Origin of the sequence: Mesorhizobium sp. M1163 (genome assembly GCF_040318415.1) — a bacterium.
Taxonomy (GTDB): domain Bacteria; phylum Pseudomonadota; class Alphaproteobacteria; order Rhizobiales; family Rhizobiaceae; genus Mesorhizobium.
Genome location: NZ_JAMYMF010000001.1, coordinates 56,428 through 278,815, shown reverse-complemented (window position 1 = coordinate 278,815; position 222,388 = coordinate 56,428). Strand labels below are relative to the sequence as shown.

Annotated in this window: 229 protein-coding genes, 2 pseudogenes and 1 riboswitch (1 of these 232 cut by a window edge); of the genes and pseudogenes, 117 read left to right on the top strand and 114 right to left on the bottom strand. The window is 63.0% G+C overall.

The genetic code is table 11. From position 1 onward, the window contains the following. From NKH43_RS01415 to NKH43_RS01400, 4 genes are all read right to left on the bottom strand, one after another. Positions 1-58 carry the start of an SRPBCC family protein gene (locus NKH43_RS01415; RefSeq protein WP_023716540.1) on the bottom strand. It extends 461 nt beyond the left edge of the window, so the window shows 58 of its 519 coding nt (coding positions 1-58); its start codon is at positions 56-58; its stop codon lies beyond the left edge, outside the window. After that, positions 39-401, bottom strand: coding sequence for an ArsR/SmtB family transcription factor (locus tag NKH43_RS01410; protein WP_023716541.1), 363 nt, complete (start codon positions 399-401; stop codon positions 39-41). The genes NKH43_RS01415 and NKH43_RS01410 overlap by 20 nt, the downstream gene beginning before the upstream one ends. Positions 402-505: 104 nt before the next feature. Further along, a complete protein-coding gene (locus tag NKH43_RS01405) occupies positions 506-859 on the bottom strand; it encodes a hypothetical protein (RefSeq protein ID WP_352856331.1) in 354 nt (117 codons plus the stop codon). Positions 860-1,139: 280 nt separating this feature from the next. Continuing rightward, on the bottom strand, positions 1,140-1,427 hold the full coding sequence (locus tag NKH43_RS01400) for a winged helix-turn-helix transcriptional regulator (protein ID WP_352856221.1): 288 nt from the start codon (positions 1,425-1,427) through the stop codon (positions 1,140-1,142). Positions 1,428-1,621: 194 nt separating this feature from the next. Between NKH43_RS01400 and NKH43_RS01395 the strand changes: the two genes are divergently transcribed. Then, complete coding sequence (locus NKH43_RS01395; protein WP_352856219.1) at positions 1,622-2,476, top strand: SDR family oxidoreductase; 855 nt, start codon at positions 1,622-1,624, stop codon at positions 2,474-2,476. 55 nt (positions 2,477-2,531) lie between these two features. Here NKH43_RS01395 and NKH43_RS01390 read toward each other — a convergent pair whose 3' ends face one another. After that, the gene (locus tag NKH43_RS01390) at positions 2,532-4,592 is read right to left on the bottom strand and encodes a N,N-dimethylformamidase beta subunit family domain-containing protein (protein ID WP_352856217.1); all 2,061 of its coding nucleotides are present in this window, start codon (positions 4,590-4,592) and stop codon (positions 2,532-2,534) included. A 196-nt stretch (positions 4,593-4,788) separates the two neighbouring features. On the opposite strand from NKH43_RS01390, the gene NKH43_RS01385 reads away from it, so the two are divergent. The 9 genes from NKH43_RS01385 to NKH43_RS01345 all read left to right on the top strand — a co-directional run bounded on the left by NKH43_RS01385 (position 4,789) and on the right by NKH43_RS01345 (position 13,814). Then, positions 4,789-5,562: an SDR family NAD(P)-dependent oxidoreductase gene (locus NKH43_RS01385; protein WP_023716546.1), complete on the top strand. Its 774-nt coding sequence runs from the start codon at positions 4,789-4,791 to the stop codon at positions 5,560-5,562. 80 nt (positions 5,563-5,642) lie between these two features. Then, positions 5,643-6,965 carry a histidinol dehydrogenase gene (hisD, locus tag NKH43_RS01380; RefSeq protein ID WP_352482878.1) on the top strand — a complete coding sequence of 441 codons (1,323 nt, stop codon included), beginning with the start codon at positions 5,643-5,645 and terminating at the stop codon, positions 6,963-6,965. A gap of 15 nt (positions 6,966-6,980) precedes the next feature. Next, complete coding sequence (locus tag NKH43_RS01375; RefSeq protein WP_352856215.1) at positions 6,981-8,003, top strand: zinc-dependent alcohol dehydrogenase; 1,023 nt, start codon at positions 6,981-6,983, stop codon at positions 8,001-8,003. Positions 8,004-8,034: 31 nt separating this feature from the next. Then, positions 8,035-8,766, top strand: coding sequence for a histidine utilization transcriptional repressor HutC (gene hutC / locus NKH43_RS01370; RefSeq protein WP_352856213.1), 732 nt, complete (start codon positions 8,035-8,037; stop codon positions 8,764-8,766). Between the two features lie 215 nt (positions 8,767-8,981). Next, positions 8,982-9,983: an ABC transporter substrate-binding protein gene (locus tag NKH43_RS01365; protein WP_502897790.1), complete on the top strand. Its 1,002-nt coding sequence runs from the start codon at positions 8,982-8,984 to the stop codon at positions 9,981-9,983. Positions 9,984-10,080: 97 nt separating this feature from the next. Continuing rightward, entirely contained in the window at positions 10,081-10,878 is a 798-nt protein-coding gene (locus NKH43_RS01360) for an ABC transporter permease (RefSeq protein ID WP_245278504.1), read from the top strand. 10 nt (positions 10,879-10,888) lie between these two features. Continuing rightward, positions 10,889-11,671 (top strand): ABC transporter ATP-binding protein, encoded by a 783-nt coding sequence (locus tag NKH43_RS01355; RefSeq protein WP_031193294.1) that lies wholly within the window; start codon positions 10,889-10,891, stop codon positions 11,669-11,671. 399 nt (positions 11,672-12,070) lie between these two features. Beyond that, entirely contained in the window at positions 12,071-12,439 is a 369-nt protein-coding gene (locus tag NKH43_RS01350; RefSeq protein ID WP_352482873.1) for a YciI family protein, read from the top strand. Between the two features lie 118 nt (positions 12,440-12,557). Next, the gene (locus tag NKH43_RS01345) at positions 12,558-13,814 is read left to right on the top strand and encodes an RNA polymerase sigma factor (protein WP_352816945.1); all 1,257 of its coding nucleotides are present in this window, start codon (positions 12,558-12,560) and stop codon (positions 13,812-13,814) included. An 84-nt stretch (positions 13,815-13,898) separates the two neighbouring features. Here NKH43_RS01345 and NKH43_RS01340 read toward each other — a convergent pair whose 3' ends face one another. From NKH43_RS01340 to NKH43_RS01325, 4 genes are all read right to left on the bottom strand, one after another. Beyond that, entirely contained in the window at positions 13,899-14,306 is a 408-nt protein-coding gene (locus NKH43_RS01340; protein WP_352856208.1) for a PIN domain-containing protein, read from the bottom strand. After that, on the bottom strand, positions 14,296-14,526 hold the full coding sequence (locus NKH43_RS01335) for an AbrB/MazE/SpoVT family DNA-binding domain-containing protein (protein ID WP_023716557.1): 231 nt from the start codon (positions 14,524-14,526) through the stop codon (positions 14,296-14,298). The genes NKH43_RS01340 and NKH43_RS01335 overlap by 11 nt, the downstream gene beginning before the upstream one ends. A gap of 100 nt (positions 14,527-14,626) precedes the next feature. Then, positions 14,627-15,052: a type II toxin-antitoxin system VapC family toxin gene (locus NKH43_RS01330; RefSeq protein WP_352482869.1), complete on the bottom strand. Its 426-nt coding sequence runs from the start codon at positions 15,050-15,052 to the stop codon at positions 14,627-14,629. Further along, entirely contained in the window at positions 15,052-15,294 is a 243-nt protein-coding gene (locus NKH43_RS01325) for a type II toxin-antitoxin system Phd/YefM family antitoxin (RefSeq protein WP_352856206.1), read from the bottom strand. Before NKH43_RS01325 ends, NKH43_RS01330 begins: the two co-directional genes overlap by 1 nt. Positions 15,295-15,493: 199 nt before the next feature. Here NKH43_RS01325 and NKH43_RS01320 point away from each other — a divergent pair, with 199 nt between their 5' ends. The 6 genes from NKH43_RS01320 (at position 15,494) to NKH43_RS01295 (ending at position 17,974) form a co-directional block, all read left to right on the top strand. Further along, positions 15,494-15,817 (top strand): ArsR/SmtB family transcription factor, encoded by a 324-nt coding sequence (locus NKH43_RS01320; protein ID WP_023716560.1) that lies wholly within the window; start codon positions 15,494-15,496, stop codon positions 15,815-15,817. Continuing rightward, positions 15,814-16,224 carry an SRPBCC family protein gene (locus tag NKH43_RS01315; protein ID WP_352856204.1) on the top strand — a complete coding sequence of 137 codons (411 nt, stop codon included), beginning with the start codon at positions 15,814-15,816 and terminating at the stop codon, positions 16,222-16,224. The genes NKH43_RS01320 and NKH43_RS01315 overlap by 4 nt, the downstream gene beginning before the upstream one ends. Positions 16,225-16,298: 74 nt before the next feature. Further along, positions 16,299-16,691, top strand: coding sequence for a VOC family protein (locus NKH43_RS01310; protein ID WP_352850582.1), 393 nt, complete (start codon positions 16,299-16,301; stop codon positions 16,689-16,691). Positions 16,692-16,777: 86 nt separating this feature from the next. Then, entirely contained in the window at positions 16,778-17,008 is a 231-nt protein-coding gene (locus tag NKH43_RS01305; protein ID WP_023716563.1) for a hypothetical protein, read from the top strand. Between the two features lie 4 nt (positions 17,009-17,012). After that, positions 17,013-17,483, top strand: a complete 471-nt coding sequence (locus NKH43_RS01300; RefSeq protein WP_352856202.1) for a DUF1801 domain-containing protein — start codon at positions 17,013-17,015, stop codon at positions 17,481-17,483. Positions 17,484-17,575: 92 nt separating this feature from the next. Beyond that, entirely contained in the window at positions 17,576-17,974 is a 399-nt protein-coding gene (locus NKH43_RS01295) for a DUF1801 domain-containing protein (protein ID WP_352856329.1), read from the top strand. Here the strand turns inward: NKH43_RS01295 and NKH43_RS01290 are convergent, their stop codons facing one another. Further along, on the bottom strand, positions 17,975-18,883 hold the full coding sequence (locus NKH43_RS01290) for a dihydrodipicolinate synthase family protein (RefSeq protein WP_352590435.1): 909 nt from the start codon (positions 18,881-18,883) through the stop codon (positions 17,975-17,977). Between the two features lie 265 nt (positions 18,884-19,148). On the opposite strand from NKH43_RS01290, the gene NKH43_RS01285 reads away from it, so the two are divergent. From NKH43_RS01285 to NKH43_RS01260, 6 genes are all read left to right on the top strand, one after another. Next, complete coding sequence (locus NKH43_RS01285) at positions 19,149-20,246, top strand: Gfo/Idh/MocA family protein (protein ID WP_352856200.1); 1,098 nt, start codon at positions 19,149-19,151, stop codon at positions 20,244-20,246. A gap of 11 nt (positions 20,247-20,257) precedes the next feature. Further along, the gene (locus tag NKH43_RS01280) at positions 20,258-20,917 is read left to right on the top strand and encodes a ThuA domain-containing protein (RefSeq protein ID WP_352816952.1); all 660 of its coding nucleotides are present in this window, start codon (positions 20,258-20,260) and stop codon (positions 20,915-20,917) included. A gap of 157 nt (positions 20,918-21,074) precedes the next feature. Then, complete coding sequence (uxuA, locus tag NKH43_RS01275) at positions 21,075-22,274, top strand: mannonate dehydratase (protein WP_352856198.1); 1,200 nt, start codon at positions 21,075-21,077, stop codon at positions 22,272-22,274. Beyond that, on the top strand, positions 22,271-23,185 hold the full coding sequence (locus tag NKH43_RS01270; RefSeq protein ID WP_352856196.1) for a PfkB family carbohydrate kinase: 915 nt from the start codon (positions 22,271-22,273) through the stop codon (positions 23,183-23,185). The genes uxuA and NKH43_RS01270 overlap by 4 nt, the downstream gene beginning before the upstream one ends. Before the next feature lie 98 nt (positions 23,186-23,283). Further along, positions 23,284-24,066 (top strand): SDR family NAD(P)-dependent oxidoreductase, encoded by a 783-nt coding sequence (locus NKH43_RS01265; protein ID WP_352493892.1) that lies wholly within the window; start codon positions 23,284-23,286, stop codon positions 24,064-24,066. Positions 24,067-24,136: 70 nt separating this feature from the next. Next, positions 24,137-24,898: a GntR family transcriptional regulator gene (locus tag NKH43_RS01260; RefSeq protein WP_352493893.1), complete on the top strand. Its 762-nt coding sequence runs from the start codon at positions 24,137-24,139 to the stop codon at positions 24,896-24,898. A 182-nt stretch (positions 24,899-25,080) separates the two neighbouring features. Here the strand turns inward: NKH43_RS01260 and NKH43_RS01255 are convergent, their stop codons facing one another. Both NKH43_RS01255 and NKH43_RS01250 read right to left on the bottom strand, forming a co-directional pair. Beyond that, positions 25,081-25,209: a hypothetical protein gene (locus NKH43_RS01255; RefSeq protein WP_280940403.1), complete on the bottom strand. Its 129-nt coding sequence runs from the start codon at positions 25,207-25,209 to the stop codon at positions 25,081-25,083. 6 nt (positions 25,210-25,215) lie between these two features. Further along, positions 25,216-25,428 (bottom strand): DUF2934 domain-containing protein, encoded by a 213-nt coding sequence (locus NKH43_RS01250; protein ID WP_352493894.1) that lies wholly within the window; start codon positions 25,426-25,428, stop codon positions 25,216-25,218. 227 nt (positions 25,429-25,655) lie between these two features. Here NKH43_RS01250 and NKH43_RS01245 point away from each other — a divergent pair, with 227 nt between their 5' ends. From NKH43_RS01245 to NKH43_RS01205, 9 genes are all read left to right on the top strand, one after another. Then, on the top strand, positions 25,656-26,045 hold the full coding sequence (locus NKH43_RS01245) for a hypothetical protein (RefSeq protein ID WP_245278505.1): 390 nt from the start codon (positions 25,656-25,658) through the stop codon (positions 26,043-26,045). Then, positions 26,042-27,262, top strand: coding sequence for an NRAMP family divalent metal transporter (locus tag NKH43_RS01240; RefSeq protein ID WP_352856194.1), 1,221 nt, complete (start codon positions 26,042-26,044; stop codon positions 27,260-27,262). The genes NKH43_RS01245 and NKH43_RS01240 overlap by 4 nt, the downstream gene beginning before the upstream one ends. After that, on the top strand, positions 27,262-27,624 hold the full coding sequence (locus tag NKH43_RS01235) for a hypothetical protein (protein ID WP_352715925.1): 363 nt from the start codon (positions 27,262-27,264) through the stop codon (positions 27,622-27,624). The genes NKH43_RS01240 and NKH43_RS01235 overlap by 1 nt, the downstream gene beginning before the upstream one ends. Beyond that, positions 27,624-27,962: a hypothetical protein gene (locus NKH43_RS01230; protein ID WP_352493897.1), complete on the top strand. Its 339-nt coding sequence runs from the start codon at positions 27,624-27,626 to the stop codon at positions 27,960-27,962. Before NKH43_RS01235 ends, NKH43_RS01230 begins: the two co-directional genes overlap by 1 nt. Positions 27,963-27,998: 36 nt before the next feature. Beyond that, positions 27,999-29,285 (top strand): SDR family oxidoreductase, encoded by a 1,287-nt coding sequence (locus tag NKH43_RS01225; protein ID WP_352856191.1) that lies wholly within the window; start codon positions 27,999-28,001, stop codon positions 29,283-29,285. Further along, complete coding sequence (locus tag NKH43_RS01220; RefSeq protein WP_352856189.1) at positions 29,285-29,758, top strand: DUF2269 family protein; 474 nt, start codon at positions 29,285-29,287, stop codon at positions 29,756-29,758. The genes NKH43_RS01225 and NKH43_RS01220 overlap by 1 nt, the downstream gene beginning before the upstream one ends. A gap of 362 nt (positions 29,759-30,120) precedes the next feature. After that, entirely contained in the window at positions 30,121-30,759 is a 639-nt protein-coding gene (locus NKH43_RS01215) for a hypothetical protein (RefSeq protein WP_352856187.1), read from the top strand. Further along, complete coding sequence (locus tag NKH43_RS01210; RefSeq protein WP_352856186.1) at positions 30,756-31,151, top strand: phage holin family protein; 396 nt, start codon at positions 30,756-30,758, stop codon at positions 31,149-31,151. Before NKH43_RS01215 ends, NKH43_RS01210 begins: the two co-directional genes overlap by 4 nt. Beyond that, positions 31,148-32,062 (top strand): hypothetical protein, encoded by a 915-nt coding sequence (locus tag NKH43_RS01205; protein ID WP_352856184.1) that lies wholly within the window; start codon positions 31,148-31,150, stop codon positions 32,060-32,062. Before NKH43_RS01210 ends, NKH43_RS01205 begins: the two co-directional genes overlap by 4 nt. Positions 32,063-32,372: 310 nt before the next feature. Here NKH43_RS01205 and NKH43_RS01200 read toward each other — a convergent pair whose 3' ends face one another. The 3 genes from NKH43_RS01200 to NKH43_RS01190 all read right to left on the bottom strand — a co-directional run bounded on the left by NKH43_RS01200 (position 32,373) and on the right by NKH43_RS01190 (position 34,431). Beyond that, positions 32,373-32,894 carry a ferritin-like domain-containing protein gene (locus NKH43_RS01200; protein WP_352856183.1) on the bottom strand — a complete coding sequence of 174 codons (522 nt, stop codon included), beginning with the start codon at positions 32,892-32,894 and terminating at the stop codon, positions 32,373-32,375. Between the two features lie 224 nt (positions 32,895-33,118). Next, positions 33,119-33,406, bottom strand: a complete 288-nt coding sequence (locus NKH43_RS01195; RefSeq protein WP_352856181.1) for a hypothetical protein — start codon at positions 33,404-33,406, stop codon at positions 33,119-33,121. Further along, positions 33,403-34,431, bottom strand: a complete 1,029-nt coding sequence (locus tag NKH43_RS01190; protein ID WP_352856179.1) for a M20/M25/M40 family metallo-hydrolase — start codon at positions 34,429-34,431, stop codon at positions 33,403-33,405. The genes NKH43_RS01195 and NKH43_RS01190 overlap by 4 nt, the downstream gene beginning before the upstream one ends. Before the next feature lie 342 nt (positions 34,432-34,773). Here NKH43_RS01190 and NKH43_RS01185 point away from each other — a divergent pair, with 342 nt between their 5' ends. From NKH43_RS01185 to NKH43_RS01145, 9 genes are all read left to right on the top strand, one after another. Continuing rightward, positions 34,774-34,872 carry a pyrroloquinoline quinone precursor peptide PqqA gene (locus tag NKH43_RS01185; RefSeq protein WP_352482840.1) on the top strand — a complete coding sequence of 33 codons (99 nt, stop codon included), beginning with the start codon at positions 34,774-34,776 and terminating at the stop codon, positions 34,870-34,872. A gap of 87 nt (positions 34,873-34,959) precedes the next feature. Next, on the top strand, positions 34,960-35,892 hold the full coding sequence (gene pqqB, locus NKH43_RS01180) for a pyrroloquinoline quinone biosynthesis protein PqqB (RefSeq protein ID WP_352856178.1): 933 nt from the start codon (positions 34,960-34,962) through the stop codon (positions 35,890-35,892). Further along, positions 35,889-36,647, top strand: a complete 759-nt coding sequence (pqqC, locus tag NKH43_RS01175) for a pyrroloquinoline-quinone synthase PqqC (protein ID WP_352856177.1) — start codon at positions 35,889-35,891, stop codon at positions 36,645-36,647. The genes pqqB and pqqC overlap by 4 nt, the downstream gene beginning before the upstream one ends. After that, entirely contained in the window at positions 36,644-36,940 is a 297-nt protein-coding gene (pqqD, locus tag NKH43_RS01170) for a pyrroloquinoline quinone biosynthesis peptide chaperone PqqD (protein WP_023716589.1), read from the top strand. The genes pqqC and pqqD overlap by 4 nt, the downstream gene beginning before the upstream one ends. Continuing rightward, positions 36,910-38,055: a pyrroloquinoline quinone biosynthesis protein PqqE gene (gene pqqE, locus NKH43_RS01165; protein WP_051409553.1), complete on the top strand. Its 1,146-nt coding sequence runs from the start codon at positions 36,910-36,912 to the stop codon at positions 38,053-38,055. Before pqqD ends, pqqE begins: the two co-directional genes overlap by 31 nt. 192 nt (positions 38,056-38,247) lie before the next feature. Continuing rightward, a complete protein-coding gene (locus NKH43_RS01160) occupies positions 38,248-39,426 on the top strand; it encodes a lanthanide ABC transporter ABC transporter substrate-binding protein PedA1 (RefSeq protein WP_352856175.1) in 1,179 nt (392 codons plus the stop codon). Beyond that, a complete protein-coding gene (locus NKH43_RS01155) occupies positions 39,414-40,382 on the top strand; it encodes a PQQ-dependent catabolism-associated beta-propeller protein (RefSeq protein ID WP_352856173.1) in 969 nt (322 codons plus the stop codon). Before NKH43_RS01160 ends, NKH43_RS01155 begins: the two co-directional genes overlap by 13 nt. Further along, positions 40,379-41,104, top strand: a complete 726-nt coding sequence (locus tag NKH43_RS01150) for a lanthanide ABC transporter ATP-binding protein PedB/LutE (RefSeq protein WP_352856171.1) — start codon at positions 40,379-40,381, stop codon at positions 41,102-41,104. The genes NKH43_RS01155 and NKH43_RS01150 overlap by 4 nt, the downstream gene beginning before the upstream one ends. Beyond that, a complete protein-coding gene (locus NKH43_RS01145) occupies positions 41,101-41,904 on the top strand; it encodes a lanthanide ABC transporter permease protein PedC (RefSeq protein WP_023716594.1) in 804 nt (267 codons plus the stop codon). The genes NKH43_RS01150 and NKH43_RS01145 overlap by 4 nt, the downstream gene beginning before the upstream one ends. A gap of 3 nt (positions 41,905-41,907) precedes the next feature. Here the strand turns inward: NKH43_RS01145 and NKH43_RS01140 are convergent, their stop codons facing one another. From NKH43_RS01140 to NKH43_RS01095, 10 genes are all read right to left on the bottom strand, one after another. Further along, on the bottom strand, positions 41,908-42,321 hold the full coding sequence (locus NKH43_RS01140) for a c-type cytochrome (RefSeq protein WP_023716595.1): 414 nt from the start codon (positions 42,319-42,321) through the stop codon (positions 41,908-41,910). Next, on the bottom strand, positions 42,302-43,180 hold the full coding sequence (locus NKH43_RS01135) for a cytochrome c oxidase assembly protein (protein WP_352482832.1): 879 nt from the start codon (positions 43,178-43,180) through the stop codon (positions 42,302-42,304). Before NKH43_RS01135 ends, NKH43_RS01140 begins: the two co-directional genes overlap by 20 nt. Beyond that, entirely contained in the window at positions 43,177-43,479 is a 303-nt protein-coding gene (locus NKH43_RS01130; protein ID WP_352547417.1) for a hypothetical protein, read from the bottom strand. The genes NKH43_RS01135 and NKH43_RS01130 overlap by 4 nt, the downstream gene beginning before the upstream one ends. Before the next feature lie 40 nt (positions 43,480-43,519). Further along, the gene (locus NKH43_RS01125; protein WP_352482830.1) at positions 43,520-44,125 is read right to left on the bottom strand and encodes a cytochrome c oxidase subunit 3; all 606 of its coding nucleotides are present in this window, start codon (positions 44,123-44,125) and stop codon (positions 43,520-43,522) included. Further along, the gene (gene ctaD, locus NKH43_RS01120) at positions 44,122-46,098 is read right to left on the bottom strand and encodes a cytochrome c oxidase subunit I (protein ID WP_352856168.1); all 1,977 of its coding nucleotides are present in this window, start codon (positions 46,096-46,098) and stop codon (positions 44,122-44,124) included. Before ctaD ends, NKH43_RS01125 begins: the two co-directional genes overlap by 4 nt. After that, the gene (gene coxB, locus NKH43_RS01115) at positions 46,095-47,069 is read right to left on the bottom strand and encodes a cytochrome c oxidase subunit II (RefSeq protein WP_352482828.1); all 975 of its coding nucleotides are present in this window, start codon (positions 47,067-47,069) and stop codon (positions 46,095-46,097) included. Before coxB ends, ctaD begins: the two co-directional genes overlap by 4 nt. A gap of 38 nt (positions 47,070-47,107) precedes the next feature. After that, positions 47,108-47,641, bottom strand: a complete 534-nt coding sequence (locus tag NKH43_RS01110; protein ID WP_023716601.1) for a c-type cytochrome — start codon at positions 47,639-47,641, stop codon at positions 47,108-47,110. After that, entirely contained in the window at positions 47,638-48,507 is an 870-nt protein-coding gene (locus NKH43_RS01105; RefSeq protein WP_352856166.1) for a substrate-binding domain-containing protein, read from the bottom strand. Before NKH43_RS01105 ends, NKH43_RS01110 begins: the two co-directional genes overlap by 4 nt. Next, complete coding sequence (locus NKH43_RS01100; protein WP_280940404.1) at positions 48,488-50,290, bottom strand: methanol/ethanol family PQQ-dependent dehydrogenase; 1,803 nt, start codon at positions 50,288-50,290, stop codon at positions 48,488-48,490. The genes NKH43_RS01105 and NKH43_RS01100 overlap by 20 nt, the downstream gene beginning before the upstream one ends. Positions 50,291-50,352: 62 nt before the next feature. Next, positions 50,353-51,129, bottom strand: coding sequence for a heme-binding protein (locus tag NKH43_RS01095; protein WP_023716604.1), 777 nt, complete (start codon positions 51,127-51,129; stop codon positions 50,353-50,355). A gap of 212 nt (positions 51,130-51,341) precedes the next feature. Between NKH43_RS01095 and NKH43_RS01090 the strand changes: the two genes are divergently transcribed. The 4 genes from NKH43_RS01090 to NKH43_RS01075 all read left to right on the top strand — a co-directional run bounded on the left by NKH43_RS01090 (position 51,342) and on the right by NKH43_RS01075 (position 53,664). Then, on the top strand, positions 51,342-52,172 hold the full coding sequence (locus NKH43_RS01090) for an SIR2 family NAD-dependent protein deacylase (RefSeq protein WP_023716605.1): 831 nt from the start codon (positions 51,342-51,344) through the stop codon (positions 52,170-52,172). A 111-nt stretch (positions 52,173-52,283) separates the two neighbouring features. After that, positions 52,284-52,442: a hypothetical protein gene (locus tag NKH43_RS01085; RefSeq protein ID WP_352810369.1), complete on the top strand. Its 159-nt coding sequence runs from the start codon at positions 52,284-52,286 to the stop codon at positions 52,440-52,442. Positions 52,443-52,446: 4 nt separating this feature from the next. After that, on the top strand, positions 52,447-53,082 hold the full coding sequence (locus NKH43_RS01080) for a LysE family translocator (RefSeq protein ID WP_352715896.1): 636 nt from the start codon (positions 52,447-52,449) through the stop codon (positions 53,080-53,082). A gap of 87 nt (positions 53,083-53,169) precedes the next feature. Then, positions 53,170-53,664, top strand: coding sequence for a hypothetical protein (locus NKH43_RS01075; RefSeq protein WP_023716608.1), 495 nt, complete (start codon positions 53,170-53,172; stop codon positions 53,662-53,664). Positions 53,665-53,707: 43 nt separating this feature from the next. Here the strand turns inward: NKH43_RS01075 and NKH43_RS01070 are convergent, their stop codons facing one another. The 3 genes from NKH43_RS01070 to NKH43_RS01060 all read right to left on the bottom strand — a co-directional run bounded on the left by NKH43_RS01070 (position 53,708) and on the right by NKH43_RS01060 (position 54,718). Then, positions 53,708-54,007: a DUF982 domain-containing protein gene (locus NKH43_RS01070; protein ID WP_084642356.1), complete on the bottom strand. Its 300-nt coding sequence runs from the start codon at positions 54,005-54,007 to the stop codon at positions 53,708-53,710. A 33-nt stretch (positions 54,008-54,040) separates the two neighbouring features. Beyond that, on the bottom strand, positions 54,041-54,388 hold the full coding sequence (locus NKH43_RS01065) for a DUF982 domain-containing protein (RefSeq protein WP_352715892.1): 348 nt from the start codon (positions 54,386-54,388) through the stop codon (positions 54,041-54,043). A gap of 126 nt (positions 54,389-54,514) precedes the next feature. Next, complete coding sequence (locus tag NKH43_RS01060) at positions 54,515-54,718, bottom strand: hypothetical protein (protein ID WP_023716611.1); 204 nt, start codon at positions 54,716-54,718, stop codon at positions 54,515-54,517. Positions 54,719-54,988: 270 nt separating this feature from the next. Here NKH43_RS01060 and NKH43_RS01055 point away from each other — a divergent pair, with 270 nt between their 5' ends. Continuing rightward, positions 54,989-55,573 (top strand): sigma-70 family RNA polymerase sigma factor, encoded by a 585-nt coding sequence (locus NKH43_RS01055; protein ID WP_036244131.1) that lies wholly within the window; start codon positions 54,989-54,991, stop codon positions 55,571-55,573. Between the two features lie 7 nt (positions 55,574-55,580). Beyond that, positions 55,581-55,754, top strand: coding sequence for a hypothetical protein (locus NKH43_RS01050; protein ID WP_156947993.1), 174 nt, complete (start codon positions 55,581-55,583; stop codon positions 55,752-55,754). A 189-nt stretch (positions 55,755-55,943) separates the two neighbouring features. On the opposite strand, the gene NKH43_RS01045 is transcribed toward NKH43_RS01050, so the two are convergent. The 10 genes and pseudogenes from NKH43_RS01045 to NKH43_RS01000 form a co-directional block, all read right to left on the bottom strand. Then, entirely contained in the window at positions 55,944-56,162 is a 219-nt protein-coding gene (locus NKH43_RS01045) for a hypothetical protein (RefSeq protein ID WP_023717099.1), read from the bottom strand. A gap of 267 nt (positions 56,163-56,429) precedes the next feature. Beyond that, positions 56,430-56,987, bottom strand: a pseudogene (locus NKH43_RS01040) (class I SAM-dependent methyltransferase); the annotation flags it as partial. Between the two features lie 158 nt (positions 56,988-57,145). Next, complete coding sequence (locus tag NKH43_RS01035; protein WP_352715888.1) at positions 57,146-58,135, bottom strand: GNAT family N-acetyltransferase; 990 nt, start codon at positions 58,133-58,135, stop codon at positions 57,146-57,148. 7 nt (positions 58,136-58,142) lie between these two features. After that, the gene (locus NKH43_RS01030) at positions 58,143-59,207 is read right to left on the bottom strand and encodes a glycosyltransferase family 4 protein (RefSeq protein WP_352856163.1); all 1,065 of its coding nucleotides are present in this window, start codon (positions 59,205-59,207) and stop codon (positions 58,143-58,145) included. Positions 59,208-59,227: 20 nt separating this feature from the next. After that, positions 59,228-60,160: a glycoside hydrolase 5 family protein gene (locus NKH43_RS01025; protein WP_023716616.1), complete on the bottom strand. Its 933-nt coding sequence runs from the start codon at positions 60,158-60,160 to the stop codon at positions 59,228-59,230. Next, a complete protein-coding gene (locus NKH43_RS01020; RefSeq protein ID WP_023716617.1) occupies positions 60,153-60,914 on the bottom strand; it encodes a TIGR04290 family methyltransferase in 762 nt (253 codons plus the stop codon). The genes NKH43_RS01025 and NKH43_RS01020 overlap by 8 nt, the downstream gene beginning before the upstream one ends. 2 nt (positions 60,915-60,916) lie before the next feature. Further along, the gene (locus tag NKH43_RS01015) at positions 60,917-61,717 is read right to left on the bottom strand and encodes a nucleotidyltransferase family protein (RefSeq protein WP_023716618.1); all 801 of its coding nucleotides are present in this window, start codon (positions 61,715-61,717) and stop codon (positions 60,917-60,919) included. Continuing rightward, on the bottom strand, positions 61,717-62,820 hold the full coding sequence (locus tag NKH43_RS01010; RefSeq protein ID WP_023716619.1) for a CgeB family protein: 1,104 nt from the start codon (positions 62,818-62,820) through the stop codon (positions 61,717-61,719). Before NKH43_RS01010 ends, NKH43_RS01015 begins: the two co-directional genes overlap by 1 nt. Before the next feature lie 14 nt (positions 62,821-62,834). Continuing rightward, complete coding sequence (locus tag NKH43_RS01005; protein ID WP_023716620.1) at positions 62,835-63,431, bottom strand: histidine phosphatase family protein; 597 nt, start codon at positions 63,429-63,431, stop codon at positions 62,835-62,837. Next, on the bottom strand, positions 63,428-64,531 hold the full coding sequence (locus NKH43_RS01000; protein ID WP_023716621.1) for an inositol-3-phosphate synthase: 1,104 nt from the start codon (positions 64,529-64,531) through the stop codon (positions 63,428-63,430). Before NKH43_RS01000 ends, NKH43_RS01005 begins: the two co-directional genes overlap by 4 nt. A 159-nt stretch (positions 64,532-64,690) precedes the next feature. Between NKH43_RS01000 and NKH43_RS00995 the strand changes: the two genes are divergently transcribed. After that, entirely contained in the window at positions 64,691-66,523 is a 1,833-nt protein-coding gene (locus tag NKH43_RS00995) for a hypothetical protein (protein ID WP_352856161.1), read from the top strand. Between the two features lie 251 nt (positions 66,524-66,774). Here the strand turns inward: NKH43_RS00995 and NKH43_RS00990 are convergent, their stop codons facing one another. The 8 genes from NKH43_RS00990 to NKH43_RS00955 are packed head-to-tail and all read right to left on the bottom strand — an operon-like array spanning position 66,775 to position 75,731. After that, the gene (locus NKH43_RS00990; RefSeq protein WP_352493912.1) at positions 66,775-67,821 is read right to left on the bottom strand and encodes a UDP-glucuronic acid decarboxylase family protein; all 1,047 of its coding nucleotides are present in this window, start codon (positions 67,819-67,821) and stop codon (positions 66,775-66,777) included. A 23-nt stretch (positions 67,822-67,844) separates the two neighbouring features. Beyond that, positions 67,845-68,954, bottom strand: a complete 1,110-nt coding sequence (locus tag NKH43_RS00985) for a CgeB family protein (RefSeq protein WP_023716624.1) — start codon at positions 68,952-68,954, stop codon at positions 67,845-67,847. Beyond that, positions 68,951-70,045, bottom strand: coding sequence for a CgeB family protein (locus tag NKH43_RS00980; protein WP_352715879.1), 1,095 nt, complete (start codon positions 70,043-70,045; stop codon positions 68,951-68,953). The genes NKH43_RS00985 and NKH43_RS00980 overlap by 4 nt, the downstream gene beginning before the upstream one ends. After that, positions 70,042-71,172 carry a CgeB family protein gene (locus tag NKH43_RS00975; RefSeq protein WP_023716626.1) on the bottom strand — a complete coding sequence of 377 codons (1,131 nt, stop codon included), beginning with the start codon at positions 71,170-71,172 and terminating at the stop codon, positions 70,042-70,044. The genes NKH43_RS00980 and NKH43_RS00975 overlap by 4 nt, the downstream gene beginning before the upstream one ends. Positions 71,173-71,174: 2 nt before the next feature. Continuing rightward, the gene (locus NKH43_RS00970) at positions 71,175-72,275 is read right to left on the bottom strand and encodes a glycosyltransferase family 4 protein (RefSeq protein ID WP_352482804.1); all 1,101 of its coding nucleotides are present in this window, start codon (positions 72,273-72,275) and stop codon (positions 71,175-71,177) included. Further along, positions 72,260-73,552, bottom strand: coding sequence for a TIGR04295 family B12-binding domain-containing radical SAM protein (locus tag NKH43_RS00965; protein WP_352482803.1), 1,293 nt, complete (start codon positions 73,550-73,552; stop codon positions 72,260-72,262). The genes NKH43_RS00970 and NKH43_RS00965 overlap by 16 nt, the downstream gene beginning before the upstream one ends. Beyond that, complete coding sequence (locus tag NKH43_RS00960) at positions 73,549-74,628, bottom strand: NAD-dependent epimerase/dehydratase family protein (protein ID WP_352482802.1); 1,080 nt, start codon at positions 74,626-74,628, stop codon at positions 73,549-73,551. Before NKH43_RS00960 ends, NKH43_RS00965 begins: the two co-directional genes overlap by 4 nt. Further along, a complete protein-coding gene (locus NKH43_RS00955) occupies positions 74,625-75,731 on the bottom strand; it encodes an NAD-dependent epimerase/dehydratase family protein (protein ID WP_352856157.1) in 1,107 nt (368 codons plus the stop codon). The genes NKH43_RS00960 and NKH43_RS00955 overlap by 4 nt, the downstream gene beginning before the upstream one ends. Before the next feature lie 238 nt (positions 75,732-75,969). On the opposite strand from NKH43_RS00955, the gene NKH43_RS00950 reads away from it, so the two are divergent. Continuing rightward, a complete protein-coding gene (locus tag NKH43_RS00950; protein WP_023716631.1) occupies positions 75,970-76,242 on the top strand; it encodes a hypothetical protein in 273 nt (90 codons plus the stop codon). A 29-nt stretch (positions 76,243-76,271) separates the two neighbouring features. Here NKH43_RS00950 and NKH43_RS00945 read toward each other — a convergent pair whose 3' ends face one another. Further along, entirely contained in the window at positions 76,272-76,868 is a 597-nt protein-coding gene (locus NKH43_RS00945; protein ID WP_352493914.1) for a response regulator, read from the bottom strand. A 1-nt stretch (position 76,869) separates the two neighbouring features. Then, a complete protein-coding gene (locus tag NKH43_RS00940) occupies positions 76,870-77,067 on the bottom strand; it encodes a hypothetical protein (RefSeq protein WP_352493915.1) in 198 nt (65 codons plus the stop codon). Positions 77,068-77,215: 148 nt separating this feature from the next. On the opposite strand from NKH43_RS00940, the gene NKH43_RS00935 reads away from it, so the two are divergent. Beyond that, entirely contained in the window at positions 77,216-80,320 is a 3,105-nt protein-coding gene (locus NKH43_RS00935; RefSeq protein WP_352856154.1) for a CheR family methyltransferase, read from the top strand. Continuing rightward, positions 80,317-80,676 carry a response regulator gene (locus NKH43_RS00930; protein ID WP_352493917.1) on the top strand — a complete coding sequence of 120 codons (360 nt, stop codon included), beginning with the start codon at positions 80,317-80,319 and terminating at the stop codon, positions 80,674-80,676. The genes NKH43_RS00935 and NKH43_RS00930 overlap by 4 nt, the downstream gene beginning before the upstream one ends. Before the next feature lie 60 nt (positions 80,677-80,736). Here the strand turns inward: NKH43_RS00930 and NKH43_RS00925 are convergent, their stop codons facing one another. Continuing rightward, positions 80,737-83,037, bottom strand: coding sequence for an FdhF/YdeP family oxidoreductase (locus NKH43_RS00925; protein WP_352856152.1), 2,301 nt, complete (start codon positions 83,035-83,037; stop codon positions 80,737-80,739). A 51-nt stretch (positions 83,038-83,088) separates the two neighbouring features. Here NKH43_RS00925 and NKH43_RS00920 point away from each other — a divergent pair, with 51 nt between their 5' ends. The 5 genes from NKH43_RS00920 (at position 83,089) to NKH43_RS00900 (ending at position 84,700) form a co-directional block, all read left to right on the top strand. Next, on the top strand, positions 83,089-83,388 hold the full coding sequence (locus NKH43_RS00920; protein ID WP_352856150.1) for a hypothetical protein: 300 nt from the start codon (positions 83,089-83,091) through the stop codon (positions 83,386-83,388). Between the two features lie 27 nt (positions 83,389-83,415). After that, the gene (locus NKH43_RS00915; protein WP_023716638.1) at positions 83,416-83,853 is read left to right on the top strand and encodes a GFA family protein; all 438 of its coding nucleotides are present in this window, start codon (positions 83,416-83,418) and stop codon (positions 83,851-83,853) included. Positions 83,854-84,001: 148 nt separating this feature from the next. Beyond that, positions 84,002-84,160: a hypothetical protein gene (locus NKH43_RS00910; protein ID WP_023716639.1), complete on the top strand. Its 159-nt coding sequence runs from the start codon at positions 84,002-84,004 to the stop codon at positions 84,158-84,160. Positions 84,161-84,298: 138 nt separating this feature from the next. After that, positions 84,299-84,478, top strand: a complete 180-nt coding sequence (locus NKH43_RS00905) for a hypothetical protein (RefSeq protein WP_031193315.1) — start codon at positions 84,299-84,301, stop codon at positions 84,476-84,478. A gap of 3 nt (positions 84,479-84,481) precedes the next feature. Continuing rightward, a complete protein-coding gene (locus tag NKH43_RS00900; protein ID WP_352482793.1) occupies positions 84,482-84,700 on the top strand; it encodes a hypothetical protein in 219 nt (72 codons plus the stop codon). Positions 84,701-84,743: 43 nt separating this feature from the next. Here NKH43_RS00900 and NKH43_RS00895 read toward each other — a convergent pair whose 3' ends face one another. Both NKH43_RS00895 and NKH43_RS00890 read right to left on the bottom strand, forming a co-directional pair. Beyond that, complete coding sequence (locus tag NKH43_RS00895) at positions 84,744-85,130, bottom strand: hypothetical protein (RefSeq protein WP_352856148.1); 387 nt, start codon at positions 85,128-85,130, stop codon at positions 84,744-84,746. A 261-nt stretch (positions 85,131-85,391) separates the two neighbouring features. Further along, positions 85,392-85,646 carry a hypothetical protein gene (locus tag NKH43_RS00890; RefSeq protein ID WP_352639243.1) on the bottom strand — a complete coding sequence of 85 codons (255 nt, stop codon included), beginning with the start codon at positions 85,644-85,646 and terminating at the stop codon, positions 85,392-85,394. Between NKH43_RS00890 and NKH43_RS00885 the strand changes: the two genes are divergently transcribed. From NKH43_RS00885 to NKH43_RS00845, 9 genes are all read left to right on the top strand, one after another. Then, complete coding sequence (locus NKH43_RS00885) at positions 85,551-86,174, top strand: GntR family transcriptional regulator (RefSeq protein ID WP_352494028.1); 624 nt, start codon at positions 85,551-85,553, stop codon at positions 86,172-86,174. The two genes, NKH43_RS00890 and NKH43_RS00885, sit on opposite strands and share 96 nt — an antisense overlap. Then, positions 86,174-87,268, top strand: coding sequence for an LLM class flavin-dependent oxidoreductase (locus tag NKH43_RS00880; protein ID WP_023716644.1), 1,095 nt, complete (start codon positions 86,174-86,176; stop codon positions 87,266-87,268). Before NKH43_RS00885 ends, NKH43_RS00880 begins: the two co-directional genes overlap by 1 nt. Further along, entirely contained in the window at positions 87,268-87,813 is a 546-nt protein-coding gene (locus tag NKH43_RS00875) for a flavin reductase family protein (RefSeq protein WP_352493919.1), read from the top strand. Before NKH43_RS00880 ends, NKH43_RS00875 begins: the two co-directional genes overlap by 1 nt. Before the next feature lie 80 nt (positions 87,814-87,893). Then, positions 87,894-88,871 carry a TRAP transporter substrate-binding protein DctP gene (dctP, locus tag NKH43_RS00870; protein WP_352856145.1) on the top strand — a complete coding sequence of 326 codons (978 nt, stop codon included), beginning with the start codon at positions 87,894-87,896 and terminating at the stop codon, positions 88,869-88,871. Between the two features lie 79 nt (positions 88,872-88,950). Next, positions 88,951-89,463 (top strand): TRAP transporter small permease, encoded by a 513-nt coding sequence (locus NKH43_RS00865; RefSeq protein ID WP_023716647.1) that lies wholly within the window; start codon positions 88,951-88,953, stop codon positions 89,461-89,463. 3 nt (positions 89,464-89,466) lie between these two features. Beyond that, positions 89,467-90,777 (top strand): TRAP transporter large permease, encoded by a 1,311-nt coding sequence (locus NKH43_RS00860; protein ID WP_352482787.1) that lies wholly within the window; start codon positions 89,467-89,469, stop codon positions 90,775-90,777. Between the two features lie 26 nt (positions 90,778-90,803). Next, positions 90,804-91,517: a hypothetical protein gene (locus tag NKH43_RS00855; protein WP_352856143.1), complete on the top strand. Its 714-nt coding sequence runs from the start codon at positions 90,804-90,806 to the stop codon at positions 91,515-91,517. Positions 91,518-91,560: 43 nt separating this feature from the next. Further along, positions 91,561-92,319: an HpcH/HpaI aldolase family protein gene (locus NKH43_RS00850; RefSeq protein ID WP_352856141.1), complete on the top strand. Its 759-nt coding sequence runs from the start codon at positions 91,561-91,563 to the stop codon at positions 92,317-92,319. 12 nt (positions 92,320-92,331) lie between these two features. Beyond that, entirely contained in the window at positions 92,332-93,288 is a 957-nt protein-coding gene (locus NKH43_RS00845) for a C-terminal binding protein (protein ID WP_352856139.1), read from the top strand. Positions 93,289-93,527: 239 nt separating this feature from the next. Here the strand turns inward: NKH43_RS00845 and NKH43_RS00840 are convergent, their stop codons facing one another. From NKH43_RS00840 to NKH43_RS00805, 8 genes and pseudogenes are all read right to left on the bottom strand, one after another. Beyond that, the gene (locus NKH43_RS00840; protein WP_023716652.1) at positions 93,528-94,007 is read right to left on the bottom strand and encodes a MaoC/PaaZ C-terminal domain-containing protein; all 480 of its coding nucleotides are present in this window, start codon (positions 94,005-94,007) and stop codon (positions 93,528-93,530) included. 1 nt (position 94,008) lies between these two features. Then, the gene (locus NKH43_RS00835; protein ID WP_352547446.1) at positions 94,009-95,085 is read right to left on the bottom strand and encodes a Gfo/Idh/MocA family protein; all 1,077 of its coding nucleotides are present in this window, start codon (positions 95,083-95,085) and stop codon (positions 94,009-94,011) included. Beyond that, a pseudogene (locus NKH43_RS00830) lies at positions 95,078-95,406 on the bottom strand (L-rhamnose mutarotase). Before NKH43_RS00830 ends, NKH43_RS00835 begins: the two are co-directional and overlap by 8 nt. 9 nt (positions 95,407-95,415) lie before the next feature. Continuing rightward, positions 95,416-96,528: a mandelate racemase/muconate lactonizing enzyme family protein gene (locus NKH43_RS00825; protein WP_352482778.1), complete on the bottom strand. Its 1,113-nt coding sequence runs from the start codon at positions 96,526-96,528 to the stop codon at positions 95,416-95,418. Between the two features lie 4 nt (positions 96,529-96,532). Further along, a complete protein-coding gene (locus tag NKH43_RS00820; protein WP_023716655.1) occupies positions 96,533-97,630 on the bottom strand; it encodes an ABC transporter ATP-binding protein in 1,098 nt (365 codons plus the stop codon). A 1-nt stretch (position 97,631) separates the two neighbouring features. Beyond that, a complete protein-coding gene (locus NKH43_RS00815) occupies positions 97,632-98,498 on the bottom strand; it encodes a carbohydrate ABC transporter permease (protein ID WP_352482777.1) in 867 nt (288 codons plus the stop codon). A 2-nt stretch (positions 98,499-98,500) separates the two neighbouring features. After that, positions 98,501-99,397, bottom strand: coding sequence for a carbohydrate ABC transporter permease (locus tag NKH43_RS00810; protein ID WP_352856137.1), 897 nt, complete (start codon positions 99,395-99,397; stop codon positions 98,501-98,503). A gap of 142 nt (positions 99,398-99,539) precedes the next feature. After that, the gene (locus tag NKH43_RS00805) at positions 99,540-100,859 is read right to left on the bottom strand and encodes a type 2 periplasmic-binding domain-containing protein (protein WP_352856135.1); all 1,320 of its coding nucleotides are present in this window, start codon (positions 100,857-100,859) and stop codon (positions 99,540-99,542) included. A 158-nt stretch (positions 100,860-101,017) separates the two neighbouring features. On the opposite strand from NKH43_RS00805, the gene NKH43_RS00800 reads away from it, so the two are divergent. Both NKH43_RS00800 and NKH43_RS00795 read left to right on the top strand, forming a co-directional pair. Then, positions 101,018-101,806: an IclR family transcriptional regulator gene (locus tag NKH43_RS00800; RefSeq protein ID WP_352482774.1), complete on the top strand. Its 789-nt coding sequence runs from the start codon at positions 101,018-101,020 to the stop codon at positions 101,804-101,806. A 67-nt stretch (positions 101,807-101,873) separates the two neighbouring features. Next, positions 101,874-102,710 carry an amidohydrolase family protein gene (locus NKH43_RS00795; RefSeq protein ID WP_352856133.1) on the top strand — a complete coding sequence of 279 codons (837 nt, stop codon included), beginning with the start codon at positions 101,874-101,876 and terminating at the stop codon, positions 102,708-102,710. Positions 102,711-102,928: 218 nt separating this feature from the next. Here NKH43_RS00795 and NKH43_RS00790 read toward each other — a convergent pair whose 3' ends face one another. From NKH43_RS00790 to NKH43_RS00780, 3 genes are read right to left on the bottom strand one after another with little or no spacing between them, the layout of a single operon-like run. Continuing rightward, positions 102,929-104,071, bottom strand: coding sequence for an extracellular solute-binding protein (locus NKH43_RS00790; protein WP_352482889.1), 1,143 nt, complete (start codon positions 104,069-104,071; stop codon positions 102,929-102,931). Positions 104,072-104,091: 20 nt separating this feature from the next. Then, complete coding sequence (locus tag NKH43_RS00785) at positions 104,092-105,252, bottom strand: CaiB/BaiF CoA transferase family protein (RefSeq protein WP_023716667.1); 1,161 nt, start codon at positions 105,250-105,252, stop codon at positions 104,092-104,094. 3 nt (positions 105,253-105,255) lie between these two features. Next, positions 105,256-105,807: a MaoC family dehydratase gene (locus NKH43_RS00780; protein WP_023716668.1), complete on the bottom strand. Its 552-nt coding sequence runs from the start codon at positions 105,805-105,807 to the stop codon at positions 105,256-105,258. Positions 105,808-105,996: 189 nt separating this feature from the next. On the opposite strand from NKH43_RS00780, the gene NKH43_RS00775 reads away from it, so the two are divergent. Beyond that, positions 105,997-107,094, top strand: coding sequence for a lactonase family protein (locus NKH43_RS00775; protein WP_352856131.1), 1,098 nt, complete (start codon positions 105,997-105,999; stop codon positions 107,092-107,094). A 7-nt stretch (positions 107,095-107,101) separates the two neighbouring features. Here NKH43_RS00775 and NKH43_RS00770 read toward each other — a convergent pair whose 3' ends face one another. Further along, a complete protein-coding gene (locus NKH43_RS00770; RefSeq protein WP_023676076.1) occupies positions 107,102-107,815 on the bottom strand; it encodes a GntR family transcriptional regulator in 714 nt (237 codons plus the stop codon). A gap of 258 nt (positions 107,816-108,073) precedes the next feature. Here NKH43_RS00770 and NKH43_RS00765 point away from each other — a divergent pair, with 258 nt between their 5' ends. From NKH43_RS00765 to NKH43_RS00740, 6 genes are all read left to right on the top strand, one after another. Next, positions 108,074-109,162, top strand: coding sequence for an ABC transporter ATP-binding protein (locus tag NKH43_RS00765; RefSeq protein WP_023716670.1), 1,089 nt, complete (start codon positions 108,074-108,076; stop codon positions 109,160-109,162). 36 nt (positions 109,163-109,198) lie between these two features. Further along, positions 109,199-110,488 (top strand): ABC transporter substrate-binding protein, encoded by a 1,290-nt coding sequence (locus NKH43_RS00760; protein ID WP_023716671.1) that lies wholly within the window; start codon positions 109,199-109,201, stop codon positions 110,486-110,488. A 197-nt stretch (positions 110,489-110,685) separates the two neighbouring features. Beyond that, positions 110,686-111,597, top strand: coding sequence for an ABC transporter permease (locus tag NKH43_RS00755; RefSeq protein ID WP_023716672.1), 912 nt, complete (start codon positions 110,686-110,688; stop codon positions 111,595-111,597). Between the two features lie 4 nt (positions 111,598-111,601). Beyond that, entirely contained in the window at positions 111,602-112,420 is an 819-nt protein-coding gene (locus NKH43_RS00750) for an ABC transporter permease (protein ID WP_023716673.1), read from the top strand. Positions 112,421-112,422: 2 nt separating this feature from the next. Continuing rightward, positions 112,423-113,163 (top strand): aspartate/glutamate racemase family protein, encoded by a 741-nt coding sequence (locus NKH43_RS00745; RefSeq protein ID WP_023716674.1) that lies wholly within the window; start codon positions 112,423-112,425, stop codon positions 113,161-113,163. Positions 113,164-113,168: 5 nt separating this feature from the next. Beyond that, entirely contained in the window at positions 113,169-114,005 is an 837-nt protein-coding gene (locus tag NKH43_RS00740; protein WP_023716675.1) for a GNAT family N-acetyltransferase, read from the top strand. A 51-nt stretch (positions 114,006-114,056) separates the two neighbouring features. Here NKH43_RS00740 and NKH43_RS00735 read toward each other — a convergent pair whose 3' ends face one another. The 6 genes from NKH43_RS00735 to NKH43_RS00710 form a co-directional block, all read right to left on the bottom strand. After that, entirely contained in the window at positions 114,057-114,203 is a 147-nt protein-coding gene (locus tag NKH43_RS00735) for a hypothetical protein (RefSeq protein ID WP_023716676.1), read from the bottom strand. A gap of 76 nt (positions 114,204-114,279) precedes the next feature. Then, positions 114,280-115,572 (bottom strand): NAD(P)/FAD-dependent oxidoreductase, encoded by a 1,293-nt coding sequence (locus NKH43_RS00730; protein WP_352856129.1) that lies wholly within the window; start codon positions 115,570-115,572, stop codon positions 114,280-114,282. Further along, the gene (locus tag NKH43_RS00725; protein WP_352856327.1) at positions 115,569-116,546 is read right to left on the bottom strand and encodes a branched-chain amino acid ABC transporter permease; all 978 of its coding nucleotides are present in this window, start codon (positions 116,544-116,546) and stop codon (positions 115,569-115,571) included. The genes NKH43_RS00730 and NKH43_RS00725 overlap by 4 nt, the downstream gene beginning before the upstream one ends. Continuing rightward, positions 116,543-117,451 carry a branched-chain amino acid ABC transporter permease gene (locus NKH43_RS00720; RefSeq protein ID WP_023716679.1) on the bottom strand — a complete coding sequence of 303 codons (909 nt, stop codon included), beginning with the start codon at positions 117,449-117,451 and terminating at the stop codon, positions 116,543-116,545. The genes NKH43_RS00725 and NKH43_RS00720 overlap by 4 nt, the downstream gene beginning before the upstream one ends. Next, positions 117,448-118,197 carry an ABC transporter ATP-binding protein gene (locus tag NKH43_RS00715; protein ID WP_023716680.1) on the bottom strand — a complete coding sequence of 250 codons (750 nt, stop codon included), beginning with the start codon at positions 118,195-118,197 and terminating at the stop codon, positions 117,448-117,450. The genes NKH43_RS00720 and NKH43_RS00715 overlap by 4 nt, the downstream gene beginning before the upstream one ends. After that, positions 118,194-118,991, bottom strand: coding sequence for an ABC transporter ATP-binding protein (locus tag NKH43_RS00710; protein ID WP_352482755.1), 798 nt, complete (start codon positions 118,989-118,991; stop codon positions 118,194-118,196). The genes NKH43_RS00715 and NKH43_RS00710 overlap by 4 nt, the downstream gene beginning before the upstream one ends. Positions 118,992-119,116: 125 nt before the next feature. Between NKH43_RS00710 and NKH43_RS00705 the strand changes: the two genes are divergently transcribed. Genes NKH43_RS00705 through NKH43_RS00680 form a run of 6 tightly spaced genes read left to right on the top strand, consistent with a single transcriptional unit; the run spans position 119,117 to position 123,370 of the window. Then, positions 119,117-119,854 carry a GntR family transcriptional regulator gene (locus NKH43_RS00705; RefSeq protein ID WP_084642406.1) on the top strand — a complete coding sequence of 246 codons (738 nt, stop codon included), beginning with the start codon at positions 119,117-119,119 and terminating at the stop codon, positions 119,852-119,854. Continuing rightward, a complete protein-coding gene (locus NKH43_RS00700) occupies positions 119,851-120,339 on the top strand; it encodes a DUF3830 family protein (RefSeq protein ID WP_352482754.1) in 489 nt (162 codons plus the stop codon). The genes NKH43_RS00705 and NKH43_RS00700 overlap by 4 nt, the downstream gene beginning before the upstream one ends. Next, positions 120,340-120,693 carry a TIGR04076 family protein gene (locus tag NKH43_RS00695; RefSeq protein ID WP_352482752.1) on the top strand — a complete coding sequence of 118 codons (354 nt, stop codon included), beginning with the start codon at positions 120,340-120,342 and terminating at the stop codon, positions 120,691-120,693. Continuing rightward, on the top strand, positions 120,690-121,745 hold the full coding sequence (locus NKH43_RS00690; RefSeq protein ID WP_352856127.1) for an aldo/keto reductase: 1,056 nt from the start codon (positions 120,690-120,692) through the stop codon (positions 121,743-121,745). The genes NKH43_RS00695 and NKH43_RS00690 overlap by 4 nt, the downstream gene beginning before the upstream one ends. 8 nt (positions 121,746-121,753) lie before the next feature. Then, on the top strand, positions 121,754-122,062 hold the full coding sequence (locus NKH43_RS00685; RefSeq protein ID WP_352856125.1) for a hypothetical protein: 309 nt from the start codon (positions 121,754-121,756) through the stop codon (positions 122,060-122,062). A gap of 48 nt (positions 122,063-122,110) precedes the next feature. Then, positions 122,111-123,370, top strand: a complete 1,260-nt coding sequence (locus NKH43_RS00680) for an ABC transporter substrate-binding protein (protein ID WP_352856123.1) — start codon at positions 122,111-122,113, stop codon at positions 123,368-123,370. 74 nt (positions 123,371-123,444) lie between these two features. Here the strand turns inward: NKH43_RS00680 and NKH43_RS00675 are convergent, their stop codons facing one another. The 3 genes from NKH43_RS00675 to NKH43_RS00665 all read right to left on the bottom strand — a co-directional run bounded on the left by NKH43_RS00675 (position 123,445) and on the right by NKH43_RS00665 (position 125,602). Then, a complete protein-coding gene (locus NKH43_RS00675) occupies positions 123,445-124,362 on the bottom strand; it encodes a sigma-70 family RNA polymerase sigma factor (protein ID WP_352482747.1) in 918 nt (305 codons plus the stop codon). A gap of 22 nt (positions 124,363-124,384) precedes the next feature. Then, a complete protein-coding gene (locus NKH43_RS00670) occupies positions 124,385-124,924 on the bottom strand; it encodes a dihydrofolate reductase family protein (protein ID WP_352547478.1) in 540 nt (179 codons plus the stop codon). A 138-nt stretch (positions 124,925-125,062) separates the two neighbouring features. Then, on the bottom strand, positions 125,063-125,602 hold the full coding sequence (locus NKH43_RS00665; protein WP_352547480.1) for an Lrp/AsnC family transcriptional regulator: 540 nt from the start codon (positions 125,600-125,602) through the stop codon (positions 125,063-125,065). Between the two features lie 48 nt (positions 125,603-125,650). Here NKH43_RS00665 and NKH43_RS00660 point away from each other — a divergent pair, with 48 nt between their 5' ends. Both NKH43_RS00660 and NKH43_RS00655 read left to right on the top strand, forming a co-directional pair. Then, the gene (locus NKH43_RS00660; protein WP_023716690.1) at positions 125,651-126,832 is read left to right on the top strand and encodes an MFS transporter; all 1,182 of its coding nucleotides are present in this window, start codon (positions 125,651-125,653) and stop codon (positions 126,830-126,832) included. A gap of 49 nt (positions 126,833-126,881) precedes the next feature. Next, complete coding sequence (locus tag NKH43_RS00655; RefSeq protein ID WP_352856120.1) at positions 126,882-127,310, top strand: GNAT family N-acetyltransferase; 429 nt, start codon at positions 126,882-126,884, stop codon at positions 127,308-127,310. Here the strand turns inward: NKH43_RS00655 and NKH43_RS00650 are convergent, their stop codons facing one another. From NKH43_RS00650 to murA, 9 genes are all read right to left on the bottom strand, one after another. Next, positions 127,311-128,435: an anhydro-N-acetylmuramic acid kinase gene (locus NKH43_RS00650; protein WP_352547484.1), complete on the bottom strand. Its 1,125-nt coding sequence runs from the start codon at positions 128,433-128,435 to the stop codon at positions 127,311-127,313. 5 nt (positions 128,436-128,440) lie between these two features. Beyond that, positions 128,441-129,442 carry a serine hydrolase domain-containing protein gene (locus NKH43_RS00645; RefSeq protein WP_352590312.1) on the bottom strand — a complete coding sequence of 334 codons (1,002 nt, stop codon included), beginning with the start codon at positions 129,440-129,442 and terminating at the stop codon, positions 128,441-128,443. A 72-nt stretch (positions 129,443-129,514) separates the two neighbouring features. Then, positions 129,515-131,263, bottom strand: a complete 1,749-nt coding sequence (locus NKH43_RS00640) for an ABC transporter ATP-binding protein (RefSeq protein WP_352856118.1) — start codon at positions 131,261-131,263, stop codon at positions 129,515-129,517. Further along, positions 131,260-132,099 (bottom strand): ABC transporter permease, encoded by an 840-nt coding sequence (locus NKH43_RS00635; protein WP_352856116.1) that lies wholly within the window; start codon positions 132,097-132,099, stop codon positions 131,260-131,262. The genes NKH43_RS00640 and NKH43_RS00635 overlap by 4 nt, the downstream gene beginning before the upstream one ends. After that, a complete protein-coding gene (locus NKH43_RS00630) occupies positions 132,099-133,058 on the bottom strand; it encodes an ABC transporter permease (protein ID WP_352789786.1) in 960 nt (319 codons plus the stop codon). The genes NKH43_RS00635 and NKH43_RS00630 overlap by 1 nt, the downstream gene beginning before the upstream one ends. Positions 133,059-133,092: 34 nt before the next feature. Continuing rightward, on the bottom strand, positions 133,093-134,613 hold the full coding sequence (locus NKH43_RS00625; RefSeq protein WP_352856114.1) for an ABC transporter substrate-binding protein: 1,521 nt from the start codon (positions 134,611-134,613) through the stop codon (positions 133,093-133,095). A gap of 99 nt (positions 134,614-134,712) precedes the next feature. Next, positions 134,713-135,618 carry an N-acetylmuramic acid 6-phosphate etherase gene (murQ, locus tag NKH43_RS00620; RefSeq protein ID WP_502906444.1) on the bottom strand — a complete coding sequence of 302 codons (906 nt, stop codon included), beginning with the start codon at positions 135,616-135,618 and terminating at the stop codon, positions 134,713-134,715. Between the two features lie 186 nt (positions 135,619-135,804). After that, the gene (locus tag NKH43_RS00615) at positions 135,805-136,695 is read right to left on the bottom strand and encodes a glucosamine kinase nucleotide-binding domain-containing protein (RefSeq protein ID WP_352789794.1); all 891 of its coding nucleotides are present in this window, start codon (positions 136,693-136,695) and stop codon (positions 135,805-135,807) included. Then, entirely contained in the window at positions 136,692-137,948 is a 1,257-nt protein-coding gene (gene murA, locus NKH43_RS00610; protein WP_352856107.1) for a UDP-N-acetylglucosamine 1-carboxyvinyltransferase, read from the bottom strand. The genes NKH43_RS00615 and murA overlap by 4 nt, the downstream gene beginning before the upstream one ends. Before the next feature lie 216 nt (positions 137,949-138,164). On the opposite strand from murA, the gene NKH43_RS00605 reads away from it, so the two are divergent. After that, complete coding sequence (locus NKH43_RS00605) at positions 138,165-139,013, top strand: MurR/RpiR family transcriptional regulator (protein ID WP_352856104.1); 849 nt, start codon at positions 138,165-138,167, stop codon at positions 139,011-139,013. A gap of 43 nt (positions 139,014-139,056) precedes the next feature. On the opposite strand, the gene NKH43_RS00600 is transcribed toward NKH43_RS00605, so the two are convergent. Continuing rightward, a complete protein-coding gene (locus tag NKH43_RS00600; protein ID WP_352856101.1) occupies positions 139,057-139,728 on the bottom strand; it encodes a FadR/GntR family transcriptional regulator in 672 nt (223 codons plus the stop codon). Between the two features lie 195 nt (positions 139,729-139,923). Between NKH43_RS00600 and NKH43_RS00595 the strand changes: the two genes are divergently transcribed. The 13 genes from NKH43_RS00595 to NKH43_RS00535 all read left to right on the top strand — a co-directional run bounded on the left by NKH43_RS00595 (position 139,924) and on the right by NKH43_RS00535 (position 155,874). After that, positions 139,924-140,802, top strand: a complete 879-nt coding sequence (locus NKH43_RS00595) for a fumarylacetoacetate hydrolase family protein (RefSeq protein WP_023716702.1) — start codon at positions 139,924-139,926, stop codon at positions 140,800-140,802. Continuing rightward, positions 140,799-141,578 (top strand): alpha/beta fold hydrolase, encoded by a 780-nt coding sequence (locus tag NKH43_RS00590; protein ID WP_352856098.1) that lies wholly within the window; start codon positions 140,799-140,801, stop codon positions 141,576-141,578. Before NKH43_RS00595 ends, NKH43_RS00590 begins: the two co-directional genes overlap by 4 nt. 54 nt (positions 141,579-141,632) lie before the next feature. Further along, positions 141,633-142,973 (top strand): metal-dependent hydrolase family protein, encoded by a 1,341-nt coding sequence (locus NKH43_RS00585; RefSeq protein WP_352493952.1) that lies wholly within the window; start codon positions 141,633-141,635, stop codon positions 142,971-142,973. 74 nt (positions 142,974-143,047) lie between these two features. Continuing rightward, positions 143,048-144,049, top strand: a complete 1,002-nt coding sequence (locus NKH43_RS00580) for a branched-chain amino acid ABC transporter permease (RefSeq protein ID WP_023716705.1) — start codon at positions 143,048-143,050, stop codon at positions 144,047-144,049. Beyond that, positions 144,046-145,071: a branched-chain amino acid ABC transporter permease gene (locus NKH43_RS00575; RefSeq protein WP_352638996.1), complete on the top strand. Its 1,026-nt coding sequence runs from the start codon at positions 144,046-144,048 to the stop codon at positions 145,069-145,071. The genes NKH43_RS00580 and NKH43_RS00575 overlap by 4 nt, the downstream gene beginning before the upstream one ends. A 46-nt stretch (positions 145,072-145,117) precedes the next feature. Further along, complete coding sequence (locus NKH43_RS00570; RefSeq protein ID WP_352856094.1) at positions 145,118-146,365, top strand: ABC transporter substrate-binding protein; 1,248 nt, start codon at positions 145,118-145,120, stop codon at positions 146,363-146,365. Positions 146,366-146,392: 27 nt separating this feature from the next. Further along, complete coding sequence (locus tag NKH43_RS00565) at positions 146,393-147,178, top strand: ABC transporter ATP-binding protein (protein WP_352856091.1); 786 nt, start codon at positions 146,393-146,395, stop codon at positions 147,176-147,178. After that, complete coding sequence (locus NKH43_RS00560; RefSeq protein ID WP_352856089.1) at positions 147,171-149,426, top strand: ABC transporter permease; 2,256 nt, start codon at positions 147,171-147,173, stop codon at positions 149,424-149,426. Before NKH43_RS00565 ends, NKH43_RS00560 begins: the two co-directional genes overlap by 8 nt. 79 nt (positions 149,427-149,505) lie before the next feature. Next, positions 149,506-151,692: a flotillin family protein gene (locus NKH43_RS00555; RefSeq protein WP_352856087.1), complete on the top strand. Its 2,187-nt coding sequence runs from the start codon at positions 149,506-149,508 to the stop codon at positions 151,690-151,692. A gap of 81 nt (positions 151,693-151,773) precedes the next feature. After that, entirely contained in the window at positions 151,774-152,211 is a 438-nt protein-coding gene (locus NKH43_RS00550; RefSeq protein ID WP_023716711.1) for an SRPBCC family protein, read from the top strand. A gap of 10 nt (positions 152,212-152,221) precedes the next feature. Next, the gene (locus tag NKH43_RS00545) at positions 152,222-153,739 is read left to right on the top strand and encodes a zinc-binding dehydrogenase (protein ID WP_352856084.1); all 1,518 of its coding nucleotides are present in this window, start codon (positions 152,222-152,224) and stop codon (positions 153,737-153,739) included. Between the two features lie 83 nt (positions 153,740-153,822). Further along, positions 153,823-154,932 (top strand): carbohydrate kinase, encoded by a 1,110-nt coding sequence (locus NKH43_RS00540; protein ID WP_352856081.1) that lies wholly within the window; start codon positions 153,823-153,825, stop codon positions 154,930-154,932. 12 nt (positions 154,933-154,944) lie between these two features. Then, positions 154,945-155,874 (top strand): pseudouridine-5'-phosphate glycosidase, encoded by a 930-nt coding sequence (locus NKH43_RS00535; RefSeq protein ID WP_352494031.1) that lies wholly within the window; start codon positions 154,945-154,947, stop codon positions 155,872-155,874. A gap of 35 nt (positions 155,875-155,909) precedes the next feature. Here the strand turns inward: NKH43_RS00535 and NKH43_RS00530 are convergent, their stop codons facing one another. The 7 genes from NKH43_RS00530 to NKH43_RS00500 form a co-directional block, all read right to left on the bottom strand. Next, the gene (locus NKH43_RS00530) at positions 155,910-157,325 is read right to left on the bottom strand and encodes an FAD-binding oxidoreductase (RefSeq protein WP_352856078.1); all 1,416 of its coding nucleotides are present in this window, start codon (positions 157,323-157,325) and stop codon (positions 155,910-155,912) included. Positions 157,326-157,407: 82 nt separating this feature from the next. Next, positions 157,408-158,688, bottom strand: a complete 1,281-nt coding sequence (locus tag NKH43_RS00525) for an amylo-alpha-1,6-glucosidase (RefSeq protein ID WP_023716716.1) — start codon at positions 158,686-158,688, stop codon at positions 157,408-157,410. A gap of 38 nt (positions 158,689-158,726) precedes the next feature. After that, positions 158,727-159,767, bottom strand: a complete 1,041-nt coding sequence (locus NKH43_RS00520) for an ABC transporter ATP-binding protein (protein ID WP_352482714.1) — start codon at positions 159,765-159,767, stop codon at positions 158,727-158,729. A gap of 21 nt (positions 159,768-159,788) precedes the next feature. Continuing rightward, positions 159,789-160,628: a carbohydrate ABC transporter permease gene (locus tag NKH43_RS00515; protein ID WP_352482712.1), complete on the bottom strand. Its 840-nt coding sequence runs from the start codon at positions 160,626-160,628 to the stop codon at positions 159,789-159,791. Beyond that, positions 160,625-161,470 (bottom strand): carbohydrate ABC transporter permease, encoded by an 846-nt coding sequence (locus NKH43_RS00510; protein WP_023716719.1) that lies wholly within the window; start codon positions 161,468-161,470, stop codon positions 160,625-160,627. Before NKH43_RS00510 ends, NKH43_RS00515 begins: the two co-directional genes overlap by 4 nt. Before the next feature lie 76 nt (positions 161,471-161,546). Beyond that, complete coding sequence (locus tag NKH43_RS00505) at positions 161,547-162,815, bottom strand: ABC transporter substrate-binding protein (RefSeq protein WP_031193325.1); 1,269 nt, start codon at positions 162,813-162,815, stop codon at positions 161,547-161,549. A 38-nt stretch (positions 162,816-162,853) separates the two neighbouring features. Next, a complete protein-coding gene (locus tag NKH43_RS00500) occupies positions 162,854-163,897 on the bottom strand; it encodes a LacI family DNA-binding transcriptional regulator (protein ID WP_023716721.1) in 1,044 nt (347 codons plus the stop codon). Positions 163,898-164,124: 227 nt separating this feature from the next. Here NKH43_RS00500 and NKH43_RS00495 point away from each other — a divergent pair, with 227 nt between their 5' ends. The 10 genes from NKH43_RS00495 (at position 164,125) to NKH43_RS00450 (ending at position 175,862) form a co-directional block, all read left to right on the top strand. Beyond that, a complete protein-coding gene (locus NKH43_RS00495; RefSeq protein WP_023716722.1) occupies positions 164,125-165,099 on the top strand; it encodes a sugar-binding transcriptional regulator in 975 nt (324 codons plus the stop codon). Between the two features lie 44 nt (positions 165,100-165,143). Then, positions 165,144-166,589, top strand: coding sequence for an ABC transporter substrate-binding protein (locus tag NKH43_RS00490; RefSeq protein ID WP_023716723.1), 1,446 nt, complete (start codon positions 165,144-165,146; stop codon positions 166,587-166,589). 153 nt (positions 166,590-166,742) lie between these two features. Next, a complete protein-coding gene (locus NKH43_RS00485) occupies positions 166,743-167,666 on the top strand; it encodes a carbohydrate ABC transporter permease (protein WP_023716724.1) in 924 nt (307 codons plus the stop codon). A 9-nt stretch (positions 167,667-167,675) separates the two neighbouring features. Then, positions 167,676-168,533: a carbohydrate ABC transporter permease gene (locus NKH43_RS00480; RefSeq protein ID WP_023676025.1), complete on the top strand. Its 858-nt coding sequence runs from the start codon at positions 167,676-167,678 to the stop codon at positions 168,531-168,533. 4 nt (positions 168,534-168,537) lie between these two features. Continuing rightward, positions 168,538-169,656: an ABC transporter ATP-binding protein gene (locus NKH43_RS00475; protein ID WP_023716726.1), complete on the top strand. Its 1,119-nt coding sequence runs from the start codon at positions 168,538-168,540 to the stop codon at positions 169,654-169,656. Continuing rightward, entirely contained in the window at positions 169,653-170,777 is a 1,125-nt protein-coding gene (locus tag NKH43_RS00470) for an ABC transporter ATP-binding protein (RefSeq protein ID WP_023716727.1), read from the top strand. The genes NKH43_RS00475 and NKH43_RS00470 overlap by 4 nt, the downstream gene beginning before the upstream one ends. After that, entirely contained in the window at positions 170,777-172,339 is a 1,563-nt protein-coding gene (locus NKH43_RS00465) for an FGGY-family carbohydrate kinase (RefSeq protein WP_352856073.1), read from the top strand. The genes NKH43_RS00470 and NKH43_RS00465 overlap by 1 nt, the downstream gene beginning before the upstream one ends. 7 nt (positions 172,340-172,346) lie before the next feature. Continuing rightward, positions 172,347-173,387, top strand: coding sequence for a 2-hydroxyacid dehydrogenase (locus NKH43_RS00460; RefSeq protein ID WP_352856070.1), 1,041 nt, complete (start codon positions 172,347-172,349; stop codon positions 173,385-173,387). A gap of 19 nt (positions 173,388-173,406) precedes the next feature. Next, a complete protein-coding gene (locus tag NKH43_RS00455) occupies positions 173,407-174,924 on the top strand; it encodes a glycerol-3-phosphate dehydrogenase (protein ID WP_023716730.1) in 1,518 nt (505 codons plus the stop codon). Next, positions 174,924-175,862 (top strand): sugar phosphate isomerase/epimerase family protein, encoded by a 939-nt coding sequence (locus NKH43_RS00450; RefSeq protein WP_023716731.1) that lies wholly within the window; start codon positions 174,924-174,926, stop codon positions 175,860-175,862. The genes NKH43_RS00455 and NKH43_RS00450 overlap by 1 nt, the downstream gene beginning before the upstream one ends. 47 nt (positions 175,863-175,909) lie before the next feature. Here NKH43_RS00450 and fba read toward each other — a convergent pair whose 3' ends face one another. After that, positions 175,910-176,974 (bottom strand): class II fructose-bisphosphate aldolase, encoded by a 1,065-nt coding sequence (gene fba, locus NKH43_RS00445; protein WP_352547511.1) that lies wholly within the window; start codon positions 176,972-176,974, stop codon positions 175,910-175,912. 262 nt (positions 176,975-177,236) lie between these two features. On the opposite strand from fba, the gene NKH43_RS00440 reads away from it, so the two are divergent. From NKH43_RS00440 to derI, 3 genes are read left to right on the top strand one after another with little or no spacing between them, the layout of a single operon-like run. Further along, positions 177,237-178,001, top strand: a complete 765-nt coding sequence (locus NKH43_RS00440; RefSeq protein WP_352482709.1) for a DeoR/GlpR family DNA-binding transcription regulator — start codon at positions 177,237-177,239, stop codon at positions 177,999-178,001. An 11-nt stretch (positions 178,002-178,012) separates the two neighbouring features. Continuing rightward, positions 178,013-178,771, top strand: a complete 759-nt coding sequence (locus NKH43_RS00435) for a triose-phosphate isomerase (protein WP_352482707.1) — start codon at positions 178,013-178,015, stop codon at positions 178,769-178,771. Positions 178,772-178,797: 26 nt separating this feature from the next. Continuing rightward, a complete protein-coding gene (gene derI, locus NKH43_RS00430) occupies positions 178,798-179,241 on the top strand; it encodes a D-erythrulose-4-phosphate isomerase (RefSeq protein WP_352482706.1) in 444 nt (147 codons plus the stop codon). Here derI and dhaL read toward each other — a convergent pair. The 10 genes from dhaL to mtnK all read right to left on the bottom strand — a co-directional run bounded on the left by dhaL (position 179,238) and on the right by mtnK (position 189,949). Next, positions 179,238-179,876: a dihydroxyacetone kinase subunit DhaL gene (dhaL, locus tag NKH43_RS00425; RefSeq protein ID WP_352482704.1), complete on the bottom strand. Its 639-nt coding sequence runs from the start codon at positions 179,874-179,876 to the stop codon at positions 179,238-179,240. The two genes, derI and dhaL, sit on opposite strands and share 4 nt — an antisense overlap. 9 nt (positions 179,877-179,885) lie before the next feature. Continuing rightward, positions 179,886-180,899 (bottom strand): dihydroxyacetone kinase subunit DhaK, encoded by a 1,014-nt coding sequence (locus NKH43_RS00420; RefSeq protein WP_352845860.1) that lies wholly within the window; start codon positions 180,897-180,899, stop codon positions 179,886-179,888. Positions 180,900-180,962: 63 nt separating this feature from the next. Next, a complete protein-coding gene (locus NKH43_RS00415; protein ID WP_352482699.1) occupies positions 180,963-181,436 on the bottom strand; it encodes a 6,7-dimethyl-8-ribityllumazine synthase in 474 nt (157 codons plus the stop codon). Positions 181,437-181,512: 76 nt separating this feature from the next. Then, positions 181,513-181,659, bottom strand: a riboswitch (FMN riboswitch). Positions 181,660-181,787: 128 nt separating this feature from the next. Beyond that, positions 181,788-184,097, bottom strand: coding sequence for a xanthine dehydrogenase family protein molybdopterin-binding subunit (locus NKH43_RS00410; protein WP_352856064.1), 2,310 nt, complete (start codon positions 184,095-184,097; stop codon positions 181,788-181,790). Positions 184,098-184,195: 98 nt separating this feature from the next. Further along, on the bottom strand, positions 184,196-184,666 hold the full coding sequence (locus NKH43_RS00405; RefSeq protein WP_352856061.1) for a nuclear transport factor 2 family protein: 471 nt from the start codon (positions 184,664-184,666) through the stop codon (positions 184,196-184,198). A gap of 71 nt (positions 184,667-184,737) precedes the next feature. After that, positions 184,738-185,724, bottom strand: a complete 987-nt coding sequence (locus tag NKH43_RS00400; protein ID WP_352856058.1) for an FAD binding domain-containing protein — start codon at positions 185,722-185,724, stop codon at positions 184,738-184,740. 3 nt (positions 185,725-185,727) lie between these two features. Then, positions 185,728-186,387: a 2Fe-2S iron-sulfur cluster-binding protein gene (locus NKH43_RS00395; protein WP_352856055.1), complete on the bottom strand. Its 660-nt coding sequence runs from the start codon at positions 186,385-186,387 to the stop codon at positions 185,728-185,730. A 131-nt stretch (positions 186,388-186,518) separates the two neighbouring features. Next, positions 186,519-187,403, bottom strand: a complete 885-nt coding sequence (locus NKH43_RS00390; RefSeq protein WP_352482884.1) for a helix-turn-helix domain-containing protein — start codon at positions 187,401-187,403, stop codon at positions 186,519-186,521. A 183-nt stretch (positions 187,404-187,586) separates the two neighbouring features. Continuing rightward, the gene (gene mtnA, locus NKH43_RS00385; protein WP_352856051.1) at positions 187,587-188,681 is read right to left on the bottom strand and encodes an S-methyl-5-thioribose-1-phosphate isomerase; all 1,095 of its coding nucleotides are present in this window, start codon (positions 188,679-188,681) and stop codon (positions 187,587-187,589) included. Further along, positions 188,678-189,949 carry an S-methyl-5-thioribose kinase gene (gene mtnK, locus NKH43_RS00380; RefSeq protein ID WP_352856048.1) on the bottom strand — a complete coding sequence of 424 codons (1,272 nt, stop codon included), beginning with the start codon at positions 189,947-189,949 and terminating at the stop codon, positions 188,678-188,680. The genes mtnA and mtnK overlap by 4 nt, the downstream gene beginning before the upstream one ends. Positions 189,950-190,084: 135 nt before the next feature. On the opposite strand from mtnK, the gene NKH43_RS00375 reads away from it, so the two are divergent. The 4 genes from NKH43_RS00375 (at position 190,085) to NKH43_RS00360 (ending at position 194,770) form a co-directional block, all read left to right on the top strand. After that, entirely contained in the window at positions 190,085-191,596 is a 1,512-nt protein-coding gene (locus NKH43_RS00375; protein WP_023716745.1) for a sugar ABC transporter ATP-binding protein, read from the top strand. 83 nt (positions 191,597-191,679) lie between these two features. Beyond that, positions 191,680-192,675 carry an ABC transporter permease gene (locus NKH43_RS00370; protein WP_352856046.1) on the top strand — a complete coding sequence of 332 codons (996 nt, stop codon included), beginning with the start codon at positions 191,680-191,682 and terminating at the stop codon, positions 192,673-192,675. Between the two features lie 46 nt (positions 192,676-192,721). Next, positions 192,722-193,777, top strand: coding sequence for a substrate-binding domain-containing protein (locus tag NKH43_RS00365; RefSeq protein WP_352482691.1), 1,056 nt, complete (start codon positions 192,722-192,724; stop codon positions 193,775-193,777). A 147-nt stretch (positions 193,778-193,924) separates the two neighbouring features. Further along, a complete protein-coding gene (locus tag NKH43_RS00360) occupies positions 193,925-194,770 on the top strand; it encodes an acyl-CoA thioester hydrolase/BAAT C-terminal domain-containing protein (protein ID WP_352482690.1) in 846 nt (281 codons plus the stop codon). A gap of 73 nt (positions 194,771-194,843) precedes the next feature. On the opposite strand, the gene NKH43_RS00355 is transcribed toward NKH43_RS00360, so the two are convergent. Both NKH43_RS00355 and NKH43_RS00350 read right to left on the bottom strand, forming a co-directional pair. Then, positions 194,844-196,898, bottom strand: a complete 2,055-nt coding sequence (locus NKH43_RS00355; protein ID WP_352856042.1) for a bifunctional aldolase/short-chain dehydrogenase — start codon at positions 196,896-196,898, stop codon at positions 194,844-194,846. An 85-nt stretch (positions 196,899-196,983) separates the two neighbouring features. Next, the gene (locus NKH43_RS00350) at positions 196,984-197,949 is read right to left on the bottom strand and encodes a sugar-binding transcriptional regulator (protein WP_352482687.1); all 966 of its coding nucleotides are present in this window, start codon (positions 197,947-197,949) and stop codon (positions 196,984-196,986) included. Between the two features lie 191 nt (positions 197,950-198,140). Between NKH43_RS00350 and NKH43_RS00345 the strand changes: the two genes are divergently transcribed. The 5 genes from NKH43_RS00345 to NKH43_RS00325 all read left to right on the top strand — a co-directional run bounded on the left by NKH43_RS00345 (position 198,141) and on the right by NKH43_RS00325 (position 206,755). Beyond that, positions 198,141-199,781, top strand: a complete 1,641-nt coding sequence (locus NKH43_RS00345) for an acyl-CoA synthetase (RefSeq protein ID WP_352856039.1) — start codon at positions 198,141-198,143, stop codon at positions 199,779-199,781. A gap of 250 nt (positions 199,782-200,031) precedes the next feature. Beyond that, positions 200,032-200,640 (top strand): TetR/AcrR family transcriptional regulator, encoded by a 609-nt coding sequence (locus tag NKH43_RS00340; RefSeq protein ID WP_023716752.1) that lies wholly within the window; start codon positions 200,032-200,034, stop codon positions 200,638-200,640. 62 nt (positions 200,641-200,702) lie between these two features. Then, a complete protein-coding gene (locus NKH43_RS00335; RefSeq protein ID WP_023716753.1) occupies positions 200,703-201,854 on the top strand; it encodes an efflux RND transporter periplasmic adaptor subunit in 1,152 nt (383 codons plus the stop codon). A gap of 208 nt (positions 201,855-202,062) precedes the next feature. Next, on the top strand, positions 202,063-205,197 hold the full coding sequence (locus tag NKH43_RS00330; protein WP_352856037.1) for an efflux RND transporter permease subunit: 3,135 nt from the start codon (positions 202,063-202,065) through the stop codon (positions 205,195-205,197). A 70-nt stretch (positions 205,198-205,267) separates the two neighbouring features. Next, a complete protein-coding gene (locus NKH43_RS00325) occupies positions 205,268-206,755 on the top strand; it encodes an aldehyde dehydrogenase family protein (RefSeq protein WP_352856034.1) in 1,488 nt (495 codons plus the stop codon). Positions 206,756-207,001: 246 nt separating this feature from the next. On the opposite strand, the gene NKH43_RS00320 is transcribed toward NKH43_RS00325, so the two are convergent. From NKH43_RS00320 to NKH43_RS00265, 12 genes are all read right to left on the bottom strand, one after another. Then, the gene (locus NKH43_RS00320; protein WP_352856031.1) at positions 207,002-208,711 is read right to left on the bottom strand and encodes a trimethylamine N-oxide permease; all 1,710 of its coding nucleotides are present in this window, start codon (positions 208,709-208,711) and stop codon (positions 207,002-207,004) included. A gap of 394 nt (positions 208,712-209,105) precedes the next feature. Beyond that, entirely contained in the window at positions 209,106-211,475 is a 2,370-nt protein-coding gene (locus NKH43_RS00315; RefSeq protein ID WP_352856029.1) for a trimethylamine N-oxide demethylase, read from the bottom strand. Positions 211,476-211,778: 303 nt separating this feature from the next. Continuing rightward, positions 211,779-212,408: a sarcosine oxidase subunit gamma gene (locus NKH43_RS00310; protein ID WP_352856026.1), complete on the bottom strand. Its 630-nt coding sequence runs from the start codon at positions 212,406-212,408 to the stop codon at positions 211,779-211,781. Beyond that, entirely contained in the window at positions 212,401-215,385 is a 2,985-nt protein-coding gene (locus NKH43_RS00305; RefSeq protein ID WP_352856024.1) for a sarcosine oxidase subunit alpha, read from the bottom strand. The genes NKH43_RS00310 and NKH43_RS00305 overlap by 8 nt, the downstream gene beginning before the upstream one ends. Continuing rightward, on the bottom strand, positions 215,385-215,660 hold the full coding sequence (locus NKH43_RS00300) for a sarcosine oxidase subunit delta (RefSeq protein WP_023716760.1): 276 nt from the start codon (positions 215,658-215,660) through the stop codon (positions 215,385-215,387). The genes NKH43_RS00305 and NKH43_RS00300 overlap by 1 nt, the downstream gene beginning before the upstream one ends. A gap of 17 nt (positions 215,661-215,677) precedes the next feature. After that, a complete protein-coding gene (locus NKH43_RS00295) occupies positions 215,678-216,931 on the bottom strand; it encodes a sarcosine oxidase subunit beta family protein (protein ID WP_352856021.1) in 1,254 nt (417 codons plus the stop codon). 31 nt (positions 216,932-216,962) lie between these two features. After that, positions 216,963-218,270 (bottom strand): type III glutamate--ammonia ligase, encoded by a 1,308-nt coding sequence (gene glnT, locus NKH43_RS00290; RefSeq protein ID WP_352856019.1) that lies wholly within the window; start codon positions 218,268-218,270, stop codon positions 216,963-216,965. 34 nt (positions 218,271-218,304) lie between these two features. Next, complete coding sequence (locus tag NKH43_RS00285; RefSeq protein WP_023673984.1) at positions 218,305-219,633, bottom strand: FMN-binding glutamate synthase family protein; 1,329 nt, start codon at positions 219,631-219,633, stop codon at positions 218,305-218,307. A gap of 6 nt (positions 219,634-219,639) precedes the next feature. Further along, positions 219,640-220,374: a GltB/FmdC/FwdC-like GXGXG domain-containing protein gene (locus NKH43_RS00280; protein ID WP_023716764.1), complete on the bottom strand. Its 735-nt coding sequence runs from the start codon at positions 220,372-220,374 to the stop codon at positions 219,640-219,642. 4 nt (positions 220,375-220,378) lie between these two features. Next, entirely contained in the window at positions 220,379-221,272 is an 894-nt protein-coding gene (locus NKH43_RS00275) for a class II glutamine amidotransferase (RefSeq protein ID WP_023716765.1), read from the bottom strand. A gap of 95 nt (positions 221,273-221,367) precedes the next feature. Further along, the gene (locus tag NKH43_RS00270) at positions 221,368-221,688 is read right to left on the bottom strand and encodes a hypothetical protein (protein ID WP_352484121.1); all 321 of its coding nucleotides are present in this window, start codon (positions 221,686-221,688) and stop codon (positions 221,368-221,370) included. Continuing rightward, a complete protein-coding gene (locus NKH43_RS00265; RefSeq protein WP_502906445.1) occupies positions 221,685-222,314 on the bottom strand; it encodes a hypothetical protein in 630 nt (209 codons plus the stop codon). The genes NKH43_RS00270 and NKH43_RS00265 overlap by 4 nt, the downstream gene beginning before the upstream one ends. Positions 222,315-222,388: the final 74 nt, after the last annotated feature.

Genomic DNA, 222,388 nt, shown 5'->3' with positions numbered 1-222,388 from the left:
GTTCCACCATCGTGCGGTTCTGCATGGGGGTGGGCTCACTAGCTCTTGTTTCGTCCATCGACTTTCTCCTTCCGTTTCAATTCCTCGACAACCTTGTCCAACTCGTTGAAGCGTGCGTCCCAGAGCTGGCGGTGCCTCTCGATCCATGCCGCCTCTTCCTCCAGTGCGCGTAGGCCAAGCTTGCAGGTCCGCACGCGCCCAACCTTCTCCGTGGTGACGAGCCCCGCCTTCTCCAAGACGCCGACGTGCTTCTTCATGCCCGTGAGGGTCATGTGGAACTTTTCGGCAAGGTCCGTGATCGAGGCGTCTGCTCGTCCGAGTTGCTCCAAAACGCCGCGCCGGGTGGCGTCCGAGAGCGCGGCGAATGAGGCATCGAGGTGGGGCATTAAATACTGAACCATATGGTTCAGTATTTAACAGGCGGGCTGGCGGCGTGCAAGAGGAGACCGAGTGGGCTGCGTTGCCGGCCGCCCCTTCTGGTAAATCGCAAGCGATTAGCGGATGTTCAAGTCGGAGCAGGGTCGGTGAGGAAGGGCATGATGTCCACGCCGTCTCCTGGGAAGACGGTGAAATGCGGGTGGTTCTCGAACAGGCGGGCGGCGGCATCGATGGTATCGGCCTCGACGACAATATAGCCGCAGAAAGGGTTCACGGAGTCGGCGATGCCGTCCCTGGTAACGCGCCTCGTCTTACCGACCATGCCGCCGCGATCGGGGAAAAATGCGGCATTTCTCTCCTCCCAGTCCGCCCACAGCTGTAAGCCGACGGCATCAATCGTATCCTGCTCGGGCTTAGGCAGGCTGCGAAAGCGGGCGAGGTCTTCGGGCTTCATGGTGTAGACGGCAAGAAAGCGGGGCATGCGGCGGTTTTTTCTTCGTGCTGGCAGAAGCATGCTAGCTTAGACTCCTGGAGGGCCCAAGTCACTGCGCATTACCACCCTTTGGCGCTCCGTATCTTTCAGTCCGAAATGATGACCCGAGGCTAAGGTTGGCCATCTATTTTGAACGCTGACCTGGGCGGGCGGAACTGCTCCACCACCAGATCAACACGCACATCAAGCGTCATCCTCGCTGTTAAGCGCAGGCCGAAAGTAGTGTCGACGCCACAAACTCGCGATTCTCTGATGTGCTCGCGATTCTCTAAAGAACAGAATCACCGAGCAGCAGGCGCGACCCGACCTTCACGATAGACCTGATAGCCGGCAGCAGCTCCTGCCCCAACGAGGTCAGCTCATATTCCACCGTCGGCGGCGAGGTCGCCATCACGTTGCGACCGAGGACGCCGCGCTCCTCGAGATCCCGCAGTCTGCTGGTCAGTACCTTCGCCGAAACGGCTGGGATATCGCGGCGGAGTTCCGAGAACCGACGCGGGCCTTCGCTCAGGGACCAGAGCACCTCGGGTGTCCAGCAGCCGCCAAGCAGCGCCATGCATCTCGACATGGGGCAGCCGGGGGGAGCCTCCACCTTCTTTCGCGCCTTGAGAACCATCGCACACCCTTCTCGAGGAGTTTCCAGTTGGTTACCGGAAAATGGCGGTAACCGCAAGATACGTGGTTTCCAATGGTAACGATGGCCGCTATTCGAAGGCTCTCCAATCACACAACCACGAAATGGACTGAACGATGTATGCAATAACTGGAGCAACAGGACAGCTTGGCCGTCTCGTGATCGAGGCACTGCTGAAGACCATTCCCGCCGACCGGATCGTCGCGGCGGTTCGCAATCCGGCAAAGGCCAGCGATCTGGCGGAGCTCGGTGTGATCGTAAGGGAGGCGGACTACGACCGTCCCGACACGCTCGCCCCGGCCTTCGCCGGCGTCCAGAAACTGCTACTGATTTCGTCGACCGAGGTCAGCGGCCGCCTGCCGCAGCATCGGGCGGTGATCGAGGCAACCCAACGCGCCGGAGTTTCGCTGATCGCTTACACCAGCATGCTGCATGCCGACACGTCTTCCGCAACGCTCGCAATCGAGCACCGGCAGACGGAGGAGGTCATCGCGGACTCGGGCGTTCCCGCCGACATCCTGCGCAATGGCTGGTACACCGAGAACCATCTGCTGGCGCTTCCGGCGGCTCTGGAGCACGGCGCCTTCGTCGGCGCCGCGAAAGACGGGCGTTTCTCGTCCGCAGCGCGGCGGGCCTATGCCGAGGCCGCAGCCGTGGTGCTGACGACCGACGACCATGCGGGAAAGACGTACGAGCTCGCCGCAGACCAAGCCTTTACGCTCGCCGAGCTTGCGGCGGAGGTCTCGCGGCAGTCGGGCAAGGCTATCGCCTACAACGATTTTTCCCAAGCCGCCTATCAGGATGTGTTGGCGGGGGCCGGGCTGCCGGCCGACCTCGCTGCGCTTCTGGCCGATACCGACGCCGCAGCCTCACGCGGAGCGTTGTTCGATGACGGAGGCGCCCTCGGGCGGCTGATCGGTCGTCCGACCACTTCGATGCAAAGCCTCGTCGCGGCCGCATTGCGCGGTTGAAGGCTGGGCTCAGCGACTTGAGGATGCGGTCTTTCTCGTAATGAGACCAATCAGCTTATCGATTTTCTCGGCCGGGTTCTCCTTTCGTCGCGCCGAGGCGGTTAAGCAGATTAAACGTGATCCTGCCGACATCGTTCATGGCGCCTGCGGCTGGCAGCGCGCCGCACCAGGCAACCGAGCTTGCCGAAAAGATCAAGCCGCCTGCTGCGAGCTTTCGCAGGGTCATTTCGGCGCAGCGGCGGGCGATGCGTTGCGTATCCCCGCCCTCGCACCAGCGCGTCGGATCCTGGAAGAAGCTGTCGGGAAATCCCGTCGCACGCGCGATCACGACGGTGTCCGCGGATGTGCCGAGGGCTGGATCCGTCGCATCCACTTCGTAGCCCGCGGCACCGCCCAGCACGATGCCGTCCGAACCGAAGGTCGCATTTTCAACGCCTTCGAACAGCCATGCGCATCCTGCTTCATGGCTTTCGTCAGTGCGCGTGAAGGGGCGTGCGCCTTCGAATCCCATCAGTGAGATCGCGCCACCGATCAGCGAGAATTCGCCGCGGCCACGGGAGCGGAGATAGCCGCCTGGTTCGTTGGTGATCGACAGCGCTTGTTCGGCGACCGGGCCGTCCCACGTGCGGCCGGCCTCCAGCGGCGAGCGCCGCAGCTCCATCAGATCGTCCTTGAAAGCCACAGTGGCGGCGAAGCCGTTTCCGCCGAGATAGGCGATGCTGCCGCCTTCGGCCACAAACTGCCGCAGCGCCTGCTCCATCTCGATCGACATATATTCGGGATGACTGCCGGTGACGACCGCTTGGTGTCCACGCAGACCGTCTATACCGCATTCGTGCAAATCATGATCGGTCATGACGTCAAACACGATTCCATTGTCGTGGCAGAATCGGAGGAAGTGCAGATCGACCGGCAAATTGTGTGGGCAGCCGCAGAGGGGATAATCGTAATCGTCCCTGAGCGTCACTTTCGGCTTTTTGTAGGAGCAGATAGAAACGCCGCTAAGGTCGGAGTGGTAGTCGTAAAGAGACTTCAGATTGTTGGCGACCGCGAAGCGATGTCCCCGGTCGTCGCTTTTCCATTCATAAAGATGATCTGGGAGATATTCGTCCGCATAAGCGAGATAGGTGGCCGTCGGCACGAGATACAACAGCGGCGACGAAACCTGTGATGAGGTGACGAAGAACACCACGCGTTCGTAGCTATCCTCCCATTCGATCTGGAACGCGTAGACGCCTGGGCGTGCGTTTTCAGGGATTGTCACGCAGTGCGATGCCGGCCACTCAAGCGGGCCGATGTCGTCGTCGTGGCAATGGATAGCGTCGTAGTGCGACGGCACGAAGCGAGGTTCGAAGCTCGATCCGTCCCAGCGTGCCGAAGTCATGCAGAAGGCTGGCTGATTGATCACATCGAGGAGCAGCGGATCTGCTCTGCCCGACGACAGGATCGGCTGCGTTGGTAACAGCGTCGGGAAATCCCAGGCAATGGTCCCCTGCGGTGTCTCGAGCCGGATCGCGGCAAATTTCGCGTTGAGGGTAGGTTCGTGGTGAGTAGCACTTGCGCCGAAATGGATGCCGTGCGCTTGAAGGTTCCGCGCAGGGCTGCCAAAACCTTCACGAAGTTCGTAAGGCGCGAGGAGATCATGCGATTTGATCCGCAGACGCGGCTGCTCCTGCCGCAGATCCAACTCGACAGTGAGCCACACACCAGTTGGCGCCTTCCTCTCGACAAAGGTTTCGCCGCCGATTTCCAGGGCAAATGCGCCGTCGCGGAGGCGCAGCCCGAGGGCGCCTGCTTCCAGGATCGTACGCGCACCTCCGTTGCGCGTGAGGAACAGCTCAAAACGAATGCCGTGGACGGCTTGTACTTTGGCCAGTTCGCCGGCTCGCACGAACAGGAACGACCCTTGGTCGAAATGCCGATGCCGTGGTTCACCCACCGCTTCGATGGGCCAGGCCAGAAATTCCGGAGCCAGCTTGTCGACTCGGCAAATTCGTGTGGCCTTTATCGGCCGATCGCATGACAGGCTGAGGTTGATCTGCTGGCCTGCTTTGGCACTCCAGGGGGTGGTATAACCAACCACGCTCATCGCGTCGTGGTCTACTGCGCGCTTCATCTATCCTCCCGATGAACTCCAGATGGGCTGCGGCGAACCGCGCAGACCGGTACGATGCCGGCCAATACGCTGCCGCTCTGACAAGCAACGTTCCGCATGGCGCACTACCGCCATATGTACATGCTTGTATAGATAAGCTGCATTCGGATAGTCTCGACGCGATCGGTCCAAGCGCGACATTACCAAGGAGGATGACATGCGCAACGCATCTCTCTTCGACCTGTCAGGCAGGAAGGCGCTTGTAACCGGCGCAAGCCGTGGCATCGGGCGCAGCATCGCCGAGGCGCTCAGCGCAGCCGGCGCCGACGTCGCGATCACGGCGCGCAGCGTGGCCTCGCTCGAGGAGACGGTGGCCGCCATCCGCACTGCCGGCGGGGCCGCGCATGCCATCGCCCTGGACGTCACCGATGTCGACCAATGCCGGGCGGCGACAGCCGAGGCCGGCAGCCTGCTCGGAGGTCTCGATATTCTCGTCAACAATGCGGGTGTGGAAGAGGTCCGGCCCTCGCTCGATGTCGACGAGGCCTTGTGGGACAGGATTGTCGATACGAATCTCAAAGGCGCCTTCTTCTGCGCCCAAGCCGCCGCGCGGCAGATGAGAGACGCCGGACGGCCCGGCGTCATTATCAATCTCTGCTCGTTGACCTCCGAGGTCGGGATTCCCACGGCGGTGCCTTACGGCTCGTCGAAATCAGGCCTCCTCGGCATGACGCGGGCGCTTGCGGCGGAGTGGGCCGATCTCGGGATCCGGGTCAACGCCATCGCGCCTGGCTATTTCAGGACAGCGATGACAGACGTGTTCTACAGCAACGAGGCATGGCAGCAATCGATGCTCGCCAAGATTCCGCAGCGCCGTTTTGGTGATCTCTCGGACCTGCACGGAATCGCGGTGTTCCTCGCTTCGGATGCGGCAGCCTACATAACGGGCCAGTCCATTCCCGTGGATGGAGGCTTTCTCGCATCGATTTGAAGGCTTCAGGGACTGGAGACGTGTCCCAGAAGTGATCGACAAGCGCTAACCGTGATTGCGTACTAAGAAAAGGAGCCGCCATGTCTGACGTCAGCTTCCACCGCCTGTCATCCCTCAGTGTCGATCAGCGCGCCAATTTACTTAAACGCGCCGAAGGAGATCTGTCTTCCTTCATCGAAAAGGTCCGTCCAATCATCCAGGCCGTCAAGAATGAAGGTGACGCCGCCTTGCTCCGGTTTGCGCGCGAGCTCGACAAAGCCGATGTTGCCGACGGTGGACTGAAAGCTTCGGAAGCGGAGTTCGATGCGGCATTCGACAAGGTCGACAAGGATGTCGTGGAGAGTATCCGGTTTGGCATCGAGAACATAAGGCATTTCCACGAGGAGCAGCGCCCGGAGACGATGTGGCTCAAGGAAGTTCGGCCTGGCGCCTATGCGGGTGACCGATACACACCGATCGCTTCGGTTGCGCTTTATGTTCCGCGCGGCAAAGGCGCCTTCCCCTCGGTGACGATGATGACCTCGGTTCCGGCGGTGATTGCCGGGGTTCCGCAGATCGCGATCGTGACGCCTGCGACTTCGGATGGTTCCGTCGATGCCGCGACGCTGGTTGCCGCCCGCCTCGCCGGCGTGGAGACCGTGTACAAGTGCGGCGGCGCCCATGCGGTTGCCGCTGTCGCCTATGGAACCGAGACTGTGAAGCCCGCCGTCAAGATCGTCGGACCGGGGAGCCCGTGGGTAGTGGCGGCAAAGAGCGTGTTGTCCCCGATCGTCAACACGGGTCTCCCCGCCGGTCCGTCCGAAGCGATCATCTTTGCCGATGACAGCATCGACGGCGGCCTGGCCGCTCTTGACCTGTTGATCGAGGCCGAGCACGGGCCGGATTCGTCCGCCTATCTGGTGACGCACAGCCGCAAGGTCGCCGAAGCCGCGTTGATTGCGATACCGGAACACTGGTCCCGGATGACCGAACAGCGCGTGGAGTTCTCGCGCGCCGTGCTCACCGGAAAACGCGGCGGTATTGTGCTGACCGAATCGCTGGAGGACAGCTACCGCTTCATCAACGACTATGCGCCGGAGCATCTCGAGATTCTGTCAACGGAGCCATTTGCGCATCTCGGACGTATCACAGAAGCCGCCGAGATCCTCATGGGGCCGCATACCCCGGTGACCCTCGCCAACTTCGTCCTCGGGCCCAATGCGGTGCTGCCGACCAGCCGGTGGGCGCGAACCTTCGGACCGCTTTCTGTGACGGATTTCGTCAAGAGATCATCAGTCGGCTATGTGACCTCGGCCGCCTATCCGGAACTCGCACTGCATGCCCGCAGGCTCGCCCGTTACGAAGGGTTCAGCTCGCACGAGAACGCGGTTTCGGAGATCCGCGATCGCTATCTCGCCGGCTGAGCGGAAACGATGATGATGAGGGCGGCACGACTCCATGGACCCGGCGACTTGCGCGTCGAGAATATCGCCGCGCCAGGCGCTCCCGAGGTGGGCTGGGTGAAGCTGAGGGTCGATGCCGCAGGCATCTGCGGTTCCGATCTCCACAACTTCCGCACGGGCCAGTGGATAAGCCGGTCGCCTTCGACGGCAGGCCATGAACTGACAGGCACGGTGATCGCCATCGGCGAGGGCGTGGACACCGTCGCTGTTGGCGACCGAGTGGTCGCCGATTCCCGCTTCTGGTGCGGAGAGTGCGCGCAATGCCATGCAGGCAGGCGGCATCTTTGCACGTCGCTGGGCTTTGTTGGCGAAATATGCGACGGCGGATTTGCCGAACAAGCGGTTCTGCCCGCACGCCTGCTGCACGTCGTCGATACCGCGCTTGACGAACGGGTCGCGGCGATGGCCGAGCCGCTGGCTGTAGCGTTGCATGCAGTGCGGCGTCTGCCGAAAACGGTCGGCTCCGTTCTTGTCGTCGGCTGCGGCACCATTGGCGGTCTTGCCGCGCTGCTGCTCTCTCGAACCTTCGCAGGTACCGTGCTCGTCGCCGATCGCAACCCTGGCCGATGCGCCCGGGTGGCGCGGGTGACAGACGCCAGCATCGTCGACTTGAACCGGGACGCCATTGCCGCGGCGACCGCGGACGCCCCCTTGCTCGCTGCCGTCGAAGCGACCGGCAGTATCGCAGCACTCTGCCAGCTGCTGGGCGTTCTCGATGCCGGCGGCACCGTTGCGATGGTCGGCATATTCCATGGGCGCCTCGATATCGATCCCAACATCCTGGTTGAACGCGAAATCACATTGCTGGGATGCCACGCCTTTGCAGATGAGCTTCCCGACGCCATCCGGATGCTCGGCGAATTGACCGAGCCCATGGTCGAACTGATCGACCGCGAGATCGGTCTGGATGATGTTCCCGCAGCCTATGAGCGGCTGTTGGCGGGGCAGGGCGATGGCTTGAAAACAATCATCCGGATGCGGTCTGCCGGGCGCGTGTGATTTCCGAACGTTGCCGGAAAGGATTTTTGAAATGATCACTTTGCCCGACACCGCCAGCCCTCTTTACGAGAAGGTCAAGGACTACATCCTGACGAACATCGGAACGGGGCGATGGAGCAAGGATCGGAAGCTGCCGTCCGAAAATGAATTCGTGGCGACACTCGGCGTGTCTCGGATGACGGTCCATCGTGCCTTGCGGGAGTTGACCTCTGCGGGTTTTCTGATCCGGCTCCAGGGCGTCGGCACATTCATCGCGCCACCTCGACCGCAATCCGCACTGATCGAAATCAACAACATCGCAGCGGAAATTGTCGCGCGGGGAAACAGGCATCGCTCCGCGGTTATCGTCCTCGAAGAGATCATGCCGACAAAGGAACTCGCGCTTTCGTTCGAGTTCGCAAAGCGCGCGTCGGTCTATCATTCCATCGTCGTCAACTTCGAGAACGACCTGCCTGTGCAACTGGAAGAGCGCTTCGTCAACCCGGGCCTGATACCCCACTATGACAAGCAGGATTTTTCAAGGACGGCGACCTACGACTATCTCATGCAGAAAACCCCGGTGACGGAGGTCGAGCACATCATCTCGGCGACCCCTGCCGATGCCGAGACGGCGCGGTATCTGGGCATCGATGTCGGCAGCTGCTGCCTGCTTCTGCATCGCCGGACATGGACGGGCGCCGTCGTTGCCACGATCAGCAAGCTGACTTACGTTGGAAGCCGCTACTCGCTTGGCAGTCGGTATTCTCCGTCCAAAAAAACCTGATCGCAGTGAAGCGATTCAGAGAGGTCTGACTTGTATATGCATGTATGTATTTAGCCTTGACATCCGCTGTTGCTGACGTTGAAGTGTCGTCGCACTTCGGTTGAACTGACGCTAAGATGCCGAGGCACGGTGCCGCAAGAGCAGAAGCCCGCATTCTCACCAGGCCGGATGTTTGGTTCAAAAAAAGCGGCCTGATCATCAAGGGGAACAAGACGATGCGTAACCTAGCAGGACAATTTCGGGCACTCGTTATGGCTGCTGCCGTCGGGTTCGCCCCGGCGGCCTACGCGGCCGATACAACCATTCCGGCGACGCCTGAGGCAGGAACATTCAAGATCGGCATCGAGCCATGGCTTGGCTACGGCCAGTGGCACGTCGCCGAAGCCAAGGGTCTGTTCAAGGCAAACGGGCTGTCCGACGTACAGATCGTGAACTTCGCCGAGGACAAGGACATCAACGCCGCCTTGGCCAGCGGCCAGCTCGATGCCGCCAATATCGCGACCCACACGGCCATGGGCATGGTTGCGGCCGGCCTGCCGGTGAAGATCGTGCTTCTGCTCGACGTCAGCATGACGGCGGACGCCATGATCGCCGGCAAGGACATCGCGTCCGTCGCTGACCTCAAGGGAAAGCAGGTCGCTTTCGAGGAAGGCACGACCAGCGACATCCTGCTCAAATACGCGCTGGCCAAGAACGGCATGTCCATCGCCGATGTCCAGCCGGTTCCGATGCCGGCGGCGGATGCCGGCAGTGCGTTGATCGCTGGCCAAGTGCCGGTCGCGGTTACCTATGAGCCCTATCTCACCGCGGCCAGGGCGCAGAACAAGGATGTCAAGCTGCTCTTCACCGCGGGCGAAGATCCCGGCCTGATCAGCGACGTGTTCGTGGTGCGCGATGAGGTGATCGAGTCGCGTCCCGGCCAGGTGCTTGCCATGATCAAGACCTGGGATGCGGCCCTGAAGGCCTACAACGCCGACACGCCCGACGGCCGGGCGATCATCTCCAAGGCGGTCGGTTCGAGCGTCGAAGACCTCAACACCGCCTTTGATGGCGTGCGTTACTATACTCTCGCCGAAAACAAGGATGCGCTGACGGGCGAATTTTCCACCAAGACATTCGCCGATGTCGAGGCGGCCGCCAAGAACGCCGGGCTGCTTCAGGCGGACGTGACGCCGGAGCAGATGATCGACCCGTCATTCGTCAAGGCCGCGAAATGACGAGGGCCGGCTCGCGGTGGTGACGCAAATGTCCGAGCAGCGTGCGACCAAGCCAAGCCCGTCTCACGCAGCACCGGGGCCGGTGACCAAACAGCCGATGCGCCGTCGCCGATCCTCCGGGATCGGCGCGCCTATCGCACGCTCGCGCTTCCTGATGATAGCGGTGGCCGTCTTTGCCGGCCTCGGCCTCGCCTGGTGGGCGGCAACGGGGCTGGGGCTGGTAAAGCCGATTTTCCTGCCCTCGCCGGGAAGCGTGGTGACCCAACTCGGCAAGCTCGCGGGTGACGGCACGCTGTGGCTGGATCTCAGGACCTCGATATACCGTATTTCCATTGGCTTCCTCATCGCCTCGGCATTGGCGATTCCGATTGGCGTGCTGATCGGCAGTTTCAGGACCTGGGAAGCCGCCATCGAGCCGCTTGTGGATTTCATCCGTTACATGCCGGTGGTCGCTTTCGTGCCCCTCTCCATCCTGTGGTCAGGGACGGGCGATGCCCAGAAGTTCCTGATCATCTTCATCGGCACCTTCTTTCAGCAAGTGCTGATGATCATGGACAATGTGAAGCGGGTTCCCGCTGATTTCATTGGTCTTGGCAGGACGCTCGGGCTGCCGGATCGCAAGATCCTGACGCGCATCGTGGTTCCCAGCGCCTTGCCAGGCATCTGGGATACGTTGCGCATCAGTCTCGGCTGGGCCTGGACCTGGCTGGTGTTGGCGGAACTTGTCGCGGCGACATCGGGCCTCGGCTACCGCATCACCGTGTCCCAGCGTTATTTCCAGACAAACACCATCATCGGCTACATCCTGCTGCTGGGCGTGCTTGGTCTCATCACCGACCAGGTCATGAAGGCACTGGGAAAAGTGCTGTTTCGGCAGGAAGGCCACGTGCAATGAGGCCGGGCCGATGAATTTGCCCAAGCTGCGGATCAAAGGTCTCCACAAGAGCTTCGGCACGGGCGCGCGGCGCACGGAGGTGCTGCGCGATATCAATCTCGATCTTGCCGACAACGAGTTCGTCTCGCTGGTGGGCACGTCGGGTTGCGGCAAGAGCACGCTGCTGTCGATCGTTGCCGGACTGCAGGATTTTGACGCGGGAGATCTTGCCATCGATGGCGCGCCGATCCTGCAGCCGGGCCTCGACCGCGGCGTCGTTTTCCAGTCCTACACCCTGCTTCCCTGGCTGACGGCGCAGCAGAACATCGAGTTCGCCCTCAAGGCCGCGGGTCATGATCGCGCGACATGTCGCAGGATAGCGCGCGAGCATCTCGATCTGGTCAAGCTCCCGCACAGCGCCAATCGCTATCCGTCTGAGCTTTCGGGCGGCATGAAGCAACGTGTGGCCATAGCGCGTGCTCTTTCCTATCGACCCAAAATGCTTCTGATGGACGAGCCCTTTGGCGCGCTCGATGCCTTGACCAGGCATCAGATGCAGGAACTCCTGACGCAGATCTGGGAGGAGCACAGGCTCACCGTGCTCTTCGTCACCCATGATGTGGAAGAGGCGGTCTACCTGTCGGACCGCATCGTTGTGATGGGGATCGGCCCGGGACGCATCATGCAGACCTTCAATGTCGACATCGAGCGCCCGCGCCGGGAAGAGGTCATGGAAACCCCGGCTTTCATGGATTTGCAGCGCAGCGTGCACAAGGCGATCCGCGAGGCTTCAAAACGTCCCGAAATGGTTTAGGCGGGTCACTCATGCGTGTCAGGTCCAAGAGCAGCGCAACGAACGCGGCTGGGCGCGGGGATCGTCTCGGAAGACGGAGTTTCAGCCGGATGACGCCTGATGCCGCTACGGATTGCCGATCACAAGCCGGTTCACAGGTTCATTCGCGGCCGTCTGAAGGGTAGCAGGAGCTTCGCCCGATCAAGGCGTTCATGAAACTCGTGTTCGAGCTTGTGACTCGGGCGCCCGTCAAGCGCCCAATCTCAATATCGCACCGTCGCGATTCCTGACCCGGAAGCGGCCATTGGCGTCCCGCGCCTCAACCGTCGAAAAAAATTTGCAGGACAATGTCGATTTCCTAAACTCCGTTCGTCGTTCCGATGCCGGCCTATGAGGCCGGCTCAAACAAGGAGACAGACGATGCGTGTGATGGTGCTCGTGAAGGCTACCGAGGACAGCGAAAAGGGCTTTCTCCCCACGCCCGAGGCTAAGGAGGCGATGGAGGCGATGGGCAGATTTAATGATGAGCTGCGCAATGCCGGCATCTTGCTCGACGCCGACGGCCTCAAGCCCTCCTCGCAGGGCAAGCGCGTTGCGTTTGATGGTTCCCGCCGCACCGTCATCGACGGGCCTTTCGCCGAGACCCGCGAGCTGGTCGCCGGCTTTTGGCTTTGGGAAGTCAAGGATATGGACGAGGCGGTCGCCTGGGTGAAGCGCTGCCCCAATCCCATGCCGGGACCGAGCGAGATCGAAATCCGGCCGCTGTACGAGATGGCTGATTGGCAATGAAAATCTGATGCCGGAGGTCACGGAAATCCATGACCGAACGCGCGAGAAGCTCAGCGGCAACCGAGACTGTCGGCCGCAATCTGCTTGCCTCCGTTATGGCTTTGGCCGACAAGGCAGCATGACTGCAGGCGAGACGCACCAGGCGATCGAAGCGATTTTTCGCATTGAACGGGCCCGACTCATCGCGGGTCTGGTCCGCCTCGTGCGCAATGTCGACCTTGCAGAGGAACTGGTGCAAGACGCCCTGGTCATAGCCCTGTCCGAATGGTCCAAGGCCGGCGTGCCGGCCAATCCCGGCGCTTGGCTGATGACGGCCGCCAAACGCCGCGCCATCGACGCGATCCGTCGCGACAAGATGCGCGGGCGCAAGCATGAGGAGATCGCGCGGGAGCTTGACGGCGAGTGCAACGGCGCGGCCGAGGTGATCGAAATGGCTATCAACGACGATCTTGGCGACGAGCTGCTGGGCCTCATCTTCACAGCCTGCCACCCTGTACTTTCGGCCGACGCCCGCGCGGCGCTCACGCTGCGTGTCATCGGCGGTCTGACGACGGACGAGATCGCCCGTGCTTTCCTGTCGAGCGAGGTGACGATCGCCCAGCGCATCGTCCGCGCAAAGAAGACGATCGGAAAGGCCGGGCTCAGCTTTGAGGTGCCGCGCGGCGCCGAGCGTGCGGCGCGTCTGTCCTCGGTGCTGGAGGTCATCTATCTCATCTTCAATGAAGGCTATGCTGCCACGGCCGGCGACGACCTTGTCCGGCCGGGCCTGTGCCTGGAGGCACAACGGCTGGGCCGTATGCTGGCGGGGCTGATGCCCGAGGATGCCGAAGTGTTCGGCCTGCTGGCTCTGATGGAAATCCAGGCATCGCGCCTGCCCGCACGCATCGGGCCGGACGGCGCGCTCTTGACCCTGACCGAGCAAAACCGCGCACGCTGGGACCAACTGCTGATCCGCCGAGGCCTTGACGCGCTGGCCCGCGCCGAAGCTCTCGGGGGCGATGGCCCCTATGCGTTACAAGCCGCGCTTGCAGTCTGCCATGCGCGGGCGCGCAGTCCGGCCGATACCGATTGGCCCCGCATCGCAGCGCTCTACGACCGGCTGCGAGCAGTGATGCCCTCGCCGGTGGTCGATCTCAATCGAGCGGTCGCCCACAGCATGGCCTTCGGGCCTGAGGCGGGCCTGCGGCTGGTAGACGAGATTGCCGGCGCCGCCGCCCTGCGCAACTATGCGCCATTGCCGGCAGCGAGGGGCGACTTTCTGTTTCGGGCCGGCCGGCTGGCCGAGGCCCGCGCCGAATTCGAGGCGGCGGCCAAGCTCACCCGCAACGTACGTGAAGCGGCCTTTCTCCTCGCCCGCGCCGACGCTTGTGGTTGAAGCATCGCTCTCCGTGCCTGAAGCGCCGCTCGGTATCACCGAAAGTAGCCAGTGCGCTCGCGGCGAGCTCCTTCAATAAGCCGATCAGCTCGCAACGCGAAAGGGATTAACGATGCGCAAGCCATCGTCGAGCGCCATTCCGTGCTGCATATCCTCTGACAAAAGTGTATCGCAGCCAGCGTGAATCGCCGCGGACGCGATCATCGCGTCATAGGTGGAAAGGCTGTACCGCTCGGCGAGCCTCAATCCTGTTTCGTGGGTCTCGAGCGTGAGCGGATGAACCGTCAACAGGCCGCGCAGCATGGTCAGCAGCGCATGCGTGTCGGTCCATGACATTTGCATCTTCCGACGCGCGACGTTGGCGAGTTCGTTGAGAACCTGCACGCTGATCGCCCCGCCAGCAGCGATGGCCGCCTCGGCCCGATCAGCCTTCGCCGTATCGCTTGACGCGATATAAAGTAGGACATTGGTATCAAAAAAACTAACGGGCATTCGCCTTGTCCCGATCGAATTTGAAGTCAGCGGGGAGCCGACCACGGAAGGCGCGGAGACGCTTCAGCAACTCCTCGCGCCCGGGCTTCCGCGCCACGCCAAGCTGGCGGGCGTCAGCGACATGGATTTCGATCTCATCGCCTTCCCTGAGTTCAAGCGCTTCGACCACAGCGGCGGGAAGGCGGACCGCAAGACTGTTTCCCCATTTGGCGACCTGCATGCCACTTCCTCTCCTAGATATACGCCAGGAGAAATGTATATCCAGAAGTGGTCGAGATCAAGGCAACTCGGGATATATGCATTTGAAGGAGGAGCCTTGATCATGCCAGCAACTGCGTCGGCACGCCGAGTATCGGCCCTGCCTCGGCGAGCCGCTGGTCGAGGGTTCGCACCGTGGCGCCATGCTCGGATGCCGTCGCGAGGTGCAGGGCGTCGCCAGCACGAAGCCCGAGCGTATGCTGATCGGCGAATTTCGCGGCGACCCGAAAATGCCCGCCCGTCACCGGCAGCACGGTGAAGCTCTCGGCGACCAGCTTGTTGAACATCGCGAGCGCTGCTGCGCGCTGCTCCAGGTCAATCTGTCCAGTCCGAAGCTTGATCGCCATGGCGGAGGACATCTCGGTGATGGTCCAGTCGCTGATCACAAGTTGCGCTGGGTCCTGCTCCGCCAGCCAGCCCTGAACGCGCGCGGTCATGGCTTCGTTGGATAGCGCTGCTACGATCAGCGAAGTGTCGAGATAAAGCATCAATAGCGATCGCCATCTCGCATCGATCGCACCAGATCGGCGGCGGCCTGAGCCTGCAGAGGCATGGTTGCGGTCAGGGATTGGAGCAGGACGGCGTCGATCCGCCTGCGGGGGCGGGCCACAGCCGTGAGTCGGGCGACCCGCTTGCCACGCCGGGTGATGTCGATCGAGTCTCCAGCCTCGACCCGGTCGACGAGCTCGCTCAGATGTGCCTTGGCGTCCGCCAGATTGACCACGCCCATGTCACGCTCCTGACCATGTAGATGGTCATATAGCGCATCACGCTTAACGATTCCAGCGCAGAGTACGGCGAATGAGCAACTGGCTGCGTGAGCGAAGCAGGTGATCGCTCCTGCAACGAGAATTATGCCGCTTTCCGCTTGACTAATACATATCCCGATGGTTATACATCGATCAATAGCCGAAGGGTTATCGATCCCAATGCCAAACGCTCACGATGTACTCTTCAGAACGCTTGCCGATCCGACTCGGCGCGCTATTTTTGAGCGACTGTGTCGCGAAGGAGAGCAGACGGTCGGGGCTCTGACGGCTCAGGCGGGGATCTCGCAACCGGCCGTGTCGAAGCATCTCGGGGTTTTGAGGCAGGCGGGGCTGGTGCGCGACCGCCATGCAGGACGACAGACCCACTATAGCGCGCAGCTTGCTGCGCTTGCCCCCCTGATCGACTGGACAAGCCAGATGACCGGGTTCTGGCAGAGCCGGTTCGACGACCTCGAAGACCTGCTCAAAAGGATGGACCAGTGAACGAAATGGCGACCGAAACACTCTCCGTCATTGTCGAAAGGGAGATCGCTTATCCGCCTGAGAAGATCTGGCGCGCGCTCACGCAACCACACTTGATCGAGGAGTGGCTCATGAAAAACGACTTCAAGCCTGTCGCGGACCACCGTTTTAATCTTCACGCAGCCTGGGGCTCCGTCGAATGTCAGGTCCAGACGGTCGAGCCGAACAGAACGCTGACTTACACGTGGGATACCAAGGATCTCAAGAGTGTCGTCTCCTGGACCCTCACCCCCACGAGTACCGGGGTCCGCTTGCGCATGGAGCAGTCGGGCTTCCGGCCGGATCAGCAGCCTTACTTCCGGGGTGCCAAAGTCGGCTGGCCGAGGTTCTTTGACGATCTGGAGCAGGTTCTGGCGCGGACGGATTGAGGTCCGCGGGCGCTATTCAAGCAGGGGCTCTGTTACAGACCGGCAGATGGCGGGGCGATAATGGAGGCAAGCCAATGAAGATCAAGTTGACCAAAGTATACGTGGATGACCAGGAAAAGGCTCTGGGCTTTTACACCGAAACGCTCGGCTTTACGAAGAAGGCCGATTTCAGCAATGGGCCGTTTCGCTGGCTGACCGTCGCATCACCCGACGAGCCGGACGGTGCCGAGCTGCAACTCGCGCTCAATGACAACCCGGCCGCAAAGACCTACCAGAAAGCCATGTTCCAGCAGGGCCAGCCCGCGGTCATGTTCTTCAGCGACAACATCATGGGCGACTACGAGCGTATCAAAGCGCGCGGCGCCGAATTCACCATGCCGCCGACCGAAGTAACCGGCTCGACCATCGCCCAGCTGAACGACGGCTGCGGTAATCTCGTTCAAATCACCCAGCTGGCGCGCTGGTAAGGCACGCGTTCAGTGGCGTGGCTGCCCGGCGGGAGTCGCCAAACGGGCCGCCGATCCGCTTCGGTTCGTCTTCAGAGGAGGTCTCAATGGATTGGAACAAATGGGTTCGGCAGATCCACCGCTGGCTGTCGATTATCTTTGCGGCGGTCGTCGCCGCTATCTTCATCAGCCTGGGGGCAGGCAAGGAACCCGCCTACTGGGTATACCTCTTGCCGCTGTTTCCGCTCGGCTTGCTCCTGCTTACCGGTCTGTACATGTTCGTGCTGCCTTACGCTCCCAAGTGGCGCAACGCAGGGGGCACCGGCGCATTGGAGTGAACGCATGGCCAACAAGACGTCCATCAAGTCATTGGCGGTCGCGAAGAAGCCCGCCGCCAACCCTGCCGCTGCCAAGCCGGTCCTCCTCGCAGGCGGCAACCCGCAGATAGCGAAGGCCGATGGCGACGCCCCTGTGCAAGCCTACATCGCGGCCATGCCGGGCTGGAAACGCGACGTCGGGCGCCGCCTCGACGCGCTCATCGTGCGCAGCGTGCCCAACGTGCGCAAGGCCGTCAAATGGAACTCGCCCTTGTATGGCGTAGAGGGTCAAGGCTGGTTCCTCAACTTCCATTGCTTCACAAAGTACATCAAGCTGGCTTTCTTCCGCGGCGCGTCGCTGCATCCTGTCCCTCCAGGCGAGTCCAAGCACAAGGACGTGCGCTACCTCGATATCCGCGAGGACGACCAGCTGGACGAAGCTCAACTCGCCGCCTGGGTGAAGCAAGCCAGCCAATTGCCAGGCGAGCGAATGTGAGTGGGAATGCCAGTCATTCCCGCAAACCCCGTGCCGATTAACGGTATTCATGTGACCGGCGAGCGGCAACAACCCTAGGGAAAGCGACAATGATGATGAAGAGTGGCTCGATGGAAGGAAATGCAGGCAACTCTCCCTCTCAGCTGATAGATGCGAGGATCAGCGAGCTGCGCGATTGGCGAGGCAAGACGCTTTCGCATGTCCGCGCTCTCGTCAAGCAGGCCGACCCGGAAGTGGTCGAGGAGTGGAAGTGGCGAGGCGTTCCGGTGTGGTCGCACGCCGGAATAATCTGCACTGGCGAGACCTACAAGAACGTCGTGAAAGTGACCTTCGCAAAGGGCGCCTCGCTGCAGGACCCTTCAGGCCTGTTCAACTCCAGCCTCGAAGGCAACACCAGGCGCGCCATCGATATCCGTGAGGGCGAGGCTATAGATGAGAATGCGTTCAAGGCGCTGATACGCGCTGCTGCCGCCCTGAACGCTGCCCGATAGTCAGCTCCGGCCGATATGGTCGGCCAGCGGGCCGAGAGCGGCGAGCAAAGCTTCGCCGCTGGTCTGCGTTGCATTCTCGTGCGGCGCGCGCAGGTTCAGCCAGCGCCTGTCGCCCGATCGTGCTGACAGGACCGCCTTCATCGCAGCGATGAGGCCGGCATCCTGGATGATTTTGCGGAACGCCTTGATGCCGGCCTCCGCGTCAGTAATGTCCTCTCCCGCCAGCGTTGCGTCATAGAGGGCCCGGATCGCTGCCGCATTCAGATTGACCGTCGCCGAGATGCACCCCGCAGCACCGTTGGCGAGGCCTTTCGTCAGCTGTGCTTCCGAGCTCGGAAACACCGCGACCTTTGGGGCTGCCGCAATGACCGCCGCGGTGTTGTTCCAGTCACCGGCACTGTCCTTGTAGGCCACCACGACATCGGGAAACGCTTCGCTCAGCCGGGCGGTCAGCGCCGGGCTCACCGGTACGCCGGAATTCTGCGGGATGTGGTAGAGGATCATCCTCATCGCCGGGTTCGCCACCCGTTCGATCAGCTCGCTGTAGTAGCGGGCCTGTCCGTTGTCGCCGGCGGCCGTATAGAAGAACGACGGCAGCACCATCACCCCGGCACAGCCGAGACCGACCGCATGCGCCGTCAGCTCGACGGTTTCGGCAAGTGCTGTGACACCGGTGCCGGGCATCAGATGGCTTGGCGAAATGCCGGCCTCGACCAGCCACTCCAGCGCTTGCATGCGCTCGCGCAACGAGACGGACAACGCCTCGCCCGTGGTACCGAACGGCGACAGGAAATGCGCTCCCTGATCCAGCACCCACTTGGCGTGTGATATCCAGAGGTCGCGGGCAATGCGGCCGTCGTTTTCGAACGGCGTCAGGATCGGTGCGATGGTTCCTTGTGGGCGGATCATGTGCGTCCTTCTACCGGTGAAAATCGGTGCAGTGCTCAACGCCGGCATCAAGAATGTCGAGCAAGCTACATGAAGCAGTGTTGCTGAGTACCGGGCGTTCGACCTCGAAAGCAAGCGGCTCGCGCATAGGCGCGCGATTGTGATCGGGCCGCGGTTCTGAGGCTCTCGAGGTAAATCCTTTTCACGGGACAACATCGCCTGGCCGAAAAGGGGGTGACAAACGAGTTCTGCTGTTTCATCAATGCCGCCTTTTGAGGAGAAGCCCATGCGGAGGATCGGTGTCGGCATCATTGGCTGCGGCAACATTTCAGACGCCTATCTGAAGGCGTCGCCACAATTCCCGGTGCTCGACATTGTCGGCGTCACCGACATCAACCGGACGGCAGCTGAGGCCAAGGCAGCGGCCTACGGCCTGGCTGCCATGCCGATCGAGGCGCTGTTAGCCGATCCCCGCGTCGAGATCGTGCTCAACCTGACCACGCCGCAGCATCACGTGCCGGTCGGTTTGCAGGCTGTCGGGCAAGGCAAGCACGTCTACTCCGAGAAGCCGCTAGCAACGACGCTCAGCGACGCGGAGCGGCTCGTCGCGGCCGCACGCGAAAAGGGCGTGCGTATCGGCTGCGCACCCGACACCTTTCTTAGCGGCTCCCACCAGACGGCGCGGCGGCTGGTCGATGAGGACACCGTTGGAAGCATTGTCGCCGGCTCTGCCTTCATGCAGGTGCCCGGCCACGAGCTCTGGCATCCCAATCCAGATTTCTACTATCAGCCCGGCGGTGGGCCGATGCTCGACATGGGACCTTACTATCTGACCTGCCTGGTCAATCTCCTAGGCCCGGTAAAGTCGGTGACCGGGCAGGCGAAGTCATCCTATGCCACTCGTACCATCGGTTCTGGACCGCGCCAGGGCGAACCCATCCAGGTCGAGGTGCCGACCCATATTTCCGGCCTGCTCGCATTCGAGAACGGGGCGGCGGTTTCGATCACCACCAGCTTCGACGTCTGGAAGCATGAACACAATCACATCGAACTCTACGGAACCACGGGCTCGATGATCGTCTCCGATCCTAATCAGTTCCAGGGCGACATCAGGACCAGCCAGCGCAAGGGCGACTGGAAGGTGGCCGATCAGATCCATTCCTATGGCGACGGCAATTACCGGGGCCTCGGCCTTGCCGACATGGCGCAGGCGATCGTCTCCGGCAGGCAACACCGCGCCAGTCTCGAGCTTTCCCTCCATGTCCTGGAAATCATGGAATCGATCATCTCTTCAGCAGAGATAGGGCAGCGTATCGACCTCAGATATGGCTGCGCCCGGCCGGCGCCGATGCGCGCCGACCTGCCTTTCGGAATTCTGGAATAGGGAATAATGCGATGAGCAAGACGGCATTGATTTTCTGGGGCGGCTGGGAAGGTCACACCCCGGCCCGAAGCGCCGAAATCGTCAAGGAGATGCTGGCCGGCAACGGCTTCGACGTGCAGCTGGAACAGGGGACTTCGGCGCTTGCCGATCCGCAGTTGGGCAAGCTCGATCTCATTGTCCCGGTGATCACCATGTCGACGATCGAAAAGCCGGAGCTGCAAAACCTGACCAGCGCCGTCGGGGCCGGCACCGGCCTTGCGGGCTTTCACGGCACGATGTGCGACAGCTTCCGCAACGAGCCGGAATACCAGTTCATGACCGGCGGCCAGTGGGTCGCCCATCCCGGCAACATCATCGACTATCACGTCGATATCACCAGGCCAGACGATCCGATCGTGCAAGGCATCGATAGTTTCGCCTACCGTTCTGAGCAGTATTACATGCATGTCGATCCGACCAACGCGGTGCTGGCGACAACGACGTTTACCGGCGAGCATCTCGACTTCATCGCCGGCGTCGTCATGCCGGTCGTCTGGAAGCGCCGCTACGGCAAGGGCCGCGTCTTCTATAGCGCGCTCGGCCACACCGCCGATGAGTTCGCCGTGCCGCAAATGCGCACGATGTTCGAACGCGGCGCGATTTGGGCCAGCCGAAACTCGGACCTTGCGTAGCCGTTCGATCTGAACGCCAGGTGTCGTTGCAGTCTTTTCAAGGAGCAAAGCCGCCCCCGACGGTATCTCGCAGGGTCCCCGAACTGCAATCGATTGACTGCCATGGTAGCATCCAATACACCACCGGTCATCGGGGAATTCCGCAGTTGGGGGTCGAATGGAGCAGACGTGGCGATGGTTTGGCCCGGGCGATGCGGCAACGCTTGCCCATGCCAGGCAGGCCGGCGCGACCGGCATCGTGACGGCACTGCACGACATCCCTTACGGCGAAGTCTGGCCGATCGACGCCATCAGGCACCGCCAGGCGCTGATCGAGGCGGATCCGGCGATGGGCCTGAAATGGAGCGTCGTCGAGAGCGTCCCCGTGCACGAAGACATCAAGCTCGGCCGCGGCGATCTTGACCGGCTCTACGACAATTTCAGGCAGACCTTGCGCAATCTCGGCGCCTGCGGCGTGCGCACGGTCTGCTACAACTTCATGCTGATCCTCGACTGGACCCGCACAGACCTGGCTGCGCCGCTGCCGGGCGGCGGACGGGCGCTCCGCATGAACATGCACGAGCTTGCCGCATTCGATTGCTACATGCTGCAGCGCAAGGGATCGGAGCGCGACTATGCGTCCGATGTTCTCCAGCGGGCAAGCGAATGGTTCGAGACGACGCCGGACACGGCAAAAGAGCGTCTGCTCGCCAACATCATGGCCGGCCTGCCGGGCGCCTTCAAGCGCTACGACATAGCGGAATTGCGCGAAGTGGTGGCCGAGCAGTCGAGCCTGTCGCATGAGCGGCTGCGCGAGAACCTCGTCCGTTTTCTCGAAAACGTGTTGCCGGCCGCCGAAGAGGCGGGCGGCACGCTGGCGATCCACCCGGACGACCCGCCGCGCGATCTCGTCGGCCTGTGCCGGATCGTCAAGAACGCCGACGACATCGCCCTTATCCTGGACGCGGTGCCATCGGCCCATAGCGGCCTCACCTTGTGCACGGGGTCGCTGGGCGCCAACCCGGCCAATGACCTGCCCGCCATCGCCAGGCGCTTTGCGCACAAGATAAACTTCGTGCATCTCCGCAACGTCAGCAAGGACCCGGACGGCTCGTTCATGGAATCGGAGCATCTGAGCGGCGATGTCGACATGGTCTCGGTGGTCTCGATCTTGCTCGACGAGCAGCAACGCCGCCGCGACGCCGGCGAACCGGCGGCGCTGCTGCCGTTTCGCCCGGATCATGGCCACGAGCTGATCGATGACGCCGCGCGGCACACCCATCCCGGCTACCCCGTGATCGGCCGTCTTCGCGGCCTTGCCGAACTGAGAGGCGTGATGACGGCGATTGCCCATCAGCGCGGCTACCGGCTGCAATGACGGCGCCCCGCCTGCTTTGTGTCGGCGCGCTCACCTACGACACGATCTTGCGCCTCGATGTCCTGCCCTCCGGCGCCGGCAAGTTCCTGCCAAGCGAGGCCGTGCAGATCGCGGCCGGCATGGCGGCCAGCGCCGCCGCGTCGGCCAGCCGCCAGGGCGGACACGTCTGGCTATGGGCAAGCGTCGGCGACGATGCCGTCGGCCGCGATGTCATTGGCCAGATGGAGGCGGAGCGGGTCGACTGTTCGCTGGTGCGCAGGGTCGAGGGCGGCCGCTCGGCCATTGCTACGATCCTGGTCGACGCCGCCGGCGAACGTATGATCGTGCCCTTCTACGATGCCGTCACGCAAGCCGATCCGGACCGCCTTCCACCCGCGGATTTTTCCCAGTTCGACGCCGTGCTGGTCGATGTCCGCTGGCCCGGAGCCGCCGCCCTGGCGCTGGCGAAAGCTCGTGAATACGGCATTCCGGCGGTCCTTGACGCAGATGTCGCGTCGCGACCGGTGCTCGACCGGCTGCTGCCGATCGCCTCGCATGTCGTTGCTTCGCTGCCGGCGGCACGCATCCTTTGCGGTCCGGAGATATCCGCCGGTTCTGCCGTTGCTATCCTCGGCGAACGGACCGGCGCCTTCGTGGCCGTCACCGATGGGGCGAACGGCACCGCGTTCCAGCACCCGGGTGGCAATGATGTCCGTCACCTGCCGTCGCCGCGGGTCGAAGCCGTCGACACCCTGGCGGCAGGCGACGTGTTTCACGGCACCTTCGCCCTCGGTCTGGCCGAAGGTTGGGACGAAGAGCGGGCCATAGCAGTGGCCAGCGCCGCCGCCGCCCTGAAATGCCTGCGCTTTGGCGGACGTGTTGGCGCACCGACGCGCGCGGAAACGCTGGCTTTCATGCAAGGATCGGCATGATGCCGGACACGCTTGGGCCGGCTCCGCGGAAAAGAGCGCGTCAAATTGCGCCGATCGACTACCATGGTAATCGATCGGCAACTGTTCTTGGAGGATAAATGGCTGAATTCAGAAAACGCGCACTGGTCACCGGGGCAGCCATGGGCATCGGCCGTGCTGTCGCCGAAAGGCTGGCCGAGCAAGGCGTCGACCTTATCCTGTTCGACCGGGCGGGCGATCAGCTGGATGAGGTCGCGGCGCAGCTTTCGGCGCGCGGCGTGACCGTGCGCACCGTGCTTGGCTCAACCGCCGACACAGAAGCCTGCGGCCGCGCCGTCGAGCTTGCCCGGTCCGTGTTCGGCGGGCTCGACATGCTCTCCCACAATGCCGGCATCCAGCGTTACGGAACAGTGGAGACTACGGACGAGGCGCTTTGGGACGAGGTGATGAACGTCAACCTCAAGGCTGCCTACCTGTTGTCGCGTGCGGCGATGCCGCTGCTGCGCCAAAGCCGCGGTGCCATCGTCCATATGAGCTCGGTGCAGGGCCTGGCCAGCCAGGAAGGGGTTCTGGCCTACAGCACGGCCAAGCACGGCCTGATCGGCCTCGTCAAATCGATGGCCGTCGACTACGCGCCCCTCGGCGTGCGCGTCAATGCCGTCGCTCCGGGCGCCGTCGACACGCCGATGCTGCGGGATGCGGTCAAGCTCAACGACAACCCCGACGAGATACTGCGCATCCTCGACAACATGCATCCGCTCGGCCGTACCGCCCAGCCGCAAGAGATTGCCGCAGTCGTTGCCTTCCTGCTGTCCGACGATGCCTCCTTCGTCACTGGCGAGGTCGTGCGCGTCGATGGCGGGCTGCTGGCGCGCATCGGCGGTTCTCCGCGCACGGAGTAACGCCGGGCTGCTGCTTGCGCAGGCATTTCATGAACGGCTTGAAACTGCAGAGCCTTTAAGGGGATTGCCGATGGCAGGGCTTTTGGGAATGCGGACCATCACCGAGGGGCGGTTGGGCGAATCCGGCCCCGGCGCGTCGGTCGCGGCGAGGACGTTCGAGGTTCTGCTCGACCAGATCCTGACCTTCCGCCTGAAGCCGCATGAAGGGATCTCGGAAAAGGCGATGTCGGAAGCCCTTGGGGTGAGCCGCACGCCGGTCAGGGAGGCGCTCGCCCGGCTGGCCGGTCTTGGCCTGATCGACATCTATCCGCAGCGCGGCAGCATGGTGGCGCCGCTCCGTATTGCCAATCTCGAGAAGTCGCAGTTCCTGCGCGAATCGCTCGAAGTCGGCCTGATCAAGCGCGCCGTCGAGAGCCCGCACCGTGCCGACCTGCTTGCCATGCTCAAAGGCGAACTGGCGGTCCAGGAGACGTTCGCCTCCATCGCGGACGACAGGCGCTTCTTCAAGTCGGACGAGCTGTTCCACCAGCATATCGCCAGTCATGCCGGGTTTCCCGGAATCTGGGCCGACATCAGCGCGGCGAAGCTGCACATGGACCGGTTCCGCTTCCTGTCTTTTCCGCGCCTCGACAGCATGTCGGTGGTCCTCGGCCAGCATCGGCGGATTGTCGATGCGCTCGAGCAGGCCGACGCGCTTGCGGCGGAAGAAGCAATGCGAATGCATCTTCGCCACATCTTCGAGGTGCTCGAAATCGTCCAGCAGCGCTATCCCTATTATTTCGAGGCAAACGGCAGCGTGAGCCCGCCGTCAGCCGGCTCAATCCAAGCCTGAGCCTTTCTTGCGCGCTTCCGAAGGCGTCTTGGTCTTGCTGCCGGATTTGTCGGAAGCTGGCTCGGCTTTGCGATTTTGACCCTCGCCGCCTTGCTCCTTGCGGAGCTGCTTTTCCACTGTCGATCGCGATCCTTCGGCAGGGTCCTGTTCAGGATGAGTATCGGTTCCCGCCATGTCAGCTCCTATCCATTCTGATCTATTGCATGCGGCGTGGGCTGAGCTCCGCCACTGGTTCTGTCGCGTCCGATCATCAGCCAGGCGGCGAACAGCACGACCAGTACGACCACGATCCAGGCGACGAGACGAGGCATTGGACCTCACTTCCCCCGCCGCTTGCTGCCGCGCGCCTCTGGATTGGAGCCGGCCCCGACCGTTGGATCAGGCACGACCGGACCGCGTTCGGCCTCGGAACCCTCAGCTTCGATCTCCTGCACGGCCTGATCCCAATGCTCGCGCTCGCGTCCTTGCGGACGGCCTTCGCGCTCCCAGATCTCATTGGCTCGCTGCCTGATACGCTGTTCCCTGTCCATGGCCTTTGCCTCCTCATCACCTAATCCGGCGATCGCTGGTTTGTTCCGCGCTGCCAGCGCCGTTCATCCGGTTCAGTTGACGTGATTACCGGGCGCTCTAGATCAAACTTCACGCCGAAGTCGCTTGGTGCGGGGAGAACAATCGTGTGGCAGCAACGCTACAAGCACGTGTTGTAAATGCCGTTACAGCCGTCGGTCTTCGACCAGACCGCCTGTGCTTGCTGCTGATGATATCTGTACTGACGGCATGCACGTCTTCCGACCAGGTCGAGCAGCAGTCGAAAATCGCGGCTTCCGCCACACAGACCGCATCACTGGTCCTGGAGGCTTGGGTCGCTGGGGCAGCCCCTTCGAAATACACGTCGCGCACGTTGCAATCGGTCGGCAAGGCGCTCGCCGATGCCGGTGCGCAAATCCAGTCCGCCAAGTCGCCTGAGCCCAGCGAGCAAGCCGGTCTGACGACGGCGGTCGGACAGCTTTCGGCGGCGGTAACACGCGCAGCGACCGCAGTGCAGAACGGCAACCGTTCGGACGTGGAACACGCGCAACAGGATCTGCGGGCCGCCGCCGCCGATCTGAGCGCGTCCTACGCCAGATATTTCGCGCCGAAATCATGAAGAAGCTACTCGAAATATCGCTCGGCGTCGTCACCAGCGTTGGCGGCTTTCTCGAGGTCGGATCGATGGCGACCGCAGCTCAGGCCGGCGCGGCGTTCAGGTTCCAGCTGATATGGGCCGTCGTCCTGGGCACGATCTGCATCATCTTCCTGGTCGAAATGGCCGGACGCTTCGCCGCCGTTAGCCATCACACCATCGTCGACGGGATCCGGGAACGGTTTGGCTTCAACGCCTTTCTGTGGCCGCTGCTTGCGACTTTGCTGGTCAACTTCCTGGTCATGGCAGCCGAAATCGGCGGTGTTGCCATTGCGCTCGAGCTCGCCACCGGCATCGGCTTTCAGTGGTGGGCGCTGCCGGTCGCTTTTCTGGCATGGCTGTTCCTTTGGAAAGGCACGTTCGGATTCATCGAAAAAGGTGTCGCGGTCCTCGGGCTGGTCACGCTGTGCTTCGTGGTTGGCGCCGTCATGCTGAAACCCGATTGGGGGCAGGTTGCGGCCGGTGCCGTGCCCACTCTGCCCGAGCACGATGCGGCCAATTACTGGTTCATGGCGGTCAGCATTCTTGGTGCGTCGATCTCGCCCTATCTGTTCATGTTCTATTCGTCGGGAGCAATCGAGGATCAATGGGACAAGAGCTATCTCGGAGCCAATCGGGCCATTGCCGGCTTGGGCATGTGTTTTGGCGGCACAATCTCGATCGGTGTGTTGATTGTGGCGGCGCTCGTGCTGGCAGCGCACGGCATTGAGCAGATCGACGACTACCACCAGCTGCCGCTGATGCTGATTCCGATCTTCGGTTTCTGGGGGTTCGTCCTGTTCGTTGCTTCACTAGGCATCGCTTGCTTCGGTGCCGCGCTCGAAATCGGCCTGCAGCAAGCGTACCTTGTGGCGCAGGGTTTCGGCTGGACCTGGGGCGAGGACCTGAAACCGCGCGACGATCCCGGCTTCAGCACCGTCTATACGATCTCGTTGTTTCTCGCCGCCATTCCGATCGCATTGGGTCTCGATCCGCTGAAGCTCACCATCTTTTCCATGGCTCTGACGGCCGCCAGCCTGCCGCTGACCGTGGTTCCGTTCCTCTTCCTGCTGAACGACGAGCGTTATGTCGGCGAGCACCGCAATGGCCTGATCGCGAATGCCGCGGTCATCTTCATCATAGCGCTCGGTTTCGTGCTCGCAGTCGTGACTATTCCTTTGCAGATATTCGGAGACACTTGATGGATTTGCTGCGCGACATCCTGGACAAGCAAGTGGTCGACCGCGAGCAGGTCAAGATCGGCAAGGTGGACGGGCTGGTGGCCGAACTCGGGCCAGGCAAGCCGCCAAAAATTATTGCGGTCGAGCTCGGTTCGATCACGCTGGCGCGCCGGCTTGGCGAGCGGCCCGGGCGCTGGATGGCGCGGCTTGCGGCAAGGCTCGGCGGCAGGCGCCATGCCGAGCCGCACCGCATCGCCTGGAACAAGGTGCGCGACATCGGCGTCGACATCGAGTTCGATATCGACGTCCGCGAAACGGCGATTTTCGACTGGCAGAACTGGCTCCGCGATCATGTCATTGGGCGTATCCCGGGAGCTGGATGATGGCCACCGTCAATCTTGAGCAATTGGCTGGCAGGAATGTGCTTTCGCAGCGCGGCAAAAGCATCGGCCATATCGAGGAGATACGCGCCGAACCGGATGGCGATGATCTCGTGGTTACCGAGTACCATGTCGGCATCTACGCAGCATTCGAGCGCCTATCCGCTTCTGCCATCGGCACAGCGGTCCTCGACGTCTTTCGAATGCGCAGTCGCGACAGCATGTACCGCATTCCCTGGGACAAGCTCGACATCTCCGACCCGGCGCGGCCGCGGTTGTTATGCACGAAGGAAGAACTTTCCGCTATGAAGGGGAGTATCGAGGGCGATAAGCGGGAATGAACGATACTGTCCCGCCGTCGGAGAATGGGGTCCAGTGTGAAAGTTCTGGTTGCCGGCGCCACCGGCCTGATCGGTGCCTCGGTCGTCGCACGCCTTCTTTCCGAAGGGCATGAGGTGATCGGCTTGGTCCGCAGCCCCGGCGCAAACCGGGCCGGCAATTATCAGTTGCTGGTGCTGGACATGGCGGTGGCGCTGCAGCCCGAAGACTGGTTGCCGCATCTCACGGGCATTGACGCCGTCGTCAATTGTGCCGGCGTTCTGCAGGACAGCCCCCGTGAAAAGACGCGGGAAGTCCATCGCGATGCGGCGGCAGCACTCTTCCTCGCCTGTGCGAGGGCAGGGGTTGCCCGGGTGATCCACTTCTCGGCGATAGGCGTCGATCGGGCGCAACCTTCGACGTTCTCGGCGACGAAACTGGCCGGCGATCAAGCGCTTATGGCGCTTGATCTGGACTGGGTGATCCTGCGCCCGTCCGTGGTGCTCGGGCGGCCGGTGTTTGGAGCCAGCGCATTGTTTCGGGGTCTCGCCTGGCTTCCGGTGCTGCCGTCCATGCCCGACACCGGCCGGCTCCAGGTGGTACAACTCGACGACGTTGTCTCAACCGTCGTCTTCCTTCTCGCGCCCGCCAGTCCGTCTCGCGTCGTGCTGGAACTTGTCGGTCCCGAACAGCTGAGCATGGACGAGGTCGTCGGCAGCTATCGCCGATGGCTCGGCTGGGCTCCGGCAGTTAGCTTTGTCTTGCCGCCGGCTGTTGCAAGGCTTCTCTACCGCCTCGGCGACCTTGCCGCGATGTTCGGCTGGCGCCCACCAATGCGCACCAACGCGGCCAGGGAGATCGCCCGAGGGGCGGTTGGAGATCCCTCCAACTGGGCCGCCTTGACCGGCATACGGCCGCAAACCCTGGCGGGTTTCCTCGCGCTCAATCCGGCAACGGTGCAGGAAAAATGGTTTGCCCGGCTGTATTTCATCAAGCCTGCGATCTTCGTCGTCCTGCCCTTCTTCTGGATCGTGACGGGTATTGTGTCGCTGACCACCGGCTATAACGGTGGCATCGATCTGATGCAAAGCACTGGGGCTGGCATCTTGTCGGCGCCTACCGTGATCGTCGGCGCTCTGGCCGACATCGCCATTGGCGCGCTCATAGCTTGGCGGTCGACGACGCGAAAAGGCCTCTATGGCGGCATCGCGCTCTCGCTCCTCTACTTAGCCGTCGGAAGTTTCCTGCGCCCGGAGCTGTGGAACGAACCGCTTGGGCCGTTCCTCAAAGTGTTGCCGATCCTGGTGCTGCACTTTGTAGCCTTGGCAGTGCTGGAGGAGCGTTGATGGACTATTTCCTGCTGAAATTTCTGCATGTCATCGGCGGAGCCGTGCTGCTTGGCACCGGCGCCGGCATCGCGTTCTTCATGCTGCTCGCCCACAGGACGGGCAATACGGCAACGGTTGCGGCGGTGGCGCGCATGGTTGTCGTAGCCGACTTTCTTTTCACAGCGACGGCCGTCGTCGCGCAGCCGCTGACGGGCGCCGCGCTCGCCTGGCAGGCAGGCTACTCGCTGTCGGAAGGTTGGATCGTGCTTTCGATCACGCTCTATATCTTCACCGGAATGTTCTGGCTCCCGGTCGTCTGGATGCAAATGGAGATGCGCAAGCTGGCCTCGCAAGCCGCCGCTGCAGGCGCGCCGTTGCCGCCACGCTATCATCGGCTCTTCTGGCTGTGGTTCGCCTTCGGCTTCCCCGCCTTCGCTGCCGTACTCGGAATTTTCTGGCTGATGATCGCGCGGCCTGCGATTGAGTGGTAGGTCGCAGGCAGGTCCCACTGCGATAATGCCCAGTCAAAGCACTGCGGAAAAATTCCCGGCCCATGCAGCGCGAATATCTGCCGGAACGGACCTGCGTCTCGACCTGTAAGTCGCACCGGAGTCCGGTCTCGTATCATTTCCAACCGCGCGCTCACCGCCATCGGCACAGGACAAGATCCCGTCTTAAGGCTGGTTAGGCTGCGCTTACCAAAAAAGATGACGTCTGAGGGAACACGGGAAGCACAGGCAAGTTCGGTGCGCAGTGGAGGAGATTGCGCCATGAACAGTGTTATTTATCTCATCGGCCTCGTCGTTGTCGTGCTTGCGATCCTCTCCTTCCTCGGATTCCACTAGGAGATACCATGCAAGACCAGGACGATCAGGGCCGTCAGACGGCCGATTTCGAGGCAGCCAGAAGCGAGCTTTCGGACAGATTACAACGGGAAAAGCAGACCGCGACGGAAGCGCTCCACGACGCTCGGGACGAGGTCACTCGGAAAGCCGCCGATTACGCTTCGGAAGCAAAGCAAGCGTTGTCCAGTAAGGCAGACGCAACGCAGCGCGACGTAAGCGCCAATCTGAAGGCCTTCAGCGGCGCATTGCGCGCGGCAAGCGAGCATCTGGCCAATAATGATCAACGGACCGCTTCGAAGTTCGCCCTCGATGCCGCAGGCGGGCTTGAGCGGCTTTCATCGTCCCTGAAGGATAAACCGTTTGACGAGGTGCTTGGTGAAATCCAGTCCTTCGGCCGCGAAAACTCGGGGGCGCTGATCGCCGGTTCGGTATTGGCAGGCCTGGCGTTGGGGCGGTTCATCAAGAGCTCGCCACCCTCTGCTCAAACCGGAGCACCGGGCCAGTCGGGAACAGGCCGGGCGCCCGAGACGGGTCCTAGCTCGAATGAGTTCGGATGGCGATCGGCAGAGGCAGTTGAGCCGGCCCCGCTAGGATCCGATCAGTCCGGCGATGACTGGGCCAATGCAAGCCTGGAGCGAAACCCATGACTGACAACCAGGACACTCGCAGCCTGACAACCCTTGTCAGCGATCTGGCACAGCAGGTCACAATACTGCTTCAAACCGAAAGCAGGCTGTTGCGGGCTGAAATGTCGGAAAAGGTAAGCAAGGCCGGCGCCGGCGCCGTGGAGGTAATGGGAGGCGCCATTTGCCTGCTCGCCGCCCTGATGGTGCTTTTGCAGGCGCTGGTGATTGCCTTGGCGAGCGCCGGGCTGGGAGCCGGATGGTCCTCGCTGCTCGTCGGCGTCGTGGTGGCAGTACTGGGCGTCATACTCTTGCGCTCGGGCAAGGCAAGCATGGCTCCCTCCGAGTTGACCCCCGACCGGACACAAGACCAACTTAAACGCGACGCACGCGTGATCAAGGAACAGATAAGATGACCGAGAAATCCGCAGCCGAGTTGGAACGCGATGCTGATATTGCGCGCGCCAGAGTGGCAGATACCGCAGACACGATCCGCAGCAAGATGACACCGGGCCAACTGATCGACGAATTCACCGGGATGTTCAGCGGCGAGGGATCCGCCATGCTCAGCAATCTTAAGACTCAGGTCAGGGACAATCCGTTGCCGCTTACATTGGTCGGCGCGGGCCTAGCCTGGCTGATGCTTGGCAAGGGCACGTCGGTAGACAGTTCAGCACTTGATGCCTATTCGACCGGCAGGGAGCCTGACGGCACCCGAAACTTCTCTGACCAGAGGGGCTTGGGCGGGGCCTGGCAGGACTCACGCGGCGATGAGTACGGTGCCGAGGGCGAAGGTTCCGCCGGCTCCATGCTCTCCGATGCCGCTCGTTCGGTTGCGTCCGTGGCAGGCGGTGCGACTGAGGCTGTGGCAGACGTTGCGAGCGGCGCCAAAGAAAGATTGAGAAGCACAGCCGGGCAGGTCGGCTCGGCCGCCACCGATATGACGGGGCGGGTGCGGCAGTCGGCGCAGGACCTGTTCCAGCGCGAACCTCTGGCAATGGCCGCGGTGGGCCTTGCCGTGGGCACAGCCATCGGCGTGATGCTGCCTCACACCGCCGCGGAAGACGCGCAACTCGGCCCTTACCGCGACAAGCTTCGTGACAGTGCCGAAGAAGTCTTTGAAGAAGGCGTGGAGCAAGCCAAGCAGGTTGCCGCCGAAGCATATGAGACTGTAAAGGAAGAGGCTGACCGACAGGGTTCCAGCGGCGACGCCGAGACGTTGGTCGACCGCGTCGAGAAAGTCGTGAAAAAGACGGCAAGCACAACCGAGGAAGCCATTCGCGATCGTTTGCCGGAGACCGACGAGGCTCCCAAATCGACGTCATAGCGCTGCCACCGGTCGTTCCTGGTGATTTCGACCGCGGGTCGCCTTGCGGTGGGAACATCGAAGTCGGCCAGGAGTCCGCAACCTTCCGCAGACAAATGGGATCGCGGCGTTCAAGCCATCAGAACCGGGGCGCTCCGATCCGTTCGGATTCTTAGCTCTGAATCCGGCCGGTTCTTCGGGCTCCAAGGAAGGGTGTCTGGCCGACGCGTGGCGCGCGGTCTTTAGCAGCACTTCCGATCCCAGAAAAACAACCACCCCGTCAATTCGGCTGGGGTGGTTGTCAGGAATTCCTCTTCCCCAGCGGGGCGGCCTAACTCTTGGCGGTCTCTCCCGCCTCACGCAGCCTGGCGTATTGCAAGGTGACGGCGCGAAGGTTCTGCTTCAACCAGTCGGCCATTTTTTCTTCTTCGCTGAGATTCTGCTGAAGAGAGTTGGTTGCCTGACTAAACCCTCCGGCTTCGGCGAGTACGAGCAATGAGTTGTAGGCGGCGATCTCGTAATTTTCGAATGCAAAGTTGGCGAAGCTGTTCTTGAGGATTTCGTCGCCGGCTACGGAATGTCCCATCGCCGCCATGCTGCCGACCATCGACATGGCCGTGTCTTTCAATGTGGAATGGTCCTCGCCGAGGCTATCCAGAATGGATTCCAGCCGGGCGATCTGCCCTTCGGTCTCCGTGATATGCTGCTGCAGGCGATCGGCGACCTGCGGATAGTTCTCGATCCGCTTGACCTGAGGCTTCATGATCGAAAGTGCCTGGTTCTCCATGGCGTGGGCGTTGCGCAGCCCAACAATGAAGATCGAACGGGTTTCGGAGTTGACGTCAGTGTCCATAGGATTTCCTCGCGATTTGATTTGTAGAACCAAACCTCGGCTTCGCCGATTTGTTCCTGGCGAGATTTGATGGACTCGTACCTATCCTTGCTCTTTAAGCAGCGCTGCACAAACATCGCTCACGACCTGCGGCAGGACGTCGAAAGCATAGCCGATGTGAAGCCGCTCAAGCGGCGTGTGGTAGTCTCGTCCCCACGGACCGATATTGATGGTGGGAATGTTGGCTAGCCCACCTGACTTCGGCCAGCGAATGCCGTCCCGCCCATCGGCGTGTTGCGGGCGACGACCTTGAGACCGGACTTGGCCGCCTCGCCAAAGAAGCTCATATCCGAGATGCCGGCGAAATAATCCGCACAGCCGATTGCCGAGCCATAGCGGGCGCTTGCGTCGGCCGCGACGTCCGAAGCGATCGCCCGCAGCCGCGCCGCTGCCGGCCGGTCCGAAAGGTTCGTCGGCAAGTAAGGTATCGATCCGAAGCCGGTGACGATTGCCGGTCCCGGCAAGCGGCTCAATCGCCATGCCTAGTCGGTGACCAGCCGGCATTGCTCCGGCAGTGGAAGATCGCCAGCCGGTCGAAGCGTTCGAGCACCTCATCCGGCGTCCGGCGATAGCTCAGCACGTTGAAGGTGGCGAACGCGGCAGCCGGCGTGGTCACGTCATAGCCGGACTTGCCGTCGCGAATGCTGAGCAGACTCGGCGGTGTACCCGGAAGCGACCGGGAGTCGTCGGTCAGCTCCGATGCCCATTCCACCCGGGCGGCTATGGCCGCGGCAATGGTCGCCGCATTCGGGCCACTCAACGGAAAGCCGCTATGCGCGGGAACGCCGACGACATGGGCTGTCGGAAGCAGCTTGCCGACCGTTCCAAGCGCGATGACGCGACCCTTGCTGCCGTCCCCGTCGTCGGCGATCGCATCGAGATTGATCGCCGCGAAGATGTCCAACTCGTGCTCGCCGGCTATCTCGGTGAGAACCTGTGCCGCTTTGCGCGCACCGGCAGAATTGTTCTCTTCGTCGGGAACCGCGATAAACAGAAAGTTTCCCGCCGCGTTGGTGCTTTCGGCGAATGCGGCGCAAACCGCCAGCCCGGCGGCCAAACCGGCCTTCATGTCGAGCAGCCCGCGGCCGGCGAGAAACTCCTCCGAGGCGAAGTCGTCCCGCGCCCGCCTCACGGCAGGCGCCTCGGCCATGGCCAAAGTTTTTCTTAGCGCTTGGGTGAGTTGTTGCGGCTGGGTGGCCAGATCCTCCAGATCGCCATAGTCGCGCGTCGTGACGGTGTCGTAGTGACCGGTCAGCACGATGGTGGCGCGGCCAGTACCGCGGACCAGCATCGCCACGCAATGGCGGCCATCTTCCGGCTCGACCTCTATGGTCCAGGTTTCCGCGTGGCGAAACGCGGCTTCGCGGCGTAACTCGTCTGCCAGCCACGGGCCGAACGAGGCTTCGCCGCTGGTCCCGGTGACGCTCTTCTCCTCGGTCAATGCAATGGCCCAGCGCATGGCGCGCCCGGACAGGCTGCTTTTCGCCTCACCGTTCATCATTGTGCCCGATACAAGATGCAGGAGAACGAGCTTAGCGCCAGCAGGGCGATTTCCTCAAGAGTTGCGTTGCGCCGGCTTACATCCTCCTGGCTTCGTCAGAAGCCGGTTGTTTCACCGGGGCTTGCTTCTGGTCACAGGTGGCCGGCCGATGCTGTAAGCTTCGCGCGAACATCCGCCACCCCGGTTCCGCTTTCGGTTGATCTGTCTTTTCTTTGACGCGAGCGTCCGACGCCCAATCCGAAAGAGCATCCCTCGCATACCCTGTCGGGAACAAAGCTTGGGCTGCGTGCTTATGGGATTGGCTGCGGTATTTCCAAGGCAGCCAGATCGGAGAAAGACATGAAGAAGAAGACTTGGAAGAAGCCCGTCATGTGCGAAGTCGCGGCGGGAATGGAGATATCGCGCTATTTGCCTGCCGAAATCACCACAAAGAAATGACATTACGCAACCGGCGGGTACGGCATCGGCTGTGCTCGACCGGTTCGCGACATTGCTGGAATAGAGAAACGCGGAGTTTATCACGGCGTGTGGATTAGGATCATCGGCTCCGCCGCGGGTGGCGGTTTTCCTCAGTGGAACGCCAACGACAGGCTGAACAGGGCCGCGCGGGCGGGTAATCCTGGGGTCCGCCCGCGTCTTCAGACGAGTGTTGCGGCATCTCCAGACGGGCGACGCTGGGTGCTTTTCAATGCCTCTCCCGATATCCGCCAGCAGATTGCTGAAAACCCTGAACTCCAACCGCATCCGGAGATGTCGGCACGCGCCACACCGCTGGCAGCCGTCGTCCTGACCGGCGCCGAGATCGACCAGATTTCGGGGCTCCTCAGCTTGCGTGAGCGGCAACCCTTCGCTCTTTATGCAACGGAGCAGGTTCTGGCGGTTATCGCCTCCAATTCGATCTTCGATGTCCTCGATGCTCAGATTGTTTCGCGCCGCTGCCTTCCTCCTGAAGGCTTCATCGATCTTTGCGATGCCGAGGGCGCGGAAATCGGCATCCGCATCGAGGTGTTTTCCGTTCCTGGCAAGGTGGCGCTCTTTCTTGAAGATGGCGGCCGACAGGATCCGAAGCTCCGTTCCGCCGATGGCGGCACGATCGGGGTTCGTCTGATGGAGGGGAGCCGCTCGCTGCTCTTCATTCCCGCTTGTACAGCCGTCGATGAATCGCTGCGGCAACGGATTGCCGGCGCCGACATGGTTCTCCTCGACGGCACAGTGTTCACGGACGACGAGCTGATCACGGCCGGCGTGGGCGTGAAGACCGGCGCGCGCATGGGACACATCGCCATGTCCGGACCGAACGGTGCGATCGCATGTCTGAACCACCTGCCGGTCGACCGCCGGATTTTCATCCATATCAACAACACAAATCCGGTTCTGGACGAGGAATCGCCCGAACACGCGGCGGTGCGCGCAGCTGGATGGGAGATTGCGCAAGACCGGATGGAGCTCATGCTGTGAACGATTTTTCCGACGTGGTCGGCCGCGGCCTCAATGAACAAGATTTGCGCACAGTCCTTCTGCAGGTCGGCCGCGAGCGTTATCATAACCGACACCCCTACCATCGCAGAATGGTGGAGGGAGCGATGTCGAAGACCGAGCTGCAGGCCTGGGCGCTCAACCGCTACTGCTATCAGGCGGCCATTCCACGCAAGGACGCCACCATCCTGTCCCACGCCGAGGATCCGGCATTCAGGGCCGCATGGCGCAAGCGCATCGAGGACCATGACGGCGAGGACGGCCGGAGTGGCGGAATTGCGCGCTGGCTGCATCTCGCGACGTCGCTCGGCCTTGAGTCGGAAGAGGTGAAAAGCCAAAGGCTGGCGCTGCCGGCAACACGCTTCGCGGTGCAGGCGTATGTCAATTTCTGCGCGTCCCATACGCTGCTCGAAGCAGTTGCTTCCTCCCTCACCGAACTCTTCTCGCCCGATATTATCGCAGAACGCGTGCCAGCGATGCTGGCGCGATACGACTTCGTCAGGGCCGACACGCTCGCCTATTTCGATCGGCGGCCCGATCAGGCCGCACGCGATTCCGATTTCGCGCTGGGCTACGTGCTTCGCTATGCCGACACGCCGGAACGTCAGCAGAAGGTTGTCGACGCCTTGGTCTTCAAGTGCGATGTGCTCTGGGCGATGCTCGACGCGCTCGACTACGCATATGGGCGTGACGGCGTCATACCCCCTGGCTGCTTCCGGCCGGAGACCAACGGATGACAGCGGACCGCCGGAGAGGGATTGTATCGGCGCAATCTCGCCCGCGCCTCGCGCCCTATGTACGCCTGCGTTTCGATCCCGTCCGGAATGCCTGGGCGGTGCTGGCACCTGAGCGCGTTCTGTGGCCCGATGCAATCGGACTGGACATCCTCCGGCGCTGTGACGGCAAGACGTCAATCAGTGCCATTGTGAGGGAGCTTGCTTGCGAATATGACGGTCAGGGCCAGGAAATCGACGCCGACGTCGGCGCCTTCCTGCAGGAATGGGCAGACCGGCTGTTGGTGCGGCTGTGACGCAGGCGCCGTTCCCTCCGATCGCGATGCTGGCTGAGCTGACGCATCGCTGCCCTCTGCAGTGCCCCTACTGCTCCAATCCCATTGATTTGCTGAAAGCCGACCGTGAAATGGAGACGGAACGCTGGCTCGACGTGTTCGAGCAAGTGGCGGCTATGGGCGTTCTTCAAGTGCATCTTTCGGGCGGCGAGCCGACGCTGCGCCGGGACCTCGAACAATTCGTGTCAACGCTGTCGCAAACCGGTGTCTACACCAACCTCATCACGGCCGGCGTCGGCCTTGCCGGCATCCGTCTGGAAGCACTTGCCAGCGCGGGGCTAGACCATGTTCAGGTGAGCTTCCAGGGTGCCAATGCCGAAACCACCGCGCGGATCGGACGCCATTCCGGCGCCCACGCGCAAAAGCTCGCTGCCGCCAGACATGCGCGGGCCCTCGGACTGGCGCTGACGATCAATGCGCCGATCCATCGGCACAACATCGCGGAAATTCCCGATTACATCGACCTGGCGCTCTCGCTCGGCGCCGAGCGGCTGGAGATTGCCAACGTGCAATATGCCGGCTGGGCGTTGCTCAATCGTCGCTACCTGCTGCCCGACGGCGCCTCGATAGAGCATCAGGTCGCGACCGTGGAGGCCGCACGGGCACGTCTTGTCGGCGTGCTGGAGATCGATTTCGTGGTGGCGGATCATTTTGCGACCTATCCCAAGCCCTGCATGGGCGGCTGGGGGCGCGATGCTTTCGTCATCGCACCGGACGGCTTGGTGCTGCCCTGTCATGCTGCGATGACCATTCCATCGCTGCGATTCGAGCGCTTCGGCTCTCGGCCGCTGGCCGACATTTGGCGGGACTCGCCGGCATTCAACGCCTTCCGTGGGACGGACTGGATGCTGGAACCCTGCCGCAGCTGCGAGCGCCGTGATGTCGACTGGGGCGGCTGCCGTTGCCAGGCGCTGGCGCTGGCCGGCGATGCTGCGGCGGCCGATCCCGTATGCGTCAGGTCGCCCCTCCATGCCCGGATGGCGATGCTGCTCGAGGAGACGCTTCCGCCGTCCGATGCGAGGACCGGCGGAGACCTCATCCCGCCCTTTGCCTTTCGCCGTATCGGCCGCACATGATCTCGATCAAGAGTCCGGGGCTACCCTCGTTCTCACTCGGCGGCTGGAAGGAACAGTCAAGGTGAGGCCGATCCAGATCTGACCAGCCGTCACCACAAGGCCGTGAATATCCAGAGTGGAACCTTTTCAATGGCGGGGAATTAATCCAACTCCGCCTCGGTCAGTCACTGCGGGAGAGGGAGCTGCAGCGGAATGAGGCTGGCGCTTGCTGTTCTTGCCCTGTTGCTTTTCGTCGCTGCTCCCGGTCTTGCCGAGCCTCAGACGGTGGTAATCGGCTATCTCGGCCAGTCGCGCAAGCCGCCCTTACCGTTGGGTCCGCTGGACCAGTTCGCGACAGATGACGGGCTGCAAGGCGCACGTCTTGGCATCGCCGACGACAATACGACCGGGCGCTTTCTCGGCCAGCATTTCCGGCTGGAGGAGCGAGTGCTGAAGCCCGCCGAGGCGGCATCGGACGCGATAGGCCAGTTCGCTGGCGCCGGCCTTGCGTTTGTCGTCGCCGATCTTGACGCTGTGCCGCTCACGCAGGCGCTTGCGGCGCCTGGCGCCGAGAAGATGCTGCTGTTCAACAGCCGCGCTACCGACGATGCGCTGCGCCAGCAGGACTGCAGGAAGAACCTGCTACACACCATTCCAAGCCGCGCCATGCTCGCCGACGGCCTGGCGCAGTACCTGGTGTGGAAGCGCTGGCAGCGCTGGTTCCTGCTTGTCGGCACGCATTCTGCCGACCAAGCGATGGCCGCCGCTTTTCGCCGCGCGGCGCAACGTTTCGGGGCCGAAATCACCGTCGACCAGCCATGGACGTTCCGTCCGGCGAACGGACGCGCTGATACCGGCCATGTCACGCTGCAGTCAGAAATACCGGCCGCCACGCAGGTCGCCGATTACGATGTATTGGTCGTCGCCGACGAGGCTGACGAATTCGGCGCCTATCTCGATGACCGCACGGCACTGCCGCGACCGGTCGCCGGCACGCAAGGGCTGGTTGCGGCCGGTTGGAGCGCCGTCACCGAGGAATGGGGAGCGACGCAGTTGCAGGACCGCTTCCGGAAGCAGGCGGGGCGATGGATGACGCCGAGCGACTATGCCGCCTGGCTCGCCGTGCGCAGCGTCGGCGAGGCCGCGACGCGGCTGCGCAGCGTCGATCCGTCAGCCATCGCCGGCTACATGCGCGGCGACGATTTTCTTCTCCCCGGTTTCAAAGGCCAAGGGCTCAATTTTCGTCCATGGGACGGGCAACTGCGGCAGCCGATCCTGATTGCTGGGCCTCGCCTGCTGGTCTCCGCCTCGCCGCAGCCCGGCTTCCTGCATCAGCGGACGCCGCTCGACACGCTTGGCATCGATCTCGAGGAGAGCGCATGCCGCTTTTGACCGCAATCCTCCTGGTGGTGTCCGTGCTTATCTCGGTCGGTCCTGTTGCTGCCGAAACCGTCTACGTGTCGAACGAACAGGACAATGCGGTTGCCGTCGTCGACGGGGCAAGTATGAGCCTCTCGGCAACGATCGACGTCGGACGGCGGCCGCGCGGACTGGCGCTTTCCATTGACAAGAAGACCCTCTTTGTCGCTGTCGGCGACGACAATCGCATCGATGTCGTCGACCTTGCCAAGAGACGAGTGGTCGGCCAACTGCCTTCGGGAGCCGATCCGGAATTCTTCGTCGTGCATCCCGACGGCAAGCGGCTGTTTGTCGCCAATGAGAACGACAATCTGGTCTCGGTAGTGGAAATCGCCTCGGCCAAGGTCATCGGCAACGTCGATGTCGGTGTCGAGCCCGAGGGAATGGCGGTCAGCGCGGACGGCCGTTACGTCGCCTGCACCTCGGAGACGACGAGCATGCTGCATCTCATCGACGCCGGCACGCTCGATCTCGTGGATAATTTGCTGGTCGACACGCGACCGCGCGCCGCGGCGTTCTCCCCGGACGCAAAGCGGCTTTGGGTCTCTTCCGAGATCCGCGGCACGGTGACGGTCTTCGACACCTTAACACGGGCTGAAACCGGCAAGGTCCAGTTTGAGGTGCCGGGTATTCGCCGCGACGGCGTCCAGGCCGTCGGCATCGAGATGTCGCGTGACGGCGGCACTGCGTATGTCGCGCTGGGTCCCTCAAACCGGATCGCCGAGATTGACACGGCCACGCTGGCGGTGCGCCGCCTTTATCTTGTCGGCCAGCGGCCATGGCACGTCGCGCTGGCAGACGATCAGAGACGCCTATTCAGCGCCAACGGCAATTCCGGCGATATCTCGGTCATCGACCTTGAGAATGAAGAGGTGGTCAAATCGCTGCCGGTCGGGCGCGGTCCGTGGGGCGTCGTGGTTGGGCCATGAAAGCGCTGTCGCTCGACAATCTGGGGCACAGTTTCAAGGACCGGCGGGTGCTCGACGCTATCTCCTTCTCGGTCGAGCAGGGCAGGATGTGCATCCTGCTTGGTCGCAACGGCGCCGGCAAGACCACCTTGTTCTCGCTGATTACCGGTCTCTATCACGCTCGTTCTGGCTCGGTGCAAGTGTTCGGACACGCCATGCGCACCGACCCTGCGACCGCGCTCGCCAAGATGGGCGTCGTCTTCCAGCAGCAGACGCTCGATCTCGATCTCACGGCGGGCGAGAACCTACGCTATCACGCCGCCCTGCATGGTCTTGCCGCCGACGTTACCAAGGTCCGAACACGCGAGGAACTCGGCCGCCTCGAAGTCCTCGACAGGCTCGGCGATCCCATCCGCTCATTGTCGGGCGGCCAGCGGCGGCGTGTCGAGATCGCCCGTGCGCTCATGCACCAGCCGCGCCTTCTCCTGCTCGACGAGCCGACCACCGGACTGGACGTGCCCGGGCGCCGGGCACTGGCGCAGCATGTTCGCGGCTTATGCCGCGAACGCGGCATTGCGGTATTGTGGGCGACGCATTTCCTTGAGGAGGTGACTGCCGAAGATGATGTTGTCGTGCTTCACGGCGGCCGGGTGCGATGGGCAGGCCGCGCCGATCGCATTACCGCCGAACTCGGCGTCGGCAGCATGGCAGACGCGTTCGCTCGCTTGACGGAGTCGGTATGATAACCCGTCATGCGCTGCGGGCGCTCATCGGCATCTTGCAGCGAGAACTGCTTCGCACGCTGCGCCAGCGCGGCCGCCTGATCTCGGCGATTGCCCGGCCATTGGTATGGCTGGCCATCTTCGCCGCCGGCTTCCGCTCCGTGCTCGGCCTGTCGATCACGCCGCCTTACCAGACTTATGTGCTGTATGAAGTCTATGTGGTGCCCGGGCTGGCCGCGATGATGCTGCTGTTCCACGCCATGGCCAGTTCGCTGGCAATGGTCTATGACCGCGAAATGGGCAGCATGCGTCTGTTGCTGACCGCGCCGCTGCCGCGCTGGTATCTGCTCGGCGCTCGCCTGCTCGCCAGTGTGGTCGTCGGCCTGCCGCTCGTGTACCTGTTCTTGCTGATCGCGCGCTACTGGGACGTGCGGCCACCGATGCTCGGCTATCTCGCGGTTCTGCCGGCGCTGGTGCTGTCCGGGCTGATGCTTGGCGCCTTCGGCCTGCTCGTCTCGTCAGTATCGGCCCAGATGGAGAATTTCGCCGGGGTGATGAACTTCGTCATCTTTCCGATGTTCTTCGCCTCGACCGCGCTCTATCCACTGTGGCGACTTGCCGAGGCTGGTCCGGTGCTTGCGACGGTCGCAGCGCTGAATCCGTTCAGCCATGCAGTCGAGCTGATCCGCTTCGCGCTCTATCTGCGCTTCGAGCCGGTCTCATGCCAAGTAGTTCTGGCCTGCCTCGTCGTGTTCTTCCTCGCCGCGGCGGCCGCTTATGATCCCGGTCGTGGCCTGTGGTCGCGACGCGGCGAGCAATGACTTTCATTTGAGCGAATAGAGGTAGGCAGCCACGTCCCGCGCCTCCTGCTCGGAAATTCTGGTCGAAGGCATTGCCGTATGCGGGCTGATCTCCCTTGCCGCACGGATCCAGCGGATCAAGTTTTCCGGCTTGTTGTACAAGACGCCGCCGACGTAAACCCGGTTGGCCAAGCTGGCGTCGAGGCGCGGGCCGACCAGCCCTTGCGCTCCGGGAACGCCGGTGATGGTGTGGCAACCGGCGCAGCCATTGGCCATCATGATCGGTATGGCGCGGGCGCCGACACCGCCGGTCGCATTGTCGGCCTTCTGCTCGACCCGACGGCTTTGCTCGAAGTACAACGCAATCCCGGCCAGGGCTGCAACGAGCACGACAATTACCGCAGCGCCGATTATGGCTTTAGACAGCGTGAAGCGCATGCGGCGCCTCCTTTCGGCTGCTCGAGCGGATCCACAGGCCGGCCAGCAGCAACGCCGCGCCGCCATAGATCAGGCCGGCCGGAACCCACATCACCAAACCGGCGAGTTGCTGGTCCTCGAGCGGACTAAGGCTCCACAATTCTGCGCCGGCGGCGTTTTCCGGGTACCACAGCCTTGGCGAGACCAGCAGCAGCACTCCGAGCAGGCCGGTGTGCAGCGAGGTGAAGAAAAGGTGCATGACCGCGCTGCCATAGGCTTGTTCGCGGCCGGGGCGCGGCAGCAGCACCCACCAGAACAGCAGGCCGCTACCGAGGAAGCTGGCATGTTGCGCATAGTGCAGGGCACCCTGTCCAAGCGCTGCCTCGAACAGGGCCGGAACGTGCCACGCCCATATCGCGACGCCGTGCAGGACGGTGGCGGCTGCAGGGCGGCTGATGGCGACCCAAACCGCTCGCAGCATCTTGGCGTGCCCGGCTGTGCCCAGCGCCTGCCGCAGCTTGATCGGCAATGCCCACATCATCGCCGCGGCCGGACAGGAGGCGACCAGCAAGGGCGCCGCCACCGCCATCAGCAGCTCATGTTCGATCATATGGGCGGTGAAAACGCGCTCACCCAATGCATGGAGCGGATTGACCAGCGCTGCTGCCAGAATGACCCAGCCGGCCGCGAACAGCAGGGCTTGCCACAGCCGCAACGGGCGGCTGCGAGCACTCCGCCGCCACAACCGAGCGGCTCCAGCGGTGTAAAGCAGTGCGATCGCTGCCAACGGCAGCGTAATTGGCAGCGCCAGCGTCCAACCGGCCTGAGGGGCGCCGGCACCGTAGCAGATCGAGGTCGAGAAGAGCGCCTCGAAGCTCATCGTATGCAGCCGTCAAGAATGAGCGAGGCAGCGCCCTGCATGACGATTACCAGCGTAAACAGCACCGCGCTTAGAATACTGACATTGGCGACGAAATCTTCGGTGCCGCGCGTACGCTCCGGTTTGAAGGCGGCGCCGCCTTGCTGTCGCGCCCGCCACGAAAGCGCGCCGCCGAGCAAGGCCAGCACCGCCAACACCAACGCAATGACGGGGATGATCGCAATCCTGTGAGCGCACTGCCACTCGACAACCGCGTAGTTCAGTTGCGTCGATACCGCCCAGGCCAATGGCCCCGACAACAGCCCACCCCAGGAAGTTCCGTACCGAACCGCACGCATCTCAACCCAGCCTCGGCGTCCAGTAAATAAACAGATAGATCGGGATCCAGGTCGCGACCACGAAATCCCAGTAGAAGACGTTGTCGCCCACATCCCCGAAACGCCGGCCGCTATAGCCATGGCGCGTGAACATCAGAACCGTCAGCACCAGCGTGTCGCCGACATCGGTGATCAGATGTGTGGTGTGGAGGCCGAGCAGCACCCACAGCATCGAGCCATACGCATTGGTATCCCAATAAATGTTGAGGGCCGGAAATTCGAACCAGCGCACGACAAGCGGTGCGATGCCGAGCAGCGACATCACCAGCAGGCCGATGCGCACCGGCACCATGGCACAGGCTTCGGCGTAGCGGTTCAGTATGTGGTTGGGCACCACGCTGGCGAGCAGCAACAGCATGACGATGGTGCCCGGCCAATGGTTGGGCGGCGGCACGCCGAGCGGCCATTCGGGGGACAGGTAGGCAAGGTAGAGATAGGCGCCTGCGGCGAGCGCGAAACCAGTGCCCTCAAGCGCCATGAAGGCGAGGGTGCCCCACCAGGTCGGGCTGCGCGGTCCGAGCCCGAAGGTCGGGAGTTCGGAAAGATCCGCGGCCGGGCGCTGTTTCATTCCTCGTCCTCCGGATCGCCTTTCGGCCAGAACCAGCCGATCAAGGTGATGGCGATCGGCCCGGCTCCCCAGACCACCGCCCACGGGCTGAAGATCGAATAGAGAAAGGTGGCGCCCACGGCGAGGGCGGCGAATAACGGCCAGATCGATGGCGTCGCCGACTTCTCGCGCACATCGGGATGCGCCTCTGCCACGGTCGAAATAACAAGTTCGCGCACGTCGACACGAAGCCCAGTCGCCACCGGCAGCGTATCGCGTTCGGCCCACAGCGGCTCGGCATGTGTAACCACCGGAATATGGGCGAAATTGTAGTTAGGCGGCGGAGACATTGTCGCCCATTCCAGAGTGCCCGCATTCCAGGGATTGTCCCCGGCCGGCGCGCCCCTCAAGGCGCTGTGAACCAGGTTTATGGTAAACAGCACGAAGCTCAGGAACAGGACGACCGCGCCGGCTGTGATGAACAGGTTGATGTTGCCCCAGCCGAGCTCCGCCGGATAGGTGTAGACCCGGCGCGGCATGCCCCACAGCCCGACAATGTGCATCGGAAAGAACGCCGCATTGAAGCCTATGAAGGCAAGCCAGAAGTGCCAGCGTCCGAGACGCTCGTTCATTATCCGGCCGGTGATCTTGGGGAACCAGAAATAGGTCGCGCCGAGCAGCGGGAACACCGACCCGCCGATCAGCACGTAATGGAAATGCGCGACCACGAAATAGGTGTCGTGCACTTGCAGGTCCAATGGGACCGAGGCCAGCATCACGCCGGTCAGGCCGCCTGCGACGAAGGTGAAGAAGAAGCCGAACACGAACAGCAGCGGCGTCCTGACTATCGGCTTTCCGTCCCACAATGTCGCCAGCCAGCAGAAGATCTGCAGCCCGTTCGGGATGGCGATCAGCATGCTCGACGCGGTGAAGAAGCTCGCGCCGAGCTTCGGCAAGCCGGTTGCGAACATGTGGTGGACCCACAGGCCGAACGACAGAAAGCCGACCGAAATCAGCGACAGAACCATGCCCAGATAGCCGAATACCGGACGCCGGGCGAAAGCGGCGATGATCGAGGACACCATGCCGGTGGCCGGCAGGAAAATGATGTAGACTTCGGGGTGGCCGAAGAACCAGAACAGGTGCTGGAAGAGCAGTACGTCGCCACCCTCGGCGGGATTGAAGATATGGGTGCCGACCAGCCGGTCGAGGATCAGGAACGTCGACGTGATCATGACCGCCGGCATGGCGAACACGATCACGAAGGAGGTGACCAGCATCGCCCAGACGTAGAGCGGAATCTTGTCCAGCGACATGCCCGGCGCGCGTTGCTTCAGCACGGTGACGATGGTGGCAACCGCGACCGCCAACGATGACACTTCGGTATAGGTGATCATCTGCGCCCACACGTCGGAACGCTTGCCTGGCCCGAATTCAGGGCCGGACAGCGGCACATAGGAGAACCAGCCGACGTCGGGCGCCATGTCGAGTGCAAACGACACCCAGGCGAAGAGGCCACCGGAGAGATAAATCCAGAAGCTGAATGCATTGAGGCGCGGAAAGGCGATGTTGCGGGTGCCGACCATCAGCGGCACGAGGTAGATGCCAGTCGCCTGAACGATCGGCACTGCAAACAAGAACATCATGGTTACGCCATGCATGGTGAACAGCTGGTTGTAGCGGTCGGGCCCGATCAGCCCGCGCTCCGGCCCCGACAGTTGGATGCGCATGGCAACGGCGCTGAGGCCACCGAGGCACAGGAAGAAGAAGGCGGTGATCAGGTAGCGCCGCGCGACAATTTTGTGGTCGACGCTCGAGAGCGCACCGATGATGCCCGGTGCCGTCTGCCATGTCCGCGCCAGCCAGCGGTCAAGGCTGGCGTCGTCGAGGCCGGTATCGCGAGGACCGTCGTGCTCGGGAGCTAGGTCACCCTTTTGTGCTGCGGCGCGTTGCTGGGCGAGGTCACGCTCATGGGCTAGGCCGGCGCTGCTCATTTCAGGCCCTCGAGATAGGCTACGATCGCATTCAGCTCGTCCCCGTTTAGTCCCACTACGGGCATGTGGGCACCTGGCTTGATCCCTTGCGGATCGGCTATCCAGGCTGCGAGATTGCCGCGGCTCATCGCCAGCGTTCCGGCAGCGAGCGTCTGCCGGCTTGCGATATGTGTAAGGTCGGGAGCGACCGTACCGCCGGCGATGGTGCCGCCGATCTTGTGGCACATCACGCAAGGCCGTTTGAGGAATAGGTCATGGCCGGCTTTTGCCTCGCCAGAGGCAGGAGCGACCGCCGGCCGCAGCTGATCGTTCAGCCACGCGTCGAAGACGGGCCGGGGTTCGGCGACGATGAAGGTGCTCATATTGGCGTGCTGCGCGCCGCAGAACTCGGCGCACTGGCCGCGATAGACGCCGGGCTTGTCCGCCTTCAGATCGAGAACGTTCTCGTGGCCTGGAATGAGGTCCAGCTTGCCCGAGAGGTTCGGCACCCAGAAGGAATGGATGACGTCGGTCGAGGTCACGACAAGCCGCACCGGCTCCCCCGCCGGGATATGGATTTCATTGGCGGTCGTCAGGATGCGGTTCGGCTGATCGTTTTCGTAGCGCACCTCCCACCACCATTGATGCCCGGTCACCCGGATCGTCAGCGCCGCATCCGAGCCGATGGCGGCGAGCGTCCGGTTAGCGAAGTAGCTCAGCAGCGTCAGGCCGACCAGGATCAGGGCGGTAGCGGCGAGTGCGGCGACGACAATTCGCATCTTGCTGCGCTCGGCGGCAGCGTCGAGGACAAGCGGATCGCCGAGCGGCGCCGGGCGCCGGGCCAATGGCGTAATCAGCACGGCCATCACCAGAAGCCAGACCGCCGTGCACAGCGCGGTGAAGAACCAGATCAGCCATGCAAGCTCGCCCGCGGCCGGGCCTTTCGGGTCGAGCGCGGATTGCCAGCCGCTGCATCCTGCAAGGAGCAGCATGCAGGCTGTGCTGCAGCACACCCTGCAAAGAAGGCGGTTCACGGCGACTTCCCCAGCGTCGCGGCGTCCGGCAGGCGATTTTCGGATGGATGGGGCATCATGTCGTCGTCGCGGCTCGGCGCAGCGGACTTTGGCGCGTTGCCGCTCAGCGCGCGGACGAAGGCGGCAAGCTCCCAGATCTGGTCGTCAGGGATCTTGTCGCGGAAGCTCGGCATGCCGTTCGGCCGGCCGTCCCTGATCGTGGCGTGGATGCTTTCGATCGAGCTGCCATAGAGCCACTTCTGGTCCATGAGGGCCGGGCCCATGCCGCCGCCGCCATTGGCATGGCAGCCGGAACAGTTGAACCAGTTGAACAGACGCTTGCCCTCGCTGAGGTGGAAGGCGTTGGCCTCGAACACGCCGGCCTTGTTGTCGGACGAGGCCGGCCGTTGGCCGCCCGGCTCGAGGGCCGTCACGGCCGCCGGTTGGTCGCCCGAGCCGAGCACCGACTGTGGACGCGTGTCGCGTTCCTCGCGCTGGCAAGCGGCAAGGACGAGCATCGCCGACAGCAAGCATGGAAGGCCGCGGTTCATCGCACTGCCGACCCGGCGCCGTCGAGGCGAGGCACGCCATATTCCGCCAGGATCATATCGATCTCGGCGCGGTGTTTGGCAATAGCTGCGTCTACCTCACCGCGCAGTGCATCGTCGTCGCGGCGCACGGCCATCGAGATGTCGTAGATCATCGGCAGCAGCGGACCGTCGATACGCGGCGCAACCGGCGTAATTCGTAACGGAGCTTTTTGCCTGGCGGCGAAGTAGCCGGCCAACGGTCCCCAGACGACGGCAACATCGATGTCGCCATTCGCCACCGCCTCGATGATGCGCGCTGGCGGGTTCGGCGCGGAATAGTCGCCATAGACCGGGAAGCCGATGAGATGGCCGACGATGCCGCGGCGCCCGAGCGCCTGGACGGGTGGCGAGTTGGCGCCGTCGTCGCCGATCAGCTGGACGCCGATGTGCAGATCGCGCAGGCGAGGATCGTTGAAGGACGTGATTTCCGGCGCATCCTTTCGTGTCACGAAGACGTAGGAAGACCGGTAGTAGGGCGCGGTGGTGCGCAGCATTTCGAGATTGGCGGGTGTGCCGGGCACCAGATCGCACAGGCCGGCTTTCAGCGTGTTGCGCACAAAGCCGCGCCGCTGTGCCCACCATGTGTAGGAAACAGTCGCACCAAGCTCCTCGGCGACGAGTTCGGCAATCTTGTTTTCAAAGCCCTCCCTGGCGGCATTGGAGAACGGCATGTTGTTGGGATCGGCGCAGATTCTCAATTCGCGCGCATCGGCAAGGGGGGCAACAAGCGAGAGCGCCAGTGCACCGACCGCGGCGGCAAGCCGCCGCGGTCGCGTTCTCCGTGGCCGCGCAACTCGGCCGATCGTCTCAAGGCAGCCGGAACACATACAGCGTACCTCCCGGCGTGGTTACATCCTTCAGATCCTTCATGACGTTGACGAAGCCCAGCGCGGCGGTGGCGTCGCGCGGGTCGAGATCGCCGGATACGATCGCCCCAGCCCAGCCACCAACGCCCGAAAGGACCGCGACATATTGGTGCCCGTCTGGGCCGCGATAGGTGATCGGCTGGCCGATGATGCCGGACGACGTCTTGAACTGCCAAAGCAGCGCGCCGGTCCTGGCGCTGACCGCCTTGAACCAGCCTTCCATCGTGCCATAGAACACGACATTGCCGGCGGTGGCGACGGCGCCGCTCCACACCGGAAAGTTCTCCTTCAGGCTCCACGCCGGCTTGGCGGCGGCGACATCCCAGGCGGTGAAAGCGCCGCGATTGCCGCCCGGCCCCGGAATCATGCGCACGTTCATGCCGACATAGGGCGTCCCGGCGATGTAATTCACCTCGACGCCTTCTTCGTCCATGCACATGTTATTGTGCGGAATGTAGAGCAGGCCGGTCTTTGGCGAGAACGCCGAAGGCTGCCAGTCCTTTAGCCCGGATGCGGTGGGGCAGATGTCGCGCACGACCTTACCGGTGCCGGTTTTTTTGTCGGGATTTACAATCAGCCGGCCGGTCTTGAGGTCGACGCCCTTGCTGGAATTGACAGGCCCGAACGGCACCGCCGACAATACCTCCCCCGTCGTGCGGTCCAGCAAATAGACATAGCCGTTGCGTTCCGGTCGGACCAGGACCTTGCGGAGCTTGCCCTGCCAAGTCATGTCGAGCAGCACCTGCTCGTTGATGCCGTCGTAATCATGGAGGTCGTGCGGGGTCCATTGATAGAACCATTTGGCTGCGCCGGTGTCGGGATCGCGGGCAAAGATGCCGGCGGTCCATTTGTTGTCGCCGGGCCTCAGATCCGGATTCCACGGGCCGGGATTTCCGGTGCCGTGGAAGATAAGGTTCAGATCCGGATCATAGGAGATCCAGCCCCACACATTGCCGCCGCCGATCTTCCACGCATCGGGCGGCCATGACGTCACGCCGAGATCCTTGCCCTTGTCCATGTCGTAATGCGGCTTGAAATCGGGGCCGATCAGCACCTCGGCGTCCGGGCCGGTGTTGTAGGCCGTCCAGACGACGTGCCCGTCGCCGGCGTCGAGCGCCTTGATCCAGCCGCGCACGCCCATTTCGCCGCCGGAATTGCCGACCAGCACCTTGCCCTTGACCACCAGCGGCGCCATGGTGATGGTCTCGCCGATATTGATGTTGCCGATATGGGTGTTCCAGACCGGTTTGCCGGTGGCTGCATCAACGGCGATGGTATGGCCGTCGAGCGTGTTGAAATAGATGCGCCCGTCGAAGAAGACCGCACCGCGGTTGACCACGTCGCAACAGGCAACGCCCTGCGCCGCAGGCTCGGGATTGGGCTCGAATTTCCACTTCATCGGCGCGCCGGGCTTGGTAAGGTCAAGCGCGTAGAGGATGTTGGGAAACGGCGTCACGATGTACATCGTGTTGCCGACGACCAGGGGCGCAGCCTCCTGGCCCTTGTTGACGCCAGTGGAGAATGTGAAGGCCACCTGCAGGTTCTTGACGTTGTCCTCGGTGATTTCCGCAAGTTCGCTGTAGCGGGTCGAGGCGTAGTTCTTTGCCGGCATCGCCCACTGGCCGTCGTCGGGCGGAGCAGCTGCGGACGGCGGATTTATCGCAAAGCTTGACGTTGACTGAGCAACCGCCGTGGTAACTAGCGCGAAGCCTGCCAGCAGCGTCCATCCCAGCATCGCAGCCATTGGCCTTTCTCCCCTTTTGGCTGACACACTGGTTTTCGCTGCCACCTGTCGCACTTGCCTCATTAGCGTATCGACCCGCCGACACCGGCGCCAAGCTCTGCGGCTACGTCCGCCTCGGTTCCGGCACACAATGGATGGCCCCAGCCGGAAGCGCTCTTGCCGCCGGGATCGAGGTCGAAAATGATAGCGTCCTTGCGGTTTGGGTTGACGCCGGCCGGTACCTTGTCCAGCCCGAGTGCGGCCCGCACCCGCCAGGCGACATTGTGGTCGGCACAAGAGGAATCGCCGCTTATCCCGAGGGCCCCGACGATCCCCTTGCCGTCGTAGAGAGCCAGGCCACCGCCAAACACGACGACACCGCCGATGGGCTTTCCCAGCAATGGATCGCTGGAGCTTCCATACGTAGAAGGATCGCCCGCATAGGCTGCCGCCTGATTGACCGGATTGGTGGCCAGGAGGCCGAATAGAGGACCGCCGGGCTGCACCGGCGCGTAGAGGTTCGCGGTGGACAAAGCCATCTGCGCGAGGCTGAGCCCGTTGGCCGTATTGGCTTTTTCGGCGGCGATCAGTCGGCTGCCGGGCCACTGGGCGTCGGCGGTAGGCCCGCTGAAGGCGACGGCGCAGACAGTTCCGTCGCGAGCCACGATTGCCGCCCATTCATTGGTATCGAAGCCGCCATTGCCGGGGCCGCCGCTGGCTTTGACGTTGGCCTTGAGGGCGGCCAGCAATTTGTCATGGTCGGCCGGGCAAGGTGCTTGAGCCCAAGCCTTTTGCTGGACGGCGCCGATTGTAAGCAGGAACAGACATAATGCTACTGAGACAATCCGATGGCGATCCATTAGCTGCGCCGTCTTTGTTGAACACTCCCAACGCGCGAGAGGCGCAGAAGTGCCAAATGGAATGAAATAAATGTCGGATTCCGTCGGCCAAACTCGGCGGCCGGCGCTCGGGATAGTTGATCCTGGCGTTCTCATTCAACCGCAAATTGGAGTTATTCCCGCGGTGGTCCGGGCTCGGCCGGAACGGAGGGCGCTGTTCGCAGTTGTGTCGGATGCTGTCTGCAGTCGAGCAACTGGCTCAATCGGTGAAAGAGCGACGAGCGATCTTGTTCGTTGGAGCCGGAGTGTCGATGAGCGTCGGCTTGCCGTCCTGGCAAAAGCTCATCGAGCACATGCAAAACGAGCTCGGCCTCGACGAGGACATGATCGGCGCACCGGAGGCCAACTATCAGGCCCTTGCCGAATATTACCGGCTGAAGCAGGGGAGCCTCGGCCCTTTGCGCAGCTGGATGGATCGCGAATGGAGCGTATCGCGGGAAAAAGTGCGGGGCTCGGCGATCCACAAGCTTATCGTGTCGCTCGATTTTCCGATCATCTACACCACCAATTATGATCGCAACCTCGAGGTTGCCTTCGAGATACATGGCCGGCCCTTTGTGAAAGTGGCCAATGCAAAGGACTTGCCCAAGACAACAGGCGAGGTCACCCAGATCATCAAATTCCACGGCGATTTCGACGACGACAAATCCCTAGTCCTGGCGGAGACCGACTATTTCGACCGGCTTTCGTTCGATTCGGCGCTCGACGTGAAGTTTCGCGCCGACGCGCTCGGGCGTACCATCCTGTTCATCGGCTACAGCATGTCCGATATGAACATCCGTCTGCTGCTGCACAGGCTTTGGCAGACCTGGCGCCGGTCCGGTTATGAGAAGAATCGGCCAAAATCCTTCATCTTCATGCCGCAGCCAAGCATCGTCCAGGAGGCCGTCCTCGGACGCTGGGGCATCGATATGCTGACCGAGGATGCCGACGATCCAGAGGACGCGCTGCTCGCATTCCTGAACGAACTCAAGGACAAGGTCGGCCGGCCCGACGGCGCCTGAAAACCAGCGGAAGCGACGAAGCCGTGGGGAACCGGCTGGCCCGATGTGAGTTGGGAAGGCTAAGTTATACCGGATCCAGCGTGTATGAGTGGACGCAAACACAAGCGAAGAGTGCAAGCCAAAGATTGCCTCTCGACCGAGCAGGTCTATGAGATCAATTTCTTTGCCCGCAGGTGTGGCCTGACCAGGGACGAAGCGCTCAAGATGATGCGAGATGCCGGCCGGTTGAAGGGTGGCGGGAAGCCGTCTTACGAAACCGGGTCGAAGTAGCGGCATGGATCTCGCGTCGTGGGCGGCTTTTGGCGGGACGGTCATCCTGATGCAGATGCCGCCAGGGCCTGACAGTCTGCTGGTGATGGCGCGTGGCGTCGGACAGGGCCGGGACGTTGCCCTGTTCACCGTTCTGGGCATGACCCTCGGCGCCGGAATGGTCCAGTTGCCGCTCCTTGCCCTCGGCATATCGTCACTGCTCCAGGCATCGCCCCTTGCCTTTGCGATGCTTCGCTGGGCGGGCGCAGCCTATCTGGTTTGGCTTGGATCGCGTATGGTATTATTACGGTCGGATAGCGTCGCCGTCGACGAGCCGCGCAATGTCGGACCGCTTGCGGCCGCGCGTGAAGGAATGATCGCCAATCTGATAAATCCCTGGCCGATAACCTTTATGGTGGCATTCCTTCCGCAGTTCGTCGATCCTGCTCGCGGATCGGTCACGCTGCAATTGCTGCTGCTCGGTGGCACACAGAAAATGACCGGTGCGCTGGTGCTAGGCACATATGCGCTCGCGTCCGGCACCTTCGGGGCCTGGATTATGAAACGACCGAAGGTAAGGCTCTGGCAGCGCCGCGTGGCAGGCTGCCTCGTTGTCGGCCTCGGTGTCCGCATGGCACTCGGTGGTGGCGCACACCGCTGAGGATCGAGCGATGGCACCGGCGGCCGCCCTTATGGAACATCCATCGACAATTTTCGTTGACATGCTCCACAAGGCGAGAGGTCGAACATGTCGAAGTTCCAAGCCGCCACCCCAGAGCGTTTGCAGCAGCTCAGGCTTGAGGCAACGGCGCACTTTGCGCCCCTCATACTGCGCGAGGCGCTGGTGCGTCTCTGCCGGGCCTGCGGAAGCGATAGCCTCGAACGTTTCGAGAAGACCATGGTCGACCAAATCGAAGCATCGCGTGACGAGAAAGCCGATTTCGACACGATGAAGGAATTTGCCATCGAACAGCTCTATGGCTGGATTCGAGACGTCAAGTCGTCACCGGATATGACACAGCCGCTGGAGAACGTAGATACTCGAAGGACTCCCGGCCGCTCTGAAGAGCCGCAGACGCTGGAAGACCAGTTGCAGGCTGGTCTGGAGGATTCTTTCCCGGCGAGCGACCCGCCGTCGGTCGTCTCCACCGCGATCCCCGGCGGATCGAAGAAGCTCGTCGGAACCGACGAGGTCCTCAGGCAGCAGCGCGAGAAAAAGGCCGAGAACGCCAGCCATTCGTGATAAGCTGGCGCTGGACGGAACTGCCGGGAGGCAGCCTGCCGGCTCACTCGATGTCGGACATGAAGGCTGTCGGGGCATGCGCATCATGCGGCTCGCCCTCGACAAGAATGTTCGCCTCCCAAGCGGCGTCGACAAATGCTTGGCGGGCTTTGGCGGCCGTGATTTCACCGGTCCGGGCGCGATTCAATAAATCTGCCGCCATCAGCGACAGCGGCGCGTTGCGCGCCGGCCATTTCTCGCTTTTCAGGCAATATAATGCTTCGAAAACGGAACTGACCAATCGCGATCGCCCAGGCTTGCCGAAATAGATGCAAACAGGAGTATCGAACTCTATTCTCAGCACCGTATTCCTCCCGGTTCAAGCAAGCTGGCCGCTTCAAGTAAGCTGGGTTTCTCCAGGGTCTGGAGGGCCGTCCGATGGGCGTTTTAGCCAAACGTCGTGAGCCTTCGCAGGTGTTGTAATGCGTGCTGGTGTTTCGGTCGTCATATCGTGCGCCAGAATGCCCGCCTTGCGGGCGAATGCTTCGAACGCCGCGCGCACCGTCTGGGTATCGACCTCGTTAGCCAGCCCGGCGCGACAGGCGTCGAACGCCGCCTTGTGCGCCGGGCCGCGGCTCGGCCATTCGTTCAAGACGTCATAGGCCTGCCAGACATTTTCGACATGGCGAGGGAAACCAAGGCCGACGAGAATTGGAACGGGGCGGCCAAACGATTTTTTTGTCATCTGTGTCTCCGCGAAAGAGCCTGTCGCATCAACGCTCGGGACGGACAGAGGCCGATGCTCTTTAACGCGGGATTGCTGCACGGGTTGCAGCGGGTTTGTTCGATCGTGCGGCGGCCGGTCGTGCCATTATTTGTTGGTCCGCATCTTCTGCCGGGGATTGATACCGCCTTGGGGCGTGGTGTCGTTCTCGACATCACCTTCGAACGTGTTGTCGCCCTGATCGAGCCGGTCGCCCTCCTTGATCGTACCCTTGGAACTGCCGATGCCGGGATCGTTGGCGAGGTCGCTATCGGCCGGCGTTTTGCCTTTAACGTGCTTGTTTCCTGTCATGGATTCCTCCTGTTTTTGAGGTGGCGGGCTGTCCTTGAGGTGGCGGCCAAGGCTCGCGCCAGTAGCGGCGCCCCGGATTTTCGCAGACCTCGATTCGAACTCCGCGACACCGGTGGTTGTTCCGTCAAAAATATCGCCGTCGGCTGGATCGCCCAGCCAAGCCCCTCCGGTTTCTGGAGCCAGGTGATTTTCGCCAACCGGAACGATCTTTCGCCCAATGCATTTAACTGGTCTGCGCTCACGAACTCATTCTGGACGGGAGCTGGACCATTGCCACCCACAGCCTACGCCTTCGCGACCCGCGAAACCGAAGAAGTTTCCATCGTCCACCTCATACCCGCTTTAAGGGCTTTCGCCCGCACCTTCTGCCGCACTCCCGATGATGCCGACGACCTGGTCCAGGAGACGCTGACCAAGGGACTGGCCAACATCGACAAGTTCGAAGCTGGAACGCGCATGAAGTCATGGCTGTTCACCATCATGCGCAACACCTACTACACGCGTGTCAGAGCCGCGGTGAGGGAAGCGCCAGGCCTGCTCGACTGCGCTTCGCTGCGGCCGATCTCGGAAGCGACGCAGGAATGGTCGGTACAGGGCAAGGAAGTCCACCAGGCCATCCAGAGCCTTCCCGAGCACCAGCGCGAGGTTCTGATGCTGATAGGCGTGCTGGGCGTCAGCTATGAGGAAACGGCCGAAATATGCGGTTGCGCAGTCGGAACGGTGAAAAGCCGGCTCAACAGGGCACGCGCCGGCGTGCTGGAATACCTTGGCGAAAGTTCCTCGCAAACGCTGATGGAAAGGCGCAGCTACCTGTCCGAAGGACAACTGGACTTCGAAGCCGAGAGGCGCCGCTAATATACATGTGACGTTAGTTGCTGGTTTGGCGCAATCGTCTTTCCACAAGCGCGTGCTGCAATTCGATCGCAAGTTTGGTCAGCCGGTCAGGAACCCTTTCCTGTTCGATGGCCGCAAGCAAAGAAGCGATTTCCCGGTCTATCGTCAGATCGGCACGCGTGCTGACGGAATCTTCCCTTGAGCGAGACATCGCGTTCTCTTGGCAAATGTTGGTCCCTTCACCTCACTCTGGTGGCAACAGTGCGAGTTTGCAAGAATTTGCAGGCTATTCCATGCGACCGGCTTCGGTCCTTGCACAGCTTGGTCAGCAGTTGGGCTCTCGCTGCGTTTCAATTGCTCGCCGGCTGCAAGCCACATGCCGCCGCAACGATCAGTTTTCAGGCCGCCGATCCGCTGAATGATCCTGGTACTGCTCGGACTTGACCCGATTGCCGTCGAGCCCACGCTCCTTGGTGTGCTGCTTCTTGTCTCTGTTGGACAGAACGGCGTTCTCTCCGATCTTGTCCTTGGGAAGATCGGTCATCGCGCCAGCGCCAGCGCCTTTGCCGTGACTGCCGCGGCCGATGTGCTTCTTGCTGCCGGACGCCATCTTGTCCTCCTTCATACTGTCGAGCGGCTTTTCCCGTTCGGCATCCGAACCAGCGTTGGGCCGCAATGTTCCGCCGGAAATCGTAAGCAGGAAGGCATCGCCGTCCCAGTGCCGGAACGGCTTTTCCCCGTCGACGAGGACTTGCATGCCATTTGCATTGGCGAAGTTACGAACGTCGGCGCGATCCAGCGCCGGCTGTCCGCGATAGGAATAATTCAAAAGCACAGCGATGCCCGGCCTCTTCAGCACGCGGGCGATTTCCATGAAGTGCCGTTCCGCGAGGCCGGCCAGCACCAGATAGGGAAAGCTGTCGACGGCCAGCACGCGATCGAGGCTGGCATCGCGAAAATCGGCAAGATCGAAACCGCGGGTAGGGCGGAATTCTACATTGCCGAGCCCGGCGCATCGCCGCCGGGCGATCGAGATCATCGCCACGGATATGTCGATGCCGACGATCCGGTGCGATAGAGCGGAGAGCGCCTGTTCGAACCGACCGATGCCACAGCCGATGTCCAGTATGTCGCGGTCAGTGCCGGTAAAGCCTCGCCTCTCCAGCCATGCGACGATCTCAGCCGTCGCGGCCGAGAGCTTTTCCTCATTGCCCAGCGACGACAGCTGGACGCTCGCCGCCGGGGAGATCGTCGCCGCCGCGTCAAATCCTGCCGCCAGCCGCTTGACCACCGCATCGTCGGTCTCGTCCTCCCCGCGTTCGTGCCGAACCGCAGCACCTGTTTTGCGCAGCGTGGCGAAGATCTCGGGCCTGCGCTGAAGCAGGCCGGCAATCCGCTGTAGTTTCGCCGTCTTTCGCGGGTCGGCCGAGTGCATATTTTGCGCAATCGTCGCCAGTTCTACGGCGTCGATTCCTGTCTCGAAACGGAGAGCCAGCCTGGCGATGACGGCTTCGACGCCGGCACCATCTGCCATGCACTCCTCCAGCACCTGTGTTGCTGATGTCGCCCGCCGAGATCTCGATCGGGTCGCGTTCACCGCCCTTTGCTCCGCGTCCAGATCTTGCGCAGCGTCCACCGGTCGACGGCGCCCCAGCTGTATTTGTAGGCCTCTTGCCCGCGCAGAAAATCGAAGTCTTCCGCGCCTTCGCAGATCGCCTGGCTTATCGCCTGGCCGATGAGCAGCGCGCCGGGACTTTCCTCCGCATAGGCCGGATCGAAGCCACCGAGGTAAGCGTAAGCGCGGCCTCGATGATGAAACCCGTAATAAGCGCCCACGATCGCGCCACCGATAGCGACAAGCCAGCATCGGGCAAGTGCCTGAGCAACCAGCTGCGGCAGCGCCTGACGATGGAATTCTTCCACCCGGCTGTCGGACAGGACGCCGTCGCCGTGTCCGGCCCAGCGCGCGCGGTGAAGGCGGATCAAATGATCGAGGAATGTCTGCGGATCGGACAAAACGGGCTCGATGGAGACCCGGCCACGTCTCGAAGCGGCTCTATGGGCGCGGCGCAATTGGCGCCGTCGCCGCGCCGGAACACAGGTGAGAAGCGTCTCATCGCCCGTGAGGGAAAGCACCGGGCAAGCAGCGTGGCTGACAGCCTGGCTTGTTTCGAGCGCGGCATGGCAGATGGCGAGGCCGGCACCGTCGGTCGGCAGATCCGGCAAGATCCACTGTGACCAGCCGATGGAAAGAACCGAGCCGGCGATGACGGCGCCGACCGGTTCGGCGATCTCGGGAAGACAAAGGAGGTCCAGATAGTCGCTCAACGAAATCCCAAGCGGAAGCAATCGCGCGCCAGCTTCCCGGTGTTCCAGATAGAGTGGCGCCAGGCCGACCAGGTCATCGCCACTCCAGACGGCGACCGTCGCAAGCTCACCAGGAGCGAATGTCCGCCACCACGGCACCAGCCATGCGGGAGACTGGAACGGCGTCGCCGAGGGACTGCGCGACCAGAGTTCCCACCAGTGTGGCCCGAGGGCTTCGAGGCCCGCCGCATCGTCGATGATCTCGCTGCGGAGCATGTCCCGCTCACTTCGCCGCCGCGAGCTGTCCGCTGTCTGTGCCGAGCCGTGCCAGCGCCCGATAGGCGTCCATGTAGGAGGAGACCATGCGGTCGAGTGAAAAGCGGCGCCGCGCCTCGGCCCGGCAGGTCTCGGGATCCAGGCCGGACGCGGCAACGATGGCTTCCGCCATCTCGTCGACATCCCCGACCAGATACCCGGTCTTGCCGTGCTCGACCACATCCGGCAGTGCGCCATTCGGGAAGGCCACCACGGGGGTGCCGCAGGCGAGCGCCTCCATGGCGACGAGCGAACTGGTTTCCGCGGCAAGGCTCGGGATGACCAGGCAGCGGGCTGTGTTGAGCAGGCGCCGCTTGGCGACAAGGCCGAGGGGACCAAGGAAGCGGCGCCGGTCGTCCAGCCGGGGTTCGACCTCGTCGCGAAAATACGCGGTGTGGGTTTCGTAGGAGTAGACTTTTCCGCCGACGACCAGCGGCACACCGGCCTTCTTGGCTGCGTCCAGCGCCAGATGGATGCCCTTTTCCGGGCAGACGCGGCTGAGCACGAGCGCAAACTCGTGTTTGGCCTGCGGCTCGCTCAGCGCGTCGACGTCCACTCCGTTGGGAATCGGCCCGATCAGCCTGGCGCCCGGCGGCGCGGTTCTTTGCTGAGCCGCCGATACCGCATGCAGCCACAGGTCCTCCCGCGCCGGATTGAGAGCGTCGGCCGGATACCAGTCGAGCGGCAAATGCAAGGTCACCAATGTCGGCCCATCGCCCGGCAGATAGGCGTCGAAATCGATGCCGTGCAAATGTACCACGTCGATTGGCCAACGGGCGCGCGCGGTAGCTATTGCTGCGCGATGAGCACGCTGGGCCCGGCGCTTCGCCGCTTCATCGAGCACAGCCGGTTCGGCCGGCGTCTCGATGAGAGTGCCGGCAGCGCTCGAGCCCTGGCAGCCAATCACGATCGAACGGTGTCCGGCCTGTACGAGCGCCTGATCGAGCATCGACAGCACCTGCTCGGCGCCGCCGACCGCATCCGGCCCGACCGGGGCGAGGGGATAGGCGACGTTGAGGACGGTGAGCGTCATGGCTGGCGAGCCGAAGCTCCTCACGCTGCGGAGGCGCGCTGCCTGCCGGCGGAAGGGGCAGCGATGCTGCCGGCATAGCGGCGCGTCATTGCCGCGCAGAATTCGGCGAATTCCGCCGGCACCAGCGGCGGGCTGGCGTGGTGCGGCATCATTCCGCGGTGTTCCGGCGTGAAGCAGAAGGTGACCGTCACGTCGAAGTCGGCCAACGCCTCCATTTGCCGGTCGAACCAGTCAAGTGCGTTCGGCCTGAAACTGTCGGCCCAGGAAAGCCCGGTGCGCAGATTGGTGACGCCGAGCCGTTTCATCCAGGCGACGGCGTCATCCAGCCGGTGATCTTCGAAATGGAACCACTGCACCAGTCCCATTGCCGGCGCGTGGTGCAGGAATTCCTCGAGCGCGGGCTTTGGCGTGCCGTCCTGGCGCAGCAGGCCCATGTAGAAATGGCGGTAGTAGGAAGAGCCTTCCGCCTCGCGATGGCGCGTCGTCGCTTCCCATTCGCGCGGCAGGTCGTAGAGGCTATACCATTGGATGCGCGGTGCGTTGCCGATCAGCAGTTCCGCTGTCCGGCGCAGGCCCCAGGCCTGTACCTCCTCGGCACCGAAGGTCGACACGCCGACCTCGCTGACCCATACCGGAAGATCGGTGACAGCCGAAATTTCGCCAATCTTCTGCGGCCATTCGTGGATCTGCCAGAGGTTCCAGTCGAGCGGAAAGCCGTGCACGGCGACCGCGTCGACATGATCGAGCACGCCGAATTCCTGCATCCGTGTTATGAAGGCGGCGTCGATCGGCGAGATGCCGCCAAGGACCTTGGTCAAGGCCGGATTCTCCGACGCTATCGCGTCGGCGGCCAGGATTGCCATGTTGGCGAAGCGGCTCCAGTCGGGATCGAGCTCTGGATCCCAGTGGGATTTGTTGTTTGGCTCGTTCCAGATCATCGCGGCTTCAATCATTTATCTGTCCTTTCGACGGGTAGATGGCGCCGCCGCCGGCCGGTACGTCGGCGGTGCGGCAGAAATAGACCTCCTGCTCGGGTTGCAGCACGATCTCGAAGCCGGCGCTGCGCAGCATGGCTTCGGTGCAGGCGCGATTGGGAATCCACCAGTTGGTCGGGTCGTCGGCATAACGATGCTCGATGAAATGCAGCTTTGGGAACTCCGGCCGGTCGAACAGGTCGTGCGTCCAGAAATGATAATTCTGCTCGAGTGCCGGCACGTCGGTGCTGCCGCGCTGCATCGACTGGAAAATCATCAGGTCGTCGGCAACGTGCTCCCGGATCAGATCGAGAGCGAGCAAGGGATGGCGCAAATGGTAGAGCACTCCCATGAACAGCACGATGTCGAACCGCTCACGCAGCGCGCCAACGTCGTAGACCGAGAGCTGCTGGAATTCGATGTCGCAGTCCGCAACCTCAGCGGCAAAGCGCGCCTGCGCAAGGTATGCCTCGTCGAAGTCGATGCCGAGCACGCGACCGGCGCCGCGGCGTTTCATCTCGATAGAGTAGAAACCTGCATTGCAGCCTATGTCGAGCACCGCCTTGCCGGAAAGATCGGCGGGAATGGCGTCGGCGAATTTGCGCCATTTGATCAGCGGGTAATTGCCGAGGAAATGATCGGGAGCCGTTTCCACGCCGGCCAGCTCCATATTGTGGAACCATGGGCCGAGCGCATCGATGCGGCGGCGGATTTCGGCATCGGAATGCAGCATGGCTAGCCTCCTTCGCCTGCGAGGATAGGGACGTGCTGGTGGCCGGGCAGCGTCATGGCGGCTTGGTCGTCCTTGGTACCGGCGGCGCTTTCGAGCAGCCGAAGTGCCGTGCGATAGCCGTTGAAGGTGCCGACGTCGACATAGGCGGTGCCAGCCTTGATGCCATGCGCTTCACCCCCGGCGGCCAGATAGGCATTGACCAGCGTGCCGATATATTCGTCGCACCGGTCCCGCTCCCGCCACAGCGCGGCAAGCCGGTGAAGGGTGTGGCCGGGCATCTTGAACGCACCCCAGATCCAGTTCGACGCGGCATTCTGCTGCTTGACCTGGATTTGCTTCACCCGGCTGTTCTGGTCGACAACGACGGCATCGAAGAATTCCGGCTGGTCCACCGGAAACAGCAGGAAGGACAGGCCGTCGTCCGGAAGCGCTAAGAAGCCGTCTTCGGGAAACCAGATCGTATCGGGCAACCCGACCAGAACGGTCTCGTCGGCTGCGACGAGTGGTGCGGCGCGGAAGATGGCGTCGCAAAGGCCGACTGGAGAGGGCTGCACCACGAACAGAGCGGCCGCATCGGCATAGCCGGCAGAATAATATTCGAGGATATCCGACTTACCCGAGCCGATGACGAAGCAGATCTTGTCAGCCCCCGCGCGCACCATGCGGCGCACCAGGTATTCGCTGACCGCGCAAGGCCGCTCGGTATTGCCGTCGATGCGGCTGCCGACCGGCAGAAGCTCCTTCGAAAAGCCGAGCGGCTGGATGCGGCTTCCCCGTCCGGCTGCGGGCACGATGCCCAACATCAAACTGCCTCCTTCAACGGCTCGCCATGCGTGGAGCCGTGCAGTGCATCGGACAGGATGCGGTCGAATTCCTTCGCCCGCCGCGCCGAGGTGTGTTCGTCCAGCACCCGCTCGCGCGCTCGGCGGCGGATCGCGTCAAGCTCGGCGTCGGGCAGGTCGAGCGCGGCGACCACGTCGTCGGTGCTGTTGGCCACGACGATCTCTTCGCCGGGCCGGAAGAAGGCCTCCAGTCCCGGCCACGTGTCGCTCACCATCGCAGCACCGCAAGCGGCGGCTTCGAATAGCCGGCCGGAAGGACACCAGCCCCTTTCGGCCATCGCCTCGCGGGTCACGTTCAGGGTCAGCCGTGATGATGAAAAGAAGGCGGGGTGTTCGGCGGGCGGCAGGTGACGGACGAAGAAAATATTGTCGCTCCACGGGAATTCTTGCGGATATTGTGCGCCGCCAATGATGAAACGGCGATCCGGCAGGCGCGCAGCCGGACTGACCAGCAGCCTTTCGACCCCGGTCTGGCGGTCTGCCGCATACGTCCCGAGATAGGAAAGGTCGCCGGCAAACTCCGGCTTGGGCGGGGCCGGCCGGTGTCGCTCTGGATCGACATGGCCGTAGAGTGGCATGACGCGGCGCGCGCCCAGCATCGTCTTCAGCGCATCGATCGCGGTTCCTCCCGTGTAGCTCAGCACGAGGTCGAAATCCCGAAGCCCTTCCGGCCCGAAATAGGCCGGAGGCTCACCTTGTTCGATTCGCGCCAGCGTCACCGGCGTGTCTAGGTCATAGAAGACCTTCAGCCCGCGACAGGCCTGGTGGGCAAAGCGCGACGCGCTCACCGCATCGGGGCAATAGGAGGTGACGATGACGACATCGGCCTCATTCACCGCCTGCTCGGCAGCGCTCTGGATGTCCTGCCAGTCCGGATAAAGGACAATGCTGCCGCCATCCAGCTGGTCGAGGTCGCGCGTCCCGGCATAATAGGGAGTGTTGCGTTCGAAGAAGGTGATGGACCAGCCCAGCCCGGCCATCGCCCGGATCAATCCGCGCCACAGCGTGGCGTGCCCGTTGCCCCACGACGATGTCACGGTAAGACCGAAAATGACCATGCGCATCCGGCAATTCCTCGTCAGGCAGCTTCGTTGAGTCTGATCAGCTTCGACCCCCAGTCTCCCCAAACAACCGTGGTGATCGATGCTGGGTCGATATCGAAACGAAAGCAGTTCCCCAGCGACAGGCCGAGCACTTTGCACACGGCGGCCTTGATGACGTCGGCATGGCTGACCAGTGCAACGCACTGGTTCTGGTATGTTCCGCGGACCTGCTCGATCAGCGACACGACGCGTTGCTGCACGTCCAGCATGGTCTCGCCGCTCGGTGTTCTCGCCTGCTGGCGCTGGTCGTTCCACACCCGCCAGTCGGCATCCTGGTTCAGTTCCTCGAAGGTCTTTCCCGACCAGGTGCCGAAGTCGATCTCATCGAGTTCCTCGCGGATCACGATTTCACCGGCATTGCAGGCGAGCGCAATCGGATTGGCCGTCTCCTGCGTGCGTTCGCGCGGGCTACAAAAGATTGCCGCTATCGCCTCGCGTGCCATACGGTCAGCCAGATGCGAGGCCTGTGCCCTGCCGGCTTCGCCGAGGCAAACGCCCGCCATCCGTCCGGCAAGATAACAGCCGACATTGTCATGCGCGGCGTGGCGGACCAGAAAGAACGTCGTCGTCATTCCGCGGCATCGAGCATCGGCTCGTCCTTACCGGCGATGAAAGAGAGCGTGCGCTGGCGGGCTTCCGCGTCGGTGAACTGCTCGGGCGGCGATTTCATGAAATAGCTGCAGGGACCGGTCAGCGCGCCTGCGATGCCGCGGTCGAGCGCCAGCTTGGCGCAACGCACCGCATCGATCACGACCCCGGCCGAGTTGGGCGAATCCCACACTTCCAGCTTGAGCTCGGCATTCAGCGGCACACCGCCGAAGGTCGTGCCTTCGACCCGGATATAGGCCCACTTGCGGTCGGTCAGCCACGGCACGTGGTCGCTCGGCCCGACGTGAATGTTGCCGGGCTCCAAGGGAACATCGATCTGGCTGGTGACGGATTGCGTCTTTGAGATCTTCTTCGATTCCAGCCGCTCGCGCTCCAGCATGTTGAGGAAATCGGTGTTGCCGCCGAAATTGAGCTGGTAGGTGCGATCGATACGCACGCCGCGCTCACGAAACAGGTTGGCAAGCAGACGATGTACGATCGTCGCACCGACCTGGCTCTTGATGTCGTCGCCGATCAGCGGCAGGCCGTGTTGCTCGAAGCGGCGGCGCCACTCCGGCCGCGAGGCGATGAAGACTGGTATGCAGTTGACGAAGGCGCAGCCCGCATCGAGCGCGCACTCGGCATAAAAGTGCGTTGCCTCCTCCGAGCCGACTGGCAGATAGGACACCAGGATTTCGGCGCCGCTGTCGGCGAGGATCTTGCCGACATTGGCGACCGGCTCGTCGGCCTCCTCAATCTCGTCGCGCAGATATTTGCCGATGCCGTCCAGCGTCGGTCCGCGTTCGACGCGAGCGCCGGTAGGCGCTACATTGGCAAAGCGGAAAGTATTGTTCGGCGCGCTGTAGATCGCGTCTGCCACATCGCGTCCGACCTTGCCCTTGGCGACGTCGAATGCGCAGACCACTTCAATGTCCTTGACATGGTAGCCGCCAAGATCGGCGTGCATCAGCCCGGGTATGGGCTCATTGCTCCTTGCGTCGCGGTAATAGGTGATGCCCTGAACAAGGGAGGAAGCGCAGTTGCCGACGCCGACTATACCGATTCGAACTTTCTTCGATCCCACGAAACCGCTGCCTATGCTGTTGAAGGTAAGTTCTTCGTGCCAAACCGCCTTCCTCCCGGATTGTTCCTTGCCGGCTGCAAAAATCGTGCAACCGATAGTGGATCAAAGTAGCGCCCGCCGAGTTGTGCAGCGAGGGGTGAGGCCAACCAGGACGGGACAATGATCGTCTATGGCGACCACAAGCAAATGCAGAGCGCGCAACTTGTTCGCGGCTCAGCGTGCAAAGCGGCCGAGCACATTGCGGACATGCCAAGTGGGATCGAGCGCCACGCAGCCCTGGTCGGCCTGTTCATCAGGGCCTCGGAACTGGTCCAGGGCCTTGCCGATGCTGAATTCGAGGCCAACGGCACGGACCGGAATTCCCCACAGCGGATCGCGGGCGCAAATCTCCTGGTCGGCTTGGCCCGGCACGTGGGTAGATCGTGGGAGGCCGGGTTCACGATCGATGGCCCGGTCGAGGCAGACGTGCCGCGAATTTTGGCCGAACTCGAATGCGATGGCGACATCCTGACCGGCTCGGCTGAGGGCTACGCCCATTACGCGCTTTATCCGGAGAGCTATTTCGTCGCCGCGCGGCAGTCGGGTCTCGATGCGAACACATGCGTAATCGGCATCCGCAGCATCGGCCTGGGGCTTGCAGCGATGGTGGCTGCAGCCATCGGCGTGCCAGCACCCGTCAGCGTCCGTCCGACCGGCCACCCGTTTCGCAGGCGGCTTGCCGCCGATCCGGAGCTGATCGGTGGCTGGATGACGAAGCCGTCGGCCCGCTTTGCAATCGTCGACGAAGGCCCGGGCCTGTCCGGCAGTTCGTTCCACGCCGTGGTCGCATGGCTGCAAGGGCTAGGCATCGATGCCGGGCGCATCCATCTGTTCCCAAGCCATTTGGGTGGCCCGGGTCCCGAGGCTTCGGCGGACAGTCGCGAGGCATGGAGGGTTTGCCAAAAACACACCGCGGATTTCGAACGCACTTTCCCCGCTGGATCCGCTGTCCCGACGTTGCGGAATTGGGTAGCCCGGACCATCGGCAGCACAGCGGCCAGCCTGGCGGAAACATCCGGCGGAGAGTGGCGTCGCTTGCACTATCACTCGCAGGATCATTGGCCACCCGTTCACCGCGGCTTCGAGCGGCGAAAGTTCCTCGCTTCTGCGGGCCGGGAAAAATGGTCGGTCAAGTTCGTCGGGCTCGGCGAAATCGGAATGCACAAGGCCGGGACTGCCGGGAGGCTACATGATGCAGGCTTTGGCCCGGAAGTCGCCGGGCTGTGCCATGGCTTTCTCGTCGAACGCTGGATCGACGGTACAACGCTGGACCGGGCAAGGCTTTCGAAAGAAAAAGTGGTCGCTCATCTCGCGCGCTATCTGGCCTGGCGCGCAGCCAATCTGCCCGCCTCCGAGCCGGGCGCCTCGCTGGAGGCGCTTGCCGACATGGCCGTGCGGAATACAAGTGAGGCGCTGGGCGAGCGCCGCGCGGCGGAGCTGCAGAACTGGTTCTCGAACCAGGCTCCACCCAAGAATATGCAGCGGGTCGAGATCGACGGGCGGCTTCATCCGTGGGAGTTCATCCTTTCGCGCGGCGGAACGCTGATCAAGACGGACGCCCTCGACCATTGCCGGTCGCACGATCTGGTCGGCTGTCAGGACATCGCCTGGGACATTGCCGGCGCCCGCGTCGAATACAGCCTCTCGGACGCGGCGACTGCGGCGCTTTGCAAGGTTGTGGAAGCGAGAGCTTCCCGTCCCGTCGATGCCAATCTGGTCCACTACTACGAGCCCTGCTATCTCGCCTTCCAGCTTGGCTTGTGGAGCATGGCTTTACGATCTGGCGATGATCGGGAACAGATCCGGCTGGCGGCCGCGGCAAGACGTTATACGGCGATGTTGCTTCGGTTCCTGGATACCCAAGGGCACCTGCGGCCCTTCGAGCAGGATCAGTCCAGCCGGCGAAGCATATCCGCTTCCTTTTCGAGGATGGCGGCTACCTCTTCCCGCTGAAGATGCGTCAGCATCAGGCTCACGCAACATTCCAGATAGGTGATGGAGGCGCGCCGCAGGAAGGCAGCCGTCTCCCTTGCGGCCATTTGCTCGATGTCTTTGGCGGATCGCTTTGGATGCACAAATCGTCTCCATGCCGGTACCCTGGCCGAACCGCAAGCTGGACGGGTTGTTCCCGCGACGAGAAAAAGTGACCGACGATCGGCGCGAAACGACCGTGATCTCCGAGGGGAACGTGGCAAATACTGCCGTCAGGCCGGCAGATTTTGCAGCCGGCCTGATGCAGAATGCACGCTGGTGGCAATTCGCCGTGTTCTGTCGACCGTCTGCGTCGTCTCAAGCTCGGTAAAATAGCTGACTGTATGCATCAAACCTTGCCTGAGCGGCACTTTTGGCGACCAGCCGAGAAGCTTCTTTGCACGGGAAATGTCGGGTTGCCGACGACGAGGATCGTCTTGCGGCAGCGGCAGGAATTTCAAGGCCGATCCGGTTCTGGTCATGCGCCTCACCAGGCCCGCCAACTGCAGGATGGTGAACTCCCCCGGATTGCCCAGATTGACCGGCTGGCGCGGGCTGGGATTGACCTCCATCAACCGGATCAAGCCGTCGACCAGATCGGAAACATAGCAGAACGACCTGGTCTGCAGCCCGTCGCCGAATATCGTCAGCGGCCGTCTCTCGAGTGCCTGCACGATCAGATTGGAAACAATCCGTCCGTCCGCAGGGTCCATCCTGGGACCATAAGTGTTGAAGATGCGCGCGACACGGATATCGGCTTTTCCCATTCTCAAATAGTCGAAACACAGGGTTTCGGCGGTGCGCTTGCCTTCGTCATAGCAGGCGCGGGGGCCGATGCAGTTCACGTGGCCGACATAGTCCTCCTTTTGCGGATGCTGTTCTGGATCGCCATACACTTCGCTGGTGGACGCCTGCAGGAAACGGGCGCCGTTGCGGGCGGCGAGCTCCAGCAGATTGAGCGTCCCGATGACGCAAGTCCGCGTCGTGTGGACCGGGTCGGCCTGATAGCGTGGTGGCGAGGCCGCGCACGCCATGTTGAAAATGCGGTCCACAGGTTCGCCAAGCTCCAAGGGCCGGCAAATGTCTTGCTTGATCAGCCGAAAATCCGGACGATCGGCGATCGATGCAATGTTCTCCATGCGGCCGGTAAGGAAGTTGTCGACGCAGATCACGCGCCAGCCGGCCTGGAGCAATGTCTCGCAAAGATGCGAACCGAGGAAGCCTGCGCCGCCGGCGACAAGCACGGTCCTGGTCCGTTCCGCCTTTCTTGATAGCTGCATCTCTATTTTCTCCCGTCTGCGGGTCATGCTGCACTCTCGACATCCAGATCGAGAGCAGAACGTGGCGATTTGGCCCGCGCCAGCAGCGAAACGAATTCGCGGGCTCTCGCGGTGCTTGTGTGGGCTGCCAGGACGAGCGCGCGCGCTTGCCTGGCCATGGCAAGCCGGGCACCGTCGGATTCCCCAGACAGGATGCCGATCACGTCCTCGGTCCTGCGCGCCGTGTGGATTGTCCGCTCCGGAAACAGGCTGTCCAATCCGGTCCAGCAGTCGCTGATGATCGCGGTGCCGCAGGCGGCTGCCTCGAAGAGGCGCACGCTGGGCGACCATCCGGCCGCGATCATGGAACTGCGCGTGACGTTCAACGTGTAGCGTTGGCGGCTATAGAAGACTGCGTGATCTGCCGGTGGCAGGTGTTCGATGCGATCGACATTGTCCGGCCAGGCAATTTCGCGCGGATATTGCGAGCCGGCCACGACGAAGCGGCGCTCCGGCATGCGACGCGCCGGCTCGAACAGCAGCGCCTCCAGCGTCGCCTGGCGGTCGGGGCTGTAGGTGCCGAGATAGCCGAGATCCCAGCGCATTGGATCACCGGTTCCGTGATGCCGTTCCGGGTCGACGCAGCAGTAGAGCGGCTCGGCCCGCCTTGCGCCGAATTCAGCCGTCAGACGGGCAAGCGTCGGTCCGCCGGTGAACGAGAAATAGACATCGAAATACGGGACCTGCCGCCTGGCAATGTACTCGCAATCATCGGTTGAAAGTTTCACCAGCGTAACCGGCGTGTCGATGTCGTAAAAGCAGAACTGACCCGTGCACAGCGACGCCACGACCTCAATGATTTCAGGGCCTTCCGGAACGAAGGAGCCGACGACCACGATATCGGCCTCGCGCAGGCAGCGCGCAAAATTGCGGCGAAGATCATCGGTCGTTTCATAGTAGCGCAAGGCGCAGAAATCGGGATCGCGCAGATCCCGGTGACTTGCGTACCACGGCACGTCGCGTTCGAGGAAGGTGATGCGGTGGCCGAGCTCGTGGAGACCTTTAAGCAGCCCCCGAAAGGTGGTGGCGTGGCCGTTTCCCCAGGATGAGGAGAGCGACAGGCCAAGAAAGACGATGTCGAGTGGCTTTGTCATTCCGCAGCCTCCACGGTCGGGCGCTCGAAATGGCGCCTGAAAATGGCGTCGGCCAAAACGGCCCGTGTCGTATAGGTATGTTCGCCAAGCACACGCCGAAGCGCAGATGCCCCGATCGCCTTGGCCCGTTCGGCGCTAAGGCTTTGCATGATCTCGGCGACATCGTCGCCATCGCGCGCGACCAGGATTTCCTCGCCGGGTTTCAGGAACAGGTCTACACCGAGCCAGTCGTCGGTGATGAGGCATGCGCCGGCACCCGCCGCCTCGAAGACGCGCGTCGCAGGTGAAAAGCCATTGGCCGCCATGCTGTCGCGGCTGATGTTCAGCACCGCCTTGGCCGTGACGTTCAATGCATTGTGGTCGCGCGTGCCGACATGGCCGAGCCATCGGACATTGGCGGGCATCTGCTTGTCGCCCCAGCCCGATCCGCCGAGCAGGAAGCGCTGATCGGCCAGGCGGCTGGCCGGATCGAGGAAGAAAGCCTCGACGCGTGCCTCGCGGTCCGGCAGCCGATTGCCGAGAAAGGCGAGATCGCAGGCAAAGCGCCTATCCTTGCCGACCGGATGATGCGTTTCCGGATCGAGCGCATTGTAGATCGGCACGCATTCGGCGGCCCCCATGGCCCGATAGGCCCAGACCACGGGATCGCCGCCGCCATAGGTCAGCACCAGGTCGATTTCCTGCAGCGCCCGATGCAGCGGATGATCCGGCTCGTCGCGCAACTGGCCAAGCGTCGCCGGCGCATCGACATCCCAAAATACGGTCAGCGCATCGGCACGGGCGTGATCGAGCACCGCCCGCAACAGCGCGTCGTCTTCGAAACCGACGCCACTCGCCTTGACGACGATGTCCGCCTCGGCCGCCCGCGCCGCCACCTGCATGAGCGCATGCGGGGCGGCCTCGTAGACGACGACGGCACACCAGTCCGGCGCCTCGATATCGCGATTCTTCTGGCGATCGTAGACGTCCGGCTCGTAGAAGGTGATGTCATAGCCCAGCCTGGCCAGGGCCTTGAGCAGTCCGCGGTAATAGGTGGCCGCGCCGTTCCAATAGGACGACAGCAGGCTCGACCCGTAAAATGCGATCTTCATTCGGCGGCCTCCGTTGCAAGGATCGTGTCGGCGGCTTGGCGGCGCCCGCATTCGGCGAGCACGCCGAACAATTCATCCGCCCGGTGCCGGCATGTGTGCCGTGAGCGGATCGTCTCGAGGCCCGATGTCGCCAGAGATGCGGCGAGATCCGCGTCACGCAGCACGGTGCGAAGATGATGCCGCATCTCGAAGCCGGTGTTTGCAAACAGGAAATCGGTGCCGGGCCTGAACAGACGTTCGACATCGGACCACGGTGCCGAAACAAGTGGGATGCCGCAGGCGAGTGCCTCGAACATGCGGATGGTCGGGATGCCGGGCAGGCTTTCGCGATATGGACGCCGCGGGATGTGAACCGTGATGCGGTTCGCCGCGAATGCCTTCGGCACGTCGGCATTGGCGATCCAGCCTTCGTACCGCAGGCCGGCGGCGGCGAGGTCGGCGAGCGCCTCGCGTGGATAGCGGACGCCGTGGACAGTGCCGCTCAGGCCAAGTTCATGCACCGGATCGACCAGGAACTCCCTGATTTCGGTGCTGCGCTCGTCGTCGCCCCAATTGCCGATCCAGATCAGGTCGGCGCTACGGTCGATTTCAGGATGGGGCTGGAACAGATGGTCATCGGCTGCCTCGTGCCAGGTGAAGACCCGCCTGCCCCATCCGGCGCGAAGATAGCTCTCCCGCAGCGCCTCGCCGAAGGCGAGCACGCCATCATAATGTTCAAGCTGCAAGGCGGAAATCGCTTGCGTGGCCGAGATGGCGCGATGGTGCGTGTCGTGAAACAGCAGCGTGAAACGGCCGCCAATTGCTTTCGCCCTGCCCAGCCGCGCGACAAGGTCCGGCGCGGTCCACTCGTGCACGATCACCACATCGGCATCGGAGATCCAGGCTTCGTGGTCGAAGGCGGCGTCATAGGTGACCGTCATCAACTCCGGAAAATCTTTCCGGAATCGCTCGATCGCGAAGGACCCTTTCTCGGCCAGCAGGTTCGACCGGCTCCAGCCGTCGGCGGGCTCCAGCGCAATCGCCTGGTGCCCACGCGCGACCAGCTCGCGCATGATGCCGCGCAGGAAATGTGCGTTGCCGTGGTTCCAGTCGGAAACGATCGAATGGGTGTAGAATAAAAACCGCATAATCAACTATCCGCCATGGTGGCCAGGGCCGCCTTGTCGTAGACGCCGCGCATGGCGGTCGCCTGTCTTGCCAATGAAAATCTGCGGCTTCGGCGGGCGGCTGCCTCACCGAGTTCTCGCCGGCGCTGCGTGTCGCTGCAAAGACCATTGATGCATCTGGCGAGATCGCCCGGATCGCGCGCGTCGTAGAACATGGCCGCCCCGTCCCACAATTCGCGGTAGGTCGAGATATCGGCAAGCACCAAAGGCGTCGCCGACATTGCGGCTTCCAGCGTGGCCAGGCCGAACGGTTCGTAGAGCGACGGCGATACGAAAATGCCGGCCCGCGCCATCAGCGAGCGCACTTCCTCGTGTGGTACCGGCCCGACGGGAACGGCGTGGCTGAAGCCAACATGCTGGCCGTCCGGCCCTTGCAGCGAACCGGCGACGAAGACCGGCCATTGCGTTAGGGAGGCGGCCTGGTCAAGCACCGCCGCGTTCTTTCCTTCATCCCACCAGCGCGCGGCGGCGAAAACCACCGATTCCCGCCTTTCGCCCTTCGCGCCCGGCCGTGCGCCGTTGCCGACGACGCTCAGCCGCGCGATCGGCCCGTAGCAGGTTTCGAGCATGTCGGCATGGCTGCGGCTCGGTGCAACGACCATGCCTGCTTTGTCGAAACCGCGCCGGTTACGGTCCTTTTGCCAGGCCCACTCGCCGTCCGCCGCCTGTCCCTTGACGGCGTGGAACCATGTCACGACGCAGGAATGCGATACCGCAACGATGGGGCAGGGCACGTCGAGCGCCGCCGCCTGCGTCGGCGCATTGAGATGGACGACGTCGACAGCGTAGTCACGTATGAGTGGGCGCAGCTCCTGCTGCAATGTGTCGAGAACGTGCTCGCTGCGGGTCATCCAGTCCGGCGGCGTGTTGAGCCATGTCAGCGCCGCGAAAGACTGGGCCTCCTCGGCCTGCTGCCTGGACGGTTCCGGACCAAGCCCGGCAAGCACGACGCTGTCGCCGCCGGCGACCAGTTGCCCGGCCAGATCGAGCGTATAGCGCCAGACGCCACCGACGGCATCGACGGTCATCAGTATGCGACGCGGCGGGCTCAGTGTCCGCAACATGTGGCCTCCAATTCGGCCAGCGGACGCGGCCGCTTCTCCTGGATGTCGCTGAACGTTCGGAAGGATGCGAGGTAATGTTCATGCGCGCGCTCCCAGGCGAGGTCGTCGGGCTCGCCCCAAAGTTCGCGGTAGCTCGGCGAACTCGGATAAGGATAGAGCGGCACCGGTTCGTTGGCCCAAACGCCGTTGTCGATCAGGTGCTTTCGCCAATAATCGACGAGCGCGGGATCGTCCTCGACCACGCCGATCAGATTGGCCTGCACGAACGGCACGTGGCGCCTTGCGTCGACCAGCAGCGCGGCCAGCTCCTCGGTGCCCAAACGGCAGCGTTTTGCCAGCATGGCGCGGCCTTCCACAGTCAGGCTTTCGAGGCCCGCCTCGATCGAGACGCAGCCGGCGGCACCGAGCAGCTTCAGCAATTCCGGCTTCCAGAGGTCGATACGGGTCTGCACGCCGAACTTCACATCGCGATCGACCAGCGCCTCCAGCAATGCCTTTTGCGGCAGGAAGATCTCGTCGATGAAGTAGATGTAGCCGACACCCTGTGCGATCAGCCGGTCGATCTCGGCGATCACTGCTTCGTGGTTCCGGCGGCGATAGGCATCGCGGAAATCGATCTTGGCGCAGAAACTGCAATTATACGGGCAGCCGCGCGACGCCTCGACCTCCGCGCCAAAACCGACCTGGTTGTCGTCGAAGCGGTGATGGTGGTGCGAATGCGCGGCAATCCAGTCCGATGGCCATTCGAGCGGCGGGTGATCGATGAACGAGCTCGCATGCACGCCGCCGTTCGAGACCAGTTCTCCATCCTCGAAATGGGCGGTGGACGGCACCGCAGTCCAGTCGTCGCGCCGGGCAAGTTCCGCGACCACTTCCTCGCATTCGCCGCGCACGACAATGTTGACGCCAAGCTTGCGCAAAGTCGGCGTCGGCGTCGCCGAGCCATGCGGCCCGACTGCGACGGTGCGACCGCCGCGCCCGGCAAGATGATTGAGGAAATCGGCCGGCACGCGCAACTCGGGCGGTGCGCAGCGCCAGAACAGGTAGGTCGGCGCGGTGCTGACGACGGTTATGTCAGGCTCGAATGCGGCGGCGCGATCGGCGAGCGCGGCGTTGTCGAGCTTCTGGATCTGCCCGTCCAGCATCAGCACCTCGTGGCCGGCAGCTTCGAGCAGCGCTTTCGAATAGCCGAGTTCGAGCGGCAGATGCGGCTGGCGGCAGCCGAAATAGATGCTGTCCTGGTAGGTCCAGGACGGATTGACCAGGGCGACCTTCATGCCACGTACCTCGCCGGTTCGGGATGCGGGTCGAGGCGATGACGCTGCAGCCAGTCGGCGAGGTCGCGGATGCCGTTTTGCCACGAGACGTGCGCTTTCCACCCCAGCGCCGCCTCGATCGCGCGCGTGTCGGCGACGAAGAACGGTTGGTCACCGGTGCGTTCGCGGTCATAACGAATCGGAACGTCCCGTTTCGTTATGTCGCGGATCTCCTTCAGCAGCATGCGCAGGCTGACAGCGTTTTCCGGTCCGCCGCCGAGATTGAATGCCTGGCCCTTGACCGCCTCGATCCGGTCCAGCACAGCGCGATAAGCCGCGACCGCGTCGGCAACATGCAGGATGTCGCGCACCTGCTTGCCATCGCCATAGATGGTGATCGGCCGGTCGGAGAACGCGCTAAGCAGGAAATGGGCGACCCAGCCCTGATCCTCCGTCCCGAATTGGCGCGGTCCATAAATGCAGCTCATGCGCAGCACCGCGGTCGGCAGATCGTATGACTTGGCGTAGTCGAGGACATACTGGTCCGCCGCGCCCTTGGAGCAGCCATAGGGCGTGCAGAAATCGAGGCCGCGCGTCTCGTCGACGCCGTGCACACGGATGCCCGCATCGCAAGGCGCGTAGTTGCCGTCCTCTTCGCGCATGGCGAGGTCGGCGAGGCGGCCATAGACCTTGTTGGTGCTGGCGAAAACGACGGGGATGCGCTTGCCGCTGCAGCGAGCGGCTTCCAGGACGTTGAACGTGCCGCGCAGGTTGATGTCGAAATCCTCGTCCGGCCGAACCAGGCTCGTGGTGACGGCGGTCTGCGCGGCAAGGTGGAAAACTGCCTTCGAACCTGCGACCAGCGGCGTGAGCGCCTTTGCGTCACGGATATCGGCGATTTCGACGGCGAGGCGGTTGCCGTGCTTTTGCGTCAGCCATTCGAGGTTCTGCTCGACGCCGGGACGGCTCAGATTGTCGATGACCAGCACCGGCTCGCCGTCCGACAACAGGCTGTCGGCGAGGTTCGAGCCGATAAAGCCGCTGCCGCCGATAATGGCGATGGGCGCTTCGCGAAAATTGCGTGAATCCGGTCTCATGACACCAGCCCTCGCACTTCGAGTTCCCGCTTCATCTCGGCGCTGCGATCGATGGCGACGGTGTTGCGCACCCATGCGACGAAATCGCCGAGCGAATGCTCCAGCCGGTGCTGCGGCTGGAAGCCGAGCAGTTCGCGCGCCTTCGAGATATCGGCAAAGCAGTTGCGGATATCGCCGGAGCGTGCCTTGCCGAGGATTTCCGGCTGGCGGCCAGGCACGCCCATGGCTTCGGCGAGCAGCCGGGCGACGTCGCTGACCGCGTAGGCCCGACCGCTGCCGATGTTGATGACGTGGCCGCGCGCCTGGGGCTGTTCCAGAGCCAGGCGGAAGGCGCGGGCAACGTCGCGCACATGCACGAAATCGCGCTGCTGTTCGCCGTCCTCGAAAATCAGCGGCCGCTGGCCATTGGCGATGCGGGAGGCGAAGTTCGCCAGGACGCCGGTATACGGGTTCGAGAGCGCCTGTCCGGCGCCGAAGACATTGAACAGGCGCAGCGCCACCGCGTCGACGCCATAGGCTTCGCCGAAGATCAGTACGGCGCGTTCCTGGGCGTATTTTGTCAGTGCGTAGATCGAGGCTAGATCGACCGGTTTCTGCTCGTCGGTCGGCAGCGGCGACAGGACTTCACCTTCCGGCGACAGGGGATTCCATTGGCCGCTGCGGATGTCGTCCGGCTGCCGTTTTGCATTGTCGATGCGCCGGCCGTCCGGCGTGGCATAGAGACCCTCGCCATAGACACTCATCGATGACGCAACGACGATCCGTTCGATCGGGCGTTTGATCAGCGCCTCCAGCAACGTGGCAGTGCCGAGGTCGTTGGCGCCGACATAACGGGCGATCTCGTACATGGACTGGCCGACGCCCACTTCAGCCGCCAGGTGAATGATCGCGTCGACACCCTCGACCGCCTCTATGATAGCGTCGCGATCGCGAACGTCGCCTTTGATCAGCTTGGCGCCTGCCGGCAGGCTGATTGCCTCGCCGCCATGCACCTGATCCAGCAGCGCATCGAGAATAGAAACCCCATAGCCATGTTCAACGAGTTCCTGGGCGACGTGGCGGCCGATGAAACCGCAGCCTCCCGTGACCAGTATACGTTTCACGACAACTCCTCATACGAATGGCTTTGCCGCCCCAAACTTCCGGGCGAAAGGTTTGTTCCCTTGCTTCAACAAAGTTCAGGAGGCTCGCCGGGGTAGGTTTCAACCAGGCACGGGAACATCGAAGGCTGCTTGGTGTTAGGAGCCATGTTCGACCAACCGCGCGCACATGCCGGGCAGCGATGCATCTGCTGGTTGTGCAACGCGGGGGATCTCGCGGTGGAATCGAAGGGAGATTGCCATGTCTGAATCGAAGACGACCACCGATCATGACGAAATCCGCCGTTGGGCCGAAGACCGCGACGGGCGGCCGGCGGTGGTGCGCACCAAGGGCGAGGGCGGCATATTGCGCATCGACTTCGGCGAGCCTGAAGAGACGTTTGAGCCCGTTGAATGGGACGAGTTCTTCAGGATCTTCGATGAGAACGAACTGGCCTTCCTCTACCAGGATGAGACCAGCGGCGGAAAGACCAGCCGCTTCAACAAATTCGTCGAGCGCAGCCGGAAAAGCTAACATCGTCTAGTTGCCGGCGGCGGCCGTGGTTAGTGCAGCAGGTTTGCTCCACGTGCCTTGACGATGTTTCGCATGATGCCGTTGAGCCAATCCTCTGTCGAGGAACCAGATCGTCTGTTGTCGATTTCGCCGATGGCCTGCTCGAGCGTTCGCTCGACCAGCCGGTCGGAAGCATCCATGTCTCCCAGCAGCAGACGTGCCGCGAGCCGGAGCTTAGGCAGAAGCGAAAATACGTCGTCTGAGGGCTCGGACGCTCGGCCTCCTTTCGATGCCGACGTCTCGGCCGGAAAAAGAGCGTCGAAAACAGCCTGGCCGTCCGAGGACTTTCTGAGGCTGCTGGCATATCGAAGGCGCTCAGGAATAACGATGTCTTCATCGCCGCTGAAAAACACGAACGGCACGCCACGGCGCATCAGTTCGTCCGCTATCGGGAATACCCGTCTTCCGTTGAGATTGACGTCCAGGATCGCAGCTTCCGCCTCCTCCGTGTGTTTCGACGCCTGTTCGACCGTCGCCACGGGGCCAAGTACGACGGCGCCCATCTTGCTGAAATAACGTGCAAGATCGCCCGCCAGCATCCATTCGTCCTCGACGATCAGGATATGCAAGCCTTGCAGGTCGCGCACCTCATTGATCCTTCTTCCTGCGGGTTTTACGGCTGTCGGCGCAGACTTGTTCAAAGTGACGGGCCAGAACCTCTTGCAACCGTTCCGCGAGCGCGAGCAGGCGAGGCGGAATGTTCTCAGACACCGGGAACTTGGTCAGGTCCGGCGAGGGCAACAGGATGCGCTTGGCCGGCTTTATTTCAGGTGGTCGTTTTGCCATTGGAACCGCCTCCAAAGTCAAATGTTAATGCCCACCGACGGTGCTTTGTTCCGTTGGTAGACTATTCGCTGGCCGGAGGCTCGGCGCGGTCTTAGTCTAAGGCCCGATTTGGCGGCTTTGTGTTCGCGGCGGTTGTCAGGGGCGTGGCGTGGCATCCCAGAATGGAAGATTTCCCATTGTCGGTGTCGGCGCATCGGCCGGCGGCATTCCCGCGATGGAGGGCCTGTTCAAAGGACTGACCGGCGGCACCGGCATGGCGTTCGTCGTCGTCACCCATCTCAGCCCGGAGCGGGAAAGCCTGCTGCACGAGGTCATCCGACGTTATACCGAAATGCCGGTCGTCGTGGCCGAGGAGGGCGCAGCGGTCCAACCCGACCAGGTCTATGTGATGCCGCAAAACGTCGTCCTCACCATCCGCAAGGGCGCGCTTTCGCTGCGCAGGCCGAACACGCTCAACCGCGAGCGCAAGCCGATCGACATCTTCTTCAGCGCATTGGCCGAGGACCAGGGCGAGTATGCCGTCGGCATTATCTTGTCGGGTGGTGATTCGGACGGCACGCTCGGCGCCAGGGCAATCAAGGAGCATGGCGGGCTGACCATTGCCCAGGCGTCCAACGGTTCCGCCCCACGCAATCCGGACATGCCGCAGAGCGCGATTTCGAGCGGCCTGATCGACATAGCGGCGCCCGCCGAGCAGATCGGTGCAAAGCTTCAGGCGTTTGCCCGCGGCTTCGATGTGCTGCACGGACTGACCGAGGCGGACGACGAACACAAGGCCGGGATGGATCGGGCCCGCGATGAAATCTACGCCATTTTGCGCAGCCATTCCGGTCACGACTTTTCCGGCTACAAGACCAAGACGTTCCTGCGTCGCGTAAAGCGGCGCATGCAGATCACGCAGCTGCAGTCGATCACCACCTACATAGAACGGCTGAAGAGGGATCCCGACGAGGTGGCGAAGCTGTTTCGCGACCTGCTCATCAACGTCACCAGCTTTTTCCGCGACGCCGAAGCGTTCAAATTGCTGGAGGACAAGATCCTACCGCAGATTTTCGAAGGCAAGAACGCCTCCGATGCGGTGCGTGTCTGGGTACCCGGCTGCGCCACCGGCGAGGAAGTGTTCTCGATCGGCATGCTGATGCGCGAACGTATGGAGAAGCTTTCCGCGCCGCCGCGCGTCCAGATATTCGCGACCGACATCGACGAGCCGGCGCTCGCGGTGGCGCGTGCGGCGCGTTATCCCGAAGCGCTGCTGCACGGGCTTTCGCCACAACGTAGGCAACGCTTTTTCAACAGCGACGGCGCGAGCTACGTGCTTGGCAACGAGGTGCGCGAACTGTGCATCTTTTCGCCGCACAGCATTATCCGCGATCCTCCCTTCTCGCGCATGGATATGATTTCCTGCCGCAACCTGCTGATCTATTTCGGCCCGCAGATCCAGAACCGGGTGATTCCAATCTTCCATTACGCGCTGAGGCCGGGCGGCTATCTGTTCCTCGGCACCTCGGAAAGCGTCGGTCAGCACGGCGACCTTTTTGCCACGGTCGACAAGAAGCATCGGATTTTCCAGGCGCGGGAACATTCCACGCCGCGGCCGCTGGTTCTGATCGGCAATGGCCCCACGGGTGCCCTTCCGGTCGGACGCGGCGGCTCGACGAAGGATGCCGCCAGCCATTCACTACGCCAGGCGATCGAGGCTCAGGTGCTGGAGCGGTTCGCCCCGCCTCACGTTCTGGTCAATGGCGATGGCGACATCGTCTACTATTCGGCGAGGACGGGCAAATATCTGGAAGCACCGCAAGGCGCCCCGAGCCGGCAGTTGCTGACACTGGCCCGCCGCGGGCTGAGACTTGAGCTGCGCGCCGCGTTGCGGGAGGCAGCCACGACGCGCCGCACGGTCGTTCGGGAGAACATAGCGGTCGAAGAAGACGACGGACAGCTCCAGTTCATTACACTGATGGTCGAGCCGTACACGGAACGCGGCAATGGCGAGCCCCTCTACCTCGTCCTGTTCAATCCGGTGGGACAGGCCCAGATCCGCTCCGATCCGGCACGCGAAAGCCGCGGCGCCGAAGATACGACCGATCTCGAACGGGAGTTGCGCGACACGCGCGAGCGGCTGCAGTCGACCATCGAGGAATACGAGACCGCGCTGGAGGAAGTAAAGTCTTCGAACGAGGAACTCGTCTCCGTCAATGAAGAGGCGCAGTCGACCAATGAGGAGCTTGAGGCCTCGAAGGAGGAGATGCAGTCGCTCAACGAAGAGCTCAACACCATCAACGCAGAGCTGACTGGCAAGATAGAGGAACTCGACCGCGCCAACAGCGATCTCAGAAACCTGTTCGAAAGCACGGAAATCGCCACCATCTTCCTCGACCGCAATCTTGTGGTGCGGACCTTCACTCCCGCCGCGTCGTCGTTCTTCAACTTGCGTCCGTCCGATGTCGGCCGACCGCTGACCGATCTTTCGAGCCAGCTCGACTACCCCGAGTTGAAGCGGCACATCCAGGCGGTGTTCGAGACGGGAGAGACCCTGAACCATCACCTTGCGCGCGACGACAAGGGCCGCTTCTACTTGGTTCGCATCAACCCTTACCGGGACAAAGGCGGCAGCATCCAGGGCGTGGTCGTGACCCTGATCGACGTGACGACGCTTGCGCAGGCTGAAGAGCGTCAGCAGGTGCTCATCTCGGAGCTGAACCATCGTGTCAAGAACATGCTGGCGGTCGTCGCCAGCATCACCAACCGGACGCGTGAAAACTCGGCCTCGAAAGACGAGTTCGCCGAAGCCTTGATCGGCCGGCTGCAGGCGATGTCACGAGCCTACAGTCTGCTCTCGCGAGAAAGCTGGACGGAAGCCTCCGTCGAGGAACTGCTGCGCCATGAACTCGATCCCTTTGGGGCCGAACGGTTCGAGCTCGATGGCAAGCGGGTAAGCCTCAAGCCTGTGCAAGGGCTCTCCTTCGGCATGGCAATTCATGAGCTGGCGACGAATGCCGCCAAATATGGCGCACTGTCGAAACCTGCCGGGCGGATAGTTGTCAAATGGTCGGTGGCGGATGGCACCTTCAAGCTCGTCTGGCGCGAGAAGGGCGGCCCCCGCATCAAGGAGCCAACCGACAGCGGCTTCGGCCTTACCCTTCTGCGTGGAGAAATCGGTTACAGGCTGGGCGGAAAAGTTGAAACAAGTTTCCGCTCAAATGGTTTGGAGGTGGAAATTGCATTCCCTCTGACCCGCGAGGGCTCGTCGTGACCGGAAAGGTGCGTGTGCTGATCGTCGAGGATGAATGGCTGATCGCCGACGACGCGGCGGCTTACCTGCGCAAGGCCGGCCATCAGGTGGTTGGGCCGGTTTCGTCGGTGACGGCGGCCCTCCGGCTCGTTGGCGAAGGCGGGATCGACGCGGCGCTATTGGATATCCAGTTGAACGATGAAACCAGTTATCCGGTCGCGGAGGCATTGCGGGGGCGAGGCGTGCCGTTCGCTTTCCTCTCCGGGTATGGCGAACGCGAGATTCCGGCCGGGTTCCGCGCTTGCAGGATCGTGCAGAAGCCGGCGAGCCAGAGTGCGATCCTGAATGCCGTGGATGAACTCGCGCGAGCCGGCTGAGGTCATGATTTGAACCAAGCCACATCCGCATAGTGCGTGCCTGCCGCGAACAACGAACGCCTAGGCAACAATCCGCACCGGTACCGATTTGGCGGCCGGGACATGAGCCTTCTCGGCTCTGTGCCAGAGAGGAATCAGCGGGTTGAGCTCGGGATAATAACCGGCGCAATTTCCCTCCGGCACTGAGAAAGGCGTGATGCGCAGCCCGCGCACGCGGCGCTCCACGCCATCCTGCGCATTGGCTTCGAGATCGACCTCCTGTCCCGCGCTCAAGCCGAGGCGCTGGATATCCTTCTCGTTCATCAACAGCACCATGCGTGTGCCGCTGATGCCGCGCAGCCGGTCGTTGTAGCCGTAGACGGTCGTGTTGAACTGATCGTTGGAGCGGACCGTGATCAGTGTCAGCACATCGCGGCCGACGACATCGATGTCAGGATCGGTTTCAAGGCCAGTTGGCAGCTTGAAATTGGCCTTCTTGTTCGGCGTCTCCCACACCCGCTTGCTCGCCTTGATGTCGCGATGGAAGCCGCCGGGCGTCAGGAAGCGCTTGTTGAAGTCGCGGAAATGCTGGGGGTAGCAGCGCTCGATCTCGTCACGGATGCGGGAGTAGTCGCCAACCCATTCATCCCAAGGGATCGAACTCCTGCCCGGCACCGTCGCCTTGGCAAGTTCGGCGACGATCCTGGGCTCGGAAAGCAGATGCGGCGAAGCCGGAGGTCGCGATCCGAACGAACCATGGATACAGGCAGTGGAATCCTCTATCGACACCCTTTGATCGCCACTCGCCTGATGATCTCTTTCCAGCCGTGACAGGCAAGGCAGCAGATAGGTTGTCCGGCCGGCGATCAGATGGCTGCGGTTGAGCTTGGTCGCGATCTCGACATGCAGGTCGAGCCCACGCCAGGCTTTCTCGACCAGGCCGGTTTCCGGCACGGCCCGCACGAAATTGCCGCCGAGCCCGACGAAGCCCTTGACCGATCCGTCGATGACGCCCTCGCAGGTCTCGACCGTATCGAGACCTTTCTCACGCGGCGGTTCAAAGGCGTAGAATTCGGCGAACTTGTCGAGCGGGACGAGCTCGGGTTTTTCCGATATGCCGACGGTGCGCTGTCCCTGGACATTGGAATGGCCGCGCAGCGGCGAAATACCGGCGCCGGGTTTTCCGATATTGCCGCGCATCATCAAAAGGTTGCACAGCATCTGGACGTTCTCGGTGCCGTGCCGATGCTGGGTCAGGCCCATGCCGTAATTGCCGATCACCGCGTTGGCATGGCTGTAGACCTCGGCGACATGCTCCAGATCGGCCTGCGCAATGCCCGATCGTGCGACGATATCGCTCCACTGGGTGTTGCGCAGGAAGGCTTCGAACTCGGCGAAGCCATGCGTGTGCTCGGCGATGAAAGCCGTATCGAGGGCACGCGTCCTGCCGCTTTCGCGGGCGGCATCGTCGAGCGCCAGCAACGCTTTGGCGATGCCCGTTATCGCGGCGATGTCGCCGCCCGAACGGACCTGGAAGAAGTCGCTGGACATTTTGGTGCCCGGTCCGGGCGACAGCATGTCGATGGGGTTTTGCGGATTCTTGAAGCGCTTCAGTCCCCGCTCGGGCAAAGGATTGAAAGTGAAGACGGGCACGTTGCGTTGACGTGCCTCTTGCAGCGGATGCAACAGGCGCGGCGCCGTCGCCCCGGTATTGTGCCCGAAGAAGAGCATCATGTCGCATTTCGCAAAGTCTTCGAGCTGCACGGTCCCGACCGGCGAACCGATCGATTCCGGCAAGCCGACCGAGGTCGATTCATGACACATGTTGGACGAATCGGGCAGGTTCGAAGACCCGTAGATCCGCGCAAAAAGCTGATACATGAACGAGGCCTCGAGCGAGGCGCGGCCGGACGTGTAAAATACCACCGATTTGGGATCGAGCCGTCGCAATTCGGCAGCTATGTCGCGGAATGCATCGTCCCAGGAAACCGGTTCGTAACGGTCGACGGCGGCATTGTAGCGCATGGGCTCCGTAAGCCTGCCCTGTTTCTCCAGATCGTGGTCCGGCCAATCGAGCAATTCCGCCACCGAATGCTCGGCGAAGAAAGCGGGTTCGCAGCGCAGCTTGGTCTGGTCCCACATCGTCGCCTTGCCGCCGTTTTCACAGAATTCGAAAGGTCTCGGCTGGGCTGGCTTTGCCCATGAGCAAGACACGCACATATAGCCGTCGGCCTTGTTCTGCTTGAGCAGCGTGCTCCATATCCCGGACAACAGCAGGCCTTCGCCTCGCGCCTTGCGGACCAGGGATTTGAGCGATCCCCAGCCGCCTGTCGGGTGGTCGTATTTCTTGGTTTCGATGCGATCGGTTACGGCGGGTCTCATGCGAGCCACTCTCTGTAGAAGAGCACTCATACGAACCCGCCATGGGGCTGAATGTTCCGGCCGGCTCCGCGCCGTGCCACCGGAACCATTTCCGCCATGGTTTGTTCGGCTCGAAGAAAGGAGCCGTGCGAAATGGAGCGACGCAACGCGTTAATTGCGATGGTGATTTCGGCCATCATCATCGTCGGCTTTCTCATAGGCTTTTTGTACGGCGATATGGGCTGGCAAACCTCGCCGCTCAAAAGAGCCCCTGAGCAAAACCAGGGCGGCAATGCTCCGGCCGAGACCTCGCCTGCCGCCGGCATCAAGAAGAACCCGAAGGAAAATACCGAAATGCCAGGCCAGCAGTGAAGGCGAGTCCAGCCATGAAGTTAGCCAATGCCACGAACTGAAACGGGTTCCTGTTTTTGCGGCGCCATAACGGCGCAAATGCGCGGCGAGCCGTTCTGGGTTTGCTCCGATCACGATGACGACTGTCGCAAGGCGATAGGAAGCCCGCTAACGGTGTGGGTCGGCTATCGGCCCTCTGAATTCACCTTGCTCACCGGCGCACCGAAGACCTTTTCGAAAACCCCCGGCGTGCTCCGGTCCTTCTGCGCGGATTGCGGAACATCGATCGGCTATGTCGACCAGGGCCTGCCTGACGAACTCTATCTGGCGATCGGCTTTCTCGATCACCCCGAACGGTTTCCGCCACAGGCCCACGCATACTGGGACATGAGGTTGCCCTGGGTCGACTTTCCAGACGAGCTGCCGCGGGTGGGGACGTATTCGAGGCGGCGAGATCCGGTCTTCGGAAATCCGGCGGAACGCTAGCTTTCGATCCCCTCGCTGGTTGGAAAACGTGCCAGTCTGGCTTCGTACGAAAACGACAATTGGCGCGCGGCTGAAAACGCGCGATCATGTGCCAATGGGCCGCCGTTTGGATGACAAGCTCGATTGCAAGGCGTGCGGGACGATCCTGATGGAGATTCCCGACAACCCGAAGGATTCCACACCGATCTATTGCAGCAATTGCGGCGCCTATCTCGGCGAATGGGGCGATCTGCAGGAGGACTTCTTCAGGCAGGCGTTCGGTGCCCAGGCCTTCGATCTGAACAACGGAAACATCATCAAGAAATAATCCTGGATTGTGCGGGCACCCCGCCGGCCCCAAGCCACGGCCTGTGGACCCGGCTCGTTGCGGCAATCGCCGTTCGTATCGGACCCTCGGGAACCTTTCTCCCGAGCCGCTTGTTTGTGTGGCGGAAGGAGAAACGCCATGAGCACGAAACCTCCCCCTGTGCCGCCGAAGAATCTGAGCCCAAAGGGCGCCGGTGACAAAAAATCGGTAGCAGCCGACCAGGCACCGCAATCCACCGTCCCCGATCCCGACAAGCAGGGTCAGCAAGGCAATACGAAGGTCAACACCACTCATCAAGGCAACGTCCAGGATCGCTAGGCCATGTCCACGTCGAAGAAAACTCCTGCCAGCATCCGCCAGGGCGGTCCCGGCGCCGCGCACGAAAACGCCAAGAAGCCGCTGAGCGTCGAAAAGCCGCCGGCCGATTCAGACCTGCGCAGCCACAGCAAGGTCTCCGGCGGCGGCGGCGAACGCGACAGCCACCATACCCATGACCCCGAAAAGAAAGGCGACACTCGGCCGGCGCATCAGGACAAGTGAAGTCGGGCGGCGACGCGACTACCGATGGGGCTCGAGCGAAATGTCAGCGGGGACGGCGCGCCAAGGCAATCGGCACGACGTTGTCGACATTGATCACCGGCAAATCGAAGAGCATCGGAAGCCCCCGCGTCGCGGCCATTTCCACGATCAGCTCCTCGATGGAGTGATCGGTCAGAAGGGTTTCGACGCCCAGCCGGATCATCGCCGCCAGCTTGTGCACCGGCACCGGCACGGACTTCGCCCGGTCGTCGAGCAACTTGCTGATTTCGATCACGACGTCGGCGTCGATATTCCTGGGCAAGTCTCGCATAAGCGCCTCCCCGCCAAACGAAACGAAAAGCCCGCCGCACCTTTCGATACGGCGGGCGATCCAGTAATGCGCACCGGCGAGGGGATCGGGGGTGGGCGTGCCGGCGCGCGCAGATCGCAAGTAATTTTAGTTAAATCCGCCAACTACGATGTGTCACGGAAAAACGTCTGTACGTTTTTTACCGAACCGCGCGGATCGTTAGCTGTCCCCGCCGTCGCGCGGCGCGGCAGCACAGACGGCGCGATCCTCTGCCCTCCGGACAGCGAGCTCAAACAGTATACATTATAGACTTGAAATATCTTGCCAGGTGATCCAGCCTGTGCTCCACTTGAGCCGGGAACATGGCTGACAGGTCGATTTCTGCCGATATATGGCTGCATTTCAACGGCACGACTGCGAGATCACAGCCTCAAACGATATACGAAATCTTCGCATGGGAAGGCGTGGATGACGGAAACGATAGAGCTCAAACGGGTTGGCGATGGCAATCTGCGTGCCCAGGTCTATCAACAAGTCCGGCTGACGATACAGCATGGCGAATTGGCGCCTGGCCAGAAGCTGGTCGATGTCGATATTGCCGCCCGGCTCGGCATTTCCAGAATGCCTGTCCGCGACGCCTTGATGCAGTTGGTGCATGAGGGCTATCTCGTCGGCACCACACGCGGCTTCACGCTGCCCACGCTTACCGCAACGGATGTCGCCGACATCTTCGAGGTCCGCCGGTTGCTCGAGCCGCGGGCCGCCGCGCACGCCGCACGGACACTTGACGCCGCTGGCCTCAAGACCCTGGCAGCCGCGCTCCGGGAGGCAGAGGCTGCGGCCGCAGATGGCGATGCCGACCGCTTTTTCCAGGCCAATTCGGCATTCAGGAATTGTTGGCTTGGCGCGGTCGCGAACGAGCGTCTTTCACAAACGATTGCCCGCTTCGCCGACCATGTACTCGTCGTCCGTTTAAGGACGCTGTCGCACCAGCCGACGCAGGCCGTGATCGTGGCCGGCATGCGCGCCATCTACGAGGCATTCGTCAAGCGCGACGCCGTCGCCGCTTACGACTGCATGACGCACTTCATTCAGAACGCCGAGGAGCGTTTCATGAAGCTGAGCCCACCGTTTCAAAACTCCGACGGCGAGGGCAAGAGCATGTCACGGCGGGGGAAATCATGATCAGGAAGCAGCACCCGCTGAAAGGGCCGAACAGGTTCAAGCTCGGCGTCTTTTCCATGAACGCCGATGGCGGCCTGGCAATGACCACCGTCCCCGAGCGCTGGCGTGCCCGCTGGGAAGACAACCTCAACTCCGCCTGCATCGCCGATCGCGCCGGCCTCGAGTTTCTGCTGCCGATCGCCCGCTGGCGCGGCTTCGGCGGTTTGACGCATGTGCGGGAATGGTCGTTCGAGACGTTCACCTGGGCGGCGGGTCTTGCTGTCGCCACCGAAAACATCGGCCTGTTCATGACGGTGCATGTGCCGCTGGTTCATCCGCTGCAGGCTGCAAAAGCGCTGGCGACGGTCGACCACATCTCCAACGGGCGTGCCGGCTTGAACATCGTCTGCGGCTGGAACCCGGACGAGTTCGCCATGTTCGGGCAGACGGTCGGCGAGCGGACCTACGATCAGGCCGAGGAATGGATCAACATCATCGTGCGTGCCTATCAATCGAGGGAGCCGTTCGACTTCAGCGGCGAGTTCTACGATCTGAAGGGGGTCGTCAGCCGCCCGCCAAGCCTGCAGGCGCCGCGACCGGTGACCATGAACGCCGCCTTCGGCGCGCCGGGGCGCAACTATGCGGCGCGCCACTGCGACTACCTGTTTTCGACTTTTTCCGAAATTGCCGACGGCCGTGCGCATGTGGTCGACATCACCAACCGAGCGGCCGAAGTCGGACGCGAAGTCGGCGTCTATACGGTTTGTCACGTCGTCTGCCGGGAAACCCAGCAGGAAGCCGAGGATTATTACCGGCATTACGCGCTGGAATGCGCGGACGAGGGCGCCGTCGACGAGCATATGCGCAAGAAGAAGGAATTCGCGAACTCGCATGATGCGAAGGCCTTCACCGAATATCGGCAAAGGTTCGCCGGCGGTGCTGGAACTTTCCCGCTCATCGGCACGCCGGAAAAGATCGTCGACGACCTCACTGCGATCATGGACCAGGGTTATTCCGGCGCCGCCCTCACATTCGTCAACTATACCTACGAATTGCCCTTCTTCTGCGACCGCGTGCTGCCGCTGATGCGCCAGGCCGGGCTTCGAGTAAATTGATGCCGGCGGCCGCCATTCCGACGCCGTGGGTGGATGGACACGACGCCATCAATCCGCGCGCCTTCAAGCAGGCAATGCGGGCCGTGGCGGGCTCGGTCGCCATCCTCGCGTCGGAACATGACGAGATCGGCTTTTGCGGCATCACGGCGACAGCACTCTGCTCGTTCAGTGCCGAGCCGCCTTCGCTGCTGGCCTGCGTCAACCGCAGCAGCACCTTTGCCTCGGCCATTCGCGAAGGCTTGCCCTTTTCGGTCAATCTGCCAGCCGGCGACCAGGAGAACGTTGTGCGTGCCTTTGGCGGCATGACCAAAGCCAAGGGGGCCGCGCGGTTCTCGTCCGGATCATGGGTGCGTGGCGAAACCGGCGCGCCCTTGCTTGTCGGCGCGCGGGCAATGTTCGAATGCCGGGTGGCCGAAATCATTGTGCGGGCGTCGCACATGATCGTCATCGGCATCGTCTCAGGCGTCGCGCTGGACCGCGCTGACCGATCGCCGGTCTTCTACGCACATGGACGGTTCCTGACAGTAGGAGATGATGCCAGTTAACCGCCGTTCGCGTGGCGGCGCAGCGATTGTAATTTTCAGATCGGCCCGATCATGGGCGAACTATCAAAGGGAACACGGCAATGCGCATTTGGAAATCCCTTGTTCTGGCTGCACTCCTGTCGGGTGTGGTGGGTATCGCCGCGGCCGAGGAGGTCGTCCTCAACGCCGTGCATTTCACGCCGACGCAGAACGGCTACGCCCAGAGCTTCCTGAAGTTCGTTCAGAAGGTGAACGAAAAGGGAAAGGGCGTGGTCCAGATCAACGTGCGTGGCGGGCCGGAGGTCATTCCGCCGATCCAGCAGGGCGGGGCGCTCAGGAGCGGCCTGATCGACGTGATCGACACGCCGGCAGGGCAGTTCCTCGAGCTCGTGCCCGAAGGCGAGGTGTTCTCCGCATCGACAAAGACGCCGTGGGAGGTTCGCGAGAATGGCGGCTGGGACTTCATCAGCGGAATTTTCGAGAAGAAGGCCAATGCCCATCTGCTGGCGCATGTCGACGCGGGCTCGGGCTTCAACGTCTTCACCATCGACGAACCCAAGCTCAACAGCGAAGGCAGCATCGACTGGAGCAGCCTGAAGATCCGCTCGTCGCCGCTCTATCGCGATTTCCTTGAATCCCTGGGCGCAACGGTGATCGTGCAAGCGCCAGGGGACGTCTACACCTCGCGCGAGCGCGGCGTCGTCAATGCCAACGCCTATACCGTGTTTGGCTATGCGTCGTTCGGCTGGGACAAGTTCACCAAATACCGTGTCGACCCGCAATTCTTCAAAACCGACGTGCTGATCTCGATCAACAAGGCCAAATGGGACACGCTGTCGCCCGAGGCGCAGAAGCTGCTTGCCGACACGGCCGTCGAATACGAGCGCGCGAGCTATGACGCCAATCTTGCCGAGTCGGAAAAGCAGGCACAGGCGATGATCGACGGCGGGCAGAAGGTGATCAGCTTGACCGGTGCCGGCCGCGACAAATTCCTGGCGGCTGCCACGCAGGCGAGCTGGGCGAGAATGGCCAAACGCGATCCCACCAACATCGATCAGTTGAAGAAATTCTTCCAGTAGCCGAGCGGAGGCTGCCTTGTAAGCCCTCCATCAAAGCTGGGCAAAAGCGGGGCAACGGTGGACATGAGGGTCGTCGGACATGGACAGATTGTTTGCAGCGATTGCGAAGCTGAGCCTTGCGTTGGCGGCGACGGCAAAAGTGGTGCTTGGCCTCATCATCGTCGCGGTGGTTGCTGATGTATGCGTCCGCAATCTGGGCCTGAGGCCGCTTGCCTGGGCAGTATCGGCGACGGAATACGGCCTGCTTTACGCGGCATTCCTGCCGATGCCCTGGCTGGTCCACAGCAAGGGCCATGTCTTCGTCGAGTTCCTGCGCAAGGCGCTGCCGATGCGGGCTCGGGCGGTGCTTGAAAAACTGGTCTATCTCGCCTGCATCGGCGTCAGCCTCTACCTTGGCAGCGTCGCCTTGTTTTCCCTGACAAGCGCCGTGGCGGGCGGCGAATATGAAACGCGCAGTTTCGACATGCCGAAATGGCTGGTCTTTCTGCCCATCATGCTCGCCTTCTACCTCTCTGCGCTGGAATGGCTCAGATATCTCCTCGGCCGTGACACGCTGTACACGCTCGATCCGCTGGAAATGGAAGGGCTCTGACCGGTGGCCTGGCTGTTTCCATTCGCCGTGCTTGTTGGCACCATCCTCGTGTTGATGGGGCTTGGGCTGCCGGTCGCCTTCGCTTTCTTCGTCACCAATGTGATCGGGCTGTACCTGTTCTTCGGCGGTTCGATCGGCGTGACGCAGATGGTCGCCAACTTCTCCGACGCCGTCTCGACCTATGCGCTCGCTCCGCTGCCGATGTTTCTTGTCATGGGCAGCCTGTTCTTCCGCTCCGGCCTCGGCGAGAAGGTGATCTACGCGCTCGACCTGTGCATCGGCAATCTGCGCGGACGCCTCGCTTATGTCGTTCTCGCCGCCGGCACCATCTTTTCCGCGCTGTCGGGCTCGAGCCTCGCCAATACCGGCATGATGGGTTCGCTGATGGTGCCGGAGATGCTGAAGCGGGGCTACAAGCCGCATATGGCCTACGGCCCGGTGCTTGGCGCCGGAAGCCTTGCCGTCATCATCCCGCCATCCTCGCTGGCTGTCTTGCTCGGCTCGCTGGCCCAGATCGACGTCGGCGCGCTGCTCATAGCGGGGGCTTTGCCCGGACTGCTCCTCGTTGTCATGTACGCGGCGCTGATCTTCGCACAGACGAAGATCGATCCGGACGCCGCTCCGCACTATCCGGTGCCCGCCGTTCCTGCGGCCGAGAAGGTGAGGGCGGTTGCCGTCAACATCATTCCGATGAGCGTCATCGTGTTCATGGTGGTCGGCACGATCATCCTTGGAATAGCGACGCCGACGGAATCGGCGGGGCTCGGCTGTGCCGCCGTGTTCGCCTTGTTGTTTGTCTACCGGCGGTTCAGCTGGTCGGTTGTCTGGAAGTCGCTGGACGATGCGATGAAGGTCACCGGCATGACCTTCCTGATCATCTCGGCTTCGACGACGTTTTCGCAGATATTCGCCTTCTCCGGCGCCTCCAACGGCTTTATCCAGTTCATCGTCGGCTATGATCTTGGACCGTATCCCATGCTGCTCATGATGGTGCTCGTCATCTTGCTGCTCGGCATGTTCATGGATCAGGTCTCGATGATGCTGATCACGCTGCCGATCTTCCTGCCGATCGCCCACCAATTCGGCTACGAGCCGGTATGGTTCGGGCTGATCCTGCTGCTCGCCTACGAGGTCGGCTTCACCACGCCGCCGTTTGGTCTGCTGCTGTTCATCATGATCGGTGTTGCGCCGAAAGGCACATCGCTCAAGACGGTTGCCATGTCAGCGGCACCCTACATCGCGCTGACGCTTTTGCTGATCCTGCTGATTGTCCTCTTTCCGCAGATCGCTCTCTTTCTTCCGAATTTGATCTAGTCGAACTCGATCCAGCAGGTGTCCAAATGCGCTTTGCCTATCTTGCTTTCTTCCATGATGACCGCGAGGCAAATTTGGCCATCGCCGGTGAAGACGTTGATGCCGTGCGGCGGGTGATTGCATCGACGCCGGGCCTTGCGCTTGCAAACATCTATCTGCCCGAAGTGGCGACGGACATGTTCAACAAGGATGGCCCACCGCCGGTCCTTGGCTTCCAGCTCTATTTCGACGAATTGGCGGACATGGAGGCGGCGCTGGCGCCGTCCGGCCATCTGCAGGCGCTTGCCGCACCGGGTATGCTGTCGAGCGTCGCCGGTTCGAGGCCGACGCAACAGGCTATGTGCGTGCGTCCGTTTCCCGTCGACGACGCTGGCGTCCAGACGTCGGGACTCCCCTGCAGCTATCTTGTCCACTATCCCGGGCCGGCCGAAGACATGAATGTCTGGCTCTACCACTATGTGACGCATCATCCGCAATTGATGCGCGGCTTTCCCGGCATTCGCCACATCGAGGTTCTGTCGCGACTGGATTGGTGCGGTTCGCTGCCCTGGCCGCGCATCGACCATATGCAGCGCAATCGCGTCATGTTCGACAGTCCCGCGGCATTGACGCACGCGCTGCAATCGCCGGCGCGGCTGGAGATGCGCGCCGACTACAAGACTTTCCCGCCGTTTTCAGGCGGCAGCCGGCATTTCCCGATGTCGACGGAAGCCGTGCATCCTTTGCCGCGGGCCACATAGCGCAAACAGGTTTTGCCGACGCCGAAAAATCTCTGGAGATTTCATGTACGACTTTCGCAAGAAATGTGTCTCTCTCGATCGCCTCATCGGCACGTTCTGCGCCATCCCGCACCCGGTGGCGGTCGAAGTGGCGGCCGCCAGCGGGGTCGATTTCCTGTGCATCGACTGGGAGCATTCGCAGATCGGCCGCGAACGGCTCGAGGATCTGGTTCGCGCCGCCGATGTCCACAAGGTTCCCGCGATGGTGCGCGTTCCCGGCCACACGCCGGAATGGATGGCGGCCGCGCTCGACGCCGGCGCGTCGGGCGTCCTGGTACCCCGCGTCTCGACGGCCGAGCAAGCCCGCATGGTGGTCATGGCCTGCCGTTACCCGCCGGTCGGCGCACGCGGTGTCGGCCCGGGCCGCGCCGCCGGTTATGGCTACAGGATTCCGGACTACCTCAAATCGGCCAACGAGGTCCTGACGGTCGCCATCCAGGTCGAGACGGCAGAGGGCCTGGCCAACATCGACGACATCGTCCAGGTCGACGGCGTCGACGTGGTCTTCATTGGCCCCGGCGACCTGTCGGTCTCGATCGACGCCATGGGGCCGGCCGGCCAGGACAAGCTCAAGGCCGCGATTACCAGGATTGCGGCCGTAGCGCGCGCGGCCGGCAAGGCCGTCGGCATCTTTCGCCCTTCGGCGGATGATATCGGCAAATGGTCGCGGCACGGCATCAGCTTCTACATGCTGGCCAGCGACACGATGTTTCTCGGCGCCGGCCTTGCCGCCGGTGTCGTCTCGGCGCGCAACGCCTCATAGCAAGAGTTTGGCATGAAGATCATCAAGACCGACGGCGTATTGTCAGTCGAGGAAGAGCAGCTGCGCTACCTCGACGGCTTGAACGCCCAGTTTGTCGAAAACACGCTGCTCACGGAAGATGCCCTGATCGAACACTGCCGCGACGCCGACGCATTGATGGTATTGCGGGAGCCGATCACGGCTCGCGTTTTGGCCGAACTGAAGAACCTCAAGGTCATCGGGCGGTTCGGCGTAGGGCTCGACTCGATCGATGTCGAGGCCGCCAGCCGTGCCGGTGTTCAGGTAACCTACGTGCCGGATGCCAATCTGGTGGAAGTCAGCACCCACGCCATGGCCCTGATCCTGGCCTTGACGCGCAGGCTGAAGCAGTTCGACAGCGCGGTGCGCGCCGGCCGCTGGGCGGCGATGACCGACGGTGCCGGCATCATGCGGCCGGACAGGCAGATTCTCGGGCTGATCGGCTTCGGCCAGATCGGGCGCCTGACTGCCGAGCGGGCGCGGGTCTTCGGCTATCATATCATCGCCTACGACCCGCATATGCCGGCAGAGCGCATCACGGCCGGCGGTGCCGAACCGGTCGGCTTCGACGAGCTGCTAGCCAGGGCCGACATCGTCTCGCTGCACGTTCCAGCGACACCGGAGACCAGAAACATCATGTCGGCGGATGCCCTGTCGCGGATGAAGGAAGGAGCGATATTCATTAACGTGTCCCGCGGCGGCCTCGTCGACGAGGTCGCGTTGGCGGATCTGATCCGGCGCGGCCATCTGGCAGGCGCGGGCATCGACACGTTCGAGCAGGAGCCGCCTTCGCCCGACAATCCGCTGCTGGCGCTGGACACCGTCCTGGTCAGTCCACACGCGGCGCACTACTCGACGCAATCTTACGCGGAGGTTCGCAACAAGGTGTTTGCCGACGTCGCAGCGGTCCTGCGCGGCGGCAAGGCGGTATATCCGGTCAACCGGGTGTGACCAATTTCCGATGCCGGCACCATCCGCTGCCTGCCGACAGTTCCACCTTAACGTTCCGGGGCAGGCAGCCTTGAGCGCGATCTCGGCAAGCGGATAAAGACGGGAACGGGTGAAGTGAATTCGCATTTTTTTGCGGACAGCGCCACATTTTGTTCTTGCTTTGTGCCGGCAGCTATGCTACTAATTTGCGTATGGTGCTGATTCGCACCGAGGACCCGCCGCAAGGCGGTTTTTTTGTTTCAGGTTTCGGGGCCGTCCGTCGAGGCCCTGCTCGGCTTGTCGCGACGCTCGACGATGTAGATGTGGTCGGCGACCAGCACCACGTTGCCATGCTGGTTGATCACCTCGCAGCGCTCGACGACCCGGCCTGAATCGGGCCGCTTCGGGTCGTCTTCCTTGGCCGAGATGGTGGCGCGGGTCTTGATCGTATCGCCGATGAACACCGGCTTGATGAAGCGCAGCCGGTCGTAGCCATAGGAGAAGGCGACCGGGTTGACGACGCTCGCCGTCAGCCCGACGCCGACCGAAAAGACCAGCGTGCCGTGGGCGATGCGCTGGCCGAACGGCGTCGTCTTCATGAACTCGGCGTCCATGTGGTGGGGAAAGAAATCGCCGGTATGGCCGGCATGGACGACGAAGTCGGTCTCGGTGATGGTGCGCCCGCTGGTCATGCGCGACGAGCCGATCTGGTAGTCCTCGAAATAGACAGTCTGCTCCATGTCAGGGCCTCGCCGCTATCGGTGTTGCCGGCGCCGCGCTCGATTGGTAGGCGGCTTCGACCAGCGCCATAGTGTTCCAACCGTCCTCGACGGAACTGACAAGCTCGGCGTCCTCGCCCGACGCGTAGCGCTGGACATTGGCCATGCGGCCGGCAAAGGCGTCCGGAAACCATGCGCCGACGAGTGGAACCGCAATCCAGTCCTTGCCGCCTTTGGGGTAGATTTCGAGGATGTCCGGCTCGCCGCGCGGATAGTCGAGGTTGACGCCCAATTTGAGGTAGGCGGCGCCTTCGGTGCCGCAGATGCGGAATTCGCAGGCCTGGTGTTTTCGACCGAATTTGTGATCGTGGTTGATCGACAGTGCACAGCGCACGGTGTCGCCATAGTCGAGGATCGCGCTGGTGCGCGTTTGCGCAACCTTATGGCCGGGATGGCCGAGCGTCTTGGCGTGAACCCCCTTGGGGTCGCCGAGCAATTGCCGGATCAGGTCGAGATAATGGATCGAATGCATGGCGATCTCGACGCGCGGCGCCTGCAACAGGAATTCCCAGAGCTGCCAGGGTGTCGCAAGCGCCAGCCATGCGTCGAAATCGACCACGTCGCCCAACCAGCCCTTGGCGATCGCATCCTTGAGCGCCAGCATCATCGGCGCGAACCGCAGCTGGAAATTCACCGCGGCCTTGAGGTCTTTGGAGCGGCAGATTTCGAGGATGTCAGTCGCCTCGCTGAGATTGCTCCCCATAGGCTTCTGGATCAGCGCCACCGCACCATCGGGCAGCGCCCTGAGCACGCCGGCATGATAGGCCGGCGGTGTCGCCAGATCGAAGACGGCGTCCTTTATTGACGCAGCTTCTTCGACCGACCGGTAAGCGGTGACGCCCCATTTCTGCGCCAGTTTTTCGGCCTTGGCCAGCTCGGGGTCGAACAGCCCGGCAACCGGGAAACCGGCTTTCCCATAGGCCGGGAAATGCGCATCGCCGACGATCGAGCCGGCGCCGAAAATCACGATCGGCCTGGGCTTTGACGGTTGTGCCCAGGCCTGGGAAAGCGAGGCAGGATCGAAAATGTCATCAGTCATAATGGAAAACTTCGTCCATCGACGCCCACCACTCGCCCTCCTTGCGGGTCGGCAGCGGCTCCTGGCACGGCATGCACAGCGCCCACCATTCCTGCGTCGTGGGATCGGCGGCCATCTTGGCCATGTCGGCGGCGAAATCGGTGCCATGGTACTCGAAGGTGCTGAACAAAAGGTGCTCCGGCTCCCTCAGATAGATCGAATAATTCTGATGTTGCAGGCGGAAATCATCTTGAGGACGTCCGGCCACACAGCAGCGTGAAGCCGCACATATTCGGCGACTTTCTCCGGCTTGAGGCCGAGCACCATTCCGATTCGCTGCATGTCCGCCTCCTATTTCGCTATCGTCGTGGTGAATTCCGCGATGCTCTTCGCCTTGATCGCATCCCAGTCCCAGTCGATGCCGATGCCTGGCTCGTCCGGCGCCAACGCGTGCCCGTCCTCGATACGCATTTTCTTGCCGGTCAGCTCGTCGAGCTGGGGAATATACTCGACATATCTGCCGTTCTGAACGGCGCATGTCAGGCTGACATGCAGTTCCATCAGGAAATGCGGGCAGACCGGTATGTCGAACGCCTCGGCCGCGTGCGCGACCTTCAGCCACGGCGTAATGCCGCCGATGCGGCCGACATCGACCTGCACGATCGAGCAAGCGCCCTTTTGCATATATTCGCGGAAATGCCGGATCGAATAGAGCGACTCGCCGATGGCGATCGGCGTCGATGTGGCACTCGACAGCCGCACATGGCCGTCAATGTCGTCGGCCGGCAGCGGCTCCTCGATCCAGGCGAGGTCGAGCTCACGCAGGCGCTCGGCCCGGCGGATTGCCTCGTCGACCGAAAAGCCCTGGTTGCAGTCGGTCATGATCTCGTAGGAGTCTCCGACCGCCCGGCGCACCGCCGTCAGCCGAGCAAGATCCTCGGAACCGTGCGGCTTGCCGATCTTGACTTTCGAGCCGCGAAAACCCTTGGCCTTGGCGGCCAGCGCATCCGCGACCAGCGCCTCGGTCTCGATATGCAGCCAGCCGCCTTCGGTCGTGTAGAGCGGGCAGCGGTCCTTGGCGCCGCCGGCCAGCTTCCACAGCGGCAGTCTCTGTTTCTTCGCCCGCAGGTCCCAAAGAGCAGTGTCGATGGCCGCCAGCGCGATTGCCGTGATCGCGCCGATCGTCGTGGCATGGGTGGCGAACTCCAACTCGCGCCAGATCGCCTCGATCATGTCGGCGTCGCGGCCGATCAGCCGCGGCGCAAGGTGGTCGGCCAGCAGTCGCATCACCGACGAGCCGCCGGTGCCGATCGTGTAGCTGTAGCCGGAGCCGACCGCGCCGTCGGCATCGGTGATGGTGACGATCGGTGTTTCCTGGCTGACAAAACTCTGGATGGCATCGGTGCGCTTGACCTTAGGCACCAAGTCGACCATGCGCAGTTCGACTTTCTCGATCTTTGCCATGATTTTAACCTCGCAATGTCTTGCCCGTTTCAGCAGAAAACAGATGGGCCTGCGACAGGTCCAGGCTCATCTTGACCCGGTCGCCGGCTTTGAGCGGCTTTGGATTGAGCATCCGTGATACCCAGTCGCTGCCGTTGAATTCGGCGAACACCAGCGTCTCATTGCCGAGCGGCTCGGTGACGGTCACCGGCAACTCGACCTGGTGGACGTCGACATCTTCGCCGGAGCTGATGCCGTGTCCGGTCGGATAGATGTCGTCGGGCCTGAGGCCGAACACGACCTTGTCGCCGGTTTCGACATTGGCTTTGAACTGGCTGGGCAGAGGCAGCTTCTCGCCGCTGGCGAACAGCAGCTGTCCGTCGTCGACAACCGCCTCATGCAGGTTCATCGGTGGCGAGCCGATGAAGCCCGCGACGAAGCGTGTCTGCGGCCGGCGGAAGACCTCGTCGGGTGTGCCGACCTGCTCGATAAAACCGTCACGCATGATGACGATGCGGTCCGCCAATGTCATCGCTTCGACCTGGTCATGGGTGACGTAGATCACCGTCGACTTGACCTTGGCGTGCAGCTTCTTGATCTCGGTGCGCATCTGCGTCCGAAGCTTGGCGTCGAGATTGGAAAGTGGCTCGTCGAACAGGAAGACATCGGGATCGCGCACGATGGCGCGGCCCATGGCCACGCGCTGGCGCTGTCCGCCGGACAGCTGCGACGGCCGGCGGTCGAGCAACTGGTCGAGGCCGAGAATGCCGGACGCTTCGGCGACGCGACGGTCCATTTCTTCTTTCGCGGCGCCGGCGATCTTGAGCGAGAAGCCGAGGTTTTCGCGCACCGTCATATGCGGATAGAGCGCGTAGGACTGGAACACCATCGAGATGTTGCGCGAGCGCGGCGGCAGGTCGTTGACCATGCGGCCGCCGATCTCGATGACGCCGTCGCTGATCGCCTCGAGGCCGGCGATCATGCGCAGGGTTGTCGACTTGCCGCAACCGGACGGCCCGACCAGCGCGATGAACTCGCGGTCGGCGACCTCGAGATCGATGCCGTGCACCACCGCCACCGGGCCGTAGCTTTTGGTGAGATTCTTGAGCGATACGGTTGCCATGTCAGCCTTTCACCGCGCCGGAAGTGAGGCCGCCGACGAGGTGTTTCTGGACGATGAAGGTAAGCGTGAGCGCCGGTATGACCATGACCACGGCGAGCGCGCACATGCCGCGCCAGTCGATGGTGAATTCGGCCGTATAGTCGAGCAGGCCAACCGGCAGGGTCTTGGAGTTAATCGAGCGTGTCAGCTGCGAGGCCAGCGCGAACTCGTTCCACGAGGTGAGGAAGGCAAAGATTCCGGCCGAGGCGATGCCGGGCCCGGCGAGCGGAAACTCGACCTGCCAGAAGGCCTGCCAGCGCGTGCAGCCGTCGATCTGCGCCGCCTCGGCAAGGTCTTTCGGTACCTGGCGGAAAAAGCCGTCGATCAGCCAGATGGTGAAGGGCACATTGAGCGCGACATAGACCAGGATCAGCCCGAAATGCGTGTCGATGATGCCGAGCCGCGCAAAGACGAAGAACAGCGGCAGGGACAGTGCGATGCCGGGCACCGTGCGCGTCAGCATCAGGCCGAGAAACATCGCCGACTTGGCTTGGAAGCGATAGCGCGCAAAGGCATAGCCGCCCGCCATGCCGATGGCGATGGCGATCAGCGTCGAGGTCACCGAGATGATCAGCGAATTGCGGAAATAGTCGAGCACCGGAATGCCGCCCTTGCCGACGCCGCTGAACATGGCGACGTAGGCATCGAGCGAGAGTTGCTGCGGAATCCACACCGGCGGCTTGGCCATGATCTCGACAGTCGGCCGCAGCGACGACAGCACGATCCAGATGCCGGGCAGGCAGATGACCAGCATGGCCAGGAACAGCCCGATGCCATGGACGATCCGAAGCGCTTTGTTGCCGGCGCGATGCAGGCTGTTCTGGTCCATCCTCACCACTCCGCCGCGATCTGCGTGCGCGCCGCGGCGAGCTTGCGGTAGAAATAGACGGTGAACAGGATCGACAGCAGGATCGAGAAATAGGCCATGGCATTGGCCATGCCCATTTTGGCATCGCCATAGGCGGTGCGGGCGACCAGCGTCCAGACCAGTTCGGTGCGGCCGGCAGGGCCGCCGTCGGTCATGATCTTGACGATGTCGTAGGCGCGCGCGACGTCGAGCGAGCGGATGGTCATGGCGATGAAGGCAAACGGCATGATGAACGGCCAGGTGACATAGCGGAATGTCTGCCATGGCGTGCAGCCGTCGACGCGGGCCGCCTCGACCGGTTCGCGCGGCATCGCCAGCAGCCCGGCCAGGATGAGGATCGCGAACACCGAAGTCGACGACCAGATCTCGGCGGTCAGGATGGCGATGAAGGCGAGATTGCCGTCGATCAGCCACGGGATGGCGCGATCGGTCAGGCCGAGCGCCTGCAGGGCGTTGTTCACCAGGCCGATATTGTCGTTGAACATGAATTTGAACTGGAAGCCGACGAGGATCGGCGAAAACATCATCGGAAACATCATGATGGTGCGCAGGAGCCGCTGGCCGCGCGACGCTTTCTCCACCAGCAGGGCCAGCCCGAGCCCGATCAGCATTTCCAGGTTGAGCGCCACCGTCAGCAGCACCACAGTACGGGCAAAGGCGATCCAGAAATCGCGGCTGGTCAGGATGGTGACGTAGTTGCGGGCGCCGATGAAGACCCAGAACGTCTCAGGCCTGGTCAGCCGGAACGGCGTGAAGCTGGAGTAGAGCGACAGCAGCAACGGCACCACCACCACGGCCGCCAGCACGATCACCGCCGGCAGCAGGAGCAGCAATGGTGGCGAGGGTCTCCAGCCTTTCATGGCGATCCGGTTCTGGTTGGTGCCCGGACACCGAAGCCCGCCATCGGCGAGCTGGGATCAAGACAAAGCGGGTTGCGCATGGTTCGAAAAAAGTTCGGGGGCGCCGCTCTTCAATGAGCGCGGCGCCCCCTTGGGAGAATGGTCAAAGCTTGCCGGCGTCCTCGAGGATCTGGGTGGCCTTGGCGGCAGCGTCGTCCAGCGCCTGCTTGGAGGTCTTGTCGCCAAGGATGGCGGCCTGCAATTCGGGATAGACGGCGTTGGAGATTTCGATCCATTCAGGTGTCTGCGGCACGGCGAAAGCGTGCTTTGCCTCTTCCTGGAAAGCCGCCAGCACTTCCTTCTTGTAAGGATCGTTTGCTGCCTGCTGGATGTCCCAGTCCCACACCGCCGTGCGGGTCGGCAGAGGTCCGCCTGCTGCCTCGAGCTTCTGGCTGTCCTCATTGGTCAGGAACCAGACCAGCGACGCGGCCGCTTCCTTGCTGGCGCAGTTTTCGGTGACCGAAAACCCGTGGTGCCCCGACCAGCCGGTGCGAATGCCGGCCGATCCCTTCGGCGCCACCTTCACGCCGACATTGCCGGCGACCTTCGACGACTTTGGATCGTTGAAGAAGCCTGCCCAGCCAGGCCAATCGAGGTTGATGGCGACGGTGCCCGAGGCAAAACCCTGGCCGAGATCGTCCCACAGATAGTTGGTGGTGCCGGCCGGCACCGCCTTGGCCTTGTAGAGATTGACGAACCAGTCGAGCGCGTGCACGCCGGCCTCCGAGTTGAAAGCGGGCCTGCCGTCCTTGTCGAGGTACTCGCCACCGTCGGCGATGAGCATCTCGTAAAAACGGCCGTTGATCGCCTCTTCCTTGCCGGCGAACTGGGTGCCATAGAAATCGGGCGGGCTGGCGAAGAATTCCGCCTGCTGGGCGACCTCGTCCCAGGTGTCGGGCGGTGTCAGTTCCTTGCCGTACTTGGCCTTGTAGGCGGCCTTCTTGGCTTCATCCTGATAGAGGCTCTTCTGGTAATAGAGCGCCGAGACATCGAACTGCGCGCGCGGCAGCATTACCAGCTTGCCGTCGAGCGTCGAGGCCTTGATCGTCGACGGCACGAAGGCGTCGATCTCCTCCTTCGGCAGCAGCTTGTTCAGGTCGGTGTAGATATCAGGATATTGCGGCGCGAAGGACGAGTGGTTCGAGCCGACGCACCAGTTGATGCTGCCGGAGGCGATGTCCGACTTGATCTCCTTGTCGAGCTCGAAGTGGTTCTTCTTCGAGATCACGTTGACCTTGGCGCCGGTCAGTTTTTCCCATTCGCCGATCCGCGCGTAGAGCCCTTCATATTGCTGGCCGCCGATCAGCTTGGCGTCGATGGTGACGCCGTCGAATTTGCCGGGCAGTTCGGCAGCAAGGGCAGCACTAGCACCAAACGCGAGTAGCGTTACGCCGGCCGACAGGCCGCAAAACAGTTTCGTCATTGGTATCCTCCCAAAGAGCCTGCATCGATCGCGTAGCGAGGTCGATCGGCAGCTTCATTCATATACAAACAAAACATTTATAGGATCGTCAAGCCGAAAGTTCTTTCGGAAGCAAGGCTGTTGCGTATATGAAAAGTGAAATTCACTGGAGAGGCGCAATGGCAGAGGACGAGGAAGACGACCGGTATCGAGCCCCGGCGCTGGACAAGGGGCTCGACATCCTCGAGCTGCTGGCCGGCGTCGACGGCGGCCTGACGCAGGCGGAAATCGCCAAGAAACTCGACCGCAGCCCGAATGAGTTCTATCGCATGCTGGATCGGCTGGTGCGGCGCGGCTACGTCACGCGTCCTGATGGCGACCGTTATTCGCTGACGCTCAAGCTGTTTGGCCTGGCGCAGCTGCACGCGCCGGTGCGCCGGCTGGTTTCCTATGCGACGCCGCTGATGCGCGAACTGGCCGAAACCTCACAGCAGGCAAACCAGCTCGTCGTCTTCGATCGCGGCTCCGCGGTGGTTATTGCCCAGCAGGAGGCGCCGGATTACTGGGGCATCTCTATCCGCGTCGGCTCGCACATCAGCCTGTTCGACACCGGGTCCGGCCATGTGTTGCTGGCGTTCCGCCCGTCGGAAGAGCGGCAGATGATGATCTCCGAACATCTGCGCAGCACCGACAAGCCACCGCAATCGCCAGAGTTTTTCGCCCGCCTCGACCAGATTCGTGAACGCGGCTACGAGATGATGGCGTCGATGCAGACGGCCGGCGTGTTCAACCTGTCGACGCCCGTTCTCGGCTCGGACGGCAAGGCGATCGCCGCACTGTCGATCCCGTACATAACCCTGGTCAACGCACCCAAGGCGCCCGACATCACCAGGACGATAGAGCTGTTGCTGGCAGCGACCGAAAAGCTGTCGCAACTGGCGGGATCGACTGTCAAGCAATCGCGATGAATTCTTATTTGAATGAAGAATTTCTCCGTGAGATGATCTCGAAGTCGCCAAGGAGGAGCGCGCCGCCATGATCTTCGACACCCATCTGCACCTGATCGACCAGTCCGCCCTGCGCTATCCATGGCTGGCCGGCGTGCCGGCGCTCAACCGCGATTTCCCCTACGACGAATATGCAGTCCAGGCCCGTCGCTCTGGCATCGACGGCGCGTTCCATATGGAGGTCGATGTCGATCCAGCTGATATCGAGGCCGAAACCGGCCATGTCAAAGCGCTCTCGCGGCAAAAGGGCAGTTTGCTGAGGGGAGCGATTGCCTCCTGCCGTCCGGAGGAGCCCGGCTTTGCCGCTTATTTGGAAACGCAGCGCGCAGATCCTTTCGTCAAGGGCTTTCGCCGTGTGCTGCACGTCATGCCCGATGAGCTGTCGGAGGGCGCGCTGTTTCGTGAAAACATCAAGCGGCTAGCCGGCAGCGGCCTGACCTTCGATCTTGTCGTTCTGCCGCACCAGATCCCCAAGGCGATCGCACTCGCCGATCTCGCGCCGGATGTGCAGTTCGTGCTCGACCATTGCGGCGTGCCCGACATCAAGGGCGGTGCCGAGCACCCGTGGCGCGAGCATATGGCGGAGATCGCGCGGCGCCCGAACGTCGTCGGCAAAATTTCTGGTGTGGTCGCGTATGCGGATGCCGGATCCTGGACTGTCGAAACGCTGCGTTCCTACGTCGAGCACACCATCGAATGCTTCGGCTGGGACCGCGTCGTGTGGGGCAGCGACTGGCCGGTCTGCACGCTCGGCGGCGGGCTTGCGACCTGGGTTGCGGCAACGCACGCGCTGCTCAGCGGTGCCAGCGCCGATGAGCGGCAAAAACTGCTGTCAGGCAACGCCAAGCGGCTGTGGAGGTTGTAAGCGGCTCAGATCGTCGCCGACACGTGCCGCTCGCGGCCGTAGAGCGAAACCAGGAGCACGATGACCAGGCCAAGTGCCGCCTGCACGGTCGAGGGTCGGAAGCCGAGGCCGATCAGGACACGTCTTGAGCGCAGGCTATGGTCGTGAGCGATGCAAGTGCGGTTGCGGCCATAAGGCCGCGGATCAGGCTGTTCATGTTCTCCTCCGTTCGGTTGTTTTCAGGCTCCTCCGCCGGCAACGCCCGACACCTGCGTCGAAAGGCTCTCCCGAAACAGGCGATTGAGATCGGCAACGACGCGAGCGGCATTGTGCCTTTCGCTCAGGCCGAGATTGATGCGATCTGACGCCGCCTGCTGGAAGGCCATGTAGCCGTCGTGCCGCGGCCTGACCCAGGCACCTTCGAGCGTGGCTCGGGTGTCCTTGTAGAAGTTGCCGGTGGCAGCGTTGACGGCGGCATCCTCCCAGGCTGCCGCATGGCCGGGCTGGCCGCCGGCCGAGGCGTAAGGGCCGCGCTGCACGTCGCCGCTGGCGATCCAGTAGGCGAAGTCGATGGCCGCCTGCCTGGCCTTCGAAAACGCCGACACGGCGATGCCGGTCCCGCCGAGCGCCGAGCCGATCGGTCCCACATTGCCCGCGGCCGGGATATCCGCGAAAGCCAGGCGATTGGGTCGAAACCCGGCGATGGCATAGGAGACATAACCATAGATCAGCGGTGCACAGGCGATCCGTGATCCCGATCCGGCCATTTGCTCCAGAACCGCGATCGGATCCATGACAAGGCACGCCGGATCGACGAGGGCCGCGATCTCGCGCATCATCTCGAAAACCTGCTTGCCCGTTGCCGGATCCACATGGTCGCCGGGGCCTTCGCCGGCGGGCCGGCCGAGATTGCCGGCAAGCGTGTAGAACACCATCAGCGCATGAGGCGGCCTGAGCGGCAACAGCATGTGGCCTTGCCGGGCCAGATCGAGCGCATCGGCCCAGTTCGCCGGTGCAGCCGAAAGCATGTCCGGCCGCCAGGCCTCCACCTGGCTTGCCGCGTCGATCGGAAACGCCCACTGCCTGCCTTGCCAGTTGTAGCTCGGATAGGACCGGCCGACGCTGCCCGTCGCAAGTGCTGCACGTTCGGCTTCCCGGCCGGCCGTATCGAGCGGCGTCAAACAATTCTCGGCGGTGATCTGGCCGACATGCGGATGGTCGATGACGATCAGATCATAGGCACGGGCCAATTCCTCGACCGGGAAGGATTCGAAATCCTGCAGCGAGCGCTTGTCCCATTCGATAGTGACGCCGGTGCGTTCCGTCCACAGCGCCGAACAGGCGACCATCGGGTCATAGCCGCGCGGATGGCTCCAGGTCATGCCTTTGAGCGTCACGTCGCTCACAGCCCGAACTCCTCGCGGATCTTTGCGCTGTGCTCGCCGATGCGTGGCGCGGCCCGCTCGACCTTGGCGCGGATGCCGTCGACCCTGAGCGGCGAGCGCGTGGTGAGGATCGAAACGTCATCCTCGCGCGTCACCGTCTGCAGCATGTCGAGAACCTTGAAGCCTTCGCTGGCCATCATTTCCGGCCAGGTCAAAACCTTGGCGCACCAGATGTCGGCAGGTTCGAGAATGGCAAGCCATTCGTCGACCGTCTTCGTCGCGATTTTTTGCGCGATGATCGCCTTGATCTCGTCGCGGGCGGTGAACCAGGTCGACGGCTGATCGCGGTAGGGCGCAAGCTCTTCGAGGCCCAGAAGATCGGCCAGCTTCGATATCGGCGTCATGGCGATCGCCAGATAACCGTCCTTGGCCGGATAGACGCCGTAGGGCGCCGACAGATAGGCATGGGCGCTGCGGAAAGATGACCGCCGCGGCAGCCGGCGTCCGTCATTGAGATGCGTCGTCAGCACCTCGAACTGGAAGTCGACCAGTGCTTCGAGCAGGCTGGTCTCGACATGGCTGCCCTTGCCGGTCACGCCGCGCCGCACCAGTGCGGCAAGGATGCCTTGCGCGGCGGCGGAGCCGGCCAGCATGTCGGCGATGGCCAGCCCGAAGGGCACCGGCCCCTGGTCCTCGTCGCCGTTCAGCCACATCACGCCGGAGCGGGCCTGCGCCAGCAGATCCTGACCGGGCCGCTTGACCCAGGGGCCTTCCTCGCCATAGCCGCTGATCGAGGCATAGACCAGGCGCGGATTAATCTTGCGCACCGCCTCGTAATCGAAGCCCAGGCGTTCGATGACGCCGGGCCTGAAATTCTGGATCAGCACGTCGGCCTTGGCCAGCAGGCCGCGCAGCGCCGCAAGATCGGCCTCGTCCTTCAAGTCGATGGCAAGGCTTTCCTTGGCGCGGTTGATGGCATGAAAAATGGTGGAATCGCCACCGATCTCGGTGTCGCTGAGATAAAGCCGGCGCGACAGGTCGCCGCCATCCGGCCGTTCTATCTTGATGACGCGGGCGCCGAGGTCGAGCAGTCTGAGTGAACAGTAAGGCCCGGACAGGAACTGGCTCATATCGACGACGATGAGCCCGGTCAGCGGCAGTTCGGCAATGGCAGCCATTGCCTATCTCTCCGTCTTGCCGGCGAAATCGGCCGGATTGCGGTACTTCACCGTCTGCAGGTGCTCGCAATAAAGCACGAGCTCGCCTTCGCCCTTGAAGACTTCATAGCTGGCGCGGATCAGCCCCATTTCCTTGTATTTCGGCTTCTTGTCGAGGTTGGAGCGGATCGAATAAATCGTGTCGCCGATGAACACCGGCTTGATGAAGCGCAATTTGTCGTAGCCATACGAAAAGGCGTTGATGCAATTGGTGGCGACGAGCCCGAGCCCGGCCGAGAACACGAAGGCGCCGGCGACCAGCCGCTTACCGAAGATGCCTTCCGTTTCAGCGAACATCTGGTCCTGCACGTATGGATGGATGTCGAGCACCAGCGTATTGAAGAGATGGCTGTCGCCCTCGGCAATGGTCCGGCGCAGCGAACGGATTTTCTGGCCGACCGGCCAGTCTTCGTAGAACCAGTTCTCCGCGTTCCAGACGGCAAGGTCGGCGTGTTCCTTCGGCATGTTGGCGGGGTGTGTCGATGCCACGCCAACGGTCGGCGCGAAGCCGCTCATGACGACTTCCTCTGGGAGCGGGAATCGTCCATCAGGGCGCGCCGCAGACCAGCGAAATGCATCATCGATCCTCCCGTCAATCTTCTTTTGTGAATAGTATTTTCACATATGGGGTTGTGTTGCAAGCGAGTCTCAGCGAAATTTTGCTGCGATCCGCGGCGGCCAACGCCGGCGGAACAGGAGGAAATGATGCAGAATGCCTGTCTGGTTTTCGTCGGCAGCCTCAACCGCGACGCCCCATATTTTCAGGGCGCGCGCGGCGTCGGGCTGGGCGTCTATAGTTTCGACGAGGGGGCGCTGGAGACGAAGAAACTGGCCGAGACGGGAGGCATCGACAATCCGACCTTCCTGTCGGTGACGCCGGATGGCTCCTACATCTACGCCAATTCCGAAGTGTTCACCTGGCGCGAAGGCGCGGTCTCGGCCTACCGTTTCGACAGGCAGGCCGCCACGCTGTCCTACATCAATAAGCAGCCGACGCTGGGCAGCATAACGGCGCACAACACCATCACGCGCGACCGGACGAAGCTATTGGTCGCCAATTACGGCATGGGCGAGGGTGGCCCCGATCGCTCGGTCGTGGTCTTCGGGCTGCGCGATGATGGCGGCCTGACCGCGCCATTGTCGAGCGTCGCCCATAGCGGGACCGGACCAGACCTCGCACGCCAGGAGCGGCCGCATGCCCATAGCGTAACCGAGACGGTTGCCGGCGGTGTTGCGATCGTCGCCGACCTCGGCATCGACCGGCTGGTGTCCTACCGCATCGGCTCAGACTGCAGCCTGACCAAACTGGCCGAGTCGGCGCTTGCGCCGGGCGCAGGTCCGCGCCATCTCGCGCTGCATCCCGGCGGCCGCTTCGTGTTCGTCATGAACGAACTGGATTCGACGGTCGTCTCGCTGGCGCTGGACGAAGCATCAGGCAAGCTTACAGTGGTCGACAGCAAGCTGGCCGTGCCGGCCGAGGCACGCGACGGCAATCACTGTGCCGACATCCAGATCTCGCCCGACGGCCGCTTTCTCTACGGCTCCAATCGCGGCCATGACAGCATCGCCGTGTTTTCGATCGACCAGCAAACCGGCAGGCTTGCCCTTGTCGACTATACGCCTTGCGGCGGTGCCACGCCGCGCAATCTGGCACTGACGCCCTCGGGCGGCCATCTGTTCTCGGCCAACCAGAATGCCGACCGCATCTCGATTTTCGCCCGTGATGCCGCAACCGGCCGGCTGACCGACACCGGCCGATCCATCGGCATTGGCACGCCGATGTGCGTGAGGATCGTGCGTTGACGCGATCTCAGAACTCGAGCGCCTGCCTGAGTGCCGGGCCGCTCCTGACACGCAAATCGAGGTCGGCCTCGATATGGTCGATGTGGTGCAGCATCAGCGCGCTGGCGCGTTCGGCATTGCCATTTTCCAGCGCCTCGAGGATCTGCGTGTGTTCGTTGTGGCCGCAGCTCGAGATACCCGAGCGGCCATAGAGTGCGATCACCAGAGATGAACGAGCGACCAGCTCCTCCATGAAGCGCTGCAGGATGACGTTTCCGGCGACCGACGCCAGAAGCAGGTGAAAATCTCCCGACGCCTTGATCTCCGATCGCCTTGCGTTCGGTCCGCGTTCGGCAATGAAGCGGCCCTCTTCATCGAGCTGGGCTTTGAACGCGGCGACATGCGCCGGCGTCATCCGCCCAGCCGCGGCGATTGCGATTCCGGGCTCGATCAGTCGGCGCGAAGCAAAGACCTGCCGCGCTTCCTCCGGCGACGGATTGGCGACGAAGGCGCCGCGATTGCGTTCGGTGCGCACCAATCCCTCGAAGGAGAGCATCTGCAGTGCGGCGCGCGCCACGGTGCGGCTGACATCGAACAGCGTGCCGACTTCGCCTTCGGAAAGCTTGGTTCCCGGCGCCAGCCGGCGATCGACGATGGCGTCGCGCAACTGGTCGCGAATCGCCTGCGCGCGATCCTCGTTGGCGGCCTCGATGGCAGGGAAAGTCTGGTCGGCAATGTTCATGGCGATGGTCCTGCGTTCTTCTACCCTGAATCGCATCGCTTGGACGAGAGACAAAGTGAATACAGGGATGGAAAAGATTGCATACGATTTTTGCGAGGATCGGCGGCGATCGCCTATAATTTGTGCATTGCACAAGGATGCCGTATCGGCAGCCATGTAGATGCAGCCCTGATTTCTTCGAGGATTCAGTCGGTTGGTGCACCGGCGCGCAACTGGCACACATGATGCTTTGGCTAATCCGACCAAAGGGGAAGCTGGATGTCCAAAGCCGCCGAAATCGACATTGTGTCCGTTTCGAAAGTCTATGGCGCGACGACTGCCGTCGAAGGCATCAGCCTGAAAATCCCTGCGGGAACCTATTGCTGCCTGCTCGGTCCGTCCGGCTGTGGCAAGACCTCGACGCTGCGCATGATCGCCGGGCACGAGAGCATATCGAGCGGCGATGTGCGGCTCGGCAACACAGTGGTCACCGACCTGCCGCCGGCCAGGCGCGGCACTGCCATGATGTTCCAATCCTACGCGCTGTTTCCGCATCTCGACCTGATCGACAATGTCGCGTTCAGCCTGAAGATGAAAGGCGTCGGCAAGGAGGAGCGCCGCGCCAAGGCACTCGACATGCTGAAGCTGATGCAGATGGAGGCTTATGCCAGCCGCCGTCCGGCGCAGCTGTCCGGCGGCCAACAGCAGCGTGTTGCTCTCGCCCGCGCGCTGATCACCGATCCCGAGGCGCTGTTGCTCGACGAACCGCTTTCGGCGCTCGATCCGTTCCTGAAGATCCGCATGCGGGCCGAACTGAAGAAGCTGCAGACGTCGCTCGGCATCACTTTCGTCCACGTCACCCACAGCCAGGAAGAGGCGATGGCGCTGGCCGACCTGATAGTGGTCATGAACGATGGCCGTATCGAGCAGGCGGCGCACCCTCGCACGGTGTTCGAGCGGCCGGCTACGGCCTTCGTCGCTCGTTTCATGGGCGACCACGATGTCCTCTCCGGCCGCGTCACCGGTAGTCGCGACGGCATGGTCGTTTTCGATGTGCCCGGCGGCGTCACGCTCGCCGCCAGTGGGCAGGGCAGGGAGACCGGGGAGCCCATCGACATCGCCATTCGCACCGACCACGTGCGGATCGGCGAGCCGCCCGCGGCGGGGCTCGGCTTCACTGGCATCGTTTCAAACGTCGAGTACCGCGGTTCGACCGTGAAGCTCTCGGTCAATGGCGCGGGCATCGAGGATTTCACGGTGATCGTCGACGACACCAGCTTCTTCGCCAGCCCGGTTGCCGTCGGCGACGCAGTGCCGATCGCCTGGGACGCCGAGGACGCGATCGTCCTTGGCCGTCTCGATTCCTGAAATCCAGCATAACCAACCAAAACAGGGGAACTGAACATGACCAACACCACAGACAAGAAGACTGGAATATCGCGTCGCTCGCTGCTCAAGACAGGCGCCGCCGCCGTCGGTTTTGCCGCCGGTTCCGGCGCTATATCAGGCTTTCCGACCATCTGGGCGCAATCGAACATCACGTTGCGCCAGTTCGGCACCGGCGTGTCCAACCTCAATGCCATCGCCGACAAGTGCAAGGCGGATCTCGGCATCACGCTGGAGATGACGGCAACCGATTCCGATGCCGCCGCCCAGCGCGCGGTAACGCAGCCCGACAGCTACGACATCGCCGATATCGAATACTGGATCTGCAAGAAGGTGTTTCCGACAGGCGTCCTGCAGCCGATGGATGTCACCAAGCTGAAATACTACGACGAGCTCGTGCCGCTGTTCAAAACCGGCAAGCTGACGCCGGACAGCGTCATCGCCCAGGGCACCGCGCCGCACACGGTCGGTTACGTCGAGGCGCAGGACAGCAAGGTATTCGCCAAGGCGCCGACCAATTGGTTCACCATGGTGCCGACGATCTACAATGCCGATACGCTCGGCATCCGCCCCGACCTCGTCGGCCGTGACATCACCACCTGGGCCGACATCATGGATCCGGCCTTCAAGGGCAAGACAGCCATCCTCAACATCCCGTCGATCGGCATCATGGATGCGGCGATGATCATGGAAGCCACTGGCAATATCAAATATGCCGACAAGGGCAACATGACCAAGGAGGAGATCGACAAGACCATCGATTTCCTCATTAAGGCCAAGCAGGACGGCCAGTTCCGTGCCTTCTGGAAGTCCTTCGACGAAAGCGTCAACCTGATGGCTTCAGGCGAAGTGGTGATCCAGTCGATGTGGTCGCCGGCCGTGGCCGCGGTCCGCTCCAAGGGCATCGCGTGCCGGTTCCAGCCGCTCAAGGAAGGCTACCGGTCCTGGGGTGGCGGGCTTGGCCTGGCAGCCCATCTCTCCGGCGCCGAACTCGATGCCGCCTATGAATACATCAACTGGTACACGTCCGGTTGGGTGGGCGGCTACCTCAATCGCCAGGGCTACTACTCGGCCAACATGGTGTCGGCCAAGAAGTTCATGTCCGAGGACGAATGGGGCTACTGGATCGAAGGTAAGCCAGCAAAGGGCGATATCCTGTCGCCGGACGGCAAGGTCATGGAAAAGGCAGGCGCCGTGCGTGACGGCGGCTCGTTCGAAGAGCGCATGGGCAAGGTCGCCTGCTGGAACTCGGTCATGGACGAGGACCGCTATATGGTAAAGCGCTGGAACGAGTTCATCGCTGCTTGATGCCCTCTGCCTTCTCCCCTTGTGGGAGAAGGTGGATTGGCGCGCAGCGCCAAGACGGTTGAGGGGTGCTGGACGGAGCACTGTTGGTGCCACGCTGGAACACCCCTCATCCGACCGAGCTTCGCTCGGCCACCTTCTCCCACAGGGGGAGAAGGGAACACCCCTCAGTCGCATCGCCGACTTGGACCGAGAGATAGATGGCAGTAGCGCTCGAACAATCCACGCACGTTACGTCTGCGAAGCCGGCCAGACCTAGGCGCTCCTTTGCCGGCGTCGCACCCTATCTCCAGGCGGCACCGCTGGCGCTGATCCTCGGCGCGTTCCTCCTGTTGCCGATCCTGATGATCGCCGTGGTCTCATTCTGGGACTACGATTTCGCGGCGATGTATCCGGATTTCCTGACCACCAACTATGCCGACACGCTCGGCTCCTGGGTCACCTGGAAAACCTATCTGAACACGCTGAAATACGCCGCCATCGTTTGGGCGCTGACGCTGTTCATCGGTTTCTGGGTCGCCTATTTCCTCGCCTTCCACATCAGAACCACAGCCATGCAGATGGTGCTGTTCCTCGTCTGCACCGTGCCGTTCCTGACCTCCAACATCATCCGCATGATCTCGTGGATTCCAGTGCTTGGCCGCAATGGCCTGGTCAACTCGACGCTGGTGCAGATGGGGCTGATCCCGAAGCCGATCGAATGGTTGCTCTATTCCGAATTCGCCGTGGTGCTGGCCATGGTGCATCTCTATACGCTGTTCATGGTGACGCCGATCTTCAACACGCTGATGCGCATCGACAAGTCGTTGGTCGAGGCCGCGCGCGACGCCGGCGCTTCCGGCTGGCAGGTTCTGTGGAACGTCGTCATCCCGCTTGCCAAGCCCGGCATGGCGATCGGCACCATCTTCGTCGTCACCCTGGTGATGGCCGACTTTTCGACGGTGCAGGTGATGTCCGGCGGCCAGAGCGCCTCTGTCGCGCTGATGATGAAAAACCAGATGTCGCTGCTGCAATATCCGGCAGCCGCCGCCAACGCCGTCGTGCTGCTGGTGCTGGTGCTGTTGATGGTCGCGGGCATCCTGCGCATCGTCGATATTCGCAAGGAGCTGTGAGGCGATGAGCCACGACAAGCGCACCTTCGAATTCTACGTGCTGGCGGCCTTCTTCGCGCTTTTCGTGCTATTCCTATACGGCCCGCTTTCGGCGATCCTTATCCTGTCCTTCCAGGGCGAGAATGGCGGTCTGACGTTTCCGTTGAACGGCGTTTCGCTGCACTGGTTCGCCAATCTGTTCGAGCGCCAGGCGGTCGGCGATTTCGGCGGCAGTTTCAAACGCTCGCTCGTCCTTGGCCTGATGGTGATGATCGTCACGGTCGTCGTGTCGCTGCTTGCCGGCCTTGCCTTCCGGCAGAAATTTCGCGGCGCAACTGCCTTGTTCTATCTGGCCGTCGCCAGCCTCGTCGTGCCGTCGATCATTATCAGCCTCGGCATCGGCGTCGTCTTTCAGCAGGTCGGCTTCCGCCCCGCCTGGTACACCTCTGCTTTCGGCGCCCATCTGACCTGGACCTTGCCTTTCGGCGTGCTGATCATGTTCGCGGTCTTCAACCGGTTCTCGCCGGCCTATGAGGAAGCCGCGCGGGATCTCGGAGCATCGTCGTGGCAGACCTTCGCCCATGTCGTTCTGCCGATGATCGCGCCCAGCCTGATCGGTGTCGGCCTGTTCGGCTTCACTCTGTCATATGACGAGTTCGCCCGCACGCTGATGACCTCGGGGACCTTCAACACGCTGCCGCTCGAAATCTACGGCATGACGACGAATGTGACGACGCCGGTGCTCTATGCGCTCGGTACAGTGACGACCGTGTTTTCCTTTCTGGTGATCCTGCTGACGCTCGGCGCAATCGTCTATGTCGGCCGCCGCCGGGAGCGTGCCTGACAGTGCAGATCCTCGTGGTCAATCCAAACACCACCGCCAGCATGACCGAGACTATTGCGGCGGCGGCCCGATCGGTCGCTGGTCAATCGACGAAGATCGTTGCCGTCACCTCGACGATGGGCCCGGTTTCGATCGAAGGCTATTATGATGAAGCGCTTGCCGTACCCGGCCTGCTGGTCGAGATCGCTGCCGGCGAGCGCTCAGGCGCGCAGGCTGCGATCATCGCCTGTTTCGACGACACCGGCCTCGACGCCGCACGCGCCATGGCCAACATTCCGGTCATCGGCATTTGCGAGGCAGCGCTCAGCACTGCCTCGTTCATCGCCCAGCGCTTCACCGTCGTCACCACCACCGGACGCTCGCACGTGCCGGTCGAAGGGTTGGTGCAGCGCTATGGCATGGCGGGGCGCGCGCGCGTGCGCGCTGCCGATATCCCGGTTCTTGCCCTCGAAGATCCGGCATCCGATGCGCTCCTGAAGCTGCGCAACGAGATTGCGCGCGCCATCGACGAGGATCGCGCCGAAGCGATCGTGCTCGGCTGTGCCGGCATGGCCGACTTGGCGGCCGCGCTGCAGCGGGAATTCGGGCTTCCGGTCATCGACGGCGTCGGCGCCGCAGTCAAGCAGGCCGAGGCCTTGATAACGCTTGGCCTGACGACATCCAAGCGCGGCGCCTATGCAAGCCCATTGGCAAAGCCCTATCATGGTGCGTTGAAGTCCTTCGCGCCTGATGCCGCCGAGTGATCGCAATGCCCCGAACGATCCGAACGCTCGCACGTGAAGAAGTGCAAACCCTTGTCGATTGGGCGGCGGCGGAAGGCTGGAACCCCGGCCTCAGCGACGCCGCGCTGTTCCAGGCAGCCGACCCGCAGGGCTTCATCGGCGCCTTTGTCGACGGCGAGATGGCGGCCGGCATTTCAGCCGTTGCCTATGGCGAGGAATTCGGCTTCATCGGCCTGTATATCTGCCGGCCGGACAGGCGTGGCCAAGGCCATGGTAAGGCCGTTTGGGATGCCGGCATGGCGCGGCTCGACAACCGCACGATCGGCCTCGACGGCGTCGTCGAACAACAGGCCAACTACCGCAGCATGGGTTTTGCGCCGGCCTACCGGACGATACGGCTCATGGGGTCGTCGAATGCCCCGGCAGCCGCCGGCAGCGACATTCGCGCCGTAGGGCCGGAACTCGTGCCGGACATACTGGACTATGACCGCCGCTTCTTTCCCGGCCCGAGGCGATCCTTCCTGGAGCACTGGCTGCGCCCGCCGCATATGGCCCATGCGATCGTCAAGCACGGCGCCATTGCAGGATATGGCGTCGCGCGCCAATGCCGGGACGGCTGCAAGATCGGCCCGCTCTTTGCCGACAGCCTGGATGCAGCGAGCCGTCTCTTCGCCGCACTCGCGCACATGTCCGGTCCCGGAAACGTCCATCTCGACGTGCCCGAGACCAGCGGGCAATTTGCAGATTTGCTGTCGTCCGCCGGCCTTCAACCCGGCTTCGAGACAGCTCGGATGTACAAGGGAAGGGCGCCGCAGCTCATGCAGTCCGGGGTTTTTGCGATAACGACGTTGGAGCTTGGCTGAAACGGTGCAAGCCGACGTCTACCGTAAAGTCGGGCAACACGAATACCTGGTCTATTTTTCCTGAACCGAAATGCCGGAATCGTCGATACGAAGTTCCACGCCTTTCGGCTTAGTCTCCTCGCGATAAACATAGATGCCCAAGGCAATGACGGCGACGACCAAAGCGCCGATGATGAGATAAAGATAGTTCTGCTTCATCCGCTGTCGTTAACAACATGATGTGGGCGAGTCTAGCAGTTCGGGTATCAGGACGGCGGACGGACACGCGCGTCGATCAGCCATCCAGCCGGTCGCGCAGCATGCTCCAGGGGAGCACCATGTTTGGTGCATGCCGCATCAGGCTGTGGAACGGGATCGGCGACGACGGTCCAAACGGCAGCGGCAAATCCTGAGGCTTTGTTCCATCAGCCCAGTCGGCAAGCACCTGGCCCATGGCAGTCGTCATGGCGATGCCGCGCCCATTGCAGGCAAAGCCCGCAACCAGGCCGGGGCCGAGATCGACGAGGCGCGGCAGGACGTCGGGCTCGACTGCAGCCATACCCGACCAGCTGTAGTCGATCGGCGGCATTCCCGGGAGATCGAGATGCCTGGCAAGCCGTCGCCAGATTGCCTGCGGCACCCGAGTGTCGGCACCGAGGCTAAGAACATGCATGCCGCCGGTTATCAGCCTGTTTTCGCCATCGAAGCGGAAGGTGAAGAGATTGCGCCTTGTGTCGCCGACGCCTTGCCCTCCTGGAAGCAGGCGGGTGCGGTATTCGCGCGGCAGCGGCGCCGTCGCGATCTGGAAGATTTTCAGCGGGAAATAGGTTCGCTGCAGCGCGCGATCCAGCGCCCCGCCATAGGCGTTGGTGGCGACCAGCACTTTTTCGGCACGCACCGAACCGGCGGCCGTCTTCAAAGCCCAACCATCGCCTATGTGATCGATCGACGCGACACGAGTATGCTCGAAGATGCGCGCTCCGGCCTTTTCCGCCGCGTCGGCCAATCCGCGCGCATATTCGACCGGATTGAGGACGCCACCCGACCTGTCCATCCAGCCACCGAGATAACCGCGAACGCCGGTCAGCTCTTCGACCGCCTGTCTGTCCAGCGCGACAGTCTGTCTTCCGCGTTGTGCCCATTGTTCGGCGCGCGATCTGGTCTTTTGCAAAGCGGCCGGTGAATGGGCTGGTTGTATCCAGCCGCTCTGGACGGCATCGCATTCGATGGCATGCCGCTTGATCAGGGCAAAGACGAGGTCGGCGCTGCCGGCGGCGAAATCGACAAGGCGTTCGCCGCGTTCGGGCCCAAGCTGGGCAATGATATCGTCGGGGTCTCTTTTCGCGAAATTCGGCACGACGAAGCCGGCGTTCCTGCCGGTTGCCCCCCAGGCGATGATTTCCGCCTCGAGGACGGCCACCGAGATGCCTCTTTCGGCGGTGTGCAGCGCGGTTGAAAGGCCCGAAAACCCGCCGCCGACAATTGCCAGATCGACATCGAGTGCGCCTTCGAGGGTGGGCCGGTCGCGGCGACTGCGGCTGACGGCATGCCAAAGGGAAACGCCGTGCGGCCGGGTCACAGCGTTCATGAGCCGCTCTCGCTCGGGGCCACGCGTGCACGCTTGCCGAACCTTGGACGCCGCGGCCTGTCGCCAAACAGGCCGTTCGGCCTGACCAGAAGGATGACGCACAGCATCACGCCGATGGCGACGATCTGCAGCGAAGCGGCGCGGGCCTGCTGTTCCGGCGAGAACAACATACTGGTCAAGGCTCCCGATCCGGCCCATATCGCCCAGACCAGGATGCTGCCGATGACGGCGCCGATATTGCTGCCCGAGCCGCCGACGATCAGCATCACCCAGACCTGGAAAGTCAGCGCCGGCAAATAATTGTCCGGGGCGATGAAGCCGGTGAAATGCGCCTGCAGCGCACCGGCCAGCCCCGTGATGGCGCCGCCGACGGCAAAGGCCTGGACCCGGTAGAACCGCGCGCTTTTTCCCAGGGATATCGCGGCCCGCTCATCCTCGCGAAGCGCCTTCAACACGCGCCCCCACGGGCTGCGCGACAGATGCTCCAGCGCGAGATAGACGATCAGCGTCACCACCGAGACGACGGCAAGATTCGACAGGTTGAACAGTAATGGGGTTTCGGCAAGACCGCCGAACGGACGCGGAATGAAGCCGATGCCGAACGGGCCGCCGGTCAGCGTCTGGGCATTGAGAGCCACCAATTGCACGACGACGGCGACGCCAAAGGTGGTGATCGCCAGATAGTCCGATCTCAGGCGCAGCGTGGCGATGCCGGTGATGGCGGCGGCGACACCGCCCACCAGCATGGCGCCGAGCCAGCCGACAAGGATCGGCAGATCGAAGCCGCCGAGTCGCGCGGCATCGTCGGGCGTGGTCAGCAGTGCCGAGGTGTAGGCGCCGATGGCAACGAAGCCGGCGACCCCGACATTGAAAAGCCCGGTCAGCCCCCATTGCAAATTGAGCCCGAGCGTGACGAGCGAAAAAATCAGCGCGGTGGTCAGGAAGAAAGCGCCGTAGCCGAGCAGATCCATCAGCGTTCCCCCACTCCGAAAAGGCCGATAGGCCGCACGAACAGCACCGCCATCAGGATGATGAAGGAGATGGCCGCCCGCCATTCGGCGCCGATCAATTGCACCGCGCCGGCTTCGGCCAAACCGATGATCAAGCCGCCGAGAACGGCGCCGGGTACACTGCCGATGCCGCCGAGGATGGCGGCCGCGAACATCGGCAGCAGCATCTCGAAACCCATGAACGGGCGGATCTGAATGAGCATGCCGATCATGACGCCGGCGACACAGGCCAGCCCCCCGCCGATGATCCAGGTGACGCGCACGACTTTGGCGACGTCGATACCGACAATGCGGGCAAGTGCCGCGTTCTGGCTCAACGCCTGCATCGAGCGGCCGGTCTGGGTACGCGTCATCAAAAGATGTACGCCGAGCACCAGAACGGCGGTCAGCAGCAGCAGCGCGATTTGGTCCGGGGTGATGCGAATGCCGAAGCCTATCGGCATGGCGATCTGGATCGCCCGGCTGAAATAGGTCGGACGCGAGGTGAAGATGAATTCGAGCAGGCTTCTCAGCGCCATCGAGGCGCCGAAGCTCGCCATCACCACGATGATCGCCTGGCCCTTGGCGCGCAGCCGCGCGAACAGCACCATGTCGAGCGCCAGCGCCAGCAGGCCGGTGGCCGCCATGCCGATGATGAGCGCGACGATCAGCGGCCAGCCGAAGGAGAGGGGTGCGATCGGCGCGATCTTGCCGAACATCGCGCCGATAGCGCCAACCACGGCGAGCGTCGCATAGGCGCCCCAGGCCATGAAGTCGCCATGGGCGAAGTTCGAGAAGCGCAGGATTGAATAGGTGAGCGTCACGCCGATGGCGCCGAGGCCGATCATCGAGCCTGCCAGCAGCCCGTCGGCGACGAATTGCAGGTTCATGCCGCGCCTCCTTTTCCAAGGTCGGGGCGGCGCTGGCCAAGATAGAGCTCGGCGACGACAGGATCGTTCCAGAGCTCGGAGGCGATGCCCTGGTGCCGGTCCTTGCCCTCGACCAGCACGTAGGCGCGATCGCCGATCGCAAGCGCTGCCTTGGCGTTCTGTTCGACCAGCAGAATGGTGACGCCGGATTTGCGGATACCGGCCAGCATCTCGAACACCATCGCCACGAATTTCGGTGACAGGCCGGCCGACGGTTCGTCGAGCACCAGCACCGTGGGATGGACGATCAACGCCCGGGCGACGGCCAGCATCTGCCGCTGTCCGCCCGAGAGATTGCCCGCGGCCGTTCTGCGCTGACGGGCGAGATCGGGAAAGGCCGCATACATTTCCTCGATGCGGGCAGGGATCTCGCGCGGCCTCAGGATGCCGCAGGCGACCTTCAAATTGTCCTCGACCGACATCAGCGGGAAGATGTTTTCGGTCTGCGGCACGAACGCAAGGCCAAGGCGGACCATGGTGTGGGCGGGCGCCGCCGTGATGTCCTTGCCGTCCAGCAGCACGGTGCCGCCGGTGATCGGGACAAGGCCGGCGATGGCCTTGATAAGGCTCGACTTGCCGGCGCCGTTGGGACCGAGGACGACGACGATCTCGCCCTGGTCGACGGTGATCGAAGCGCCGCGCACGATCGGCACGCCGGGCTCATAGCCGGCTTCGAGACCGCGGACGTCGAGTACCGTTTGGCTCATGCAGCGCCTCCGAGATAGGCCTCGATGACGCGCGGGTCGCGCGCAACCTCGTCCGGAGTGCCCTCGCACAGCAGCTGGCCGCTTGCCATGACCAGCACCCGGTGGCAGAGCCGCGTCACCATGTCGATATTGTGCTCGATCAGCAGGAAGGTGATGCCGCTTCTGTTGATATCGCGGATGCGGTCGATGATGACTTCAAGAAGCGTCGCATTGACGCCGGCCGCAGGTTCGTCGAGCAGGATGATTGCCGGATCGGCCATCATGACGCGGGCCAGCTCGAGCAGCTTGCGCTGGCCGCCCGAAAGCACGCGCGCCGGCTCGTGCGCCAGGCGGGCGAGCGTGACGAGCTCAAGCAATTCGATGGCTCTCGTCTCGGCCGCCCGCTCTTCGGTGGCGACCCGCCGCGGCGTCAGGAAATTGGCGAGCAGTCTTTCTCCGGCCTGCCCTTGCGCGGCCAACATGACGTTTTCGATCAGTGTCAGATTGGGCAAGGGCCGGGGGATCTGGAACGTGCGGCCAAGGCCGCGGCCGATGCGGCGATGGGCAGCTTCCCCCGACACCGATACGCCGTTGAGAAGGATTTCGCCGCTGGTCGGCAGGATGCTGCCGGCCAGCAGGTCGAACATCGTCGTCTTGCCGGCGCCGTTCGGGCCGATAAGGCCGAGTATTTCGCCTGGCTGGACGTCAAACGAGACATTGTTGACCGCGACAAGGCCGCCGAAGCGTCTGACGACGTTCCTGGCCGTCAGAACCGGCGTGCGGATCTCCTCCTGCCGTTCTGTCGTGTCGCCCATCAATCCCTCTGGCCGAAAGCGATCTTCGCCGCCTATGATTTGTGATCACACTTGCTTTGATCACGCTATTCGGCTTTAATTTCTTCCGCAAGCCGAAAACGGGCCGAATGGCCACCGGGAACGCCATGCAGAAGGCCGCCATCGAACGGAATAACGAAACGATCGCAGCCCAGCTTACGCCGGTCGGCCGCGAAACCGTGCAGGATCGCGTCTATTCGGAGCTGCGCCGTGCCTTGATCGGCGGCCTTTTTGAGCCGAGTCAGGTGCTGACCATCCGTGGCCTCGCCGACGCGCTGATCACCAGTACCATGCCGGTGCGTGAGGCGCTCGGGCGGTTGATCACCGAGAAGGCGCTGGAGGCGCTTCCCAACCGCTCGGTGCGCGTGCCGCCTATCACGCTGGAGCGTATCGACGACCTCTTGCGCGCCCGCTCCCTCATAGAGGGCGAAGCGATAGCACTTGCCGCTACACGCATGAATTCGCGCCAGATAGCCACGGTCGAAGCCATGCTGGGCCAATGGGACGAGATGCGGGCGCTGAAGCACAAGAAGGATATCGACCGCGAGGCGACGCTCAACCAGAGCTTCCACTTCGAGATCTACCGATGCTGTGGCTCCGCCGTGCTGATCCCGATGATCGAGAGCCTGTGGCTGCAATCCGGGCCGTGCATTCGCGTGGCCATTTACGCATTTTCCGATGCCGGTGAAGTCGATACCGCCCACTACCATCGTAGTATCGTCGCAGCGCTTTCCAGGCAGGATGCCCAGGCAGCGCGCGAGGCGCTGGTGGCGGACATCAGCCGGCCCTTCGCCTTCCTGCGCGACAAGCTCCAATCCGCAAGCAAAGAAGGATTGAGGGCATGACGACGCCTGGCATCAGGATCACCGAGCCACGCTCGAAGCTTTCCGTGACCGCGCTGCTGTTGCCTGAAAAGGCGCCCGACAACGCCGCCTTCCTGCTGGCCTATCTCGAGCAGCCGCGCGTCGTTGCCGGCATCCATGCGATGTGGACCGGGCCGGAAATCTCCTGCCCGGTTCCATCAGCCGAACTTGAGGGCCAAACCTATGCCAGGCCCTTGCCGGCGGAGAACGCAACGCTAACGCCGCAGCCGGGTGACATCGTGTTGTCCTACGTGCCGCCGCGCATGTGGGGCGGCAACCCGAATGCCATCTTCGACATCGGCTTGTTTTATGGACCGGGCGCGCGCTTGCTGTTCCCGATCGGCTGGCTTGCCGGAAGCGTCGTCGCGCAGGTGCGTCCCGAAGAGCGCGATCAATTCGCTGCCGCCTGTGGCGCGATCCGCCGCAACGGCGCCTGTGACATCACCTTCACCCGGGTGGAGATCTGAATGGCCGACGACAGTTTCGAACTCTTCGACCTTCGCGTCGAGGCGGTCGTCCCCGAGGGCAAGCCGATCTATTGCGGTGCCAAGGCCGGCGACTATTTCGAGTTGAAGGGCGAGATGCTGTCGATGCCGACGGGGCAGGGCTTCTCGATCTATTCCATTGCGGCAGTGTTGCCGCTTCTGGCCGCAAAGCAACGCCCGACCCACAGGAACGACTGGATGACTTCGGATGCCGAGATCGCCTGTCCAGATCCCAATTGCGCCAGCCGGCTCAGGATCGTCAGGACCGGCAAGCGGTGGTTCAGTCATTCAGAAACCACGGCTGTGCCGCTGCCCAAGGAGACTGACCAGAGATGACCGCCAAGGCGTTCGAGCTCAGCCCCGGCTACACGATCTCGCGCGTCATTCGTGGCGGCTGGCAGCTTGCCGGCGGGCACGGCGCGATCGACCGCCAACAGGCGGTAACCGACCTGATCGCCACGTTCGACGCCGGCATCGGGACCTATGACTGTGCCGACATCTATACCGGCGTCGAGGAACTGATCGGTGCCGCGCGCCTGCGGCTTGCCAATGAGCGCGGCCTCGACGCCGCCGCCAAGATGAAGGTGCACACCAAGCTGGTGCCTGACCTCGAAAGGCTTTCCAGCATCAGCCGCGACTACATCAGCAGCATCGTCGACCAGTCGCTGCGGCGGCTGAAGACCGAGCGGCTCGATCTCGTTCAGTTCCATTGGTGGGACTATGCGCTGCCGGGCTACGTCGATGCGATAGGCTGGCTCAACGACCTGCGTCTCCGAGGCAAGGTGCGCAACATCGGCACCACCAATTTCGACACGCCGCGGCTGGCCGAGATCCTGGCCGCCGGCGTGCCGCTGGTCAGCCAACAGCTGCAATACTCGGTACTCGACCAGCGGCCGGCCAACAGCCTTGCGGCGCTCGCCAGCCAGCACGGCGTCAGTTTCCTCTGCTACGGTTCGGTGGCGGGCGGCTTCCTCAGCGAAAAATGGCTAGGCGTTGCCGAGCCTCAAACGCCACTCGAAAACCGGTCGCTGGTCAAATACAAGCTGATCATCGACGACTTTGGCGGTTGGGAGCTTTTCCAGGAGTTGCTTCGCACACTGAAGGCCGTCGCCGACCACCACGGCGTCGACATCGCCACCATCGCCAGCGCCTGGGTGCTGGAGCAGCCGCAAGTGGCGGCCGTCATCGTCGGCGCCCGCAACCAGGCGCACGCCCTTGCCAATGCCAGAATCATGGACATCGCGCTCGATGCCGACGACCGGGCGAGGATCGCTGCCGTGATCGCGCAAAGCCGTGGGCCGCTGGGCGACGTCTACACATTGGAACGCGACCGTCACGGCCGCCACGGCTCGATCATGCATTACAATTTGAATGCAGGCAGGAAATGAGCGCGGCCATGGACGAGAAGCCCTCCTTCTGCATGGTTGCGCCGGACGGTCAGGTCCTCGATCGTGACGCGGTGCTCGACCATGTCAGGGCAAGCCGCGCCACCTCTGATGGCGATTTCAGTATCTCGATCGAGGATATCCGGGCCGGCTGGCAGTCAGACGACACGATCGTCGTCTGTTACATCGAAGCACAGCAGCGCGGGGGCAAGCACAGCCGCCGCCGCTCGAGTGCGGTCTTCACCACCAGCTCATCGGCGCCCAACGGCGTCGAATGGCGACATCTGCATGAAACCTGGCTGCAGATGCCGGAAGACTGAACAGGCTCAAGGCGTCAATGAGAGTCGTGTAACGAAAGGGGAACAACAATGAAAAAGACCATACTTCAGATCACCACTGCGCTGGCTCTGGTGACAGCGGCCGGTGCAGCGCAGGCCGCGGATTGCAAGATCACGGTCGGCCTCGTCATGGAACTGACCGGTCCCGCCGGCGAATACGGCCAGGCCGGCGCAAAATCGGTCGAAATGGCCTTCCGCGATATCAACGAGGCGGGCGGCGTGCGCGGCTGCGACCTAGCAACCGACACCCGCGACAGCCAGAGCCAAGGCAACATCGCGGTCGATGCCGCGACACAACTCGTGCAGGTCAAGAAGGTGCCGGTGATCATCGGCGGCATCATTTCCTCGGTGTCGATCCCGATCCTGACCTCGGTCACCGCTCCGGCCAAGATCGTCCAGGTGTCGCCTGCTTCCTCGTCGCCGACGCTGACGGCGCTTGGGCGCGACGGCAAGACCAACGGCATCTTCTTCCGCACCATCACATCTGATGCGCTGCAGGGTGTCGCTGCCGCCAAATACGCCATCGACAAGGGTTTCAAGAAGCTGTCGGTCATCCACGTCAACAACGACTTCGGCGTTAACATGGTGGCGGAATTCTCACGCGCCTATAAGGCGCTCGGCGGCACCATCGTCTCCGACACGCCCTACAATGAAAAGCAGTCGAGCTATGCCTCGGAAGTGACCGCGGCGATGGCCGGCGAACCGGACGGGCTTTATCTCGTCAGCACGCCTGTCGACGGCGCGACCATCGCCCGCACCTGGATTTCGCAGGGCGGTGTCCAGAAGTTCCTGCTCAATGACGGCATGAACAGCCCGGACTTCATCGAATCCGTTGGCGCGGATTACCTGAAGGATGCGTACGGCACTTCCTCCGGCACCAGCCCGACCGCATCGACCGAGTATTTCACCAAAAACTACAAGGAATTTTCGGGCATCGAACCCTCGAACCCGGCGGCCGATCGATCCTATGATGCCGGCGCCATCGTCGGCTTGGCCATCGCCATTGCCGGCTCTGAGGATCCGGCCAAGATCAAGGACGCGATGTACAAGGCGATCGACCCGGCCGGCACGCCGATCTATGCCGGCAAGGACGAGTTCGCTAAGGCGCTCGGCCTGATCAAGGAGGGCAAGCCGATCCGCTACGAAGGCGTCATCGGTCCGGTCGCCTTCGATAAGTATGGCGACATCACCGGCCCGTTCCGGCTCTGGAAGATCATCGACGGCAAGGTGACGACCGACGGCGAAATGACGACGGATGACGTCAACGCCTTGCAGGCGAAACTTCAGTAAGCGCCTATGCCCCGTCCGGCATCGATCCCATTTCATTGAGGTCGATGCCGGACACTTGCAGGTCCTGCTGCCGGTTAGGCCGGCCCGGAAACGACCACCGCACCAGCGGCCGGCATGATCCAGGGGCAGGCATAGTAATCGGTGACGCGATTTATGATCCCGCCAGCGGCTTCGATCCGAACCGGATGGGCCGGCTTCCAACCGTCTTCGCCATGGTGAAGCACGAGCAGCACCGCCTCGCTATCGATTATGCCAATCGCCATTTTCCAGGTCGTCGAGGCTCTTTCGTATTCAACGAAGTAAGGTGATTCCGATAGCCTTCCCTTGAAGCAATCCGCGACTTGCAATTGGGCATCCGCGCTGGTCAGCGCCCGTACCCCGTCCCAGTCGCGGCGATTGAACAGTTCGACATAGCGGCTGAGCAATTCCAGAAGTTCCGGATCGCGCTGGGGCTCCGAACGGACGATTGGCTCGCCTGACAAGGCGGCCAATTTGGAGCGGCCACGGCTCAACGCGGCCTTGACGCCACCCACGGTCGAGCCGACGAGATCGGCGATCTCTTCCAGCGAATAGTCGAAGACATCCTTGAGCAGGACGCAGGCGCGTTCCTTGGGCGGCAGGTGGATAACCAGCCGTTCGATCGCGCGATCCGCGCCGTTGCCCACCGGCTCGACCGGCAGGATGATCTCGTCTTCGACGAAATTGGCCTCCGCATGCTGACGCACCTGCCGGCTTCGCAGGAAATCGATGCAGCGATTATGTGCAATGCGAAACAGCCAGGGGCGAAGAGCACTCGCATCGTCCAGCTTCTCGATCTTCCGATAGGCCTCGAACAGCGCCTCTTGCATCACGTCTTCGGCGTCGAGCGTCGAACCGGTCATGCGTGCACAGTAGCGGTGCAGCCGCCCACGCAAATGCGCGACTGTCTCCAGGAAGCCGGCGTAGCGGACGTCGAAAAGCCCGGTCGGGTCAAGTCTTGGCTGCATCTTCATGGGCATTCAATTCGGCGGCGGATCACAGCGGGACATAGGTCAGCGTAATGACGCCGTTCTTGAAACGGTGCGTATCTATAAGCTCCAGCTTGACCAGGGATGGGTCGACATCCTGGAAAGCGCGTTTGCCATGCCCGACGCGGGTCGGCACGATCGAGAGTTGATACTCGTCGACAAGCCTGTTGGCGAGCAGCGTCTGGTCGAGATTGCTCACTCCATACTTCAGTATGTTGCCGCCGGCCTGTTGCTTGATCCTGGCAATTTCGGCAGCGACGTCGCCTTCGATCAGCGATGCGTTCCAGCTCACCTCCTTAAGGCCGCGCGACGCAACGAGCTTCTTCAGTCCGTTCATGCGGTCCATGTACTTGCTGCCTTTGACCTGCGGCCAGCGCGCCGAAAACATTTCATAGGTGATGCGGCCGAGCAGGAAAAAATCGGCCTCGCCGGCCTTTTCATAGGAGTGCTCCTTCATCTCCTCGTCGAAGAAGGGCGAGGCCCATTCCATTGGCGCTTCGATGACGCCGTCCAGCGAAATGAAGCTGCCCACGATCAATTTTCTCATCGCATATCTCCGGTTGCGCACAGGCGTCCCGTGAGACCCAAGAACCGGCGAAAACGAAACGGCCCGATGGATAACCACAGGATGCAGTCTCTAGGACGTTCCCGGTTCGACTTTAGATACGCGTGAGGATCGTTTGAGTTAATAGAGCGGCTTGGCCATGTGCCGGGGCGTCGGCCACTCCGTCGTAATCCCCGGCTGCACTGGCCGCTCCAGATAGGTCGATAGCACCACGTAACTTCGCGTCGAGGTGACGCCGGGTGTTTCGTAGAGGCGCGACAGCAGGCCTTCGAGCGCCCGCGTGTCCTCGGTGCGGACCTTGATCAGCATGCATGTGTCGCCGGCCACCGAATGGATCTCCTCGACTTCGGGATGTTCGGAAATCGCCATCAGTTCCGGCGTCTTTCCCCACCCCTTGGTATCGATATGGACGAAGGCGAGCAGCGGCTTGTGTACCGCCTTGGGATCGATGATGGCCGCGGTGTTGCGGATGGCGCCACTCCGCCGCAGGCGCTTGACGCGTTCATGGACTGCCGGCGGCGAAAGGCCGACGCGGTCGCCGAGCTCGGCATAGCTGATCGTCGCGTCGTCGACCAGGACGCCTAATAATTTTCGGTCGATTGCATCGATATCGCGGGCGGCAGGCCTGTTCTGCGGAATGCCATCTGTTTCTTCATCCATATTAAAATTCCCGATTGATGCAGAATTTAATACGGCCATTATTGCCATATGTCGAACAGTGATCAAGTCGCCACATTCGCAGCGGCCCCCAAGCCGCCAATCCCGGCACTCGCTTACCTGCTGACCGGGTGCATTGCCGTGATCGGCTCGAACTCGCTTGTGCTCGGTCCGATTGCACCGGCGGTGGCCGCGTCGTTCGGCACAAGCGTGCCGGCGGTCATGATCGCGTCCGCCGCGTTCGGGCTCGGTACGTCGGCAAGCGCCTTGTTCCTGGCGCGCTACATCGACCGGCTCGGCGCCCGCCGCATGCTGCAGGGAGCGTTGCTGCTGCTGGCAATAGCGCTCGTCGCCAGCGCTGCGGCGCCGACGGTGACGGCGCTGGTCGCGGCCCAGCTTCTCGCCGGCATTGCTGCGGGTGTCGCCATGCCGGCAATCTATGCCAGCTCCGCCGCGATTGCGCCGCCCGGTCGTGAAAGCGGGACCATCGGCGTCGTGCTGACCGGCTGGACGCTGAGCATGGTCGCCGGCGTTTCGCTGTCGGCCGTACTTGCCGACCTGGTGCATTGGCGCGCCGTGTTCGCGGCGGTCGCGGTGCTCGCAACACTCGCATTGGCCAGCCTCACGTTGACGTTGCTCAGCGACGTCAGGAAGAGCGGTCCGGCACCGACGCCGCTGGGCGCCTTGGGTGTTCCCGGCATAGTGCCGCTTCTGGTCGCCTGCGCCGCCTTCATGACGGCGTTTTATGGCGTCTATGGCTATCTCGGCGATCACCTTCACAACGGCCTGGGACGGCCGGTCAGTGCCAACGGGCTGGCGGCGCTCGCCTATGGCGCCGGCTTTGGCACGGCGGCACTTCTTGACGGCGTCATCGATCGTCTGGGCGCGCGGCGGGTCATGCCGTTTGCCTATCTGCTCGTCGCGCTCGTCTATGTCGCGATTGCTGCGGCAAGTGGCAGCTTCGGCCTGACCATAGCGATGATAGCCGTCTGGGGCCTTGCCAATCATTTCGGGCTGAACGTCCTGGTGATGCGCCTATCGGCGCTCGACCCTGCGCGCCGCGGCACGATCATGGGTTTGAACAGCGCGGTGACCTATCTCGCGGTGTTCGTCGGCACCACGGCGTTCGGGCCGCTTTATTCCACGTTCGGGTTTGCGGCATCGGCGGTGGTTGCAGCCTTGCTCATGCTGATCGCTGCTGCGGCAGCGGCGTGGCGTTCGCCGAAGCTATAGCGCAGCAAGGCTTGCGTCTCGGCCCGGTCCTTCGATAGATGCTCGTTGGATGGACAATACAACGCTTGAGACAACCGCCAATCCCTTGCCGCACGAGCTGGCTTTTCTTGGAGAGCGGCTTGCGGCGTTCAACGACAGCGATGTCGGCGCCTCCGGCAGGAAGACATTGGCCGTGTTCGTGCGCGATGAGCATTGCGCGATTGTCGCCGGCATCTCGGGATACACCGCCTGGGGCTGGCTCTATGTGCAATGGCTCTGGGTCGATGAAAAGCTGCGCGGCCAGCGCATGGCCGGCCGGATGCTCGAGGCAGCCGAGAGGGAGGCGATGGCGCGCGGCTGTCACGGCGCCTGGATCGACACGTTCAATCCCAAGGCCGCCAAGGCCTATGAGCGCCAAGGTTATCGACCGTTCGGTGCGCTCGCCGACTTTCCCATTGGCCGAAGCCGTATCTTCCTGCAGAAGAAATTGGTGGCTTAACTAGCCGGCAAGGCGTCCGCCGCACATCGGCTGTGGCACGCCGGTCGTGCTGGGGAAGCTGATCGGCAAGCCCCTAAGCACGCGCACAGCCAGGAAGGCAAAACACTCCGCCTCCACCGCGTCGCCCTTCCAGCCAAGCGCCTCCGCCGGCACGGCTTCGACGCCGGCGCGGCTGGCAAGCATGGCCATGATCGTTGGGTTGTGGCGACCGCCACCGCTGACCACCAGCCGCTTCGGCCGGCGCGGCAGAAGATCGAGCGCCTTGCCGACCGCGGCCGCGGTGAAGGCCGTCAGCAGGGCAGCGCCATCCTCGGCATTCATCCCGTCCGCCATCGAGGCGCCGAAATCGAAACGGTCCAGCGATTTCGGGTATGGCTTGGTCAAGTACGGGTGCTGCAGGAGCTTGGCCAACCGTGCCTCATCGACCGTCCCGACGCGAGCCAGCGCGCCGTCGCGGTCCATTTCGCCAAGCCCCTTCGACTTGATGAAGTCGTTCAGCGGCGCGTTGGCGGGTCCGGTATCGAAAGCGATGACATTGTCCTTGCCGTCCCACCAGGTGATGTTGGCGACGCCGCCGAGATTGAGCACCGCCGTGTCGCCGCTGGCGTCGGCTTCGCGCAGCAGCGCGGCGTGATAGGCCGCCGACAGCGGCGCGCCCTGGCCGCCGGCGCGCATGTCGGCCGAGCGGAAGTCATAGGCGACCTTGGTGCCCAGGATGGCATGCATCAGCTCGCCATCGCCGAGCTGGCGACTCTGGCCCAGTCGGCCTACTTGCGGGGCACGGTGCAGCACGGTCTGGCCATGAAAGCCGACGACGCCGATGTCGGCCATGGTCAGGCCGTGGCTTTCGACAAGATCCTTGACCGCCGCAGACTGGGCGCGCGTCAGCGCCTCCTCTGCCTCGTGGAAGATTGCCGGTTCCGGCCCGGTGAAATTCCAGTTCCTTGCCTGCCTAAGCGTCTCTTCCAGCAAGGTCCGGATCGACTGCGGGTAGGGGGCCAGCGTGTAGGTGCCGAAATCCGCGATCCGCTCGCCGTCGGTCTTGATCAGCGCGACGTCGATATTGCCGTCCAGCACGGTGCCGGTCATCAAGCCGACGGCCCACATTGGTTCGCCATTTTTCATGATTGTCAGGCTCCGTTGACGAGATCGCCGACCGCTTGGCGAAGCGCTGCGATCCCGCTGTTGAAATGACGTGTCGGATGGATCCGGTTGGTGAGCAAGGTCCACGCTCTGCTTTTGTCGAAGTCGACCCAAAGCCCGGTGCCGGTGAAGCCGGTATGCCCGATGGTTTCGGGGCTGCACAGCCGGCCGCCGGACCAGCCTTCGTAGGGTCGCTCCCAGCCATGGGTGCGGGTTGCCGACAAGGGCGTGCGCATCAGCGCTATCGAACGCTGCGACGCGCCGGTCCCGTCCAGCAGCCCTCGCGCAAAGTCGAGGACCGAAGCTGCCGTTCCGAACAGCCCGGCGTGACCGGCCCCTTGCAATGCCGAGCAATTGTCGTCGTGGACCTCGCCTGACAGCACGCGATGGCGCCATGTGCAATCTTCTGTGGCCGCCGCTTGACCCGGTTCGGCGGAGAACGCGAAGCCCGGACCGGGATCCATGTCGCGAATGGTCTTGCCGGACAGGCGCTCCAGGACGAAGCCGAGCAGAATGAAGTTGATATCGGAATAGACCGGCTCCCCGACCTGCCACTCGCGCTGCAAGACAAAGGCGCGCAACAGCTCGGGGTCACGCCCATAGGTGTAGATCGGCGCGACGGCGGGAAACGGTGTCTGATGGCCGAGACACTGGCGAAACGTCACCGTCCGCTCCCAGGCTTTTTCGTCATATTGGCGAAGGTCGGGCAGGACCGAAATCAGCGGCGCGTCGAGGTCGATGACGCCTTCTTCCGCCAGTGCCAATATACGCGGCGTGCTGAAGATGATTTTTGTCAGGGATGCCAGATCGAACCAGGTTTCGGCATGCATCGGCCGCACCTTCGGCACCCGCTGGGCCGAGCCGATTGCCCGGACGACGCGTTGGCCGTCCAGGTCGACCATGCCGAGCACCCCGCCGGGAATGCGCGACGCAGCCACCGCCGCTTCGAGTGGGGCAAACGCCCGGTCGAAAAGATCATGGTCGATCAATTGCGGCCTCCGTCTGAAAAGCAGCGATCCGTCCCACTCCCTCTGGCCTTGCATCCGTCTGGGCGACAATCATCACACTTCCACCCGTACTCTATGATCCGGCCCGAACTGCTGCCATTTGGCCGGGCCCGGCTCAAATCCCAGCGGACGCACGAGCGAGGGAACCTGGCGCGTGTCCAGCTCGAAACGTTCATGCCGCCGGTCTATGGTGGGAACGGCCGCGATAAGCTGTTTGGTATAGGAGTGCTTCGGCTCCGAGAGCACCAATCTGGCATCGCCGATCTCGACGATCTGGCCGGCATAGATGACCGCGATGCGATGGGCGATCCGCTCGACCACAGCCATGTCATGCGAGATGAACAGATAGGCCAGCCCGAATTCACTCTGCAGCTCGATCAAAAGCTCCAGCACTCTGGCCTGCACCGATACGTCGAGCGCCGAAACCGCTTCGTCGAGGACGACAACGGAGGGATTGAGCATCAGCGCACGGGCAATGCACAGCCGTTGGCGTTGGCCGCCGGAGAATTCGTGCGGATAACGCTGCAGGCTGTTTTCCGGCAGGCCGACGCGGTTCAGCAGCGCGGCCATTTTCGCTCGCGTCTCAGCAGCTATCCGCCCGCCCGTGGCGATCACCGGTTCCGCAAGAATGCTTTCGATGGCGAGCCTGGGATTAAGCGAGCCATAGGGATTCTGGAACACCATCTGCACGGGAAGGGCGCTCTGCCCGGCGGCGGCCTTGCGCGTGCTGGCCAAGATTGTGCCGCGCGTCGAGCGCACCAGCCCCAGAATCGCACGGGCGGCGGTGGATTTTCCGGAACCGCTCTCGCCGACGACGGCCAATGTTTCGCCCGGCATCAAGTCGAAATCCACACCGTCCACCGCATGCACGGCACCGCTGGCGCGGCTGAAAAAGCCACCCTTGACGGGAAATCGCACCACGAGGCCATCGACCTTCAGCGCCGGCTCGGTAGCTTTTTGCTTTTCGCGTTGCATGTCTTTGCGTGTCGCACTGCCGCCGGCGAAATGCGGCACCGCATGAAGCAGATGCCGCGTATAGGGATGCTGCGGATCGTCCAATATCTGGTTCAGCGCGCCTTGCTCGACAGCTTCTCCGCTTTGCATCACCATCACCTTGTCGGCGATACCTGCAACCAAGCCGATATCGTGGGTGATGAAGATCATCGACATCCCGGTTTCCTGCTTCAACTCGGCGAGCAACGCCATGATCTGCGCCTGCACCGTAACATCCAGCGCCGTCGTTGGCTCGTCGGCAATGAGCAGGCGCGGGTTGCAGGCGAGCGCCATGGCGATCATCACCCGCTGCAGCATGCCGCCCGAAAGCTGGTTGGGCGTGTATTTCAGCCGCCGTGCTGCGTCGGGAATGCGCACATGGTCGAGCGCGTCCTTGGCCGCCGCCGTCGCTTGCCGGCCGGTCAGGCCGCGATGCAGGCGAAACGACTCCTCGATCTGCCTACCGATGGTCAGCACCGGATTGAGCGAGGTCATCGGCTCCTGGAAGATCATGCCGATTTCGCCGCCGCGGATTTTCGTCAGCTGCGGCTCGGCCGCGGCGGTCAGGTCGAACATGCTGCCGTCGGCCCGCTTCAGCTTGATCGAGCCCGCGGTGATGCGGCCGCCGCCATAATCGACAAGGCGATTGATCGAGAGCGCCGTCACCGATTTGCCCGAGCCGCTTTCGCCGACGATGGCCAGCGTTTCGCCGTCAGCGAGATCGAAGCTGACGCCGCGCACGACCTCATTGGCTGACGGCTTTCGGCCGAAGCCGACGCGCAAACCGCTGACGGACAGCAGCGGGATCATGCGATCGATCTCCGCGTCTTCGGGTCGAGCACATCGCGCAACGCATCGCCGAGCAGGTTGAAACCGAGGATGCTGATCATGATCGCCAGCCCCGGGAAGATCATCAACCAGGGAGCCGTCTCCATCAGATTGCGGCTGTCGCTCAGCATCAGGCCGAGCGACGCGGCGGGCGGCTGCGTGCCGAGCCCGAGGAAGCTTAAGCCGGCTTCGGTGAGCAGTGCCCATGCCAGCGCCAGCGTCACCTGAACCGTCAGCGGCGCGACCAGATTGAGCAGCAGATGCCGTGTCACGATGTAGCTCGAGCTGCTGCCGAACGTGCGGGCCGCGTCGACGAACTCACGCGCCTTGAGCGACAGAGCCGGGCCGCGCACCACGCGCGTGAAGATCGGCGTGTAGACGATGGCAATGGCGACGACACTGGTCCAGGTTCCGGGTCCCGCAACCGCGACGATCAGCAGCGCCAGCAGGATCGCCGGGAATGCCAGCAGCACATCCATGATGCGCATCACCAGGCCGTCCCAGCGGCGTCCGAACCAGGCTGCCGCCAGCCCGAGCACGGTGCCGGCCAGTGTCGCGAAGGCGACCGAAAAGAAGGCCACGAGGAAGGACTGGCCGATCCCGGTCATCAGCCGGCTTGCGACATCGCGGCCGAACAGGTCCGTGCCCATCCAGTAAGTGCTGTCAGGCGCATGCAGCCGCTCGACCCGGTGCTGCGTCAGCGGATTGTCCGGCGTCAGCCCCAGCATGCCAAGTACGGCAAGCAGCAGATAAAGCGCAACGATGGCACCGCCGATGCGGCCGCTGGTGTGCGCAAGTATGGCCCGCAATGTCGCCATCAGTGTTCGCTTAGCCGAATACGCGGGTCGAGCGCGACATAGGCGAGGTCGACGAGGAGATTGACGATCATGAAGTTGAAGGCGATAAACAGCACGCTTCCCTGCACCAGCGCATAGTCGCGCTGCAGGATGGCGTCCAGCACCATGCGGCCGAGACCGGGCAGCGCGTAGATCTGCTCGACGATGACTGCCCCGCCCAGGAGATAGCCGAACTCTATGCCGCTCAGCGTCACGACCGGGATGAGCGCATTGGGCAAAGCATGCCGCCAGATGACGCCGCGCGCCGAGACGCCCTTGCTACGCGCGGTCCTGACGTAATCGTCGCTCAGCACGTCGAGCATCGCCGAACGCGATATACGGGTGACCGACGCCGCGAAGGCGAAACCGAGCGTGACGGCCGGCAGCAACAGCTGGCTGAGATTGCGCAGCGGATCCCGCCACAGCGGCGAAAACTCGCCCATCGCCGGCAAAACGCCAAACCCCGCCGACAGCGTGTAGATGATCAGCAGTGCAAGGACGAAGTTCGGCGTCGATTGTCCGATCATTGCGACAACGCGCACGCCGAGATCGGAAAGCTTCTCATTGTGGGTGGCGGCAAAGATCCCGGCCGGCATGCCGACGACAAGGGCGATGATCATCGACAGCAGCGCTAGCTCCAGCGTCAGCGGGAAGCGTTCGAGGATGACGCCGAGCACCGGCCTGCCATAGGTGGACGAAATGCCGAGATTGCCTTGGAAAAGACCAAGCAGCCAGCGCCAGTACTGGATGAACCAGGGCTGGTCGATGCCGAAATAGGCCGCAAGCGCGTCGCGCTGAGGAGGCGTCAGCAGGCCGGCTTCGGTTCCCAGCATTGCCGTGATCGAATCGCCCGGAACCATCCGGATCGCCAGGAACACCACGATGGACACGCCAAGCAGGACGAGAGGGAAGGTCGCCAGTCGCCGCATCAGATAGTTCACGCGAATAATATCCTCTCGTCCGGCATCGAAGCAGCTACTGGATCGTCACCTTGGCGAGGCTGAACAGCGAACCTGTCGGCACTGGTTCGAATCCTGCGATATTCTTCTGCTGGGCGGTGTAGCTGTAGGACGTGTAGAGCCAGATCCAGGGCGACATCTCAGTGATGTGGTTCTCGAAGTCGGCGAAGATCGCTTTGCGCGCCGCCGGGTCGGTCTCGGTGCGGCCCTTCTGCATCAGGCTGTCCAGCGTATCGTCGATATAGTTCGCCACCTTCTGCAGATTGCCGGTCTTGGTCCAGTAGCGATTATACATAGTGTAGGGATCGGCCCTGCCGCCGTTCAGCGCGACGGCCATGTCGAAATCGCCCTTCAGCCATGCATCGACATAGACGTTGAGCTCCATCATTTTGATGTCGAGCTTGACGCCGATTTCTGCGAGCTGCGACTGGATCACCTGGGCTTCCGCCGCTGCCGTCGGCGGCTCGCCGGTGGCGCCGATCACGGTCGCCGAAAAGCCGTCGGCATAGCCGGCCTCGGCCATCAACTGCTTGGCCTTGTCAATGTCGCGCTTATAGCAGAACAACTGGTTCGGATCGGTCGCCAGGGCCGGGATGGTCAGCGGGCCGGTGACCTTGCCTTCGCCGAGCGAGGCGGTGTCCAGCACTTCCTGCCGGTCGATGGCGCAGGAGATCGCCTGGCGCACCTTGAGTTCGGTCATCGGCTTGCGGGAAGGATTGAGCTGCAGCACGTGATAGGCAAGCACCGGCACGCGGTTCAACTGCAGGCTGGCCTCCTTGGGCACCAGCGTGGCGACAAGCGGATCGTTGAGCAGGGCAAAATCGATCTGCTTGGTGCGCATCGCCGCCAGGATCGCCGTCTCGTCCGGCAGCACGCTGATCTCGATGCCGTCGACACCAGTCGCGCCGCCCGCCCAATCCTTGTTGACGACAAGCACTTCCTTGGAATTCGGATCCCACTTTTCGAGCTTGAAGGGACCCGAGCCGACCGTCGTCGTGCCGATCGAGCCGGCCTTGATTTCGCTTGCCGGGACGATCGCCGCATTGACGTCGCTCATCGCCGTCAGGATCGGCACATCCGGCTGCGAGAGATGGAACACAACGGTGGCTGGATCGGGTGTGTCGATGCTGGCGATCGAAAGAAAGTTGGCGCGGGCGGCCGCACCGGTCTTCTCGTCGAGTATGCGCTCGAAGGATGCCTTGACGTCGGCCGAGGTCACGGCGGCGCCGTTCTGGAATTTTGCTTTCGGATTGAGCCTGAAGCTCAGCTCCTTGCCGTCCGCCGAGAACTGCCAGGAGTCGGCAATCGCGGGCGTGATCTGCAGATTGGCGTCGAGCCGTACCAGCGGTTCATAGATCAGCTCCAGCAACCGCAGCGAGGAGAATGCCGTCTGCTTGTGCGGATCAAGACCGGTGGCGTCCTGCGACCAGGCCATGTGCAGCGTCGCCGCACTCGCCTGCACCGGTGCCGCGGCAATGGCCAGCATTGCCGCAAGCGTCATCCCGGAAAGCAGTTTCTTGCCAATGTGCCGTACCATTGTCGTCTCCCATTATTGTTAAACCTGATGCCTTGCAGTTCCCCGGACCGCTTCAAAGGGACACACGCCCCGGAACATCGGCCCAGCATCCATGCGGTCTTACACCGTCTTTTCGCCTATCGCCTTGCGCAGGAAACCTCCCGCATTGGCAAGCGCCGTACGTGCTTCTTCGACGCCCATGCCGGTGATCGTCACCAGGATTGCCAGTTTTACGTCATTGCCGGTCTGGTCGAGTGCCTGTCGTGCCTGCTGCGCCGCGCAGCCGGTCGTCTGCATCACGATCCTGACCGCCCTGGCGATCAGCTTCTTGTTGCTTGGATTGAGGTCAACCATCAGGTTCTGATAGCTCTTGCCGATGCGGATCATGCTGGCGGTCGACAGCATGTTGAGCACCAGCTTTTGCGCGGTTCCCGATTTCAGTCGGGTCGAGCCGGTGAGGACCTCCGGTCCAACCACCGGAGAGATGGCAATATCGGCAATTCCGGCAATGGTCGATCGCGGATTGCAGGACAGCGCCACGGTGGTGGCTCCCACCTGCTTGGCATAGGTCAAGCCGCCGATGACATAGGGTGTGCGTCCGCTGACAGCGATGCCGACCACCACGTCGCCGGCGGTCAGCTTGATGTCCTGCAGCGCCTTTATTCCCTGCTTCGGATCGTCCTCCGCGCCTTCCGCGGAGTGCACCAGCGCGTCGACGCCGCCGGCGATCAGGCCCATCACCATGTCCTCGGGCACGCCGAAGGTCGGCGGACATTCCGAGGCGTCGAGGACGCCAAGCCGGCCGCTCGTGCCCGCGCCCATATAGACAAGGCGTGCACCTTTCTGGAACGCGCTCACGATCCGGTTCACGGCGGCAGCAATGTCGGGGATGACCTTCTCGACGGCTGCCGCAACGCCTTTGTCCTCGTCATTGATCTTGCGCAGCACCTCGAGGGTCGGCAACAGATCGATGTCCATCGTCTTCGGATTCCGGTCCTCGGAAACCAATCGCTCCAGCTCCGACATCAACCCGTGTTCGACCACTTGCTTGCTTTCAATCTGCTGTGAGCAGGAATGTGATGCGGTGCCAGCCGACGTCCAGTGCCCGCAGCCGGCGACCGGCAACTTGCTTCTGCTTGGTTAACTTTTTTGAATTCGATATTCCTCGTGTCAACGGATTCTAGGAATATAATATTCCTTCAGGCAGGAGCACTATCGCTGACACAGGGATTTCCTAGCCAGGATTATGGCTCCCGAAACCGCATCGCCATCGGCCGGCTTCAGACGTCGGCGGACGTCGGGAGCGAGCCATGGCTCTAGCGGGCTGGACAGACCGCCGAGCAGCGTAACCCGCGGCGCGCCCTTTTCGAACAGCACCCGCACGAACGTGTCGACCTGCTCGGCAGCACCTTGCACGATGCGCCGTCCGGCAGGATCGCCCTGGTCGGCGTGGCGGATCACCATCGGCGCCAAGGCGGCATAGTCGGTCGCGCTGGCGCGGTCCATCCAGGCCACCGCCTCGAACGGATCGTCCCTGAAGCGCTGCATCACCTCGGTCAGCAGCGCCGTCCGCTCATGCCGGCCGTCATGGGCACGCAAGGCAAGCTGCACTGCCTTTAGTCCGAGATCGGCGCCGCTGCCCTCGTCGGAAATCGGAAAACCGTAGCCGCCGACGCGCAGGTCGCGCCCTTCGACAAAGCCGAGCCCGATCGAACCGGTCCCGGCTATGACGATGGCGCCGTCTTGACCCGAATGAGCGCCAAGGCAAGCCGCGACGCCGTCGCTGACGAAGTCGATGCTCGCAAAGCGATGTTCGATGCCACGAAACGCCTCGAGCGCACCCTTGCGGCCGATGCCGGCAAGACCGATGCCGGCGCGGATCCTGGCGATTTCCACCGCCGCGAACCCTGCCTCTTCGATCGCCGCGCCAAAGGCTTTGGCAATCGAGGCCCAGGCCGCCTCTATACCGAGCCGCGTTGTCGCCGGGCCCGACAGGCCTTGCCCGAGCACAGTTCCTGCCTCGTCTTCGATACGCGCCCGGCAGCCGGTTCCGCCGCCATCGACGCCCAGGAAATAATGCGGAGACACCGCGCCGGCACTCATCCACTTATCCGCTCGATCTGGGCGCCACACAGGCGGAGCTTGCGGTCCAGCTGCTCATAGCCACGGTCGAGGTGGTACACCCGGTTGATCGTTGTCTCGCCTTCGGACACCAGCGCCGCCAGCACCAGCGAGACGGAGGCGCGCAGGTCGGTCGCCATCACTTGCGCGCCCTTCAGCTTCTCGCCTCCGCGCACCAGCGCCATGGTGCCTTGCAGCTTGATATTGGCGCCGAGCCGCATCAGTTCGGGCACATGCATGAAACGGTTCTCGAAGATCGTCTCGCGCAACAGCGAAGCGCCCTCGGCACAGCACATTAACGCCATGAACTGCGCCTGAAGATCGGTCGGAAAGCCCGGATAGGGCTCCGTCGTCACGTCGACCGCCTCGAGTGGCCCGTCTCTCGACACGATCAGCCCGCGGTCGCCCGGCCATATTTTCACACCGGCTGCTTCGAGCAGCTGGACGACGGATGCCATGTGCTCGAGCCGCGCGTGGGTCAGCTCGAGCTGACCGCCGGTGATAGCCGCTGCGACGGCATAGGTGCCGGCCTCTATCCGGTCCGGGATGATGTCGTGCGTGGCGGCGCGCCAGTCTGTGCTGCCCGCGATCAGGATGCGGTGCGTGCCGGCGCCCTCGATCCGCGCGCCCATGGCGTTCAGGCAGGCGGCAAGATCGGCCACCTCCGGCTCGCGGGCCGCGTTGAGGATCTCGGTCTCGCCGTGTGCAGTCGTCGCCGCCATCATCGCAGTTTCGGTCGCGCCGACCGACGGCGAGCTCAAAACGATGCGCGCGCCTTTCAGTCCGCCCGGCGCAGACGCGACGATCAGCCCGTTTTCGATGGCAATGTCGGCGCCAAGTGCTGCAAGCGCGGCGACATGCATGTCGACCGGCCGTGCGCCGATCGCGCATCCGCCAGGCAGCGAGACCCGGGCATGGCCGAAGCGGGCAAGCAGCGGACCGAGAACCAGCACCGTCGCGCGCATGCGCCTGACTGTGTCGTAGCTTGTCTCCCTAGAGACGGCAGCACCGGCATCGATTGTGGCGGCATGCGCCGATCTGGTGACTTCAGCCCCATGAAGCCCGACGACGCCAAGCATGTTGTCGACATCGGTCACCTCAGGCAGGTTGGTCAGCTGCAGCGGGTGGGGGCTGAGCAAAGCTGCCGCTATTTGCGGCAAGGCCGCGTTCTTGGCGCCGGAAATCGTCACCGCGCCCTCAAGCCTGTGCCCGCCGACGATCCGCAATCTATCCATGGCTCTGACCTAATCCAAGGTGTCGGCGAGTCTACGCGCTTGCAGGCGATCTTTCATGTCCGAATTCCCGTGCATGTCCGAATCGTTGGTGTGGGCGAAAGACTAGGCCGAAACCGCACGGGTCGAGATTTGATAGATCATTCTTGGCTGTCAATCAGGAACGGAATAATTTATTCCTTGGCTTGGCATTGTCGATGACCGGCAACAGGGGAACGCATGTCCGTCCTGAAGAAGATCGAGGCCAAGCTCGAGATCATGGCGCCCGGCGATCGCGAGATCGGGCGGTACATCGTCGACAATCCCGACCAGATGCTGCGCCTGTCGACGGCGGCGCTCGCCGCCGAAATCGGCCACAGTCAGTCGAGCGTCGTCAAGTTCAGCCAGAAGCTCGGCTATGCCAGCTATCAGGAGCTCAAGCTCGCCGTCAGCGAGGCCAAGTCGCAGGAATGGCACGTGCCGGCCGGCATGATCCACGGTTCGATCGAGGTCGGCGACAGCTATCTGGTCATCTTGCGCAAGCTGATCGGCAGCAAGCTCTTGTCGATGCAACAGACCGTCGCAACCAACACCGAGCAGGAAATCGGCAAAGCCCTCGAAGCGTTGAACGGGGCGCGCCGCATTCATCTGGCCGGCGTCGGCGCATCCTCGCTCGTGGCGCGCGATTTCTCCTACAAGCTGATGAAGCTCGGCCGCAACGTGCTGCACGACAGCGACAGCCATGTGCAAATGGCCAATGTCTCGACGCTTGGACGAGGCGACGTGCTGTTCGCGCTCTCCTATTCCGGGGCGAGCATCGAAACCCTGCGGATAGCCGAACTGGCTCGCAAACGTGGCACCACCGTGATCGCCGTCACTGGACTTCGCGACAATCCGCTGAGCCGCGTTGCCGACATTCGCCTCCACACGATCGCCGATGAAGAGCGCGCGCGCTCTTCGTCGATAACCGCGCGCGACGCACAACTGACGCTCACCGACCTGCTGTTCATCCTGCTCGTGCAGAAGCAGCCTGACGCCAACGAATACGTCCACAACAGCGAACTGGCCGTCTCGGTACTGAAGGCTTAGTCGTTGGACGCATCTCACCCGCTCTCCTTGAGCCGCGCGTCTATTAGCGGCCCAGAAGGTTGCGCTCGACTGTCTTGAGATGGGCGAGCATCGCCTGGTTGGCGCTTTCCGGGTCGCGGCGCAGCAATGCGTCCAATATTGTCTGATGCTCGTCGCAATAAACGCGCCTGCGCTCCTCCGAGAATGAGCGCTTTTTCATTTCGAACCACGGCGATTGGTTGCGGATCGTGCGCATGAGATTGTGAATCTCTTTCAGGAAGTCATTGCGGCAGCAGGCGAAGACGCAGTGATGGAACTCGGCGTCCCAATGCTCGAAGTCCGGCATGTCCTCGGCAGCGCATGCGGTCTGATGCGCTTCGCGAACCGCGTTTAGTTCCGCCATGCTGGCATTTGTGGCGGCGAAGGCCGCCGCCGCTGGCTCCAGCAACTGCCTGATCTCCATCATGTCGGCGGGGCTGGTGCCTTCCATCCGCGTGACCGTCGCCGCGATGGAATTGGGATTGGTCGCAGTCAGAAAAGTGCCGCGCCCGACATGCCGGACAACCGTTCCGTCCTCCTCCAGGAAGCCGACGGCACGACGCACCGTATTGCGCGCCACGCCGAACTCGGCCGCAAGGTCGCGCTCGGGCGGCATCCGCCCGTCCTGAAGCCACTCGCCGGCCGAAATCCGTTTTTTCAGCACAGTGGCGATGTCGTTGGCGACGAGCTTGGGCATTTGTTGAGAGCTTTTAATCTGATCCAATGTTGAACCAATACTATCAGCCGGCGCCCTGCCGGTCCAGTACCTGATGAGGTCAAGGCCCGATTTACCGCGACAAGTGACGAAAACCCTCTTGCAGCCTAAACCAATCGGCGATAGCGTGTAACGAAAGAGCTTATATTGGCTCATAAAAGGTTCAGGGAGGAACGAATGAAGGTCGCGACGTTTTCGATTGCAGGCGAACGTCGCGTCGGCGTTGTCGATGTCGACAATCAGTCGGTCGCCCCCTTCGATATCCCTGTTGACCAGGCGCTGTCTGGCGTGCTGGCGCTGTTGCGGCGCAACGGCGCCGGGATGCCGCGCACGCTGTCGCCGGTTCCGCTGGCGCAGGTCGAGCTCGAGGCGCCGATACCTTTGCCTGCCCGCAACATCTTTTGCGTCGGCAAGAATTATTATGAACACGCCCACGAGTTTGCCCGCAGCGGCTTCGATTCGAGCGCCGGTGCCGGCGCCATTCCGCAACATCCGATCATTTTCTCGAAGGTCCCCGAATCGGTCGTTGCAACACATTCGAACGTGCTGATCGACCCTTCCATATCGATTGCGATCGATTATGAGGCGGAACTGGCGGTCATTATCGGCAAGGGCGGACGCGGCATTTCGAAAGCCGAGGCTTACGATCACGTCTGGGGTTATACGATTGTCAACGACGTCACTGCCCGCGACCTGCAGGGAAAATATAGCCAATGGCTAATCGGTAAGTCGCAGGATACGTTTTGCCCGATGGGGCCATGGGCGATCACCAAGGATGAGCTCGACCTGGAAAACGCTTCGGTACGTTGTTTCGTCAATGACGACCTCCGCCAGAATTCCAAAATATCGCTGCTCATCTTCGATATTCCGACGATCATATCGACGCTTTCGCAAGGCATCACCTTGAAGCCGGGCGACATCATCGCCACCGGCACGCCGGTCGGTGTCGGCATCGGCTTTGATCCGCCGAAATATCTCAAAGCCGGCGACATTGTGCGGGTCGAGATCGACGGCATCGGGACGCTGGAGAACCGGATCGTGGAGCGGGTGCAATGACAACTGTCACCGTCGGTCCGATTGTCGCGGAAGTCGCCGGCGAGGGCGAGCCGGTGGTGATGATCCACGGTCTCGGCGGAACCTCGAACATTTTCCAGCCGCAGCTGGAGGCGCTCTCGGCCTACCGGGTCATCCGCCTCGACCTGCCTGGATCCGGCCGCTCGCCGCGGCCGCTCGATCCATTGACGATCGAGCTAATGAGCGACGCCGTCATCCGCGCCATGGCGGGCATGGGCGTCACCCGGGCGCATTTCGTCGGCCACTCCATGGGCACGATCGTCTGTCAGTTGGTCGCAGCGATGCAGCCGTCGCTGGTCAGGTCGCTGGTTTTGTTCGGTGCTCTCGCCGAGCCGGCCGAGGCGACGCGGCAAGGCCTTGCCAACCGGGCGCGATTGGCGCGATCGGGCGGTATCGCCGACATCGCCGACCAGATCGTCACCAATGCGCTGTCGGCACATACCAGGGAAACCTCGCTGGCCGCCGTCGCCTTCGTGCGCGAATCCATCACCAGGCAGGACCCGGAAGCCTATGCCCGCAGCTGCGAAGCTCTGGCCAAGGCGACGGCTGTGGATACGCGCCGGATTTCAGCGCCGACCCTTTTGGTTACCGGCGACGCCGATACGGTCAATCCGATGAGCGTCGGCCAGGCGCTTGCCGACAGGATAAAGGGAGCGATATTCTTGTCTCTCGATCGGTGCGGACATTGGGCCACGGTGGAGTGCCCCCGCGAAAGCAGCCAAAGGCTCGCCGATTTTTTGAGACGCGTTGATAGGTGAGGATCGGAATTCGGGCGTAAAAACAGTGCGCCCGACAGTTTGGGAGGTTTTCTGATGGCAGACGACGGCTGGAACGGAAACGGTCCGGGCAGCACGCTCTTTACCAATGTGCGCGTGCTCGATGCGACCGGCGAATACCCCTACACCGGCGAAGTGCTGGTTCAGGGCAACCGTATCAAGCAGATCACCAAGGGCTCGTCGCGTTTCGGCTCGCCGGCTGTGTCGTCCTCCTACAGCGGCTTGTCAGGCGGTGTCACAACGATCGACGGCATGGGCGCGACGCTGATGCCGGGCATGATCGACGCGCATCTGCATCTCTCCTGGAACAACGCGCCCGGCATCGACCCGATCCAGATGATGGAGGTGGAAGAGCACATGCTGGTCACCATGGAGATGGCCAAGCTGGTACTCGACGCCGGCTTCACTGCCGGCCGCGGCGCCGCAGCCGCCAAGCCGCGGCTCGACGTGGTGTGCAAGAAATTCATCAATCAGGGGCGTTTTCCCGGGCCGCGTTACCTCGCCGCCGGCCCCGAGATCACGACGGTCGGCGGCCTCGGCGATTCCGCGCCTTCGCACATTCCGCATGAAGGCCTCAATCTCGGCATCGTCGTCTCCGGTCCCGAGGAAATCCGCCGCACGGTGCGCCAGCTGATCAAATACGGTGTCGATTCCATCAAGCTCAATCTGTCAGGCGAAAGCATCACCGGCATGGGCGCCGAAGAAACGCCAATGTCGGAGGAAGAGGTCGCCATGGCCGCCTCCGAGGCGCGCTGCCGCAACAAGGTGCTGTCGGCACATGCGCGCTCATCCGGCTCGGTCAAGCAGTGCGTCCGTCATGGCATCCAGAACATCTACCACGCTTCCTTTGCCGACGAGGAAGCTCTGGACATGCTCGAGGCGGCCAAGGACAAGCATTTCGTGGCCCCCGGCATCGCCTGGCTGATCAACACCGCGCGCCATGCCGAGCAATGGGGCATCAAGCCTGGTTCGCCGCTTTCGCTCGAATATGAGCGTGAGCTCGAAATGTGCATCGAGACGATGAAGAAGATGCATCGACGCGGCATCCGCGTCTGCATCGGTGGCGACTACGGTTTTGCCTGGACGCCGCAAGGCACCAACGCCAAGGACATCCAGACCTTCGTCGAGATGCTTGGCTTCTCGCCGATGGAGGCAATCCAGGCCGGGACCAAATATGGCGGACAGATCATGGGGATGGGCGACGAGCTCGGCATGATCAAGGAAGGTTATCTCGCCGATCTGCTGTTGATCGACGGCGACCCGATATCGGACGTGCGCATCCTGCAGGACAAGAACCGCATCCTCGCCATCATGAAGGACGGCAAGTTCCACAAGGCGCCGCGCTTGAATGAGCAGCGCCGCCGGCTGACCGCATGAGCATTCTGGACCGGCCATCTTCGCCCGACATTTCGCGGCCTAAGACTTCGGGGCTCGAGATTTCTGGCGGCGGCATGACGCGCAGACAGGCGTGGGGTCTTTTCTGGCTCCTCGCAGCTGCCGTCATTGCATGGCTGGTCTTTGCCGTCTGGCCGGACTGGCTGAACGCCATCCTGATTTCCAAGAAGGCATTCGTCAGCGCCATCCTCAACGGCATCACCCTGGCTGGCCTTTATTTCCTGGTCGCCAGCGGCTTTACCCTGATCTTCGGCCTGATGCGCAACGTCAACCTGGCGCATGGCTCGCTCTATCTGCTTGGCGCCTATATCGGCTATGAGGTGGCGAACCGCACCGGCTACTGGCTGCTGGGTGTCGCCGCGGGCTTCATCGTTCTGGCCCTTGTCGGCGTCGTCATGCAGATCTTCGTCTTCCGGCGACTGGAAGGCGACGACCTTCGCCAGACCCTGGTCAGCATCGGTATCTCGATCGTCGCCGCCGACCTGATGCTGGCGGTCTGGGCCGGCGGCACCTATCAGATCCCGGTGCCGGAATGGCTCGACGGTGCACTGACCTTACCGGTGGTCACGGCCGTGCGGTCTAACGGCGTCTCGGTGTTTCTCACCTACCCGCTTTATCGCGTCGTCGTGCTGGCGGCTGCGATCGTTATCGGCATCGGCCTTTGGCTGATGCTGCACAAGACGCGCGTCGGCATGATGGTCCGCGCCGGCGTCGACGACCGCGCCATGCTGTCGGCCTCGGGCGTCAACGTACACGCGGTCTTTGCTATCGTCTTTGCCGTCGGCGCCGGGCTTGCCGGCTTTGCCGGCGTCGTCGGCGGCTCGGCATTGTCGGTTGCGCCCGGCGAGGACGTCCGCTATCTCCTGGCCTCGCTCGTCGTCGTCATCGTCGGCGGCATGGGTTCGATTACCGGTGCTGCAATCGGCGCGCTGCTGATCGGCCTCGCCGAACAGATCGGCCTCGTCTATTTCCCGACCTACGGCATCGTGCTCACCTTCGTCATCATGGTGGTAGTGCTGTCGGTGCGGCCGCAAGGCATCATGGGGAAAGCGCGATGAGCCTGACCGTCGCCGTAGGCGCCGCGCCTCGACAGAACTGGCTGGAGAAGCTCGGCGCCGGTCACATCATCCTTGCCGTAGCATTGGTTCTCTACCCGCTGGTGGCATCCGATTTCTTCCTGACGCAGATCGGCGGTTATTCGCTGATCTTCGGCATGCTCGCACTGTCGCTGATGATGCTGGCCGGCTATGGCGGCATGGTCAGCCTTGCCCAGATCACTGTCGCCGGCATCGCCGCCTATGCCATCGCCATCCTCGGCGAGAACAATTCGAACGTGCTCGGCCTCGGCTGGCCGTGGTGGATCGCAGCACCCTTCGCCATTTTGGCAGCTGCGGTGGCATCGGCGCTGATCGGCTGGATCTCGGTGCGCACCGAAGGCATCTATACCATCATGATCACGTTGGCGATCGCCACCGCGACCTTCTATTTCGCCCAGCAAAACTACGCGATCTTCAACGGCCATTCCGGCTATGCCGGCATTCGCGCGCCGGTGTTCTGGGGCGTCAACTGGCGCGACCCGAAGGCCTTCTATTATCTCTGCCTGGGTTCGGCGGTGCTGTCCTACGCGGGGATACTCTACGGCGCCCGCTCGACCTTCGGCATGACCGTGCAGGCAATCCGCGACAATCCGCGTCGCATGCGCGCGCTCGGCTATCACGTCACCGCACACAAGGTCTTCGCATGGTTCCTGGCTGGAATCATTGCCGGTGTCGCAGGCGTGCTTTTGGTCTGGTTCAATGGGCGCGTTTCACCCGGCACGATCGGCGTCGATGCAGCCATCGACGTGCTGATCATCGCCGTCATCGGCGGTTTGCGCCACCCGATCGGGCCTTTTCTCGGCGCGCTCGTCGTTGTCCTGATGCAGACCTTTGCCATCGACCTTGTCGGAGCCGAGCGTTTCAACACGCTGATCGGGCTGGTGTTCCTGGTGATCGTCTTCATCTCGCCGGATGGAATCCTTGGGTTGTGGGGGAGGATCAGACCGCAGCTAGCTCAGGAGTCCTTGCGTTCCGGTCCGTGACGCCGGAGCGGAATGAACTGCATCAATCAATCAAAGGGAGGAAAAAATGAGAATACATCGACGCACACTGCTTGCGCTGGCGCTTGCCACCGGGCTGACAGCTCCGTCTCTGGCGCTAGCCGCCGACGACACGATCAAGATCGGCCTGCTCGCCACTTTCGAGGGACCGTTCACGGTGCTCGGCGAAGACGGCGAGCGTGGCGCGAAGACGGCGCTCGACGAGGTCAGCGGCATGGTTGCCGGCAAGAAGATCGAAATCGTCAAAGGCTCGTCCGACGCTTCACCTGATAGCGCCGTGCGCGCTGCCCGCAAGCTGGTCGAGCAGGATGGTGTCAAGGTGTTGGTCGGCCCGCTTTCGGGCGATGAGGGCCTCGCCGTCAAGGACTATGCCAAGACCCAGCCGACCGTGACCTTCATCAATGGCACCTCGGCGGCGCAGGACACGACGCTGCGCAACCCGGCGGAAAATTTCTTCCGCTTCTCGACCGACGGCGCGCAGTGGATGGCGGGTCTCGGCACCTATGCCTTCAACGACAAAGGCTACAAGCGGGTCGCTACGGTCGCCGAGGACTATTCTTTCCCGTATACGCAGGTCTTCGGCTTCATGGCCGAGTTCTGCAAGGCAGGCGGCAAGGTGCCGTCCAAATCCTGGGTGCCGATCGGCAACAAGGATTTTTCGTCGGTTATCGCGGCCATTCCCGATGACGTCGATGCAATCTACGTCGCGCTTGGCGGCGCCGACGCCGTGAACTTCCTGACCCAGTATCAGCAGGGCGGCGGCGCGGCCCCCTTGATTGGTGGCTCGATCACCGTCGACCAGACGGTGCTGACCTCGAAGGGCAAGCTGCGCGACGTGCTGGTCGGCACGCCTTCCGCCGGACCAACCGCCGACACCAACGACACGCCTAGTTGGAAAACTTTCGTCGAAGCCTACAAGAAGCAGCCAGGTGCCTTTCCCTCGCCGTCGCTCTTCGCCCACGGCTATTACGTCAACATGAAGGCGACATTGCTCGGTCTCGAACAGGTCGGCGGCGATGTCGCCGATGGCGGCGCCAAACTGCGTGACGCACTCTCGAAACTGTCTTTCGACACGCCGACCGGCAAGGTGTCACTGGACAAGAACCGCAACGCGATTGCCGACATCTACCTGACCGAGGTGACCGAGGGGCCGGACGGCAATCTTTTGAACAAGCTCGTCAAAGTCGTGTCGCAGGTCAACCAGACGCTGGGCATTCCCGAAGACGAGTTCACCAAGCTTGGGGCTGTCAGCCGCGACAATCCGAGCTGCCCGTAACCGCGTGGCTTGCGAGTATATCCGCCCGTGACCGAAACTCTTGCCGCGAACCGTCTCCAAGGCTCCGGCGCCTTTGCGCTGGAACTCGATGGCGTTGCGCGGCATTTCGGCGCTTTGGTGGCGCTCTCCGGCATTGATATGAGGATCGCGGCTGGCGAGCGGCGCGCGGTTCTCGGCTCTAACGGCGCCGGCAAGACCACGCTGTTCAATGCAGTGACCGGCGATTTCCTGCCGACGGCTGGCCGCATCCGCTTCTTCGGTGAGGACATCACCGACTTGCCGCCGCATGAACGCATCCGGCGGGGCTTGCGGCGGACCTACCAGATCTCGCAGCTGTTCAAAGGCTTGTCGGTTCTCGACTCGATCTTTCTCGCTTGCCGCGGCGTCTCACGCCGACGGTTCTCGCTGCTCCGCCCAAAGGCCACCGACGTCAACATGGTGCAGGCGGAATCGATCCTCAATGCCGTGCATCTCGAGGCCTATCGCGACCTGCTGGTGGCGACACTCAGCCATGGCCAGCAGCGGCAGTTGGAGATCGCGCTGGCGCTGGCCGGCGCGCCACGCTTCATCCTGTTCGACGAGCCGGCGGCCGGCCTGTCGCCGACCGAGCGCCGCGACTTGGTGGCGATCCTCAATGCGCTGCCCAAGCATATCGGCTATATTATCATCGAGCACGATCTGGATGTCGCGCTGCGCGTTTCGGAATATGTGTCGATGATGCACAACGGCCGTCTGTTCAAGGAAGGCACGCCGCAAGAGATCGAGGCCGACCCGGAGGTCCAGGATATCTATCTCGGGGGCAAGCATGGCTGAGCGCCCCGTTCCCCTCGGCCGAACGCTCCCTTCTGGCCCAGCCTCTTCCGGCAAAATAGGCAAGGCGATCCTCAAAATAGAGGATCTGCAGGTCTATTACGGCGAAAGCCATGCCCTTCAGGGCGTCTCGCTGGCGCTGGAAAGCGGCGTGCTGTCGGTGGTCGGCCGCAACGGCATGGGCAAGTCGACGCTCTGCAACACCATCGTCGGCCTGAAGCGCGCGCGCTCCGGCTCGATCCGCGTCGACGGCCGCGAGATCACTGCGCTCGAACCGCACGAGATCCATCGCCTCGGCGTCGGTTATGTGCCGCAAGGGCGGCGCGTCTGGCCAAGCCTGAGCGTTGATGAGCATCTCCGTCTCGCTGCCGGCAATCGGCGCGATGCGAGTTGGACCGTCGAACGCATCTACCAGACATTTCCGCGCCTCGCCGAGCGCCGCACCAATGGCGGCTCGCAGCTCTCCGGCGGCGAACAGCAGATGCTTGCTATCTCGCGTGCCCTGCTCAGCGACCCGAAGCTGCTGGTCATGGACGAGCCGACCGAAGGCCTTGCGCCGATCATTGTCGACCAGGTTGAGCGGATGCTCGTCACCCTGGCCGAGGAAGGTGAGATGGCGATCCTCGTCATCGAGCAGAATATCGGCGTGGCGACCGCTGTTTCCAACCAGGTCGCCATCATGGTCAACGGCCGCATCAATCGGCTGATGGACGCGGCAGCGCTCGCGGCAGACCGGGAATTGCAGCAACGGCTGCTTGGTGTCGGACGCCATGCCGACGAGACGTCCGTCACGCCGGCAGCCGCGGCACAGGCGAAGGACCAGTTGGCTGAAGTCTACCGCATCGACCGGACGGCTACCGGTTCCGAACCGATGACCCAGAATGGAACCTACCTTCCGGTCACCGAACTGCCCAACCGCTGGAACGTGCCGGTCACGGCCATGCGGCAAGCGGCTATCGAGAAGGCCGCGCCACAGGACGATTTGAAGAAGGTCTTTGCAATTCCTTTCGCCGAACGCATTGGAAGAACAGTGCTCGTCGCGGGCACTTTCGATACCAAGGGCAAGGAGTTGCGGTTCGTCGCCGACCGGCTGAAGTCCCTCGGCATTCCGGTTCGCACCGTCGACCTCTCCACCTCCGGAAAACCGTCGAGCGCCGACGTTCCCGCCATGCAGGTGGCCGGAATGCATATGCGGGGATCGGCGGCCGTTTTCACCAATGATCGCGGCGGCTCGGTGAGCGCTATGGCGGAAGCCTTCGCGCGCTGGATCGAGCGCGAGCCGCGCATTGGCGGCGTCATCTCGGCCGGCGGCTCCGGCGGCACCACGCTGGCAACAGCAGGCATGCGCGTGCTGCCCGTCGGTATCCCCAAACTGATGGTGTCGACCGTGGCAGCCGGCGATGTCGCCAAATATGTCGGCGGCGCGGACATCATGATGTTCCATTCGGTTGCCGACGTTCAGGGGCTGAACTCGATCACCGAACAGGTGCTGTCAAATGCGGCGCATGCGATGGCGGGCATGGTCGCGCAGCTGCCCAATGCCGAAGCCTGGGAAGCCAGGCGCAAGCTGGCGCGCCCGGCTGTCGGCATCACCATGTTCGGTGTCACGACGCCGGCGGTGCAGGCGGTAACCAGGCGGCTCGAAGCCGACTACGACTGTCTCGTTTTCCACGCCACCGGCATCGGCGGGCGGGCAATGGAGAAGCTCGGCGATTCGCGGCTGCTCTCGGCCTTCCTCGACCTGACCACGACGGAAGTGGCCGACATGATCGTCGGCGGTGTTTTTCCGGCGACTGAAGACCGCTTTGGCGCCGCAATCCGCACCGGCTTGCCCTATGTCGGCTCGACCGGCGCGCTTGACATGGTCAATTTCGGCCCGCGCGACAGCGTGCCGGAGAAATTTCGAAGCCGCAAATTCGTCATCCATAATCCGAACGTCACGCTGATGCGGACAACCCGCGACGAGAACCGCGCCTTTGGCGAATGGATCGGTGCGCGGCTCAATGCCATGAATGGCCCGGTGCGGTTCCTGTTGCCGGAGGGCGGTGTCTCGACGCTCGATGCACCAGGCCAGCCGTTTCACGATCCGGAGGCCGACCACGCCCTGTTCGAGGCGATCGAGAAGACCGTTCGCCAGACGCCGCAGCGCCATCTCGAGCGTGTGGGTGCGAACATCAATGACGCGCTCTTCGTCGATGCGGCGGTCAATGCGTTCCGCGCGATCACGCCGAAACTGCAGAGGCGAGCATAATGGCTTCGAGCACGCGCAATTGTAAAATCGGTGCCGGTAGCCTGTGGCTGACCGCATTCTATTTGGGAGGGTAGAAAAGATGGCCGCGCAGACCTTGGGCGCTTTCCTTTTGTGGCTAATCATTGCCGCGATCGTCGTGGTGATCGCCGTCTACATACTGCGATGGCTTTATCGCCGGTCGACCAAGGAGACGGCATTCGTGCGCACCGGCTTCATGGGCGAGAAGGTGGTGGTGAACGGCGGCGCTTTCGTCATTCCGGTGCTGCACGAGATCACGCCGGTCAACATGAACGTCCTGCGCATCGAAGTGCGCCGCGAGGATGCCTTTGCGCTGATCACCAAGAACCGCATGCGCGTTGATCTGGTCGCAGAGTTCTTCGTCCGTGTCGGCGCCGGCCGCGATCTGGTCGCCGCCGCAGCCCAGACGCTCGGGCGCCGCACGCTGCAGCCCGACAGCCTGCGCGAATTGCTGGAGGGCAAGTTCGCCGGTGCCATGCGCACCGTTGCCGCCCAGATGACGCTGGAAGAGATGCACGAGCTGCGCGGCGACTATGCGGCCAGGGTCCGGCAGCTTGCCTCGGAATCGCTCGCCGCCAACGGGCTGGAGCTGGAAAGCGTCGCCATCGTCGACCTCGACCAGACCAGCCTCGAATATTTCGATCCGTCCAATGCCTTCGACGCCGAAGGCCTCACCCAACTGACGGAATCGATCGAGACGCGCCGCAGGATGCGCAACGAGATCGAGCAGCGCACGCTGGTCGACATCCGCAACCAGAACCTCGACACCCAGCGCAAGGTGCTGGAGATCGACCGCGACACCGAATACGCCCGCCTCGAGCAGGAGCGCGAGGTCGAGATACGTCGCGCCTCGCAGCGCTCCGAACTCGCCAGGGAGCGGGCGATCCGCGACCAGGAGGCCGAGCAGGCGCAACTGTCGGCGCGCGAGGCCGTCGAGAAATCGCGCCTCAACCAGGAGCGCAACATTACCGAGGAGCGCATCAAGAGCGAGGAAGACACGCAGCGCCGCGAGATTGCGCGCCGCCGCGCCCTCGATGAGACGGAAATGAAAATGCGCGAACTGACCGAGCGCGAGCAGATCGCGCTAGAGCTCGCCCTGGAAAAGGCCAGGATCGAACGCGAAGGCACGCAGAGCGAGCTCGAGATCGAGCGCAGGAAAGCCCTCGAAATCGCCGAGCTCGAACGCCAGATCGCGCTGGCGGAAAAGGCATTGGAGGTTACCAGGGCCGAGGCGGAAAAGCGCCGCGCCGAAATTGTCGAGAACCAGGCGACCGAAACAGCGCGGATCGGGCAGGAGCGTGCCATCGACGAGGTCAGGATTGCACGCGAGCGTCACCTCGAGGCGCTGCAGATCGCCAAGCGCCAGGCTTTCGAGGAAGCCGAAATATCGGCCGGCGAAGAGGTCGAGCGCGCTCGCATCACCACCGAGCGCGGCATCGAGGAGGCGCGGCTGATCAAGGACCGCGACATCCGCCAGCTCGGCGTCGAGCGCGACCAGAAGATCGAGATAGCCGAAATCCAGAAGGCCATCGACATCGCCAAAAAGACGCAGGAGCGTTCCTCCGCTATCGCGGCATCCGAGGCGGTGCGCGCCAAGGCCATCCAGGCTGAGGAGCAGGCCTTCACGGCGCGCGAGCGCGAGATCGCCGAGCGCCGCAAGCTGACCGACTTGATCGGTGCGGCTCGCGAGGCCGAGCGCGAGGCCTTGCGCATAACCGCGGCCGCAGATGCCGAGATGAAGGCGGCCAAGAGCCTGGCCGAAGCGCAGAAGATCGCCGCTGTTGCCGCGGCCGAGGCGGAGAAGATCCACGCCCTTGCGGCGGCCCAGCGCTACGAGGTTGATGCCGCCGGCCATCGTCAGCTCAACGAGGCCGACAATCTGCTCTCCAACGAGGCTCGTGCCGGTCGCCTGCGCGGCAAGTTGCTCGACCACATGGAAGGCATCATCCGCGAAAGCGTCAAGCCGATGGAGAAAATCGACGGCATCAAGATCCTGCACGTCGACGGCATCAATGGCGGGCAGGGCGGCAACCGCAACGTCACCGACGAGGTGATCGATTCGGCGCTGCGCTACCGGGTCCAGGCGCCGATGATCGATAATCTGATGAAGGAGATCGGCATCGAGGGCGGCTCGCTCGGCCGCATGACCGACGTGCTGCGCGATGCCAAGGACATATCGAGCCTGACCCGCGACAAGAAAGGCAAAGGCAAGGTCAGCAAGGACGACGATGACGACCGCGACCGCTGACCAGGTCCGGTGGGCGGTGTGCTGTGCGAATGAGTGGCGATGCCTCGGCACCGGCCGCTCGTTCGATGCGGGCGGTGGGGCATGACCAAGGTCTATGTGTCCTCGGTCATCCCTGCGCCGGCTGCGGAAGTCTGGAAGCTCGTGCGCAACTTCAACGGCCTTCCCGCCTGGGCGCCATTCGTTGCGGAGAGCCGCGTCGAACAGAACGCACCGGCCGACCAGATCGGCTGCATCCGCAACTTTGTGCTCAGGGATGGCGGGCGGATTCGCGAAAAATTGCTGGCACTGTCCGACTACGATCTGTCGTGCAGTTACGCTATCCTGGAAAGCCCGATGGCGGTGGAGAATTATATCGCCACGCTGTCGCTGACGCCGATCACCGACGGCAATCTCACTCTGGCCGAATGGGAGGCGGAGTTCGACTGTGCGCCTGAGCGCGAAGCAGCACTTATGCATCAGATCGGCACCGGCGTCTTCCAGGCGGCGTTGAGCGCACTCAAGCAGCGCTTCGGGCGCTGACATTCCCGCGATGGTTCAAGTCCGCCAGAGCACCATCATCGATGCGCCGATCGATGATGTCTGGTCGATTCTGCGCGATTTCAACGGCCATGAACGCTGGCACCCGGCGATCTCGTTCAGCGAAATCGAAGGTGGCGACCCGGTCGATGCGGTCGGTTCGGTTCGTCATTTCCGCCTGGCCGATGGCGGCGAGTTGCGCGAACAACTGCTGGCGCTGTCCGACAAGGACTTTCGGCTCGCCTATTGCCTTCTCGAAGCGCCGCTGCCGCTGATGGGTTATGTCGCATCGATCCAGCTGAAGCCGGTGACCGACGGCAACGCGACCTTCTGGGAATGGCGTTCCGAATTCCATCCACCTACGCACCGCCGCGACGAACTGGTCAAGCTCGTCTCCGAAGGCATTTATCAGGCCGGCTTCGCGGCGATCCGCAGCCTTTTGCGAGGAAGGGTTCTGTCTGCCAAGGCAAGAGCGCCAACGCCGGCACCTCCGTCAGCCCCGCCGCTGATCGCTTCGCCGGTCTCTTCCGCAACAACATCGTTCGGCCAGTCAGCAACAACCAGGGCTATTGTGGTCGAGCGCTATGGCGGTCCGGAGGTGCTGCAACTCAAGGAGATCGGCTTGCCGCCGCCGGCGCCGAACGAGGTGCGGATCCGCCATACTGTGATCGGCGTCAACTTCATCGACGTCTATTGCCGCACCGGCTATTTCGACCTTTTGCAACCACCGGGCGTGCCTGGCATGGAGGCAGCCGGCGTCGTCGAAGCGGTCGGTTTGGAGATTGCCGGTTTCTCGGTCGGCGACCGCATCGCCTATGCCTGCCCGCCGGTCGGCGCTTATACCGAGCGGCGCAACGTGGCGCCCGATCTGCTGGTTCGCCTGTCCGACGATATTCCCGACGAGATTGCGGCCGCGGGTCTGCTCAAGGGCGTCAGTGCGAGTTTTTTGCTGCATGATGTCCATGCGGTGCAGCCGGGCTCCGTCGTTCTCGTCCATGCCGGCGCCGGCGGCATCGGCCAGCTTCTGGTGCAATGGGCACGCCATCTCGGCGCAACGGTCATTGCAACGGTGTCGAGCGACGACAAGGCGCGCATCGTCGAACGCCTCGGTGCCCATCATGTCATCGTCTACTCGCGTGAGAATTTCACTGAGGCCGTCATGCGGCTGACGGGAGGCGTCGGCGCCGATGTGGTCTACGATGCGGTCGGCCAGGATACGTTCGGCGGCTCGCTGGCGGCGCTCCGCATTCGCGGTCACCTCGTCAGTTTCGGTCAGGCGTCAGGGCCGATCGGCAATTGGGACATCGGCCGCTTTGCATCGAAGTCGATCACCGTATCGCGTCCCAACTATGCGCATTACACCGACACGCCGGAAAAACTAGCCCCGCACGTCGAGCGTTTCTTTGCCGCGCTGCGACAGCGCGTCGTCAGGATCGAACCGCCCAAGCGCTATAACCTATCCGACGCCGGCGATGCTCACCGCGACCTTGAGGCCAGGCGGACAATAGGCGCATTGGTGCTGGTGCCATAGCCGACACTCGTCGAAACAGATGTTGACAATGTCATCTGTTGTTGCGAAGCGTTCAGCCTCGAATTTGACGGCCGGGTGGGACAATGGACGACCTTGGAGCACAGGAACAAGCGGTTCTCGACCTCATTGCGGCGAACCCATTCGCCGGCCAGCAGGACATAGCAACGGCGCTCGGCATCGCCCGCTCGACGGTCGCGGCCCACATCGTGCAACTCGTCAACAAGGGCTATATTCTCGGCCGTGGTTACGTCTTGCCGACGTCCAAGCGCATGGTCTGCGTCGGCGGCGCGGTGCTCGACCGCAAATACCACGCCAAGAAGGATCTGATTTTCGAGACGTCGAACCCGGTCGACGGTTATCGCAGCTTCGGAGGGGTCGCCCGCAACGTAGCCGAAAACCTTGCCCGCCTCGGCGTCGACATAAGCTTCGTCTCGATCGTCGGCGACGATGAAACCGGCCGCTCGCTGGTGCGGCACCTGCGCGATCTTGGCGCCGATGTCAGCCAGGTCATCACCACCACGGAACGGCCGACGGCGGAATATGCCGCCATCCTCGACCGCAACAATGATCTGGTGCTCGGCATTGCCGACATGGAGATCTTCGATCTGTTTTCGTCGTCCTATCTCGACCGCTTCTGGCCGCATCTGGCTTCGGCGACATGGGTGTTCATCGACTGCAATCTGCCGGCTTCGACCATCGCAGCACTGATCTCGCGCAAGCAGGGCGCGCGCTTCAAGCTCGCCGTCGACACAGTCTCGTCGCCGAAATCAGCGCGCCTGCCTAAGGATCTGACCGGCATCGACCTTCTGTTCACCAACCATGACGAGGCCAATACGATGCTCGGCATGACGGATGCCGACAAGCGGCTAACGCCGAAGGAAGCAGCAGCAGCGCTGCGCGCGGCCGGCGCCAGCACGGTGATCGTAACCGCAGGCGCGCATGGATTTGCCGTTGCGACCGAGAGCGGTGTTACGACGATGCGCTCCGTCCCGGCGCAGGCCGTCGACATCACCGGCGCCGGTGACGCGATGATCGCTGGCACTTTGTACAAGGTGCTTTCGGGTGATCCGGTCGCTCATGCCGCGCGCACCGGCGCGCTGCTCGCCACGCTGACCACCGAGAGCGAATCGAGCGTCCACCCCGATCTGTCGCCGCGCTTCCTTGCCGCCGGCACGTACCGCATTCCTGCCTGAAAGCGAGATGATATGAAACCTTCCCTTGTCCACTTGAACGATGAAGTCGCTGCTGCGCTTGATAAAGGCCGCGCGGTGGTGGCGCTGGAATCGACGATCATCACCCACGGCATGCCCTATCCGGCCAATCTGGAGACTGCTCGTGGTGTCGAGACCGTGGTGCGTGAAAACGGCGCTGTGCCCGCCACGATCGCGGTGGTCGCCGGCAAGATCAAGGTTGGCCTCGACGACCGTGAACTGGAAGAGCTGGCAGCGGCAAAGGGCGTGGTCAAGGCTTCCGGGCGCGATCTCGCCGCCATCATGGTGCACGGCGGCTCGGCCGGAACCACCGTCTCGGCGACGATGCGGATCGCGGCACTCGCCGGCATCGGCATTTTTGCGACCGGCGGCGTCGGCGGCGTGCATCGCGGCGCCGAAGCGACTTTCGACATCTCGGCCGACCTGACCGAACTCGGCCAAACCGGCACGACTGTCGTCTGCGCCGGAGTCAAGTCGATCCTCGATATTGCGAAGACGCTGGAATATCTGGAAACCCAGCGTGTGCCGGTGATCGCCTATGGGAGTGATGATTTTCCGGCTTTCTACACCCGCTCCAGCGGGCTCAAGGCCGATCATCGCCTCGATACCCCCGACGAGATCGCGCGAGCCATGCTGCTGCATGACGAGATGGAATCCGGCACCGGCATTCTCGTCGCCAACCCTATCCCCGAAGCGGACGCGCTCGATCCGGCATTCATCGACGGCACGATCGCAGCGGCGGTAGCCGAAGCGGAGCAGCGCGGCATCGGGCGCAAGGAACTGACGCCGTTTCTGCTCGCCCGCATCAACGAGCTTTCGCAAGGCCGCAGCCTGAAGGCCAACATCGCGCTGGTCCGCAACAACGCCGCGCTCGCCGCCCGCATCGCGGTGGTGCATGCGAAATTGAAAGGCGTGACCAGATAGAGGCAGCACCCGGCCAGCGCTACCGGCCTTCGATTTCAGCCCGTCGCAAGGTCGAAGATGCGCCCGGCATTGAGGATGTTGTTCGGGTCGAAGGCTGCTTTCAGGCGCCGCATGGCCGCAATCTCTGCATCGCTGCGCACCAGATGCAGCCACTCCTTCTTGTCAAGGCCGATGCCATGTTCGGCCGAAACGCCGCCGCCGGCGGCGGCCACACCGCGGTAGACGGTGCCGTATGCGGCTGCCGGATCCACCGTGCGGATCTGGTAATGCAGATTGCCATCGCCGAGATGGCCGAAGACGTAGATGTCGGCGCCGGGGTCGACGGCCTTGATGGCGGCTTCTGTTTCGTCCAGGAAAGTCGCCATTCTCGCCAGTGGGATGCTGATATCGACGCCAATCAGGCCTGCCATCGAAAACAGGAAACGGTTGGCCTCCTCCCGCACCGCCCAGAGCGCCCGGAATTCGCGCGGCGATTGCGAGACGACCACGTCGTCGATCACGCCCTCCTCGACCGCCTGCATCAGCGTCGCGGCAAAGCGTTCGCCGTCGCGGTCGGGCTCGCTGCCCTGTATCTCGGCAAGCACATAGACGGGCGAGCCCGCGGGCAGCGGCGCCGGCGCGTCCATGCCGGCGATCATGGCGCCATAGAGCGGGGCGAAATTCACCTCATAGGCCGAGAGCGAGGGCCCGAGTTTCTGCCTGAGCAGCGCCAGCAGCGCGATTGCAGCGTCGAGCGAAGCAAGCGCGCAGAAGGCGTTGATCTCGGTGGCCGGCTTCGGGTGCAGCCGCAGGCATGCGCGGGTGACCACGCCGAGCGTGCCCTCACTGCCGATGAACAATTGGCTGAGGTCATAGCCGGAATTGTCCTTCGCCAAACCCTTGAGCGAGGTCAGGATGCCGCCGTCGGCAAGCACCGCTTCCAGGCCAAGCACCTGCGCCCGGTACATGCCGTAGCGCAGCACGCGGATGCCGCCGGCATTGGTGGCGACATTACCGCCGACGGTCGCCGCGCCGCGCGCTCCGATGTCGACGCCGAACTGTAAGCCGGCCGCATCGGCGGCTTCCTGCACCGTTTGCAGCGGCGCGCCGGCCTCGGCGATGATGGTCGCCGCTTCACGGTCGAGGGCTTCAACGGAAGTCATACACTCCAGCGACAGCACCGCTTCGCCGGGTTGGACGCGAGCGCCGCCGGCGAGCCCGGTCCGGCCACCCTGGATGACAAGCCTCTGTCCGGCCTCGTTGCACAGGCGAAGTATGTCCGACACCTCGCCGGCCGTACGTGGACGCAGCACGAACTCCGGCGATACGCCGGCTTTGCCGTCGGGGTCTTCCCTGTAACGCGGCCCGGCCTCATCGGCCGAAACGATCGCCGACCGGTCCAGCCGCTTCTCCAGCCGCGACAGGAGTTCGCCGGTCAGTGGGGACAGAGCGCTCACGGATGGTGTCGTCATGCGCCGCTCCTGTAACAGGCAGACGATAGACACGGACTGCTGTTTGTCAAACCCACGCGGGACTGCCAGTCGTGGCCGGCCTTCAGCCTCGACCCTTCAAAAACTCGATCACCATTGCCGCGGTCCAGGTGAAACGGTTACCGCCGAGCGGCTCGCCGCTGAGGGGATCGTAATATTCGGCAAAGCCGCTCTCGGCGATCAGGTCGAGACTGGACTGGGTGATCCGTTGTGCGATTTGGCTGTGGCCGGCGGCGGCAAGGCCATTAGCGATCATGTAGTTGACCACCAGCCAGACCGGGCCGCGCCAGTAGCGCTTGGCGTCGAAGCGCGCATCGCCAGGATCGTGCGAGGGGACGATGTAACGCGCTTTGCCGGCGATGCGCTCGATCGTTGCGGCGATGGCCGCTGCCCGGCTTTCCGGAATAGCCGAAAACACCGGCAGAATGCCGCCGACCGACGCGCTGTCAACGTGCTTTCCGGCCACTCGGTCGAAACAAATGTACTGGCTATGTGTGTCGCTCCACAGCCGTTCCATCGTTGAAAGCCCGTTTTCGGCACGGGCGCGGTTGGCTTTTGCGATTTCGGTTTCGCCAAGTGCCTCGGCGAGATCGGCAAGATCGGCGGCGGAACGGATCAGAATGGCATTGAAGCCGGGATCGACGACCTGGAACGGCGAGGCATCGTGCAGCCTGGCATTATCCCAGCCAAGCCCGCGGAAATGCTGCAGCAGCCAGATATAGCGGTCATACTGTGCCTTGGTTGGACGATGCGCCGGATCGGCGTGCAGGATGTCGCGGCGGGTGTAGGGCTCGACGCCTTCGGTCGGCACGTGCTCAAACGCCTCGTCCCAGTCGATCGAGTTGTCGCGACCGGACTCCCATGGGTGGATTATGGCGACCAGCCCTTCGCCGTTCGGGTCGCGGTTTTCGTAGAACCAGCGGTGCCAGGCATCGATTTTCGGCAGCAACACCCGGGCACGCTCGGCCGCCAGCGTCTTGTCCTTGGCCTGGTCAAACAAGCGGCGCACGGCAAAGCCGGCGACCGCCGGCTGGGTGATGCCCGAGGTGGCGGTCGGGCGGTCCGTCCGCCAGACCTCCGGTCCCGGGAAATAGCCGTCGCTCCAGACATGGAAGACGATGTGCGGTACCATGCCGTCCGGCCACTGGTGGGCGAACAGCGTGTCGATCTCGGTCCAGGCTCGAGCCTCATCGTAGTGGGCAAGACCGAGCGCGGTCAGGCAGGAATCCCAGTTCCACTGGAACGGGTAGAGGCCCTTGGTCGGTATGGTGTAGGTGCCTTGGTCGTTTTCCCTGAGCACCTCTACGGCGCGGGCGATGGTTTCGTCGACAGCAAGAGATATCATGGGGGCGGTCGTACTTTCAGGATCGAAGGGCGTTTGGATCAAAGCGCGTTGGTGGTTTCGGGGTCGAACCAGCGGATGCGGTCGGGTTTGGGCAAGAGCCGCAGGTGATCGCCGACGGCGACCGTGGCATTCGATTCGAGGATGGCGCGGAACAGGCCGCCCTCGACATCGCAGGTGACCAGCGTGTGCGGTCCGAGCGGCTCGACAACGCGCACGGTGGCGTGCAGCCCTTCGGTGCCGGTGTCGACATCCTCGGGGCGAATGGCGAATTCTATCGTCTGCTTGTCCGATTTGGGGCCGGGCAGCGTCAGCCCGGCGACGGTCCAGCTGCCGTCTGCCGCCTTCGTCGCCAGGATGAAATTCATCGGCGGGTTGCCGATGAAGGAGCCGACGAAGCGTGCGGCCGGATTGCGATAGACCTCTACCGGCGAGGCGGCCTGGACGATATGGCCCTGATGCATGACGGCGATGCGGTCGGCGAGGCTCATCGCCTCGACCTGATCGTGAGTGACATAGATGGTGGTGGTCTTGGACGCGGCGAGCACGCCCTTGAGCTCGGCGCGCATTTCGAGCCGCAGCAGCGCATCGAGGTTCGACAGCGGCTCGTCCATCAGGATCACGTCCGGCTCCATCGCAAGTGCCCGAGCGACTGCCACGCGCTGGCGCTGGCCGCCGGAAAGCTGGCCCGAATAGCGCTTCAAAAGCTGCTCGATGTGCATGAGCTCCGCGGTGCGGTTGACGCGCCCCTCGACCTCCTGCTGCGGCAGCTTCTTCATGCGCAGGCCGAAGGCGATGTTCTCGAACACGGTCAGGTGCGGAAACACGGCGTAATTCTGGAACACCATGGCGATGCCGCGTTCGCGCGGCGGCAGATGGTCGACGCGACGGCCGCCGATCCAGACCTCGCCCTGGCTTGGCGTTTCCAGCCCGGCGACCATCCTCAGCAGCGTGGTCTTGCCGCAACCCGAGGCGCCAAGCAGCACCATGAATTCCTGGTCGGCGATGGTCAGGTCGATCGAATGCAGCGCGGTGAAGCCACCGAAACGTTTTGCGACCTGCTTGATGGCGATCTCAGCCATCGGCGTTCTCTTTTGTGCGCGTCATCGGTTGGCGATCCCCCACATGGCGAACAGATATTTGCGAACGGCGAAGATGAAGATCAGCGCCGGGATGACCAGTGCCGCGCCACCGGCGAATTTGAGGTAGAGCGGCGATTCGCCGAGGCTCTGCAGCAGGAAGGCGGTCAGCGTCCGGTTCTCGATGGTGACCACGGCGGCGGCAAACACTTCGTTCCAGGAGATGGTGAAGGCAAATACCGCCGACGCCGCGATGCCCGGCAGCGCCAGCGGTAGAATGATTTTTCGGAATGCCTGCAATCTCGTGCAGCCGAGCGTCCAGGCCGCTTCCTCCAGCTCGACTGGAATGCCGGAGAAGAGCGAGAACGTGATCAGCACCGCGAATGGCAGCGCCAGCGTGGTGTGGACCAGCGCCAGCCCGATCGCGGTGTCGTCGAGGCCGGTGCGGATGAACATCACCGCCAGCGGTAGCGCCAGCAGCGGCAGTGGGAAGGCGCGGGTCATCAGCACGAGGAAACGGAACGTTTCCTTGCCCGGGAATTCGAAGCGCGACAGCGCGTAGCCCGCGGGTGCGCCGAAGCCGATCGAGAGGAGCATCGTCAGCGTGGCGACGAGAACGGAGTTCCACAGCGCCCTGGCGACGCCGGCGAAATTGATGAAGAAAGAAAGGCTGCCGAAATCGAATGACGGGAAGAAGCGCTTGGGAAAGGCGGTCACCTCTTCCGGCGACGACAGCGCGTTGACGATCAACAGATAGATCGGCAGCAGCACCCAGATGCAAAGCAGGATGACGGTGGCGACCAGCAACCAGTTGCCGGCTTTGCGGGCCTCAGGCGCGGCGATCGACAGCTCCACCGTGCTCATATCCGCGCCTCCTTCGGCACACGCAGCACCCGCAGGAAGAACAGCGTGAAACCGATCGATATGGCGAGGATGAACAGCGCCATGGCGGCGGCGACATTGCGGTCCTGCAGCGTGAACTGCCAATTGTAGGTCTCGCCCATCAGCACCGGCAGATTGGTGCCGCCGAGTGCTGCAACCACCGCAAAGACCTCAAAGGCAAGGATGACGCGCAGGATGATCGCCGTCTGCAGGCTGGGGCGCAGCAGAGGCAGCGTGATCTTGATGAAGCGCTTCCACGGACTAGCGCCAAAAACCTCCGCCGCCTCGTAATATTCCCGGGGGATGAGCCCCATGCCGGCGACCAGAATGACCATCATGATGGCGGTCGCACGCCAGATCTCGGCCAGCGCCACGGCGATGAAGATCGTCAGCTTGCTCTGGTAGCCGAGGAACATGACCGGCCTGTCGATGACGCCGAGATTGGAGAGCAAGGTGTTGAGGAAGCCGGACTGGTCGAAGATGGCGAGCCAGATCAGCCCAGCGGCGAGATCGGAGATGCCGAGCGGAATAGCGAAGATATAAAGCGCGGCGCTGCGCCCGGCCGCAAGTCGCGACACCATCGTTGCCATCAGCAGCGCCATGACCAGCTGGATGGGCACGACGACGGCGCTGAGAAGCAGCGTGTTGCGAACCGTGACCGGAAATTTCCAGCTGCTGGTCATGGTGCGGAAATTGTCGAGCGTAAAGCCGCCGTCGCGGGTGAACGCCTCGAAGGCGACCAGCGCAAACGGATAGAGGAAGAAGACGCAAAGGAACAGCGTCGCCGGCGTCAGCAGCAGATAGGGCAGGGCCTTGCCGTGCATGGAGCTCTCTCTATTCGAAGCTTCAAAAGGGGTGGGCGCCCGGCGCGCTGGAAATCCGGACGCCCGGGGAGGATTCTTAATCGACGGGACAGGCGCCTTGCGATGGTTTGTCGGGCGCCCAGCACGGCGCTTTCGCCTGGTCGATGATCGCCTTCAGCGCCGTCGCCTGTTCGTCGAGCACGCCGTGCACATCCTCGCCGCCGAGCACGATGCGCTCGAAGCTGTCGGTGTAGATCTGATTGAACTTGCCGCCGAGGCCGCCAAGTCCCATCGGCAGCAGCGCCGGCAGCGCATCCGGGGCTCCGGTCATGGTGGCGATCACTGGGCTGAAGGCCTTCACCGAGGCCGGCATGTCGTCGGGCAGCTTGACGTCGACGATGGGGAAGAAGTTTGTCGCCTTGAGCGTCGCGATCTGGGTTTCCGGTTTCAGCATATAGGCGACCAGTGCCTTGGCCTTGTCCATGTCGGGCGAGGTCTTCGGGATAGCGACGCCGGCGACCACCGGCATGTAGCCGCGGCCTGCCGGGCCGGCCGGCGCCGGGAAGGCGACGAAGTCATCGGGTTTCTGGTTGAAGGCGTCGGCGAGGCGCGCCACGTGATCGAATGCCACCCAGACTTCGCCGGTCAACAGCGGCTCCTGCATGAAGGCATAGTTGGTCGAATTCGGGTTGGTGTATTGCCACAATTCCTTGAACTTGTTCCACGCCGTCTCGGCCTCCGCCGAGCGGAACTTGGTCACCATCGAGCCGGTATACGATGGAAGGAGAAAACCCTCGAAGAAACGGTGCTTCAGCCCTTTCGGGCCGGCCGGAAAACCGAATTTGGGCGAACCGGTCTTTTCAGCGATGTTTTTCGCCCACTCGATCAGTTGGTCATAAGTGATGGTGTTGAGATCGGTGCCGGCCGGCAGATATTGCAGCGCCTGCTTGCTGGCCGCCATCAGAAAGGTGGCCTGCATCCATGGCAGGTACTTCTGCTCGCCGGTGCCGAGCATGCCGAGCTTCTTGTAGGTCTCGTTGACCTTGACGCCACCGAGATCGACGCCAGAGAGATCGACAAGGTCCGCGCCGACGGTGGAGAAGTCTCCGTGCAGGCCGCCGAGCACGCCTATGGTGCCGGAGCCGGCCTGCAGTTCGGCCTGAAGGCGGGTGAGCCAAGGCCCGTCCTCGGCGACCTGATAGTCGACCTGGCCATCAAACCCCTTCAGCACCTCGCCGCGCATTTTTTGCGTCTCTTCCACAGGTCGCGCCTGTGTCGACCAGAACAACACCTGCTGGGCTTGCGCTGCGCCGGCAGCGAGCGACAGCGCCAGCACGGCGCCGGCCAATATCCGCAAAGCATTCATCGTCATCTTCCTCCCTGGGTTGCGCCGCGAAGCGGGCGTCAGTTCTGTCTTGTGGGTGCCGGGCCATGGCTTGCCCGCGAGACAAGTGTCGGCCGGACCAGCCGCGTCAGTGGCGCGTCCGGCCTGTTGCCGATGACGGTCAGCAGCATCTCGCCGATCTCGCGCGCGCACTGGCGGATCGAGGCGTCGAAAGTGGTTAGCCCCGGCGGCGCATAGGCTGAGGCGGCTATGTTGTCGAAGCCGATCACCGAAAGGTCGCGAGGAATGGCAAGGCCGGCTCGGGCAGCCTCTTCCATCACCGTCAGCGCCAGCTCGTCGAACAGCGCGACAATGGCCGTCGGCCGCTCGGTGGCGTGCAGCAGCCGGTTGATTGCCTGGATGCGGGCACCGCGATCGAACCGCGGTGCCGTCGCCACATCGAGCCTGACCGACGGATCGCCTCGGCGGGCGATCGCGGCAGCGAGCCCATCCTGCCTGAGATGGCGAAACGTCATCGGCTCGGAAATCGTCACCAGGCCGAAATGGCGGTGTCCGAGATCGTAGAGCATGTCGAAGGCCTCGCCGAATGCGTGCGCGCCATCGGTATCGAGCCAATGATAGGCAAAGTCACCGTCGAGCAGCCGGCCATGCGCGACGAACGGAAAATTGCGTTGACGCAGGTAGGCAAGCCGCTCGTCGACCTCGGCGATGCGGGTGACGACGACCCCATCGGCGCGTCCGGATTCGACAACATGGCGAAGCACGGAAAGTTCCGACTGGCCCTGCGCCGCTGCGGCCAGGATCAGGTCGGAGCCGTGCGAAACCAACCCTTCGCCGAGCCCGGTGACGAATTCGCCGAGGAAGGAATCGACCAGATTGGGGCCACGGATCGGCAGCACCATGCCGACAAAACCGCTGCGGCCGGAGACTAGCGTGCGGGCTGCCGTGTTCGGCACATAGCCGGCCTGGCGCGCGGCCTCGGTGACACGTTGGCGCGTTTTCAATGCGATCTGCTCGTGGCCGGCAAGGGCGCGCGAAACGGTGGTGATCGACAGGCCGAGCTGTGCGGCTAGTTCCTTGAGGGTGGTAACGCGGCCCGGCATCGTTCCTCTCGAACGAAGTTTGAAACGTTTGTAATCAGTCCAAGCGAAATTGCAAACGTTTTAAATGCGCGCGATCGGTGTTGCTTCTTGCCCGTTGGTTCGCGCGGCCCTGTTCGGCCCCGGGCCGGCAAGCTTCCGGACGGAGATTTAAACGCAGCGGTTGCTTGACTCGGACGGCGCCTTGTGAAAAATTTTACAGCAACTGATAAAAATATCAAAGGGCGGAAATGGTTGGTTTTGGCAACGGCCTGCTGCGCGACGATGAGACCGGGATGGCAGCCCGCGCTGCCTGGCTTCACTATGCCGGCGGCCTGACCCAGTCGGAAGTCGCCAAGCGGCTCGGCCTGACCAGCCTCAAGGCGCACCGCCTCATCACCAAGGCCAATCAGGAGGGCCTGGTCAAAGTCTATATCGATGGCGAAGTCTCAGAATGCGTGGAACTCGAGGACGAGTTATCCGGCCGTTACGGCCTCGACTATTGCGAGGTGGTCCCGGACTTCGATGCCGAAGACCTGCCGCTCAAGGCGCTCGGCATTGCCGGCGCGCAGTTTCTCAAGCGCGAGATCGAACGCGGCGAGGAGGCGCTGATAGGCGTCGGCCACGGCCGCACGCTTGCCGCCTGCGTCGAATATCTGCCGCGCATATCGGCCGGCAGGATCCGTTTCGTTTCGCTGCTTGGCGGCCTGACGCGCAAGTTCTCCGCCAATCCGCATGACGTCATCCACCGCGTCGCCGAACGGACCGGCGCGGAGGCCTATGTGATGCCGGTGCCGATGTTCGCCAACACGGTCGAGGATCGAACGGTGCTGCTCGGGCAGAAGGGCGTCAGCGATGTCTTCGACCTCGCCAAGACCGCCGACTTGCTCATTGCCGGCATTGGCACCGCCGAGCGTGAGGCCTCGCTTGTCGCCACCGGCATGATCGAAAAGGGCGAGATGGAGGAGATCCGCCGCAACGGCGGCGTCGGCGAACTGCTCGGCCATTTCTTCGACGATGCCGGAAAGGCCGTCGCGACGACGCTTTCCGACCGGGCGCTGGCACTGGCGCGCGAAGACATCAGCAACCGCAGGATTGTCGCCGTCGCCGGCGGCAAGGTGAAGGTTCGCGCCATCAAGTCAGTGCTGGAGGGCCGCTATCTCAAAGGCCTGATAACCGACGAGCGGACGGCGCGATCGCTCGTGGAACAGACGCCGGTCGGGTAGCCGGCAACCATTTCGTTGAAACTACCCTGTGGAGGAGAAGAGAAATGCATGAGAAAGAGAAAGACCTCATCGACGCGTTCCTGCGTGGACAAGTCGGCCGCCGTGGGCTGATCAAGGGCCTCGGTGCAATGGGCCTTGCCGCCAGCACCGCCGGTACACTGCTCAATTTCGGGCAGACCCGCGCCCTGGCAGCTGATTTCGACTGGCAGGCGCATAAGGGCAAGACCATCAAGCTGCTGCTCAACAAGCATCCGTACGCCGATGCGATGATTGCCAACCTCGACAACTTCAAGAAGCTGACCGGCATGGAAGTCGTCTATGACGTGTTCCCCGAAGACGTCTATTTCGACAAGGTTACCGCCGCGCTGTCGGCCAGCTCGCCCGAATACGATGCCTTCATGACCGGCGCCTACATGACTTGGACCTACGGCCCGGCCGGCTGGATCACCGATCTCAACGAATGGATCAAGGATCCGGCCAAGACCAACCCGAAATATGCCTGGGACGACTTCCTGCCCGGCGTCAAGAATTCTTGCGCCTGGAACGGCCAGCCGGGCGGCGCGCTCGGTTCGGAAGACGCCAAGCAATGGTGCATTCCGTGGGGCTTCGAGCAGAACAACATCACCTACAACAAGGGCATGTTCGACAAGGTCGGCGTCAGCGTTCCCGGCAATATGGATGAAATGGTCGCTACGGCGGCGAAGCTTACCAAGGATGTTGGTGGCGGCGTCTACGGCATCGGCGTGCGCGGCTCGCGCTCCTGGGCAACGATCCACCCGGGCTTCCTGTCGGCTTACGCTAATTTCGACCAGAAGGACCTGAACGTCTCGGCTGACGGCAAGCTGTCGGCCGCGATGAGCACCGCCGAATCCAAGGCTTTCCACAAGCAGTGGGTGCAGATGATCCAGGAGAGCGGCCCCAAGGACTGGTCGACCTACACCTGGTATCAGGTCGGCACCGATCTCGGTGCAGGCGCTTCGGCGATGATTTTCGACGCCGATATCCTCGGCTACTTCATGAATGGCGGCGACAACAAGATGGCCGGCAAGCTCGCCTTCTCGGCGTTCAAGGCCAATCCCGCCGCCAAGGCACCGACGCCCAATATCTGGATCTGGTCGCTGTCGATGTCCAACTTCTCCAAGGACAAGGACGCCACCTGGTACTTCATGCAATGGGCATCCGGACCCGAGCATGCATTGTTCGGTGCGACCAAGATGGACTTCGTCAATCCGGTGCGTCAGTCGGTCTGGAACGACGAGATGTTCCGCGAGAAGCTGAACAAGAGCTATCCGGGCTATGTCGAGATGTTCGACGTCTCGGCGCCGGGCGCCAGCATCAAGTTCACACCGCAGCCGCTGTTCTTCGATCTCACCACCGAATGGGCGGCGACGCTGCAGAAGATGGTGGCCAAGGAAGTGCCGGTCGACGAAGGCCTCGACAAGTTGGCCGAGAGCATCAACAGCCAGCTCAAGGAAGCCGGGCTCGGCTAAAGCCGCGGCCAAGGCTGGCCCGTCCGCGGGTCAGCCTTTGAGATGTGATACGTTTGCGACGCGGTGCCGAGCGGTACCGCCTGCTCGCCCGACCGGCCGCCTTGCTCCCTTGGGCGGCCGGGACGGCGAAGCAACAGAATGACGGAGCAGCAGATGACTGCGGCGACAATACAAAGAAACAGGCCGTCGGGCTTCAGGATCAGCAAGCGGGTGCTGCCCTATCTCCTTAGCTTGCCGGCCTTGCTGGTCTGCATCGGCATCCTGATCCCGTTCTTCACATCGGTGGTCTATTCTTTCCAGCGCTACCGATTGAGCCAGCCTTGGGCGCGGCAATTCAACTGGGGCGACAACTATATCTCGTTCTTCACCGACCCGAAGTTCTGGAACACGCTGCAGGTGTCGCTGCTCTACGCCGGCATCACCGTCGTGCTCGAGTTGCTTCTCGGTCTCGGCATCGCCATGCTGCTGCAAAAGCGCTCGACGCTGAACAACTTCATCTCGATCATGCTGTTGATGCCGCTGATGACGGCGCCAGCGCTCGCCGCGCTGATGTGGAAGCTGATGACCAATCCCGGCTTTGGCGTGCTCAGCTATCTCGCCAGCCTGATCGGGCTGCAGGATTTCCGCTGGGCCTCGTCGCCCTCGACGGCACTGCTCACCGTCGTGCTTGTCGACATCTGGGTCTACACGCCCTTCATCATGATCCTGCTGCTTGCCGGTCTGCGCAGCCTGCCGACGCAGCCCTTCGAGGCGGCAGCACTTGACGGCGTGCCGCGCAGCTTCGTGTTCTTCCGCATCACTCTGCCGATGCTAACCCCCTATATCCTGACGGCGACATTGTTCCGCCTGCTCGATTCCATCCAGCAGTTCGACATCATCTACGCCATGACCCAGGGTGGTCCGGGCGACACGCTGACCGTGTTCCAGGTCGAGGCCTATCTCAACTTCTTCCAGTCGACCAATGTCGGCCGCTCGGCGGCGCTGATGATCATCCTGTGGGCGATCACCTATTTCCTCTCGAACATCTTCATCAAGAACTGGCTGCGGCTGCGCGAACGCGCCCGCGGCCAGGCATAGGAGGCTGGCATGGAACATACCTCCCTTCTCGAACGCATCCTGCGCGGCATAGCCCTGGCGCTGGTCGTGATCTTCTTCATGTTCCCGATCGTCTGGATCCTGATGATGTCATTCCAGACCAACGAGACAATCCTGCGGATTCCGCCACAGCTTGTCTTCGAGCCGACGCTCGCCAACTACACCGCCTTGATCACCGGCAAGCTGATGACGGCGGCCGGCACGCTCGACATCGCCTTCATGCGCAATCTCTGGAATTCCGTCTTCCTGTCGGTCACCTCGGTTGCCGTCGCGTTGCTGCTCGGCGTGCCGGCCGCCTATGCGTTTGCGCGGCATAAGTTTCGCGGCTCGGAGGACATTGCCTTCACGCTGCTGTCGTTCCGTTTCGCGCCGGCGCTGCTGGTGCTTTTGCCGCTCACCCTCTATTTCCAGAAGCTCGGGCTGGCCAATACCTATATCGGGCTGATCTGGGTCTACCAGCTGATCTGCCTGCCGCTGATCCTGTGGATCGTGCGCGGCTATTTCGAGGATATACCGGCCGACATCGAATACGCCTACCGCATTGCCGGACATTCCTGGTTTGCTACCTTCCGCAAGATCGCGCTGCCGCTCGCCGGCCCAGGCATTGCCGCTGCCGGCCTGCTCGCCTTTATCTTTGCCTGGAACAATTTCGTTTTTGCGCTGGTGCTCGCCTCGGCCGACAAGCAGCCGGTGACGGTCGGCGCGCTCGCCTTCATCACGTCCTCCGGCATCCAGTATGGCCAGATTTCGGCGGCGATCGTGCTGTCGATCACGCCGACCCTGGCGCTCGCTCTCTATGCGCAACGCTATCTGGTCGAAGGCCTGTCGCTTGGCGCGGTGAAAGGATAGTCCGATGGCAAGCCTCGAACTGCGAAACATCGTCAAGCGCTATAAAAGCCAGACCGTTCTCGACAATCTGTCGCTGACCGTCGCCGACGGCGAAACGCTGGTCCTGTTCGGACCGTCCGGCGCCGGCAAGACGGTGCTGTTGCGGCTGGTGGCCGGGGTCATCGACCCCGACGAGGGAAAGATCCTCATCGGCGGCGAGGACATGACCGATCTCGACGCCGAGTTCCGCGGCGTCGGCATGGCATTCCAGAACTTCGCGCTGTTCCCGCATATGACGGCGTTCGACAACATAGCCACGCCTCTGCAGGCGAAGCACTCATCGCAGGGCACGATAAAGACCGGCGTCGAGAGCGTCGCTAAGCTGTTGAAAATCGGCCATGTGCTCAGCCACAAGCCGCGGGCGCTGTCCAACGGCCAGAAGCAACGCACCGCGCTTGCCCGCGCGTTGGTCGGCTCGCCGCCGCTGCTGCTGCTCGATGATCCCTTGCGCAACGTCGATGCCAAATTGCGCTTCGAAATGCGCCTCGAGCTGCCAAGGCTGCTCGCCGATCGTGGCGCGACCGTCATCTACGTCACCCAAGACTACAAGGAAGCGATGGCGCTCGGCGACCGCATCGCGGTGATGTCGCAAGGCGTCGTCAAACAGCTCGGCACGCCCGAGCAGATCTATCGCGAGCCGGCCAATGTCGAGATTGCCCGGCTGTTCGGCGACCCGACCATCAACCTTCTGGACGTCAAGCCGTCGCGGGACGCCAAGGGCATCTATGTCGGCCTGTCCAACGTCCAGGTCCATCTTGCCGGCGCGCATGAGGCGGCGGTCGGCCGTGATTGCGTGATCGGCCTGCGGCCGGAGGCTCTGGCGTTTGTTGATGAAGGCACGCCCGGCGCCATCCCGGTGACGGTCGAGGCTGAGACGCCGCTCAACGAGAAGATCGTCACCCTGGCGCGAACCGTGCGCGGCCGTGAAATCTTGGTCTCGCGTCCGTCCGGGACACCTGGCCAATCCGAGGGCAGGGCGCATATAGCCGTCGACAGCAAAAGCGCCCTGCTGTTCGATCGCGCGAGCGGCGAGCGCATTGGCTCGAAAAACGTCGTCAATTTGCGCAGTGGAGAAGCGGCATGAGCCCAAGCGCAATCACCCTCTCAGGCGTCGACAAGTTCTACGGTCCGATCGACCGCGGTGTGCATGCGGTCAAGAACCTGACGATGGAAATCGCCAAGGGCGAGATCGTGGCGCTGCTCGGCTCGTCCGGTTGCGGCAAGACCTCGACATTGCGTATGATCGCAGGCTTCGAAGAGGTCTCGCGTGGCACCATCGCGGTTGCCGGCCGCAAGGTGCACACGTTGCCGCCGGTCAGGCGCAACGTCGCAATGGCCTTCGAGGGCTATTCGCTCTATCCGCCCCTGACCGTGCGCGAGAACATGGCCTTCGCCCTCAAGGCGGCCAGGCTGGCGAAGAGTGCGGTCGATGCAAAGGTTGCCAACATCGCCAAGCTGCTCGAGATCGAGGACATTCTCGAGCGCTATCCGAGCTCGATCTCCGGTGGCCAGCAGCAGCGCGCCAGCCTCGGCCGGGCGCTGATCCGCGAGGCCGACCTGCATCTGCTGGACGAGCCGATGGGCCAGCTCGAGCCGCAGCTTCGCGCCGTGCTGCGCGGCCGCATCAAGCATTTCATCAAGGAGCGTGGCCTGACCGCGATCCTGGTCACGCACGACCAGACCGAGGCCAATGCGCTGGCCGATCGCATCGCCGTCATGGAGGGCGGCGTGCTGCAGCAGTTCGATACGCCTGACAGGCTCAAGGAACGGCCGGCAAACCTGTTCACCGGCACCTTCGTCGGCGAGCCGCCGATGAATGTCTTCGAGGCCTATGTCGGCACGGCTGCCGACAAGATCAGTCTCAAGCTGCCCGACGGGCTTTCGCTCGACTACGACAAGGACGCGTTCAGCGGCCCAGTTCGCGATGAATTGCTCAACCGGCAACGCGTCGTCATCGGTGTCAGGCCCTATGCCGTCCGCCGCTCCAAGGACGGTGTGCCGGCCACGGTTTCGGCCAATCAATGGCTCGGCGACCAGACCCATATCGCCGCCGACTTCGCCGGCGGCTCGCTGGTTCTGGTCGAACATGACCGGACTCGCCTGGAACTCGGGGCGCCTATCAAGGTCAGCATCGATCCAAAAAACCTGCACGTCTTCGATCAGGCGAGCGGCGACGCCATTTCGCACGGCACGGAGCTTGCCTGATGCGGGATGTGCTGATCGGCATCGACGCCGGCACGTCTGTTATCAAATCCGTCGCCTTCGACACGGCGGGCAGGCAGATCGCGGCAGCCGCGCTGCCGAACAGATACGAGACACTGCCGGGTGGCGGCGCCGAGCAGGACCTAGTCCGCACCTGGGCCGATACCGCGACGACCTTGCGCCAACTGGCCGACAAGGTGCCGGATCTCGCCAGCCGGACCATTGCCATCGCCGTGACCGGGCAGGGCGACGGCACCTGGCTGATCGACAAGGACGGCGAGCCGGTGGCCAAGGGCTGGCTGTGGCTCGACGCGCGCGCTGCCGCCGTCGTCGAGGAGATCCGCGCGCGGCCCGAAGACCGGCTGCGCTTCGAAAAGACCGGCAGCGGGCTCGCTGCCTGCCAGCAGGGGTCGCAATTCGTCTTCATGAAGCGCCACATGCCCGCGATGCTTGCCAATGCAGCGACGGCGTTCCACTGCAAGGACTGGCTTTATTTCAAGTTGACCGGCCAACGCGCCACCGACCCGTCCGAAGGCACCTTCACCTTCGGCGACTTCCGCACGCGCAGCTATTGCGACGATGTTCTTGAGGTGCTCGGCGTCACCGATCTCAGGCATCTGCTGCCGCCCATCGTCGATGGCACCAGGCAAAGCACCGCACTGTCGGCGACAGCAGCCGATGCGACCGGCCTGCTTGCCGGCACGCCGGTCGTTCTGGCCTATGTCGATGTCGCCTGCACGGCGCTCGGCGCCGGCCTGTTCGATCGCGAGCGCAAGCCGGGATGCTCGATAATCGGCTCCACCGGAATGCATATGCGGCTTGCCGAGACGCCGGACGAGGTTCTGCTCAACGAAGCTGCAACCGGCTACACGATGACCATGCCGGCACCGGGCGTCTTTGCGCAGATGCAGTCGAACATGGCGGCAACGCTCAACATCGACTGGGTCCTCGGCCTCGCCTCCGGCATTCTCGCCTCGCAAGGTATCACGCGGACCAATGGCGAGATGATCGCGCTGGTCGACCAGTGGATATCGTCGTCCGAGCCAGGCTCGCTGCTCTACCAGCCCTATGTCTCCGAGGCGGGCGAGCGCGGCCCGTTCGTCGATGCCAATGCCAGGGCCGGTTTCGTCGGCATTTCGTCCAGGCACGGCTATGCCGACATGGTTCGTGCGGTGTTCGAAGGGCTGGCTTTCGCGGCACGCGATTGCTACGCCGCCATGGGGCCGCTGCCCAAGGAAATCCGCCTGACTGGTGGAGCGGCCAGGAGCCCGGCTCTGCGCAAGATCCTGGGTGCTGCGATCGGCGCCGACATTCGCACCAGCGAGCGCGAGGAGGCCGGTGCTGCGGGCGCCGCGATGATTGCTGCGGTTTGCGTTGGCCAGTACGCATCGATGGACGATTGCGTCAGTGAATGGGTCACACCTTTGCTCCGTGCGGCCGAGCCAAGCGATCGTAACCTTGCCGCTGCCTATGAGGCGATGGCTCCGTCCTACACATTGGCGCATGAGGCGCTGCGGCCGGTCTGGCGTTCGATGGCCGCGTCCAGGCAAACTGACGTGAATTGAGAAGAGCATGCCCAAGAAAATTGCGATCATCGGTGACCGCTTCATGCTTCCGGAAGTGTTTCGCGAGAAAATCGAAGCGGCCTGCGGCGACAATCTCGACATCCGCACCATTGAAACCGCTTGGCCCGACGAGCCGATGCAATTCGGCAATGCGGCGCTCGGCCTCGACAAGATCAAGGAATATTTCGGCGATCCCGACGAAGTGGTGGATTTCATCGGCGATGCCGAAATCTTCGTCACCCAGCTTGCGCCGCTCTCCGAAGCCATGATGCAGCGCCTGCCGACGCTCAAGCTGGTTGCGGTGTCGCGCGGCGGGCCGATCAACATCGACATGCCTGCCGCCAAGGCTCATGGCATCACCGTGGTCAATGTGCCCGGTCGCAATGCCAGCGCGGTGGCCGAGTTCACCATCGGTGCCATTCTCGCCGAGACGCGGCTGATCCGCGTCGGCCACGAAGCCTTGCGCAAGGGCGAGTGGCGCGGCGATCTCTACCGCGCCGACCGCACCGGCCGCGAGCTCAACGAGATGACCGTCGGCGTCATCGGCTATGGCAATATCGGCACCAGGCTGGTTCGGCTGCTGCGTGCATTCGGCTGCCGCATCCTGGTCTCCGATCCCTATGTGCAATTGAGCGCCGAGGATCGCAATGCCGGCGTCGAGCTGGTTGCGCTGGACGATCTCCTGTCGCGCTCCGACGTGATCACGCTGCATTCCCGGGTCACCGAGGAGACGCGCGGCCTGATCGGCAAGGACGCCATCGCCCGGATGAAGCCCGGCGTGATCTTCGTCAATACCGCGCGCGGACCGCTGGTCGACTACGATGCGCTCTACGAGGCGCTCGTCTCGGGGCAGATCGGCAGTGCCATGCTGGAGACGTTCGCCGTCGAGCCGGTGCCCGTCGACTGGCCGCTGCTGCAGCTCCCGAATGTGACGCTGACGCCGCATATCGCCGGCGCGTCGGTACGCACCGTGACCTACGCAGCCGAGCAGGCGGCCGAGGAAGTGCGCCGCTTCATCGCCGGTCTGCCTCCGGCCAATCCATGCTGACGACAGGGCATAGAGCGAGATGAGCGGTGACAGCGAAATCGTCGACCTCTTCGTCATCGGCGGCGGCGTCAATGGCGCCGGCATCGCGCGCGACGCGGCAGGCCGGGGGCTGTCGGTCATTCTTTGCGAAAAAGACGATCTCGCCGAAGGCACCAGTTCTAGATCAGGAAAGCTCGTCCATGGCGGTTTGCGCTATCTCGAATACTACGAGTTCCGCCTGGTGCGCGAGGCGCTGATCGAGCGCGAGGTACTGCTGGAATCCGCACCGCACATCATCTGGCCGATGCGCTTCGTGCTGCCGCACAGCCCGGATGATCGGCCGGCCTGGCTGGTCCGGCTCGGCCTGTTCCTCTACGACCATCTTGGCGGCCGCAAGCGGCTGCCGGCCACTCGCACGCTTGACCTGCGCACGGCACCCGAGGGCGCGCCGATCAAGGACAGCTTCAAACGCGGCTTCGAATATTCCGACTGCTGGGTCGACGACGCCCGCCTGGTCGTCATCAACGCGCTCGACGCCGCGGAGCGTGGGACCAGGATATTCACCCGCACTGCCTGCACCGCCGCCCGCCGCGAAAACGGCCTGTGGTCGGTGGAAATGCGGGACGGTCGAACCGGCGTCAGGACCACGGTTCGGGCACGGGCGCTGGTCAACGCCGCCGGACCCTGGGTCAATGATATCATCAACCGCGTGGCTGGCCAGAATTCCAGGCGCAACGTGCGCCTGGTCAAGGGCAGCCACATCGTCGTGCCGAAATTCTGGGAAGGCCGGCAAGCCTATCTCGTCCAGAACAGCGACAAGCGCGTGATCTTCATCAATCCCTACCAGAACGATCTGGCGCTGATCGGCACCACCGACATTCCTTATGACGGGCGGCCGGAAGACGTGACCGCCGACGCCAGCGAGGTCGACTACCTGATTAAGGTGGTCAACCGCTACTTCAAGCGCCAGCTTGCGCGCAGCGACGTCGTCTACTCGTTTTCCGGCGTCAGGCCGCTTTATGACGACAATGCCGACAATCCGAGCGCGGTCACCCGCGACTATATTTTCGAGCTCGACGTGGCGGCGGGACAGGCGCCGCTGCTTTCCGTCTTCGGTGGCAAGATCACCACCTTCCGCAAGCTGGCCGAGCACGCGCTCGACCGCATCGCCCCGTTCTTCCCGAAGATGGGCAAGCCGTGGACCTCGAAAGGACATCTGCCAGGCGGCGATATCGCCAATGCCGATTTCGAGCAGTTCCTCGGTGACCTCGGCCACGAATATCCCTGGATGCCGGCCTCGCTGGTCAAGCATTATGGCCGGCTCTACGGCACAAGGACGCGTGATCTGGTCGGCGCGGCCGGTTCGCTCGCTGAACTGGGGCGGCGCTTCGGCAAGGATTTATTCGAGCGCGAAGCCAATTACCTGTTCGAGCATGAATGGGCCGAGACGGCCGCCGATATTCTCGAACGGCGCACCAAACACGGACTGCATCTGTCCGCCGCAGAAAGAACCGCCTTCGAAGACTGGTGCTCGAGCCGGCTGGCGAAGGCAGGCTGATGGCCTTTACGCTGTCCCTCAACACCAACCCGCTGGTCAATCGTTTCGCCGAACCGGACGATCTGATCGATGCGATCGCCTACGACATCGGCATCCGCGACGTGCAGCTCACGCATGAATTCGTCAATCCCGGTTGGCCGGCGGCGACGATCGCCAAATTCATCCGCCTGTTCCGCTCCGCTCTCAACCGCACCGGCGTGCGTGTGACCTCCGCGATGACCGGCCCCTACGGCCGGCTCAATCATTTCGGCCATCCCGATGCCGACGTGCGGCGCTATTATGTCGACTGGTTCAAGACCTTTGCCGAAATTTCGGCCGAGCTCGGCGCCCGCGGCATGGGCACGCAATTCGCGATCTTCACTCATCGTGACTATGACGATCCCGAGCGTCGCGCGCGGCTTTTCGAGATCGCGCTGGAATGCTGGCGCGCGGTCGCCGAGCACGCCAAAGCGGCCGGCTTGACCTACCTGTTCTGGGAGCCGATGTCGGTCGGCCGCGAGTTCGGCCATACGATCGAAAGCTGCCGGACGCTGCAGAGCGAGATCGATGCGGCCGGCATGGCGATCCCGCTCAAGATGATGGTCGATATCGACCATGGCGACGTGACGTCGAGCAATCCGGACGACATCGACCCCTATGCCTGGGCCGAAGCCTTTCCAAAGGAATCGCCGATCATCCACGTCAAGCAATCCTCAATGAACAAGGGTGGCCATTGGCCGTTCATTGCCGCCTACAACAAGGACGGCCGCATCACGCCGGAAAAGCTGCTGGACACTGTTCGCCGTGGCGGCGGCGTCGACAATGAGATCTGCCTCGAATTGTCGTTCCGCGAACGCGAGCCCGTCGACCACCAGGTCGTCGCCATGATCCGCGAATCGGTCGACTATTGGGCGCCCTTCATCGAGGCCGGCAGGGCCGGTCTTTTGCCGAAAGCATGATTGGATGAGCAGGTGCCGACGCGGCTCCTGCTCAGAACCGGAATATGTCAGCCGAATTTCGGATCGAGACTGCCCGACTTGTAGCGCTTGGCCATTTCCGAGACCGGCAGCGGCTTGATCCTCGGTGCGTTGCCGGCAGTGCCGAACTGCTCGAAACGCTCCTTGCACAGCTTCCGCATGGCGGCCATCGCCGGCGTCAGATATTTGCGCGGATCGAATTCGCTCGGGTTCTCGGTCAGCACCTTGCGGATCGCGCCGGTCAGCGCCATGCGGTTGTCGGTATCGATATTGATCTTGCGCACGCCATGCTTGATGCCGCGCTGGATTTCCTCGACCGGCACCCCCCATGTCGGCTTCATCTGGCCGCCATATTTGTTGATGATCTCCTGCAGCTCCTCCGGCACCGAGGACGAGCCGTGCATGACGAGGTGCATGTTCGGCAAGCGGCGGTGGATTTCCTCGATGACGTTCATGGCAAGCACCGCGCCGTCCGGCTTGCGGCTGAACTTGTAGGCGCCGTGGCTGGTGCCCATGGCGACGGCCAGCGCATCGACACGGGTGTCGCGCACGAACTGTTCGGCCTGAACCGGGTCGGTCAGCAGCTGATCGTGGCTGATGACGCCCTCGACGCCATGGCCGTCCTCCTGTTCGCCGCCGCCCATCTCTAGCGATCCGAGAACGCCGATCTCGCCCTCCACCGACACGCCGCCCCAATGCGCCATATCGACGACGCGGCGGGTGATACCGGAATTATAGGCGTAGTCGGCCGGCGTCTTGCCGTCTTCCTTCAGCGATCCGTCCATCATCACCGAGGTGAAGCCGTACTGGATTGCGGTAACGCAGGTCGCTTCGTTGTTGCCATGGTCGAGATGCATGCAGACCGGGATATCGGGATGGATTTCGACCAGCGCGTCGATCAGCTTGGCCAGCACGACATCGTTGGCGTAGGCCCGCGCGCCGCGGCTCGCCTGCAGGATGACCGGCGATTTGGTCTCCTCGGCTGCCTCCATGATGGCGAGGCCCTGTTCCATATTGTTCATGTTGAAGGCAGGCACGCCATAACCGTATTCGGCGGCATGATCGAGCAATTGTCTCAGTGTGATGCGAGCCACTCAGTAGTCTCCCGTATCCGGTTTCGAGCCAGTGTTTGCGGGCTGTTCGGCTATTGTCGAGCCCGCTAAAGCTTCTGGCCGGATTTCCGCTGCACCGCAACCGCTGGACGCCCGGCCGACAGCAATTCTTGTTACGGCACGCCGTCAGAAACGTCATGATATCCCAGGCAGATATAACATTATCACAAAAATACTGGTGGCTATGCGACGTTTCCTGTTATATCTCGGAACGTGGTTCGGATTGCACGAGGAAGCCGCGGAAATGAAGAGCGACGGCCGTCGGCAAGGCATCATGGATTTTCTGATGGACACCGGCACCGCCAGTGTCGACGATCTTGCCTCGCGCTTCGGCGTCTCCAAGATGACCGTCCACCGCGACCTCGACGAGCTCGAGGAGGGCGGCTTCCTGCGCAAGGTACGCGGCGGCGCCTCGATTCAGCCGAGCAGCCTTTTCGAGAGCGATTTCCGCTACCGCCAGAGACTGGCCGGCGACGAGAAAAAGCGCATCGCCGCCGCTGCCGTGACGATGATCGAACCGGGTCAGACGGTGATCATCGACGACGGCTCGACCGCGGGCGGCGTTGCTCGGCATCTCGTCGATCTGCGTCCGCTGACGGTGATCTCGAACAATCTGGCTGTCATCCAGGATTTGGCGGGCGTTGCCGGCATCAACCTGATTGCGCTCGGCGGCCAGTACAGCAAGAAGTTTCACGGCTTCTTCGGCCTGCTCGCCGAAGATACACTGAAATCATTGCGCGCCGATGTCGCCTTCCTGTCGTCATCGGCTATCCACGGCGCTTCCGCCTTTCACCAGGATCAGGAAGTGGTCCAGACCAAACGGCTGATGATGGCCGCTGCGGCGCGCAAATATCTGCTGGTCGATCACGGCAAGTTCGGCCGCACAGCCTTGCATTTCCTGACCGATCTCAAGGCTTTCGATACCGTCTTCACCGGCCGCGAGCCGCAGCCGCAGATGCGTGCGGCGCTGGATGGTGACGGCGTGTCGCTGACAGTGGTCGCAGAGTAGGAGGAGCACGCATGGTTTACTGGGTCGGCACCAGCTGGAAAATGAACAAGACGCTCGCCGAGGCGATGGCTTTCACGAGGGCATTGGCCGAGTTCGTCCCCGGTTTCGACGAGCGCATCCAGCCCTTCGTCATCCCACCCTTCACGGCGGTCCGCGAGGTCAAGAAAGCGCTGTCGCCGACGCGCATCAAGGTCGGCGCGCAGAACATGCATTGGGCTGACGCCGGCGCCTGGACCGGCGAGATCTCGCCGGTAATGCTGAAAGACTGCGAACTTGATATGGTAGAGTTGGGCCACAGCGAACGGCGCGAGTATTTCGGCGAGACCGACAAGGCTGTCGGGCTGAAGACCGCAGCGGCGGTGAAGCACGGTCTCGTGCCACTGATCTGCGTCGGCGAGACTTTGGCTCAACGCGACAGCGGGCAGGCGGATACGGTGCTGGCCTTGCAGGTGCACGGCGCGCTGCAGTTTCTCGAAGGCGCGGCCAGGGCGGCGACGATCCTGTTTGCCTATGAGCCGGTCTGGGCGATCGGCGACAAGGGCGTGCCGGCAAGCTCGGACTATGCCGGCAGACAGCAGGCGCTGATCAAGAAAATCGCGCGCGACCTGCTGCCGGCCGTGCCGCCGGTGCTTTATGGCGGCAGCGTCAATCCGCAAAATGCCGCCGAACTGATCGGACAGTCTCATATAGACGGCTTGTTCATCGGCCGTTCCGCCTGGCAGGCGGACGGCTATATAGACATCCTCAAACGCGCCTCAGCGGCGATCTGAACCATCGAACAGGAAGGAAACCGAACATGAAAATAGCCATTGGAGCCGACAGCGCCGGCAAACCGCTGCTCGATGTCATCGCCGCTCACCTCGCCACCAAGCCCGGCCTCACGGTCAGCGATCTCAGCCAGACGGGCTTCTACGCCGACCTGTCACAGAAGCTCGCCCAGACCATCCTGGACGGCGAGAACGATCGCGGCATCCTGTTTTGCGGCACCGGCATCGGCGTATCCATTTCCGCCAACAAGGTTCCCGGCATTCGCGCCGCACTCACCCACGACACCTATTCGGCCGAGCGCGCTGCAAAATCCAACAACGCCCAGATCATCACCATGGGCGCGCGCGTCATCGGCCCGGAATTGGCCAAGTCGATCGTCGATGCATGGCTTGCCTCGGAATTCGATGAGATGGGACCGTCGGCCGGCAATGTCCAGGCGATCGACAGGCTCGATGCAGCGAAGGTCCGTTAAGCCAGACTGTCCCGTATCGCTTTGATGATCGTGACGGCCGAGGCAGCGCCGGGATCCATATGCCCGAGCGATCGTTCGCCGAGCCGCGAGGAGCGGCCCTTCGCGGCGATCATATCCTTGGTTGCCTCGGCGCCCCGTTCGGCTGCGGCGAGTGCAGTTTCCAAGCTCTCCAACAGGGTCTTGCCGGCTTCCTGCGCGGCGCCCGCTGCCTGTGCTGCCGGCAGCCAGGCGTCGACCATGGTCTTTTCGCCGAGCTCGGCCTTGCCGCGATCCTGGATGCCTTGCGCCATCGCCCGGAGCATGGCGATGATGTCAGCATCCTCCAGAATTGCCTTGCCTTTGACGGCGGCGGCAGCGCGCATGAAGGCGGTCGCATAGAGTGGGCCTGACGACGCGCCGACGGCGTTGAGGAACGACTTTGCCGCGGTATTGAGCAGCGCCGTCGGTCCGGTCGCCGCGAGGTCGAGTTGCGCCAGCGCCTCGCGTACCGCGCCGAAGCCAAGCGCCATGGCGATGCCGTGGTCGGCGTCGCCGATGACGCCGTCGAGTTGGCAGAGCCTGTCCTTGTCGGCGTCGATCGCCGCCGCGATCTCATCGAACATTCTTTTCAAGCCGGCTGAGTCGATCGAGGTCATGATGCTTTCTCAGCCGGCGCGGAACATGGCGCAGTCGCAGGGATGGTCGAGCATCTCCTGCAATTCGCCGTCGAGATGCATCAGCGTCACTGAGGCGCCGGCCATTTCGAGCGAGGTGCAATAATTGCCGACCCAGGTCGCGTGGACGGAAACGCCGATGTCGTCGAGCCTCTGCTTGACCCGCCGGTTCATGATGTAGAGCTCCATCAGCGGCGTCGAACCGAGCGAATTGACCAGCACGGCGACCTTGTCGCTGCGCGTCGGCGCCATTTCGTCGAGGATCTTGTCCAGCATCTCGTCGGTGATCTCGTCGGCCGTCTTTAGTTTTCCGCGTGCGATGCCCGGCTCGCCATGGATGCCCATGCCGATCTCCATCTCGTCCGGTCCGATTTCGAAATTCGGCCGGCGGGTCTGCGGCAGCGAACAGGGCGAAAGCGCCACGCCCATAGTGAAGGTCTGATCGTTGGCCTTCCTGGCGATACGCTCGCATTCATCGAATGTCAGCATCCGGTCGCATGCGGCACCGACAGCCTTGAAGATGAAGAAATTGCCGGCGACGCCGCGCCGCTTCTGCCTCTGGTCGCGTGGCGCCGAGGCGACATCGTCGGTGGTCAGCACGGTGCGCACCTCGATATCGTCCATCGCCGCCATTTCGGCGGCCATGTCGAAATTCATCACGTCGCCGGCATAGTTGCCGTACATGAACAGCACACCGGCACCGCCGCTGGCCGCTTTGGCGCATTCGAGGATCGGGTCCGGCGGCGGCGAGGCAAAAACGTTGCCGATCGCGGCCGCGTCGGCAAGCCCCTTGCCGACGAAGCCAAGGAAGGTCGGCTCGTGGCCCGAGCCGCCGCCGATGACAAGGCCGACCTTGCCTGGGCGCGGCCCGTCGCGGGCGATGATGGAGCGGGGGCTGCCGTCCGCACTTCGGAGATGGCGCGGATGCGCGGCCAGAATGCCCTCCAGCATCTCGTCGACGGAGCGGTTGCCGTCATTGATGATCTTCTTGGTCTGCACCGGCATCCTCCCTAGTTTTCGTGAGATACTACAGCGCCTTACCGGGATTTCCACCCGGCGACGGAGATTTCACGCCGCGATGCGTTCGCGTGTCGCCAGCAGTTGCACGCAGGCACCGGCCGCCTCTTTGCCCTTGACCCTGAAATGCTCGAAGAAGAAGCGGTGATGGTCAGCGCTGTCATGGTAGTTGTGCGGCGTCAGCACCGCCGAAAGCACCGGCACGCCAGTCGACAATTGCACGTTCATCATGCCGTCGATGACCGCACTCGCCACGAACTCATGCCGGTAGATGCCGCCATTGACGACGAACGCGGCGCCGAGGATAGCGGCATAGCGGCCGGTCTCGGCAAGCATCTTTGCATGCAGGGGAATCTCAAAGGCGCCCGGCACATCGAAGACATCGACGGCAAAGCGTTTCTCCCCGACAACCGCCAGTTCCGCCTCGAATGCTTCAACGCATTGGTCGACGATATCGGCGTGCCAGCGCGCCCGAATGACGGCAACGCGGATCGTTTCATAGTCGTTCTGGGAATGCTGATTCATGGGTCCATCCTTCCGTTTCCAACCAGAATCAGGACGCACGATACGGAGTCCGAACCGCGAAAGCGGACCGTCTTCCATTCGTTCTCTTCCATCCGGACTGTGACCGTCGGCTCCGGAATCTCACCGGATCTGCTGACCCCTCCGGCTAACCGGAAAGCGCTCGCGGGCTTGGGCCGAGACCCTTACCGCCGGTGGGGACTTTCACCCCGCCCTGAGAACATTGACGGCGTTTGTATGGAAGGACCGGATAGCGCTGTCAACCACCGACGTCGTCGCCGATGGCGCAGAAATGGCCATCCGGTCCGACTTGGTCACCCTTGAGGGCGAGGGAGGCGCTGATAAGTTGCAGCATCAAATGGCGATCACGGGCAAGGCAGGCAGCACCTTGTCCAAGGTGATGGGAAATTCACGCACACGCACTCCGGTCGCGTTGTAGACGGCGTTGGCGACAGCAGCCCCCGCACCGCAGACGCCGAGCTCGCCGAGGCCCTTCGCGCCAAGCGGATTGGCCTTGTCGTCGTCTTCCTCGAGGAAGACGACTTCCATCTCGGGGACGTCGCCATTGACCGGCACATGATACTCGGCAAGATCGTGATTGACGAAGTGGCCGTAGCGCGGGTCGAGCACCGTCTGCTCCATCAGCGCCGCACCGATCCCCCAGGTCATGCCGCCGATGATTTGCGAACGCGCGGTCTTGGCGTTGAGGATACGGCCCGCGCCGATCACTGCCAGCATCCGGCGCATGCGGATTTCACCGGTATCGCAATCGACAGCGACCTCGGCGAAATGCGCTCCGTACGAATGCTGCGAATAAGTCTTGTATGACTGGGTGGTGGCGCCTGCGGCTACGGAGCCTTCGGCCTCGAACCCGTCGGGAGCGATCCCTCGGATGAGATCGGCCAGGCTCGCCGACCGCTGGCCGATCCTGACTTCGCTGTCGGCAAATCTTGCCTCGGTGGTGTTCGCGCCGCGCAACGGCGAGGCCTCGCTCGACTGCGCCGCGTCCAGGATCCGTTCCTTGAGGGCGTTGCACGCATTATACAGGGCCGAACCCGCGCTTGCTGCGCCCCAGGACCCGCCGGAGCCGGCGGTACGCGGGAAACGGCTGTCGCCGAGCTCCACCTTGACAGACGAGATCGGCACGCCGAGGCTCTCGGCGGCAATCTGGGTCAGGATCGTATAGGTGCCGGTCCCAATATCGGTCATGTCGAGCCGCGCCGTCACCCGACCGTCCCGGTCGATCGCAACTCGCGCCGTCGCCGCGCCGATGTAGTTCGGACGGATCGCCGCCGCCATGCCGTAGCCGATGAGCTTCCGGCCCTCCCGGGTTCGGCCCGGTGTCGGGTTTCTCCGCTTCCAACCGAAACGGCGGGCGCCTTCCTCCATGCAGGCGACGAGATTGCGGGTGGAGAACGGCACTCCGCGCTCGGGATCCTGAGCCGGTTCGTTGCGGATCCTGAGTTCGATCGGGTCCAGGCCGACCTGCTCGGCGAGTTCATCCATGGCGCATTCGAAAGCCAGCATGCCGGGCGCTTCGCCGGGCGAGCGCATCCATTCGCCGCGGTTGATGTCCAGCGGAACCAGGCGATGGCGGGTGAGACGGTTCGGCGCCGCATAGAGCGAGCGCGCAAAAACTGCCGTTTGTTCGCAGTACTCCTCGAAGCTGGACGTCGCGGACCAGACATCGTGCGCGATCCCGGTGAGCCGCCCGTCAGTGTCCGCGCCGAGACGTACCTGTTGGACCATCTCTGCGCGATGACCGGCATTGGCGAACATCTGTTGCCGCGTCAGCGCGATCTTCACGGGGCGATGCAGGGCCTGCGCTGCAAGCGCGGCCAGGATCGTATCGGAATGGGCAATCAGCTTGGAGCCGAAGCCGCCGCCGATGAAGGGGCTCACGATGCGCACACGCTCGGGCGGAATGCGAAGCGTGCTGGCGACCCCCGCCCGGAAGTTCGCGAGGGTCTGCGCCGATGTACGGATCGTCAGCTCGTTGCCTGACCAGGCGGCGAGCGTCGCATGCGGCTCCATCGGATTGTGATGTTCGAAGGGGGTCCCGTAAGTGGCATCGATCTTGATCGGCGCCGTCGCAAAGGCGCGCTCGAAGTCGCCGACCACGCTGTCGGTCTCGAAGCCGGCATTGGTCCGCTTTGGCGCGTAGGAGTCGGCGATATGTCCCGGTAGATCGTAGAGGCCCGGCTCCTCGTCGTAGCGTACTCTGATGAGGCCCGCAGCAGCGCGTGCCGCCTCGAATGTCTCCGCAACGACCAGCGCGACCGGCTCGTCGTAATACCGCACCCGATCGCTGTTGAGCGCAGGCCGGGCGCGGGTGAAGACCTCCGGCACCGTCGGCGTGACCGCCGGGCCGAAGTCCGGCTGGGCCGGCGCATTGCGGTGCGTCATGACGAGCAGCACTGCCGGCGCCCGTTCGGCTTCGGTCGTGTCGATCTCGGCGATGCGGCCCTTGGCGACGGCGGCGCCGAGAATGTAGCCATAGGCTGTACCATCCAGCTCATTCTCGTAAGCGTATGTGGCGCCGCCCGTCACTTTGAGCGGACCGTCGATGCGGTCGATCGGCCTCCCGATGATGCCAGCACCGGGACGCGGTTTCACTCTTGAATGGGTGGCGGAGCCGGGCAGTCCGGGTATGGTCTCGTTCATAAGTCACCTAAAGATTTTCATTTGGAGTTCGGAAGCATCGAGGCCGCGACGACGCCTCTTTCCTCGCACCTTCATGTTCGTCGCGCAGCGGCCGGAGCTCACGCGGCGATCTCGCCGAAATACTCGCGAAACTCGACCAGCTTCCCTGTCGGGCCGGCGCGCATGAAGATCGCATGCAGGCCAGTGTAGGGCGCGCCGCTGATTGTCCCGCTCCCGCGATCGCAGACGATGACCCAGTCGGCGGCGAAGAGCTTGAGATCGACGGTCGATTTCGTGATCCTGTTTCCTTGCGCTTGATGCGCGGCGGTCCAGGCTGCGAGTGCTGGCTTGCCTTCTGGCGGTCCGTGTCGGCCTCGTTGCTCGCCGGCAGGGAATTGGAAGGTCATCGTCTCATCGCAACAATCAAGGAATGCCGTCCAGTCGCCGGAGGCCCAGCCGGCAAAGAAGGCGTCGACGGCGGCCTCGAGCACGTGACGAGCTCCCGGGTCGGATGTGGCGCCCCAAGCTGCGGCGGCAGAAACAAAAAGGCCGCCACCCGCGGCGGCAACGGCGCGTCGCGTGAGTTTCATATCGATCTCCTGCTCGTCGCCTGCATCTGGGAACCGCTGTTCGGGGTCGTCGTCTCTGTCATCGTGTCGCCTCACGCACTCTCGACGGCAGCAGCGAGTGTGTGCCGCACCGTTCGTTTCGCCAGCGGGATCTTGAAGTCATTGGCGCCATGCCCAACGGCTCCGGCGAGCGCGGCTTCGGCAGCGTCGGTAAAGGTATCGTCGGACGCCGCTGCGCCTGCCAGCCCGCGCTCCGCCTCCGTCGCGCGCCAGGGTTTCGCTGCCACGCCGCCCATGGCGATCCGAGCGCTTCGGATACGATCGTCGCTTTTTTCGACGATTGCTGCCACCGACACCAGCGCGAAGGCGTAGGAAGCTCGGTCGCGCACTTTGCGGTAAAGCTGCCGGCCGGGTGGTGGCGGCGGCAGGGTAACCGCGACGACCATTTCGCCGTGGCCGAGCACGGTCTCCACATGGGGCATCGTCTCGGGCAATCGATGGAAATCGCCGATCGGGATCGTGCGGGTCTCGCCGCCGGGCGAAACGGTCTCGATCCTGGCGTCGAGCCCGGACATGGCGACCGCCATGTCCGAAGGATGGACCGCGATGCAGGCTTCGCTCGCGCCCAGTACAGCGTGCATGCGGTTGAAGCCTTGAAGCGCCGCGCAGCCCGAACCCGGCTGGCGCTTGTTGCAGGGCATGTTGCGGTCGTAGAAGTAGGGGCAGCGCGTGCGTTGCAGGAGATTGCCGCTGGTCGAGGCCTTGTTGCGTATCTGGCCGGACGCTCCCGCCAGCAGCGCCTGCGTGAGCATCGGGTAGCGCGACCTCACCCGCGGGTCGGCGGCGAGATCGCTGTTGCGGACCTGGGCTCCGACCCGAAGCCCGCCTGCCGCCGTCTCCTCGATCCGATCAAGCGGCAGCCGGCTGATGTCGACGAGATGCGCTGGGCGCTCGATCTCGAGCTTCATCAGGTCGAGCAGGTTGGTGCCGCCGCTAATGAACTTGGCGTCCGGCCGCGCCGCAACCGCGGCCGCTGCCTGCTCGGCATTTGCGGCACGTTCATAAGTGAAGAACTGCATTGCTCATGCCTCCTCTGCCGCGTCGCGGATTGCTGCGACAATGTTCGGATAGGCGGCACAACGGCAGATGTTGCCGCTCATCCGCTCGCGGATCTCGGCATCGCTGAGAGCGACGGAAGCCGCTGCCAGGTCGGCGCTCGCATGGCTCGGCCAGCCGGCCTTGGCTTCGCCCAGCATGCCCACTGCCGAGCAGATCTGGCCCGGCGTGCAGTAGCCGCACTGGAAACCATCACGGGCGACGAAGGCGGCCTGTACCGGATGCAGCCGGTCACCCTCGGCAAGGCCCTCGACCGTGGTGATCTCGTCGCCATCATGCATTGCGGCAAGCGTCAGGCAGGAATTGATCCGGCGTCCATCGACAAGCACCGTGCATGCGCCACACTGGCCGTGATCGCAGCCCTTCTTCGAGCCGGTGAGGCCGAGATGGTTGCGCAGGGCATCGAGCAGCGTCGTCCGCGGGTCGAGTTCGACGGCAAGGTCCTTCGCGTTGATCCGCAACGATATCGGCATCGTCGGTACCGGCGTGCCAGATGCCGTCGCCGTGACGGTGTCGGCCGGCTCGGCGCCGACCGGTATCCCGGTAGCCAGGAGCACCCCGGTCGCCACCCCGCCCTCCAACACGGTTCGACGCGTTGGCCCCCTCCTGTTGTCTGTTTTGGCCATGCAAGATCTCCCAGTCGCAATGAAGGACGCAGACGGCAATTTGACCCCGACAGCGGACCCTCGGGTTCGGTCATCGACACTGGAGGTGGGGGCGCACGCAGCGGCTTTCTTTCAAGAAACCGGCGGCACTATCAGGATTCTGGAGAAGAATTCACCCGATAGGCACGAGGCGTCATGCCCCTGAGACGCCGGAACGTCGTGGTGAAGTGGCTCTGGCTTGAAAAGCCGAGCCGAAAGGCAATGGTACTGATCGACAAACCCGTTTCGCGCAACAGTGCCTCCGCTCGCCGCACCCGTTCCTCGATTACATAGGCATAGGGGGCAAGACCGGTCGTCGCCTTGAAGCGCCGCGCAAAACTGTCGACGGCCAAGTCGGCGACAGCTGCAAGCTCGCTTAGCGAAATGTCGGAATTCATACGTGCATCGATATAATCCCGAACTCGACCAAGTGCTCGGCGGCTGAGACAGCCGTGACGTACGAGCGGCTGTTGCTCCCGGCTCAGGTTGGCCACGCGGAGGCTGACGAGGGCCACCAGATGCTCGACATAGGCAGTGTCCGGCTTGTGACCGAGGGCCATCTCGTCGCGAAGCGAACTCAGCAGCGTGGCGACGACCGCGTCCTTCTTGTTTACCAGTATCGGCAGGTTCCTCAGGCGTTCGCATCCGGGAAGCCCGATATCGGGATCGATCCACAGGGCTGAATATGAGAGGTTTACATCGCGATAGAAGCCCTGTCGCTCCGCGCCTGCCGGGACGAAGGTGAGGGCTCCGGGACGATCCATTCCGTCGTAGAGGGATCTTGCCTCGTGCCGGATAGACGTATGGGACGTGCCGCCTTCTTCGGTCAGCACGATCAGATGATGAGGGGCTGTCCAGCGGAGCTCCGCCTCCCGGCACGCCCACCGCCGGTTGTCGAAAACGATCGAGGAGCTGACCCATGACGCGGTTTGCAGGGGCTCCGACTTTTCCTCCTGGCTCCGAACCCGTCCGTCACCAAGCAGCGGTCTGAATGACATCGCGGCATCCCGCTGGTTCACTCGCCGAGCCGTGGTCAGCCCCGGCTTGAGCGTTGCGCCGCCCCGCCGCTACGCATACGACCGTCCATCTGGGACAGGCAACGGACCTTTTTAACCGCGCCGTGTTCAAGAAATCGTGAGATCAGGCAAAATCCAGCGCGCCTCCTGGCACTCCAAAGCGGATCATCCGCGCTCGGGAAACATCGCCTTCAGGCCTTCGCGCGAGGCCGTGGCGACGCCGCGTTCGGTGATCAAGCCGGTGACCAGCCGCGCCGGCGTCACGTCGAAGGCGGGGTTGGCCGCCGGCGTGGCTTCCGGCGACACGCGGACCTGGGCAATCTCGCCGGAAGCGGTCTTGCCCCAGACCAGCGAGACCTCGTCGGGCGAACGCTGCTCGATCGGGATTTCGGCCAACCCGTCGCCCACCGTCCAGTCGATCGTCGGCGACGGCAGCGCGACATAGAACGGCACGTCGTTGTCGGCGGCGGCCAGTGCCTTGAGATAGGTACCGATCTTGTTGCAGACATCGCCGTCGGCGGTGGTCCTGTCGGTGCCGACGACGACCATGTCGACCTGGCCGCGCTGCATCAGATGGCCGCCGGCATTGTCGACGATCAGCGTGTGCGGCACGCCGTGGCCGGCCATCTCCCAGGCGGTCAATTGGGCGCCCTGGTTGCGCGGTCGCGTTTCGTCGACATAGACGTGGACTGGAATGCCGGCTTCCGTCGCCAGATAGATCGGCGCGGTGGCGGTGCCGTAGTCGACGGTGGCCAGCCAGCCGGCGTTGCAGTGGGTCAGGATATTGACCGGTTCGCCCAGCTGCTTGCGCGCCGCGATCGTCTTGATGATTTCGAGCCCATGGGCGCCGATGGCGCGGTTGAGGCCGACATCCTCGTCGGCGATCTTGCCGGCACGCCGATAGGCGGCTGCGGCACGTTCTGCCAGGGGAAGCGCCAACAGGAAGCGCTGCATTTCATTCAGCGCCCACCGCAAATTGATCGCCGTCGGGCGCGTTTCGTGCAGGGTTGCCCAGACGGCGTCGAGCGCCGCATCCGACGGATCGTCGGCCATCTGCATGGCGACGCCATAGGCGGCGGTGACGCCGATCAGCGGCGCCCCGCGCACCCACATGTCGCGGATTGCCGTGGCGATGCCGGCGACGGTATCGATCTTTTCGATGCGGAAATCATGCGGCAGCCAGCGCTGGTCAATGATCTCCACGGAACGCCCGTCGTCACTCGGCCAGATGGTGCGGTAGTGGCGGTCACCGACGTTCAAATCCTGCTCTCCCGTTCGATCAGCGCGGCCAACTGGTTGACCTCGTCGATGCTGTGGATCTGGCGCCGGTTGACGGCGAGGTGACGGCCGAATTTCAGCGCCTTTGCCTCACATCTGGCGCGCAGATCCTGATCGGCAATGGTCTCGAAATCGGCATTGTGGGCAAGTCCGAGAATTCGCCGGTGAACCTCGACGCCGGCAAAGCCGAGCAGATCGGTCCAGATCGAATGCAGCATGTGGTCGAGCGCCTGCTCGGCGCCAAGACTGTCGCCCTGATCCTCGAACAGGCTCTTCTGGTAGAGTATGCCGGTGCGCTCGGTTCGCCACAGATGCGAGAACTCGGCGCGGAATACCGACCATGTCTCGACCGTGACGTCGAGCAGATAGGCGCGCATGGCGTCGCGCTTGCCATTCTGCTCATGGCCGCGCTGCGAGAAGAACGCCATCCAGAAATTGGCGAGCAGCATGCCAACATCGAAGGCGATCGGACCGTAGAAGGCGAATTCGGGGTCGATCATCCGCGTTTCGGTGTCGGTGACCATGATCGAGCCGGAATGCAGGTCGCCATGCAGCAGCGTCTCGGCATTGGCGGCGAAGAGGTGCTTCATCCGCTGCGCCTCGACCTTGAGGTCGCGGTCGGCGCGCAGTTCGGCGACAATGCCATCGAGCTGCGGGCTGGTGTGCCGGTTCATCTTGGCATCGAAATACGGGTCCGAGAAAACCAGGTTCTCGGTGATGTCGCAGAGTTCGACATTGTCGGCGAACAGCGCCAGATCGGCCTTGCGGTCCTTGGTCGCCATATGCAGGTCGGAGCCGCGAAACAGCGTGCGGGCCATGAACAGGCCGATGTCTTTCGCGATGTTGGGCAGTTGCCGGCCCTCGATCAGCGCCCGCCGCAGGATAATGTGCGGCGACAGATATTCCATGATGATCAGCGCCTGGCCTTCGTCGAAGTGATAGATATCAGGCACGGAACCCGGCGCCCGCGCCTGTTGCCGCGTCAGCGCATGATATTCGAAAAAGGAGCGTTTCAACGGCAGCGGCCAGCTGTCGCCGACCAGCCGGACGTAGGGCAGGGCCTGCTTGACCACGGCCGCACCCTCAGCACCCTCGACAATGAACACCAGGTTCAGATTGCCGTCGCCGACTTCACGGACCTTCCAGCGGCTCGTATCCTTGCCGATCTGCGAACACAGAGCCCCGTTGGCACGGAGACGGCCCGCCAGTGTCTCGACCGACAGTGCTTCGAACGGCGATTTCCCAGTCATCCTCACCTCCCGCTTATGTGCTCCGATGATAGCGGAGCCATGGCGGTCGGGCCAAGCTAGGAAGCCCGCTAGCAATTGTCAATCGTGTTGACAATTGCCGATATAGCCCATAGCGTCACGGTCAGGGAGGAACGAATGGGCAATGATGCCGTGTTCCGCGTCGACGGCCTGAGGAAATCCTTTGGCCATATCGAGGTGCTTGGCGGCGTCTCGCTCGAATTGCATGCCGGCGAAGTCACCGTGCTGATGGGTGCCAACGGCGCCGGCAAATCCACCCTCGTCAAGATCATCAGCGGCGTCTACGACCATGGCGGCGGCTCGATGTCGCTTGTCGGTCAGGACTTTGCGCCGAAAACGCCGGCCGAGGCGATCTGCGCCGGCGTCGTCACCGTCCACCAGAACATCAATGACGGCGTCGTCGCCGACCTCGACGTCGCAACCAACCTCACGCTCGACAGGCTGAGCGGCAGCGGCGTGCCGACGCTGTTCAATCCAGGCCGGGTGCGCCGTGAGGCCAAGGCGGTTGCCGACCGCATGGGGCTGGCCATCGACCTCAAGGCCCGCATCAGTGACCTCTCGCTGGCCGATCGTCAGATGGTGGCGATCGCCCGCGCCATGGCGCACCGGCCGAAAGTGCTGATCCTCGACGAGCCGACCTCCTCGCTGTCCAGTGCCGAAGCCGACCGGCTGTTCGCATTGCTCGACCGGCTTCGCCAGCAAGGCGTGGCCATTCTCTATATTTCGCACCGTATGTCTGACATCAGACGGCTTGCCGACCGCATCATTTCGATGCGCGACGGGGTCATCTCAGGTATCTTCGACAGGAAGCCGCTGGACTATGAAGGTGCGGTCAACGCCATGCTCGGCCGCAAGATCCAACTCGAGCGGATCGTCGCCAGGAATTCGGCCAAATCAATTTTTATTGCCGACGGCTTGCGGATTGCCGAAGGCGCCAGGCCGATTTCGCTGACGCTCGGCGACGGCGAGGTCGTCGCCATCACCGGCCTCGTCGGCGTCGGCAAGACCGCGCTCGCCGAGACGCTGTTCGGCTTGCGCCAGCCGCTGTCCGGGACCATGGTGCTGAACGGGAAACCCTATGCTCCGGCGTCGACGGGCGAAGCGATTGCCGCCGGCGTGTTTCTCGTCGCCAAGGACCGGGGCGAAAACGGCATCGTCGGCGACTTCAACATCCAGGAAAATATCAGCCTGCCGTTCCACAGGCGAATGTCGCGTCTCGGCGTCCTCAAGCGCCGCATCGAACGCGCCATTGCCCGCCAGCAGATCCAGGAGTTGGGCATCGTCTGCCGCTCGGAGAAGGACGAGATGTCGTCGCTTTCCGGCGGCAATCAGCAGAAGGTGATGGTCGCCCGCTGGATATCGCAGACCGCAAGGCTTTTCATCCTCGACGAGCCATTTCAGGGCGTCGACATTTCGGCCAGGCGCGATATCGCCGCCAAGCTGCGGGCCAGCGCCAGCGGCCGCGCGACGCTGCTGTTCGTCACCGAACTCGACGAAGCCCTGGAGACGGCCGATCGCATTCTGGTGATGTCGGAGCAGACGATCGTCGGCGAGCACCGCAACACCGATGTCGATCTCGAGCGGCTGCTGGCCGAAGTGGCGGGCGGGCCGTTGCACAGCGCAGCCTGACGGCAGGAAGACGATGAGAATTGGAATGGAGAGGGCATGAGTTCAGGTTGGGTAAAGACAGTGCCAGCGTGCGGGAGCGCTGAATGATCCTGCGCGACAATGCCATCCGCTACGGCTTCATCGTCCTGTTGTTCGGTCTGATCGCCTATTTCGCCATTGCCGCCGATGGCTTCGTCTCGCCGCAAAGCGCCGTCTTCATCTTCCAGTCGGTCGCCATCACCGGCGTTCTGGCGCTCGGCGTCACCGCCACGCTGGTCGTCGGTGGCTTCGACCTGTCGATCGGTTCGGTCGCCACCAGCGCCATGATGGCGGCTGCCTATGTCATGGTGGTGCTGGAACAGAACGCCGTCGTGGCGGTCGTCGCCTGTCTTGTGATCGGCGCCGTTGTCGGCCTCATCAATGGCTGGCTGATCGTCCATATGCGGGTGCCGGACCTTTTGGCGACGCTCGGCATGATGTTCCTGCTCGTCGGCCTGCAGCGCATCCCTACCGAGGGCCGTTCGATCGCCACCGGCATGACCATGCCCGACGGCTCGGTCGCCAACGGCAGCTTCGGCGCCGCGTTCCTGGCGCTTGGCCGCCATCGCTTCGATTTCTTCATCCCGAACCTCATTCCGGTGTCGGTCGTCGTCCTGCTCGTGCTGGCGGTGCTGATCTGGTTCTTTCTCGAATACACCCGTTTCGGCCGCATGATGTACGCCGTCGGCAGCAACGAGCGCGCTGCCGAACTCGCCGGCGCGCCTGTCAAGGCATACAAAATCTGGGCCTACGTTATTTCTGGGGTTTTTGCCTCGATCGGCGGCATTTTGCTTGCCGCCCGGCTTGGACGCGGCGACATCGCCTCGGGTAATAATCTGTTGCTCGACGCGGTGGCTGCGGCACTCATCGGTTACGCGGTTCTCGGCGCCGCCAAACCGAACGCCTTCGGCACGGCCGTCGGCGCGGTGTTTGTCGGCGTGCTGCTGCAGGGCCTGACGATGATGAACGCGCCTTACTACACGCAGGATTTCGTCAAGGGCGTGGTTCTCGTGGTCGCCCTTGTCTTCACCTTCGCCCTGTCCGGCAGGGGCAGGAGATAGGGTTCGACCGGGTCACATTTTGGGTTCAACAAGTGGAGGAAACGACGTGAACATCACAAGAAGACTTTTGGGGAAAGCAGCGCTCGGGCTTGCCGGCGCAACATTGCTGATGCAGTTGCCGGCAATTGCGCAGGACAGGCCGGCGCCGTTCGACAAGCCGGGTGCCGTCAAGATCGCGCTGGTCCGCTATCTCTCGACCGGCGACTTCTTCCAGGCCTATCTCTCCGGCGTTGAGGCGCAGGCCAAGGCGCTCGGCGTCGACCTGCGCGTGCTCGACAGCCGTCAGGACGCGGCGCTTCAGGCGGACATGGTCGACCAGGCCATCGCGCTCGGCGTCCAGGGCATCATCATCCAGCACGGATTGACGGAATCGATGAAGGACGCCGCCCAGCGTGCCGTCGATGCCGGCATCAAGGTCGTCGCCTTCGACGTCAATGTCGAAAACCCCAAGATCCCGCAGATCGAACAGTCCGACCGCGACCTCGCGCGCCTGGCGCTCGAACAGGCGGTCAAAGACAATGGCGAGAGCTGGAAGGCCGGCTATGTCTATGTCGCCGGCATCGCCCCGCTCGATCGCCGCAACGAGACCTGGGTCGAATTCAAGAAGAAATATTCGGGCATCAACGAAGCCGCCATGTTCGGCACGCTCGACAATCCGATCGCCAATTCGGTTGCCAACCAGGCTCGCTCGGTGTTGTCGGCTCATCCCGACATCAAGGTGATGTTCGCGCCCTATGACGAATTCGCCAAGGGTGTAAAGATCGCCGTCGACGAGGCCGGGCTGAACAAGGATATCAAGATCTATTCGGCCGACATATCGACCTCCGACATCGCCGCGATGCGCGAGCCCGACAGCGCCTGGGCGGCAACCGCCGCCACCAACCCGGCCGTCGTCGGTCAGGTCTCCGTGCGTGCGCTGGCGCAGCTCTTGGCCGGCGAAGACCCCGGCCATAACGTCATTGTGCCACCGACGCTGATCACCCAGAAGGACCTGCTCGACAAGGAGATCAAGAACATGGAGGACCTCTCGGCCAAGCTGCCGCAATTCGCCCATGCCGATGTCGCCATGCCGGCCTGGATGCCGAACCCGAACGCGAAGTAACTTTCGACACGAGCAAAACAATAGCCGCCTGCAGCAGCTTGCTGCAGGTGGCTTTTTTGTCGAAGATGTCTGGCGCCGGGCTGCCGAATTTCAATTGTCGCAGTCTCCGGTTTTGCATGCCGATTGAAATCAGGATTCAGCGGGTACATGGAGGTGCGGGCGGTAGTAGAGGAAAGTCTTGCCGGCGCCGTCGCTGGAACATTTTTTCGACGCTCGCAGGCCACCACGGGCGTTGTGGTGTTGGGTGGATCGAGTGGTCGTGTTGATGTCGGGCGCGCGCGGCTTTTTACAGATGCCGGTACGTCGGCCTTGGCGTTGCAGTGGTTTGGCGGCGAGGGCCAGATTCCGGGAATATGTGAAATTCCCCTGGAAACGTTCTTTGCAGCAACAGACTATCTCATTGAAACAGGGTGCCGTCGCATCGTTTATGTCGGCACATCCAAAGGTGCCGAGGCCTCATTGCTTGCCGCGGTCCATGACCAGCGAATCAACGCGGTGGTCGCGATCAGCCCGTCATCGGTAGTTTGGGGGAATATCGGTGCGGGCCGGGATGGTGCCAGTTGGCCTGAACGATCCTCATGGTCGCTCAACGGTATCGCGCTGCCGTTTGTGCCGGCAGATCCAGATTGGACACGAGAGTATGTGGATGGCCTGGTATCTTACAGGGGGCTTTTCGAATGCTGTTTGAAAACCTTCAAGAGCGAAGCGAATGCGGCGACCATCCCCGTTGAGACCATATCGGCCGAGCTTCTGCTTGTCGCCGGTGGCAACGATGCGCTGTGGCCTTCCCTATCGTTCGCCCGAGATATTATTAGGCGGCGCGGCGAAGCAGGTAAGGTCACTCATCTCATTTCGTCGCCGGATGCGGGACACCGCATTCTGTTGCCAGGCGAGAGCACACCACGCTCGACATTGCACGCACATGGAGGCAATGACGAGGCCGATTCAAAGCTGGGCAGAAAGGCTTGGGAAGGCATCCGAGGCCTGCTGTAGTAGCAGTTCGAGAATGCCTTCCATGGCCGTGTCGCAAAATTCCGAGTTGCGTGCCTGTCTCGGCCGGTTCCGCCTACCGCAGCGCCGCCGCGATGTTGCCGCCGTCGACCGTCGTCACATCGGCTGTGGTCCGATCGGCCAGCGCTTGATGCAGAAAGGCCTGGGCGACGTCTTCGGCCGTCACTTCCTGCCCGAGCAGGTTGCCGGACATGTACTCCTTCTCCGATACGCCGCGCGCGCCCGAGCGGCTGGCGATCATGGCGTCGGTCAACAGCCCCGAACGGATGCGGTCGGCGTTGACGGCATTGGAGCGGATGCCTTGCGCGCCGTAGTCGAGCGCATATTGCCTGGACATGAACAGCGTTGCCGCCTTCGGGATGCCGTAAGCGCCGAACTTCGGTCCCGGATTGATCGCCTGCTTGGAGGCATTGAACAACAGCACGCCGCCGGTGCCCTGTTCGAGCATGATGCGCACGGCATTCTGCGCCGCCGACTGGTGGGCGAAGAAATTGAGTTCGAAACTTTTGCGCAAAGTGGCGTCGTCGAGCTCGCCGATCCGGCCCTCCCAGGCTGCGCCCGCATTGGAGACGAGAATGTCGAGGCCGCCGAAGACGGCGACGGCTTTGTCGAACGCAGCGCGCATCTGCTCCGGATCGGTGATGTCGGCGCCAATGCCGATCGAACCGTTACCGGCTTTTTTGGCGGCCTCGGCAGCTCTTGACCCGTCGACATCGACGACCACCGCATGGGCACCGTTGTCGGCGAATAGCTTTGCCGTGGCAGCACCGATCGCGCCGGCGCCGCCGGTGACCAGTACCACCTGGCCGGTCAGCGGCTTCGGCTTGTTGGCGGCGAGTTTGGCCTGTTCCAGCGACCAGTATTCGAGCGGGAACAGATCGGCTTTGGAGAGCGGGCGGAAATCGCCGACGGCTTCGGCGCCGCGTACCGCCTCGATCCACATTTCGCCGACGTCGGAGGCGATCTTCGCGTCCTTGAGCGCGCGGCCGTGGCCGAACATGCCGAGGCCGGGCACCAGCGTCAGCCGTGGCATCGTGTCGAGCATGGTGCGCTTCACGTCGTCGAGCGCATCGTTGGTTTCGAAATAGGCGCGATAGTCCTTGGCGAATTTTTCGACATGCTGGCGGATGACGGATTTGTAGTCGCCGACATTGTCCGCGTCGGGCGCCGGCAGTGCCATCGGTCCGGTCTTGATGCGGATCGACAGGTCGGGCGTCGACACGCCGCGTCCGGCATAGTCGGCAATTCTAGCCGAATTGATGAAATCGACGATCGCATCCGAGGTGCGGAAATCGCTGACCATGCGGTCGAAGCGGCCTTCGCCGCGTGCCACCGCCACCGCGCCGCGCAGCATCGGCGCAATGTCCGCGGGCTTGGCCAATCTGGCCGGCAAGGCCGCTTTTTCGGTGCGCGGCTTGCCGTGGCTGGCGATGAAATCCTCGGCGGCGTTCACATAATGGATCATCCGGTCATAGGCCTGCCTGGCATCGTCGCCGAAGGTGAAAATGCCGTGCTTGTCGAGGATCAGGCCTTCGACCGTCGGGTCGGCGTCGAAAACATCGGCGGCAGCCTTCGCCAGATCGAAGCCCGGCATGATGTAAGGCACGAACCCCATTTTCTCGCCGAACACTTTTCTGCTCAGCGCCTCGCTGTCCTCCTGGTCGACGATGGCCAGGATTGCGGTCGAATGCGTGTGGTCAACGAATTTGTGCGGCAGGAAGGCGTGCAGCAGCGTCTCGACCGAAGGGTTGGGCGAGGACGGATCGATCAGGTTCGCCCGCTGCAGCGCGACCATGTCCTCGTCGGAGAGCTTCTTGAGCGACCGCGCCTTCAACAGCGCGCCGAGCTTGACCGCCGGCAGGCCCTGCGGCTCGATGACGCCCATGTCCCAGCCGCTGCCCTTGACGCAGAGCACGTCCCATTCGTCGCCGACAAGATCGGTGGCCTTGGTCTTGCACGAGGTGTTGCCGCCGCCATGCAGGACGAGCCGCGGCTCGCCGCCCAGCAGCCTGGTCGTATAGACGCGCAGCGCCAGGTCGCGGGCCACACCCTTCTTTGCATAGTCGGCGACCAGCTTCTCCGCGTCGCCGTCATTCCACAGGTTCTTCATGTCAGCTTCGTCCGATTTCTCTTTTGTTGTGAACAGGAATGCCGCGACGCCCTGATGACAATGCGTCGGCGACTGAAACTAGGTATCAGGCGACCTTTTCTGCTACTGCTCCGGCATGGTCGAGCAGCCGTCGCGCCATGCGCGCGCCGACGACGAGATGGGTGCAGAGCCCGCCGGCGATCGCCGCGACGAGCGGTTCGAACTTGCTCTCTTCCTGCACCACCACAAGGCGCTTTTCGATCTGGCGCAGCGATGACAGCTCTGCCGAAATCAGCCGGCGGTTGTAGCTGCAGTCGAGCGCCTGGCCTTCGGTATCGATGATCTGCCCGGCAATGACGCCGGCTGCACCCGCCTTGCGCAATGCAGCCATTTCGCTTGGCGTCAGCGCGCCGCATTTGACCAGATGGCTGTCGGTATCCACCGAGCCAACCGAGTATAGCGCCAGGTCGCAGTCACCGATACCCGACAACTGCTCGCGGATCACCGGTTCGGCGCGCAGGCCGCGTGCCAGTTCTTCCGTCGTCAGCACCAGCGGCGCGTAAAAATTCAGCCCCTTGGCATTGAGCCGGCGCGCGATTTCCATGGTGCATTGGTCCGGCCGGTACGAATAGGGTGCTCCCAGATTGCCGCAGAGCTGCACCACCGTCACGTCCTGCAGGTCGGCATAGGACATGATGTCGGCGATCGTGTAGATGGTCCGCCCCCAGGCGACGCCGATACGGTCGCCCTTCCTGACCAACTCAAGAAAGACGCTTGCCGCCAGCACCGCGATGTCGGTCGACGGATCGGCGACATAGCCGTTTTCCGGCGCGATCCAGACCGCGTCGAGCTTAAGCGCGTCTTCCAGCTTGCGTGCCAGCACGTCGTCGGTGAAAAGCTGGGTCGAGGTGGAGATGTTGACGATGCCGGTCTCGCGCGCCTTGCGCAGATACATGGCCACCGAGGCACGGGAAATCTTGAGTTGGCTGGCCACCTGGTCCTGGCGCAGGCCGTGTGCATAGTAAAGCCAGGCGGCCTTGTGGATAAGCTGTTCTGCCGGTCGGATCGCCATACCATCTCCTCCCTGACATTAGTCACGGCTCTCGACAAAAGTCAAATTGGGCGCGGGCAGGTAATGCTCTTGCGCCCGTCGAATCGAGATCGTCATTGTTGTTCCAAATGCGGTCTGTCGTGGCATCGTTGGTGGTGACGGGCCGGAAGCCGGTAGCTAAAGTTCTCGACGAACACATTGCGGAGGACGGGATGGGCAATCCCTATGAACAGGACCTCGACCGGAACCCGGCCAACCACCAGCCGCTGACGCCGCTGACCTATTTTGAACGGGCGGCAAAAACCTTTCCCGACCAGACCGCCATCATCCATGGCCGCCAGCGCACGACCTATCGCGATTTCTGGAAGCGCTCGCTGAGGCTTGCCTCGGCGCTGGCGAAGCGCGGCATCGGCAGGGGCGACACCGTTACCGTCATGCTGTCCAACACGCCGCCGATGCTGGAAGCGCATTTCGGCGTGCCGATGACCAAGGCGGTGCTGCATTCGCTCAACACCCGCCTCGACGCCGCGGTCATTGCCTTCCAGCTCGAGCATGCCGAAACCAAGGTGCTGATCGTCGACCGCGAATTCGCCGGCGTGGTTCGACAAGCGCTGACGCTGGCCAAGGTCAAGCCGCTGGTGATCGACTACGACGATCCCGATTACGCCGCCGACGCGCCCTATGCCAAGGGCCTGCGGATCGGCACGCTCGACTACGAGGCGTTTGTCGCCGGCGGCGACGAGGATTTCGCCTGGTCGATGCCGGACGACGAATGGGACGCCATATCGCTCAACTACACCTCCGGCACGACAGGCAATCCGAAGGGCGTCGTCTGCCACCACCGCGGCGCGGCACTGATGGCCTATTCCAACACCATCCATGCCGGGATGGGCAAACACCCGGTCTATCTGTGGACGTTGCCGATGTTCCACTGCAACGGCTGGTGCTTTCCCTGGACGCTTGCCGTACAGGCCGGCACCCATGTCTGCCTGCGCTGGGTGCGGCCGAAGCCGATCTATGACGCCATCGCCGATCACGGCGTCACCCATCTCTGCGGTGCGCCGATCGTCATGTCGGTGCTGATCAACGCCAGGGACGAGGACAAGCGGCAGTTTCCGCAGACCGTCACCTTCAACACCGCCGCGGCGCCGCCGCCTGAGGCGGTGCTGTCGGGCATGGCCGATGCGGGTTTTGCCGTCACCCATCTCTACGGCCTGACCGAAACCTACGGCCCGGCCGTCGTCAACGAATGGCATGGCGAGTGGGACCGGCTTGCGAAGGGGGCGAGGGCGGCGAAGAAGGCCAGGCAAGGCGTGCGCTATGCCGCGCTCGAAGGTCTGACCGTGATGGACCCGCAGACGATGCAAGAGATGCCGGCCGACGGTGAGACGATCGGCGAGGTGATGTTCCGCGGCAACATCGTCATGAAAGGCTATCTCAAGAACCGCAAGGCGAGCGACGAGGCCTTTGCCGGCGGCTGGTTCCATTCGGGCGACCTCGGCGTCATGCATCCGGACGGCTACATCCAACTCAAGGACCGTTCCAAGGACATCATCATCTCCGGCGGCGAGAATATTTCCTCGATCGAGGTCGAGGAGGCGCTCTACAAGCACCCCGCCGTTGCTTCCTGTGGCGTTGTCGCCCGATCCGACGACAAATGGGGCGAGGTGCCGGTCGCCTATGTCGAGTTGAAGCCGGGCAAGGCGGCGACCGAGGCCGAAATCATTGAGCACTGCCGCGCGCTGCTCGCCCGCTTCAAGGTGCCGAAAGCGGTGATCTTTGCAGAAATCCCTAAGACTTCGACGGGCAAGATCCAGAAGTTCCGGCTGCGGGAGATGGCGAAGCAGCCTTAGCGCCTGACCCGAAAACGGAACCGATTTCGGGAAGCATCATTTCAAAATCCTGTGCGTTCAAAAAGACGCGCGGTGTTGCAGGCGCGCCCGGCGGGAACCACATGCGCTTCATGGGCCAACTCCGTCCAGAGATGTCACCATCTGTCATCAGCAGCGTCAGCTGGCCGAAATCATGTCTTGACAGGTGATGGTTTTCAATTTACGAGTGACGAAATTCTAAATTCGTCAGTCGTAAATTTTGGCCAACGAGATGCTTGAAACCTTAGACACCACCGCCGATTCCGCCCGCCAGGAAAATGTCACGCGCATCCTGGATTGCGCGGAGCGATTGTTCCGCCACTACGGCTACGGCAAGACCAACGTCGCCGACATAGCGCGCGAACTTGGCATGTCGACCGCCAACATCTATCGCTTCTTCGCCTCCAAGGTGGAAATTCACCAGGCGGTTTGCGGCCGTATGCTCGCCACCTGCTACCGGTTGACCTACGAAGCCTGCCATGGTCCCGGCACCGCCAGCGAGAAGCTCCGCCGCTATGTGCATACGCACTATCAGTGGACGCTCGAGACCATGATCGACCAGGAGAAAGTGCACGAGATGGTCATCGTCGCCATCGAACGCGATTGGCATGTCATCGAAAAGCACATCGACAGCATCCACGAATTGGTCGCGGAAGTGATCCGCGAGGGCATCGCCACCGGCGAGTTCGTCGATCAGGATCCGGTGATCGCGTCCAGGTGTTTCGGCGCTGCTATTATCAGCCTCTGTCATCCGCAGATGATGGCCCAATGCCTCGCCAAGAAGAACCGGGCGACGCCGGACGAGCTTACCGAGTTTGCCATCAGAGCCTTGAAGAAATGACCGTTGCCGCCCGTCGGGCGGTGATGTCGGCAATTCATCCCCACAGTTCGGGAGTACGAAAAGTGTCTTTGTCCAAGTCCATCACCTACAGGCTACCGGCCGCCGGCCTGGCACTGATTGTCGTTGCCGCTCTCGGCCTCGCCGGCTGCTCGCAGGAGAAAGCCGAGGTCAAGGAGATCATCCGCCCGGTCAAGGTGGTCGAGATCGCCAAGGCGAGCGATACCCGTCAGCTCTCCTATTCCGGATCGGTGCGCGCCCGCACCGAGATGAATCTCGGCTTTCGCATCAACGGCAAGATCACCGAGCGCCTTGTCGACATCGGTGACCGCGTCAAGCCCGGCGACGTTCTCGCCCGCATCGATCCCACCGACTACGAGCTTTCGGTGAGAAGCGCCCAGGCCAGCCTCGATGCCGCCGACCGTCAGGTCGAGACAGTCGAGCTTACGCGCAAGCGCGCCGAACAGCTCTACGCCAAGAATTTCGCACCGAAGTCGCAGCTCGAGCAGGCGACGCTCAGTTACAATCAGGCGGTCGCCACGCGCGACTCCGCCCGCTCGCAGCTTGCCCAGGCACAGAACCAGGTCCGCTATACCGATCTCAAGGCGGACAAGAATGGCATCGTCACCGCCGTTGCCGCCGATGTCGGCCAGGTGGTCGGCTCAGGCACGCCGGTGGTGACCGTTGCCATCGACGGCGAGAAGGAAGTCCTGATCGCTGTTCCCGAAACCGATATCGCCGAGTTCAAGCCGGGCAAGACCGTCAAGGCGGGTTTCTGGTCCGATGAGGCGCTGACGCTCGAAGGCAAGGTCCGCGAAGTCGCCGGCAGCGCCGATCCGCAGTCGCGCACCTTTGCCGTTCGCGTCAGCCTGCCCAACGATCCGAACGTGCTGCTTGGCATGACGGCCTCCATCGAAGCCGCGGCGGGCAACCGGCAGCAGCTGGTGTCGATCCCGCTGAGCGCATTGGCACAAAAGGACAGCCAATCGATCGTCTGGACCGTCGACCGCAGTGGCGGTACCGTTCATGCGCATCCGGTCAAGGTCGCCGCCTTCACGCCTGACGGCGTCAGTGTCGCCGACGGGCTGAAGCCGGGCGATGTGGTCGTCGCTGCCGGCACGCAGTTCATGACCGAGAATCTGAAAGTCAAGCTTACCGGTGATGCAGCACAACAGTCGGCCTCGGCCGATGATGACGCCGCAAGGCGCTTGCGCTGACGGCCAGGCAATTCACGGTTTCCGGGCGGCAGGCGCCCCCGATTTTCGAGATCTCAGGTCGATGTAACCCCCACATCGATCCTCGTGTCCCACCGCGATGTAGATCTCTCAACTCGGAAAGCCTCGCCGCTCGGAAGCCCACATCGGAAGTTCCTTGGGCATGCGAAAGCGCGTGCTCTGTTGATCAAATTGAAACGGACTGACGCCGATGACCACCGACACCACTGAAAAGCGGTCTTTCAATCTTTCGCGCTGGGCAATCGGCCATCCGAGCATTGCCCGCTTCCTGTTCGGGCTTATCATCGTCGCCGGTGCGCTCGGCCTGATGCGCATGGGCCAGAAGGAAGATCCCGATTTCACCTTCCGCGTCATGGTCGTCCAGGCGATCTGGCCGGGCTCCTCGATCAAGGAGATGGAGGACCAGGTCGTCAACAAGATCGAGCGCAAGCTGCAGGAAACGCCGCATCTCGATTTCGTCCGCTCCTACACCCGCGCCGGCAGCGCCATCATCACCTTGCAGGTCAAGGGCGACACCAGTCCCGCGCAGGTCGCGGATGCGTTCTATCAGGTGCGCAAGAAGGTCGGCGATATCTCGAATGAACTGCCGCAGGGCTTGCTCGGGCCCTACTTCAACGACGAATTCGGCGACACATTCATCACCCTGCATTCGATCAGCGGCGATGGCTACGGCTATCCCGAGCTGAAGAAATTCGCCATCCAGGCACGCGACATGCTGCTGACGACGCCCGGCGTCGAGAAAGCCGTGATCATCGGCGACCAGCCGGAAAAGCTCTACATCGACGTTTCATCCAAGGTGCTTGCCGAACGCGGCCTGACGCTGACCGACCTGCAGAATGCGATCAGGGGCCAGAACAATGTCGACCCGGCAGGTTCGGTCGACACCGGCCAGCGTTCGGTGCGCATCTCGGTCGAAGGCGACGTGGCCAGGGCGGCCGACATTCGCGAGCTTCGGCTGCGGGCCGGCAACCAGGTGACGCGCCTCGGCGACATCGCCACCGTGACCTCCGGCCTCGAGGACCCTTATCAGCGCAAATACCGCTTCAACGGCCATGACAGCGTCCAGCTCGGCGTCGTCATGGCCAAGGGCTTCAACGTCACCGACGTCGGCAAGGACGTCGAAGCGACCTACAAGCGCTTCGAGGAGGCGCTGCCCTATGGCGTGTCGGTGGACCAGGTCTCCGACCAGCCGGAAGTCGTCAAGGATGCGGTGGCCGAGTTCATGGAAGCGCTCGGTGAAGCGCTGCTGATCGTGCTTGTCGTCTCGTTCCTGTCGATCGGCTGGCGTTCGGGTCTGGTGATCGCGATCGTCATTCCGCTGGTCCTGGCCGCCACCTTCGCCATCATGTACGAGCTCGGCATCGACCTGCAGCGCATCTCGCTCGGCGCGCTGATCATCGCCCTTGGCCTCTTGGTCGACGACGCGATGATCGTCGTCGAAATGATGGAGCGAAAGCTCGAGGAAGGCTTGGTCAAGGTCGAGGCGGCGAGCTTCGCCTATTCCTCGACCGCCTTCCCGATGCTGACCGGCACGCTGATCACCACGGCCGGCTTCATCCCCGTCGGTTTCGCCGCCTCGACGGCCGGCGAATATGTGCGCACCCTGTTCTACGTCGTCGGTATCGCGCTGGTCGTGTCCTGGTTCGCGGCGGTCTATTTCACGCCATGGCTCGGCCACATGATCCTGAAGCAGCGCAAGCACGCCGGCAGCCATCACGATGTCTTCGACACGGGCTTCTACCGTCGCCTTCGCTCGACCGTGACCTGGGCCGTGCGCCATCGCATCATCGTGCTGGTGATGACGATGATGACCTTTGCCACCAGCCTGTGGGCGTTCCAGTTCATCCCGCAGAATTTCTTCCCGCAATCGTCGCGCCCGGAAATCCTTGTCGACCTCTGGCTGCCGGAAGGCACCAGCATCAAGGAAGTCGAGACACAGGCCAAGGCGCTCGAAGCCAGGATGATGGACGACAAGGACAAGCGCTTCATCGCCACCTATATCGGCGAAGGCGCGCCGCGTTTCTTCCTGCCGCTCGACCAGCAGCTTCGCAATCCGAATTTCGCCCAGCTTCTGGTGATGGCCAATGACGAACCGGCCCGCGAGCGGCTGATTGTCAAGCTGCGCACCATCCTGGCCGAGGATTTCCCGTCGATCCGCGCCAAGGTCGACCGCCTGTTCCTTGGTCCGCCGACCGGCTGGCCGGTGCAGATGCGCGTCATGGGTCCGGATCGCCAGGAGGTGCGCCGCATCGCCCACGAGGTGAAGGCGAAGTTCCAGGCAAATCCGCTGCTCGGCGCCATCCACGACGACTGGCTGGAGCCGGTGCCGGCGATGAAGCTGGTGATCGACCAGGATCGCGCCCGTGCGCTCGGCGTCACCTCGCAGCGCATCCGCCAGATGCTGCAGGCGACCATGTCGGGAGCGCCGCTCGATGACTTCCGCGACGGCGAGGAGACGGTTTCGATCGTCGCCCGCGAACCGGAGGCAAGCCGTCACCTGCTGTCGGCGGTCGATTCCGTCTATATCCCGACGGATTTCGGTGGCTCCGTGCCGCTGTCGCAGGTCGCCAAGATTGTCCCGGTGCTGGAGCAAGGCGTCGAATGGCGGCGCGACCGCTTGCCGACCATCAGCGTACGCGCCACGCTGCCGGATGGCGTGCAGCCGAACGATGTCGCCATGAAAATGTATGGCGAGATGTCGGGCCTGCGCGCCGGCCTCGCACCCGGCTACAAGATCGAGATCCAGGGCGGCGCCGAGGATGCGGCCGAAAGCCAGGCCTCGATTGCGGCGAAAGCTCCAGTCATGCTGGCGGTCATCGTCGTGCTGCTGATGATCCAGCTGCAGCATTTCGGGAAGGCGATGCTGGTGCTGGCGACCGGTCCGCTCGGCATCATCGGTGCGGCGGCGGCACTTTTGATCAGCGGTGCGCCGTTCGGCTTCGTCGCCATCCTCGGTGTTATCGCCCTGCTCGGCATCATCATGCGAAACTCGATCATCCTGGTCGATCAGATCGACCAGGACATCGCCGCCGGCGTGGAGCGCTCCGAGGCCATCATCGGCTCGGCCGTTCGCCGGTTCCGGCCGATCGTGCTGACGGCGCTGACGGCGGTGCTGGCGCTGATCCCGATCTCGCGTGGCGTCTTCTGGGGGCCGCTCGCCTATGCCATGATGGGCGGCATCCTGGTCGCCACGGTGCTGACCATCCTTGTCCTGCCGGCAGCCTACGCGCTGTTCTTCGGCCGGGAGCCCAAGAAGGTGGTGGAGCAGCCGGCCGAGACGGAAGAAAAGAACGAAAGGCCGCAACTGGCCCTGGCGGCCGAATAGAGCTGTTGGCAAATGTGACCTCCGGCGGTTTAATCCGCCCACCAGGCGTAGGTGCCGGAGGAGGACCGTCATGACCATAGCTCAGGCACCGCTGCGGCTGCCGATCGACGGACGCCATCGCCAGATGTTCATCGGCGGTGGCTGGGTCGATGCCCGCTCCGGCCGGACCATGGAGACCCGCAATCCTGCCACCGGCGCGGTCATCGCCACGGTGCCGCGCGGAGACCGCCTCGACATCGACTTGGCGGTGACTGCCGCCCGCAAGGCGTTCGAGGGACCGTGGAGCCGGCTCAGACCTTACGAGCGGCAGGTACTGCTGCTGAGGATCGCCGATCTCTTCGAAAAGAACTGGGAAGAGATCAGCCTCTCCGACACCACCGACATGGGTATGCCGATCGTGCGCACCCGCGCCAATCGCAACCGCGTCATCGGCATGCTGCGCTATTATGCCGGCATGGCGACGGCGCTGCACGGCGAGACGATCGAGAACTCGCTGCCCGGCGAAATCGTCTCCTTCACCCGCAAGGAGGCGGTCGGCGTCGTCGGCGCCATCATTCCCTGGAACGCGCCGACCGCCGCGTCGATCTGGAAAATCGGCCCGGCGCTGGCGACCGGCTGTACCATCGTGCTGAAACCATCGGAAGAGGCGCCGCTGACGCCACTGCTGATCGCCGACATCATGAACGAGGCCGGCGTCCCGGAAGGCGTCGTCAACATCGTCACCGGCACCGGCACCGAGGCGGGCGCCGCACTCGCCGAGCACATGGGCGTCGACAAAATCGTCTTCACCGGCTCGACGGCGACCGGCCAGTCGATCGTGCGCGCCTCGGCCGGCAACCTCAAGCGCGTCTCGCTGGAGCTTGGCGGCAAGTCGCCGGTCATCGTCTGCGCCGATGCCGATCTCGACAAAGCGGTGCCGGTGGCCGCGATGTCGGTGTTCGCCAATTCCGGCCAGATCTGCATCGCCGGTTCGCGCCTTTTCGTCGAACGCGCGGTCCATGACGAGTTCATCGAGCGTCTCGCGGCATACGCCAAGGGTCTCAGGGTCGGCGACGGCATCGACCCGGCGACCGAGATCGGCCCGCTCGTCTCCGAAAAGCAGTTGCAACGGGTCACCGGTTACCTCGAGGCCGGTACTGCAGAAGGGGCGAAACTCGTCACCGGAGGCACCCGGCTTGTGGAAGGCGCGCTTGCCGCCGGCAATTTCGTCGCGCCGACTGTCTTTGCCGGCGTCTCGGACGATATGAAGATCGCGCGCGAGGAGATCTTCGGGCCGGTGATTTCAGCCTTGCCGTTCGATACGCTGGACGAGGCGGTCGAGCGGGCCAACAACACGCCTTACGGCCTGGCTGCAGGGGTCTTCACCCAAAATCTCGCCACCGCCCACCGGCTGTCGCAAAAGATCCGCGCCGGCTCGGTCTGGGTCAACACCTATCACGCCATCGATCCGGCCGTGCCCTTCGGCGGCTACAAGATGAGCGGCTACGGCCGCGAGGGCGGCGCCGAACACCTTGACGAATATCTCAACACCAAGGGCGTGTTCATCAAGATCGATTGAGCCAGAATAGGCCCAGAAACGAAAAACCGGGTCTCGGGGCGAATCAGCACCATGACGGGATTAGTAGCATAGCTGCCGGCACAAAGCAAGAACAAAATGCAAGCGATCGAGCGCGCATCGCGCGCCCAATCCGTAGAACGGTTCATCGTTTCACGGAAACGCCGAACCGCTCTATTTTTTGTTTTGAGGCAATTCCGGCCGGAAAACCGTTCACACCTTTTCCTGGAATTGCTCTCAAGGCAAGCCTCAGATGACGAACAGCCAGTTGGCGAGCAGCATCACCGCGACGCCGGCGATCAGCGTCAGGTAGGGCAGCATGCCCGCCTTTCGCACTGCGAGGTCGGACGAGTTCATGCCGAGATCGGCCAGCATGTGGTCGGGGAACTTGCCTTTGTCCTGGATGTAGTGCCGGAAGCAGAACACCGGGATGATCAAGGCGGCCGTGATCAGCCCGGCCCACAATGCCATCGGGTTCCAGACCTTGGCTCCGGCGCCCATGAAGACCGCGTTGACATAGGCAAAGATCGCGCCGAGGCCGAGCAGCCAGCTCGGCGCCTTCCAAGGCCGCGCGATGTGGCCATTGTCGATGCGGTGGATCCAGCCGGCGTTGAGGTTGAGGAAATTGAAGATGATGTAGCCGCAATTCGACACCGCCAGGATGAAGAAGAAGCTCGTCGCGTCGGCCGAGGCGATGGCCAGCACGATCAGGTTGAAGATCAGGTCCGTCCACATCGCCCGCGTCGGCGCGCCGTGCTCGTTGACATGGCTGAGGTAGCGCGGCAGCCAGCCATCGACCGAACCCTGGTAGAGCGTGCGCGAGGAGCCGGCCATCGCCGTCATGATGCAGAGCACCAGCGCCAGGATCATCAGCATCACCAGCAGGCTGTGGATCAACTGTCCGCCGCCGACCATGCCGGCCAGCGCGTCGGCAACGCCGGAGCCGTCGACGATCGGCGTCGCCAGCATGCCGTTCAAGCCGAGCACGCCCTGAAAGGTGAATGGCACCAGGATGAACAGCAGCATGCACAACAGGCCGGAATAAAAGATCGCCTTGAAGGTATCTGTGCCGGGGTTCTTGAACTCGGAGGTGTAACAGACGGCGGTCTCGAAACCGTAAGTTGACCAGGCCGCGATGAACATGCCGCCGAGCACCAGCGTCCAGCCGGCGATGTTCCACGCACCGGGCTCCGGCGCGTAGGCTGCCGCGAGCGGCACCAGCGGCGAAAAGTTTGCCCAGTTGATCTGGCCGGTAACGATCGGCACCACGCCGACGATCAGCATCGGGATGATGACCAGCAGGCCGATATATTTCTGCACATTGGCGGTGCCCAGGATGCCGCGATGCTGGATCGAAAAGATGATCAGCATCAGCACAGCGCCGATGAAGAAGGTTGCGTTGAAGGTGAAGGAAACCGGGCCCAGCGTGTGACCGTAGAGCGTCCAGTTGCGGATCGCCGGCGTCGCCGCCGCAGTGACCGCGGTGATGGCGTCGGCGGCGCTGGTTCCGGCATGGGCCGCGATATAGGCGGCGACCTCCGGCGAAGCGTCGGTGAACAGCGGCACCGGCGCCAGCGCGTTGAGGATGTAGGCGGCGGCGATCGAGCAGCCGAGCGACAGCACCGGCGACCAGGCGAACCAGTTGCACCACACCGAAAGCGGCGCGATGAATTTCGAATAGCGCAGCCACGCGGTGGCGCCATAGATCGAGGCGCCGCCGGACTTGTTCGGGAACAGGCCGGCGATTTCCGCATAGGTGAAGGATTGCAGGAAGCCCATGATCATGGATGCGGTCCAGATCATGAAGGCCAGCGTTCCGGTGGTGCCGGCAATGCCGCCGATCGAAAACAGGACAAGGGCCGGAACGCCGCTTGCCACCCAAAAGGCGCCGCGCCAATCGATGTTTCGGTGCAGCTGCCCTTTGGCAGGCGGCACCAGGGTGGTGACTATCGTGCTCATTTACGCGAATTCCCCATTTTTGATGTTCCCCATCGGCAACAGCCGCAATCTCGCGAGGCGTCATCGACGCTCACGTTGAACGGCCCAAGCGTTTCCGCTCAGTAGTATTTTATTCTTAGCAGTGAAGATTGACCCAACGCGCTTTCAGGTCAAGCGGTTTGTGACGCTGTGCACATTGCGCTTGTGAAACAGTCGAGCTTCGTTGGCGCTGCCGACGGGTGCGGTCTTTCCTTCTCCCCTTGTGGGAGAAGGTGGCCGAGCGTAGCTCGGTCGGATGAGGGGTGTTCCAGCTTGGCAAAACCGCACTTCGTCCAGCGCGCCTCAACCGTCTCGGCGCTGCGCGCCGATCCACCTTCTCCCACAAGGGGAGAAGGGAAGAACCGGGCAGCGTCGATCAGGAGCGCGGCCTGGTCTTCTGCGGATCGTAGTGGGCAATGGCGACGACGCGCGCCGGCAGCCGCTTGCTGTGGCCGTCGAGCTTGCCGATCTCGACCTCGGTGCCGATCGCCGAATGGGTGACGTCGAGCCTGGCCAGCGCGATGGTCTTGTTCAGCACTGGCGAGCGCATGCCGGAGGTGACGACGCCGATCTGGGCGCGACCGACATGCACGCAATCGCCGTGGCCGACCGCGACATTGGCGTCGATGTCGAGGCCGACCAGCTTCTTCTGCGGATTTTCCTTGCGTCGGATCAGCGCCTCGCGGCCGATGAAATCGTCGCTCTTGGTCTTCAGCGGCACGGTGAAGCCGATGCCGGCCTCGAACGGATCGGTCTGGTCGGAGAACTCGTAGCCGGCAAAGATCAGCCCGGCCTCGATGCGCACCATGTCGAGCGCCTGCAGTCCCATCGGCTTCAGGCCGTGCGGCTGGCCAGCCTCCCAGATGGCGTCGAACACCTTTTCCGCGTCGCGCGGATGGCACCAGATCTCGTAGCCGAGCTCGCCGGTGTAGCCGGTGCGCGAGACAACGACGGGAATGCCGTTGCCGCCGCCGATGCGGGCGACGGCAAAGCGGAACCACTCGAGCTCGTCGATCGACGGCTGCAGCGGCGAGGTCCAGATGATCTGCCTGAGAATGTCGCGGCTTTTCGGTCCCTGCACGGCGACATTGTGCATCTGGTCGGTCGATGAACGCACCAGCACGGTAAGGCCGAGTTTCGTCGCCATTTCGCGCAGCCATTCGCCGGATAGATCGTCGCCGCCAACCCAGCGGAAATTATCCTTGCCGAGCCGAAGCAGCGTGCCGTCGTCGATCATGCCGCCATGCTCGTAGCACATGGCGGAATAGACGACCTGGCCGACGCCGAGCTTCCTGATGTCGCGGGTCAGCGTATATTGCAGCAGCGCTTCCGAATCCGGGCCGGTGATCTCGAACTTGCGCAGCGGCGACAGGTCCATGATCACTGCATCCTGCCGGCAGGCCCAGTATTCGTCGATCGGGCCTTGCCTGGCGAAGGAATTGGCCAGCCAATAACCCTTGTACTCGACGAAGTTGCGGGTGTGCTTGGCAAAGCTCGAATGAAAGGCGGTCTCGCGGGTCATTTTCGGTTCCGAATCGGGCGTCATGCGTCTGGCGATCGCTCGCGAGAATTTGTGCTGGCCGGCATAGGTCCGCACATGGATGTCAGTCAGGTTCCAGCCATTGGCCGGCGTCGTATCGTCGGGGCAGGCGGACGAGACGCAGACGATATCCGTGAGCGCCCGCAGCAGCACATAGTCGCCCGGCCGCGACCACGGCTCATCGGAAACGACGACGCCATGCGCGTCGATGGCCGTGTTGAAGAAGAAGTTGATCGCCATCCAGCCGGCGCGGGGCGTCACACCCTTGTCGGCCAGCGCGCGGTTGAAATTCTCCGAGCAGTTGGGATGGCCGGGATAGCCGATGTCGTCGTAATATTTGGCCGCGCAGGCGAGCGCGAATGCATCGTGCCGGCCGCAAGTGTCCTGGATAACCTCGACCAGCGGCTCCATGTCCTGGTCATAATATTTCGAGTGCAGCCCGGGCATCGGATAGCTCGAACCCATCAGCGTGCGCGTCGTCGTCACGTCGAGCGGATGATCGCGGCCCTTGTCCAGCTTGCGCGCCGAAAAGCACTGGAAGTCGGTGCATTGGCGCCCGTCGACATCGATGATCTGCAGATAGTCGCCGGCTTTGACGAAATAGGCTTCCGCCGTCGCCGAATGGACGCGCAGATCGAGCACCGGATCGGCCAGCGGGTCGGCAAGCCGCGACTTCGCAGCTGGACGGATCGTGGCGCGGCGCAGGATGACGCTGAGCGGCGTTGCGGTATCGTGGCCGTCGACCAGCATCGGACCGCCGGGGGCAGCGACGAGCATCGAGCCGTCGCGGGCGATCGCAAAGCTCTGTTCGGTGCCGGCAGGGGTGGAGCCGCCGAAGACGCGGACCGCCTTTGCCTGATCTAGCTGTACCTGGCGACGTTCGAGGCCTCGGCGTAAGGAAGCGAGGCTATCGTCGCTATCGGCCAGCAGCGCCTTAATGCCGGCGGCATTGCTGTTCGATTTTTCGCCGAGAATACCGGGATCGGTTACGCCGGTGCTGTCCCATACCAGCAGCTCGCAGGCCTGCCCGCCCTCGACATTGCGCACAGTGATGCTGTCGCCGGCCTCGACCTCGATCAGCACCGCGCCATTGCCCTGAACCGAATAGCGCTCCATCCCGGCCGGCAGCGCGATCTGGCCTGGCCGCAGGATCAGACTCGGCCGGGGCGGTCCGGCGGCGATTACGGGGTAGGGCGACTGGCTCATCTCAACCCTGGTTTCGAGAAACAAGTTTGCCTGTGCGTGAAATTATTTTAGCGGGAAGAATAGGGCAGAAGAGCCGGAGTTGGCAAGGTGAAGGTGGCACAAGCTCCCCCTTCTCCCCTTGGGGGAGAAGGTGTCGCCGAAGGCGACGGATGAGGGGTGTTCCAGGGAACGCCAGCCTCTCACTCCGCTGGAACACCCCTCATCCGTCTCGGCGCTGCGCGCCGATCCACCGCCCTGGGGCGAGCCACGGGTCTCGTCCCGTCCTTCGGACCCCACAAGGGGAGAAGGGAAGACGCGCCAAGGCTATGCCAATTCCTCGGAATGCCCGATGTCGACGCCATACTCCGCGGCGGCATCGAGCATCGTCTGCCACAGGCTTTCGGCAAACGTCGCGAACACCAGGAGATTGAACACCGCCTGCCTATCCGGCCGGTCATGGCCGCGCCACAGATTGACGCTGGTATGGTCGATCGATGTCGCGGCAGCGGTGCCGGCCGGGAACGCCGCCGGGTGCAGGTCTAACGACGACAGTTTGGCCAACATCGCGCGCGCCTTTTCTCCCGAAACGCTGATCAGGACGCGGGCATGCGACTGGTCCGACAGCGAGGCGGATTGCGAGAACGCCTGGCTCAGCGGTTCGATCGCGTGCTTGGCGCCTTTCGACAGGACGAGGAACTGATCCGGTCCCGACCAGATCAGCGTAGCGTCGGGAACTTGGACCGCCTTGGGCGTTTCCGGTGCGGCAACGTCGAAACGGGCCTGGGCAGCTTTTGCCAGCTCCGCCGTTTTGCCGCGCCGCGCCATCACCTGGATCAGGTCGAAATTGCGGATTTCCGTCAGCCAAACGCCGGCCTCGGTGCCGCGCGCGCCATGGGCGCCGACGACGAGCGCTTTCTCCAGCGGACTGCGGGCAATCCAGGACAACTCAACCACGCTGGCGCCCTCCATCCGGATCGTAGAAGACGGGGCTGCACAGCTCGACATCGTAGTCCTCGCCGCGCAGCGGGTCATGCGCATGGACGATCTCGCCGATGCGCTCGCGGCCGCGCTCGACCAGGCCAAGCCCGATCCACTGGTCGAGCACCGGCGAGAAGCAGACCGAGGTGACGTAGCCCTGGTCGTTGGCGGGACCGGGCGTCTCGCCCTTCGGGATAATATGCGCGCCGGAACGCAGGCGGCGCGTCTTGTCGACCGGCTTGATCCCGACGACGACCTGCCGGTCCGGCGCGACCAGCGCCTCGCGCCCGGCCATGACGCGGCCAATGAAATCCTTCTTGGTCGACATCATCTTGCCGAGGCCGAGGTCGGCGGCCGTCGTCGTGCCGTTCAGCTCCGGCCCGGCGACATGGCCCTTTTCGATGCGCATGACGCCGAGCGCCTCGGTGCCGTAGGGCGTAACGCCGAATGGCTTCCCGGCCAGCATCAAATTGCGCACCAGCGCGTCGCCGTAACGGGCGGGAACCGAAATCTCGAACGCCATCTCACCGGAGAACGAGATGCGGAACAGCCGTGCCCTGGTGCCGCCGCGAAGCGATACCTCGCGCGCCCCCATGAACGGAAAACCTTCATTCGACAGATCCTCGGCCGGATCGACGATTTCCCGGAGCAGGTCCCGGGTCCTAGGTCCAGCGATCGAGAATTGCGCCCACTGGTCAGAGACGGAGGTGAGCTGGACGTCGAGCTCAGGAAATAGCACCTGCCGGCAGAATTCGAGATGCTGCATCACCAGCCCGGCCTTGGCGGTGGTGGTGGTCAGGAAATAATGGTCCTCGGCCAGCCGCGAGGTGGTGCCGTCGTCATAGACGATGCCGTCCTCGCGCAGCATCAGCCCGTAGCGGGCTTTTCCCACGGCAAGACTGGAGAAGGTGTTGATGTAGACGCGGTCGAGGAAAGCGCCGGCGTCCGGGCCGTGCACGTCGATCTTGCCGAGCGTCGAGACGTCGCAGAAGCCGACGCCGGAGCGCACCGCCTTGACCTCGCGCGTCACCGATTCCAGCCAGTCCTTTTCGCCGGCGCGCGGATACCATTGCGCGCGCTTCCACAGGCCGGTGTCGACGAACACCGCGCCCTGTTCGGCTGCCCAGTGATGCGACGGCGTCAGCCTCGTCGCATGGAAGTTCTCGTCGCGATGATGGCCGGCGAAGGCGCCGATAGCGACCGGCACATAGGGCGGGCGGTAGATCGTCGTGCCGGTCTCGGGAATGGATTTGCCTGACAACCCAGCCATGATGGCGAGGCCGGCGACGTTCGAGGTCTTGCCCTGGTCGGTGGCCATGCCGAGCGTCGTATAGCGCTTCAGATGCTCGACCGATTCGAAACCCTCGCGCTGCGCCAGTTCGATGTCGGACGCCGTGACATCGTGCTGGTAGTCGACAAAGGCTTTGCCCTTGCCGGCGACATGCCAGAGCGACGTCAGCGAAAACGCCTCATCGTCGGCGACCGGCGGCGTGCCGGCATTGCCGCTGCGCCCGGCACTCTGTGCTGCCGCCGCTCCTGCGGCAAAGCCCTGGCGCAGGCAGTCGCCCAGCCCGAAGGCGCCGTTGGCGGCGCCTGCGGCCATCATGCCCGGAGGCGCACCGTCCGGGACGAAGGCTGCGATGTCGTCCTGCCATTTCGGCCGGCCGCGATGGTAGGAGGTCAGCCCGATCGCCGGATTCCAGCCGCCGGAGACGGCAAGCCCGTCGGCTTCGACTTCCGCCCGTGCGCCGCCGGTCAGCGAGATCGCGATTTTCCGGACGCCGTCCTTGCCGCCTTCGACCTCGTTGACCGAGCCGCTGAGCACCGGAAAGCCGGCCTTGGCGGCGAGCGCGCGATGCGCGGCGGAGACGTCCGGGCGCGCATCGACGACCGCCGCGATCTGCAATCCGGCGGCGAGCGCGGTCTCGACCGTGCGCCAGCCATCCGTATTGTTGGTGAACAGCGCGATCCTCTTTGCCGGCGCCGCCGCGTAGCGCGCGACATAGGTCCGCATCGCCGAAGCCACCATCACGCCGGGCGTGTCGTTGCCGGCAAACACGATCGGCCGCTCGATGGCGCCGGCGGCAACGACGCAGCGCCTAGCCACGATCCGCCATAGCCTTTGGCGCACCTGGTGCTCTGGCGGGGAGGGCAGGTGGTCATTGACCCGCTCGATCGCGCCATAGGTGCCGCCATCATAGACGCCGAACAATGTCGTGCGGTTCATGATGCGGACATCGGGGAGTGCTGCGAGTTCGGCCAGCGTGCGCGAAATCCATTCGGCCGCCGGCAGGCTGTCGATGGTGCCGCCGTCGGCAAGCAGACGGCCGCCGAACGCAAAATCTTCCTCGCACAGGATGACACGGGCGCCGCTGCGCCCGGCCGCCAATGCCGCCGCGAGCCCGGCCGGGCCAGAGCCGGCGATCAGCACGTCGCAATGCGCCCACGCCTTGTCGTAATGGTCGGGATCGGCGACGCCGGCGGCGCGGCCGAGACCGGCGGCTCGGCGGATCGCCGGTTCGTAGACCGCTTCCCAGAATTTCGCCGGCCACATGAAGGTCTTGTAGTAGAAGCCGGCGACGAAGATCGGCGCAAACAGCTGGTTGACCGCCATCAGATCGTGGCGCAGCGACGGCCAGCGGTTCTGGCTGGCGGCCTCGAGCCCGTCGTAAAGTTCGGCCGTGGTCGCCTTGGTGTTCGGCTCGCGCCGCGCTCCGCTGCGCAGTTCGACCAGCGCGTTGGGCTCCTCCGACCCGGCGGTCAGGATGCCGCGCGGGCGATGGTATTTGAACGATCGGCCGATCAACTTGACGCCATTGCCAATCAGCGCCGAGGCCAGCGTGTCGCCTTGGAAGCCGGCAAAGCTCTTGCCGTCGAAGCGGAAGCTCAGCGGCGCGGCGCGATCGATGAGACCGCCGCTCTCCAGCCGGTGTGTCTGCGCAGGGCCAACCATCAGGCGCCCACCTTGGCGGCGCCAACGCCCGCAGCCGGCTCGACCGACGAAATCTCGTGCGTCAGCGTGTTGCGGGCGACCTTCAGCCAGGCCCGGCAGCCGCCGCCATGATACCAGTATTCGCTCATCGGCCCGGCGACATTGTCGCGCAGATAGACATAGTCGAAGACCTCGTCTTCGGAGGAGCCGGCCGCCGGACGCACCGGCCTGGCGTCGCCCAGATAGGTGAACTCGCCGAGTTCGCGTTCGCCGCAGAAGGGACAGACAATGCGCATGCTTCTTCAGCCAGCCTTCAATGCAGGTTCGGTTGGGCGCCCTGGCCCTTTTCGTCGATCATCGCACCTCGCCGGAAGCGGTCGAGACGAAAGCGAGTAGCCTCCTTGTGCGGCTCGTCGCGCGCCAGCAGATGGGCAAAGACCAGGCCGGAGCCGGGCGTCGCCTTGAAGCCGCCATAGCACCAGCCGGCGTTGAGATAGAGCCCGTCGACCGGTGTTTTGTCGATGATCGGCGAGCCGTCCATCGACATGTCCATGATGCCGCCCCACTGACGCAGAAGCCGTATCCGGCCGATCATCGGCATCAGCGCCATGCCGCCTTCGCAGACGTCTTCCATGACAGGCAGATTGCCGCGCTGGGCGTAGGAATTGTAGCCGTCTATATCGCCGCCGAAGACCAGGCCGCCCTTGTCGGACTGGCTGACGTAGAAATGCCCGGCGCCGAACGTCATGACATTGGGGATCAGCGGCTTGATCGCCTCGGAGACGAAGGCCTGCAGCACATGGCTTTCGATCGGCAGCCGCATGCCGGCCATCGCCGCGACGCGCGACGAGGAGCCGGCGACCGCCATGCCGACCTTGGCCGCGCCGATCCTGCCGCGGCTCGTCTCGACGCCGGTCACCTTGCCGCTGCCGTCGCGGATAAAGCCGGTCACTTCGCAATTCTGGATGATGTCGACGCCGAGCGCGCTCGCCGCATGCGCGTAGCCCCAGACCACGGCATCGTGTCGTGCCGTGCCGCCGCGTCGCTGCAAGAGGCCGCCCTGCACCGGGAAACGTGCGTTGTCGAAGTTCAGGAACGGCATCATCTTCCTGACCGCCGTCAGATCGAGCAGTTCGGCATCGATGCCGTTGATGCGCATGGTGTTGCCGCGCCGTGCGTAGGCGTCGCGCTGCGCGTCGGAATGGTAGAGATTGATGACGCCGCGCTGGCTGACCATGGTGTTGTAGTTGAGGTCCTGCTCCATCCGTTCCCACAGCTTCATCGACAGCTCGTAGAAGCCGGTATTGCCGGGCAGCCCGTAATTGGAGCGGATGATGGTGGTGTTGCGGCCGGCATTGCCGGAGCCGATCCAGCCTTTTTCCAGCACCGCGACATTCCTGATGCCGTACTCGCTGGCGAGGAACCATGCCGTCGCCACTCCATGGCCGCCGCCGCCGATGACCACCACGTCGTAGTGGCTCTTCGGGCTGGCGTCGCGCCAGGTGCGCTGCCAGTTCTTGTGGCCGGAAAATGCCGCCCGGGCGAGGGAGAAGATCGAGTATTTCATGAACCTGTTTCGCGCCGGGCGTGCTTCCGGATCAGATGTCGAGCGTGTGGTCGCGCTCCCACTGGGTGAAGTGGGAAGCATAGGAATTCCATTCCTGTTGCTTGAGCTTTAGATAGGCCGACGAGAATTCCTCACCCAGCGCCGCCTTGAGCGATTTGTCGTTGTCGAACTCGCGCAATGCGTCGAGCAGGTTGAGCGGCAGCTTCGGCGCCCCTTCGACCGTATGGCCGAACTGGTACATGTCGATGTCGTAGCGCCGGCCGGGATCGGCCTTCGAGCGGACGCCGTCGAGCCCGGCGGCGATGATCACGGCCTGCAGCAGATAGGGGTTTGCCGCGCCGTCGGGCAGGCGCAGCTCGAAGCGGCCGGGGCCGGGCACGCGCACCATGTGGGTGCGGTTGTTGCCGGTCCAGGTCACGGTGTTCGGCGCCCAGGTGGCGCCGGAGATGGTGCGCGGTGCGTTGATGCGCTTGTAGGAATTGACCGTCGGGTTGGTGATGGCGGCAAGCGCGGAAGCATGTTTCATGATGCCGCCGAGGAAATTCCTGCCCTTGGCCGACAGGCCGAGTTCCATCGCATTATCGGCAAAGACATTGGTCTTGCCGTCCCTGTCCCAAACCGAGATGTGGGCATGGCAGCCATTGCCGGTCAGGCCCTGGAACGGCTTCGGCATGAAGGTCGCGCGCAGGCCGTGCTTTTCGGCAACGGATTTCACCATGAATTTGAAGAAGGAATGCTTGTCGGCGGTCGCCAGAGCATCGTCGAAGGCCCAGTTCATCTCGAACTGGCCGTTGGCGTCCTCGTGGTCGTTCTGGTAGGCGCCCCAGCCGAGCGCCAGCATGTGGTCGCAGATCTCGGCGATCACGTCGTAGCGGCGCATCACCGCCTGCTGGTCGTAGCAGGGCTTCGACGCCGTGTCGTATTCGTCCGAAATCGTCTTGCCGTCCGGCGAGATCAGGAAGAACTCGGCCTCGACGCCGGTCTTGATGTGCATGCCGTCGCCGGCGGCCTCGGCGATCAGCCGCTTCAGCGTGTTGCGCGGCGCCTGCTCGACCGATTTGTCGTTCATGATGCAGTTGGCGGCGACCCAGGCGACTTCGGGCTTCCACGGCAACTGGATGACCGAATCCGGATCCGGCACGGCCAGCATGTCGGGATGCGCCGGCGTCAGATCGAGCCAGGTGGCAAAACCGGCAAAGCCGGCACCGTCCCGCTGCATGTCGGCGATCGCCTGCGCCGGCACCAGCTTGGCGCGCTGTCCACCGAACAGGTCGGTGTAGGATATCATGAAATATTTGACGCCCTTCTCCTTGGCGAAGGCGGCGAGATCGTTCCCCATTATAATTCCTCGCTTACTGGCATTTTGGTTTGTCTTAGAAGCCGTTCTTGCCCGGTATCCAGTTGGTGCCGGCCAGCGGCACGCCGGCCATGGCGGCGGCTTCGATCGTCAAGGCGACCAGATCCTCGGGCTCGAGATTGTGCAGGCTGTTCTTGCCGCACGCGCGGGCGATTGTCTGAGCCTCAAGTGTCATCACCTTAAGATAGTTCGCCAGCCGTCGTCCGGCCGCAATCGGATCGACCCGTTTCATTAGCTCGGGATCCTGCGTGGTGATGCCGGCCGGGTCGCGACCCTCATGCCAGTCGTCATAGGCGCCGGCGGTGGTGCCGAGTTCGTTGTATTCCGCTTCCCAGCGCGGGTCGTTGTCGCCGAGCGCGACAAGCGCTGCCGTGCCGATAGACACCGCGTCGACGCCCAGCGCCAGCGCCTTGGCGACATCGGCGCCGTTGCGGATGCCGCCGGAGACGATCAACTGTACCTTGCGGTGCATGCCGAGATCCTGCAGCGCCTGCACAGCCGGCCTGATGCAGGCGAGCGTCGGCTGGCCGACATTTTCGATGAACACTTCCTGGGTTGCGGCGGTGCCGCCCTGCATGCCGTCGACGACGACGACATCGGCGCCCGACTTGACTGCAAGCGCGGTGTCGTAATAGGGCCGCGCGCCGCCGACTTTGACGTAGATCGGCTTTTCCCAGTCGGTGATTTCGCGCAGTTCGAGGATCTTGATCTCGAGATCGTCCGGCCCGGTCCAGTCGGGATGCCGCGAGGCCGAGCGCTGATCGATACCCTTCGGCAGCGTGCGCATTTCGGCAACGCGGTCGGAAATCTTCTGGCCAAGCAGCATGCCGCCGCCGCCTGGCTTGGCGCCCTGGCCGACGACCACTTCGATAGCGTCGGCGCGGCGCAGATCGCGTGGATTCATGCCGTAGCGCGACGGCAGATACTGGTAGACCAGCGTCTTCGAATGGCCGCGCTCTTCCTCGGTCATGCCGCCGTCGCCGGTGGTGGTCGAGGTGCCGGACAGCGTCGCGCCGCGGCCAAGCGCCTCCTTGGCCGGCCCGGACAGTGAGCCAAAGCTCATGCCGGCAATGGTGATCGGGATTTTCAATTCGATCGGTTTCTTCGCATAGCGCGAACCGAGCACGACGCTGGTGTCGCAGCGCTCGCGATAGCCTTCGAGCGGATAGCGCGAGATCGAGGCGCCGAGGAACAGAAGATCGTCGAAATGCGGCAGCTTGCGCTTGGCGCCGGCGCCCCTGATATCATAGATGCCGGTCGCCGCGGCGCGACGGATCTCGGAAAGCGTGTAGTCGTCGAAGGTCGCGGATTTGCGCGGCGTCGTCGGCGGGTTGCGATAGGTCATGCTGCCTCAATACGCATCGGCGTTGTCGATATTGAAATTGTAAAGCGTGCGCGCCGAGCCGTAGCGCTTGAACTCCGCCGCCTTGACTCCGGTCACGCCGGCACGGTCGAGCAGGTTTTGCAGCAATTCCAGGTGTTCGGGCCGCATCTCCTTGGCGATGCAGTCGGCGCCGAGGCTTTCGACCTTGCCGCGCACGAAGAGCCGCGCCTCGTAGATGGAATCGCCGAGCGCATCGCCGGCATCGCCCAGCACCACGAGGTTGCCGGATTGCGCCATGAAGGCCGACATGTGGCCGATATTGCCGTGGACGACGATGTCGATGCCTTTCATCGAAATTCCGCAGCGCGACGACGCATTGCCTTCGATGACCAGCAGCCCGCCCCGGCCGGTGGCGCCGGCATACTGGCTGGCATCGCCTTTGACGACGATCTGGCCGGACATCATGTTTTCGCCAACGCCGGGCCCGGCCGAACCATGCACGGTGATGGTGCCGCCGTCGTTCATGCCGCCGCAATAATAGCCGACGCTGCCGCGGACATCGATGGCGACCGGCTGGTCGACGCCGACGGCGACCGAATGGCTGCCGCGCGGATGCAGTACCTCCCAGGCGGTCTCGTTCGAACCGGGAGCCAGATCGTGCAGCGCCTGGTTGAGCTCCCGCAGCGACATTTCGGCCAGGTCGAAGACCCTCGATGCCTGGCCCGGCTCGCGCGCGGCCTTGGAGAGGTTAATTGCCGGCATAAGATCAATGCTCCCAGAAATAGACGGTTGCGGGCTCGGGTTCCCAGACCTTCGCATTGTCTATGCCGGGCAGTTTGGTCAGCGCACGATATTCCGAGCCGAAGGCGACATACTGGTCGGTTTCGGCCATCACGGCGGGCTTGCAGGCGATCGGATCGCGCACCACGCCGAAGCCGTTCTTGGTGCCGACGACGAAGGTGAAGAAGCCGTCGAGGTCGCTCAGCGTGCCTTCCAGCGCCTCGCCGAGGTTCTTGCCATGCGCCATCTGCGAGGAGAGATAGGCGGCCGCGACTTCGGTGTCGTTCTCGGTCTCGAATGTCATGCCTTCGCGGATCAGCTCGCGGCGGACATTGTTGTGGTTGGACAGCGAGCCATTATGCACCAGGCACTGGTCGGCGCCGGTCGAGAACGGATGCGCGCCCATCGTCGTCACCGCCGATTCGGTCGCCATGCGGGTATGGCCGATGCCGTGCGTGCCGGTCATCTCGCGGACGCCGAACCGATCGACGACCGCTTCCGGCAAGCCGACTTCCTTGTAGATCTCGACGACGTCGCCGGCGCCCATGATGCGGATGTCGGGGCGCAGCGCCTGGATCGCCTCGCGCGCTTCGTCGATCTTGGCAGGCGTCGTCCTGACCACCGCATGCGTCGACTTCGCAGCCAAGCTCACCGGCGCGCCGATCGCCTTGGCGAGGTCGGCGTCGAGGCCGCGGAAATCGCGCTCCGGCTTGGCCGACTGGATGGTGATCTTGGCTTCATTGGAAGACGCGCCATAGATGGCGATGCCGGCGCTGTCGGGACCGCGATCGCTGAGCGAGATCAGCATCTCCGACAGCATCGCGCCAAGCTGGGGCTCAAGCGACTTGTCCTTCAAAAACAGTCCGACGATTCCGCACATGTCAGGCTCCGAGATTTGTTTCCTTGGAGATGTATCGAATGAGTCCCGGGAATTCAATTAGTATGAAAAAAATTTTCCTGTCGTTATATATCGGCTCAGGCGCTGCCGGCCGCACTATCGCTGCGCTTGCCGCCATTGTGAACCCATTTGGCATGGCGGACGCGGGCGATCTTGTAGGCATCCAGGATCGACAGGGCATAGATCAGGAAGCCGCCGGCATGCCGGCCGATGAAGCTGGCATCCGGCGGCGCGATCTTGGCGGTGACCCAGGCCAGGATCACCATGAAAAACAGGAACTGCAGGCCGCGCACCGGCACGCCTAGCACGACATGCCCGCTCGCCGGCAAGACGATCGCGGCGCCGAGAACCAGATACGGGTTCGGTGGCGCGGGGGAGGTGGTGCTCTGGCTGCTCATGCCGCTTGCCGTTCGCTTTGATTGATGGCATCGCGCAGTGCCGACGCCGACGACAGCAGCCTCTCGACCAGCGCCGGATCGAGCCTGACCGTGCCGAATTCGGCTTGCCGGAACACGCCATAGCGCGCCCGCTCGGCCTCGGCCAGCAGCCAGACGATGCGCACGCCGTTCGGCGTGATCAGCAATTCCTTGGCGCGCCCCTCGACAAAGACATCGAGGTGGTCGGCGATAATGGCGTCAGGGAAGCGCACGCCCTTGCGGTCGCTCCGCAGCACCGCTTCGGCTGGAAATCCCGCCGCCTTCGGCAGTGTATGGTCGAGATGATCGAAATTGGAAAAAGTCGTCGGCGATCCTGGCCGCATCATCATGTCGAAAGTGCCTGGCACCGCGACTTTTTCGTTGATCGAAACGCTCAGCCAGCGCGCTGGCAGCTTCCTGATCGCCAGCGTGTCAACGATGGTCCGTACCTGCACCCGCCGGCCGTTCCACGAGCCGGCGAAGGTGACGACGCCGGCGGTGCCGTCCGAGACGTTGGCCACGTCGGGAATGATTTCGCGAAGTCCCGCTTCGTCGGCGGCAAGCGCGGTCGAAGCCTTGTTGCGGTTGGCGCGCGCAAGCCAGGTCATGTGGAGGACGAGAGCCAGGGCAACCGCCCCGGCGAGCAATGCTGAGATCACCTAACGCACCTCGTCACGCAAAT

Excerpts from the sequence above, each read along its gene's own strand:
- NKH43_RS01410 (WP_023716541.1), bottom strand. The coding sequence starts at position 401 with ATGGTTCAGTATTTAATGCCCCACCTCGATGCCTCATTCGCCGCGCTC.
- NKH43_RS01405 (WP_352856331.1), bottom strand. The coding sequence starts at position 859 with ATGCCCCGCTTTCTTGCCGTCTACACCATGAAGCCCGAAGACCTCGCC.
- NKH43_RS01400 (WP_352856221.1), bottom strand. The coding sequence starts at position 1,427 with ATGGCGCTGCTTGGCGGCTGCTGGACACCCGAGGTGCTCTGGTCCCTG.
- NKH43_RS01395 (WP_352856219.1), top strand. The coding sequence starts at position 1,622 with ATGTATGCAATAACTGGAGCAACAGGACAGCTTGGCCGTCTCGTGATC.
- NKH43_RS01390 (WP_352856217.1), bottom strand. The coding sequence starts at position 4,592 with ATGAAGCGCGCAGTAGACCACGACGCGATGAGCGTGGTTGGTTATACC.
- NKH43_RS01385 (WP_023716546.1), top strand. The coding sequence starts at position 4,789 with ATGCGCAACGCATCTCTCTTCGACCTGTCAGGCAGGAAGGCGCTTGTA.
- hisD (WP_352482878.1), top strand. The coding sequence starts at position 5,643 with ATGTCTGACGTCAGCTTCCACCGCCTGTCATCCCTCAGTGTCGATCAG.
- NKH43_RS01375 (WP_352856215.1), top strand. The coding sequence starts at position 6,981 with ATGAGGGCGGCACGACTCCATGGACCCGGCGACTTGCGCGTCGAGAAT.
- hutC (WP_352856213.1), top strand. The coding sequence starts at position 8,035 with ATGATCACTTTGCCCGACACCGCCAGCCCTCTTTACGAGAAGGTCAAG.
- NKH43_RS01365 (WP_502897790.1), top strand. The coding sequence starts at position 8,982 with ATGCGTAACCTAGCAGGACAATTTCGGGCACTCGTTATGGCTGCTGCC.
- NKH43_RS01360 (WP_245278504.1), top strand. The coding sequence starts at position 10,081 with ATGCGCCGTCGCCGATCCTCCGGGATCGGCGCGCCTATCGCACGCTCG.
- NKH43_RS01355 (WP_031193294.1), top strand. The coding sequence starts at position 10,889 with ATGAATTTGCCCAAGCTGCGGATCAAAGGTCTCCACAAGAGCTTCGGC.
- NKH43_RS01350 (WP_352482873.1), top strand. The coding sequence starts at position 12,071 with ATGCGTGTGATGGTGCTCGTGAAGGCTACCGAGGACAGCGAAAAGGGC.
- NKH43_RS01345 (WP_352816945.1), top strand. The coding sequence starts at position 12,558 with ATGACTGCAGGCGAGACGCACCAGGCGATCGAAGCGATTTTTCGCATT.
- NKH43_RS01340 (WP_352856208.1), bottom strand. The coding sequence starts at position 14,306 with ATGCCCGTTAGTTTTTTTGATACCAATGTCCTACTTTATATCGCGTCA.
- NKH43_RS01335 (WP_023716557.1), bottom strand. The coding sequence starts at position 14,526 with ATGCAGGTCGCCAAATGGGGAAACAGTCTTGCGGTCCGCCTTCCCGCC.
- NKH43_RS01330 (WP_352482869.1), bottom strand. The coding sequence starts at position 15,052 with ATGCTTTATCTCGACACTTCGCTGATCGTAGCAGCGCTATCCAACGAA.
- NKH43_RS01325 (WP_352856206.1), bottom strand. The coding sequence starts at position 15,294 with ATGGGCGTGGTCAATCTGGCGGACGCCAAGGCACATCTGAGCGAGCTC.
- NKH43_RS01320 (WP_023716560.1), top strand. The coding sequence starts at position 15,494 with ATGCCAAACGCTCACGATGTACTCTTCAGAACGCTTGCCGATCCGACT.
- NKH43_RS01310 (WP_352850582.1), top strand. The coding sequence starts at position 16,299 with ATGAAGATCAAGTTGACCAAAGTATACGTGGATGACCAGGAAAAGGCT.
- NKH43_RS01305 (WP_023716563.1), top strand. The coding sequence starts at position 16,778 with ATGGATTGGAACAAATGGGTTCGGCAGATCCACCGCTGGCTGTCGATT.
- NKH43_RS01300 (WP_352856202.1), top strand. The coding sequence starts at position 17,013 with ATGGCCAACAAGACGTCCATCAAGTCATTGGCGGTCGCGAAGAAGCCC.
- NKH43_RS01295 (WP_352856329.1), top strand. The coding sequence starts at position 17,576 with ATGATGAAGAGTGGCTCGATGGAAGGAAATGCAGGCAACTCTCCCTCT.
- NKH43_RS01290 (WP_352590435.1), bottom strand. The coding sequence starts at position 18,883 with ATGATCCGCCCACAAGGAACCATCGCACCGATCCTGACGCCGTTCGAA.
- NKH43_RS01285 (WP_352856200.1), top strand. The coding sequence starts at position 19,149 with ATGCGGAGGATCGGTGTCGGCATCATTGGCTGCGGCAACATTTCAGAC.
- NKH43_RS01280 (WP_352816952.1), top strand. The coding sequence starts at position 20,258 with ATGAGCAAGACGGCATTGATTTTCTGGGGCGGCTGGGAAGGTCACACC.
- uxuA (WP_352856198.1), top strand. The coding sequence starts at position 21,075 with ATGGAGCAGACGTGGCGATGGTTTGGCCCGGGCGATGCGGCAACGCTT.
- NKH43_RS01270 (WP_352856196.1), top strand. The coding sequence starts at position 22,271 with ATGACGGCGCCCCGCCTGCTTTGTGTCGGCGCGCTCACCTACGACACG.
- NKH43_RS01265 (WP_352493892.1), top strand. The coding sequence starts at position 23,284 with ATGGCTGAATTCAGAAAACGCGCACTGGTCACCGGGGCAGCCATGGGC.
- NKH43_RS01260 (WP_352493893.1), top strand. The coding sequence starts at position 24,137 with ATGGCAGGGCTTTTGGGAATGCGGACCATCACCGAGGGGCGGTTGGGC.
- NKH43_RS01255 (WP_280940403.1), bottom strand. The coding sequence starts at position 25,209 with ATGCCTCGTCTCGTCGCCTGGATCGTGGTCGTACTGGTCGTGCTGTTC.
- NKH43_RS01250 (WP_352493894.1), bottom strand. The coding sequence starts at position 25,428 with ATGGACAGGGAACAGCGTATCAGGCAGCGAGCCAATGAGATCTGGGAG.
- NKH43_RS01245 (WP_245278505.1), top strand. The coding sequence starts at position 25,656 with ATGATATCTGTACTGACGGCATGCACGTCTTCCGACCAGGTCGAGCAG.
- NKH43_RS01240 (WP_352856194.1), top strand. The coding sequence starts at position 26,042 with ATGAAGAAGCTACTCGAAATATCGCTCGGCGTCGTCACCAGCGTTGGC.
- NKH43_RS01235 (WP_352715925.1), top strand. The coding sequence starts at position 27,262 with ATGGATTTGCTGCGCGACATCCTGGACAAGCAAGTGGTCGACCGCGAG.
- NKH43_RS01230 (WP_352493897.1), top strand. The coding sequence starts at position 27,624 with ATGGCCACCGTCAATCTTGAGCAATTGGCTGGCAGGAATGTGCTTTCG.
- NKH43_RS01220 (WP_352856189.1), top strand. The coding sequence starts at position 29,285 with ATGGACTATTTCCTGCTGAAATTTCTGCATGTCATCGGCGGAGCCGTG.
- NKH43_RS01215 (WP_352856187.1), top strand. The coding sequence starts at position 30,121 with ATGCAAGACCAGGACGATCAGGGCCGTCAGACGGCCGATTTCGAGGCA.
- NKH43_RS01210 (WP_352856186.1), top strand. The coding sequence starts at position 30,756 with ATGACTGACAACCAGGACACTCGCAGCCTGACAACCCTTGTCAGCGAT.
- NKH43_RS01205 (WP_352856184.1), top strand. The coding sequence starts at position 31,148 with ATGACCGAGAAATCCGCAGCCGAGTTGGAACGCGATGCTGATATTGCG.
- NKH43_RS01200 (WP_352856183.1), bottom strand. The coding sequence starts at position 32,894 with ATGGACACTGACGTCAACTCCGAAACCCGTTCGATCTTCATTGTTGGG.
- NKH43_RS01190 (WP_352856179.1), bottom strand. The coding sequence starts at position 34,431 with ATGAACGGTGAGGCGAAAAGCAGCCTGTCCGGGCGCGCCATGCGCTGG.
- NKH43_RS01185 (WP_352482840.1), top strand. The coding sequence starts at position 34,774 with ATGAAGAAGAAGACTTGGAAGAAGCCCGTCATGTGCGAAGTCGCGGCG.
- pqqD (WP_023716589.1), top strand. The coding sequence starts at position 36,644 with ATGACAGCGGACCGCCGGAGAGGGATTGTATCGGCGCAATCTCGCCCG.
- pqqE (WP_051409553.1), top strand. The coding sequence starts at position 36,910 with ATGGGCAGACCGGCTGTTGGTGCGGCTGTGACGCAGGCGCCGTTCCCT.
- NKH43_RS01160 (WP_352856175.1), top strand. The coding sequence starts at position 38,248 with ATGAGGCTGGCGCTTGCTGTTCTTGCCCTGTTGCTTTTCGTCGCTGCT.
- NKH43_RS01155 (WP_352856173.1), top strand. The coding sequence starts at position 39,414 with ATGCCGCTTTTGACCGCAATCCTCCTGGTGGTGTCCGTGCTTATCTCG.
- NKH43_RS01150 (WP_352856171.1), top strand. The coding sequence starts at position 40,379 with ATGAAAGCGCTGTCGCTCGACAATCTGGGGCACAGTTTCAAGGACCGG.
- NKH43_RS01145 (WP_023716594.1), top strand. The coding sequence starts at position 41,101 with ATGATAACCCGTCATGCGCTGCGGGCGCTCATCGGCATCTTGCAGCGA.
- NKH43_RS01140 (WP_023716595.1), bottom strand. The coding sequence starts at position 42,321 with ATGCGCTTCACGCTGTCTAAAGCCATAATCGGCGCTGCGGTAATTGTC.
- NKH43_RS01135 (WP_352482832.1), bottom strand. The coding sequence starts at position 43,180 with ATGAGCTTCGAGGCGCTCTTCTCGACCTCGATCTGCTACGGTGCCGGC.
- NKH43_RS01125 (WP_352482830.1), bottom strand. The coding sequence starts at position 44,125 with ATGAAACAGCGCCCGGCCGCGGATCTTTCCGAACTCCCGACCTTCGGG.
- ctaD (WP_352856168.1), bottom strand. The coding sequence starts at position 46,098 with ATGAGCAGCGCCGGCCTAGCCCATGAGCGTGACCTCGCCCAGCAACGC.
- coxB (WP_352482828.1), bottom strand. The coding sequence starts at position 47,069 with ATGCTGCTCCTTGCAGGATGCAGCGGCTGGCAATCCGCGCTCGACCCG.
- NKH43_RS01110 (WP_023716601.1), bottom strand. The coding sequence starts at position 47,641 with ATGAACCGCGGCCTTCCATGCTTGCTGTCGGCGATGCTCGTCCTTGCC.
- NKH43_RS01105 (WP_352856166.1), bottom strand. The coding sequence starts at position 48,507 with ATGTGTTCCGGCTGCCTTGAGACGATCGGCCGAGTTGCGCGGCCACGG.
- NKH43_RS01100 (WP_280940404.1), bottom strand. The coding sequence starts at position 50,290 with ATGGCTGCGATGCTGGGATGGACGCTGCTGGCAGGCTTCGCGCTAGTT.
- NKH43_RS01095 (WP_023716604.1), bottom strand. The coding sequence starts at position 51,129 with ATGGATCGCCATCGGATTGTCTCAGTAGCATTATGTCTGTTCCTGCTT.
- NKH43_RS01090 (WP_023716605.1), top strand. The coding sequence starts at position 51,342 with ATGCTGTCTGCAGTCGAGCAACTGGCTCAATCGGTGAAAGAGCGACGA.
- NKH43_RS01080 (WP_352715896.1), top strand. The coding sequence starts at position 52,447 with ATGGATCTCGCGTCGTGGGCGGCTTTTGGCGGGACGGTCATCCTGATG.
- NKH43_RS01075 (WP_023716608.1), top strand. The coding sequence starts at position 53,170 with ATGTCGAAGTTCCAAGCCGCCACCCCAGAGCGTTTGCAGCAGCTCAGG.
- NKH43_RS01065 (WP_352715892.1), bottom strand. The coding sequence starts at position 54,388 with ATGACAAAAAAATCGTTTGGCCGCCCCGTTCCAATTCTCGTCGGCCTT.
- NKH43_RS01060 (WP_023716611.1), bottom strand. The coding sequence starts at position 54,718 with ATGACAGGAAACAAGCACGTTAAAGGCAAAACGCCGGCCGATAGCGAC.
- NKH43_RS01045 (WP_023717099.1), bottom strand. The coding sequence starts at position 56,162 with ATGGCGTCCGGCAGCAAGAAGCACATCGGCCGCGGCAGTCACGGCAAA.
- NKH43_RS01035 (WP_352715888.1), bottom strand. The coding sequence starts at position 58,135 with ATGCTCCGCAGCGAGATCATCGACGATGCGGCGGGCCTCGAAGCCCTC.
- NKH43_RS01030 (WP_352856163.1), bottom strand. The coding sequence starts at position 59,207 with ATGACGCTCACCGTCCTCAACGTCGCCTATCCCCTCGCCCCGGTCGGG.
- NKH43_RS01025 (WP_023716616.1), bottom strand. The coding sequence starts at position 60,160 with ATGATTGAAGCCGCGATGATCTGGAACGAGCCAAACAACAAATCCCAC.
- NKH43_RS01020 (WP_023716617.1), bottom strand. The coding sequence starts at position 60,914 with ATGCTGCATTCCGATGCCGAAATCCGCCGCCGCATCGATGCGCTCGGC.
- NKH43_RS01015 (WP_023716618.1), bottom strand. The coding sequence starts at position 61,717 with ATGTTGGGCATCGTGCCCGCAGCCGGACGGGGAAGCCGCATCCAGCCG.
- NKH43_RS01010 (WP_023716619.1), bottom strand. The coding sequence starts at position 62,820 with ATGCGCATGGTCATTTTCGGTCTTACCGTGACATCGTCGTGGGGCAAC.
- NKH43_RS01005 (WP_023716620.1), bottom strand. The coding sequence starts at position 63,431 with ATGACGACGACGTTCTTTCTGGTCCGCCACGCCGCGCATGACAATGTC.
- NKH43_RS00995 (WP_352856161.1), top strand. The coding sequence starts at position 64,691 with ATGATCGTCTATGGCGACCACAAGCAAATGCAGAGCGCGCAACTTGTT.
- NKH43_RS00990 (WP_352493912.1), bottom strand. The coding sequence starts at position 67,821 with ATGCAGCTATCAAGAAAGGCGGAACGGACCAGGACCGTGCTTGTCGCC.
- NKH43_RS00985 (WP_023716624.1), bottom strand. The coding sequence starts at position 68,954 with ATGACAAAGCCACTCGACATCGTCTTTCTTGGCCTGTCGCTCTCCTCA.
- NKH43_RS00980 (WP_352715879.1), bottom strand. The coding sequence starts at position 70,045 with ATGAAGATCGCATTTTACGGGTCGAGCCTGCTGTCGTCCTATTGGAAC.
- NKH43_RS00975 (WP_023716626.1), bottom strand. The coding sequence starts at position 71,172 with ATGCGGTTTTTATTCTACACCCATTCGATCGTTTCCGACTGGAACCAC.
- NKH43_RS00970 (WP_352482804.1), bottom strand. The coding sequence starts at position 72,275 with ATGTTGCGGACACTGAGCCCGCCGCGTCGCATACTGATGACCGTCGAT.
- NKH43_RS00965 (WP_352482803.1), bottom strand. The coding sequence starts at position 73,552 with ATGAAGGTCGCCCTGGTCAATCCGTCCTGGACCTACCAGGACAGCATC.
- NKH43_RS00960 (WP_352482802.1), bottom strand. The coding sequence starts at position 74,628 with ATGAGACCGGATTCACGCAATTTTCGCGAAGCGCCCATCGCCATTATC.
- NKH43_RS00950 (WP_023716631.1), top strand. The coding sequence starts at position 75,970 with ATGTCTGAATCGAAGACGACCACCGATCATGACGAAATCCGCCGTTGG.
- NKH43_RS00940 (WP_352493915.1), bottom strand. The coding sequence starts at position 77,067 with ATGGCAAAACGACCACCTGAAATAAAGCCGGCCAAGCGCATCCTGTTG.
- NKH43_RS00925 (WP_352856152.1), bottom strand. The coding sequence starts at position 83,037 with ATGAGACCCGCCGTAACCGATCGCATCGAAACCAAGAAATACGACCAC.
- NKH43_RS00920 (WP_352856150.1), top strand. The coding sequence starts at position 83,089 with ATGTTCCGGCCGGCTCCGCGCCGTGCCACCGGAACCATTTCCGCCATG.
- NKH43_RS00915 (WP_023716638.1), top strand. The coding sequence starts at position 83,416 with ATGCCACGAACTGAAACGGGTTCCTGTTTTTGCGGCGCCATAACGGCG.
- NKH43_RS00910 (WP_023716639.1), top strand. The coding sequence starts at position 84,002 with ATGGAGATTCCCGACAACCCGAAGGATTCCACACCGATCTATTGCAGC.
- NKH43_RS00905 (WP_031193315.1), top strand. The coding sequence starts at position 84,299 with ATGAGCACGAAACCTCCCCCTGTGCCGCCGAAGAATCTGAGCCCAAAG.
- NKH43_RS00900 (WP_352482793.1), top strand. The coding sequence starts at position 84,482 with ATGTCCACGTCGAAGAAAACTCCTGCCAGCATCCGCCAGGGCGGTCCC.
- NKH43_RS00890 (WP_352639243.1), bottom strand. The coding sequence starts at position 85,646 with ATGCACCAACTGCATCAAGGCGTCGCGGACAGGCATTCTGGAAATGCC.
- NKH43_RS00875 (WP_352493919.1), top strand. The coding sequence starts at position 87,268 with ATGCCGGCGGCCGCCATTCCGACGCCGTGGGTGGATGGACACGACGCC.
- dctP (WP_352856145.1), top strand. The coding sequence starts at position 87,894 with ATGCGCATTTGGAAATCCCTTGTTCTGGCTGCACTCCTGTCGGGTGTG.
- NKH43_RS00865 (WP_023716647.1), top strand. The coding sequence starts at position 88,951 with ATGGACAGATTGTTTGCAGCGATTGCGAAGCTGAGCCTTGCGTTGGCG.
- NKH43_RS00855 (WP_352856143.1), top strand. The coding sequence starts at position 90,804 with ATGCGCTTTGCCTATCTTGCTTTCTTCCATGATGACCGCGAGGCAAAT.
- NKH43_RS00850 (WP_352856141.1), top strand. The coding sequence starts at position 91,561 with ATGTACGACTTTCGCAAGAAATGTGTCTCTCTCGATCGCCTCATCGGC.
- NKH43_RS00845 (WP_352856139.1), top strand. The coding sequence starts at position 92,332 with ATGAAGATCATCAAGACCGACGGCGTATTGTCAGTCGAGGAAGAGCAG.
- NKH43_RS00840 (WP_023716652.1), bottom strand. The coding sequence starts at position 94,007 with ATGGAGCAGACTGTCTATTTCGAGGACTACCAGATCGGCTCGTCGCGC.
- NKH43_RS00835 (WP_352547446.1), bottom strand. The coding sequence starts at position 95,085 with ATGACTGATGACATTTTCGATCCTGCCTCGCTTTCCCAGGCCTGGGCA.
- NKH43_RS00825 (WP_352482778.1), bottom strand. The coding sequence starts at position 96,528 with ATGGCAAAGATCGAGAAAGTCGAACTGCGCATGGTCGACTTGGTGCCT.
- NKH43_RS00820 (WP_023716655.1), bottom strand. The coding sequence starts at position 97,630 with ATGGCAACCGTATCGCTCAAGAATCTCACCAAAAGCTACGGCCCGGTG.
- NKH43_RS00815 (WP_352482777.1), bottom strand. The coding sequence starts at position 98,498 with ATGGACCAGAACAGCCTGCATCGCGCCGGCAACAAAGCGCTTCGGATC.
- NKH43_RS00810 (WP_352856137.1), bottom strand. The coding sequence starts at position 99,397 with ATGAAAGGCTGGAGACCCTCGCCACCATTGCTGCTCCTGCTGCCGGCG.
- NKH43_RS00805 (WP_352856135.1), bottom strand. The coding sequence starts at position 100,859 with ATGACGAAACTGTTTTGCGGCCTGTCGGCCGGCGTAACGCTACTCGCG.
- NKH43_RS00800 (WP_352482774.1), top strand. The coding sequence starts at position 101,018 with ATGGCAGAGGACGAGGAAGACGACCGGTATCGAGCCCCGGCGCTGGAC.
- NKH43_RS00795 (WP_352856133.1), top strand. The coding sequence starts at position 101,874 with ATGATCTTCGACACCCATCTGCACCTGATCGACCAGTCCGCCCTGCGC.
- NKH43_RS00790 (WP_352482889.1), bottom strand. The coding sequence starts at position 104,071 with ATGACCTGGAGCCATCCGCGCGGCTATGACCCGATGGTCGCCTGTTCG.
- NKH43_RS00785 (WP_023716667.1), bottom strand. The coding sequence starts at position 105,252 with ATGGCTGCCATTGCCGAACTGCCGCTGACCGGGCTCATCGTCGTCGAT.
- NKH43_RS00780 (WP_023716668.1), bottom strand. The coding sequence starts at position 105,807 with ATGAGCGGCTTCGCGCCGACCGTTGGCGTGGCATCGACACACCCCGCC.
- NKH43_RS00775 (WP_352856131.1), top strand. The coding sequence starts at position 105,997 with ATGCAGAATGCCTGTCTGGTTTTCGTCGGCAGCCTCAACCGCGACGCC.
- NKH43_RS00770 (WP_023676076.1), bottom strand. The coding sequence starts at position 107,815 with ATGAACATTGCCGACCAGACTTTCCCTGCCATCGAGGCCGCCAACGAG.
- NKH43_RS00765 (WP_023716670.1), top strand. The coding sequence starts at position 108,074 with ATGTCCAAAGCCGCCGAAATCGACATTGTGTCCGTTTCGAAAGTCTAT.
- NKH43_RS00760 (WP_023716671.1), top strand. The coding sequence starts at position 109,199 with ATGACCAACACCACAGACAAGAAGACTGGAATATCGCGTCGCTCGCTG.
- NKH43_RS00755 (WP_023716672.1), top strand. The coding sequence starts at position 110,686 with ATGGCAGTAGCGCTCGAACAATCCACGCACGTTACGTCTGCGAAGCCG.
- NKH43_RS00750 (WP_023716673.1), top strand. The coding sequence starts at position 111,602 with ATGAGCCACGACAAGCGCACCTTCGAATTCTACGTGCTGGCGGCCTTC.
- NKH43_RS00740 (WP_023716675.1), top strand. The coding sequence starts at position 113,169 with ATGCCCCGAACGATCCGAACGCTCGCACGTGAAGAAGTGCAAACCCTT.
- NKH43_RS00735 (WP_023716676.1), bottom strand. The coding sequence starts at position 114,203 with ATGAAGCAGAACTATCTTTATCTCATCATCGGCGCTTTGGTCGTCGCC.
- NKH43_RS00730 (WP_352856129.1), bottom strand. The coding sequence starts at position 115,572 with ATGAACGCTGTGACCCGGCCGCACGGCGTTTCCCTTTGGCATGCCGTC.
- NKH43_RS00720 (WP_023716679.1), bottom strand. The coding sequence starts at position 117,451 with ATGAACCTGCAATTCGTCGCCGACGGGCTGCTGGCAGGCTCGATGATC.
- NKH43_RS00715 (WP_023716680.1), bottom strand. The coding sequence starts at position 118,197 with ATGAGCCAAACGGTACTCGACGTCCGCGGTCTCGAAGCCGGCTATGAG.
- NKH43_RS00710 (WP_352482755.1), bottom strand. The coding sequence starts at position 118,991 with ATGGGCGACACGACAGAACGGCAGGAGGAGATCCGCACGCCGGTTCTG.
- NKH43_RS00705 (WP_084642406.1), top strand. The coding sequence starts at position 119,117 with ATGCAGAAGGCCGCCATCGAACGGAATAACGAAACGATCGCAGCCCAG.
- NKH43_RS00700 (WP_352482754.1), top strand. The coding sequence starts at position 119,851 with ATGACGACGCCTGGCATCAGGATCACCGAGCCACGCTCGAAGCTTTCC.
- NKH43_RS00695 (WP_352482752.1), top strand. The coding sequence starts at position 120,340 with ATGGCCGACGACAGTTTCGAACTCTTCGACCTTCGCGTCGAGGCGGTC.
- NKH43_RS00690 (WP_352856127.1), top strand. The coding sequence starts at position 120,690 with ATGACCGCCAAGGCGTTCGAGCTCAGCCCCGGCTACACGATCTCGCGC.
- NKH43_RS00685 (WP_352856125.1), top strand. The coding sequence starts at position 121,754 with ATGGACGAGAAGCCCTCCTTCTGCATGGTTGCGCCGGACGGTCAGGTC.
- NKH43_RS00680 (WP_352856123.1), top strand. The coding sequence starts at position 122,111 with ATGAAAAAGACCATACTTCAGATCACCACTGCGCTGGCTCTGGTGACA.
- NKH43_RS00675 (WP_352482747.1), bottom strand. The coding sequence starts at position 124,362 with ATGAAGATGCAGCCAAGACTTGACCCGACCGGGCTTTTCGACGTCCGC.
- NKH43_RS00670 (WP_352547478.1), bottom strand. The coding sequence starts at position 124,924 with ATGAGAAAATTGATCGTGGGCAGCTTCATTTCGCTGGACGGCGTCATC.
- NKH43_RS00665 (WP_352547480.1), bottom strand. The coding sequence starts at position 125,602 with ATGGATGAAGAAACAGATGGCATTCCGCAGAACAGGCCTGCCGCCCGC.
- NKH43_RS00660 (WP_023716690.1), top strand. The coding sequence starts at position 125,651 with ATGTCGAACAGTGATCAAGTCGCCACATTCGCAGCGGCCCCCAAGCCG.
- NKH43_RS00655 (WP_352856120.1), top strand. The coding sequence starts at position 126,882 with ATGGACAATACAACGCTTGAGACAACCGCCAATCCCTTGCCGCACGAG.
- NKH43_RS00650 (WP_352547484.1), bottom strand. The coding sequence starts at position 128,435 with ATGAAAAATGGCGAACCAATGTGGGCCGTCGGCTTGATGACCGGCACC.
- NKH43_RS00640 (WP_352856118.1), bottom strand. The coding sequence starts at position 131,263 with ATGATCCCGCTGCTGTCCGTCAGCGGTTTGCGCGTCGGCTTCGGCCGA.
- NKH43_RS00635 (WP_352856116.1), bottom strand. The coding sequence starts at position 132,099 with ATGGCGACATTGCGGGCCATACTTGCGCACACCAGCGGCCGCATCGGC.
- NKH43_RS00625 (WP_352856114.1), bottom strand. The coding sequence starts at position 134,613 with ATGGTACGGCACATTGGCAAGAAACTGCTTTCCGGGATGACGCTTGCG.
- murQ (WP_502906444.1), bottom strand. The coding sequence starts at position 135,618 with ATGTCGGAGCTGGAGCGATTGGTTTCCGAGGACCGGAATCCGAAGACG.
- NKH43_RS00615 (WP_352789794.1), bottom strand. The coding sequence starts at position 136,695 with ATGAGTGCCGGCGCGGTGTCTCCGCATTATTTCCTGGGCGTCGATGGC.
- murA (WP_352856107.1), bottom strand. The coding sequence starts at position 137,948 with ATGGATAGATTGCGGATCGTCGGCGGGCACAGGCTTGAGGGCGCGGTG.
- NKH43_RS00605 (WP_352856104.1), top strand. The coding sequence starts at position 138,165 with ATGTCCGTCCTGAAGAAGATCGAGGCCAAGCTCGAGATCATGGCGCCC.
- NKH43_RS00600 (WP_352856101.1), bottom strand. The coding sequence starts at position 139,728 with ATGCCCAAGCTCGTCGCCAACGACATCGCCACTGTGCTGAAAAAACGG.
- NKH43_RS00595 (WP_023716702.1), top strand. The coding sequence starts at position 139,924 with ATGAAGGTCGCGACGTTTTCGATTGCAGGCGAACGTCGCGTCGGCGTT.
- NKH43_RS00590 (WP_352856098.1), top strand. The coding sequence starts at position 140,799 with ATGACAACTGTCACCGTCGGTCCGATTGTCGCGGAAGTCGCCGGCGAG.
- NKH43_RS00585 (WP_352493952.1), top strand. The coding sequence starts at position 141,633 with ATGGCAGACGACGGCTGGAACGGAAACGGTCCGGGCAGCACGCTCTTT.
- NKH43_RS00580 (WP_023716705.1), top strand. The coding sequence starts at position 143,048 with ATGACGCGCAGACAGGCGTGGGGTCTTTTCTGGCTCCTCGCAGCTGCC.
- NKH43_RS00575 (WP_352638996.1), top strand. The coding sequence starts at position 144,046 with ATGAGCCTGACCGTCGCCGTAGGCGCCGCGCCTCGACAGAACTGGCTG.
- NKH43_RS00570 (WP_352856094.1), top strand. The coding sequence starts at position 145,118 with ATGAGAATACATCGACGCACACTGCTTGCGCTGGCGCTTGCCACCGGG.
- NKH43_RS00560 (WP_352856089.1), top strand. The coding sequence starts at position 147,171 with ATGGCTGAGCGCCCCGTTCCCCTCGGCCGAACGCTCCCTTCTGGCCCA.
- NKH43_RS00555 (WP_352856087.1), top strand. The coding sequence starts at position 149,506 with ATGGCCGCGCAGACCTTGGGCGCTTTCCTTTTGTGGCTAATCATTGCC.
- NKH43_RS00550 (WP_023716711.1), top strand. The coding sequence starts at position 151,774 with ATGACCAAGGTCTATGTGTCCTCGGTCATCCCTGCGCCGGCTGCGGAA.
- NKH43_RS00545 (WP_352856084.1), top strand. The coding sequence starts at position 152,222 with ATGGTTCAAGTCCGCCAGAGCACCATCATCGATGCGCCGATCGATGAT.
- NKH43_RS00540 (WP_352856081.1), top strand. The coding sequence starts at position 153,823 with ATGGACGACCTTGGAGCACAGGAACAAGCGGTTCTCGACCTCATTGCG.
- NKH43_RS00535 (WP_352494031.1), top strand. The coding sequence starts at position 154,945 with ATGAAACCTTCCCTTGTCCACTTGAACGATGAAGTCGCTGCTGCGCTT.
- NKH43_RS00530 (WP_352856078.1), bottom strand. The coding sequence starts at position 157,325 with ATGACGACACCATCCGTGAGCGCTCTGTCCCCACTGACCGGCGAACTC.
- NKH43_RS00525 (WP_023716716.1), bottom strand. The coding sequence starts at position 158,688 with ATGATATCTCTTGCTGTCGACGAAACCATCGCCCGCGCCGTAGAGGTG.
- NKH43_RS00520 (WP_352482714.1), bottom strand. The coding sequence starts at position 159,767 with ATGGCTGAGATCGCCATCAAGCAGGTCGCAAAACGTTTCGGTGGCTTC.
- NKH43_RS00515 (WP_352482712.1), bottom strand. The coding sequence starts at position 160,628 with ATGAGCACGGTGGAGCTGTCGATCGCCGCGCCTGAGGCCCGCAAAGCC.
- NKH43_RS00510 (WP_023716719.1), bottom strand. The coding sequence starts at position 161,470 with ATGCACGGCAAGGCCCTGCCCTATCTGCTGCTGACGCCGGCGACGCTG.
- NKH43_RS00505 (WP_031193325.1), bottom strand. The coding sequence starts at position 162,815 with ATGAATGCTTTGCGGATATTGGCCGGCGCCGTGCTGGCGCTGTCGCTC.
- NKH43_RS00500 (WP_023716721.1), bottom strand. The coding sequence starts at position 163,897 with ATGCCGGGCCGCGTTACCACCCTCAAGGAACTAGCCGCACAGCTCGGC.
- NKH43_RS00495 (WP_023716722.1), top strand. The coding sequence starts at position 164,125 with ATGGTTGGTTTTGGCAACGGCCTGCTGCGCGACGATGAGACCGGGATG.
- NKH43_RS00490 (WP_023716723.1), top strand. The coding sequence starts at position 165,144 with ATGCATGAGAAAGAGAAAGACCTCATCGACGCGTTCCTGCGTGGACAA.
- NKH43_RS00485 (WP_023716724.1), top strand. The coding sequence starts at position 166,743 with ATGACTGCGGCGACAATACAAAGAAACAGGCCGTCGGGCTTCAGGATC.
- NKH43_RS00480 (WP_023676025.1), top strand. The coding sequence starts at position 167,676 with ATGGAACATACCTCCCTTCTCGAACGCATCCTGCGCGGCATAGCCCTG.
- NKH43_RS00475 (WP_023716726.1), top strand. The coding sequence starts at position 168,538 with ATGGCAAGCCTCGAACTGCGAAACATCGTCAAGCGCTATAAAAGCCAG.
- NKH43_RS00470 (WP_023716727.1), top strand. The coding sequence starts at position 169,653 with ATGAGCCCAAGCGCAATCACCCTCTCAGGCGTCGACAAGTTCTACGGT.
- NKH43_RS00465 (WP_352856073.1), top strand. The coding sequence starts at position 170,777 with ATGCGGGATGTGCTGATCGGCATCGACGCCGGCACGTCTGTTATCAAA.
- NKH43_RS00460 (WP_352856070.1), top strand. The coding sequence starts at position 172,347 with ATGCCCAAGAAAATTGCGATCATCGGTGACCGCTTCATGCTTCCGGAA.
- NKH43_RS00455 (WP_023716730.1), top strand. The coding sequence starts at position 173,407 with ATGAGCGGTGACAGCGAAATCGTCGACCTCTTCGTCATCGGCGGCGGC.
- NKH43_RS00450 (WP_023716731.1), top strand. The coding sequence starts at position 174,924 with ATGGCCTTTACGCTGTCCCTCAACACCAACCCGCTGGTCAATCGTTTC.
- NKH43_RS00440 (WP_352482709.1), top strand. The coding sequence starts at position 177,237 with ATGAAGAGCGACGGCCGTCGGCAAGGCATCATGGATTTTCTGATGGAC.
- NKH43_RS00435 (WP_352482707.1), top strand. The coding sequence starts at position 178,013 with ATGGTTTACTGGGTCGGCACCAGCTGGAAAATGAACAAGACGCTCGCC.
- derI (WP_352482706.1), top strand. The coding sequence starts at position 178,798 with ATGAAAATAGCCATTGGAGCCGACAGCGCCGGCAAACCGCTGCTCGAT.
- dhaL (WP_352482704.1), bottom strand. The coding sequence starts at position 179,876 with ATGACCTCGATCGACTCAGCCGGCTTGAAAAGAATGTTCGATGAGATC.
- NKH43_RS00420 (WP_352845860.1), bottom strand. The coding sequence starts at position 180,899 with ATGCCGGTGCAGACCAAGAAGATCATCAATGACGGCAACCGCTCCGTC.
- NKH43_RS00415 (WP_352482699.1), bottom strand. The coding sequence starts at position 181,436 with ATGAATCAGCATTCCCAGAACGACTATGAAACGATCCGCGTTGCCGTC.
- NKH43_RS00410 (WP_352856064.1), bottom strand. The coding sequence starts at position 184,097 with ATGAACGAGACCATACCCGGACTGCCCGGCTCCGCCACCCATTCAAGA.
- NKH43_RS00405 (WP_352856061.1), bottom strand. The coding sequence starts at position 184,666 with ATGAAACTCACGCGACGCGCCGTTGCCGCCGCGGGTGGCGGCCTTTTT.
- NKH43_RS00400 (WP_352856058.1), bottom strand. The coding sequence starts at position 185,724 with ATGCAGTTCTTCACTTATGAACGTGCCGCAAATGCCGAGCAGGCAGCG.
- NKH43_RS00395 (WP_352856055.1), bottom strand. The coding sequence starts at position 186,387 with ATGGCCAAAACAGACAACAGGAGGGGGCCAACGCGTCGAACCGTGTTG.
- NKH43_RS00390 (WP_352482884.1), bottom strand. The coding sequence starts at position 187,403 with ATGTCATTCAGACCGCTGCTTGGTGACGGACGGGTTCGGAGCCAGGAG.
- mtnK (WP_352856048.1), bottom strand. The coding sequence starts at position 189,949 with ATGACTGGGAAATCGCCGTTCGAAGCACTGTCGGTCGAGACACTGGCG.
- NKH43_RS00375 (WP_023716745.1), top strand. The coding sequence starts at position 190,085 with ATGGGCAATGATGCCGTGTTCCGCGTCGACGGCCTGAGGAAATCCTTT.
- NKH43_RS00370 (WP_352856046.1), top strand. The coding sequence starts at position 191,680 with ATGATCCTGCGCGACAATGCCATCCGCTACGGCTTCATCGTCCTGTTG.
- NKH43_RS00360 (WP_352482690.1), top strand. The coding sequence starts at position 193,925 with ATGGAGGTGCGGGCGGTAGTAGAGGAAAGTCTTGCCGGCGCCGTCGCT.
- NKH43_RS00355 (WP_352856042.1), bottom strand. The coding sequence starts at position 196,898 with ATGAAGAACCTGTGGAATGACGGCGACGCGGAGAAGCTGGTCGCCGAC.
- NKH43_RS00350 (WP_352482687.1), bottom strand. The coding sequence starts at position 197,949 with ATGGCGATCCGACCGGCAGAACAGCTTATCCACAAGGCCGCCTGGCTT.
- NKH43_RS00345 (WP_352856039.1), top strand. The coding sequence starts at position 198,141 with ATGGGCAATCCCTATGAACAGGACCTCGACCGGAACCCGGCCAACCAC.
- NKH43_RS00340 (WP_023716752.1), top strand. The coding sequence starts at position 200,032 with ATGCTTGAAACCTTAGACACCACCGCCGATTCCGCCCGCCAGGAAAAT.
- NKH43_RS00330 (WP_352856037.1), top strand. The coding sequence starts at position 202,063 with ATGACCACCGACACCACTGAAAAGCGGTCTTTCAATCTTTCGCGCTGG.
- NKH43_RS00325 (WP_352856034.1), top strand. The coding sequence starts at position 205,268 with ATGACCATAGCTCAGGCACCGCTGCGGCTGCCGATCGACGGACGCCAT.
- NKH43_RS00320 (WP_352856031.1), bottom strand. The coding sequence starts at position 208,711 with ATGAGCACGATAGTCACCACCCTGGTGCCGCCTGCCAAAGGGCAGCTG.
- NKH43_RS00315 (WP_352856029.1), bottom strand. The coding sequence starts at position 211,475 with ATGAGCCAGTCGCCCTACCCCGTAATCGCCGCCGGACCGCCCCGGCCG.
- NKH43_RS00305 (WP_352856024.1), bottom strand. The coding sequence starts at position 215,385 with ATGGTTGGCCCTGCGCAGACACACCGGCTGGAGAGCGGCGGTCTCATC.
- NKH43_RS00300 (WP_023716760.1), bottom strand. The coding sequence starts at position 215,660 with ATGCGCATTGTCTGTCCCTTCTGCGGCGAACGCGAACTCGGCGAGTTC.
- NKH43_RS00295 (WP_352856021.1), bottom strand. The coding sequence starts at position 216,931 with ATGAAATACTCGATCTTCTCCCTCGCCCGGGCGGCATTTTCCGGCCAC.
- glnT (WP_352856019.1), bottom strand. The coding sequence starts at position 218,270 with ATGGGGAACGATCTCGCCGCCTTCGCCAAGGAGAAGGGCGTCAAATAT.
- NKH43_RS00285 (WP_023673984.1), bottom strand. The coding sequence starts at position 219,633 with ATGACCTATCGCAACCCGCCGACGACGCCGCGCAAATCCGCGACCTTC.
- NKH43_RS00280 (WP_023716764.1), bottom strand. The coding sequence starts at position 220,374 with ATGCCGGCAATTAACCTCTCCAAGGCCGCGCGCGAGCCGGGCCAGGCA.
- NKH43_RS00275 (WP_023716765.1), bottom strand. The coding sequence starts at position 221,272 with ATGTGCGGAATCGTCGGACTGTTTTTGAAGGACAAGTCGCTTGAGCCC.
- NKH43_RS00270 (WP_352484121.1), bottom strand. The coding sequence starts at position 221,688 with ATGAGCAGCCAGAGCACCACCTCCCCCGCGCCACCGAACCCGTATCTG.
- NKH43_RS00265 (WP_502906445.1), bottom strand. The coding sequence starts at position 222,314 with ATGACCTGGCTTGCGCGCGCCAACCGCAACAAGGCTTCGACCGCGCTT.